Below are 230,686 nucleotides of genomic sequence, written 5' to 3'. Positions count from 1 at the left end.
ATTCGGTCATCGCCCAGCGTTGCCCACACGCCGTCGCTGACCAGTAGCAAGCGCTCGCCGGGCCGCAGTTCGCCGTCCAGGTAATCCATGACCACGTATTGATCCAGGCCCAGCGCGCGTTTCAGCACGTGCTGCATGTCTGGCTGTTCCCATACGTGGTCCTGGCTGATTCGCTGCAGCAGCCCTGAGTGCCAGCGATACACGCGACAGTCGCCGACATGGGCGAGGGTGAATCGTCGCCCACGCAGGACCAGCGCACTGAGGGTGGTCAACAAGCCGTTGGCCAGCAGCCAGCGGTTCTGTGCCAGCAGCAGGCGGTCAAGGGCCTGGGCGACGCTCCAGGTTTCCGGCGTCGCGTAGTAGTCCATCGCCAGCGCTTGCAGCGTGGCCCGGGACGCCAGACCGCCATCGGCGCATTGGCTGACGCCGTCGGCAAGGGCGAACAGATAGCCCTTGCTGGCCGCGAGCGCCGGAGCAGGAGTGACCACGCGAAGGGCGTCCTGATTCTCCGCCCGCGGCCCGGTGGCGCTGAATTCGGCGACGCGCAGTTGCAAACCGGTCGCAGTGGGGGCGACCGGCGTCAGCGGCGGATTGACGCTCACGGCCTAGACACGGGCGGCGGTGACCGCGGCCGAGCCCCAAGTGGTTCTCCAGCGACGCTTGACGTTCATCAGGCCGAACCAGGCCAGCACGCCAAGGAACGCGAACAGCCACAGGCCCAGTTGGTACTCGCCAGTGTTCTGCTTGATCGCGCCGAGCCCGGCGGCGAGCAGGAAGCCACCGATGCCGCCGGCCATGCCGATCAGGCCGGTCATCACGCCGATCTCTATGCGAAAGCGTTGCGGCACCAGCTGGAACACCGCGCCGTTACCGGCACCCAGGCCGAGCATGGCCGCGACGAACAGCGCCAGTGCAGCCCATGAGCTGGGCAGGTTAAACCCGACGGCGGCGATGCAGATGGCGGCGACGGCGTACATGCCCGACAGCGTGCGAATCCCGCCGAAGCGATCGGCAAGGGCGCCGCCCAGTGGCCGCATCATGCTGCCGCCGAAGACGCAGGCGGCGGTGTAGTAACCCGCCGTCACCGGACTCAAGCCGTATTGATCGTTGAAGTAGCCGGGCAGGGCACTGGCCAGGCCGATGAAGCCGCCGAAGGTCACGCTGTAAAAGAACATGAACCACCAGCTGTCGCGGTCGCCCAGGGCTTTGAAATAGTCAGCCATGGATTTGGCTTTGGGGCGTTCCGGGGCGTTTTTCGCCATGAGCGAGAACGCGATGAGGGTCAGCAGCAATGGCGCGACGGCAAAGCCGAACACGTTGTTCCAGCCAAAGCTGGCGGCGAGGACGGGCGCGATCAGTGCGGCGAACACAGTGCCGGAGTTGCCGGCGCCGGCGATGCCCATGGCTTTGCCCTGGTGCTGCGGCGGGTACCACTGGGAGGCCAGCGGCAGGGCCACGGCAAAGGACGCGCCGGCCATGCCAAGGAATACGCCGAGCAGCAGCGCCTGTTCATAGCTGTGAATGCCCAGTTGCCAGGCGCCCAGCAGCGCGGTGATGACGATGACCTGGCCGATGATCCCGGCAGTTTTCGGCGACAACTGATCGGCGAGCATGCCCATGATGAAGCGCAGCACCGCACCCGCGAGAATCGGCGTGGCGACCATCAGGCCCCGCTGCTGGGTGGTCAGATGCAGGTCGGCGGCAATCTGCACGGCCATCGGGCCGAGCAGGTACCAGACCATGAAGCTCAGGTCGAAATACAGGAACGCTGCGAACAGTGTCGGTTTATGGCCGGCTTTCCAGAAACTCGTGTTCATCTACCACCTCATCTGCAGGGATTCGTGTCCGGTGGAGATGTCGCTCGCACCGCTACGGGTCAGGTCATGCAGGCGAAGCACCAGACCGGCACTCCACCCGCCCCGATGTGTTCAGGGCAAAAACGAAAAACGCCGCAGCCCTGTGCGCTTTCGCGAAGGGGTGCGACGTCTTTGTCGTGAGTGGGCAACCGCCGTTGGCTACCTGTGATGTGTAGCTAGCAATACATGGGCCAAATGTGCGCCGCGAGCTGTGGGCTGGAGAGACGGGCTGGATGAAACCGTCTGGATCAAACAAGCACGGCCAGCCCGAAAATGGAAAGGCTCAGCCCAACAGCTCACTCATGGCAATGATTTGTTCCGCCACCTGAATCAGTTTCTGCTGCCGGCTCATGGCCTGGCGTCGCATCAGGGTGTAGGCCTCTTCTTCGTTGCACTGCTTCATCTTCATCAGCAGGCCCTTGGCCGTTTCGATGCGCTTGCGTTCGGCCAGTTGCTGGTCGCGGGCATGCAGTTGCGCGCGCAGGTCCTGATCGCTTTCGAAGCGGGCCATGGCCACGTCCAGAATCGGCTGCAGGCGTTGCGCGTGAATGCCTTCGACGATGTAGGCGCTGACCCCGGACTTGATCGCCTGACGCATCACGACCGGGTCGTGCTCGTCGGTGAACATCACGATGGGGCGCGGCAGACCGCGGGTCACCAGCACCACTTGCTCCAGCACATCACGGCCCGGCGATTCGGTGTCGATGAGGATAACGTCCGGGCGCACGGCCTGAACCCGCGCCGGCAGGTCGATGATCAGCCCGGATTCGTCGATCACCTCGAAGCCGGCCTCGGTCAGCGCCGCTTTCAGGCGCCCGACCTTTTTGGGGGTGTCGTTGATCAACAGGATTCGCAGCATCTTGGCGTCTCCTCAGCGATCAGCATGAACGAGGGCGGCATCGGCCAGCGCGTGCAGCTTGAAGCTGCGGGCGTAACGCGCCGGGTCGCTGCCGTCCCAGATTTTGCCGTCGATCAACTGGCTGCTGCGCATCGGCGACACTGGTACAACGATGCCCAGCGCGTCGGCGGCCTCGCGGTACAGGTCGAGCTGCTGGACGCTGCGGGCGACGTCGAGATAATCCGGGTCTTCGCGGAGCAAACCCCAGCGGCGGAACTGGGTCATGAACCACATGCCGTCGGACAGCCAAGGCATGTTCACCTGACCGTCGCTATGGAAGCGGATCGCGTGATGGTCGTGCCATCGGTTGCCGAGCCCGTCGTCGTACTCGCCCAGCAGCCGGGATACGATGGCGCCCACAGGTGCATTCACGTACTCGGCGGCGCTGAGCAGCTGCGCGGTGCTGCGCCGGTTGTCGGTGCTCTCTTCGATGAAACGGCTGGCTTCAAGCACCGCCATCACCAGCGCCCGCGCCGTGTTTGGGTACTGCTCGGCGAATTCCAGGCTGCACCCCAACACCTTTTCCGGGTGATCCGGCCAGATGGCCTGGGAGGTCGCCAGGGTGAAACCCAGGTTCTGCTGAACCGCGCTGGCACCCCACGGCTCACCGACGCAAAAACCGTCGATGCGCCCGGCCTGCAAGTGCTCGACCATCTGCGGCGGTGGCACCACCACGCTGTCGACGTCGCGCAGCGGATGAATGCCCTGGCTCGCGAGCCAGTAATAAAGCCACAACGCATGATTGCCGGTGGGGAAGGTCTGGGCGAACGTCAGTTTTGAGTCGCTTTGGTGCGTGCGCCGATCGAGTGCCTCAGGAGTGGTCACGCCGGCATCCTGCAGCGCTCTCGACAGGTTGATGCTCTGGCCGTTCTGGTTCAGCCCCATCAGCACGGCCATGTTTTTTGCCGGCCCGGCCAGCCCCAGTTGCACGGCATAGACCAGACCGTAAAGGCTGTGGGCGGCGTGAAGTTCGCCGCTGACCAGTTTGTCGCGCAGGTTGGCCCACGATGTCTGCCGGTGCAGGTTGATGTGCAGGCCATAGGGCTGAGCGAAGCCTTGGGTCGCGGCGACGATCAGTGAGGCGCTGTCGGTCAGCGCCATGAAGCCGAGGTCGACACTGGTCAGTTCCGGTGCATCGCTGCCGTTGACCCAGGCCAGCGAGGGGGTAAGCGTTTCAGTCATGGTTGCCATTCCGCGCGGAAGCCGACGCGCTGGTCAGCGCTGCCGATCGTCCAAAAAAACACGCCGCCTCGCCCCGATTGAACCGGGGCGCCAGCGACGTCGTTGTCCTGTGGCTCGCTCCGCCATTGGATCGAGTCGATACAGGACGCCAAGCAAGCCATATGCCAGCGGGAGCCGAGGTTGTAAGCAAAGTTCTCGACATGCCTCGCGCTTCGCCCGCACCGGCGTTTATAATCCGCCGCTGATCCCAGCCGCAATCGAGCCGCCCCCGCCCATGTATAACCTGGCCCGCCAGTTACTGTTCAAACTTTCCCCGGAAACCTCCCACGATCTGTCCATTGACCTGATCGGAGCGGGCGGGCGTCTGGGGCTCAACGGCCTGTTCAACAAGGCGCCGATGCAGTTGCCGGTGACCGTCATGGGCCTGCGCTTCCCCAACCCGGTCGGGCTGGCGGCAGGGCTGGACAAGAACGGCGCGGCCATCGACGGCTTCGCCCAACTGGGCTTCGGTTTCGTCGAGATTGGCACTGTGACGCCGCGCCCGCAGCCGGGCAATCCAAAACCGCGCGTATTCCGTCTGCCCCACGCCCAGGCGATCATTAACCGCATGGGCTTCAACAACCTGGGCGTCGACCATCTGGTGAGCCGGGTGCAGGCCGCGCAGTACAACGGCGTGCTGGGCATCAACATCGGCAAGAACGTCGACACGCCGGTCGAGCGCGCCGTGGATGACTACCTCATCTGCCTGGACAAGGTGTACGCCCACGCCAGTTACATCACCGTCAACGTCAGCTCGCCCAACACGCCGGGACTGCGCAGCCTGCAATTCGGCGATTCGCTCAAGCAACTGCTCGAAGCCCTGCGGGTACGTCAGGAAGCGCTGACGCTGATCCACGGCAAACGCGTGCCGCTGGCGATCAAGATTGCCCCGGACATGAGCGACGAAGAGACCGTGCTGGTGGCCAGCGCGTTACTGGAATCGGGGATGGACGCGGTGATCGCGACCAACACCACCCTCAGCCGCAAGGGCGTCGAGGGCTTGCCCCACGGTGACGAAGCGGGCGGGCTTTCGGGCGCGCCGGTGCGCGAGCAGAGCACGCACATCGTCAAGGTGCTGGCGGGTGAGTTGGGTGGGCGCTTGCCGATCATTGCCGCTGGCGGCATCACCGAAGGCAGGCACGCAGCCGAGAAGATCGCGGCGGGGGCGAGTCTGGTGCAGATTTATTCGGGCTTTATCTATAAAGGGCCGGCGCTGATTCGCGAGTCGGTGGACGCGATCGCAGCGATGACTCGCCAAGCGGTCTGATCGCTGACGGCGTGAACGAAAAGAGGGGTTCCGACTGGAACCCCTCTTGGGCTTTAGCCCGCCGCCCGGGTGGGGCGTGCGTGGTCATGATGAAGCGATCAGGAATGTCGAAGAAGCTTAGGTCAGGCTGTAACGTGAGGGTGGCGTCAGCCGACCGCGTGAAGTTCGTTGAGTCTGTGAATGCCCGCAGTGCCGGTCATACCGTCCCAGTTGTCGCCGCGTCCTTCTCGCCAGCCATTGATCCAGGCTTGACGCACTGACGGTAGAGTAAATGGGCAAAGCTCACGGGATTTACCGGATACGCCGTACTGGTATCCGCGCGAAAATGCTCTTTCCATCGGATCACGCTTAAGTCTTCTCATAGGGTGTTGCCCTCGTTTGTTGACTGTAATGTCCCTGGAGACCTCAGGTTGAGGTCCGGCAGAAAATCCTCTGCCGTTAGCAGCCCGCTGCCGGCGTCGCGGGCTTGAGGCAACCGCCGTTGCAGCGATGACCTTGGGTGATTTCTAACCAATGAAAGATACGCTGTGAATGATCGTTTTGTCATAAGAACGTAACCATTCAAGCATTACGACCATAAGCGCTGACGCGTTTCAGCGCAGTTTTGTCAGAGGACCCCTTGAACCGGGGCTTTCACGTGGCAGTGCAAGTGTTTCGCAATTGAGAGTGCTGGCCGTTTGCGGTCAGTGGAAAAACGACGAAGGGTCGGCAATGTGACTTTTTATTGCAGCCACCGTCGTGCTGAATAGTGGTTTTTTAACATCAAAACGTCGGCGTTGATGCGCTGGCGGACCGTCGCACTCGAAATGTATCGGTGCGAGGGACAGGCACAAACTGTGTGCCGCGCAGGCGTCCTCCTTGAAAGGCATCTGTTGGAATCGGGCCGGACAATGCGTTGTCCGGCCGCTATGGCCTTAGGCTCTGGAATACTCATGTCGGACCGTTACGAACTTTTCCTCACGTGCCCAAAAGGCCTCGAAGGCTTGCTGGCGGAGGAAGCCACCGCCCTCGGTCTCGAGGAAACCCGCGAACACACTTCCGCCATCCGCGGCACCGCCGACATGGAGACCGCCTACCGGCTGTGCCTGTGGTCGCGTCTGGCCAACCGGGTGCTGCTGGTGCTCAAGCGTTTCCCGATGAAAGACGCCGAGGACCTCTACCACGGCGTGCATGACATCGAGTGGGCTGACCATCTGGAAGCGGAAGGTACGCTGGCCGTGGAGTTCAGCGGTCACGGTTCTGGCATCGACAACACCCATTTCGGCGCCTTGAAGGTCAAGGACGGCATCGTTGACCGCCTGCGCACGGCAGACGGCGTACGCCCGTCGGTGGACAAGCTCAACCCGGATCTGCGCGTGCACCTGCGTCTGGACCGCGGCGAAGCGATTCTGTCCCTGGACCTCTCCGGCCACAGCCTGCACCAGCGCGGCTACCGTCTGCAGCAAGGCGCCGCGCCGCTCAAGGAAAACCTGGCCGCCGCGATCCTGATCCGTTCCGGCTGGCCGCGCATTGCCGCTGAAGGCGGCGCGCTGGCTGACCCGATGTGCGGCGTGGGGACTTTCCTGGTCGAAGCGGCGATGATTGCCGCCGACATCGCGCCCAACCTCAAGCGCGAGCGCTGGGGTTTCTCCGCCTGGCTGGGCCACGTGCCGGCGATCTGGCGCAAGCTGCATGACGAAGCGCTGGAGCGTGCGCAAGCGGGTCTGGCCAAGCCGCCGCTGTGGATTCGGGGTTACGAAGCCGATCCGCGTCTGATCCAGCCGGGCCGCAACAACGTCGAGCGCGCCGGCCTGAGCGAGTGGATCAAGATCTACCAGGGCGAAGTGGCGACCTTCGAGCCGCGTCCCGATCAGAACCAGACCGGTCTGGTCATCTGCAACCCGCCGTACGGCGAGCGTCTCGGTGACGAAGCCAGCCTGTTGTATCTCTACCAGAACCTCGGCGAGCGCCTGCGTCAGGCCTGCCTGAACTGGGAAGCGGCGGTGTTCACCGGTGCGCCTGACCTGGGCAAGCGCATGGGCATTCGCAGCCACAAGCAGTACGCGTTCTGGAACGGCGCACTGCCGTGCAAGCTGTTGTTGATCAAAGTGCTGCCGGATCAGTTCGTCACCGGCGAGCGTCGCACCCCGGAGCAGCGTCAGGCCGAGCGTGAGCAAGCCGCCTACGATCAGGCGCCGGACGAGCCGCAGGAGCGCCAGTACAACAAGAATGGCAACCCGATCAAGCCGACGCCGGCCCCCGCGCCGGTCATCGAGCAACCGCGCCTGAGCGAAGGCGGGCAGATGTTCGCCAATCGCCTGCAGAAGAACGTCAAGGCGCTGAGCAAGTGGGTCAAGCGCGAAGGCATCGACTGCTACCGCGTCTACGATGCGGACATGCCCGAGTACGCCATGGCCATCGACCTGTACCACGACTGGGTCCATGTTCAGGAGTATGTGGCGCCGAAGTCCATTGATCCGGAAAAGGCTTCGATCCGTATGTTCGATGCGCTGGCGGCCATCCCTCAGGCGCTGGGCATCGACAAAAGCCGCGTGGTGGTCAAACGTCGCGAACGCCAGAGCGGCACCAAGCAGTACGAGCGCCAGAGCGCCCAGGGCAAATTCAACGAGGTCAACGAAGGCGGCGTGAAGCTGCTGGTCAACCTCACGGATTACCTGGACACCGGCCTGTTCCTCGATCACCGGCCGATGCGCATGCGGATCCAGCGCGAAGCGGCCGGCAAGCGGTTCCTCAACCTCTACTGCTACACCGCGACCGCCAGCGTGCACGCAGCCAAGGGCGGCGCGCGCAGCACCACCAGTGTCGATCTGTCGAAAACCTACCTGGACTGGGCGCGTCGCAACCTGTCGCTGAACGGCTTCTCGGACAAGAATCGTCTGGAGCAGGGCGACGTGATGGTGTGGCTGGAGGCCAGTCGCGAAGAGTACGACCTGATCTTCATCGACCCGCCGACCTTCTCCAACTCCAAGCGCATGGAAGGCGTGTTCGACGTCCAGCGCGATCAGGTTCAACTGATCGACCTGGCTATGGCGCGTCTGGCGCCGGGCGGCGTGCTGTATTTCTCCAATAACTTCCGCAAATTCCAGCTCGAAGAGACGCTGGTGGAGCGTTATGCGGTGGAGGAGATCACCCAGCACACCGTCGACCCGGACTTTGCACGCAACGGCAAAATCCACCGCGCGTGGAAGATCACCGCGCGCTGAGGGTGAATGGCAGGCTGAAGCGTCGGGATAACTGACGCATCAGCCTGGGTTTCCCGAAGCCGATGCGCCTGCGCGTCGCTCACACTGGCCACGCCGCTGATGATCAGCGCTGCACCGCCACGCACTTGATTTCCACCAGCAGTCCCGGCCTGGCCAGTTCGCTGACGCCGAGGCAGGTCCACGCGCAGGTGCCCCGGGGGAAGACCTTGTCCTTCACCTCCCTGAACACGGGCATGTGACGGTGCAGATCGACGTGGTAGGTCGTCAGGTCGACGACGTCTTCGAAGGTGCATCCTCCAGCGGCCAGCACGAGCCGCAGGTTTTCCCACGCGGCCAGGAATTGCTGCTCCGGGTCTTCGATGACTGTCAGCTCAGGGGTGCGACCGACCTGACCGGCGCAGTAAAGCGTTTTGCCGACCTTGACGGCAGGGGCATAGCCCGCGCGCTCGGCGAGTAGACGCATTTCGTCCGGGACGATGAGTTGACGGTCGGTCATGGGGTGGGCACTTTGAGTTTCGTTGGAGGCGCACGCTATCCCAGGTGGTTGATGTCCGTCCAGAGCGTGGGTGGCCTCTCGGTTTTCGAGAGGTGATGTGTGGCTGGCCCGAACGTCAGCGTTTTTCCGTTTTGCATTGAGAGCGCAGAAAGAACGTCGGCGCGAAGTGTTCGGGTGGCAAAACCTTCCGCGCCTCCTTGCCCGGTAGTCCAGGATAAATCACACTCCGAACGCCAGGTCATGATCATCGGGAAAGGATGAGTCCATTTTTTGAGGCAAGGGAATGCGTAAATCAAGAGTCATCATAATAGCCACCCTGTCAGGGCTGATAGGGGCTGTTTTGCCCATGATAACGATGGCTTACATTTCCTGGGAAAGGGCCCTGGCCAAAGAACGAACGCATTTGGAGACCTACTCCGAGCGGGCTCTCAAAAATATTAGTTTGTCATTGCAGCAAGGACTCAACGTTATATCGGACATGGAGAACTGGTCCGGAACTCCGTGCTCTCCCGAGCATATTTCGTTGATGCGAAAAGCGACCGTGAACACCCGTGCGGTGGAAGAAATTGATTATCTTGAGCAAGGGTCGCTTGCTTGTACCTCATGGGGAGTCACTTCGATACTGTCTGGATCGACGACGTCGACCTATACCGATGCGGGAGGCTATAAAATCAATGTTCGCCTCATCCCGCGTGACCACGGGATCCAGCCGATTACGATCATCCATCGTGGTGCCTACAACGTACTTATAAATGCAGAAAGGCTGAGCGACATCATTCTGGATGATCGAATGCAGCTCGGGGTTTTTTACCAAGGTCAGTTAGTGAATATCTCTCGGGGCGCGGATGAAAAGACGATTTCCCGACTTGCATCAAGTCAAGATCGAAATAATAAAGACTATCTCCATGCGGCTTCCACTCAGGACGACTGGTCCGCGCTTGTGATGGAGCCCATTACCAGCGTCGACACAAGCTTTTACAGCGAGCTGGCCTGGATGCTGCCGATTGGCATAGGTATCGGTTTCGTCGTCGTGCTATCCGTCATCCGAATCATGCGCATCAGACTCTCGCCGATGGCGGAGATGCAGATCGCAATCGCCCAGCGGGAGTTCACTGTTCACTATCAACCGATCATTGATCTTGAAACTGAACAATGTACAGGGGCCGAGGCATTGGTCCGATGGCTGAGGCCGGACGGAACGGTTGTGGCCCCTGATCAGTTCATTCCGCTGGCTGAAGAAACAGGGCTGATTTTGCCCATCACTGACCAAGTCATCCAGGGCGTCATCAGAGACATGGCGCAACTTCTGCGAGATAACCGTCATCTTCATGTCGCCATCAACATATGTGGAGATGATCTTAAATCCGGGCGTTTTCTTGACACGCTTGATCATGCATTGAAAGGCTCCATGATTGACAACAGTCAAATATGGATAGAGGCAACTGAGCGAGGCTTCATTGATGTTGAATCGGCCGTCGCGACACTTGAAAGAGCTCGGGCGCTGGGGTTCAAGATAGCCATCGATGACTTTGGTACGGGGTACTCCAGTTTGCAATATCTGGAGCGCCTTCCTGTCAATGTGCTCAAGATAGATAAATCTTTCGTGGACGCCATCGATAAATCTTCAGCGTCCAGCTCGGTGGTGACGCATATTATTGCAATGGCTAAAACACTGGGTCTGGACATTGTTGCCGAGGGGGTCGAGAGCCCCCATCAAGCAGATTACCTGCGAATGCATAAGGTAGATTACGCTCAAGGTTGGCTGTACTCGAAAGCATTGCCCTCCCAGGATTTTCTGAACTTCATCAATACCCAAAAAAACCGCTAGGCAATCCCCGCGATGTCACACAGGTCGAGGAGCTGGACATTGCCAGAAGCGGGGCACCTTGGCGGTGCCCGCTGCGCTGAGTTTCTGCTCAACAGGGATTAATGCACCGCCCACGAACGGGGTGCCGGAGTGTGGCTGAATTTGGAGATGCCTTTGACCCAGAATCGTCGATGAGGATTCTGGTCCGGCGGCAGCAAGGGCTGACTCGACCACTGGTGATGACGCTTGGCTTCATCGCGATACGCTTTCCACTCCATGGCCTCGGCGGTGTCCTGCGCGGCGCGTTCGTCATCGAACCAGCCCAAAACAGAAACTTCACCTTGATCGCGGCCATGCTCTACCAGCAGAAAAATGTTTGTGTACATACCTGTGCCTTTCACTGATCCGGTCCGACCCGACATTTCGGGCTCTACGAATAGCGTATCGACAGCGGCGGCGGAAAATTTAGCCCCGGGTTTCTCTGCCGGCTTTTGCGGTGTGACGGCCGGCGCCTTCCTGGCGAAAGCCGGTCCCACGGGACAGCGGCATCACTTTGGCAGCGGTGTGAGGATGTCAGCCTTGTCGTCCAGCAGAATGAACACCAGCAACTTCGCAGGCTGGGTGGCGCTGGCGTTTCGCGATTCGAAGTGCTTGGAGCCAGCCGGCTCGTACCACGTCTGGCCCGCCTTATAGGTGATCGCCTTGCCGTCGTTGACTCTCGAGATCACTTCGCCTTCCAGCACGTAAGCGATCGCGCTGCCGCTGTGGCTGTGGGCGATGGAGGCCTGGCCCGGCGTGTAATCGACGGTCAGGACCATAGCTTTTTTGCCCGGTGCATTGAGCATCGGGTGCTCTTCCAGCACGGTGACCTTTTCCTGCTCGGCATCGTGGGCCTGGATGCTCCCCACGGACAGCAAGCCGGCGAAGGCCAGCCAGCAGAGCGGGGCGGTGAGGAGATTGAGGGGTTTCATGAGCGGATCATCCGGCAGCGATTGATGACTACTACGCTAAGCCCGCCGATGCAACGCGGCTACGTCCAATTGCCCAGGAGATCACGGGACCAATGGCTGATCCCCAGAAACGAAAAAAGGGCCGAATCACATTCGGCCCTTCATCGTATTTAGCGTCGCCCTGGCGCAATCGCGCTCAAGGGCACACGATCATCACAACAGCGACTACTTGCTGCCGCTGGACCCGCTTGCGCCACCGCCAGTACCGCCGCCGCTGCCGCCCATGCCGTTACCGTTGGTCATGCCACCGCCATCAGCGTCGGTGCGGTTGGTGCCGTTGGTGCTGCCCATACCTTTGGTGCCTGGGGTCGACGTGCCTGGCGAGCTGCCGTCGCTGCTCTGACCGCTGGTGGAGGTGCTTGGCTTAGGACCGTTCTTGTCGATCGGATCGGTTGGGCCTGTGGAACCTGCAAATGCGGAGCCAGTAGCAACAGCCATCAGGCCAGCGAGTGTCAGGGCAGTCAATTTTGTCTTGATCATGATGTGAATCCCTTTGTTGTCATGGATACCTATTGGTCAGTCGGGGAATGCAAGAGGTGCATTCGTCCCGACGAACGGTCATCCACGATCACTCAGGTTTGGCTATTTCGCGCGCAGCTCGTATCCCACCGCCAACGTCTGCAGATCAAAGCGATCGGAAATGCTCGAGCAGTAGCTGGTCCGCGCCAGGAAGGCCCCGGGGCCGTTCAAATAGGACTCGATGTCCTGCGCGCCTTCACACAGCGCTATCGTTCGACCCTTGAGCAACCCGCTGGCCTGCGCCGAGCGCAGCGCACCGTTGGGCGTCCAGTCGGCGACGATCAGCGCGCCTTCCGGAGCCGATTGTTCGTAACTGTGCACGAAGGCTTCCGCCGAGCGATCCCGCAAGTACGGCGCCATGAAGTAATGGATATCGTCACGGAACGGCAGCGCTTCCTTGTGGGTCGGCAGCGCAACGGCGCCGCTGGCGTAAATCGCGTACACCGCCAGAATGGTCACCGGGCCGCTGAAGGGCAGCGCGTAAGCGACCACGGCGGCCTTGCGACGCGCCAGCCACGCCTGCACATGGATCACGCCGATGATGCTCAACAGGACCGCACCCGGCAGGAAAAACGTGAAACGATCGGTGACGTTGTACGACACCGCAAAGATGAAGTTCAGCACCGCCGCGCACCACAACAGTCGCAGGCGCCGGCTTCTGGGGAACAGCACCAGCGCCACCAGTTGCGGGCCAAGCAACGACAGCAGCAGCAGCGCCACTGAGTTCTTTTCGTGCCACATGTCGTCGAAGCGAAACAGCGAGCCCTGCCAGCTTTGCTCGGTGGGGTTGTCGGGGATGCCGATCAGGTAACGATGGCCGATATCGATCAGGCTCAGGCCGTTCTGCATCTCCTGCAGAACACCGGGAATCGCCACCGCAAAGCCCAGCACAAACCCCGGAATCGTCACCAGAACCCGCGCCCTGTGCTGCCACACCAGTTGCACATACAGCGGGAACAGCACGATGAACGTCAGTTGATGAATGGCCGCAGCCAGTCCGGTGAGGATGCCGATGACGAACAACGCGGTGAGCAGGCCCAGACGCGATTTATCGCGAAAATGCACCATGTACGCCAGGGTCACCAGCAGCGTGTGCAGCAGGTAAACCTCGGCCTTGGTCGAAACCCAGAACACGCAATGGCACAACACCGCAGCGGCAATCGCCAGCAAGGCCTGCTGCGACGTGGCGCCGACGCCCTTGGCCAGACGGAAGATCGCCCAGCCCAGCGGGATCAGCAGCATCGAGTTCATGAAACTCAGCACCAACGGGCCGAAATTCGCGAACAGCGCCGTGGTGACGAACAGGTACAGCGGGTGATCCAGCGGCCCGAGGGTTTCGCTGAAGTAGCGGCCCTGCGAGGCGTCGGCGATGAAGATGCCGTTGTCCATCCACTGAATCGGTCCGCTGGAGGCCAGAAAACTCCAGAGGACGGCGGCCACCGCCAGCAACAGGGGAATGCCAAACAACGCTCGATAACGTACTGCTGCCACCATGACTTGCACTCCTGTCCCTTAATCCCGTCGAAAAGCGTTATTGAATCGGTTGAGCCCGAGGCGCCGATGCCTCGCTTTTGAGCTTGATCAGCATCACCGCGCCGATGGCCACGGCGAACCACAGCGTCGCCAGCCGAATCAGTACGGTGGCGGCCACGGCGTCGGCGCTGTTCATGCCTTTCCACACCAGCAGCCCGACCATCACCGCCTCCGCGCCCCCCAGCCCGCCGGGCATAAAGCTCACGGCGCCGGCCAGCATTGCCAGGGCGTAGACGAACACCGCGAAGGTCAGCGAGATGTCGGCGCCCATCCATTTCAGAATCCAGTCGAACGCCAGGGCCTCGGCGCTCCAGGCGGCGACGCTGAGGGCGGTCAGGCCGAGCATCAGGCGCAGGCGATGGCATTGCTGCGCATGCACCAGCACCTGCAGCAGATGGCGCAGCAGCCCGAGCACCTTGCCGCCACCGGCCGGCACTGTTTCGGTGATCCGCTCAAGCAGGCGACGTTGCGACAGCACCACCAGCCCGACCGCCACCAGCGCCACGCCGACCACGATCATCGGCCACGCCTGGGGGTACAGCGACAGGCCGAACAGGGTCAGCAACACCACCGCAAACAGGTCCGACAGCCGTTCGCTGAAAAACGCCGCGAAGCTCTGCGGGTAGGGCACGCCCCAGCGTTTCAGCAGCACGCCGCGCAAGGCTTCACCGGCCTTACCCGGCGTGGTGGTCAGGGCAAAGCCGGCCAGATAAATGTTCAGGCTCGGCCGCCACGGCATCGGATGGCCGAGCACCTTCAGGTAGGTCTGCCAGCGGACAAAGCGCAGCCCGTAATTCACAGACGACATGAGCAGCGCGATGCCGATGCCGACCAATCCGACCTCACTCACCGCGGCGCCCACCGCCTGCCAGCCGCCCCACAGCGAAAAGCCCAGATACCCCAGCGCCGAACCGACCACCGACAGCACCACCGCCCGGTAGCGCCAGCCGGACAGGTGCGAAGGCTCTGTCACGGCTTCGCTCATAGATTCAGCCTCTTGAACACCGGCTGCGGAATCGAACGAATGACCAGCATGATCAGCGCCCAGAAACCCGGTGCGTACAGCGTCGGCACTTTGTTGGCGATGCCCTTGACGATGCGCTGGGCAACCTGCGCCGGTTGCGCCAGCAAGGCTGCCGGCAACGACAGGCCCTGGGTCATCGGCGTGTCGACGAAGCCCGGCTTGATGGTGGTGACGTGCACGCCGACCTTGAACAGCCGCGCCTGCAAGCCTTCGCAGTAGGTCGACACCGCCGCCTTGGCGCTGCCGTAGAGGTAATTGGAAGGGCGGCCTCGGTCAGCCGCCACCGAAGAAATGATCGCCAGGCTGCCGCAGCGCTGGGTCTCGAACTGCATCGCCAGCACGGTCAGCAGGGCGATCACCGAGGTGCAGTTATTGGCAAATTCCTTCAGGGCCATGTGCACGTCGCGCTCGCAGGCCTTCTGGTCCGGCAACGTGCCGTGGGCGATCAGGGCGATGTCGATCTGACCCAGGGCGGTCAGGCAGCGCCCCATCATCAGCGGGTGCGCCTCGATGTCGTTGGCGTCCATCTCGTGCAGCGTGACGTTGCTCGCCCCGCGCGCCTTGAGGTCAGCGTCGGTCTGCTGCAGCTTCTCGACGTTGCGCGCCACGAGGAAAAAATCGCTGCCCTCCGTGGCCCACAGCCGCGCGCAGGCACTGGCGATGGCGGAGGTGGCGCCGATGATCAGGACTTTCTTCACGGCAGTTTTCATAGGATCACACGGCTCCAGAAACGGGACATCAAAGAGGGATCGCGCAGCGCTTCCAGCTGCTCCCAGGCGGGGTAGGCACGACGGAAATCGGCGCCACTCATGTGGGCGTCCTTGGCCGGGTACAACCGCCCGCCGGCAGCGCGAACAATGTCGTCCAGACGTGGGAACAGAACGTTTTCCAGCGCCTCGCTCTGGGCAAAATCCAGCGCCAGCGAAGTGCCCTCCAGCGGGAACGACAGCAGACCCGGCGAGGCAATGTCGCCACAGCGCTTGAGCACGGCGAGGAACGAGCCCTGGCCGGCGTCGGCGATGGTGCGCAGCAGTTCGCCCATGGCCGCTTCGGCGTTCGCCGCAGGCACCACACACTGGTATTGCTGAAACCCCCGGCGGCCATAAATACGGTTCCAGTGCAGGATCCCGTCGAGGGGGTAGAAGAAGGGTTCGTAAGCGCTGCGGCCCTGCTTGCGCTGGCAGGGGTGCAGGCGCCAGTAGAGGCTGTTGAAGGCGCTGAGGGAGACTTTGTTGATCAGCGACACCGGCGGCGTCAGCGGCACGCTGAGCTTCTTGCGCTGACCGACGTCGAGGGAGCCGTACTGCGCGTGATCACCAACGATGAACACCCCGCGTCCGGTCTCGGCGCCCTTGGCCAGGCAGTCCACCCAGGCAACGCTGTACTCATGACGCGCGTCGAGCTCGGTCGACAGCGCAAAAAACTCGGCCAGATTGGCGAAGCGCACGGTGGTGGTGTCGATCTGGCTGGCGCGGATCGGCATCAGCTGAATCTGCGCCCAGTGAATGACCCCGGTCAGGCCGAGGCCGCCGATGCTGGCGGCGAACAGGTCGGGGTGGGCATCAGGCGAGCACGTCACTTCCGGCTCGCCATGGCGCAACAGGCCGAAGCCCAGCACATGACGGCCAAAGGTGCCGCGCACGTGATGGTTCTTGCCGTGAACGTCATTGGCGATGGCGCCGCCCAGCGTGGCGAACTGAGTCCCGGGCGTCACCGGCAAAAACCAGCCTTGGGGGATGGCCACGGCCAGCACTTCCGCCAGGGTGATGCCGGCTTCGGCCTTGATCACGCCGGTGGTCCAGTCGGCCTCGATCAGCCGGTCGAGCGAGCGCATGTGCAGCACTTCGTCGCTGGTGGCCAGGCAACTGTCGCCGTAGCTGCGGCCGTTGCCGTAGGGCAGGCTGCTGCGGTGGGCGCCGATCACGCGGTCCATCTGCGCCGGCAGTTCGTCCAGCCACACGCAGCCGTGACCGCGTTGCGGTCGACGGGGGAAACGTCCCCAGGAATACAACGGTGCGCTCATGCGGCGATCCAGAACATCATCAGAAATGCGGCGCCGATCAGTTGGCTGGTGCGGTCACGGATGGCGAACACCACTGGGTCTTCGTTCATCTGCCCGCGATGGGTCAGCATCCACACCCGCGTCACCCAAAACAGCAGCAGCGGGCAGGCCAGCCAGATGATGTGCGGCGTGACGTACAGCTCGGTGGTTTTCGCGTCCTGGATGTACAGCGCCAGCACCATCACCGCGAGATAACCCGACGACGCCCCCAGCGAGGCGATCATGTCCAGGTCGCCGGGGTGGTAACCGCGGCCGCGGGCGAGGGTGTTCACCTCCCGGGCGCGGGCATCGCGCAGCTCGGCGTAGCGCTTGACCATCGCCAGGCTGAGGAAGATGAACATCGAAAACGCGAGGATCCAGAACGTCAGGGTCAGGCTGAACGCCGCGACGCCGGCAATGATCCGCGCGGTGTAGAGCATCGCCAGGGCAATCACGTCCCAGGCCATCAGGCGTTTGAGCCTCAGCGAATACGTCAGCGTCAGGCCGTAGTAGGCAGCCATCACTGCCGAGAATTGCCAGGGCAGGAGCAACAGCGCGGCGCCAAAGGCCAGCGCCAGCAGCGTCGGCACCATCACCAGCCCGGTCTTGATCGACAGACGCCCACTGGCGAACGGCCGGTTGCATTTGCTCTTGTGGTGGCGGTCGTCGCACAGGTCCAGCAGGTCGTTCAGGATGTAGACGCTGGAAGCGCACAGGCCGAAGCAGAGGAAGGCGATGACCCCGTCGCGCATCAGCTCGAATTGCGCCAGGCGATGGGACGCCAGCAGCGGCACGAAGATCAGCGCGTTTTTCAGCCACTGGTGCAGGCGCAGGGCCCTGCGCCAGTCCCGCAGGCTTGGCGTGTTGCTATGAATGGTCGGTTCGACGCGCACTTGCGCGTTTACTTTTGCTTCCACCCCGCGATCGGGGTTGACCACATAGGCGTGGCGGGACACATCCCATATGGGCAAATCATCTTTCGAGTTGCCGACGTAATCGAAACCGCCCTCGCCGAAGTGCGCAACTAACAGGTCGCGCTTGTTGTTGCCGGACAAGTTGCGGTTGGTATTGGAGGCCAGCACCAGATCAAATAACTGCAGATGTTCGGCGATGCGCTCGGCCAGGCTTACATGACTCGCCGTCGCCAGCACCACCATCCGGCCGGTGTCGCGTTCGCGCTGGATCATCTCGAGGATCTGCGGATCGTACGGGAGCACTGATACGTCTATTTCGGAGTTGAGGGCCAGGCCTTCCTTGAGCGCGGCCTTGCTTTTGAACAGCCACCCCAGCATTTTCAGGGCTTTCAGCGGCTGGCCTCGAACAAACGCCATGGCCGTTTCCATGAGCAGATCCGAGCGCAATAACGTGCCGTCTAGATCAACTACCAACGGTGGGGAAGTTTCGAGAACTCGTCCCTGAATTCTGGCCATAGTGAGTGCTCCTGTAGGGTCACAGAACTATAAACAAAATAGGATTTTCACAACTTCATTTAAATTAAAGGGGCTCGCCCGGCACGTCGGCGAAGTGGCGTCAGAATAAAATGGCGTGTTTTTTAGGTAAGTCTGCGGGATTGTTTCTCGTTAATAAGCCGAGCGCTGCCGGGGAATTGGCGACTAACTAATGACTTCTCGAGAGTGACGGTTTAGTGCCGTATTCAATTCGTCGATTCACGTCTGTCTGGATTAAGCGTGCTCCCAGGGGCAGCGCCAGAGGCTGACCTCGGGATGGCGCTGTCGTTTCGACTCACATCGCAGTCATAATGACTCGGCCCTTGCACCCCTTTCCCATGCCATGACCGGGAGCTTCCATGACCCATCCTTTGCTGCTGGCGCTGATTCCGCTGGTTGCCGACCTGTCCCGGGACCTGCCGGACGATGAGCGCTACCGCCGGTTGCTGCGGTCGCTGCGCCAGCTTTTTCCGTGTGACGCCGTGGCGTTGCTCAAGCGGGAGGATGAGGTGCTGGTGCCCTTGTCCGTCGAGGGCTTGAGCCCGGACACGTTGGGGCGACGATTCCGGCTGGGGGAGCACCCGCGGCTGGACATCATTCTGCAAAACCGCGAACCCACGCGTTTTTCCACCGACTGCGACCTGCCGGACCCTTATGACGGGCTGGTCGAAGGCGTGCATGGCGATCTGGAGGTGCACGATTGCCTCGGCTGCCCGCTGTATGTGCAGAACACGCTGTGGGGGGTGATTACGCTGGATTCTGTTGATCCGGCGCGCTTTGGCCGGGTTGATCTGGGCGATCTCCAGGCGTTCGCCAGCCTGGCGGCGGCCACCGTGATGGCCAGCGAGCGGATCAGCCAACTGGCGCGCGGCTTTGAGGATCAACGCCACTTGGTCGAGGTGTACAAACGTGCCGCAGGCGGACGCGGGCCCCGGGAGCTGATCGGCCAAAGCCCGGTGCACAAGCGTTTGCAGCAGGAAATCCAGTTGGTGGGCAACAGCCCGCTGACGGTCTTGATTACCGGCGAAACCGGTGTGGGCAAAGAGCTGGTCGCCGAGGCCATTCACCTGCAGTCACCCCGGGCACGAAAGCCGCTGATCAGCCTCAACTGCGCCGCGCTGCCGGAGCTGTTGGTGGAAAGCGAGTTGTTCGGCCACGTCAAAGGGGCGTTTTCCGGCGCGGTCAGTGGGCGCAGCGGCAAATTCGAGCTGGCCCACGGCGGTTCGTTGTTCCTCGATGAGGTGGGTGAGCTGCCGCTGCCGGTGCAGTCGAAGTTGCTGCGGGTGTTGCAGAGCGGCCAGTTGCAGCGGGTCGGGTCTGATCAGGAGCATCGCGTGGACGTGCGCATCATCGCCGCGACCAACCGTGATCTGGCGGAAGAGGTACGCGCCGGTCGCTTCCGCGCGGATCTCTATCACCGCCTGAGCGTTTACCCGTTGGTGGTGCCGCCGTTGCGCGAACGGGGTCGCGATGTGTTGCTGCTGGCGGGGTATTTTCTGGAGGAGAACCGGGCGCGGATGGGGCTGCGCAGTTTGCGCATGAGCCCGGCGGCACAGGCGGTGCTGTTGGCGTACCCATGGCCGGGGAACGTGCGGGAGCTGGAGCATCTGATCAGCCGCGCGGTGCTCAAGGCGCTGTCGGGGCACGGCGAGCGGCCGCAGATTCTGACGATCGAAGCGGAGGTGTTGGGGCTTGATGAGTTGCGGGTGGCGGCACCTGCTTTGGCGCAGGTGCACGGCGCCATGCCGGTGATTCAGCCGGGGGAGGGGTTGAAGGAGGCGGTGGACGGGTTTCAGAAGCGGTTGATCAGCGAGGCGCTGGAGCGGCATCAGGGGAAATGGGCGGACGTGGCGCGGGAGCTGGGTGTTGATCGGGCTAACCTCAGTCGCCTGGCCCGGCGACTGGGGATTCGGTAGGTTTTTTCGGATCAAGATCCTTAGGATCAAGAGCGTCTGCCTGGGGGCAGACTGTTTCGCCTTCGGCGAGTTACTTGGAAAAGCACCCCAAGTAACCAAGGGTGCTTGCTCCCGGTTTGGCCCTTCGTTCCTCAGGGTTCCTTCACTCCGGTCTCGCTCCGTGGGCCCGCCGCCATCCGCCATCCATGGCGGGGGGCGGCTCTCGCGGCATCCATGCCGCTCGGCCCACTGCGCGAAACCTGCGTTCAGCCTGCACCCAAGTCGCGTTTTGTGTCGTTTGAGCCTTTTGCGTATGAAGATCAAGATCAAAAGCAGATCAAAGGCTTCCCGGCTAAAGCCAGTCCTACAGGAAACCGCGTGCATTCAGTGGGACCGGCTTTAGCCGGGAAGAGGCCAGCCCAGCCGCCAACAATCTTGCTGACTGTACCGCCTACCTGTGGGAGCGAGCTTGCTCGCGAATGCTTTATCTCAAACACCAGATATCCGATGGATGTACCGGACCCTTCGTGAGCAAGCTCACTCCCACAAGTCCTTAGCCCTTGATCTGCTTTTGATCTTCAAACACAAAACTCCCAGACGACGCCAATCGCGACTTGGGTGCAGGCTGAACGCAGGTCTCGTGGAGTGGGCCGAGCCGCATGGATGCGGCGAGAGCTGCCCCCCGCCATGGATGGCGGATGGCAGCGGGCCCACGGAGCGAGACCGGAGTGAAGGAACCCTGAGGAACGAAGGGCCAAACCGAGAGCAAGCACCCTTGGTTACTTGGGGTGCTTTTCCAAGTAACTCGCCGAAGGCGAAACAGTCTGCCCCCAGGCAGACGCTCTTGATCTTCTCTCAGCCGCACCGCGAACCCTATCGATGAGCAATATCTTCGAGCGCCAGATTCCGGGTCTTCGGCCCAAACCCGCCAATCGTGATGATCACAATCAACATACTCATCACAATGAACGTCAACACCCCTGGCGTGCCAAAGTGATCCAGGAACAATCCGATCAACAAACTGCTGAACACCGTCGACAGACGACTGAACGAATAACAGAACCCCACCGCGCGGGCGCGGATGTTGGTCGGGAACAACTCACTCTGGTACGAGTGATAACTGAAACTCAGCCACGCATTGCAGAACGTGATCATCACCCCGCAAAAAATCAGCCCCGCCGCCGTCTTCTGTTGCGCGAACAGCGTGCCGAAGATCATCGAGCCCAACGCCGAGCCGACAATCTGCCATTTGTTCTCGAACCGGTTGGCGAATTTCACGAACAACAGTGGCCCGAGCGGATAGGCGAGGGTGATCACGAAGGCATACGCCAGACTGTGGGTCACGCTCACGCCCTGACCCGAAAGCAACGCAGGCAGCCAGTTGCCGAAACCGAAAAAGCCGATCGCCTGGAACACATGAAACACAATCAGCATCAGCGCGCGACGGCGATAGGGCGGTTGCCAGATGTCGGCGAAACGGCCTTTGCCTTCGACCGCCACATTATGGGTTTCCGGTTCGTCCAGGGCCTGACCGTGGTCCTTGATGCAGCGGGCTTCGAGGTCGTCCATGATCTTTTCCGCCTCGCTGAAGCGGCCGTGTTGCGCCAGCCAGCGTGGTGATTCCGGCAGGCGCGAGCGCAGCCACCAGATGAACAGCGCGAACACGGCGCTGGCCAACACCACCCAGCGCCAGCCGGCGATGCCGAACGGGTCCTGTGGCACCAGCCACCAGGACATCAATGCCACTGAAGGCACCGACAGGAACTGCACGAAAAACGCGAAGGCGAACGCCGCGCTGCGCATCCGCTTGGGCACCAGTTCCGAGAGGTACGCGTCGATGGTCACCAGTTCGATGCCCAGGCCGATGCCCACCAGAAAGCGCATGCAGATGATGCCCAGTGCGGAGGTCTGTATGCCCATCAGCACCGTGGCGACGGTGTACCAGATCAACGCGAAGGTGAAGATCGCGCGGCGGCCGTATCGGTCGGCGATCGGGCTCAGCAGGCTGGCACCGAGGAACAGCCCCAGAAAGGTCGCCGACGCGAACGCTGCCTGATCGGAAAAGCCGAACACGCCCTGCGCCCCGGTGGCGAACAGCCCGTCGCGGATCAGGCCGGGGCTGATGTAGGCGGTCTGGAACAGATCGTAAAGTTCGAAGAAGCCGCCAATGGACAGCAGCGCCACCAGTTTCCAGATCGTGGCGACGGCGGGCAGGCGGTCGATGCGGGCGGAAATCCGCGCCGCGCGTATCGGGTCGAGTCCGTCCTGGGTCGGGCGGGCGTTATCGGGGCTGTCAGAAGCGGCATGCATTATTGTTTTTTCCGGATCGGTGAGACGCAGCATGTTAGTGCCCCAGAGATTCAAGACAAAACATTTCTGCGCGTTTAAGCTCCGGGGCTGACCGCCACCACGTTTCGGATTCCCGTGAAGTACAAACTCCCGACTACTGCCACCGCGCCATTTTGCCCGTCGGCAACCACCGACAGCGTCGCCATTCCCGCCAATGCGTCTTTCCTGCGCAAGCTGATGCTGTTCGTCGGCCCCGGCCTGTTGATCTCCATCGGCTACATGGACCCCGGCAACTGGGCCACCGCCATCGAAGCCGGCTCGCGCTTCGGTTATTCGCTGCTGTTTGTGGTGGTGCTGGCAAGTCTGTCGGGCATGGTGCTGCAAAATCTGTGTTCACGCCTGGGCATCGCCACCGGCCGCGATCTGGCGCAGCTGTCCTCCGAGCACTACAGCCGCCGGGTCGGCATGGGCCAGTGGATTCTCGCCGAACTGTCGATCCTGGCGACCGATCTGGCGGAAGTGCTGGGTGCCGCGCTGGCGTTTCACTTGCTGCTGGGGGTGTCGATTACCACGGGGGTGGCGCTGACGGCATTCGACACGGTCATCGTGCTGGCTTTGCAGGGCGCCAATTTCCGCCGTCTGGAAGCCATTGTGCTGGGGCTGATCGCGACCATCGCGACGTGCTTTTTCATCGAGCTGGTGCTGATCAAACCGTTCTGGCCGGACGTCGTGGCGGGGCTCAAGCCGTCGTGGGAGATGCTGAGCAATCAAGAGCCGCTGTACATCGCCATCGGGATTCTCGGTGCGACGGTGATGCCCCATAACCTGTACCTGCATTCATCGGTGGTGCAGACCCGGGTCAATGGCACCTCGACCGAAAGTAAGGCCAGCGCCATTCGTTACGCCCGGGTCGACACCATTGCCTCCTTGAGCCTGGCGCTGATAATCAATGCGGCCATCCTCATCCTGGCGGCTGCCGCGTTCCACGGCACTGGCCACACCGATATCGTGGAAATTCAGGACGCCTACCACCTGCTCGATCCGCTGGTGGGCGGCGCCGTGGCCAGCGTGTTATTCGGTGTCGCGCTGCTGGCGGCGGGGCAGAGCTCGACGTTCACCGGGACCATCGCCGGCCAAGTGGTGCTGGAGGGGTTTCTGAAAGCCAAGATCCCGTGCTGGCAACGCCGCCTGGCGACGCGCGGGCTGGCGCTGATTCCGGCGTTCGTCGGGGTGATCTGGTTTGGCGATGGTGCGGTGGGCAAGATGCTGGTGCTGAGCCAGGTCGTCCTCAGCCTGCAGTTACCGTTCGCACTGTGGCCGCTGATCCGCTTCACCAGCGACCCGCAATTGATGGGCCCGTTCGCCAACAGCCGCCTGACCAAAACCCTGGCCTGGGGACTGTTCGGACTGATCTCGGGCGCGAACCTGACCCTGATGTTTTTCTGGGTGACCTGACCGCTGGAGGTCTGGGCATCGGCTCAGGCCTCAGCTCAACAAGATTCCCCGCGCCATACCCGTGGCGGCGATGACGATGATGACCATCAGCAGCGCCTCCATATGGCTGATTCGCGCGAACCGCCGGGACAGGGACGTATCAATCGTCTGGTTCTTCTTGAACGCGATGCGCCATTTGATCAGCGCGAACATCGGCACCACTTCCAGCGCCAGCATGGCCACGAACGCCGCCATTTTCAGGTGAAACAGTGGCTGATGCAGGTAGTAGTACGAGCCTTTTTCCAGCCCGCCGAACGCCCGAAACGCCCCGGTGATCAGCAGAACCCCTGCTGAGACGCCCCAGATATTGTCGACCACGAAGACATCCCTGAACGATCGCGGATCATCCGTGCGCAACCGCCGCAACGCCCGTCCCCTCGCCAGCACCGCCGCTATGGCAAAACCGAACGCCAGCAGGTGCAACGCAGCCAGTACCCATTTGATGAGCATGTTTCAACTCCCCCGAGCGATGTGCAAAGCAAGCGTCAACGGTTCAAGCTTAGCGGGTCGTTGGCGTTACGCCCTGATCGATCAAGTGGGAAAAGAAAAATAATCCGTCGGGGCGTCGCTCATCATTTCTGCGGGTGCTTGCCCTCGCGGTGCGGATGAACAAAATCAAAGTAGAACGCCGACACGCCAAACAGCGCAATCACCGAAAGAATTATCAAACCGATTACCGAGTTATCCATCACGCTCATCCAGTAAGTCGCCCAAAGGCCGAGCGACTATTCATTCCTTTTGCCGGTGCAACTGCAATCAATACGACGGGATCTTTACGCAAACGGCGCCTTGCCTGACGCCGTTTATATAGGCGCCTGCCCCTGGGGATAAAGAACCACCGCCGCGCGAAGTTTGTCGGCGCCAAAGCAACTCATGCCGGCGAACTCTTTGTGGCTGACCGGCATGTATTGGCAGTCCATGGCCTGACGCTGTTGGCTGTGATCGATATCGGGGTCGTGCAAATACACGAAGTCATCATCGCAACCGGTGACCAGCACCCAGTGGGGTGCCTTGGAACGGGTCAACCGATAGCTGCTGATCAGCACCAGCGCCAGGCCGTTGTCCTTTTGCAGCTGCCAGAGATTGAGCGGCGCACTGCCCAGTTGACGGACCGTGCTTTCAGCCAGCTCGCGGCTGAATTCCTCATGCACCAGGCGCATGACTTCTCGCTTTTCTTCGCTGCGCACTCCAGCCAGAAACAAAGGCCCGCGCACCGACACCTGCAGGCCGACCTCGAACCCCCGGCGCAGCGCGGCAAGCGCCAAACCTTGCGGGCTGCAACCGCCGTGGCCTGAAGTCATGAACACCGTGGTCGCTTCGCGCCAGATCTGCAGCTCCTCGTGACGCTGCATAGCGCGTGGCGGTTGCAGGGCTTTCATCGCCATCAACAGGCACGCCGGGCCGCAGCTGAAGTCCAGGGTTTGCGGGTAGTAGGGCACGTGACGGGCAACGCCGGTGGCGTGTTCGCGGATGCGTTTTTCGTAGCGCAGCGCCGGGGCGTGGTCTTCGTAGTAGTCGTCAATGCGGTCGAACAGGCGATAGCCGTTGCGCTCGTACAAGCGAATCGCCGGGGCATTGTCCGGGCGGACTTCGAGCCGCAAATAGGCACACTCACGCTCAAGGGCATGTTGTTCGGCCTGGGCCAGCAGTTGCTGTCCGAGGCCCTGGCCCCGGGCATCGTCGCTGATCGCCAGGGAGTAAAGCCGGCCCAGGGACGTGCCGCGATGGAACAGCACCAGCGCGTAACCGGCCAGGCGTTGATCGGCCTGATCGCATAGCGCGACGATCAATCGCGCATTGGCCCGCGTGACCATCCAGTGAAAGCTGCGCGCATTCAGGCGATCGGATTCGAAGCACTGGTTTTCCAGCACCAACAGTTCATCCACATCGGCAGGCTGGGCGAGGCGATATATAAAGTTCATGTCCGACACCGTAAAGAGTGAGTAACGAAACGGGACATTTCTACAAAGCCATGTTTTATAGAAAGGACTGTTTCCCGAAGGATCAACTCATGAATGCGGTGCCGGTGAAGACCGACGAAGTATCAGCACAACCTCAGCGTTCGGCAACTTTTAATGTCAATCCGCTGAAACCTGTTTCAACCCGAAGCCAACTGTTGATTGTCGTGGAGCGGCTTGAAGACTGGTCGTCTTACTTGCCCAGCGAACACTTGATCAGCGCCCAGGACTACCTGGAAAATCCGCCCCAGAACACTGCCGGTCAGCGGGTGCAGGTGATCAACCTGTGCCGCAGTTACCGTTACCTGGGTCACGGTTATTACTGCTCGCTGCTGGCCGAAGCCCGGGGTCACCACGTGATTCCGTCGGTGAAAACCATCAGCGAGCTGACCCGCAAATCCCTTTACGGCCTGGCCCTGGATGACCTCGACAAGCGCCTCGAACACGCACTGCGTGACCATCCGTATGACGAAACCGAAGGCTTCACCCTGAGCCTGTATTTCGGTCAGACCGATCTCGCTCCGTTGCAGGACCTTGCCCGTCAACTGTTCGAGGCGTTTCCGGCGCCGATCCTGCTGGTGGAGTTTCGCAAGCGCGACAACTGGCACATCGTCGGCATCAAAACCGGCGCCTTGACCCGCCTGCGTGATCACCAGCAGGACCAGTTCGCTCAGTCTCTCGACAGTTTCAGCCGCAAGATCTGGCGCCAGCCCCGTTCCCCCCGCACCTATCGCTACGACCTGGCGATCCTGCATGACCCGCAGGAGGCGTTGCCGCCGTCCAACCGCAAGGCGCTGGATAATTTCATCCGCGTCGGCCAGCAACTGGGCGTGGACGTCGAGCTGATCGAGAAGAAGGATTACTCGCGGCTAGCCGAATACGACGCGCTGCTGATCCGCGAGACCACCAGCGTCGACAACCACACCTACCGCTTCGCCAAGAAGGCCGAGAGCGAAGGGTTGGTGGTGATGGATGACCCGGCGTCGATCCTGCGCTGCACCAACAAGGTCTACCTGACCGACCTGCTCAAAAGCCACAAGCTGGGCATGCCGGCCACGGAAATCCTTTACAAGGAGCGACCGGATGACTTGGAGCACGTCGCGGCAAGGCTTGGCTTTCCGCTGGTGCTGAAAATCCCCGATGGCTGTTTTTCCAAGGGCGTGATCAAAGTGCAGGACGCGCAGCAATTGCAGGAAGCGGCGCGGGAACTGTTTGAGCATTCGGTGCTGTTGCTGGCCCAGGAATACCTCTACACCGAATACGACTGGCGCATCGGCGTGCTCAATCGCAAACCGGTGTTCGCCTGCCAGTACTTCATGTCCAAGGGGCATTGGCAGATTTACAACCACAAGGCCATCGATGCGGAAATCAACGGCGAGTGCCGCACGCTCGCGGTTCACGACGCGCCAAAGGCCGTGGTGGATCTGGCGGTGAAGACTGCCAACCTGATCGGCGACGGGCTGTATGGCGTCGACTTGAAGCAGTCCGGCGATCGCGTGGTGGTCATCGAAGTCAACGACAACCCCAACCTCGACGCCGGCATCGAAGACGCCTGGCTGCAGGACGATCTGTACGCGCTCGTGCTGGAAGAGTTCATTCGCCGCCTCGACATCAAACGTCGCGGTCTGGCGGGTTAGGCCGGTGATCAAGGGCCACCGCCTGGAGGCGGGCAGGTTACGGGAATGCGCCGAAGCCGAAGCCAGCGTGCTCTGGTTCAGCGACCCGGACGCCGCCGAAAAGACGCTGCTGCTGGAGCGCTTCAACCTCGACGACCACGCTCTGGCCTCGGCGCTCGACCCCGACGAGGTGTCGCGCATCGAGTTTCATCCGGACGCGCTGTTCATGATCTGGAAGCGCCCGGAAAACTACTCGGGCAAGGACACGTTTTCCTTCGACGTGTCGTCGTTCGGGGTGCTGCTCAGCCCCCATCACATGGTGCTGATCTGTGCCGACAGCAAGCAGATCAGCGACCTGGGGCAGCACCGGCCGATGCACACGCTGCTGGACGTGTTGCTGGAGGTGCTGTTCCATAACATCCATCATTATCTCGGTCACCTCAAGGTGATAAAGATGATCGCCCGGGAATTGCAGCAGCAGTTCAATGCGTCGATGGACAGCCGCCATCTGGTGCAGATGTTCAACCTCAGCGAAAGCCTGGTCTATTACATCAACGCCATCGACAGCAACGGCTCGGTGCTGACGCGCCTGCGCAATCACGCCCACAAGCATCAGTTTTCCGGCGACAGCCTGGCCCTGATCGAAGACATGATTATCGAGAACGAGCAGTGCCACAAACAGGCGAACATCTACTCCACGGTGTTCGCGAGTTTGATGGATGCGCGGGGCAATCTGGTCAACAACAACACCAATAACCTGCTGCGCAAGCTGACGTTGATCAACGTGGTGTTCTTGCCATTGAATCTGGTGGCGGGGATTGGCGGGATGTCGGAATACAGCATGATGACCACGCCCATTGCGTGGTGGATCAGCTACCCGGCGTTGCTGGTCGGCATGGCCGGGCTGGGCGTGGGGATGGTGGTGATACTCAAGCGCATGGCGCGGGCGAGTCAGTGATCAGCGGGAACCCGGCGGGTTCCCACTGAACGTTGCGCGACGTCTTATTCCGACGCCTGCAAACCCTTCTGCCTCATCACCTGATTCTTTTCTTTCTTGTACTGCAGCGCGACTTCCGGCGCCGGGCCGCTCTTGCCGGTTTCCATCCACAAGCGCATGCGGCTGGCATCGGCGAAGTGGGTGTATTTGCCGAAGGCGTCGAGAATGACCACGGACACCGGACGATTGGCCATGCTGGTCAACAGCACCAGACAGTGACCCGCCTGGTTGGTGAAGCCGGTCTTGGTCAGCTTGATGTCCCAGTTGGATTTACGCACCAGATGGTCGGTGTTGCTGAAGCCGAGGATGTAATTCGGCTTGCGGAAGGTCACGGTTTTCTCCGGCGTGGTGCTCAGCTCGCGCAGCATCGGGTAGTTGCGTGCGGCCAGGGCCAGCTTGGTCAGGTCCCGCGCGGTGGAAACGTTGTACACCGACAGGCCGGTGGGCTCCATGTACACGGTGTGGTTCATGCCCAGTGACTTGGCCTTGGCGTTCATCGCTCGGATAAACGCCGGATAGCCGCCCGGGTAGCTGTGGGCCAGACTCGCCGCTGCGCGGTTTTCCGACGACATCAGGGTGATCAGCATCATGTCGTGGCGGTTCAGCTCACTGCCGAGCTTGACCCGGGAGAACACGCCTTTCATTTCGGCGGTCTGGGAGATGTCGACCTTGATCATCTCGTCCATGGGCAGCTTGGCGTCGAGGGTGACCATCGCGGTCATCAGCTTGGTCACCGAGGCGATCGGCACGACGATGTCGGGGTTACTCGCATACAACACCTGACCCGTTTGCAGGTCGGTGATCATGGCGCTGCCGGAGGCCAGATGAAGATTGGCCGGGTCGCGATTGAACGCCGCCGGCTCTTTCGCCAGTGCGGTGGTGGAAAATGCGGCAGTGGAAAGTGCGCAGCCTGTAAGTGCAAATAATAGGCCGATGACGGTTGGGCGAATTTTCAAGAGCAAAGCTCACTAAAGGATGGAAATAGCGTGGAACGTCGGACTTTCTTCAAGCACGACAACAAGTTCGGCGCATTTTAGGAGCAAGTTTCTGAAGTTGTCGATGGGGCGGTGCGGGGTTTCGCTAATAAAGCACCGTTGTATAGGTCAGGTTCAGGTGGCGGATCCAAAAAGCCTGTATTTAAACGGGTCGAATTGCCGATTATGGCCTGGCTGTTAAACGGCGCTGCGCCTCAACATCGGATCGTCACGCAAAAAAAAGCCCGCGTCATTAAAGAGGCGGGCTAAAGGGGTGTGCGGAGCAACGCACGATTCACAGGGAAGAGCGAATAAGGGGTTAGCTGTTGAGTGAGCGGCATTCAAGTTGCTGCGACAGGGCCTGCGCCGCTGGCAGTGAAGGCAAAGGACCACTGACGGGTTCGCCGTTCTGCATCAGGTACCAGCACGCCAACAGACCGCGCTTACGAAGCTGAGGGGGAACTGCGCTGCCGACAACCGACATGATTTGAACCTTGGTCATAAGTGCCTCCAACAATCTATGGCGCTACTTTAAGGCCCGACCGGTTGATGCAGAAATCACCGCTCTCGATAGTCGTCATTGATGAGCGGGTAGGGACAGTGATGGGGACACGTGCGCAAAGCGGTGCTGCGGTCCGGCATCAATACCCCTGAAACAAAAACCCCGCCGGGAAGGCGGGGGCTGTGTTGGGTGAGGGCTGGCGACCATGAATCGACAGCCCTGTGCTCAGGAGCAAACCGCTGTTACCAGCGACCGCCACCGTGGTAATAGCCCGGTGGTGGGCCGTAATAACGTGGCGGGCCGTAGTAACGCGGTGCGTAGACGACCGGGCGCTCAACGACATAAGCCGGCTGGTAGTAAACCGGCGGTGGAGGCGGTGGCGCGTAATAAACCGGCGCCGGGGCCGCGTACACGGGAGCGGGTGCTGCGTAAACCGGCCCGGACGCCACTGCCGCGCCGACAACACCGCCGACGACCGCACCGATCACGGCGGCTCCACCCCAGCCCGGGCCGCCGCCATGGGCTTCAGCCTGGCCTGCGAGGGCGAGGGCGCCTAACAACAAGGCAACTTTGGGGATCTGACGAATCATGACTGTTCCTCGGTGTTCAGTCCCGTTGTCGCGAGCCTGCGTTACGCTCAGGCACTGCCACGGGATAACTTCTCAGACAACGGTTTCGGAAATATCTGCGAGGCCGTTGCGTAAATTTTGTGTAAGGTATTCGACACTTTTAATGACAATGGCTTTGCCACTTTCGGCGGAGCGTCGCGATTCTACGCCTTTCCCCAGGCGTCTTCTAATACCACTCGGGAGATTTCATGTTGGTAACTGCCAGTAAGGAAACGCTGTTGTGCATGTCGCTGGCCGGACGCCCGGGCAACTTCGGCGTGCGCTTCCACAACCACCTGTATCAACAGTTGGGCTTGAACTTCTATTACAAGGCCTTTTCGCCGAACGACCTGCCCGCAGCCATTGCCGGTATGCGGTCATTGGGCGTTCGCGGGTGCGGTGTGTCGATGCCGTTTAAAGAAGCCTCTATTGCACTGGTCGATGAACTGGACGCGTCTGCCGACGCCATTCAATCCATCAACACCATCGTCAATACCGATGGCCATTTGAAAGCCTACAACACCGATTACATCGCCATCGCCCAACTGGTCGATACCCATGAAGTGCCGCGCACCCGCTTTGCCTTACGCGGCAGTGGTGGCATGGCCAAGGCCGTCGCCTGTGCCCTGCGTGACGCCGGGTTTACTGACGGGCTGATCGTGGCGCGCAACGAGCAGGCGGGCAGGGCGCTTGCGCAGACCTGCGGCTTCGCGTGGCAAGCCGAACTGGGCAGCGAGCGCCCACCGCTGCTGGTCAACGTCACCCCGCTGGGGATGGCTGGCGATCAGGCCGATGCGCTGGCCTTCGACGTGTCCGCCATCGAACAGGCCGACACGGCGTTTGACGTGGTCGCCACGCCGGCGCGCACGCCGTTCATTGTCGAGGCCGAGCGCCTCGGCAAGCGCCTGATCACCGGTGACCAGGTCGCGGCGATACAAGCGCTGGAGCAGTTCATTCTTTACACCGGCGTGACGCCCACCGAGGAGCAGTATCAGGCAGCGGCGGGGTTCGCGCGGGGTTGATGCTTGCGCTTGGGTAACGCCAGGATGTGCTTGACTACCGATCTTCAGGCAGCACGCTGTCGCGCGGCAGACGGGGGACATGTGGGAGTGAGCTTGCTCACGAAGACGGTATATCCGCCGCTGCACATGCAGTGGATGTACCCGCCCCTTCGCGAGCAAGCTCGCTCCCACAGGTTTTGCACCAGGCTTAGGATTCCTCGGAGCCGCTCTCAACCTTCCAGCAATGCCAGCCGCTCTTCCAGGGCGGCGATGCGGGCTTCGAGGGCTTCGATTCTCTCCGCCATCGCCGAGCTGCCCGCGCTGCCTGAATGGCTGCCGCCGCTATTGCGCTCTGCCGGATGCGCGCGGGCGGCAAGCATTGTCTCCCTGTCAGCCGGATCACCTAGCGCATGCATATAGCGGTCTTCGCGCTGGCCTGCCTGTTTCGGGATCAACACCGCCAGCCCTCGGCCAATGAGCCGGTCAAGCTGATGCAGCACTGCGTCGGTGTCTTCGAAATCGTGCAGGCGGTTGCTGCGGGTCAACAGCTCGTTGATGGTTTGCGGGCCTCGCAGCAACAGCAGGCCGGTCAGGATGAGTTGCGCCGGCACCAGCTCCAGGGTTTTGTCGACGCGGTGTTCCCAGCGGTCCGCCCGGCTGCCCATGACCAGACGCGTCAGTTGCAGGCTTTCCAGTGCGCGCAGGCTCTGGCCAACCTGGCCGGGCGTGAGGTTCATCACCGGCTCGCGACTGGTCTTCTGGTTACAGGCCAGCACCAGTGCGTTGAGGGTCAGGGGGTAGGTCTCGGGATGGGTCGCCTGCTTCTCGATCAGGCAGCCCAAAATACGCACTTCGGTGCCGCTCAGCTGCAGCGCATCCGAGGCTTCAACGGTGTTTTCGGAATCCAGCTCGTCAGACATGACCCATTCCCCAAGCGTTGAAAAGGCTATGAGGGTAGGGGCTGGATGAGGTAAAAGACAAGCCGCGTTCGCGTCCGCCTCCGTGCGACTCATTTCCCCAGGAACTGCCATGACCCTTTCTCTTTACGCCGCTTCGATCCCTGTCTTCAAGCAAATGCTCACTGCCCTCAGCGCCGTCCTGGCCAAAGGCGAAGCCCACGCCACCGCCAAGAACATTCAGCCGGATGCCCTGCTGCAGGCGCGTCTGTTCCCTGACATGTTCCCGCTGGTGCGTCAGGTGCAGATTGCCGTTGATTTCGCCAAAGGCGCCGGCGCACGACTGGCAGGTCTTGAGCCGCCGAAGTACGAAGACACCGAAACCACCTTTGCCGATCTGCAAGCGCTGCTGACCAAAGTGCTGGCGTTCCTCGACACCATCAAGGCCGAACAGGTCGATGGCAACGAAGCGCGGGAAATCGTCCTGCGCCCTGGCACCGATAAAGAAAAGCGTCTGAGCACCCAGACCTACCTGCTGCATTACTCGCTGCCGCAGTTCTTCTTCCACGTCACCACCACCTATGACCTGCTGCGCCACAACGGCGTGGAAGTCGGCAAGCGCGACTACATGGGCGCTTACTGACAGGCCTTGCTGCCCGGCTCTGCTCGGGCAGCGACACGTATTTCGTCGGGCGCCTGGCTCCCAGGCGCCCGGCGCTGTTACCCTCCGCGTCCTGATTCAAGCCACATCCGATCGACCGCTCCGCGAGGACCGGTCGTTTTGTCGTTCTGGAGATTTCATGTTTTTCCCCATCTACCTGCTGTCGGCTGCGGGTTTTACCGTGCTGACCACAGAGTTCGTCATCGTCGGTCTGCTTCCCGCCATCGCCCGCGACCTGGCCGTCACCATTCCCCAGGCCGGCTTGCTGGTCACGCTGTTCGCCTTCACGGTGGCCTGCTTCGGACCGTTCCTGACCGCGTATTTTTCGCGCTTCGAGCGCAAGCGCCTGTTCATTTCGGTGCTGATCATGTTTGGCGTCTCCAACGCCGTTGCCGCGCTGGCGCCCAACATTTGGGTGATGGCCGCCGCGCGGCTGATCCCGGCCCTCGGGCTGCCGGTGTTCTGGGCCCTGGCCAGCGAAACCGCCGTAGACATCGTTGGCCCTGACCACGCCGGCCGCGCGATTGCCAAGATCGGTTTCGGTATCGTCTGCGCCACGGTGTTCGGTATCCCCGTCGGCACCTTGATCTCGGACGCCATCGGCTGGCGCAGCGCCTTCGCCGTCCTCGCGGTGATGGCGTTCGCCAAGGCGCTGCTGCTGTACATTTACCTGCCCCGCAGCGTGCACAAGGATCAGGCCTCGTTCCGCAGCCAGTTCCGCATTCTGCGCAGCCCGTTGATGCAGGGCCACGTGCTGCTGTCAGTGCTGGTCTTCAGCGGCATGTTCACCGCCTACACCTACCTGGCGGACATGCTCGAACGCCTCGCCGGTTTCAACGGCACGGTGGTCGGCTGGTGCCTGATGGGCTTCGGCGCGGTGGGCTTGCTGGGTAATTCACTGGGCGGGCGGCTGGTGGATCGCCACCCACTGATCGCCAGCCTGACCTTCTGTACCTTCATGATCGGCGGCATGGTCATGGTGGTGCCGAGCATGCACTCCCTGCCTGCGCTGGCCCTGGCGTTGGCCGTGTGGGGCGCAACCCAGGCGGCGCTGTTTCTGGTCAGCCACGTCCGCTTGATGAAAGCCGCGCCACAGGCCCCGGCCTTCGCCGCCTCGTTGAACATCGCCGGCGCCAATCTGGGCATCGGCATAGGCGCAATCATCGGCGGGCGCGTGATCGATCATCTGGGCCTTGGCAGTGTGGGCTTCGCGGCGGCTGGCATCATTCTGCTGTCGATTCTGCTGGCCCTGCTGCTGATGACCGTCCGCCCAAACCCCGCAGCCTGCGACGCCTAGTCCGGGAACAACTGGTGGCGTGCGCCTTCGGTAATCGCGACGATGCCGGGGTGCCTGACCTTGCGCTCGACCGAGATCGCGTAGAACGACTCGGTCACGGCATCGGTATGGCCGATCAGCTCGACGTCGTATTGCTCGATCACTTCATCGGCGATCACGCTTGGCGCAATGAAAATCCCGCTGCCGGATTTGCCGAAGGCCTTCATCAGGGCGCTGTCGTCGAACTCCCCGACGATTTTCGGCTGGATATTCTGCTCGGCGAACCAGCGCATCAGGCGACTGCGCACCACCGTTTGCTGTCCTGGGACCAGCAGCGGCGCGCCTTGCATGCCGTGGGGGAAGTTCTCGCCGTACAGGGCGGCGAGGGCGCGGGTGGCGAAAAAACTCACGCCGCATTCGCCCAGCTTCTGGCTGTAGCCTTTAATGTCCAGATGAGAGGGCATCGGGCTGTCGGAAATCACCAGGTCCAGGCGCTGAATGGCGAGGTCGGCCAACAGGCGTTCGAGCTGGTCCTCCCGGCAACTGATGCGCACCAGCTCATTGAGCGCCATGCTCGGCGCGATGAGCCGGTAGACAATGGATTTGGGCACGACATCGGCGACGCCGACGCGGAAGAGAATTTGCTGTTCGTCGGGCTGTGCGCGCAACACCGCTTCGAGCTCGCCACCGAGCTGGAACATCTGCTCGGCGTAGGGCAGGGCGACGCGGCCTGTTTCGGTCAGCTCCAACTGGCGGCCGACACGCTTGAACAACTCGACGCCGTAGGTCTGCTCCAGCAGGCTGATTTGCCCGCTGATGGTCTGTGGCGTGAGGTTCAATTGCTCGCAGGCGCGGACGATACTGCCGGTTTTGGCCACGACCCAGAAATAATGCAGCTGTCGGTAATTGAGCATGGGCGTCATCACTTCGGGAAAACCGAAGTATACGCTTGAAAAATACGAATTTTACTGAAGTGTTTCCGTCCCTAGAATGCCGCCCTATCCCCTGAACTGATCCTGGACACTCGCTTATATGGAATACCTTCTGGAACTGGCTGCAAGCCCAACGGCGTGGATCGCTCTGGCGACACTGGTCGTCATGGAAATCGTGCTCGGTATCGACAACCTCATTTTCATCTCGATTCTCACCAACAAGCTGCCGGTTCATCAGCGCACCAAGGCGCGCCGGATCGGTATCAGCATGGCGTTGATCCTGCGTCTGGGCCTGCTGACCACCGTGGCGTGGATTGTCCAGCTGACCGCGCCGGTGATCGAAGTGTTCGGCCAGGCCTTCTCCTGGAAGGACATGATCCTGATCGCGGGTGGCCTGTTCCTGGTCTGGAAGGCAACCACCGAGATTCACCACAGCGTCGACGTCAAAAGCGAAGCCGAGAAAGCCGCGTCCAGCACCGTCACCCTAGGCATGGCCGCTGCGATCGGTCAGATCCTGATGCTCGACCTGGTGTTCTCCATCGACAGTATCGTCACCGCCGTTGGCATGACCGAGCACTTGCCGATCATGGTCATCGCCGTGGTGGCCGCCGTGGTCGTGATGCTGGTGGCGTCGGAGCCCCTGGCCAAGTTCATCAACGATAACCCGACCGTGGTCATGCTGGCGCTGGGCTTCCTGATCATGATCGGCATGACGCTGATCGCCGAAGGCTTCGGCGCCCACGTTCCGAAAGGCTACGTGTACACCGCCATGGCGTTCTCGGCTCTGATTGAAGTGCTGAACATGCTGGTTCGTCGGTCGCGCCAGCGCCGCCTGGACGCCGAAGCGCAGGGCCAGAAGGTCTGACGCCTGGATAAGCTTCGCTCGCCGATAAAGAGCGAAGCAGCACAAAAGCAGGGCAATAAAAAACGGTCGGGAATGGGATGCCATTACCGACCGTTTTCATTTGTACGGTGATCAGTCGTTACACGGCGGTATCAATGGGCCGTGACATGACGGATTTTGCGTTGCGCGCGTTCAACGGATTTCGCGGCTTCGGTTTCCCGATAATGCGGATGATGGCGACGCGAGATACGCATCACCCCCCACAACATGGCGGCCGCAACGGCCAGCCAGGCAGCGATCAACATCACAATGGTCATTCCGAGGCTCATGGCTTCCTCCGGCTCTTCTCTTCGTCTCTTAGTAACCGACAGTCTAGTCTCCCTGTTGTTGCCAAAAATTGACCGGTGGTAGGAATTGCATGACCGATTTGTTCTATCCACTCGCGTTGACAGCGTTTCGGGCTATACCGCAACCAGTGGCGGCTCTATCATCCGCGTTCCGGCCGGGTCCAGGGATCCGTCGCCATCAGTCAAGTGAGTGAAGAACGTGCGGGCATTGACGCGATTGGATAGCGTTGCAGGTCGACGCAAATGGCTGGCGCTCGCCGCCGTGCTGGTCTTGGCAGGCTGCTCGAATGCCCACAACTGGAAACCCGGCTATCCGCCGATGTACAAGACACTGCCCGACCGGGTTGAAATCAACGCGGTGCCGTCCTTCCGGGGCAAGGATTATCAAAGCGCGCCGTTCGCACTGGCCAGCATGCTGACCGTCCATGGCGTACAGACCACGCCGGGGCTGCTGGAAAAACCGCTCAAACTCCCGGGCGCCGAAGACAAGCTCGACCGCAGCATGCTGGACCTGGCCCGGGAATACGGGTTTGTGGTGTACCCCGTCGACCACGGTTTTCCAGACCTGCTGGCGCAGGTGTCAGCGGGGTATCCGGTCATGGTGCGGTTTTCGGACGGCTCGATGTTCTGGAAAGAACAGCGCTACGGCGTGCTGGTCGGGTTCGATCAGAACAAGCGCACGGTGCTGATTTATACCGGGCCGGGGCGTGTGACGGCGAGCTTCGATTCGTTCACCTCGGACTGGAACGACGCCGGCAACTGGGCCGTGCTGATCCAGAGCCCACGCCAGGTGCCCGTGCCGGTAGACCGCGAGCGCTGGCTCAAAGCCGCCAATGATCTGGCCCAGGCCGGTCAGGAACAGGCGGCTGGCGAGGCGGTGAAGGCGCTGAACAATCCAGCTGCCCGTTAACGGTTGGCCGTTCATCGCCTCTGATTCAGAACCCCAGCTTGTCCCGCAGGCTGTAATACCAGGCACCCACTGCCGTCAGCGGCGTGCGCAATAATTGCCCGCCGGGGAACGGGTAGTGCGGCAGGCCGGCGAAGGCGTCGAATCGCTCCGCCTGTCCGCGCAGCGCTTCGGCCAGCACTTTGCCGGCCAGATGGGTGTAAGTCACGCCGTGTCCGCTGCATCCCTGGGAGTAATAGATGTTGTCGCCCAGCCGGCCGACCTGGGGCAACCGCGACAAGGTCAGCAGGAAGTTGCCGGTCCAGGCGTAATCGATCTTCACGTCCTTCAGTTGCGGAAACGCCTTGAGCATCTTCGGCCGGATGATCGCTTCGATGTTCGCCGGATCGCGGGCGCCGTAGACCACGCCGCCGCCGAAGATCAGACGTTTGTCGCCGGAAAGCCGGTAATAATCCAGCAGGTAGTTGCAGTCCTCGACGCAGTAGTCCTGGGGCAGCAAGGTGCTCGCCAGTTCCTCGCTCAGCGGCTCGGTGGTGATCACCTGTGTGCCGCAGGGCATCGATTTGGCCGCCAGTTCCGGGACCAGATTGCCCAGATAGGCGTTGCCTGCCACGATCACGAACTTCGCCCGAACCTTGCCCTCGGCGGTGTGCACGACCGGGCTGGCGCCGCGATCAATGCGGGTAGCCGCAGACTGTTCGTAAATGACCCCGCCCAGGGACTCGACCGCCGCCGCCTCGCCCAGCGCCAGGTTCAGCGGGTGGATGTGACCGCCGCTCATGTCGAGCATGCCGCCGATGTATTGGTCGCACGCCACCACTTCACGGATGCGGCGCTGGTCCATCAGCTCCAGCTGCGTGTGGCCGTAGCGTTCCCAGAGACGTTTCTGCGACTCCAGATGGCCCATCTGCTTGGGCGTGATCGCGGCGAAAACCCCGCCGTCTTTCAGGTCGCACTGGATCTGGTATTTGGCGACGCGGTCCCGGATGATCTGCGCGCCCTCGAAGGCCATGTGCCCGAGCAGTTGTGCTTCCTTGGGCCCGACGCTTTTTTCAATGGTGTCGATGTCGCGGCTGTAGCTGTTGACGATCTGTCCGCCGTTACGGCCCGAGGCGCCGAAACCGACTTTCGCCGCTTCCAGCACGGTAACCTTGAAGCCGTGTTCCAGGAGAAACAGCGCGCTGGAGAGCCCGGTGTAGCCGGCGCCGATGATGACCACGTCGGTCTCGACGTCCCCCTGCAGCCGAGGCCGAACCGGAACCGGATTGGCGGAAGCGGCGTAATAGGAATGTGGGTATGGCGTGTTCGTCATCCTGTAACCCCTGTTTTATATTTTTTACGAGTGGGCGGATCCTACCTGAGATGAAATTTTGCGGCCAGCCGACGCTGGAGGTTTGCGGGCCTTGACGCGATGCTGGCAAGGCATTGGCCACCGAGGCACGGGCGCACTCATTTAGCATGATTCGCCAGTGCAGGGACAAATAGCTCGGACATTCATAGGCTTAGGGATGAATCAAAGTTGACAGCGTTCCGGATCCCGGTAGAATGCCGCCCCACAGCAGGCACGTAGCTCAGTTGGTTAGAGCACCACCTTGACATGGTGGGGGTCGTTGGTTCGAGTCCAATCGCGCCTACCAAACAAATCCGCTCTGCTGGGCGGTAACAAAAAAGGGTGGCCCGAGAGGGTCACCCTTTTTTGCTTGCTTGAACCTGAATCACCCCGGGCGAGCGGCCATTGCGCCGGCCGATCAGTCGGCCTTGGCGCGGGTAATGCGGCCCGCCCTGATCTCGTCCACATAAGCGCGCAGGCGGTCGGCGTCCTTGTACTGCTGGTTCATCAAGTGCAGCACCGCGACCACGTCGACATCGTTGACCCGTTCGGCCAGTCGGCTGATTTCGCCTGCAGTGCTTTCCAGATTGGCCGCGATGGTGCTCAGGTCACGCTTGAGTTCCAGCGCTGATTTCTTCATGCCCACGGTGCCGCTCTCCACTGTTGATGACGCCCGGGTCCGCGACCCTGGTTCAGGCGCGGCGGCGACGCACTATATCAAAGCACGACGGTAAGCCACGACAACCGGGCACGAAAAGGGCGCTGTTCAAGCGCCCTTAATGATTCGTCTGTAATGGCCCGCGCCTACGTAGTGCTTCAACCGCCTGCGCCGCCCGCGCTCGACGAACCCGAGCCCTTGCTGCCGCCGCCAGTGGTGGTATCGCCGCCGGGCAAATCGGCATCGTTGTTATTGCCAGTGTTATTGCTCATCGACGTGCCGCCGCCAATGCTGATGCCTTTCTTGGTTTGCGTGTCCACATCAGAGCCCTGGCGAGCCGGGTCGCTGCCCTGTACGCGCGGGTCGATGCCGGTCTGGGAAGGTGGCGGCCCCATGTCTGGCGATGTGGCGCCAGCCAGCGCTGTGAGGGAAGTGCATGTCAGGGCGCAACCGAGGGTAAAGGCAGTCAATAATCTGTTCATCAGGTGATCTCCGTGTCGTGATTCCTTGTCACCATTGGGCATCTGAAGTTCGTCCGAAGTGCCATGATGGCGACAGGCGGCATGTTCGGTGCGCAAGTCGAGGGCCCCGTTGATTCACCCAAGCATCCGCTGGCGATCGGGAGGCCGGTCATGGCGTTCACCGCCCGAATCTCGCTGATCGACGGCGACTCTGTAGGTTGATCCGCCCATGTCGATGCTACGGGGAAATAATTTGCATATTCATAGGCTTAGTGGGCGAAAAAGACGTTGACAGTCATTTGAATATCCGTAGAATGCCGACCCACAGCAGGCACGTAGCTCAGTTGGTTAGAGCACCACCTTGACATGGTGGGGGTCGTTGGTTCGAGTCCAATCGCGCCTACCAAACAAATCCGCTCTGCTGGGCGGTGAAAAAAAGGGCGAATCGAAAGATTCGCCCTTTTTTGTTGCCCGAAATTTTCCCCTCAGGCCAGCGGTGCTCACGTCAGCCATAGCCCCTATGGCCGGACGTTTTGACCCTATTCGATACCCGCGAGCCTCTGCGCGCCGCGAAATAAATCCGGTTTTTTTCCCGCTACCGTCTGGACCTTTTCCCATGATGCGCGATCATCAGTGCATGGAAATCCAGAGGAGGTGTGTATGTTTAGCCGGTCGTTGACCCTTGCCGTTTTGTTCGCCGTGTCGAGCCCCTTGCTGGCTGCCGACGGTGATGGCCCACTTTCCCAGGAGCGCGGCAAGGCCCGTCCACTGATCGTTATCGCGTCGAGTTCGGCAGACCCGACGCTGGGGGCTCTTAAGAAAAGTCTGGACGAACCCGCCAACAAGGATGGTTTCGCCAAACGTGACATGGTCCTTTACACCATCATCAATACCGTGGGGCAGCGTAACGGTAAAGACCTCGACGCCCAGACCACCATGGCCCTTATCCGCGAACTCAAGCTTGGCGCACAGACAGAAAAACAGGCGCAGGTGATTCTGGTGGGCAAGGACGGCGAGAAGAAAATGACTCACAACGGCCCCATCGATCCGAAGGAGATTTTCAGCACCATAGACCAGATGCCGATGGCCGAGAAGGAAGCAGCCGCCGCTGCTCCACCTGCGCCCGTCGCCGAGCCGAAGACCGCAACGCCGTCAGGCAAATCGGCCAAGCCCGGCAAGGCCGCGCCTGCTGCACCGCCCGCCGGGCTGGATGATTAAGCGCTCGGACGGCTTACCCATGGGGCTCGCTTGAGGTTGCTGGTAACATCGTTCCTTTTTTAACGAAAAGGACGTTTGATGAATGGGACTGGCATGAAACATTGGGCGGGCGCTGTGGCACTGATCCTTCTGTCGGGTTGCATGAGCTTGAATCAGACACGTTCGGCAGGGCCGGCGCAGGTTTACACCAGTCAGAAGCCAGCGGTCGCCGTTGCCGAGTGCATCAAGGTCACCTGGGCCAACGTTCAGCTGTTCGGGGATGTGGCCGACGTGTTCATGGCCAAAGGCGAGCCGGGCGCGTTCACGGTCTACACCACCGAGGGCGAATATTTCGCTGACGTGGCGGGCAAGGCGGGCATGACCAAGGTCAATTTCTACGCCAAGCCCGGCGCCAAGGTGGTTGAGCAACGTGGCGCGGTGCTCGCGACCTGTCTCTGAGTCAGACCTGATTAGTTGACCTGCGCATGCTGACCGGTGCTGTTTCATCTACCGGCGCCACGCAGGTTTTGAACGCTACAAGCCCTGCACATTGGCCGCTTCACATTGGCGGCGTCACGCCATTTTCCCCCGCAGAAATCGACAGCGCCGTCAGCGCGCTGTCCGAACCTTTCTGCGCCTGCAGCACCACCTTCACACCGGGCTTGAGCAAGCTGCGATCGCCTGGCACCAGGTTGACGATCGGCACGTCATCAGGGATGACGATCTTCTTCTGCCCGCCTTTGTAATTCACCGTGATGGTGCGGCCATTACTGGCGACCAGATCGCCGACCGATCCGTTGGTCATCGTGCTGTCCGGCGTCAGGTCAAAGGCCCGATGGCCATCCCCCGTGCCCGCCATTTCCGGCGGGAACACATGCACCTCGAGCGCCTTCAACGAACCGTCCGGCAGCGGCACCGCGGCGGAGCCTATGTAGCTGCCCGGTTTGATTTCCGACACCTGCGCCAACGTGACGCCGCGAATCTGCGTGTCAGGCGTCAGCGCAACCTGCAGGTCCTCTCCGCGATTGCTGTGAATTTTCAGCGCATCGCCTTCGATCGCTGTGATGGCGCCGCGCACGCGGGTGGGTTTGCTGTCTTCGGCGTGGGCAGGCAGCGCTGCCGATAGCAACGCGCTGAGCAGTCCCGAGATGAGAAGAGAGTGGCGGAGGGGCTGGGTCTTGGAGGTCTTCATTGGCGACGCGAATCCGGTGATGGGTCGAGCACGCAGCATAGCGGTAGTGCACGAGGTGGTGCATGACATTGCCGTCAGCCAGTACGCTTCGATGCCGCCTGGCATGCAGGATGCGAAGTCATTCAGATAGACTATTTGCATAGTCATATAGAACAAAAATGAATTTAATTAATTAAATGGTCGGTGATAATGTTTTAAGCAGTCGGCGAAACCCCAGGATTTGGTTATTAAAAATGCTTGTTCGGCGACGACCATCTCACTCACCGGGTAAGGGAACACCATGGCCGTTTTCGATCAATTGAGCCGTCGGCGGGTGCTGAGCCTCGCCGGCGCTGCGCTGGCATCGCCACTTCTGCTGTCATTGCCGCGCGGCGTCTGGGCTGCGGACGAACATGCGGAGCATGCAGGGCACGGCGCCGACGCCAGTGGCGGGGCGAGCGAGCCCGCGGGCACGGGTGAGTTCATCAGGCTCGATCAGCCAAGGGCGCTGAAGCTTGCGATCAACCTGAACGCCGTGTGCCTGGCCCCCGTGGTCATCGCCCACGGGCAGGGCTTTTTCAATAAGCACAATCTGGACGTCGAACTGGTCAATTTCGGCAATTCAACCGAAGTGTTGCTGGAAGCCATTGCGACGGGCAAAGCGGACGCCGGCATCGGCATGGCGCTGCGGTGGCTGAAAGCGCTGGAGCAGGGCTTCGACGTCAAGCTGACTGCCGGAACCCACGGCGGATGCCTGCGGTTGTTGACGGCGGCGAGTGGCAACGTGAAGACACTCGAAGACCTAAAAGGCAAGGCCATCGGCGTGACCGACATGGCCAGTCCCGACCGTAACTTCTTTTCCATCCTCCTGAAGAAACATGGCGTCGACCCGGTGCGCGACGTCGAGTGGCGCCTGTATCCGGCCGACTTGCTGGGTACGGCGCTGGAGCGCGGCGAAGTGCAGGCGGTGAGCGGCAGCGACCCGTTCATGTACCGATTGATCAACGCCGGCAAGGCTCGCGAACTGTCGTCGAATCTGGTGGAGGACTACGCCAACCTCAGCTGCTGCGTGGTGGGCGTGACCGGCAAACTGGCGCGGGACGACAGACGCGCCGTGGCGGCCCTGACTCAGGCGATTCTTGAAGCCCACGATTACTCGGTCAAGCATCCGGAGGAGGTTGCCAAAGGGTTCCAGGCCTACGCGCTGAACACCACCACCGAGGAAGTCGTCGCCATCCTTCACGATCACACCCATGGCCACCACGCCGTCGGCGCGGCACTGACCGCCGAGATCGCCACCTACGTTCGCGACCTGAAAACCGTCGAGGTCATCCGTCAAAGCACTGATGCCAACGCCTTTGCTGCGGAGATCACTGCCGATGTCTTCAGTTGAGTTGGCGGCCGGCGTCGAACGGCTGAAAACCCCGGCGGGACGCTTCTGGTTGCACGGCGTGTTGGCGGCGGCGGTCTGGCTCGCGGCGGCGCTATTGATCGTGTATCTGCCCAACGCCACCCGTCTCTGGCCGATGACCCAGGGTCTGGCGAATCTGTGCCTGATCATGTCGGGGCTGATCCTGCTGGCGGTGGTTGCGGGGCGTTGGTCTCCGCGCATCGCCGCGCGTACGCAAACGCTCGGCCCCTGGCTGATCGCGCTGCCGATTCTGCTCACGATCTGGGAGCTGCTCACCGCCAAATTCGGCGTATTGCCGGTGCCGTTCTTCGCGCCACCCCAAGCGCTGCTGGACGTCTATGTCGAGGACTGGCCGCGCCTCGCCGACAGCCTGTTTCATTCGGCAATTCTGCTGGGCAGCGGTGTCGCCCTTGGCGCACTGACAGGGTTCATCGCCGGCGTCGCCATCGGCTGGTCGCGGAGCATCGGCTACTGGCTGCACCCGGTGCTGAGGATACTCGGCCCGGTGCCGTCCACCGCCTTGCTGCCGCTGTGCTTCTTTCTGTTCCCCAGCAGTTGGAGTGCGAGCGTGTTTCTCATTGCGCTGGCGACCTGGTTTCCGGTGACGGTGCTGACGTGGTCAGGGGTGTCGAGCGTCGACAAGGCCTACTACGACGTGGCCCGCACCTTGGGCGCAAGACAGGGTTTTCTCATCTTCAAAGTGGCGATTCCCGCAGCGCTGCCTCACGTTTTCGTCGGCTTGTTCATGGGCCTCGGCGCATCGTTTTCCACCCTGGTGGTCGCCGAGATGATGGGTGTGAAGTCCGGCATCGGCTGGTACCTGCAATGGGCCCAGGGGTGGGCGGCGTACGCCAACATGTACGCAGCATTGTTGATCATGGCGCTGGCCTGTTCGGGGCTGATCTCGGCGCTGTTTCTGATTCGTGACCGTCTGCTGGCGTGGCAGCAAGGAGCAATGAAATGGTAAATGCAGCCAGAGCGGCAAGCGCCGAGCACAGTCGTGGTCTGGCGCTGCGCATCGATAACCTGAGCCACGGTTTCTCCCTCGAAGGGCACAAGCTGCCGGTGTTGCAGCGGGTGTCGCTGGAGGTTGAACCGGGGGAATTCGTCGCCCTGTTAGGACCGTCGGGTTGTGGAAAATCCACCCTGCTGCGGCTGGTCGCGGGGCTGGAAGGTGCGGACAGCGGGAGCATTACGGCGGACGGTGTGGCGATCACCGGGCCGGATCCGACGCGGGTGGTGGTGTTTCAGGACCCGACCCTGTACCCGTGGCGTCGGGTCTGGGACAACGTTGCCCTCGGCCTGGAAGCCCAGGGTCTGCTCAAAACCACGAAGGGCAAGGTTGATGAGGCCCTGGCGAAGGTCGGTTTGAGTCAATTCGCACGAGCCTATCCGCGACAGCTGTCGGGCGGCATGGCCCAGCGGGTGGCGCTGGCGCGGGCGTTGGTCAACGAGCCAAGACTGCTGATTCTCGATGAGCCGCTGGGCAAGCTCGACTCGCTGACCCGGATTGCCATGCAGCAGGAGTTGATCGATCTGTGGCAACGCCAGGGTTACACGGCGCTGTTGGTCACCCACGATGTCGAGGAGGCGCTGCTGCTCGCCAATCGCGTCATTGTCTTCAGCGACCGGCCCGCGCAGATCAAGGCCGAGCTGATCATCGACCGTGCCTATCCACGGCACCGTGACGACCCGTATCTGGTTGGCCTGCGCAAACAGATTCTCGGATTGCTGGGGTTGGGGCAGAGCTGGTAGGCAGAGCAGGTACGTAAAGACTGGCCGCCGGGCTGTGCGCATGTCGTCGAGCGACTTCGCACAGCCCGGCGCGTGACGTTATTGCTGAAGCGAAATCGACGTGCTCGCCAGTTTCGGCTGGTTGTACAGGCTGACCAGTACTTCATCCAGCACCGAAGACGCACCCCATGGACGCGGGTCGTTGAGAATCGCGACCACTACCCAGGTGTTGCCATTGCTGTCGCGGCTGAATCCGGAGATGGCGCGAACGGTGTTCAGGGTGCCGGTCTTGATGTGGGCTTCGCCGCGCAGGGCGGTACGTTTCAGGCGTTTGCGCATGGTGCCGTCCATCCCTGCCAACGGCAGCGAACTCATGAATTCGGCCTGAAACGGGCTGTTCCACGCGGCCTGGAGCATCTGCGCCATTTCCCGTGCGCTGACCCGTTCGGCGCGGGACAGGCCTGAACCGTTTTCCATCACCAGATGCGTCGCGATGATGCCTTTCTTCGCCAGCCATTGGCGCACCACACGCTGTGCGGCTTTGGCGTCGTCACCGTCGGCTTCGTTACGGAACTCGGCGCCCAGGCTCAGGAACAGCTGCTGGGCCATGGTGTTGTTACTGAATTTGTTGATGTCGCGAATGATCTCCGCCAGATCCGGCGAAAAGGCCCTGGCCAGCAACTTGGCGCTGCCCGGTGTCACGTCCAGACGGTCCTTGCCGAGAATGGTCCCGCCCAGTTCCTGCCAGATGGCGCGCACGGCACCGGCGGTGTAGGTCGGGTGATCGAGCAGCGACAGATAGGTTTGGGAGTTGCAGCCGTCACCCAACTGGCCGGACACCGTGACGGTGATGCCGCCATCGGCTTCCGGCACCGGGTTGTACAGCACGTCGCCGGTGCACTTGCTGGATGACAGCGCCTTGACTTGGTTATTGATGTGGATCGCGGCGATGGGCGGCTCTACCGAAACCAGAATCCTGCCGCCGTCGTTGCGGGTGACGAAACGCAGGGCCTTGAGGTTGACCATCAAGGAGTCGGGGCGCACCAGGAACGGCTTGTTCTTATCGTTGCCATCGTCATCGAACACCGGCAGTTGCGGTTGTACGAAATGGCTGCGGTCGAGCACCAGATCGCCGGTCACCTGCTGCACGCCGTTGGCACGCAGGTCGCGCATCAGCAGCCACAAGCGTTCCATGTTCAGCTTGGGATCGCCGCCGCCCTTGAGGTACAGGTTGCCACGCAGAACGCCATTGCTGAGGGTGCCGTCGGTGTAGAACTCGGTTTTCCACTGATGGGTCGGGCCGAGCATTTCCAGTGCGGCGTAGGTGGTCACCAGCTTCATGGTCGAAGCCGGGTTGACCGACACGTCGGCGTTGAAAACAGTCGGGGTGCCGGGGCCGCTGACCGGCAGCATCACCAGCGAAAGCGCATCGTTCTGCAGCTTGCTGGCTTTGAGTGCTTCCTGAACCTTGGGGGGCAGGGCTGTATTGATAGGGGCGGCGGCGATGGAGAACGAGAGGGGCAAAAGCAGGGTGGCGATAAACAGCGGACGCAAAGACTTGATCATTCAATAAACCCTACTGCAGCGAACAACGAAGATGAAGAGGGGGTGAATTCCCTCGCATTGTGAACGATCCACCAGAAAATGCCCGATGGCAGGGCGTGACACTGGCGTTTCGGTAAAGCGGCATTATGCCCCAAGCTTTCGTGACTTGCGCCGGGGTACTGCCGTCAAACGGCGCTATTTTTTGCGCTTGCCCATTCAAAGTCACGTTAAACCGTGGTTTTTTCCCGTAACGCCGGCTGCAGGCCGCCATTTCATGGCAGCATTCGTGATGTCCGGCTGCAGTTTTTGTCCGGTGAACACTCCAAAACCTCGAATCCCGGACACAAAAAAGCCATCCCGAAGGATGGCTTTTTCAGTATCAGCTCGGCGGGAAGGCCCGCCAGCTCATCAGACAGCCGCGTTGATCGGCTTTTCCGGGTACCAGGCGTCCTGCAGGGGGCTGACTTCAACTTCAGTCAGCTCGCTGCGGCCTTTGAGCCATGCTTCGACAGCAGCGCGCTGTTCTTCGCTGACCGAACCACGGTTCGCCAGGCAAACCAGACCGAAGTCGTCGCCGCCGACGTAGTCCAGACCGTTAGCGTCCATGGCCTCTGTCAGGAAAGCGTCGAGGAAAGCGTCGATGGCCTCGTCATCCAGGTCCTCTTTGAAGCCCAGCTTCAGTTCGAAGCCCAATTCCTGGAACTCGTCGACACAGAGTTTTTTGCGCAGACGACGGGAGCGGTTAGTGGCCATGAAGCGTTCCTCTTGAGTAATTTCGGGGCGCAGTCTATCAGCTTCGTCCTGATGGCGCCTGCTTGATGCTGATCAGGGTTGTCGCATTTCTCACTGTGGTCGGGGTCGGGGAGGGGCTGGCGCAGAGAGCCTTCGGACGACTCATAGCCATGATGCGCAAAAAGCTGCGCACTCGTTTCGTGAGAATGGGGTGGTTGATGGGTTGGAGGCCTCGTCGTCCGTGGTGTGCAGACGAGTGTGCAAGAAGTTGCACAGGGGTGCGCAACTTCTTGCGCACTTCTTCTTTGTTTTCGGGTTTAGCGTTCGCTTAAGCCTGCCGTTTTTCTTCGCAAGCAATTGATTTATATCGGCTAATTCACAGCTGGCACAACCCTTGATATCTCCGTCGCCCCCGGATTGGCATTCACGCCTTCTCGGATCGTTTTTTGAGCACGGAGAGCATCCTTGGCGAGCCCCCTAAATCTGCCCGTTGGTGGTGAGAAACGCGAACCTCAAGTGGCGATCGTCCCGCTTGATCTGATTCAGCTTCAGGACGTTGGCGTCGGTGCTGCAAACGTCGATGCCTGGTTACAGGAGATCAGCGGCGGGGTTGTTTCGCTTGATCGAATCAAGGCCCAGGCAGGCGGACTGCCGGTGGTAGGCAACATCATGGCGCTGGTCGATGCCTTGAATGACATCGCCAGGTTATGGAGCAGCGAGAAGCGCGATCCGCTGGATTGGGTGAGTCTGGGCATCAATCTGATCGGAGTGATGCCACGCCCGCCTCGCATGGCGGCGGCACGGATGAGCCTGCGGCCAATGCTGTTTCTGGTGCGCCAAGAGATGCGTCGGAGCGGGAAATTGGTGTTGGGTGACGTGCTGATCGAGATTCTGATCGGGCACCTCAACGCGGACATCGTCGGGACGCTTGATGACTTTGTGCCACAGGCGCAGGCCAAGCTCCCCGGCATTCTTGAGGATGCCGGGAAACTTGGGGAAGGTGTGCTTCTTGAGATCGCTGCCGGTCTTGAAAAGCTGGTTAACCCTGAGCTGAACGCCAAGGCTGATTTGCTCGAGGCCGAACAGCGGGTTCAGGTCGCTGGGGATCAGTGGGCGTATGACCCCAAAGCCGCGATTGGCAACATTTTTGCGGCCGCTGCGGATGTTTGCATTGCTGCGGGTAAAGGCGCTGTTAACGGTGCTGCCGAATATTTCGTGCCTGAAGCGCTGAAGGCGCAGGTGCTCAGACATGCGGCTTCGTTGCGATCACTGGGCCCGGAGCTTCGGGATCAGATCAATCGTCTGGCGGATCCTGGGGTTCAGAATTCCATTGGTTCGCTCCTGCTCACGCTGGGTGATGCGGTGGTCACCTGGCAGTCGCGCAACGGGCATGGCCAGTCGTTCAACATCAAACCGGGGATGGTTAATCAGGCCAAGCGCAAGGCGAGTGAAGGCAAGCTTGAGGCTGTTCAGTTCGAGAAGCCTGCAAAGGGTCGGCCCAACGAACAGAAGAATTGCGCCTGTGCGGCGACGATCAAGAGCATCAGCTTTGCGATGGGCTCGGAGTCGGTTAGTCACACCGATTTCAGTCTGCCGGGGCCTTTTCCGATTAAGTGGACGCGGACTTACTGTTCGAGTCTGGATGCCTACGATCAGGACGTCATTGGCGCACGATGGATCACTCCGTTTACCACCCGATTTGACTGTGTGGATGAAGGCTTGGTCTTCCACGACGCCGATGGCCGCAGCCACGAATTTCCCCTTCCCAAGGTCAAACTGTTCCACTTCAACGCCATTGAAAATCTGACCGTCGTTCGCCTCAGCAAAGATCGGTTGGTGCTGATGCGGGGGCTTGAGCACAGGGAAACCTATGTTCAGCGGGGTAACCGTTTTGTTCTGATTAACAAGGTTTTGCCCAACGGCGCCGGGGTTATGTTGCATTACGAGCATCGGCACGGTGGGGGGGTCGGTGCTCTCCGAGCTGGTGACTTACTCGGAGAAAGATGTCAACAAAGTGCATCTTCGACTGGGCACGTTGATCGATGATCAGGGGCGGCTGACGGGTCTATGGGAAATTCGTGATGGCGACGTTAAACGCCAACTGTGCGCGTATCAATACGATGGGTTTGGTGATCTGATTCTTGCGCAGGACGAGAACGGCGCTGCCTGGCGTTATCAGTATCAGGACCACCTGATTACTCGTTACACCGACCGTACCAGTCGTGGTTTGAATTTGCAGTGGCAAGGCACGGGCCCCGACGCGAAAGCCATCCGCGAATGGGCGGACGACGGCAGTTTTGACACGCGATTGGCGTGGGATGAAAACATCCGCCTGACCTACGTCACTGATGCCCTCGGTCACGAAACCCGCCACTACTACGACAGCCTGGGTTACACCTATCGCATTTGCCACGCGGACGGGCGTTCGGAGTGGTTCTTTCGCGACGCCGCCAAAAACATAATTCGCCACGTTCATACCGACGGCAGCACGGATCGGTATCGCTACGACAAGCTGAGCAATCTGACGGAACACACCCGCGCTGATCACAGCGTGATGAATTACGCCTACGACGAAAAAAGCCATCTGATCAAAATCAGCGATGGCGAGGGTGGGCTGTGGAAACGGGACTATGACCTTCGCGGCAATCTCGTTGAGGCGATTGATCCGCTAGAGAACGTCACCGAGTACGCCTACAACTCGTTTGGTCTTCCTACTGCGATCAGGGATGCCAATGGCAACAAGAAGGCGTTGGCCTACAACGATGCCGGACAACTCGTTAAGTACACCGACTGCTCGGGCAAGGTGAGTAGCTGGGAATACGACGAACGCGGTCAGATGGTTCGCTTCACCGATCCCGCTGGCCACGGCACCACGTATGAATACAAATCAGGTCAGTTGGTCCTGATCAAGCATCCGGACAAAACCGAAGAACGTTTTAGTCGCGACGCCGAAGGCAGGCTGCTCGCCCACTCCGATGGCCTGGAACTCTGCACCACATGGCGCTATACCGCTGCGGGATTTATCGCCGAACGCGTCGACGCTGCCGAGCAAACCTTGCGTTACCGCTGGGACAAACTGGGCCGCCTCGTAGCGCTGGAAAACGAAAACGAGCGCCGTGCGCATTTTCACTACGATCCTGTGGGCAGGCTGCTGGAAGAGCGCGGTTTCGACGGGCGCTCGACCCGCTATCAGTACGACCCGGAAACCGGGCGCCTTGCCGAGACCATCAACGGCCAGCGCACCATTGCGCTGACCTTCGACCCCATGGGCCGTCTCACCGAACGCCGCGCCACCCTCGGCGAACAAGCCCAAAGCGAAACCTTCGCCTACGACGGCAACGGCCATCTGGTCATGGCGACCAACGCCGCCAGTCGCCTGCAATGGTTTCACGACCCAGCTGGCAATTTACTGCGCGAGCACCAGCATTACTCGAACCTGGATAAACCACTGGTTGCCGTCTGGCAGCATGAGTACGACGCGCTCAATAACCGCTTCGCGACCATTCGCCCGGACGGCCATCGCGTCAGCTGGCTGACCTACGGCAGCGGCCATCTGCTCTGCTTGAAGCTCGACGAGCACGAACTGCTCAGTTACGAGCGCGATGATCTGCACCGCGAAGTCGCCCGCCATCAGGGCAACCAACTGCTGCAAACCCAAAGCTGGGACCCGGCGGGACGCCTGCAAGAGCAACTGCTAGGACGAGCAGACGACAAAACCACGCTCATAAAACGCGCCTACACCTACGACGCCGCCGGCCAACTCACCGACATTAACGACAGCCGTCGCGGCCCATTAAGTTACCGCTACGACCCGGTCAGTCGCCTGCTCAGCGCCATGAGCCGCCTCGGCACCGAAACCTTCGCCTTCGACCCGGCCAGCAACCTGCTCGATGACAGCGCCGCACCCGTCCGCCGTCCACTAGACCCCGAACCGGTCCGCCACAAACTGATCGACAACCTGCTGCGCGACTACGCCGGCAACCACTACGAATACGACGAACGCGGCAACCAGACCGAGCGCTGGACCAACGGCCTGCGCAGCGAACTGCACTGGGACCTATTCGATCGTCTGGTGCACTTCCGCGATCCGCGCCTCACTGTCGACTTCGGCTACGACCCACTCGGACGTCGCCTCTACAAACTCTCAAAAGCCCATTACCGACCGCGCCCAGAAGCCGGCACCGGCTGGAATGAAAACGAACACGCCCGCAAAGAGCGCGAGCTCGGCTGCGGCTTCACCTTATACGGCTGGGATGGCGACAACCTCGCCTGGGAAAGCAGCCCTCCACCCTGCGCTGGCGGGTTAGGCCGAACCGTCCACTACATCCACGAGCCCCGCACATTCGTGCCGGTGGCCCAAGCCATCCGCCACGAAACCATCCGCCTCGTAAGCCAACCGACCTACGAAGGCCGCTACAACTTCAAAGAAGACCCGCTCTGGAACTACAAGCCAGTCGCGCTGCCGATTGACGCACTCGCCTGGTACCAATGCGACCACCTCGGCACGCCCCAGGAAATGACTGACCAGAACGGCAACACCGCGTGGAGCGCTCAGTACAAAGCGTGGGGCGAGGCGCAAGAACAGCGCTCAGAGTTCGCCCAGCAAGTCGGCCTGACCAACCCCATCCGTTTCCAAGGCCAATACCACGACCACGAAACCGGCCTGCACTACAACCGGCATCGGTACTATGATCCAAAGGTCGGGCGGTTCATCAGCAAGGATCCGATTGGCTATTTAGGTGGATTGAACATCTACCAATATGGGCCAAACTCAATCAGTTGGGTCGACCCGTTAGGGCTGGCAAGTTCGCCCGTCGGACCAGGGCGTAAGCCTAAGTCAGATAAGCCTAATCAGAACTGCAAACGCGCATGCAGAAAAAAATGGGAGGTCAATCGCTACGACCGCGTTTGTGAGGGTAATGTCGCCGGCGTGGGTTATGCAAAATACTTTTATGAACCGAAATGGAGCCAATGGTGGTCGATTGATAAAACGGGTCATGGAGAAAGCGCGTGGAAAGTTTACGATAAAACTGGTACGTGGGTCGCTGACGCGGACGTCTATGGTGATCACATGAGCAAGCACAAGAGCGGAATCGGAAAGAACATTGATTTCAGGTCTTTAAAATGCAAGGACAATAAATGATAAAGTCTGCTGAAGAATTTGTCGCGCTACGAAGTAGTGACTTAAAAAGTGAGTATGACAGAGCTGCGATGGAAGAAGCTCCGGCATCTGTCTGGCGCGAGATCATCATCAAGTACCCCAACTATAGGCGATGGGTTGCGCATAACAAAACCGTGCCGCTGGAGATCCTTGAAGATCTGTGTATTTTTGACAGTACGATCAGGCAGGCCGTCGCAAGAAAACGGAAATTATCGCCGGCGCTGTTTGAAACACTCTCCAGAGACGTTAGTGATGTTGTAAGGGTGGCGATAGCCGCAAATAGAAAAACACCAATCGCGATTTTAGAGAGATTGCTGACAGATCAGGACGAAGATGTCGCGAACGTAGCTAGACTCAACCTTGATGATCGAAAAACTAGCCAGTGATGAAAAATGATCACATCTGCTGAGGAATTTGTTGCGCTAAGGAGTAGCTCAATTAAAAGTGAGTACGACAGAGCGGCAACTGAAGAAGCACCCATTTCGGTGTGGCGCGAGGTGATCAAAAATTATCCGGATTACAGGCGATGGGTGGCGCACAATAAAAGTGTGCCATTGGAGATTTTAGAGGAGCTGTGCCAGTTTGATAGTACTATCAGGCAGTTCGTGGCAGCCAAGAGAAAGCTATCACCAGCGATGTTTGAGGCTCTTGCTCAGGATGAAAGCCATGTTGTAAGAATAGCTATAGCCGCCAACAAAAAAACACCAATTGAGATATTGGAAAGATTATATGGTGATAAAAACAAGCATGTGGCACGCGCCGCAGGCTACAACCTTGAAGATGTTAAGAGTAAACAGAACAAGAAAAATGGGAGTTGAGGTCTCTAAGTTTTGCTTTGATGGGGCGCCTACGTAGTAAAGAGTGTACAGCGTTTTACAGTCTTTGTAGAAAACTAACGAAATTAAAGTGCTGTATAAATACAGCTCCCCTTAACTTTCGAAGTTCCAAGCAGTCAGAGGGGACAGGTTTATTTACGGTGAAGCGCTGTAACTAAACCTGTCCCCTTACAATCCTAAGCGTTGTAAATAAATCAGTCCCCTTTCTGACTTCAATCCCTCACCAAAACGTCGTAGCCGGCGCATTCACCTTACCAGCAATCACCGCAATCGCCTTCTCCACATCACCCACCTCGGTATACCGCCCCAAACTCAGCCTCAAGCTGCTGCCCGCCTGACCCTGACTCAACCCCAGCGCCAGCAGCACGTGGGAAACGCTGCTGCTTGCAGAGTTACACGCCGAGGTCGACGAAACCGCCAATTCGCTTGCAAGGCTGGCGACGTTAAACCCCGGGCTCTCGATGCAAACGTTGAGCGTGTGGGGGACACGCTGTTGCGGATCGCCGTTAAGGCTTACGCCCTTCAGGCTGAGCAGGCCTTCACGCAGTTGCGCCGACAGGGCACTGATGCGTGCAACTTCCTCGTCCATTTCCGCGCTGGCCAGTGCATACGCCGCGCCCATGCCGACGATCTGGTGGGTGGCGAGGGTGCCGGAGCGGTAACCCTGTTCGTGGCCGCCGCCGTGCATCTGTGCTTCGAGAAGCGGCCGTGCGCGATCGCCGATGTAGAGTGCGCCGATGCCTTTGGGGCCGTAGGTTTTATGCGCCGAGAAGGACATCAGGTCCACCGGCAATGCGCTCAAGTCGATTGCCAGTTTGCCAGCGCCTTGAGCGGCGTCGACGTGGAACAGGGCGCCGTGCGCTCGCACAATCTGGCCGATGGCGGCGATGTCGGTGACGGTGCCCAGCTCGTTATTCACCAGCATCAGCGACACCAGCAGGGTGTCGTCGCGCAGTGCCTGGCGCACGGCGTCGGGGTGAATCAGGCCGCGGTTGTCGGGTTCTAGCCAGGTCACCGGGCACCCGGCCTGCTCAAGCTGGCGCACGGTGTCGATGACGGCTTTGTGTTCGATGGTGCTGGTGATGAGGTGGCGACGGGCGCCGTTGTTGGGGTTGAGCGCGATGCCCTTGATCGCCAGGTTGTTGGATTCGGTCGCGCCTGAGGTCCAGACCAGGGCATCGGCACTGCAGCCCACCAGTTCCGCGACCTGACGGCGCGCCAACTCAACGGCCTGGCGGGCTTGATTGCCGTATGCGTGGGAGCTGGAGGCCGGGTTGCCAAAGGTGCCTTCGCGGCCCAGGCAGGTGACCATGGCCTGGATGACGCGGTCATCAACCGGTGTGGTGGCGGCGTAATCGAAATAACAAGGGAGTGTTTTCATGGGGATTTCTGCGCTGTCCGTCGTGCAGAAAATACTACTAGCGTCAGGCTGAAAAAAAATTGATTCCTCAACGGAGATTTAGACCCGGCTTAGAATATATTTCCGGTAAAACCCCAGTTAGCGGAATATGATTTTCAGCTTCGCTCTTTTTGGCCTATCTTTATCGCTTCCCGGCATATGACTTCACCTGAGGCCACCGCGCATCCCATGGACAAATTCGACCAGGCCATCCTGGGCATTCTGCAAAAAGACTGCACCCGTCCGATCGCGGAAATCGCCGACAGCGTCGGCCTTGGCAGCACCGCATGCTGGCGTCGGGTACAGAAGCTAGAAGAGCAGGGCATGATTCGCGGGCGGGTGGCGTTGCTTGACCCTGGGCAATTGAACGTCGCCGTGACGGTGTTCGCCGCCATTCGCACCAACCAGCACAATGCCCAGTGGCTGGGCCGCTTCCATGACCTTATTGCCACGTTGCCCGAAGTGGTGGAGTGCTACCGCATGGCCGGCGACACCGACTACATGCTGCGGATCGTGGTGCCGGACATCGCCGGCTATGACGCCGTCTACAAGAAGCTGATCCAGCTGTCCGGCATCACCGACATGAGTTCCAGCTTCGCCATGGAGCAGATCAAGTCGACGACCCAGCTGCCGTTGAGTTACACCCTCTAAGCCCGCGTCAAAAACGCCTGGTTAAACCCCGCGCAGAAAAAAAGCAGCCATCCGAAGAGGGCTGCTTTTTTTGTGCGTCGAATAAAGCCGTCGGAAGAATCAGACGCGGGCTTTGTCGATCCATTCCATGGAAGTGCGCCAGATGCAGATCCCCAGGAAGTACGCCGACATCGCCAGCCACACGAACAGCGTCACCGACCCGTTGTAGGGGTGGTTCATCACCAGCAGGAAGCTGCACAAGAACCACACGGCCGTGACCGCGATGTTGAGCGGCATAAAGCGGCGAACGCGGAACGGGTGCAGGAACTTCATGCGTGTGACCGTCAGCAGCGCCAGGCAGATCACCGTGATGAACGTCAGCCACGGCGCAGGGGAAAGGATGTACACGCACAGGGCGACGACGTTCCAGGCGGCGGGGAAGCCCTGAAAGTAGTTGTCCTTGCTCTTCATCTCGACATTGCAGAAACAGAACAGCGAAGACACCAGAATGATCGAGGTGGTCAGCAGCAGGGTGTATTCCGGCAGCGGGATGTAGCGGTAGATGAACAGGGCGGGGATGAATACGTAGGTCAGGTAGTCGATCACCAGGTCCAGCACGGAGCCGTCGAAGTGCGGCAGGACCGACTGCACGTTGAGCTTGCGCGCCAGGGAGCCGTCCACGCCATCGACAATCAGGGCAAAGCCCAGCCAGAGCAGGCACGCCTTGGGTTGATTGTCGAACAGAGCAATGGTCGCGAGAAAGGCGAGCACCACGCCCGTGGCGGTAAAACCATGGGCGCCCCAGGCCTTGAGCCAGGCGATGCGTTGAATTGGAATCATGGACGGTCCTTCTGGAAATAAGCGGGTTCGGTCGGGTACAGCAGCGGTCGACGGAACCAGAGGTGCATCTATCGACCGGGGATCGGCCGATAAGGTTCATACGTAACCCCTACACGGTAGCAGGCGGCGCAGGCTTTCGTTACTCAAATGTGACGCGGAGCGCTGAGTCATGGCGGCGCGGGTGTCATTGGTCGGCTGGCCGAGAAAGAAGGCAATATGCTGGCCCCGGTGCAAGGGCGCTGTCGTCAGAATCCACGCCTGATCAGTCACTTAGGCAAGGAATCGCATGTCATTTCTCAGGGCTCTACTGACCTTCTGCGTTCTCGCAACTGTGACTTCCCAGGCCTTTGCACGCCCTCCGAGCAAGAACGAACGCGACCTCTGCACCTGGGGCGCCGGGATGGCGGGCACCGCTCAGCAATACAAACTCTCCGGCCTGACGCTGTACGGCGCACGCAAGAAGATGCAGGCCCAGCACTTCGCCCAGCAGTGGATGCGCATGAGCGCACTGGGCATCACCGAACAGACCTACGACAGTCCTTCAAGGCTGCGGCCGGAAAGCGTCAAACAGGTGTATTACGAAGGCTGCATCAAGCACGAAGTCGCACGCCGCTGACTCACCGCGCTGCATCACGGAAGCTCCATTCCGAAAGGTGCAGCGCGGTCAGCGCAACAGGCCCGGATCAGTGGGGTGCGCGCGGGATGGTCTTCAGCAGGTCCGCGGGGCTGATATGCCCCACCACCTGCACGCCGCTGCCCGGATGCGGCAGACCCAGAATGTGGCCCTTGATCTTGCCGATCACGTGCATCTCGCACGGCTTGCAGTCGAACTTCAACGTCAGCACTTCATCGCCATGCACTAGCTGCATTGGCGCCACCTTGGTGCGCACGCCGGTTACGCCCTTGGCCTGCTTCGGACACAGGTTGAAGGAGAAGCGCAGGCAGTGTTTGGTGATCATCACCGGCACTTCGCCTTTCTCTTCGTGGGCCTCATACGCGGCGTCGATCAACTGCACGCCGTGACGGTGATAGAAGTGCCGCGCCTTTTCGTTGTAGACGTTGGCCAGAAACGACAGGTGCGCCTCAGGGTAAACCGGCGGCGGCGAGGTTTCCGGCTTGCGGGCACCGCGGGGGTGCGCCTGGACGCGAGCGGCGGTCAAGCTCTCGATGACCTCACGGCGCAAGGCCTTGAGTTGCGAGTTCGGAATGAAGAACGCCTGGGGCGCGTCCAGCTCGATGGCGGTCGCGTGGTATTCGGTGGTGCCGAGCTGGCCTAGGAGATCGTGCAGCTGTTCCAGTGCCTGCTCCGGTTTGTTGGCAACGCCAAACGGGCCGTTCAGCTCGACGCGGGCGCTGATGCCTTCTTCGCTGGTGGCGACCAGTTCCAGACGTTCTTCACGCAGACGCGCGACCCATGACAAACCAATGCGGCGCTCGGCCGAGGTCTTTTGCAGCGCTTGCTGCCAGTTGTGATCGAGGTTGCGGCTGAGGGGATGGTTCGGCCGCAGTTGCAGGCCCTTCGGCATCTCGTTCGGCTCGACGCGGTAGCGGTAGCGCTTCTTGCCGTCTTCTTCGAACTCGCCTTTGGGCTCGGCGATGTTGGCGCGGAAACCCACCACTTCGCGCTTGACCAGCACGTTGAGGCCGTCACCGTTGGACAGCGGCTCATGGGTGACCACCTGCAAATCACGCTTGCCGACTTTCTCGACCACGCCGACCAGCAGGCCGGTGAAGGTCGGAGAGTCGAACGCGCCGATGTCGATCTTGCGGTCGGTGACGAAGTAGTCAGTGCTGCCCCGGTGGAAGGTCTTGTCCGGGTCCGGCAGGAAGAAGTGCGCGGTGCGGCCGCTGGAGGCGCGGGCCAGGTCCGGGCGGTCTTCCAGAATCTCGTCCAGACGCTGGCGGTAGTAGGCCGTGATGTTCTTCACGTAGCCCATGTCCTTGTAGCGGCCTTCGATCTTGAATGAACGCACGCCCGCATCCACCAGTGCGCGCAGGTTGGCGCTCTGGTTGTTGTCTTTCATCGACAGCAGGTGTTTTTCGTAGGCGACGACGCGACCCTGATCGTCTTTCAACGTGTAGGGCAGGCGGCAGGCCTGGGAGCAGTCACCCCGGTTGGCACTGCGGCCGGTCTGCGCGTGGGAGATGTTGCACTGACCGGAGAAGGCCACACACAACGCGCCGTGGATGAAGAACTCGATGGCGGCATCGGTTTCGTCGGCGATGGCGCGGATCTCTTGCAGGTTCAGCTCACGGGCCAGTACCAGCTGCGAGAAGCCGGCCTGATCGAGGAAGCGTGCGCGTTCCAGCGTGCGGATGTCGGTCTGGGTGCTGGCGTGCAGCTCGATGGGCGGAATGTCCAGCTCCATCACGCCGAGGTCCTGCACGATCAGCGCGTCGACGCCTGCGTCGTAGAGCTGATGGATCAGCTTGCGCGCCGGCTCCAGCTCGTTGTCGTGAAGAATGGTGTTGATGGTGGTGAAGACCCGGGCGTGGTAACGGCGGGCGAACTCGACCAGTTGGGCGATTTCGCTGACGTCGTTGGCCGCGTTGTGGCGCGCGCCGAAGCTGGGGCCGCCGATGTAGATCGCGTCAGCGCCATGCAGAATGGCCTCGCGGGCAATGGCCACGTCGCGGGCGGGGCTGAGCAATTCCAGGTGATGTTTGGGCAGAGACATATTTTTTTAGTCGGCACGGTCACGGTCAAGGCGCGCATTGTAGCGGCGAAACGCTTGACCGGCACCCGTCTGCTGCCCGGTGGCGCCTGCCTGTTGAGCGGGGCGCCGGAAAACCCGCGGGATCAGGCCTTGGCGGCCATCGCCGTGACTTCCACGCGCATGCCTTCGACGGCCAGCGCAGCGACGCCAACCGCCGCGCGCACCGGCCAGGGCTTGGCGAAAAAGCGTTTATAGACGTCGTTGAAAGCGGCGCGATCGGCCATGTCGGTGAGGTAGATGGTCAGGTGCAACACGCGGTCCATGGAACTGCCGGCCCGCTCCAGCGCCACTTTCAGCGCCTGCAGCGTGCATTCACTCTGTTCAGCGATACTGCCCAGTTCCAGGCTGCCGTCAGCGCGCGTGGGGATCTGCGTGGACACCAGCAGACCACCGAAGCCGGCGACGTCCGAGGAAATGGAATCGGCGTCGGGATCCGGCGTGAAGGTGATGTCGTGGTTTGCCATGGGAGCTCTCTTCTACGAGTGTGTGGATGACGGGCCAGGAAACGGCCGACGCTCATGATGTCCGACTCGGAAGGGAAAGGGGAGGCCTGACGGTGTTTCGGCGGGCCATGTGGGCCTGGCTTGCGATCAATTCCTGATACCGATGTGCCAGGGGCCGGCACAAAAAAGCGAGCCGCCCTCACGTTATCTCTGACGCGAAGGCGGCTCCGGGGGGGTTGTCAAATCGGCGGATTCAACGTGATTGAAAGTAGCAGCGGTCGATTCCGTTAGCTAGCTAACATTTAGCAATTCAGTGTTGCGGATGTGGAAAGAATCGACATCGCATCGGTACTCGATGAAACCGCCTGGCAAGGCCGTTTTAAAAAACTCCGAACTCATCCCTCGCGCCTTCAGTCCACTTTTGACGCTGACCGTTTGCGTTGGACTATTTCAAGGAGAGCCCCATGACTGATTACCCGAAACCGCCGTTCAAGCCTCAGCAGCAAACAGTGCCCGGCGATCAGAGCCGAATGGAGCCATACCCGGATTGCGGCGAGACTAGCTACAAGGGCTCGGGCCGCATGAGCAACAAAATTGCGCTGATCACTGGCGGTGACAGCGGCATCGGTCGCGCAGTGGCAATTGCCTACGCTCGCGAAGGCGCCGACGTGGCGATTTCGTACCTCGACGAGCACGAAGACGCCAAGGAAACCGCACGCTGGGTGGAGGAGGCGGGCCGCCAGTGCCTGCTGCTGCCGGGCGATCTGGCCGAGAAGGCCCAGTGCCTGGCGATTGTCGACGAGACGGTGAAAAAATTTGGCCGCATCGACGTGCTGGTCAATAACGCTGCCTTTCAGATGTCCCACAAAACCCTCGAAGAAATCCCCGACGAGGAGTGGGTGAAAACCTTCGATATCAACGTCACCGCGATGTTTCGCATCTGCAAGGCCGCAGTGCCCCACATGGCCGCGGGCAGTTCGATCATCAACACCAGCTCGGTCAATTCCGATTCGCCGAAGCCGACGCTGCTGCCCTATGCCGCCACCAAAGGCGCCATCGCCAACTTCACTGCCGGCCTGGCGCAGTTGCTGGGCGAACGCGGCATTCGCGTGAACAGCGTCGCGCCCGGCCCGATCTGGACGCCGTTGATCGTGTCGACCATGACCGACGAAGACGTGAAAAGCTTCGGCGAAGAAACCCCACTTGGGCGGCCGGGTCAGCCGGTTGAAGTCTCGCCGATTTACGTGCTGCTGGGCTCCGACGAAGGCAGTTACATCTCGGGGACACGTTATGGCGTGACCGGCGGCAAGCCGATCCTCTAAGGATTGCAAACGCTGGGCACACGCGCACGGCGGGTAGTGCGCATGAAAAGGGGCTGCCAACGCAGCCCCTTTTTTCGTCCTGCGTACCCTGCGTTATCAGACCCCCTTGGCGGTGCTCTTCAGATCATCGGCCATGTTCTTGCCCGCGTCGGACACTGTTTCCCATGTCTCGCTCACCGTCGCCCTGGCTTTCTGGGTGAGGTTGTCGCTGGCCTTGCCGAACGCCTTGTTTTCTTTCTCGGTGCTCGGCAGCGCAGCACCCAGGGCCGCTCCCAGCGCGATGCCCATGGCGGCGAGCGCCAACGGCTGTTCGCGCAGCAGGTACTGGAAGGTGCCCTGTACATTTCGGCTCTGACGCAGCAGCGCTTCCTGGGCATTGCCCGCAGTGGACGACAGCGTGTCTTTCATCGCTGCCGTCTTTTCGCTGGCCTGCTGCTTCAGATCGTCCAGCGTGTGACTGGCGGATTCCCCGAACTGCCCGACCTTGTCGCTGGCTTGATGCGCCGATTCCCGTGCGTGATCCGTCGCGCCGCTGAATGATTCGCTCACGCTGTGGGCTGCACCGCTGAGCTTCTCGCCCCACTGGCCGAACATCGAAGCGCCGCTGCCGCCGGACGCGGCGCCGGGCTTTTGATTCTGGCCGAGCATCAACCAGGAAATGCCCACGGTGGTGAGCAGCATCGGCATCGGGTTGTTCCTGATTGAGGTGCCGAGGTTGCCGAAAAACTCGCCGCCGTTTTCCTTGGTGAACGTCAGTGCCTGGTCGATCAGTTGCCCGGGCGACAGTTTGCTTTCCAGGGCGTCGACGAGGTTTTCGATGTTGGCCCTGCGCGCATCAATGTTGCGCTCGATCGCGTCCGGGCTTTTCGCCAGCAGCGGATCGGGGATGTCGCGGTTCAGTTCATCTTCGGTGGCAAAGCTGCTGTCGACGCTCATGAGACTTTCCTCTGAATGGCTTCTTTGTCCTTGCTGAGCGAGTTCATCGTGCGCTCAGGGGCCAGTTGGGTGGCCTCAAGGTGTTTCTTGCCGGATTGCACCATCAGGAAGCCGACGATCATCGCCACCACGCCCACGATCAGCGCGGCCAGCCAGGGAACGAGGACCATCGCCAGCCCATAGACGGCGGCCAGCAGGAGGATCACCAGCCCCGCCAGCATGATGACCATGCCGCCGGCGAGGGCGGCGGATGCGGCTTTGGCCGTGGCGACCGAGGTGCGGATTTCGGCCTTGGCCAGCGCGAGTTCTTCGCTGATCAGCGCAGGGACTTCGTGGGCCAACTGGCGGATGATGCCGAGCGCAGATGTGTCGGTGTCGCCGTTGTGGATGCCGGTGCTGCGTGGGGGAAGTTCAGAATTAATCGACATCAGAATTCTCCCCGGGAAGCAGGCTTGTCAGGCGCGGGCGTTGACGTGTGCGCAGGGCTCGACGCGGTGCCGGGGTCTGCGTTGAAGCTGCCCAGTTCGGCGCCCGATTGCTGTATGCCGCCACCGTCGTCGAGATCCGTGGTGGCTGCGCCTTGGGCGGTGGGGTTGCGCGGGGCCAGTGGGTCCGGCGTCTGGATCGGCACTCCTCGGGAGGTATCCGCTTCGTACGGGTGACGAGCGCTCAGGCCTTCGTTCTGGCCTGCCTTGAAGCCGCTCTCGCTGTCGCCCGAGGGGTACTGCGGCGAGTCAGGGGCGGATGACGATGGGGACGAGGTTGAGGCGTTCAGGTCCGGACTGCTGGCGCGCAGGAACCGCGACAGCCCGAAGCCCACCGCGACACTGCCCGTCACGAACAGCGCAGGGTTTTCCCGCGCCAGACGGCCGGCCTGGTGCAGCATCTCCTCGGCGCTTTTGCCGCGCATGCTGGTCGCAAACGCGCTCAGGCTCTCGGCGATGTCGCTGATGTAATGGGAGATGCCCAGGGTGTCCTTGTCCTGTAACTCTTCAGCCGCAGCGCTCGCTGTTTTGGCCAGGTTTTCGATCTGCTCGGCGGCGCTGTCGCGGTAACTGCCGAACTGCTCGGTGCCGTGCTCGCGGGCCGTGCTCGCGGGCCGTGCCGAGCAGGTCTTTCGCATTATCGTGCAGAGTGTGCAGCGCCTCGCCGGGAGACGCGGGGCGCGCTTGGGCGCCTGCGGTGTCTTCGCTGAATGTAGGCATTTGATCATCATCCTCAAATCAATCGGGACATCATTCGGGGCAAAGGCACACTCAGGGACGGGCGCACCTGGCCATCTCACGCGGCAGCGAATCTGCACGCTGTGTAAGGGTGGAGGGGCCTAGGGAAGCGGGAGTTCGGGGTCGAAGACGGACGGTCGAGCAGTTGATCCGAACGCTGGAAAGGCGGGGCCAGGATCGATCTGTTCGGGCGTGAATTGATTCAAACGAGGGGATGTGAGGGCAGCATCGGCGCGCGCTCATTGCAACCGCGCGCCGTAAAACGGGCCTGTCTCAGCCCTTGCTGTGCGCCTTGGACGTGGGTGCTTCGGCGATACCTCGCGGGCCGGCGATGCCCCAGATGGCGACACCGATGACAGGGAAGATGAAGATCAGCACCGCCCAACCGATCTTGGTGCCGGACGACTTGGTGCTGCGCCAGACACTGGCGATGGCCCATACGTCGACCAGAAGGATGATCACCGCCAGGGCGATCGAGAAGAGCGTTTCCATATCGTTGTCCTTGGTGCGCGTGCCATCACATGGCGGGGATGCCGGTGACGGTTCCGGTTTGGGTCACGGTTTCGGTTTCGGTCAGAGGGATTTCAGGGCTGCCCGGTGTCAGGATGACCTTGCGGCAGTCTTCCTGTTTCTTGTCGAAAATCTTGTAGCCTTCGGCGGCCTGCTCCAGCGACATTCGGTGGCTGATGATCGCCTCGGGGGCAAGGCGGCCGGCCTCAATGTGCTCGAGCAGTTCCGGCAGGTAGCGCTGCACGTGGGTCTGGCCCATTTTAAAAGTCAGGCCCTTGTCGAACGCATCGCCGAACAGGAAACCGTGGATGAAGCCGGCGTACACACCGGGCACGCTGACCACGCCGCCACGGCGTACTGCTGCGATGCACTGGCGCAAGGCCTTGCCGCTGCTGCCTTCCATTTTCAGGTTGGTCAGAATGGTTTCGGTGGTGCTGCCTTTGGCTTCGAAACCCACCGCATCCACCACGCCGTCGACGCCGCGCATGCCCTTGGTCTGACGAATGATGGTGTCGGCCGGATCGTCGTCTTCATCGAAGTTGATCGGGATCACGCCGTAGGTCGCCTGGGCGTATGCCAGCCGGTAAGCGTGGTGGTCGACCATGAAAATCTGATCGGCGCCGAGCATCCGGGCCACGGCCGCAGCCATCAGCCCTACGGGTCCTGCGCCGTAGATGGCGATGCTCGAACCCTGGCCGATGCCGGTGTTCAGGACCGCCTGATAGCCGGTGGGCAGGATGTCGGAGAGGAACAGCACTTTCTCGTCCGACAGCGTGCCGGGGACTTTGAACGGGCCGGTGTTGGCTTTGGGCACGCGCACATATTCGGCCTGGCCGCCGGGGATGCCGCCGTACAAGTGGCTGAAGCCAAACAGCGCCGCCCCCGGTGGAATGGCCTTCTTGTTCATGATCGCGCCGCGACCGGTGTTGGTGGTTTCACAGGCGGCGTACAGGTCCAGGTTGCAGAAGAAGCATTCGCCGCAGGCAATGACGAAGGGGATCACGACCCGGTCGCCGCGCTGCACGGCGGTCACGGCTGAGCCGGTGTCTTCAACGATGCCCATGAATTCGTGGCCGAAGATATCGCCGTGTTCAACGGTGGGAATTTTGCCGCGATACAGGTGCAGGTCGGAGCCGCAGATCGCCGTGGCGGTCACGCGCAGGATGATGTCGTCAGCTTGTTCGAGGACCGGATCGGCGACGGTGTCGACTTTGACGTCATGGGCGCCGTGGTAGGTAAGTGCTCTCATTGTGATTTTTCTCCGCGATTAATTAGGGGCAACTAAGTAGCGGAGCAGGCGGCGAGGGGTTTAGTTCAGGACTTTGCAGCGGTGGGGGATTAGCGGTGCGTGCGGGGCCACTATGTGATCGCGGTGCCACTGGTGAAACGCGTTGCTTTAGTGGGATCGGCTTCAGCCGGGAAGAGGCCAGTGGGTGCACCCTCAATTCTGCGGTGTGACAACCGACGCCTTCCCGGCTAAAGCCGGTCCTACCATGAGCACGCGGTCCCACTATGGGATCGCGGCCTCACAACGGCGTGCGCACGGCGGGGCTATTTGAGGCCAACCCGCTTGCGCATCTCCGCCGTGATGGTCTGCCGGGTTTTGCTCAGGTCCGCCCACGGGTCGCTGTCGAGTTCGGCAAGGCGTTCGTGGACGGTGTTGATGTCCCAGGCGTTGGCGCCTTTGATCTCCAGCAGCTCTTCGCGATGGATCGGCACCGACACCGGCAGGCCTTCCCGGGTGCGCACCGAGTAGGCGCAAATGGTGGTGGCGCCGAGGCCGTTGCGCAGGTAATCGATGAAGATCTTGCCAATCCGGTTCTTCGGCCCCGACACCGCCGAAAACCGCTCCGGCAGCAGCCTGGCGATGTGCTTGACGATGGCGTGGCTGAACTCCTTCACGGCGTCCCAGTCGGCTTTCGGCGTCAGCGGCACGACCACATGAATGCCCTTGCCGCCGCTGGTTTTCAGAAACGATTTGAGCCCCAGTTCATCCAGCACGGCGAGGGTCAGTTGCGTGGCTTCCACCATGGTTTTCCAGGGCAGCGCCGGGTCAGGGTCGAGGTCGAGAATGAAACGGTCCGGCCGCTCCAGATTCTTGGCAACGGCGTTCCAGGTGTGCAGCTCCATGGCGCTCATCTGCACCGCACCGATCAGCGCCTCGATGTTGTTGATCAGCATCACGGGGTGGCCGGTGTATTCCTTGCCCATGGTCTCGATGCCGGGGATGGCCAGGCGGTCGGCGTTTTTCTGGAAGAACAGCTCGCCGCCGATGCCCTCGGGCGCACGCACCAGCGCCACGGGGCGTTGGGCCAGTTGCGGCAGGAGCCACTCGGAAATACGGATGTAGTAATCGGCGAGATCACGCTTGGTCGCGCCGCTGGTAGGGTCGATCACCCGCTCGGGGTGGGTCAGGCGGATCTTGCCCGTTGTGGCGTCGGTTGGGGCTGCTGATCCAGGCCGGCTTTCTTCGGACTTGGCCGCCCTGGATGCTGTTGCGCGTTTGCGCGCTGGCTTTGGCTTCTCTTCTGGCTCTTCTGGCTCCGACTCTGGCTCGGAGGTTTGCTCGGCAGAAACTGCCGGAGCCGGAAGCTCTTCGGTGATCGATTCGGCAGGCTTGTCGGTGCGCAGGCCATGGAACACTGCGTGCCGCACCGATCCCTCTTTGGTGATCTCGGCGAAGGCCACTTCAGCCAGCAGCACCGGTTTCAGCCAGTGCACGCCTTTGGCTTCAAAGCCGGTGGGCGGATTGACCACCGCAGCCTTCTTCCCGTGGAGCGGGGTCAACTGGTCGTAGATCGTGCCCAATGTCGCTTCGTTGAAACCGGTGCCCACCTTGCCGGCGTACTTCAATTCACCGCTGTCGGCATCGTGCAGACCCAGCAGCAACGCGCCGAATTTGCTGCGCGCGCCCTTCGGATCGGTGTAGCCCACGACGATGAATTCCTGGCGGCGTTTGCACTTGAGCTTGATCCAGTCGCCGCTGCGGCGTGACACGTAGGGGCTGCCGGCGCGCTTGCCGATCAGGCCTTCCATCTTCATCTGGCAGGCGCTGTTAAGCAGGACTTCCGGCACTTCGGCGAAGTCTTCGGAGTACCTGAGCACCTCGTCGTCGGTGCGTTCGAGCGCCTTGGACAGCGCGGTGCGTCGCTGCTCCACCGGCACTTCCCGCAGGTCCATGCCGTTCAGGAAAGGCATGTCGAACAGGTAGTAAATTATGTTGCTGCTGCGGCCGGCCTCGAAGGCGTTCTGCAGGGCCTGGAAGTCAGGCACGCCGTCGTCGTTGGCGACGACCATCTCGCCGTCGAGCCAGGCCGACTCAAGGCCCAGCCCGGCGATGGCTTCGGCCTGGCGCGGCAGTTTATGGGTCCAGTCATGGCCGTTGCGGGTGAACAGCTGCACCTTGCCGTCGGCGACCCGCGCCATGACCCGGTAGCCATCGAATTTGATCTCGTAGCGCCAGTCGCCTTCGGGGGCGGACTCCACCAGCGTGGCCAGTTCCGGCTTGATGAGGTCCGGGATCTCTGCAGGTTCAGCGCCCACCAGCTGCGCCTTGGCGGATTTCTTGCGCGGGGCAGGGACCTTCTCTACGGGCTTCGGCTGTTCAGGCCGGGGCTTTGCCGACCTGGACGCGGTCGACTTGCCGCCACGTTTTTTCGGGATCAGGGTGCGCTCGCTGAGCACGCTGTCGGGCAGCGCCTTGACCACGTCGTAGTCGGTTTCCGGTCGGGCGAACTCGTCCTGATGCTTGATCAGAAACCACTGTTCCTGCTTGCCGGGAATGTGCGTCTTGACCAGGTTCCACACGCCGCCGAGCTTCTCGCCCTGCAATTCAAATTTGAGTTTGCCCTTGGCGTAGGCGTCGGCGGGGTCGGAGAGGGGCGTCCACACGCCGCGGTCCCAGACGATGACGTCGCCTGCACCGTAATGCCCTTCGGGAATGCTGCCCTCGAAGGTGGCGTATTCGACGGGGTGGTCTTCCACATGGACCGCCAGGCGCTTGGCTTTGGGGTCCAGCGAAGGGCCCTTGGGCACGGCCCAGCTTTTCAGGCTGCCATCGATTTCGAGGCGGAAGTCGTAATGCAGGCGGGAGGCATCATGCTTCTGGATGCAGAACTGAAGGGCGTGCGCTGACTTTTTGCTCGAAGTGCGTTTCTTCTTCGTGCTGCCTGAGGGCTCAGGCGTCGCGTCGAAATCTCGCTTGCGGTTGTATTCGTCCAGTCCGGCGCTCATGGAAATCCCTCACCCTGCGGCATGTGTCTGTTAAACGCAGAGTTCGCGGCGAGGGCGGAGTTCCAGAGTGGGAGCGATCGTCTCCCTACACCCGCAAACATGATGGCGCCTGGACGGGCCTCTTCCCGGCTAAAGCCGGTCCCGCTAAAGGATCGCGTTTCCATAGTAGGACTGGCTTCAGCCGGGAAGGCGTCGGCCCAGACACTGCAAGATCACGATAGCGGAGCAGGTCAAACAGCCCCACGCTGCTCGGTCGCTTCGGCCAGCATCGCCAGGGTCTGCTCCATGTCGACGATGGAGGCCTCCAGCGTGGCGAAGCACTGGGCGATGCTCTGCTTGTCGTCCACCGTCTGGTGCCCGGTCAGCTCGGTGACCTCGGACAGCTCAAGGCGGAACAGTTCGTTCACGCTGCCGCGAAGTTCGTTGAGTTGGTTGAGGACAACAGCCATTTGATTGCGGGTTGCATTGCTCATGTCGGGCCTCACGTACTAAGGGGCGGGCGTATGTCCCATGAAGACACTCTGGCACATGTGAAAAAGGCAGGGTGTTTAAACCCTGCCTCTCTCAACTAAATGTTCGAATCAGCCCTTAACAGGCACCGTCCGAATTATTTGGCAGCGTCACCGCCATGTGCTTTGGCCAGGGCCTTGGCGTGGGTCAGGTGCTCTTCCAGCTTAGGCAGAGTCGCCGTCGCGAACGCTTTCAGATCAGCGTCCTTACCTTCAGCGGCTTCTTTCTTGAACAGCTCAATGGTTTGTTCGTGGGCAACCACCTGGTTGTTCGCATACGCCTGATCGAACGACTTCGAGCTGCGCAATTCCAGGATCATCGCTTTCGCTTTGTCCATCAGCATGGCGTTGTCAGAGACTTCCAGCTTTTTGGTATCAGCGATGCCTTTGAGTTTGGTGTTGGCGGCGGTGTGGTCTTTCACCATCATTTCCGCGAACGCTTTTACATCCGCAGAACTGCCTTTTTCCAGCGCGAGTTTGCCGGCTTCGACTTCAGCCACACCTTTGGCGGATGCATCTTCAACGAAGTCGTCATTGTCCTGGGCAGCGAAAGCGCCTTGGCTACCGATGGCCATCAACAATGCGAGTGCGGAAGTCTGAATGAGATTTGCCATAGTGAAGTTCCTCTTCTGTCCTTGACGTGGCTTGAGTGCCCGTACTTATTCCGACGCAATAAACGCGTTAATCGTTCAGAGAATTTGATAACGAGCCGCTGTCAGGTCATGTGTTGCAAGTCTGGCGTCAGCAGCCGCTCACTGTTGCAGTGACTCGAACCAGTTCCGATAGGGCGTATTCACAGCCTTGTAGCGATTGAAATCTGCCGCGCCGTCCGACCACCACACCGGACCGCGCTCACCCAGTGCAATCTTCGCCGCGTTGACCGAAGCACGGGCCGCCTTGAGCGCGTCTGCATCATCGGCGCGCTTGGCGACTTTGACCGCTTGGCGGGCCTTCATCAGCGCGTTGACCCACTGCTGCCGCTCTTCTTCGCCAAGGGCGGGGTTGCTGCAGCGCCACAGTTGGCCCTTGACCACGAAATAGCGGCCATCCGGCGTGGTCGGATAGATCACTGGATCCGCGTCACCGTCAGCACCACGGCGGCAATGCGGTCAGCGTCCTGATAGGTCTCGGTTTCCAGTTCTTCACCGAACACGTCAGGGTCCATCTCGCGATAGGACCAGGCGAGGTCAGGACGGTCGACAAGCTTGCGCGCCTGCTCAAGGAAGAGGTCAACGCCGTCCACCGAGGGAGCGCCGGTGTACAACAAGACGCTGCCGCCCGGGGCCAGTCGCTCAATGGCTTGGGCCAGAATGCGCACCGAAAGCTCCGAACCCAGCTGATCGCCACCGTGGCGGTAGGCGCGTTCCTGACTGTCTTTCATGTAAGGAGGGTTGGCGACGATCAAGTCAAACTCGCCCGTGGTGCCCGCCAGAATGTCGCTGTGGTAGGCGACCACGTTGTCGGCCTTGGCCAGCGACGCGTTGACCGCGGTAAAGCGCAACGCAGTGGGGTTGATGTCCACGGCCAGCACGCTGGCATCCCGACGGGCACGGCCGATCAAAATCGCGCCGACGCCACTGCCGCAGCCGATGTCGACGGCGGTGCGGATCGGGTGCGTCGAGGTGCGCAAATGCTCCTCGATGGCCTGGGCGAAGCGATAGGTGTCGGGTCCGAAGAACACCGAATCGTGGGCCACGGTGGGGAAGGCGGAGTGGACGAACAGCAAATCGTCGAGGCTCGACCAACGCACGTCGCTGACCCACAGGCCGGCATGGGCACGCAGTACACCGGCGGCGAGCAAAGTTTCGAGCTCGGCTTCGTCCAGCAGGCCGGTTTCGAAAGGGCGGCTCCAGCCGAAAACGTCGCGAAGGCTACGGGCTTTACGGTTCTGCTCACGTCCGTTGACGCGCTGATGGGTCAGCGGTGTGACCGTCATGAAACGATAGTGATCAGCCTGCAGGCGTTGGCCCAACTGCAGCAGCGCGAGGTCGTGGCTTTCGTCGGTCATTTCCGGGGTATCGAATGTCGGCTCGAGCAATGTCTGCTGGTTCATCGTGTCAGGCTTCCTTGCGCCAACTGGCGGGCATAGATTCGGGTGGCTGCCAGACCTTCCGGCGTTGGATGGGAATCGGGAGCGATCAGCTCAACCAGTTTCTCCAGCGGCAGGGAAGGGGCGTTGCGCGGCTGTGCGACGTCGTTTGCGGCCACGTGGCGGCGACGAAAGCGAGTGCGGAACGGGTTGCTCTGCTCGGAGGCCTGCCAGTCACCGGCGATCCAGTCCTTCAGCAGTTGCATTTCATAACCGCTGAACACGCCGAACATCACCGCGCCGGGGCCGTCGATCAGTTGCCAGAAGCGGCTGTCCTGCGGGTCTTGATTGCGCTTGATCCAGCCGCGATCTTCCAGCGCACTCAGCAACTGACGGCTCTGGCCAGGAGTGGCGAGCCAGTCATTGATCGTGCGACCTTCGAGGCGGCAATAGTCCGAATGCATGTGCTGGCCGAAGGTGCTTTTGGTCTCCAGCATCGAGACCACTTCTTCTTCCAGATCGAACGCGCGGACGATGTCGGTCGAACCAATGCCCAGATCATTGAGCAGGTAGCCTGCGCGCAGACGCTGAAGAAATTCATCCTTGCTGTCGTCGTTCGGCAACAGATCCAGTACGGCCTCTACCGCCTTGTGGGCGTGGCCCGAGCTGGCGTTGTCGATGGTCACGTGCAGGGTGAAGTAATACGGGTCGATGCCCAGCTCACTCAGCTCGAAGGCGGTGATCAGCAGGTGCAGCGGCAGTTGTTCGTAGCCGAGGTTGTAGCCCAGCACTTCTGGCAGGAACTCGTCGCTCAAGTGGCCGAGACCCAGTTGAATGGCGCCCTGCAAATACAACGAGTCGTCCAGCTGCGCGATGGGTGCGCAGTCGTGTTCGGTGAGCAGGTTGCGGTACAGCACCACGTGGTTCAGTGCAGGCTCACCGTCGCCCAGCTCTTCGAGGTAGGTGCGGATCAGGCCGTGATAGCGCCAGTCATTGGCATGCTTCACCGTGCCGTACAGCCAGGCGCCGTCCACCAGCTTGCTCGGTGCAACGCTTTGCAGGAAGAACAGGGCGTGGGCTTTATTGGTGAAGAACTTGCGGGGCCCGCCGGCGCGGCGTTCCTCCAGATAGACGCGATATTGCTCGGCCACTGAATGACTGTTATTGGCCACCCATGCCGAGAGATCATTCAGATCAGCAGGCAGGTTGGACGGCAGCGTCTTCGCGACCTCCAGTTGCTCCTGGAGGAACTCACGGGCGTTGTCCCGCTCGGCTTCCACCTGTCCGCGCAGCAGACGGGAGTACAGCGAGTGGTGGGCGCCGCTGGATAAATGCGCCGTGGCAGAACGCTCGGAAAGAAGCTGTAAAGAGGTCATGGGTAGCCTGCTGACTTTTCTTGATATGTAGGTTCAGAGGGAGGGGGTTCGCGAAAATTCCATCGAGTTGCAGGGCAGTCGATGATCGACACCCGTGGCGGATGAATGGCCGGGATCTGTACTCAAATGACGATCACTGGAGTCAGGATCGTACAAGGACGGGCACCGGCGCCGAGGGTCGGGTAGACGACCTCGCGCCGTTTTCGCCTCACCGTGTAGACTTCGGCCACTCGCGAACTCGCTGCCTCGCTGGTTGCGCGCTGTCTTCATTAACCCCGTGGTAAGGCTCTGTTTATGGATCTGCGTCAACTGGAAGCATTTGCGGCGGTGATGTCCGCAGGGAGTGTCACCGCCGCTGGCAAGATGCTGGGCCGCTCGCAGCCTTCGGTCACGCGGGTCATTCAGGAGCTGGAGCAGGAACTGGGGTTCGCGTTGTTCGAGCGCAGCGGCCCGAAAGTCACGCCGACCCACAAGGCGTTCATGATGTACGGCGAGGTGGAGAGCGCGCTGCTGGGCATCCGCAACATTCGCCAGCGCGCGGCGCATATCGCCCAGGAGGAAAACCATCAGATCAAACTGGTGGCGATTTCAGCGCTGGCGGCGGGGCTGCTGCCCGCTGCGCTGGCGCGTTTGCCCGAGCATCTGCGGCCGCAGCAGGTACAACTGCAAAGCATGTCGCCGGAGAACGTGGTTCAGGCGGTGTTATCCAAGACCATGGACCTGGGCGCGGTCAGCCTGCCGCTGGAGCATCGCGGCCTGGACATCCACTGGATCGGCGAAGCGCCCTGTGTGGCAGTGCTTCGGGCGGATTCCGAGCTGGCGCGTCATGACGTGTTGTCGATGGAGCTGCTGTCTCAGCAAACGCTGGTGACTATGGCCAACCCCTACCGCTTTCGCCGACGCATCGACAGGGCCTTTGCCGATGCAGGAGGTGGAACGCCGCGCATGCTCGACACCAATACCTCGCTGATCGCCATGCAGATGGCCCGGGCCGGGCTGGGCATCGCGCTGGTGGACCCGTTTACCGCGATGGGTGTTCCGGTGGAGGGTGTGGTGGTGCGGCCCATCGCTTGCAACATTCCCTTCTTCTTCGGCCTGATTTCCGCGTTTGCCCACCCGCTGTCGGATGTTGCCCAGGCACTGATCGAGGAAATCGCCCGCTCGGCCAGACAACTGCTGCCCGACATGCTCATGCACGAGGCCAGTGCACACGATGCGCTGCTGCAGAGCATTTATGCGGAATAGATGAGCCACAGGGGAATCTCGGCCGCGCCCCAGGTGCGGCGGCTGGAAGGCTTTTTTTGGGATTGGCTTTAGCCGGGAAGGGTGCGTTGTTGGCGCTATGAATGTGTCGGGTCTCCTGGCCTCTTCCCGGCTGAAGCCGGTCCTACAATTTTGCGTTCTGCGCATCAATTTGCAGCGACGCAAAACCCTAGTGGGAACGGCTTTAGCCGGGAAGGGTGCGTTGTTGGCGCTACAGATGCGGCGGATGTATTGGCCTCTTCCCGGCTGAAGCCGGTCCCACAATTCCGCGCTCGGCGCATCAATCTGCAGCGACACAAAACCCTAGTGGGACCGGCTCTAGCCGGGAAGGTGGCATAGCTGACATTCATCCCGCGTTTTAGCTATATCGATATGCTTTTTTGCGCGTTGCGAGAATAAGGAGCGGCTTTTAGTATTCGGATTAAGCATTCAAAGCATCCATGAATTCATTATTCGACAGTTTTGGAACGTTTCTTGAATTCAACATCAAGCATCACCCGATCGACTCCCGAGTACTCCCGATGTCCGACACGCTGATTCCCTCAGGTCTTGCCGCACTGGAAAGCCGTCTGCGACAGGACCTGACCTGGCTCGATCTACCGGCCAGCCCATGGGTCAAACCCGTCTACAGCGAAGGCGCGCCGGTGCTGGACGTGGCGATCATCGGAGGCGGCATGGCCGGTCTGGCCCTGGCCGCAGAGCTGAAACATGCCGGTGTGGCGGCAGTGGTGTTCGATCAGGCGCCAGCCGGTTTCGAAGGTCCGTGGGCGACCACCGCGCGCATGGAAACCCTGCGCTCGCCCAAACAACTCACCGGCCCGGCCCTGGGCCTGCCGGCGTTGACGTTCCGCGCGTGGTACGAGGCGCAGTTCGGCAGCGAAGGCTGGGCGGCGCTGGACAAGATTCCGCGTCTGCAATGGGCTGAATACCTGCGCTGGTACCGCAAGGTCCTGACGCTGGACGTACGCAACGAACACCGGGTCAGCCATGTGGCGCCCCGTGCCGACGGGCTGGTCGAGCTGGACGTCGAAACCGCCGGGCACACCCTCCATCTGCGGGCCCGTCACGTGGTTCTGGCCACCGGACGGGACGGCCTTGGCGGGCCATGGGTCCCTGATTTCGCCCACACCCTGGCGCGCCATCTCTGGGCCCATTCGGCTGATGGCCTTCAGCCTGAGTGGTTCGAGGGCAAGCGCGTGGCCGTGATCGGCGGCGGTGCATCGGCCATGGACAGTGCCGCCACCGCCCTGGAATCAGGGGCGAGCAAAGTGGACCTGCTGATCCGCCGTGCCGAATTGCCGCGCATCAACAAAGGCAAAGGCGCTGGCAACCCCGGCATGACCCACGGCTACTGGCGTCTGCCGGATGCCTGGAAGTGGCGCATCCGCAATTACCTCAACACCCAGCAGGTGCCGCCGCCCCGCGGGAGCACCTTGCGCGTCTCCGGCTCGGGCCGTGCGCGGTTTCTGCTCAACAGTCCAGTCACCTCCGTCGCGCAGAACCCGGCTGGCGGCGTGTGGCTTAACACCCCGACAGCGCGCATCGAGGCCGACTTTGTGGTGTTCGCCACCGGTTTCCGCACCCACTTTCAGCAGCGCCCGGAATTCGCACCCTTTGCCTCCCACGTCCGTGTCTGGCGCGACCGCTTTCAGCCGCCCGCAGGGGAGAGCGACGCCGAGCTGGCGGAGCTGCCCGATCTGGGCACGTGCTTCGAGTTTCAGGAAAAGACCCCCGGCGCCTGTCCCGGTCTGGACCATATTCACTGCTTCAGTTACCCGGCAGCGTTGAGCTTCGGCGCGGTGTCCGGCGACATCCCGGCCATCAGCGAAGGCGCCAAGCGGCTGGCCCAAGCGCTGATCGGCCAGCTGTTCGTCGAGGACGTCGAGCTGCACTTCGAAGCGATGCGCAACTACGCCGACCCCGAGCTGTTCGGTGACGAGTGGGTGGCCGGACAACCGACCGCCGACGAGTTGCTTCGATGATCGGCTGGACGCTGCGGCGACTGACTCAGTCCTTTCTGGTCGTGTTGCTGATGACGCTGGTGGTGTTCGTCGGCCTCAACGCCATCGGCAACCCGATGGACATTCTGGTAGGCGAAGACCTCAATCAGGCCGAGCGCTTGCAAGCCATCGCCCACCTCGGTCTCGACAAGCCGCTGTGGGAGCAGTACCTGATTTTTATCAAGGGCGCGGTGCACGGCAATCTCGGCCAGAGCTTCGTCTACCACGAGGACGCCATGCGCCTGATTCTGCAGCGCTTGCCGGCGACCTTCGAACTGGCGTTCTGCGCGTTGTTTCTCGCCGTGGTAATCGGCGTGCCCTTGGGTATGTTTGCCGGCACCTACCCGGATCACCCGTTGTCGCGAATGATGATGGCCGCCAGCATCGTCGGCTTCTCGCTGCCGGCGTTCTGGGTGGCGCTCATGATGATCATGCTGTTCTCCATCAAGCTCGGCTGGCTGCCGGCCAGTGGTCGCGGCGAAACCCGCGAGCTGTTTGGCGTGCAATGGTCGTGGCTGACCCTCGACGGCCTGCAACACCTGCTGCTCCCGGCGTTGAATCTGGCGCTGTTCAAAATCTCGCTGGTGCTGCGCCTGACCCGCGCCGGCGTGCGCGAAGTGCTGCCCCAGGAGTTCGTCAAATTCGCCCGGGCCAAAGGCCTGTCGCCGATGCGGGTGATGTGCATGCACGTCATGCGCAACACCATGATTCCGGTGGTGACGGTGCTGGCCATGGAACTGGGCTCGACCATCGCCTACGCCGTGGTCACCGAGAGCATCTTTTCCTGGCCCGGCGCCGGCAAGCTGATTCTGGACAGCATCAACATGCTCGATCGCCCGGTGGTGGTGGCTTATCTGATGGTCGTGGTGGTGATATTCGTGGTGCTTAACCTGATCGTCGATGGCCTGTATTACCTGCTCGATCCCCGGGTTCGTGTGGAGGGCTCGCGATGAACGCCGCTTCCAAACCGGTCCCGTCCCACGTTGGCCTGCAGGCGCAATCACCCTGGCGCCGGGTCGCCGTCGAATTCATCAGTTCGCCCACTGCCGTCGTTGGCTTGCTGGTGCTTGTGCTGATCGTGCTGGTGGCGGTGCTGGCGCCGTGGATCGTGGTGCAAAACCCCTACGACCTGATGCAATTGAACGTGCTGGATGCGCGGCTCGCACCCGGCAGCGCCAATATGGACAGCGGCTACACCTATTGGCTGGGCACCGATGGACAGGGCCGCGATCTGGTGTCGGCGATTCTCTACGGGCTGCGCATCAGCTTGTGGGTCGGCATCGGTTCGGCGCTGATCGCGGCGGTCATCGGCACCCTGGTCGGGCTGGTCTCGGCTTACGTCGGCGGCTGGCTCGACGCCTTGCTGATGCGCCTGGTCGACCTGCTGCTGTCGTTCCCGGTGATTCTCATGGCGCTGATGATTCTGGCGTGGCTGGGCAAGGGCGTCGGCAACGTCATGCTCACGCTGATCCTGCTGGAATGGGCGTACTACGCCCGCACGGCGCGGGGTCAGGCCCTGACCGAAAGCCGCCGCGAATACGTGGATGCCGCCCGCGGCCAGGGCATCGGACCGTGGCGCATTGTCGTCGGCCACATTCTGCCCAACTGCCTGCCGCCGTTGATCGTCATCGGCGCGCTGCAGATTGCCCGGGCGATCACGCTGGAAGCGACCCTGTCGTTCCTCGGCCTGGGCGTGCCGGTCACCGAGCCTTCACTGGGGTTGCTGATCGCCAACGGCTTTCAATACATGCTCAGCAACGAGTACTGGATCAGCCTGTTTCCCGGCCTGGCGCTGTTGATCACCATCGTCGCGATCAATCTGGTGGGCGACCGTCTGCGTGACGTCCTCAACCCGAGGTTGCTGCGATGAGCCTGCCTGAACGCAATGCGGCGGCCATGTCCACACAAGCGCCCGCACAAACGCCAACACTGGAGGTGCGCAATCTGTGCACGTCGTTCTACACCCGCGCGGGTGTGCTGCCGGCGGTGCGGGATGTGTCATTGCGGGTCGCGCCGGGGCGCATTCTCGGTCTGGTGGGGGAGTCCGGTTCGGGCAAGTCGGTGACCGGTTTTTCCATCCTCGGCCTGGTCGAAGGGCCCGGCCGGATCAGCGGCGGTCAGGTGCTCTTCAAGGGGCGTGACCTGACACAGCTCAGCGCGGCGGGCTTGCGGGAATTGCAGGGCAACCGCATCGCGATGATCTTTCAGGACCCGATGATGACGCTGAATCCGGTGCTGCGCGTTGACACGCAAATGATCGAGGCCGTGCGTGCCCATCGTGTCGTCAGCAAGCGCGAAGCCCGCGCCCATGCCGGCCGAACCCTGGCGCTGATGGGCATTCCCAGTCCGGAAGAGCGGCTGCGTGCCTACCCGCACCAACTGTCCGGCGGCATGCGCCAGCGGGTGGCGATTGCCATTGCGCTGCTGCATGCCCCGGACTTGATCATCGCCGACGAGCCGACCACGGCGCTGGACGTGACCATTCAGGCGCAGATCCTCAGCGAGGTGCAGAAGCTGGTGCGCGAGCAGGGGACCTCGCTGATCTGGATCACCCATGACCTGTCGGTGGTCGCCGGCCTGGCCGATGACGTGGCGGTGATGTACGCCGGGCGCATCGTCGAGCAGGGTTCGGTGGCCGATGTGCTCGACCGTCCGCAACACCCGTACACCCAGGGCCTGATCGACAGCCTGCCGAGCCGCAACAAGCGCGGCCAGCGCCTGCGGCAGATCCCCGGCATGGCCCCGGACCTGTTGTCGATGCCGACCGGTTGCGCCTTTGCCGCGCGCTGCTCGCGCGCCTCGTCGGTCTGCGCTCAAGAACCGGCCGAGCGCGAGATTGCGCCCGGCCAGACCGTCCGTTGTTTTCATCCCGGAGCCGCCGATGCGCAGTGAATCCACCCCGCTCATCGAGCTGCGCCAGGTCAGTAAAACCTTCGGCACAGCGGCGGACAGCTCCATTCAGCGTCTGCTGCAACGCCTGCACGTTACCCGTCCACGGCCGGTGACCCACGCCGTCGACAAGGTGGATCTGCGCATTCAGCGCGGCGAAGTGGTGGGGCTGGTTGGCGAGTCCGGCTGCGGCAAGTCCACCCTCGGGCGCATGGTCGCGGGGCTGTTGCCGGTGTCGTCGGGCACCGCGCTGGTGGACGGTCAGGCGCGGGACAGCCTGACCCCGCAAGAGCGCCACGCCGTACGTTTGAAAGTGCAGATGATTTTCCAGGACCCGTCGTCGAGCCTGAACCCGCGCCTGCGGGTGGACCGCATCGTCGGCGAGGGCGCGCTGTTGCACGGTCTGACTGATAAGGCCGGTTTCGACGATTACGTCAGCGCGCAACTGCAGCGCGCCGGGCTCAGCCCGCAACTGCGTCAGCGTTATCCGCACCAGTTCAGCGGCGGCCAGCGCCAGCGCATCGGCATCGCCCGGGCGCTGGCGGTGCAGCCTGAGTTGCTGGTCTGCGACGAGTCCGTGGCGGCGCTGGACGTGTCGATTCAGGCGCAGATCCTCAATCTGTTCATGGACCTGCGCGACGAACTGGGGCTGACCTATCTGTTCATCAGCCATGACCTGGGCGTGGTCGAGCACCTGTGCGATCGCGTGGTGGTCATGTACCTCGGCCGGGTGGTGGAAAGCGCCTCGGTCGATGACCTGTTCGCCCGCGCCAGTCACCCCTACACCCAGGCGCTGTTGGCGCAGATCCCGCGTTTCGATGTCCGCAGTACCCGTTATGACGCGATCAAAGGGGAAATCCCCAGCCCGCTGAACCCGCCCGCCGGGTGTCATTTCCACCCTCGCTGCCCGCATGCCACGGCGCGCTGCCGCGAGGAAGTTCCGGCCCTGAGGGAGGTTTCGCCGAACCACCTGAGTGCGTGTCACCTCAACGATCTGTCATGAGCGCGCCCCTCGAAGCGCGTCCTGAATCCCAGCCATTGCGTACAAGGAATCTCCCATGCAACCACGTGTTCGCTCACTGATCGCCACGGCACTGCTGCTGGCCGCCGGGGGTGTCTCGGCCCAGGATCTGCGGATCGGTTACGCCGACCCGGTCTCGTCCCTCGACCCGCAACTGAACAACTACGCCGGCGACCGCTCGGTGGCGCTGCACGCCTTCGAATCCCTGGTCAACCGCCACGATGACAAGACCCTGCCGGGCCTGGCCAAGAGCTGGAAAGTCGTGGACCCGACCACCTGGCAGTTCGACCTGCGCGATGACGTCAAATGGCAGGACGGCACGCCGCTGACCGCCGATGATTTCGTGTTCTCCTTCGAGCGCGCGCGCAACGTGCCCGGCAGCGTCGCCTCGTACGCCGGCGCCATGCGCACGGTCGAGTCGGTCAGCGCGAAGGACGCCCACACGCTGATCATCAAAACCCGCACGCCGAACGCCAATCTGCTGCCTGACGTCGACTCGATCTACATCGTCAGCCGCCATGCCGGGGCGAACGCCAGCAGTGCCGATTACAACGCCGGCAAGGCGATGATCGGCACCGGGCCGTATCGCTTCGTCTCCTACGTGCCGGGTGACCGGACGATCTTCGCGCGCAACGACAGTTACTGGGGCGGCAAGCCGACCTGGGACAAGGTCGATTTTCGCTTTATCGCCAATGCCGCCAACCGCACTGCTGCATTGCTGGCGGGCGATGTCGACGTGATCGACAAGGTTTCGCCGACGGACGTGGAGCGGTTGCGCAAGACCCCGAGCGTCAACGTGTTTGCTTATCAGGGCCTGCGTGCGCTGATCATTCAGCCGAGTTTCCGCGAAGGGCCCAACGAGTTCATCCGCGACAACGCGGGCAAGCCGCTGGCGGAGAACCCGCTGCGTGACGTACGCGTGCGCAAGGCGCTGTCCCTGGCGATCAACCGCCAGGCCATCGACGAACGCATCATGCAAGGCACCGTGACCGAGGCCAATCAGTGGATGCCGGCCAACACCTTCGGCTACAACCCGCAGGTGAAAAACATCCCCTACGACGTTAAGCAGGCCAAAGAGCTGCTGGCCCAGGCCGGCTTTCCCGAAGGCTTTCAGCTGACCGTCCACGTGCCGGGCGACCGTTATCCGCAGGCGCCGGAAGCGATGCAGGCGGTGGCGCAGTTCTGGTCGCGGATCGGCGTCAAGGTGCAGCTCGAAGTGCTGCCGTGGGCGGTGTATGCCGGCAAGGCCAACAAGAATGAACTGGCAATCAGTGTCATCGCCTGGGGCAACGGCACCGGCGAAGCGGCCTACGCGCTGACCAACATTCTCACCACCGTCGACAGCAGCAAGGGGCAGGGCGCCTCGAACTGGGGTCATTACAGCAACCCGCTGGTGGACAAGGCCCTGGTCGATTCAACCGCCGAATTCGACGAAGCCAAGCGCCGGCAGATTCTGGAGGATGCAGTGAAGGTGGTCAGCGACGACGTCGGCATCATCCCGCTGTTTCATTACCAGAACATCTGGGCGGCGCGGAAGGGCCTGAAAGTCGAGCCGCTGGTGAGCGACCGCACCGCCGCGACCATGGTCACCGAGCAACCTTGATTCTGCATGTCCCCGCGGCGACACAGGTGCGCAGCGGGGACGACGTCCCACTTACTGTCAGGAAACGTCATGTCATTGAATCCCTCACACCCGCTGGACACTGTGCCGGGCACTGAGCCCGATGTGCTTGATGGTCTGCTCGGTATTCAGCCGGGCTCGACGCTTCACACCGTTCGCCATGCCCGCGACAAGGTCGCCTCCGCCACCCAGGGCAGTCAGGATTTGTTTTTTGCCCCTGAACTGCCGGGCAATCTGTCGCTGACCGAACGCTTGTGGGTGGCCTATTACGCCGCCCATTTGACGCCGCACGCGACACTGGCCGCGCACTATCTGGCGCAGTTGCACGCCCAGGGCGTGGACGCGTTGAGCGTGGCCAGCATTGATTCCGGTTCGCTGGATGAGCTGAGCGACCCTCGATTGCGCGGCATTCTGGAATTCACCCGCACATTGATCGAGTCGCCAGTGCATGGCGACCAGGCGGCGTTGCAGGCGCTGCACAATGTCGGGCTGAGCACTGAGGAAATCGTCGTGCTGGCGCAGCTGGTCGCGTTCATGTCCTATCAGGTGCGTCTGGCCGCAGGGCTGGGTGCACTGCTTTCTGCTGGAGAAGCGTGATGAGCGAGCCGATTCGCGACAATGGATTCACCAACGAGGTGCTGGGCTGGAAGGCCTGGCTGCCGACGGTTGATCTGAACAGCGCCACCCCCGAGCAGATCGCGGTGCTCGAAGAGAGCCATCCCCAGGCGAAGACCTCGGACTATTACCTGACCCTGGCCCATCACCCGGACATTCTTCGCCAGCGTTCCCAGGCCTTCAACGCCATCATGTACGCCCCGGGCGGGCTGTCCCGAGCCGAACGTGAACTGGCGAGCACCGTGGTTTCGTGCGTCAACCGCTGCGTGTACTGCGCCTCGGTGCATGCCCAGCGGTTTGAGCAGTTGGCCAAGCGCAACGACGTGATCCGCGAGGTCTTCGCCGACCCTGCCACGGCGGGCACCAACGAACGGGAAAAAGCCATCGTGCGCTTTGCGATAGACCTGACACTGGCCCCGGCCTCGATCGATGCCACCCACATCAAGGCGTTGCGTGAGCAGGGCCTGGACGATGGGCAGGTACTGGACTTGATCCACGCCATCTCGATTTTCGCCTGGGCCAACCGCCTGATGCTGAATCTGGGGGAGCCAGTGTTTCCAAGCGCTCAGGCCTGATGGATTCATATAACGTTTAGCGTGAGATGTAGTGCTGCCCCGACGCTTTCTTGCAGCAAACATAGCACCTGTGGGAGTGAGCTTGCTCACGAAGGCGCCGTTCCAACCGCTGAAAATTCACTGAATGTCCTGGCCTCTTCGTGAGCAAGCTCACTCCTGCTTTTAGTGGGACCGGCTTTAGCCGGGAAGGGGCTATTGAGTACGCAGCGGATTTTGGGTGTGGCATCTGACGTCTTCCCGGCTAAAGCCGGTCCCACAGGGGATATGCAATCCCATCGTTCGGGTTTCAGTCAGTGACACTGGATGCACGGGATGCTTTTAGTGGGACTGGCTTTAGCCGGGAAGGGGCCATTGAGTACGCAGCGGATTTTGGGTGTGGCATCTGACGCCTTCCCGGCTGAAGCCGGTCCTACAGGGGATATGCGGTGTATCAGAGGGTTTGGTCGTACTGATCACGCAAAAAAAACGGCCTCCATTGCGGAGGCCGTTTTTGTGTTTACGCGATCAATCAGGCAACGAGGTCAGTGACGTGCAGCTCTTTGACACCGACCAGCTGGATTTCGAAGTCCGGGGTGGCGTCGGCGTTGATGCTGCCGTAGAGGATCCCGTCGGCAAAACGTATCTGCCCGGTGGCGTCGTTGCTGTCAAAGGCGTTGCTGCCAATGAAGGTAAACGCGTCGATGCCCGGCGTTTGAGGATTGGCGTCCAGGGCGCTGAAGTCGAGCAGGTCGCCCTCGGCGCTCTTGAAGCCGTTGATCACGTCGCGCAGCGCACCGACACCCATGTCGGCGACAGAGTCGAACACGTAAGTGTCGGCCCCGGTGCCGCCGGTGAGCGAATCGGTACCCGCACCGCCGATCAAACGGTCGTTGCCCGAGCCGCCGATCAGCGTGTCATCGCCGGCGCCGCCGTTGAGCACGTTGGCGCCGCTGTTGCCGGTCAGGCTGTCGGCGAAGGCGCTGCCGATCAGGTTCTCGACGCTCTTCAGCGTGTCCAGGCCGGAGCCGCCGGTGTTCTGCTGGGCCGAGGTCGACAGCGTGGCGGTGATGCCTGCCTGCGCGCCAACGTAAGACACGGTGTCGTTACCGTCCCGCCCGTCCAGCACGTTGTTGCCGCTGCCGGCGAACAGCACGTTGTCCAGCGCGTTACCGATGCCGTTGGCCGCATCGAGGCTGTCGAGGTACAGGTTTTCCACGTTGGCGCCGAGGGTGAACGTCGCCAGGGTGCTGTGCACGCTGTCGATGCCGCCGGAGACGCGATCGGCGTTGGTTTCGATCACGCTGTCACCGCTGTTGTCGACGTAGTACGTGTCGTTGCCATTGCCGCCGCTCATGCTGTCGGCACCGCCGGCGCCATCAATCACGTTGGCGGCCGCGTTGCCGGTGATAAAGTTGCGCAGCTCGTTACCGTTGCCGTCGATGGCCGAGACACCAGTGAGCACCAGGTTTTCCAGGTTCGCGCCGAGGGTCCAGCTGACCGACGCCTGCACGGTGTCGATCTGCGAAGGCGAGTCGCTGCTTTCGGTGACGCTGTCGAAGGCGTTGTCGACAATGTAAATGTCATTGCCGTCGCCGCCCGTCATGCTGTCGGCGCCGAGGTCGCCGTCCAGCGTGTCGTTGCCGGACGAACCCACCAGGGTGTCGTCCTGGTCGGTGCCGAAGATCATGCCGCCTTCGTTCTGCGCACCGTCGAAGATGGCCTGTACGCTGTTGTTGTCGCTCGGGTCACCGTGGAAGCCCAGGTCGTCGGCGATGTAGTCGGCCAGACGCTGACCGACGATCTCGGCGGACTCTTCATGCAAGTGCCAGACGTCGTCGGGGTAGACCAGCGGGTCGACTTCGTGGCGCAGGGGCAGGTCGGTGTAATCCACCGCAATCTTCACGTCGTCACGCTGGGCGGCGATCGCTTCCTGGGTGGCGCGGACGTAGCCGACACCTTCGACGATGCCGGCGATCTTCTCTTCCGAGAAGCCGCGGGCGCGGGCCGCGTCCTGGTCGTAGTGACCGGTTTCCATCATGTACACGTTGAAGTTGCCGAACTGCGCGTGCAGGTAATCGAACACCGACAAGGTCGCCGCCTTGTACGCCGCCGCCGCAGCATCCTTGTCCGAAGCGCGGGCGATTTCCTGCGCCGCTTCTTCGCCCTGGCCCCAGATGATGCCCATGGTCACGTTGTCGATCGACTTCAGCTCGGTGAGCTGGTCGTTCAGCAAGGCCACGGCGCGCAACAGGGCCGGGCCCGGTTGGTCGGTGTCGGTCAGCCACCAGCACAGCTTCAGCTCTTCAGGGCCGAGGGTCGACAGGCCGTTGACCGTGCTGCCGCCCACCGCGATGTCGATGCCATTGCCGTCAGCGTCGTTGAACTGGCTGCGCACGTCGTAGGTGGTGTATTTGCTCAAACCGTCCACCAGCATGGTGGTGCCGGACTGGCTGTCGTCTTCGGTCATGCGCAGCAGACGTGCGTTGGACTGGCCGAGGGTCGGCAGGAACAGAATGTCCTGGTCGGCCCGGGAGCCGAACACGAAGTCGTCGGCGGTGAGGGTGTTCATGTAGTTGCCGCTCAAGGCGATCTCGAAGCGGTGACCGTCAGCGTCGGGGACGCTGGATTTGATGTAGGTTTTGTCGCCAGCGGCGTTGAGGCTCAGGTACAGCGTGCCGTTGCTGCCATCGCCCAGGCCGAGGAAGCCCAGGGCGGAGACGTCGATCTTGTCCACGCCGTGGGTGAAATCGTAGATCGTGTCAGTCGCGGTGACACCGCCGGTGTTGTAGTCGCGGTAGCTGTCCTGGACGCTGGTGTAGCGGAAGGTATCCGCGCCGTCGCCACCGTACAGCGAGTCGCGACCCGCGCCGCCGTCGATGATGTCCGGCCCTGCGCCGGCGCGAATGGTGTCGTTGCCGCCCAGGCCGAGGATCAGGTCGGCGCCGGCAGTGCCGGCGATCGCTTCGCCGTTGTCGGTGCCGGTGATGGTGCTGGCCGGCGCATCGGCCACGGCCAGGGCGAAGCTGTCACTGACTGACGCGCCCGACGGGTCGGTGGCCTTGATCAGCAGCGTGTAGTTGCCGGAGGCGGTGCTGGTCGGCGTGCCGCTGAAGGTCAGGCGGGTGCTGTCAAAGCTGAGCCAGTCGGGCAGGGCACTGCCATCGGCCAGGGTCGCGGTGTAGGTCAGCGCGTCGTTGTTGGCGTCGGAGAAGCTGTTGCTGGTGACCGCGTAGGTGAACGGCGAGTTTTCCGTCGCGTTCTGGTCCAGCAGCGGAATCACCACCACCGGCGCCACGTTGGGCGGCAGGTTCTGGCTGGCGAAGACGAAGTGGCTGGCGTTGAGGCTGCCGGCCAGGTTGCCCGCGAGTGACAGCTCGAAACGATTGCCGCTGGCGTCCGCGACATTGTCTTTGACGTAGGTGCGGTTGGTGCTGGCGTTGTAGGACACCTGCAGTGTGCCGTTGAGGCCGTTGCCCAGGCCGCTGTAGCCCAGCGCCGAGACGTCGATCTTGTCGGCGGCGACATCGAAATCGAGAATCTGGTCGCTGGCGCTGGTGGTCGCCGTGCGGTAGCTGTCCTGGGTGGAGGTGAAGCGGAACACGTCCGCCCCCGCACCGCCGGTGAGTTTGTCGGCACCGGCGCCACCGATGAGGACGTCGTTGCCGTCGCCGCCGTTCAGGGTGTCATTGCCCGCGCCGCCGAAGATCTGGTCGTTGCCGGTGGTGCCGGTCAGCGTGTCGTTGCCCGGCGTGCCATTGATCACGCCCGGCGTTACCGGCACGTCCTGCACGGCAAGGGTGAAGCTGTCGCTGACGGTGGCGTTGCTGGCGTCGCTCGCGGTGATCTTGATTGCGTAGGTGCCCGACGCCGTGTTGCCTGGGGTGCCACTGAAGGTGCGGGTCGCGGCATCGAAAATCAGCCAGGTCGGCAGCGCCGTGCCATCGGCCAGGGTGGCGCTGTAGCTGAGGGTGTCGTTGTCCGGATCGGTGAAGCTGGTGCCGGGCACGACGTAGCTGAACGGCGTGTTTTCGGTGGCGTTCTGATCCAGCAGCGGGTTGGCGACGACGGGCGCCTGATTGACCGTCGGGGCGGTGGCGAACACGAAGTTGGCGCTGGTCAGTTTGTCGAGGTAGTTGCCCACGAGCGCCACTTCAAAGCGGTTGCCCTCGGCATCGGCGGTCAGCGATTTGATGTAAGTCTTGTCGCCGGCGTCGTTGAGCACCGCGTACACGGTGTTGTTCATGCCGTCGGCAAGGCCCGTGAAGCCCAGCTTGGAGAGGTCGATCTTGTCGGCGGTGACGTCGAAATCGGTGATCACGTCGCCCAGGTTGGCGCCGCCGGCGTTGTAGTTGCGGTAGCTGTCGGTGCGGCTGGAAAACACGAAGGTGTCAGCGCCAGCGCCGCCACTCAGGGTGTCCTGCCCCGCGCCGCCGTCGAGACGATCGTCCCCGGCGCCGCCCGCCAGGCTGTCGTTGCCGGCCAGACCCAGCAAGGTGTCTGCCCCGTCAGTGCCCTGCAGCGAGTCGTTGCCGGTGGTACCGGTGAGGGTGCGGTTGAAGATGAAGTTGTCGGCGGTCAGTGCGCTGACCAGATTCCCGGCGAGGATCAGCTCGAAGCGATTGCCGTTGGCGTCGGCATCGTAATCCTTAATGTAGGTGCGGTCGTTGCTGGCGCTGTAGCTGATCTGCAGGGTGCCGCCACGGCCGTTGCCCAGCCCGGTGAAGCCCAGACCGGCGAGGTCGATCTTGTCCTGGGTCGGGTCGAAGTCGGTGATGGTGTCGTCGAAGCTGGTGGTCGCGGTGCGGTAGCTGTCGGACTCGCTGGTGAAGCGGAAGATGTCCGCGCCCGCGCCGCCGGTGAGCTTGTCGACCCCGGCGCCGCCGATGAGGATGTCGCTGCCGCCACCGCCGTTGACGGTGTCATTGCCCGCGCCGGCGTAGAAGATCTCGTTGGCGTCGCTGCCCAGCAGGGTGTCGTTGCCGTCGGTGCCTTGGACGGCCACCACGGGCACGGTCGCGCTGACGTAGCTGCCATCGCCATACACCAGGGTGTCGCCCTTGGTGGTATGGGTGATGGTGTTGCCGATGATGGCGTTGCGGTCGGTGCCGTCTTCGTTGCGCTCGGCCACGCCATAGGTCGACAGGGCGCTGCCGTTGATGGTATTGCCCTGAACCGTGTTGTCACTGCCGTTGTAATACTTGCCGGAAACGCCCTTGGTGTCGTCGTAGGACTGAATGATGATTTCCGGTACGCCGCCGCCCAGTGAGTTGTTGCTCAGGGTGTTGTTGATGACGTCGACGTTGTTGCTGCCGTAGATGCGCACGCCGGCGCTGGCGTTGTCGTGGATGTCGACGCCGGTCATGGTGACCTCGCTGGACAGCTTGATCAGCACGCCTTCGGCGCCGTTGCCATAGACCTCACCGCCGGTGATGGTGATGTTGTTCGGCGAAGGGATGTTCTCGCTGCCGCGCTGCACCACGATACCGCCACCGCCGTTGCCGTAGGCGACGTTGTTGCTGAGGGTGAAATCGTGGCTGCTGGTGACCACGTTGAAACCGTGGCGATCGTTGTCGTAGGCGATGTTGTTTTCGAAGGTGCTGTCGCTGAGGAAGTCAGCGACAAAGCCGTCCAGGCCGTTGCCGTGGGACACGCTGTTCTTGATGACCATGTTCACGGTCTGTTCGTGGGGGTCAAAGCCGTAACCGGAGCAGTCCTTGATTTCCACGCCATCGAGGGTGACGTTGGAGTCGTAACCTTCCTTGCCCGGGATGTAGCCGTTGAACCAGCCGTCGATCTTGCCGGTGGTGTTGTCCCGGTTGCCGTCGATGGTCAGGTTGCTCAGCCCGAAGTCGTGGGTCTCTTCGCCGTAGGCGGAGCGAATGACGCCGGTGATTTTCGTGTCCGAACCGTCCGCGACCTTGATGTTGGAGACGCCCATGCCGTCGCCGTACATGTAGACGTTGCTCTTGAGCATGAGGCAGCCGTCGGACGGTTCCTCGCCGCCTGAGACGATGTAGGTCCCGGGGGGTACATAGACTTGTCCTCCACCCGCCGCCGCAGCTGCATCAATCGCTTGTTGGATGGCCGCGGTGTCGTCAGAGACGCCATCTCCCTTGGCGCCAAAATTTTGGACGTTAAAAATCATGTACTTATCTCCGGTCACAGGCTGAGGTCACGCTGCGTGCCAATTTCCAATCGGCACTGCAGCAGGTATGACCCACCTGAACGGAAAAGTTGTCGCCGTATGTCGGAAAACCGTCGTTTTGTGACGATCGGCACATTTTGGTGGTTATTGGTGTCACGTAATTGACGCTTGAAGGGATATGCTTTTCTGGCACGTTTGGAGAGATGAGGAGTCTGCGAGCGATGAAGATCGCTTGGCAGGACCGGCTTCAGCCGGGGAGAGGCCCGTGTAGGCACCCTCGATTCTGCGGTGTGAATGCCGACGCCTTCCCGGCTAAAGCCGGTCCCACAATGTTCGCGTTAGCCGGTCCTATTATGGGTTGGCGGGCCTACTAGGCCACTTCAGCGGGGGCGCAGCGCAGGCAGTCGCGGCCTTCGCCCTTGGCGGCGTAGAGCGCCTTGTCGGCCATGGCGATGAGCGCTTCGGCGCTGGTCTGAGGTGCGCTGGCGATGGCGACGCCCAGGCTGATGGTGACTCTGGCGCCGTCGCCCAGCACCGGGTGAGGCACGTTCAGCGCGGCGACCGCCGCGCGCAGGTTTTCTGCCAGGGCGCTGGCCTGGGCCGGGTGGGCGTGGGTCATGAGCACCATGATTTCCTCGCCGCCGAAGCGAAAGGTCAGGGCGTCGGCTTTCTGCGCCGTGCGCTGGATCACGCCACTCAGCAACCGCAGGCAGGTGTCGCCCTGCAGATGCCCGTAGTTGTCGTTGTAGGATTTGAAGTGATCTATGTCCAGCAGGATGACCGCGACGTTCGTGGGGGTCTGCGTTGCGCGGCTCCACAGGGAGGCCAGCACCTCGCCCTGAAAACGCCGGTTGAACAATTGCGTCAGCGAATCGATGCGCGCCAGTTCCACCAGTTGCGCTCGCAGCAACTGCCCGCGCAACGCAAACAGATAACTCAGGCGGCTTCCGTGTTCCAGAAACCACGACGCCATCATCAGCAACGCCGCGGTGGAGAAGAACAACAGCGCATTGGCTTGCCAGATCTGAAAGTCGGCGAACTCAGCGAGGTAAGTGGTCACCAGCTGAATGACCAGCATGCAGGCCATGGCCACCGCCGCGCAGCGCACCGGCACCTGCTGGATCACCGTGCAATACACCATGATCAGCAGCATCCCCAGCTGATAGTGCAAGCGGAACGGACTTTCGCTGTAGATCATCGCTATCAGCGGCATCACCGAACACGTCACGGTGCCGATGGCTGCCGTCGCTTCCACAATGCGTCGGGTGCTGGCGCGCCGCGCGATGATCAGCAGAATCATAAAGATCGGCGTCATCAGGCAGACACGGCCCAGCGCCACGTAGGTAAACATGTCGTTCAGGCTGAGCCAGTCGCTGACCATGAACAGGTTGTAGATGAGGATGCCGCCGATGCCCACGGCGGACAGAAACTGGCGGCGTTGCTCAAGCGTTTCGGCCTCGTAGCGCTGTTCCAGCTCAGTGCTGAAACGCAGGCTGCGAAAACGCGATGCGATGGTGCGATCGACCTCGGCAAGAAGTTGCGCGTCATGGGGGCCAGGTCGATCGAGGACAAAGGAAAGCATGTTGCACCAAAGGGGTGGGTTGACCGGACTATGACATCATCGGTGATGTCTTAGTGCCATCATTTCGTCGGAGCGCTGTTTTCGCAAGGACTGACCGATCAAGCGTCAGGTTTGCGATGAACAGCGCTCCGTCTTGCCTCAGATACGGAAACTGCCCACCAGCTGCGTCAAACGCGCCGACTGACGTTCAAGGTCGGAACAGGCGCGCAACGTGGCCTGCAGGTTTTCCACGCCTTCCTGGTTCAGTGTGTTGATTTCGGTGATGTCGACGTTGATCGCTTCGACCACCGAAGTCTGCTCCTCGGTGGCGGTGGCGACCGACTGGTTCATCGCGTCGATCTCGCCGATGCGCACGGTCACGCTTTCCAGGCTGGTGCCGGCCTGATTGGCGATGCTGACGCTTTCATGGCTCTCGCGCTGGCTGTCGTTCATGATCGCCACCGCTTCACGGGCGCCGTGCTGCAGCTCCTCGATCATTTTCTGCACCTGGCTGGCCGATTCCTGAGTGCGATGGGCCAGGCTGCGGACCTCGTCAGCGACCACGGCAAACCCGCGCCCGGCTTCCCCGGCGCGTGCTGCTTCGATGGCAGCGTTGAGGGCCAGCAGGTTGGTCTGCTGGGAGATCCCGGTGATGACTTCCAGAATCTGCCCGATGTTGGCGGTCTTGGTGTTGAGCTGCTCGATCTGCTCGCTGGCGCCGCTGATGCGTGTCGACAAACGGTTCATCGCCTGAATGTTCTGACCGACCACGGCCTGACCACTGGACGCCATATTGCGCGCATCGCTGGAATGCCCGGACGCCATGGCGGCGTTCTGCGCGATCTCCTGCGCCGCAGCGCCCAGCTCGTTGATGGCTGCCGCGACACTGCTGGTGCGGTTGGCCTGCTGATCGGAGTTCAGCATCGAGGAGTTCGACGCGCTGACCACGCGCAGCGCGACTTCGTTGAGCTGCACGGTGGAGGAGGCCACTTCGCGCATGGAGTCATGGATCCGCTCCACGAACAGGTTGAAGCCGTTGCCAAGGTAGCCGAATTCGTCCTGGCTGAGGATCTCCAGGCGCTTGGTGAGATCGCCTTCACCTGCCGCGATGTCGTGCATGGCGCGGCCCATGGTGTTCAGTGGACGCATCAGTACGCTGAGCAACACGCCCAGCAGCGCAATGATCAGGACCACGGCGATGATCGTGGCGACGATCGCCGAGTTACGGAAATCGCCCAGTGCGGCGTAGGCCTGGGCCTTGTCCACCGCGATGCCGACGTACCAGTTAACCGACGGCAGACCGTCAACGTGAGCAAAGGTGACGACTTCGGTCTTGCCGGCGTGCTCGCTTTCGCTGACGTCTTCGGACAGGCGCGGCGTAGCGTTCGGGTAGACCTCGGCCAGGGTTTTCATCACCAGCGAGGTGTCCGGATGCACGAGGATGCGGCCGTTGGCGTCGACCAGGAAAGCATGGCCGTCGTTCTGCAGGCGCAGCGCGCTGATCATCTTCACCAGCACTTCCAGACTCAGGTCGCCGCCCGCAACGCCGGCGACGCCGGAAGGGCCTTTCACCGGCGTGGCGATGGTCACGATCAGGCCTTTGGTCACGGCGTCCAGATAGGGCTCGGTCAAGGTGGTCTTGCCGGCCTTAAGTGCATCGGTGTACCACGGGCGGGTGCGCGGGTCGTAACCGCCGGGCATGTCATCAGGCGGTTGCGTCACGAATGAACCATCGGCTCTGCCCAGGTAGATGCTCATGAACGTCGAGATCAGCGTTGGCTGACCGAGCAGCCGGTTGAACACCTCGGGCGACGACACGGCGGCGCCCTCGGCGACGTTTTCCACCAGCAGGATGCGTCCCGACATCCAGTTCTGGATATTGCCGGCCGTACTTTCGCCCATCTGGTTCAGACTTTCCCTTAACTGATCCCGGATGGCGTTGCGTTGCAGATAATCGTTGTAGAGGGTGAATAAGGTAAACGCGGCGATCACCACCAGCGACGCCGCCAGCAGGATTTTATGGCTGAATTTCAGGGATTTGGTCATGCCTTGAGGGCCTTCAAGCGATTGCAGGGAAAGGATTGCAGTGTGTCAGTCGGGCTATCGGCGGCCAGCGGGATAGATGAATGGCTTGCTGCGCAAAACAGGCCTCTATTTGACTGGAATCTGACAATCGGTCCTGGGTGTACGGCCCGCGAGTCATGTAACCGTGCTAAGCGAGGAGGGCTGAGGGCGAGGACGTGAGGAAGTGGAGCAGGGCAGACGCCCAAAAAAAGGGCTGCAAAAAGCAGCCCTCTGGCATTCGACTTATGCGGCCCAAGCACGAAGCACAGCGCTTGAAGCTTGAAGCCTCGAGCTCGCAGCTAAGTCCTCATCCCTTAGAGCGCATGACTGTAGACCAGCGCATAGGATTCGATCCCGTCGTTAGGCTCCTTGATCCCTGCGTTTGAATAGTGGGTAACGCGCAGGCCGACGCGCTGGGTGTCGCCGAATTTCAGGCCGGCGCCGAGACGGTCTTCGAAGTTGAAAGCGGAACCGAACTTCTGGTCACCCGCAGATGAACCGGTAAACAACGAAACGCCCACACCGGCTTCGATATAGGGCTTCACCGGACCGCTGCCGAACTCATAAACGAACACTGGGGCAAAGGACGCCGAGTGGCGAGCGCCTGCCTGCTTGCCTGCTTCCCAGTAGGTGTAGCCCAGGTCCCAATAGCCGGTCAGCTTGCCGGTGGAGCTTTCCAGCCAGGACTTGTCCCAGTCGAAACCCAGGGCAACGCGGCCGGTGACGCCACCTTGGCTGGTGGCACCCAATGCACCGGAGATCTGCGTGGCGTTGGCGGTCATGGCGAAAGAAGACAGGCAAATGGCAGCGAGCAGTAGCTTTTTCATGGTGGAGATAGCCAGAAAGGTCAATAAAACCGGGGAGAGGAATCACCCGAACGGATGTAGGGCAGAACGCCACTACAAAAGTTCCATTGGCCCTGTATGAAATTTCCCAGAACTTCGTTTTTGGAATGATTCAAGCGGTATCAAGCGCCCGATTGATCAAAATTGTTGAGGCTCGGCAGAAGGATAATTCGCTTTTACGGCGTGCGATTAAGGTCAACAATCCGCCCTGTCATTCCCGCCCCAAGGATCGCCCATGAGCCTCTCGCCCTTCCATCTCGCCATTCCTGTTTACGATCTCGCCGCCGCGCGCCACTTCTACGGCGACGTATTTGGTCTTTCCGAAGGCCGCTCCAGCGAGCAATGGGTCGATTTCGATTTTTACGGTCATCAACTGGTCATCCATGAGCACCCGAAGACCACTTCCCAGGAATCCGTGCATTCCAACGCGGTGGATGGCCACGACGTACCGGTCCCGCACTTCGGCATCATCTTGCACTGGGAAGAATGGCAGGCGCTGGCGGAGCGTCTGCGCGCCCGGGAAACTAAGTTTGTGATCGAACCCTACATCCGCTTCCAGGGCCAGGTGGGCGAGCAGGCCACCATGTTCCTGTTCGATCCGTGCGGCAACGCGCTGGAATTCAAGGCGTTCAAGGACATGAGTCAGTTGTTCGCCAAATAATCCGGGCGTGCCCCTCGGGTGCTTGTCAAAGGCGCCCGTTTTCGTTTCAGCCGCACTGCAGCCACTTCAACTTACCTGTCCAGCGGCCGATAAACCGATTCAGCATCTCTTAATGATCGGATCGGACTGGAAAACTTATGCTCACTGCGATGAACAGGATGCTGGAAAACATCAGCGTCAGATCCAAGCTGTCTCTGGGCTTTGGCGCAGTGCTGGTGTTGACCCTACTGATAGCGTTGGCAGGTTGGTCCGGGATCGGCGGACTGAGTGAAAGGGGAGACCGGATTCTCGACATCTCAAAGCTCAATGACCTGACGCGTGACATGCGCATCGCGCGCTTGTCCTACACGCTCAATTACGATGCAGATCACGCCGCTGTGGTGGTCAAGGCGCTGGACAACCTCGACAGTCACCTGGCGTACTGCCGCGCCGAATTTCGATTCGGCGTTGAATATCCCGCATATTCAGTCGGCGACGGAGGCGGTCAAGCGCTACCGCGCGCACTTCAGCGACTACGTTCAATCTGTGCAGAATCGCGAGGCCTCTCGTGGCATTTTCGGCAGCAATGCGGACGCCGCGGTGGAGCAATTGCAGAAGATTGAGGCCGCAATTTCCGCGAACGCCGACGCTGCGCAGACCGCTGCGGTGGTGAAGGCGCAGGCCTTGGTCGAGCAGGCGCGCTTCCAATTGCGCGGCTACACCTACAGCCTCAAACCCGAGCTTGAAGCACCGGCCAAAAAAGCCATCAGTGACGCTCGCGCCTACACCACTGTCCTTGGCCAGGCGCTGCCGGCGGCACAAAACGATGCCGTGCAACACCTCGGCTCGGCCCTCGACGCTTATTTGCTGACGGTCAGCCAGTTCAGCGAGGCTCAAGCGGGAGCCGCCAACGCTCAGTTGGGGTTGAACGAAGACATTGCCAGCCTGTTTGCCGCCAGTAACGCACTGGCAAAAAATCAGGCCGTATTGCGCAGCGAAGATGTGGACGCCGCCCGTAACGTGTTGGGCGGCGCGACACTGGGCGCATTGATCCTCGGCATTCTTGCGGCCTGGCTGATCACTCGCTTGATTGTCCTGCCCTTGATGGACGCGCTTCGCACTGCCGAGCAGGTGGCCGGTGGTGATCTGACAAATGCCCGTGTGGTGTCGCGCAAAGACGAACTGGGCATGTTGCAACGCAGCATGGCGCGGATGACGGTCAACCTGCGCGAACTGATTGCCGGCCTGCGCAATGGCGTGACGCAGATCGCCAGTGCCGCCGAGGAATTGTCAGCGATCACCGAGCAAACCAGTGCGGGCGTCAATAGCCAGAAGATCGAGACCGATCAGGTGGCGACGGCCATGAACGAGATGGCGGCCACAGTGCAGGAAGTTGCACGCAACGCGGAAAGCGCTTCCGAGGCCGCGGCCACCGCCACCCGCGAGGCCCGCGACGGTGACGAGGTGGTGCGTCAGGCCATCAATCAAATTGAGCGCCTGGCTGCCGAAGTCGGCCACTCGACGGTGGCCATGGCGGACCTGAAAACCGAAAGCGGCAAAATTGGCAGCGTCCTCGATGTCATCAAGTCGGTCGCTCAGCAGACCAACTTGCTGGCGCTGAACGCCGCCATCGAGGCTGCGCGGGCGGGCGAGGCGGGAAGGGGCTTTGCGGTGGTCGCTGACGAGGTGCGCAGCCTGGCCCAGCGTACCCAGTCTTCCACTGAAGAAATCGAGCAACTGATCACCGGTCTGCAGAGCGGCACGCAGCAGGTGGCGGGGATCCTTGAAAACAGCCGCGTGCTGACTGACAGCAGTGTCGAACTGAGCCGGCGCGCCGGGGTGTCCCTGGGCGGCATCACCCGCTCGGTGCTGTCCATCGAGTCGATGAACCACCAGATTGCCGCTGCCGCTGAAGAACAAAGCGCCGTCGCGGAAGAGATAAACCGCAGCGTGATCAGCGTTCGCGAAGTCTCCGAGCAGACATCGGCCGCCAGCGAACAAACCGCAGCGTCCAGTGTTGAACTCGCCCGGTTGGGCGTGCACTTGCAGACGCTGGTCGGAAAATTCAAGGTGTGACCGCCGAGGCGCACTTGCACGACGGGCAATGGCGTCAGTCTGCGCGGGGGAGCGCGTTCACGACGCAGCTTCTGAACAATTCCAGCAGCGGTGTGTGCCGCTGCAGGTATTTGCTCACCAGCACGATCTCGCGGAAGAAGGTCAGCTCACCGAGGTCGATGATCCGCACGTCCTCCGCATGCTCCAGCCACAACCCGGCCATGGGCACCAGCGCCACGCCCAACCCGGCGCGGACCATCTTGACGATGGCGTCCAGCTCATCGAGCTCCAGGGTTTGCCGCACCTCAAGTTTGCGCTCGCGCAGGAACTGCGTGACCCGGCGGCCGCCGAACGAGCGCTGATCGTAGCGAATGAAAGGGTGGTCGCTGAGGATCTGCCGAGGGTCGTCGCCCTGCATGCCGGATGGCGTGATGAGCACGAACGGTTCTCTGGCGAGGACCTCGGCGTGCAGCTCTTTGGGCAGGGCGAACGGCGGTTTGATCATGATCGCCAGATCGAGCTCGCCGGCGTCCACCTGACTGAGCAGGTTCAATGAAACCCCAGGCACCAGACTGGCCTCGATGAACGGCGCCTTGCTGCGCAGCGCCACCAAGGCTTGCGGCAGGATGCCGGTCTGCGCCGTGCTGATGGCGCCGATGCGCAGCGCGCCGCGAAAGTCATTGGCGCTGTCGGGGCTGCCCATGCGCCCGAACAGCTGCAGCATTTCTTCGGCCAGTGCCACGGCGCGTTGTCCGGCGGCGTTGAGGGTGGCGGCGCGGCCGGTGCGATCAAAGAGGGTGACGCCCAGAGCGTCTTCGAGGTTCTTGATCTGCGCGCTCACCGCCGACTGGGTCAGCCCGACCTCGCGCCCGGCCGCCGCAAAGGTGCCTCGACGCGCGACGCAGACGAAGGTTTTCAACTCTCTGATCATCGGCAGGTCCTGGAAGGAAATTCAAATCGGGCAGGGCGCACCCACAGGCGGCCGGCAGCGGATAGTAACCAGTGCCGTCGACAAATAAAAATGCCGCCTCAAGGGCGGCATTTTTTTACGCGGGACGCTTAACGATAGCGTTCCAGCCAGTGCGCGTAGGGCGCAGGCAGGGTCCACGAGGCTTTGTCGACGCCCAGTTCTTTGGCGGCGAAATAAGCCCAATGCGGATCCGCCAGGTGCGCCCGGCCGATCGACACCAGGTCCAGCTGACCGTTCTGCACGGCGGCCTGAGCCAGTTTCGGATCGCCAAAACCCCACGCCGAGGTCACCGGGATATCGGCTTCACGGCGTACGCGTTGGGCGATCGGGCCCATGAAGGCCGGGCCCCACGGGATGTTGGTTTCCGGGATGGTGAAACCGACGCTGACGCTGAGCAGATCAAGACCGCCGGTCTTGAAGCGGCGCGCCAGTTCGATGGATTCGCTGAGGGTCTGCTCGTCACGGCCGTCGTACTCGATCACACCGAAGCGCGCGGTCAGGGGCAGGTTTTCCGGCCAGACTTCACGCACGGCGGCCAGGGTTTCCAGCAGGAAGCGGCTGCGGTTGTCGAAGCTGCCACCGTAGGCATCGGTGCGCTGGTTGGAGTGTTCGGAGAAGAAGCTCTGGCCCAGGTAACCGTGGGCGAAGTGCAGCTCGATCCATTCAAAGCCGACTTCACGGGCACGGCGTGCAGCGTCGACGAAGTCCTGCTTGACCCGGGCGATGTCGTCCAGGGTCATTTCCTGGGGGACTTTCGGCAGGTTGGCGCCGAAGGCGATGGCCGAGGGTGCGATGGTCTGCCAGCCACGGGCATCATCGGCGGCCATGTGGTCGTCACCTTCCCATGGACGGTTGGCGCTGGCCTTGCGACCGGCGTGGGCGATCTGGATGCCCGGGACCGAGCCGGCTGCCTTGATCGCTTGCACCGCAGGAATGAACGCCTTGGCGTGCTCGTCGCTCCAGATGCCGGCGCAACCCGGAGTGATGCGGCCTTCAGGGGAGACGGCAGTGGCTTCGACGACCACCAGGCCCGCACCGCCGCGGGCCATGCTCGCGAGGTGAACGTGGTGCCACTCGTTGATGACGCCGTCGTCTGCCGTGTACTGGCACATTGGAGGGATGGCGATGCGGTTACGCAGGGTCACGTCCTTCAGCGTGAAGGGTTCGAACAATGCAGACATGAAATACTCCTGATGATTGAATTCGCTTGTTCGATAGTATTCGAAATATGGCGAAGAATGAAACCCCTCGCTATGATGCGCGGCATGCGCGCCTTCAAACATCCGTTACCGACCGAACTCACACTTGAGCGTTTGCTTTACGCATTAAGTGACCCCGTACGCCTCGAAATCGTTCGCTGTCTTTCCACGGTGGCGGAGGCGACCTGCGGCGAGCTCGACGGCGGACGGCCCAAGTCCAGCATGTCTCACCACTTCCGCGTGCTGCGCGATGCAGGCCTGGTGCATACGCGCAACATCGGCACCACGCACATGAATTCGCTGCGCACCGAGGAGCTGGATATTCGCTTTCCGGGGTTGCTGGGGTGCATTCTGGCTCAGGCGTGAACCGGCGTTTTCAGACGTACGGTGCGGTTTGTAGACCCGCCCTCAGCGCAAACAAAAATGGCCCGATCTTGCGATCGGGCCATTTCATTTGCGGGCTTGAACCTGACGCTTATACAGCGCCGACGATCTTCGCAGCCGGTTGGGTACGACGACCCATTGCACCGGCACCGGCTGCCACGAGGGCAGAAACCACCAGGGTGATCAGCAGGATCCAGGCGGCGCGGGAAATGTTTTTCGCCGCAACGTCAGCCGCTTCACGGGCTTTCTGTTCGGCCTGGGCTTTCAGCTCCTGGTACTTGGCGTACGCCTGGCGGTAGCTGGCCTGGGCCTGATCGACGATCTGGTTGGCTTCGGCGTCGGTCTTGTTGCCGCGGGCCTTGATCAGGTTGACGAAGGCCTGACGGTCAGCGGCGTCCCACGCCTGGTCGCCCTTGGCTTTCAGACGGTCGAGCAAACCGCTCAGTTGCTCGTCGGCCTGTTGTGGGGCTTCGGCGCTGCGTTGTGCGGTGTTTTTCGCGTCTTCCTGGGTGGTGGCGACGTCCTGCTTGACCTTGTTCGGGTCCAGCTCAGGCTTGCCGGTCTGGCGCATGGCTTGTTCGATTTCGCCCTGGATATCATCCAGATTGAAGTCGATGCCTTGGGCGCGCAGCTGCTCCTGGATCTTGCCGCCAACGGCCGGGGCCACTTGCGCAATGCCGCTGCCCACTGCCGACAGGCCGCTGCCCGCCAGATTCAAACCGCCACGCACGACGCCGGTCACGGCGCTGGACACCAGGTAAACGCTGATCAGCGAAACGCTGGCCCAGACCAGAATGCCGTGGAAGGCGCCTTCGCGATGGGCCAACCGGCCGGCGGCCCAGCCCCCGACGAACAGGGAAATGACCATACTCACACCCAGCCAGATGCCGGTGCCTTTGCCCATGCCCGCCAGCGGATCGGCTTCTTGCAGCGGATCGATGCTGGCGCTGCCGATGGCGGTGCCCAGCAGGCTGAGCATCAGCGAGACCACCAGCGCGAGTACCACACCGGCCAGAATGGCGCCCCAGGAAATTCGTTTGAGCAAGGGGGCAACAGCAGTCCCCCGGTAGACAGGATCGTCGTAGGCGGCAGGTGTAACTCGGTCATCGCGAATCATAGTGGCAGTTCCTTTGGTCATTGGCAGAGCGCAAGACGTGTTGCGCGTAATTCAATGACCTCCGCACTTTTTGATTAGTTTTATGCAGGCGGAAAATAAAATGCTGGCAAAATGCCTAAGCATCAAAATTGCCGAAAATTCAAAGGTCTGCAAGCAGATTAAATTGGAATCAGTGTTATTCCCAGTCGCGATATGGCGTTACCCCGGACGCTGTCCTTGGCTACCTTCTATACCACCGTAATTATTTTTCCCGAGACAGCCTGATGAATACCCTCACCGCCGATGACCGCACTCAGGTCACTCGGGAAGCCACCGTTGAATACTGGAAACACATCATCCCGATTGTGCAGATCGCGTTCGCGATTCACGTGCTGCTGCTGGGTTTGTTCCTGATCGTGGACCTGCCCGTGATGTGGGTCACCAATGCGGCGAGCGTCGCGGCGTACATCGCCTGTCTGCTGGCAATCAAACGCCGGCTGTATCGCTGCGCCGGCATGCTCATCTGTATCGAAATCATCGCCCACGCCGCCATCGCCACCTGGGTGCTCGGCTGGGACAGCAACTTCCACCTCTACGTGTTCTGCATCGTGCCGATCATTGCCTTCGGCTTTCATTCCTCGCCGGTGCGCAGAGGCTGCCTCAGCGCCGCCGTGCTCATCGTCACCGTGGGCGGGTACCTGCTGCGCAACAAAGTGCCGGTCTTCAGCATCAGCGAAAACGCCCGTGACCTGTTCGGCGCAGCCAATGCGTTGACCGCCACGGCGTTGTTGCTGCACGCCACGGCATTGTCGGTGCGCTTTAACCTGTCGATGCACATGAATCTTTATCACTCCGCCCACCGCGACAGCCTGACCAATCTCTATACCCGGCGGCGGGTGCTGCAGCGCTTGCGTCAGTTGGGTGGAGGGCGGCGGGAGATCCCCACGGCGCTGGTGCTGATCGACATTGATCACTTCAAACAGATCAACGACAAGCACGGTCATGACATGGGCGATGTGGTGCTGCAGCAGGTGGCCGATGTCATCGCCCAGTGTGTACGCACCACGGACATCGCCGCGCGCTGGGGCGGCGAAGAGTTTCTGGTGTTGATGCCCAACACCCGCTTCGAGGACGCCCGGCTGATCGCCGAGCGGATACTCACGCACATTCGCGAACAGGGCGGGGAGATCAGGCAGAGCCTGAACCTTACGGCGACCCTTGCGGTGGCCATCCTGAAAGACGGGGAGACGTTCCGGGATGCGCTGAACCGGGCGGATCAGCGCTTGTACGAGGGCAAGCAGGAGGGACGCAACCGGGTCATGCTGGCGGAGTGAGCGCGGCGGGCCTCGCGAAGCCCGCCCGATGCACCCGCTGAATGTAAATTCTCTGCAAAGGTCGGGCTCGTCGCTTGTTCCTGCCGATCACGCAAGGCTAAATGTCGCAACAATTCGAAACACCTCAATCCGAACGTCAGCCTGCCGGCCAGGCGGCGCCTGCTGCACGACTGCAGCGCGCCGCGCGCATCGACGTTGCCTGGCGCAGCGTTTTGCACGCCATACCGATCCGCCCGGCAACGCGCTGGCTGACGGCTTCACTTTTGTCCCTTGGCCACAAAGAAGTAAACCATGACCCAGAATTCGGCAGCCCGCTCACGAAAGCGCCTTGTCCTTGCGCTCCTCATAGCCGTAGCCGTTGGGGCTGTTTATGTCTACTACCGGCACACCTCCAACCCGACTCCGTCGACCGATGCTGGCGCGACTGTTTCCGCGGGACCCGGTGGTCGCCACGGTGGGCCGGGCATGGCGGACCCCAACGCAGCGGTCAGCGTCGCAGTGGGCACAGCCGGTACGGCGGACGTTCCGGTGATTCAGCAGGCGCTGGGCACGGTCGTTCCCAACTACTCGGTCACCGTGACCAGTCGGGTCGACGGTGAGCTGATGGCCGTGTATTTCACCGAGGGCCAGTACGTCAAGAAGGGCCAGTTGCTGGCGCAGATCGACCCCCGTGCCTACCAGGCCACCCTGGACCAATACCTGGGCGACATGGCCCAGAATCAGGCGCTGCTGAAAAGCGCGCAACTGACCGCCGAACGCTATAAGCGACTGTTCGCCAAGGACTCCCTCGCCAAGCAGGACCTGGACACGCAGATCGCCACCGTCGGCCAGTACGCCGGCGCCGTGAAGGCGGATCAGGGGCAGATCGATGCGGCGAAACTCAATCTGCTGTACGCGAAAATCGTCTCGCCAATTGATGGCTACGTCGGCCTGCGGCTGGTGGATCCGGGCAACATCGTGTCGTCCAGCAGCACCACCGGCATCGTCACCGTGACCCAGACCAACCCGATCGCCGTGACCTTCAGCCTGCCCCAGGCGCAATTGGCGACCCTGCTGCCCAAGGTCCGCAAGGGCGAGCCGCTGAGCGTGCAGGCCCTCGATCAGTTGGGCAACACGCCGCTGGCCAACGGCGCGCTGAAATTCATCAGCAACGAAATCGACACCACCACCGGCAGCATCAAACTGAAGGCGCTGTTCGATAACCCCGCCGAGAAGCTCTACCCCAACCAGTTCGTCAACGTGAAGCTGACCACCGACACCCTGCACAACGCCGTGGTGGTGCCGTCGGCCGCCGTGCAATTGAGCAGCGACGGCGAGTTTCTGTATGTGGTGAAAGACGGCAAGGTCGCCCGCCGCAGCGTCAAGGTCGGCCCGGTCTTCGGCGAGCAAACGGTGATCAGCCAGGGCGTGGACAAGGGCGATCAGGTCGTCACCCGAGGTATCGATCATTTGCGTGACGGCAGCACGGTGACCATTGAGGCGGACAAACCGGCCGGCGCGGATGTCGCCGCATCCAGAACCCCTGCCAGCGCCACGCAGCCGGCTGCCGGCAACGCTGCCCCATGAATCCTTCAAGACTGTTTATCCAGCGCCCGGTGGCAACGGTGCTGCTGATGCTCGCGGTGATGCTGGCCGGTATTTTCGCGTATCGCCTGCTGTCGACCTCGGCGCTGCCGGAAGTGGACTACCCGACCATCCAGGTCACCACGCTGTACCCCGGCGCCAGCTCCAGCGTGCTGGCCTCGGCGGTGACTGCGCCGCTGGAGCGCCAGTTGGGGCAGATGTCGGGGCTGGCGCAGATGTACTCGACCAGTTCGGCCGGGGCGTCGGTGATTACCCTGAAGTTCTCCCTGGACTTGTCGCTGGACGTCGCCGAACAGGAAGTGCAGGCGGCGATCAATGCCGCCGACAGCCTGCTGCCCACCGACCTGCCGAATCCGCCGACCTATAAGAAGGTCAACCCGGCCGACACCGCCGTGCTCACCCTCGCGGCGACATCGGACAGCCTGCCGCTGACCCGCGTGCAGGATCTGGTCAACACCCGTGTGGCGCTCAAGCTCTCGCAGATTTCCGGTGTCGGCATGGTCAGCCTGGCCGGCGGTCAGCAGCCCGCCGTGAAGATCGAAGTGAACCCCACCAGCCTGGCGGCCCACGGCCTGACCCTGGAAGATGTCTACGACAAGGTCAACGCCGCTAACGTCAATGGCTCCAAGGGTGGCTTCGATGGCCCGTCCCACTCCATCACCATCGACGCCAACGACCAGTTGCGCGATGCGGTTGAGTACGGCGAGCTGGTGCTGGCCTACGAGAACGGGGCGGCGCTGCGTCTGAAGGATGTCGCGACCACGTCCGAAGCGCCGCAGGATCAGTACCTGGGGGCCACGGCGAACGGGCAACCGGCGATTGTCATTGCGGTCCAGCGTCAGCCGGGGGCCAACGTCATCGACGTGGTCGACAGCATCAAGCAGAAGCTGGCGACCCTGCAAACGGCCTTGCCCGACTCGGTCAAGCTGACAGTCATCAGCGACCGCACCCAGACCATCCGCGCCTCGATCAAGGACGTGCAGATCGAGCTGTTGCTGTCCATCGGGCTGGTGGTGCTGGTGACCTTTGCGTTCCTCGGCAACTTCACCGCGACGCTGATCCCGAGCCTCGCGGTGCCGCTGTCGCTGATCGGCACCTTCGGCATCATGTACCTGGCCGGCTTCAGCGTGAACAACCTGACGCTGATGGCGCTGACCATCGCCACCGGTTTCGTCATCGACGACGCGATTGTGGTGGTGGAGAACATTTCCCGGCACCTGGAGGAGGGCGAAGAGCCCATGGCGGCGGCGCTGAAAGGCTCCCAGGAAATCGGCTTCACCATCATTTCCCTGACCTTCTCGCTGATTGCCGTACTGATCCCGCTGCTGTTCATGGGCGACGTGGTGGGTCGGCTGTTCCGCGAGTTCGCCATCACCCTGGCGGTGGCGATTCTGGTGTCGATGGTCGTGTCACTGACCCTTACGCCGATGCTCTGCGCGCACCTGTTGCGGCATGTGCCCGAAGGCGAAAAGGGCCGCTTCGCCGCCTGGGGCGATCGCCAGTATCAAAAGGTGCTGAACGGCTATGACCGGGGTCTGGTGTGGGTGCTCGATCACCAACGTCTCACGCTGCTGGTGGCCGTCGGCACCGTGGCGCTCACCGGCTTCCTTTATCTGGTGGTGCCGAAAGGGTTCTTTCCGACCCAGGACACCGGCCTGATTCAGGGCTTCACCCGTGCCTCCCAGGACGTTTCGTTCAGCGAGATGGCCCGTCGTCAGCAGGCGTTGGTGGAAGTGGTGCGTCAGGACCCGGCCGTGGAGTCGGTTTCGTCCACCATCGGCGTCGACGGCAGCAATGATTCGCTGAACAACGGCCGCCTGCAGATCGGCCTCAAGCCCTTCGACGACCGCGACGACACCGCGACTCAAGTCATCACCCGGCTTGAGAAATCCGCCAGCGCCGTGTCCGGCATTCAGCTGCATCTGGTGTCGTCCCAGGACCTGACCGTCGATGACCAACTGACCCCGAGCCAGTACCAGTTCACCCTCGACGACTCGGAGAGCGCGAATCTGTCGACGCTGACGCCCCGGCTGATCGAGAAATTGCAGCACCGCCCGGAAATGCGCGACGTCGTCGACAACCTGCAAGACCAGGGCCTGGTGGCGTACGTCGAGCTGAACCGGGCGGCCGCCATGCGCTACGGCATCAGCGCCTCCGACGTCGATACCGCGCTGTACAACGCCTTCGGCCAGCGGCTTATTTCGACCATTTTCACCCAGTCCAACCAGTACCGCGTGGTGTTGCAGGTGCCGGGGCAGTTCCAGCAATCCCTGGCGGCGTTCGACAACATCTACCTGGCGGCGGCGACCGGTTCTGCCACGACGACGGCCAGCACGACATCGGGCACGTCTTCGAGCACCTCCACCCAGAGCACGTCATCCAGTTCGACCACCACCACCGGCACCCCGGCGCAAATGGTGCGCCTGACGGACATCGCCAAGGTCGGCCAGCGCACCGGTTCGCTGTCCCTCAGCCGCCTGGACCAGTTCCCGGCCGTGACGGTGTCGTTCAACCTGGCAGACGGCTATTCCCTGGAGCAGGCGCAGCAGGCCATCAGCGAGGTGATGACCGAGCTGAATGCGCCGACCAGCATTACCCTGCGTTACCAGGGCGCGGCCGAAGCGTTTCAGACCGCCACGGGCAACACGCTGTGGCTGATCCTGGCGGCGCTGGTCACCATGTACATCGTGCTGGGCATGCTTTACGAGAGCTTCATCCATCCGGTGACGATTCTTTCGACGCTGCCCTCGGCGGCGATCGGCGCCTTGCTGGCGCTGCTGCTGACCGGCACCGAATTCAGCCTGATCGCGCTGATCGGCGTGGTGCTGTTGATCGGGATCGTGAAGAAGAACGCGATCATGATGATCGACTTCGCCCTGGAGGGTCGCCAGCATCAGCGCCTCAACGCCCGGGACGCCATTCACCGGGCCGCGCTGCTGCGCTTGCGGCCGATTCTGATGACCACGCTGGCGGCGCTGTTCGGCGCGCTGCCGCTGATGCTCGCCACGGGGGCCGGAGCTGAACTGCGTCGGCCGCTGGGGCTGGTGATCGTCGGCGGGCTGTTGCTCAGCCAGGTGCTGACGCTGTTCACCACGCCGGTGATCTACCTGATGTTTGATCGTCTGTCCGAGCGGGCCAGGGCACGCTTCACGCGGGGCGGCAATCGGGGCAGCACCCGGAATGGCGATCAGGGCAGTGCGCGGCCATGAATCTGTCTCGGCTGTTTATCCGCCGTCCGGTGGCGACGCTGTTGCTGAGCCTGAGCATCACCCTGGCCGGCATTCTCGGTTACACGCTGTTGCCGGTGGCGCCGCTGCCCCAGGTGGATTTCCCGACGATCATGGTCAGCGCCTCGCTGCCCGGTGCCAGCCCGGAAACCATGGCCGCCACGGTGGCCACGCCGCTGGAGCGCAGTCTCGGGCAGATCGCCGGTATCACCGAGATGACGTCCACCAGCAGCCAGGGATCGACCACGTTGATTCTGCAGTTCGAACTGGATCGCGACATCAATGGCGCCGCCCGGGATGTGCAGGCGGGCATCAACGCCGCGCGCAGTCTGCTGCCCAGTTCGATGCCGTCGCTGCCCACGTACCGCAAAGCCAATCCGTCCGAGGCGCCGGTATTGATGCTGGCGCTGACCTCATCGACACGCAGCCCCGGCGAGCTCTACGACCTGGCCTACAGCAAGTTGCAGCAGAAGATCGCCCAGGTGAACGGGGTGGGCGAGGTGTCGGTGCGGGGCGGCGCCTTGCCGGCCGTGCGCATCGACGTTCAGCCCAACCTGCTCAACCACGCTGGCATTTCCCTGGAGGCCGTGCGGCAGACGATCAACGACGCCACCAAGGCCAAGCCCAAGGGCATTCTCCAAGGGGAAGGGCAGAGCTGGGTCATCGACGGTAATGACCAGATCGACAAGGCCGCCGATTACCAGGACCTGGTCATCACCTACCAGAACGGCGCTGCCGTGCGGTTGCGCGATGTGGCCAACGTCTACGATTCGGTGGAAGACACCTTCGTCGGCGGCTATTACAACGGCCAGCCCTCGGTGACGCTGGGGGTGACCCGCCAGGCCGGCGCCAACATGCTCAAGACCATCGACAGCATCAAGGCGCTGATGCCCGAGTTGCAGCGGGAAATTCCCGGTGATGTGCAACTGATCAGCGTCATCGACCGCGGTCCCACCGTGCGTTCGTCCCTGCATGACACCGAAGAAACCCTGCTGATCGCCACCTTGCTAGTGATTGCCGTGGTCTTCGTGTTTTTGCGCAACCTGCGCGCGACGCTGATTCCGGCGGTGGTGCTGCCGGTGTCGCTGATTGGCACCTGCTCGATCATGTACCTGCTGGGTTATAGCCTCGACAACCTGTCGCTGATGGCGTTGATCATTTGCACCGGTTTTGTGGTGGATGACGCGATCGTGGTGCTGGAAAACATCGCCCGCTATCAGGAGCAGGGCATGCGTCCGCTGCGTGCGGCACTGATGGGCACCCGTGAAGTCGGTTTCACGGTGCTGTCCATGACCCTGTCGCTGATCGCGGTGTTCATTCCGATCCTGCTGATGGGCAGCATTGTCGGGCGGCTGTTCCGGGAGTTCGCGGTGACCTTGAGCATCGCGCTGGGCCTGTCGATGCTGGTATCCCTGAGCCTGACCCCGGTGCTGTGTGTCCTGCTGCTGCGCCAGCCCGCCCATGACGCCCGCGAGCCGCGGTTTTATCGCTGGATTGAAGCTGGCATTGCGCGGATGCAGGGCGCCTATCTCACGGCATTGGCCTGGGTCATGCGCCATCGGCTGTTGACCATGTTCAGCCTGCTGCTGACCGTGGGGCTCAACGTGTACCTGTACGCCACGGTGCCAAAGGGGTTTTTCCCGGCCCAGGACACCGGCGTGCTGATGGGCGCCGTGCGGGCTGACCAGAACATCTCCTTTCAGGCGCTCAAGCCGCATTTGCTGCAGATCGCCCATGACCTGGCGGCCGATCCCGACGTCGAGGCGGTGATGTCGTCGACCGGCAGCGGGCGGGCCGGGTCGCGCAACACCGGCGACTTCTTCATTCGGCTCAAGGACTACAAGCAGCGCACCAGCAGCGCCGCAGCGGTGGCGAACCGGCTGACGCGGGCGAACAACAAGGTGGCGGGGATTCAGGTGTTTCTGATGCCCGCCGAGGACATTCGTGTGGGCGGGCGCAGCGCCAACGCCACCTACCAGTTCAGCCTGCAGGCGGATGATCTGGACCTGCTGCGGGTGTGGGAACCGAAGGTCGAGGCGGCGCTGCGGGCATTGCCGCAACTGACCGGTATCGACTCGGACTCCCAGACCGGCGGCCAGGAGATGAAACTGCACATCGACCGTGCCGCCGCGAGCCGGCTGGGAGTCAGCGTCAGCGACATCGACAACCTGCTGAACAACGCCTACAGCCAGCGGCAGGTGGCGACCTTGTACAAAACGTTGAACCAGTACCACGTCATCATGGGCCTGGACCCGGTGTACACCCAGGACGCGACGATGCTCGACCGCATGTACGTGATCAACGCCGATAACCAGCAAGTGCCGCTGACCGCGTTTGCTACCTTCAGTCCGGACAATGCGCCGCTGGCCGTGGCGCATCAGGGTCAATCGGCGACCAGCACCATCGCCTTCAACCTGCAGGACGGCGTCTCTCTGGAGCAGGCCACGGCGGCCATTAATGCGGCCGTCGACAAGGTCGGCTTGCCCCGGGACATCCAGTACGGTTTTGCCGGGACAGCTCAGGCTTACGCCGCACTCGCCGCCAGCATGCCGTGGTTGATCGGGGCGGCCTTGCTCGCGGTGTACATCGTGCTAGGGGTGTTGTACGAAAGTTACATCCACCCGCTGACGATTCTGTCGACCTTGCCGTCGGCGGGGGTCGGCGCGTTGCTGCTGCTCAAGGCGGTGAACATGCAACTGACGGTCATCGCCCTGATCGGCATTCTGTTGCTGATCGGCATCGTCAAAAAGAACGCCATCATGATGATCGACTTCGCCCTGATGGCCGAGCGCGACCGCAAGATGTCGCCTGAGCAAGCCATCATTGAAGCCTGTCGCATGCGCTTCCGGCCCATCATGATGACCACGCTCGCCGCCTTTTTCGGCGCTTTGCCACTGGCCCTCGGCAGCGGCGGCGACGCCGACCTGCGCAAGCCGCTGGGCGTAGCGATTGCCGGCGGCCTGGTGCTGAGCCAGTTGCTGACCCTGTTTACCACCCCGGTGGTGTACCTCTATCTCGATCGCCTGAGCCGTTCTTCGCGGCGTTTCTGGCACACGCGTATCCGCCGCACTCACGTGCCCGGCTGACTGACAAGGTTGAATGAATGAACGCTGCGCTGCCGTCCCGTCTGTCCATCGCTCTGCTGCTGACCGGCACCCTGTTGACGGGCTGCATGGTTGGGCCTGACTACCAGAAACCCAGTGCGCCGATCTCCGCCACCTTCAAGGAAGCCCAGGGCTGGAAGGCGGCGAGCCCCCAGGACGAGTTGCCCAAGGGACCGTGGTGGGCGCTTTATCAGGACCCGCAACTGGATGCGCTGGTGTCCCAGGTGCAGCTCAATAACCAGAACGTCGCGGTCTACGCCGCGCAATACCAACAGGCCCTGGCGCTGGTGCGTCAGTCCCGCGCCGAAGAATTTCCGACGTTGACCGGCACCGGGGCGAGCAGCCGCAGCGAGTCCGCCAGCGGCTCGTCGTCCAGCGGGGCAGGGGGTGTGAGCAAGGTGCATTCGGCCACCCTGGACCTGAGTTGGGAGGCTGACATCTGGGGCAGACTGCGCCGCACCAACGAACAGGACCGCGCCAGTGCACAGGCCAGCGCGGCCGATCTGGCCAACGCCACTCTCAGCGCGCAATCGTCCCTGGCGCAGGATTACTTCCAGCTGCGCCTGCTGGACCGGCGTATCACGCTGTACCGCGAGACTATTGCCGGCTACGAGCGCTACCTGCAAATCATCCAGAACAAGTACGACGAGCAGATCTCGTCGCGGGCCGATCTGGCGACGGGCAAAACCCAATTGCAGAGCGCTCAGGCCTCGATGCTCGACTTGCAGTGGCAGCGCGCCCAGTACGAGCACGCCATCGCTTTGCTGATGGGCAAACCGCCGGCGGACTTCTCCCTCGCCGCAGACCCGGCCTGGCAGTACCACGTGCCCGGCGTGCCGTTGGGTGTGCCCAGTCGCTTGCTGGAACGTCGCCCGGACATCGCCGCCGCCGAACGGCAAATGGCCGCCGCCAACGCTGCGGTCGGGGTGGCAACGGCGGCGTATTACCCGGACCTGACGCTGAGCGCCAGCGGCGGCTACCAGAGTTCCACCCTGAGCAACCTGTTCTCGCTGCCCAACCGCTTCTGGTCGATCGGCCCGAGCCTGACCGGCACGATTCTCGATTTTGGCGCCACCCGTGCCAGCGTCGAACAGGCCCGTCATTCCTACGACGCCACCGTCGCGACCTATCGCCAGACCGTGCTGACCGGTCTGGGCGAAGTCGAGGATTACCTGGTCGAACTGCGCACCCTGGAGCCTGAGCTGGAAGCCCGACGCAATTCCGCGCAGTCGGCGGAAGATTCCGCAGCGGTGAGTCGCGATCAGTACGAAGCCGGCGTCATCGACTACCTCGACGTCGCCACCACCCAGGCCACCAGCCTGAACGAACGCCAGACCCTGCTCAATCTGGTCGCCACGCAGTTGATCACCAGTGTTCAGCTGCAGGCAGCGCTGGGTGGGTCGTGGGTGACAGAGTGATTTCAGGCGGGTGCTGCTGATTCGGTGTCGGCTGCTTTTGATTGGTAGGACCGGCTTCAGCCGGGAAGGGACCGGTGCGTTCGCCATCAATTTTGCAGTGTTGCACCCGACGCCTTCCCGGCTAAAGCCAGTCCCACTAAAGGGACGCGGTGTGTCAGTGGCGGATGCTGTTGATCTCAGTGGGACCGGCTTCAGCCGGGAAGGGGCCGGTGTGGACGCCATCAATTGCAGTGTTGCACCCGACGCCTTCCCGGCTGAAGCCGGTCCCACTGAGAGCATGCGTTTTGCCTGCACCACCCAGCAACTTCCCGTCTAAAGCCAGTCCCACTAAACACGTGCGGTGTGTCGGTGGCGGATGCTGTTGATCTCAGTGGGACCGGCTTCAGCCGGGAAGAGGCCGGTGTGTGCGCCATCAATTTTGCAGTGTTGCACCCGACGCCTTCCCGGCTAAAGCCAGTCCCACTAAAGGGACGCGGTGTGTCAGTGGCGGATGCTGTTGATCTCAGTGGGACCGGCTTCAGCCGGGAAGGGGCCGGTGTGGACGCCATCAATTTTGCAGTGTTGCACCTGACGCCTTCCCGGCTAAAGCCGGTCCCACTAAACACGTGCGGTGTGTCAGTGGCGGATGCTTTTGATCTCAGTGGGACCGGCTTCAGCCGGGAAGAGGCCGGTGTGGACGCCATCAATTTTGCGGTGTTGCACCCGACGTCTTCCCGGCTAAAGCCAGTACCACTAAACACGTGCGGTGTGTCAGTGGCGGATGCTTTTGATCTCAGTGGGACCGGCTTCAGCCGGGAAGAGGCCGGTGCGTACGCCATCAATTTTGAGGTGTTGCACCTGACGCCTTCCCGGCTAAAGCCGGTCCTGCTCTGCGCATTCCCGCTTCTTCAGCTGAGTCGGGTCAGATACGCCGGGACGGGCTGTTCAGGCAGTACCGACAAGACTTTCAGCCGCTGCAGCATCCGCTGACGGGCACGGTTGAGGTGTTCCTTGAGGTTCAGCGCGGCCGCATCAAACGCGCCGTGCAGCAGTAATTCGAGGATCAACCGATGCTCGGCGAGCATCGCTTCGTCGGGGCCGATGCCCAACTGACTGTAGAAAATCCGGCTGATGATCATCGGGCTCTGGCCCTGGCGGATCAGCGTCGCAATCTTGCGGTTGCTGATGCCCGCCAGGCAGTGGTGATGCAGGTCTTCTTCCAGTCGCTCGATGTCTGCCAGGCTGCACTGCGGATTGTTCTGCGCGGCTTCAACGCGCGCGAGCATGGCGGCCAGGTCGTCCCGGCTCAGGATTGGCGCGGTCTGGCGCAGTGCTTCTGGCTCGAGGCAGGCCCGCAGCTCGTAATCCTCGGTCACTTCCCGAGCGGTAAGCGGCCCGGCCAGCCACTGGGAGTAAGGCTCCTTCTCCACCAGCCCCCGGTCACGCAAACGCATCAGCGCCTCGCGCACCACGGCCCGGCTGACGCCATAGTGCTCGGCGGCAATTTGCTCATCGAGCCGGTAATGACCGAACGCGATACAGGTCGATAACGCCGCACCGATTTCCTCGAAAATCCGTTCGCCGAGGGGACGCGTGTCCACCAGCTCTTCACTGCTATCGAGGCCCAATTGATGGTGGGTCAGGGCCAGGCGCACTGGCTGTACGTCGTTGCCGTTGGGATTGACCAGATAACCGCGCCCATCAAACCGACTGATCAGGCCTTCTCCATGGAGCATATCCAGCGCCCGACGCACCGGCACCCGACTGGTGCCGAACAGCTCTGCCAGCGGCGCTTCGAGCAGCACCAATCCTTCAACCACGTCACCGTTGACGATGGCATCGCGCAGGACCTGTCGGATCGTGGCGTAGCGGGACGCGGTGCGGGAATCCTCGGCGGACATCGATTTCATACACTTCTCGGAAGGCGGGCGGCGATTCTCGCACAAGACAGCGCGTCACTGCGGGACACGGCAGAACGCACGGTATTGGAGCTGTTGTTACTTTTCTACACTAAAACGTACCTTTGCATAACTATCCATCCTTGATGGCATAGCTGTGATGACGCTTACAGTCCTGCGCACCACCTCGTGCTTTAAAATTGGACGAGGTATCTAGCCCGGGGCTCTTGGCCCGCATGCCCACGCAATCATCGCTCCGCGAATCAAGGTACTCAGACTCTGGCACGCTTTCTGCCTTTAAGAAATGTACATTCTCCGAATATGTACATTAAAGGGTAGATGAAATGTCCGACGCTCGCTTCCCGGATCCGACACTCGCCGATGCGCTGGCAATGGCCGAAGCGTTCGCCAACGGGACGAACGACCCGGTGCAGGCCCTGGACGCAGCGCTGGCGAAGGCTGCCGCCGTCGATGACGTGTTCATCTCTTTCTCCACTCCCCGGGCACGCCGCGAAGCAGAAGCCTCGGCGGCACGCTGGAAGGCCGGGCAACCGGCGAGCGCTCTGGACGGCGTGCCCATCGCCTGGAAAGACTTGTTTGACCTCGCTGGCAGCCCGACCACCGCCGGCGCCGCGTTGCGCCGTGAATACGCGCCGGTGCTGCTGGATGCGCAGAGCGTCGGCCTGCTGTCACGGGCCGGGATGGTCAGTGTCGGCAAAACCAACCTCAGTGAATTCGCCTACTCGGGTCTGGGCCTGAACCCCCATTTCGGCACGCCGCATAATCCCCTCGGGCATGACCAGCCGCGCATTCCCGGCGGTTCGTCGTCAGGCTCCGCGGTGGCAGTTGCAGCGGGTATTGTGCCCATCGCCATGGGCACCGACACGGCCGGCTCGATCCGCATTCCGGCTGCCTTCAACGGCCTGGTGGGCTTTCGAAGCAGTTGCCGCCGCTACAGCCGCGACGGGGTCTTCCCCCTTGCGCACACCCTCGACAGCCTCGGCCCGCTGACCCGCAGCGTGCGCGATGCGGTCGCCATTGACGACATCCTGCGGGGTCGCACAAAACCGACCTCTTTGCTGCCGCGCCCGTTGGCCGGTCAGCGGTTCCGGGTCGATCAGGCTGTTCTTGAGGACGACCGCGTCGAGCCATCGGTGCGGGACAACCTGCTGCGCTGTGTGAGCGCGATGCAGGCCCAGGGCGCGCTGATCGAGGTGCGTCCTTCGCCGGCGTTTCAAGCCGCCCTTGATCTCATTCAGCAGCAAGGCTGGCTCGGCGCGGCAGAAGCTTTCGCCCTGCATCAGCCCTTGCTCGACAGCGAGGCGGCCGCGCAACTCGACCCTCGCGTACGACGCCGGCTTGAAGCGGCGCGGGCATTTCCGGCCAGCCACTTGATCAACCTCTACAGCGCTCGCGAGCGGCTGCAACAACAGATGAGCGACGAACTCGATGGCGCCTTTCTGATCACCCCGAGCGTGGCCCATGTGGCGCCGCCGCTTGCGCCGTTGCTGAGCGACGACGACCTGTTTACCCGCACCAACCTGGGCACGTTGCGCCTGACCATGCCGGGCAGTCTGCTGGACATGCCGGGCGTGTCGCTGCCCAGTGGCTGCGACGCCCTTGGCCTGCCCACCGGCCTGTTGATCAGCGCGCCCAGTGGTGAAGACTCACGTTTATTGCGCGCAGCGTTGGCCGTTGAAGCCGCGTTGCGCACGTCCCGAAACCAAGGATCCGATAACTCCGCTGGAGAACGATGATGGCTAAAGAAATTCTGTGCGCCTTCGGTGTCGACGTAGACGCCGTGGCAGGCTGGTTGGGTTCGTACGGTGGCGAGGATTCGCCGGATGACATTTCCCGTGGCCTGTTCGCGGGGGAGGTTGGTGCGCCGCGCCTGCTCAAGCTGTTCGAGCGCTACGGCCTGCGCACCACCTGGTTCGTGCCCGGTCACTCGATGGAGACCTTTCCCGAGCAGATGAAGGCCGTGTTCGACGCCGGTCACGAAATCGGGGTCCACGGCTACAGCCACGAAAACCCGATCGCCATGACGCCCGAGCAGGAAGAAATCGTCCTCGACAAATCCATCGAGCTGATCACCCAGATGACCGGCAAACGCCCGACCGGCTACGTCGCGCCGTGGTGGGAGTTCAGCAAGGTGACCAACGAGTTGCTGCTCAAGAAAGGCATCAAGTACGACCACAGCCTGATGCACAACGACTTCCATCCGTACTACGTGCGCGTGGGCGACAGCTGGACCAAGATCGATTACACCCAGCACCCCGACACCTGGATGAAACCGCTGGTGCGCGGTGAGGAAACCGATCTGGTGGAGATTCCGGCGAACTGGTACCTCGACGACCTGCCGCCGATGATGTTCATCAAAAAGGCGCCCAACAGCCACGGCTTCGTCAACCCGCGCCATCTGGAAGAGATGTGGCGCGATCAGTTCGACTGGGTCTACCGCGAGCACGAACACGCCGTGTTCACCATGACCATTCACCCGGACGTCTCCGGGCGCCCGCAAGTGCTGCTGATGCTGGAGCGTCTGATCGAGCACATCCAGAGCCACGCCGGGGTCAAGTTCGTCACCTTCGACGAAATCGCCGACGACTTCGTCCGCCGTAACCCGCGCCACAGCTGATAGCCCCTTCATTCCGAGGCGTGACCCATGTCCATTTACAACAAGCTTGATCTGACCGGCTGGAAACCCCGGCAACTGACTTCCGAAGAAGTCCGCTACGCCACCTGGATCGCGTTCTTCGCGTGGGTCTTTGCGGTGTACGACTTCATCCTGTTCGGCACCTTGCTGCCGGAAATCGGCCGGCACTTTCAGTGGGGCGAAGCGGAGCAGGCGGAAATCGCCACCTGGGCCGCGGTCGGCACGGCGGTCATCGCGCTGGCCATCGGTCCGTTGGTGGATCGCCTCGGCCGGCGCATGGGCATCATTTTCACGGTGACCGGTTCCGCGATCTGCTCGGCGCTGACGGCGCTGGGCGGGTCATGGGGCAAATCGCCGTTGATCCTGATCCGATCTTTGAGCGGGCTGGGTTACGCCGAAGAAACCGTTAACGCGACCTACCTCAGCGAAATCTATGCGGCGTCGGAAGACCCGAGACTGGCCAAACGCCGTGGCTTCATCTACAGCCTGGTGCAAGGCGGCTGGCCGGTCGGTGCGCTGATCGCTGCAGGCCTGACCGCCGTGCTGCTGCCGGTCATCGGCTGGCAGGGCTGCTTCGTCTTCGCCGCCATCCCTGCGCTGGTGATTGCGTTCATGGCGCGCAAGCTCAAGGAAAGCCCGCAGTTCCAGATTCACCAGCGCATCACCCAGTTGCGCAAGGCCGGCGACGCCGAGCAGGCCAAACAAGTGGCGATGACCTACGGCGTGGATTACGAAGAGCATCGCACCGCCGGCATCGGCGCAGCGTTCCGTGGCACCTCGCGCCGGGCGACCCTGGTGATCGGCGCGGCGATCCTGCTCAACTGGGCGGCGATTCAGGTGTTCAGCGTGCTGGGCACCTCGGTCATCGTCAGCGTTCACCACATCTCCTTCGAGAATTCGCTGATCATCCTGGTGCTGTCGAACCTGGTGGGCTACTGCGGCTACCTCAGCCACGGCTGGATGGGCGACAAGATCGGCCGGCGCAACGTCATCGGCCTGGGCTGGATGCTCGGCGGTCTGTCGTTCACCGGCATGCTGTTCGGCCCCAGCAACATGCCCACGGTGGTCGGCCTGTACAGCCTCGGGCTGTTCTTCCTGATCGGTCCGTATTCCGCCGCCCTGTTTTTCATCAGCGAAAGCTTCCCGACCAGCATCCGCGCCACCGGTGGCGCGATCATCCACGCCATGGGCCCGATTGGCGCCGTGGTCGCCGGTTTTGGCGCGACCTCGGTCCTGAGTGCCGGCGGCGACTGGCAGACCTCGGCGCTGTATTTCGGTGCCGTGCCGTGCTTTCTGTCCGGCGTGTTGATGTTCGCCGCCCGCCACGTGCGCCCCGAAACCGTCCAATAGCAACCGTCCCATAGAAACCGTCCAATAAGGAACTGAACATGATTCGCAGAGTAGCGTTGATTACCGGGGCCGCCAGCGGGATCGGCCAGGCCCTGGCGGTGGCTTTCGCGCACAAGGGCGTCGCGGTGGTGGGCGGCTATTACCCGGCCGACCCCCATGACCCGGAGATCACCGCGCAGCTGGTCGCGGGAGCGGGTGGCGAATGCCTGATGGCGGAGCTGGACGTCACTCAAACGGCCTCGGTTGACGCCCTGGCCGAGCAGGCCATCAGCCGCTTCGGCCGCATCGATTACGCCGTCGCCAATGCCGGACTGCTGCGCCGCGCGCCGTTGCTGGAGATGACCGACGCGCGCTGGAACGAGATGCTCGATGTCGATCTCACCGGCGTGATGCGCACCTTCCGCGCGGCGGCTCGGCACATGGGCGAGGGCGGCTCGATGGTGGCGATTTCGTCGATTGCCGGGGGCGTCTATGGCTGGCAGGACCACGCCCACTACGCTGCGGCCAAAGCCGGGGTGCCGGGGCTGTGCCGTTCGCTGGCGGTGGAACTGGCGCCCCGGGGGATTCGCTGCAACGCGGTGATTCCGGGTTTGATCGAGACACCGCAATCGCTGGACAGTAAAAACTCACTCGGGCCCGAGGGCCTCGCCAAAGCGGCCCGTGCCATCCCGCTGGGCCGTGTCGGCCGGGCCGATGAAGTCGCTTCGCTGGTGCGATTCCTGTGCAGCGAGGAGTCCAGTTATCTCACCGGGCAAAGCATCGTCATCGATGGCGGCCTGACCGTGCGGTGGCCGGAGTAGGGCGCAGCGCTGATCCGCTGTTGATCGCGCTACAGGCGCTGGACTGAAAGAGGAAACACCATGCAACTGAAAAACAAGCGCGCTGTGATCACGGGCGCCGGCAGCGGGATCGGTGCTGCCATCGCCCGCGCGTTCGCCGAGCAGGGCGCGCGGCTGGTCCTGGCCGACCGCGACGCCGTCACCCTGGCGAACACCGCCCGGCACTGCCGCGAGTTGGGCGTCGAGGTGGTCGAAAGCGTCGCCGATGTCGGCACCGTCGAGGGCGCGCAGGCCGGTGTCGATACCTGCGTCGAGCACTTTGGCGGCATCGATATTCTGGTCAACAACGCCGGGATGCTGACCCAGGCGCGCTGTGTCGACCTGACCCTGGACATGTGGAATGACATGCTGCGCGTGGACCTGACCAGCGTGTTCATCGCCAGTCAGCGCGCCTTGCCGCACATGCTGGCGCAGCGCTGGGGACGCATCATCAACGTCGCGTCACAGTTGGGCATCAAGGGTGGCGCCGAGCTGACCCACTACGCCGCGGCCAAGGCCGGGGTGATTGGCTTCAGCAAATCCCTTGCTTTGGAAGTGGCCAAGGACAACGTGCTGGTCAACGCCATCGCGCCGGGGCCGATCGAGACGCCGCTGGTGGCCGGTATCAGCAGCGCCTGGAAAACCGCCAAGGCGGCCGAGCTGCCCCTGGGGCGCTTTGGCTTGGCGGAAGAAGTGGCGCCCGTCGCGGTGCTGCTCGCCAGCGAGCCCGGCGGCAATCTGTTCGTCGGCCAGACCCTGGGGCCGAATTCCGGTGATGTGATGCCGTGATGCCCAAGTACAAAGAACAGAGCCGCGAATAAAACAGGAGCGAATAATCATGTGTGGACTCTGCGGCCTGCTGGGCGAAGACGTGCACTGGAGCGACCCGCTGGGCGACGAACTGCCCCGTCGCCGCGAACGCCTGCGCCGGATTGCCGCGATCAATAAGGTGGTCGCGCCGTTCCGCCTGAAGGTCGAGGACTTTCAGGGCGTCTCCTACCTCCTGCTCGGCGCCACCGGCAAGCAGGAACTGGCGAGCGGCCTCGATCAATTGTGGCAACGGGCCGAGCAGTTGATCGGACGCCCGCTGGATCCGCTGGATGAACGACTGCTGGACCACCTGGAGCAGCACCCATGAGCATCGCGCTGAACGTCATCACCGGTTTTCTCGGCAGTGGCAAGACCACCTTGCTCAAGCGCCTGCTGCAGGGCGAAACCCTCGGCGACACGGCGCTGCTGATCAATGAGTTCGGCGACGTCGGCATTGATCACCTGCTGGTGGAAGAGGTGGCGCCGGACACCGTCCTGCTGCCCAGCGGCTGCGTCTGTTGTTCGATTCGGGGCGAATTGCGCGACGCGCTGACCGACTTGCTCCAGCGCCGCGCCCGGGGCGAAGTGCCGGCGTTTCGACGCATCCTCCTGGAAACCACGGGGCTGGCCGATCCGGCGCCCATTCTGGCGACGATCAACAATGATCCCCACCTGCGCGGCCGTGTTCACATCGGATTGGTGGTGACGGTGGTCGACGCCAGCCATGCCGCGCTGCAGGAACGCCTGCACCCGGAATGGATGGCCCAGGTCGCGGCCGCCGACCGGCTGCTGATCAGCAAGACCGACGTCGCCGACGAAGACGCGCTGAAAGCGTTGCAGCGGCGTTTGCATTCGATCAATCCCGCACCGGTGCTGACCACGGATGCCATTCAGAGCGGCGATCAACTGCTGCTCGGTGACGGGCTGCACAGCAGTGATCCCGCCCAGGAGGTCGCGCGCTGGCAGCTGATGGGCACGCGCTCGACAGCCGCCCGTCACGGTGAGGCGCAGGTCTGCTGCCTGACCTTTGAACGCCCGCTGGATTGGGTCGCCTTCGGGGTCTGGCTGTCCATGCTGCTAAGATGCCACGGCGAACGAATCCTGCGCGTCAAAGGACTGCTCAACCTGAACAACAGCCACGCCCCCGTCGTCATTCATGGCGTGCAGCATTGCCTGCACGCGCCGGTGCACCTGCCTTCATGGCCGGGCGACGACCATCGTTCGCGGCTGGTATTCATCGTGCGCGGGCTGGACACCGCGCTGCTGCGCCGCTCGTTCGAGGTGTTCAGCGAACGCCTGGCGCCGGCACCCCGGGAAGCGCTGGCATGACCGTGACGCTGCGGGTCTTGGGCACTTCGGTGACGCTGCTTGAATCCCTGCGGGTTCGCGCCGAAGAAGACCTCGGCATCAAGCTGGTCTATCAGGTGCATGACGTGCAGACCGCCCAGCGCATCGCGGTCATGCAGCCCGACAGTTACGACCTCTATGACCAGTGGTTCCATAACGTGGATTTCGTCTGGCCCGCCCGCGCCATCCAGCCCATCGACACGCGCCGTGTTGCCCTGTGGCACGAAATCAACGACCTGCCCAAACGCGGCAGGCTGTCGGCCAGTGACCGCCTCGGCAGCGGCAGCGTGCCCAGCGAGCGCCTGTTCGTGCAGCACGACGGCAGCCTCGGCAGCGCGGTGAGCGAACGGATCAGCATGTTGCCGCTGACCCACAACGCCGACAGTTTCGCCTATCGCCCCGAGCGCCTTCCCGCCGGCTTTAGTTCGGCAGACGAGAGCTGGGGCTGGCTGGTCGATCCCGCATGGTGCGGGCGGGTGGCCCTGCAAAGTGACGCGGCCATCGGCGCGCTGGACGCCGCGCTCGCCGTGCAAGGCGCAGGGCTGGCGCAGTTCCGCGACATCGGCAACCTGAGCATCGAAGAGATCGACGTGCTCGCCGACATCCTTGTGCGCAAGCAGGGGCAGGGCATGTTCGGCGCGTTCTGGTCTGACGATGAAGAAGCGGCGGAGCTGATGTTGCATCCGACAATCGACATCCAGAGCTTATGGTCGCCGACCCTGGTGCGCTTGCATCGGGCAGGCGTGAAATACCGCGTCGCCGTCCCGCGCGAGGGTTATCGCGGCTGGTTCGGCGGGTTGTCCCTGTCGCGCCATGCCAAAGGCGCGGTACTCGATGCGGCCTACGCCTACCTCAACTGGTGGCTGTCCGGCTGGCCCGGGGCGGTGATGGCCCGCCAGGGTTATTACATCGGCAACCCGGCCCGCAGCCGCGAACACCTGAGCGCGGCCGAGTGGGATTACTGGTACGCCGGACTGCCCGCCCGGGAACAACTCATGGGCAGCGACGGCCTGCCGCTGATCGGCATCGGGGAAGTGCGCGATGGCGGCTCCTACGAGCAGCGCATGGGCCACATCGCGGTGTGGAATGCGGTCATGGATGAGCACAACTACCTGGTGCGCCGCTGGGGGGACATCTCGCGGGCCGGCAGCAAAGGCTCGCGCAGGCAGTGAAGCCCTCGCGCGGGCCGCAAGCCGGGGCGTGGCGGACCGCTGCGGCGACGTCCCTGCAAAATGCCCGGCGGGCTGATTGACCGATAAACACATTCACAAGCGTCGATTACTCATGGACTATAGGCGCCATTTGGCGCGCCCCTCATGGGGCCAGCGCTCGTAGCTTCAGGATCCTGTGAATGAACATCAAGATTGACGCGCTGATCGCCCGCAAGATCGGCTTCGCCTCCCACCAGAATGCCGTTCCCCTCGTGCGCGAATTGAGCCTCTGGAACCAGGAAGAAACCCCCCTCGAAGACCTGGTGCTGACGCTGAGCACCGACCCGGAGTTCGTTGAAAGCCGAAGCTGGAATATTGACCGCATCCATCCCGGTGATCGCCTCAGCATCCCTGATCGCGACATCAAGCTGAACGCCGGTTACCTGTCCGGTCTGACCGAAAGCCTGAACGCCGACGTGGTGATGCGCGTGTCCCGGGGCGAAACGGTGCTTGTCGAACAGCGCTTCCCCACCGAGCTGCTGGCCCGCCCCGAATGGGGCGGTCTGAGCGCGATGCCGGAATTGCTCGCCGCGTTCTGCATGCCCAATGACCCCGCAGTGGACCGGGTGCTCAAAGCCGCCTCGCAAGTCCTGCGTCGTGCAGGCAAGAAAGACGGCATCGACGGCTACGAAAGCAAATCTCGCACGCGCACTTGGGAACTGGCTTCCGCCATCTGGTCGGGGGTGTGCAGCTTTCAACTGAGCTATGCGTTGCCACCCGCCAGTTTCGAGCAGCAGGGCCAGAAGATCAGGCCACCGAGCGTGGTGCTGGAAAACGGCGTCGCGACCTGCCTCGACACCGCGTTGCTGTTCGCGGCAGCGCTGGAGCAGGCCGGGTTGAATGCGTTGCTGGTCATGACCAAGGGTCACGCATTCGCCGGCGTCTGGTTGCAGCCTCAGGAATTTTCCCAGTTGCTGACCGATGAAGCGTCGGCGGTGCGCAAGCGTCTCGACCTGAAAGAAATGCTGGTGTTCGAGACGACCCTCGCGACCCAGGCACCCGCGCCGAGTTTTTCCCGGGCGGTGGCCGCCGCCGAGCGGGAACTCGACGATGAGCAGTTCATCATGGCCATCGACGTGCACCGCGCCCGGATGCAGAAGATTCGTCCGATGGCACTGGTGTCAGCGGTTGTTCCAGTCGATGGCGCCGAGGAAGCACCGCCCGTGGCGGAAGGGCTGGAAGAAGCGCCGTCGCTGCCGGGGTTCGATGTCGAGATCAATGAAGACGCCTCGGGGCCGGCCGGAAAACTTACCCTGTGGCAACGCAAACTGCTCGATCTGACCACCCGGAATCGTCTGCTGCATTTGCCTGACAGCGCCAAGGGCGTGCGTCTGCTATGCCCCGATCCGGCGGCCCTTGAAGACCTGCTCTCCAGCGGCCAGCGCATTCGCGTGGTGGCCGTCCCCGATTTGAAAAGCAGCGGCCGCGATGAGGCCCTGTATGAACAGCAGAACAACGAAAGCCTGGTCGACGAGGTGGCCCGTCAGGCGCTGGCGCGCGGCGAAGTCCTGGCCAGTCTGGAGAAGGTCAAGCTGGAAGCCACGCTGATCGACCTGTTCCGCAAGGCCCGCAGTGATATCGAGGAAGGCGGGGCCAACACACTGTTTCTGGCCATCGGCTTCCTCAAGTGGAAAAAAAGCGCCGACGACCCGAAAACCTATTCCGCGCCGTTAATTTTGCTGCCGGTCAAGCTTGAGCGTAAAAGCGCCTTGTCCGGCGTCACCCTGAGCCTGCTCGACGAGGAACCGCGCTTCAACCTGACTTTGCTTGAGCTGCTGCGCCACGACTTCGAGCTGGTGATTCCCGGGCTGGACGGTGAGCTGCCCAGCGATGGCAGCGGCATTGATGTGGCCGGGATCTGGAACAGCGTGCGCCGGGGGGTGCGCGATGTACCCGGCTTCGAGGTCAGCACCGAGCTGGTGCTGGGCACCTTCTCGTTTGCCAAATACCTGATGTGGAAAGACCTGAACGCCAACGCGGCGCGGCTGCTGCAAAGCCCTCTGGTCAAGCATCTGCTGGACCCCGACGCAGCGGGTGAAGGCTTTTCCGGTTCGGCCGAATTTCCCCGCCCCGAGCGTCTGGATGCGACCGTCACGCCGGCGCAGCTGTTCGCCCCCTTGCCGGCCGACTCGTCGCAAGTGGCCGCGGTGGTGGCGTCGGCCAACACCCACAGCTTCGTCATGGACGGGCCACCCGGCACCGGCAAATCCCAGACCATCGCCAACATGATCGCCCACAACCTGGCCCTCGGCCGGCGTGTGCTGTTCGTGGCAGAGAAACGCGCCGCCCTTGACGTGGTGTTTCGTCGCCTGGCCGAGAAGGGCCTTGGCGAATTCTGTCTGGAGCTGCATTCCAGCAAGGCGTCCAAGGTTGAAGTGCTCAAGCAACTGGACCGCGCCTGGGACGTGAGTGAGGCCCTGAGCGCCGAAGAATGGGAACGTGAAGCCGCCCGGTTGCAGACCCTGCGCTCACGGCTCAACCAACTGGTCGACGTGCTGCACCGACGCTGGGATAACGGCCTGACCTTGCATCAGTCCATCGGTCGGGTGGTTCGCGACCACAGCGCTCAGACGCCAAGAATGAGCTGGGAAACGGGCACGGAACACGATGGAACCGAGTACGCCGGGTTGCTGGATCTCGCCCGTCGCCTGGGACTCAACGGCAGCGCCGCCCGCGACCTGTCAGGCAAGTTCGGCGCCCTGGCGCAGACGCAATGGTCGAACGCCTGGCAGGCTCAGATCGCCAGTGTTGCCCGCGAGATTCTCCAAGCCCTTGATCAGTTGAACGCCGCCAGCGAGCGGCTCCTGGGTCTGACCCACGTGCCGTTGCCGGTCGCTGAAGTGGAGCAGGTCCAGCAGCTGCATGAGCTGGCCGCCCTGATCCTTGAATCCCACGGGCTGAACCTGTCATTTGCCTTTGCACCCGATGCTGCCGCGCGCATCGAAGCAGCCCGGCGCAGTTGCCAATTGATCGAGAGTTATCGGGAGCTTGAAGAAACCCTGTCCCTGGATTACGCCGATGAAGCGTGCCGTCGTGTGCCGGTCACGCAACTGCGCAACGAGTGGCACGAAGCCGAGGGCAAGTTCTGGTTTCTGGCGACGCTCGCCAAGAAAAAGGTGGCGAAGAAGCTCGCCGCCCTGGGTGGCGCGGCGGGGCTGCCGGACACCTTGGGCGACCTCGCCATTTTTGAACGCCTGCAGACTCATCTCGTGGAGCTGGATGGGTTGGCCAGCGACATGCAATCGATGCCCGGCTGGAAAGGCATGACCAGCGACCCGGTGCGAACGCTGCAGGCCGTGACCTTGGCCGAGCGTCTGCGCGGCATGCTGATCGGGCTGGCGGAATCACCCGAGCACTTGGTTGCCTTGCGCGGCGCCGTGGCGCGTCTGGTGATCGAGGCGAACGACATGTTGGCGCCGAGCGGCCAAATCGCTTCCGCCTGCTTGACGTTGCAGCAGGCGCTGTCGCGCTTTGAGGAAGCGGCGCGGTCGTTCGCCGGCCTGGCCGGCACGGCCACCGAGACTCACCCGAGCGTGGCCGTTCTTCGGACCACGTCACTCGCCATCCAGCAGCACGAAGAGCAGCTCAAGGCGTGGTGCGACTGGTGCCGGGTGCGCCAACAGGCAACTGAGGCCGGCCTGGCCACTCTGGCTCAGGCACTGGAAACCGGCAGCCTGTTGCCGTCCGCTGCAGAGGGCACCTTCGTCACGGCTTATGCCCACTGGTTCGCGACCCAGGGCATCGACGGCGAACCCTTGCTGCGCAATTTCGTGGCGGCCGAGCACATGAGCGACATCGGCGCCTTCGTGCGTCTGGACGACGAGCTGGCGAAACTGACCGTGCGCTATATCCGCGCCAAACTCTGCGGTCTGATTCCGTCCAAAAACGACATCCCGAAAAGCAGCGGCTTCGCCATTCTCAAGCACGAATTGCAGAAGTCGCGCCGGCACAAACCGGTCCGGCAGCTGGCGATCGAGATGGGCGATGCGCTGAATCGTCTGGCCCCGTGCATGCTCATGAGCCCTTTGTCGATCGCGCAGTTCCTGCCCGCCGACCAGCCGCCGTTCGATCTGGTGATCTTCGATGAGGCGTCGCAAATCGCGCCGTGGGACGCCATCGGTTCGATTGCCCGGGGCAAGCAGGTGATTATCGCCGGTGATCCGCGGCAGATGCCGCCGACCAACTTCTTCAACCGTGGCCCGAATGCCGGCGATGACGACACCGCCGAAGACATGGAAAGCATCCTCGACGAATGCCTGGGGGCAGGGGTGCCGAGCCACAGTCTGAGCTGGCACTACCGCAGTCGCCATGAAAGCCTGATTGCCTTCTCCAATCACCGTTACTACGACAGCAACCTGATCACTTTCCCGGCCGCGGAAACCCGCGCCAGCGCCGTCGAGTGGCGCAAGGTCGAGGGCGTGTACGCCAAGGGCAAGGGGCGTTACAACCAGGCCGAAGCCCAGGCCATCGTCGATGAAACCGTCAAGCGCCTCACCGACCCTGCGTTTGTGGCGGCGGGGTATTCCATCGGCATCATCACCCTCAACTCCGACCAGCAGAAACTGATCAACGACCTGCTGGACGCGGCCCGCAAGCAATACCCGCAGATCGAGCCGTTCTTCCAGGACACCCAGACCGAGCCGGTGGTGGTAAAGAATCTGGAAACCGTCCAGGGCGACGAGCGTGACCTGATCATGCTCGGCATTGGTTATGGCCCCACCGAAGCGGGTGCGCCGGTGATGTCGATGAACTTCGGGCCGCTCAACAAGGACGGCGGATGGCGCCGGCTCAACGTCGCCATCACCCGGTCCCGCCGGGAAATGCTGGTGTTCACCTCGTTCGATCCGTCGATGATCGACCTCAACCGCACCAACGCGCGGGCCGTGCGCGATCTGAAGCACTTCATCGAGTTTGCTCAGCGTGGTCCGAAAGCGCTGGCCGAGGCGGTTCAAGGCTCGGTGGGCGGTTACGACTCGCCGTTCGAAGAAGCCGTGGCCCAAGGGCTGAGGCGTCTGGGGTGGCAGGTCGTTCCGCAGATCGGCGTGTCACGTTTCCGCATCGATCTGGGCATCGTTCACCCGGACCGCCCGGGCGATTACCTGGCGGGTGTTGAATGCGACGGTGCCACGTACCACAGCGCTGCCACCGCCCGGGACCGGGACAAAGTGCGCGGGGCGATTCTCACCGGCCTGGGCTGGAACCTGCTGCGGCTGTGGTCCACCGACTGGTGGGTGGATAAGGAAGGGGCGTTGCAGAAGCTGCACGTGGCGCTGAACGACCTGCTGGCTGAATCGCGACGGGACGGCGCTGCCGAACGGGCCGATGAGGCCGTCACCGCGCCGCTCCTGGTCGACTTCACAGCGTTACCGGAACCTGAGGCTGCGGCTGACGACGAGGTGAATGAAACCCCGATTGGTTAGATTGATCTCCGGGGCCCGTCTTGGCAGATTCTGGTTTTACTTGCTGAATGCTGGCGGCCAGTCGAGGTGACAGAGGCGCCTGATCGTCAGCATCTCACTGACCGCACGCGGTCTTTCAGTGGGACCGGCTTCAGCCGGGAAGAGGCCAGTGCAAGCGCCCTCACTTTTGCGGTGTGGCGCCTGACGCCTTCCCGGCTAAAGCCGGTCCCACAGTCGAGTTCACGCTCAATCTCACTGACCGCACTCGGTGTCTTAGTGGGACCGGCTTCAGCCGGGAAGAGGCCAGTGCAAGAGCCATCATTTTTGCAGCGTGGCCCCTGACGCCTTCCCGGCTGAATCCAGTCCCACAGTCGGGTTCACGCTCAATCTCGCTGGCCCCACGCGGTTTCGTAGGACCGGCTTCAGCCGGGAATAGGCCAGTGCAGGCGCCATCACTGTTGCGGTGTGACGTCTGACGCCTTCCCGGCTAAAGCCGGTCCCACAGTCGAGTTCCCGCTCAATCTCACTGACCGCACTCGGTGTCTTAGTGGGACCGGCTCCAGCCGGGAAGAGGCCAGTGCAAGAGCCATCATTTTTGCAGAGTGTCCCCTGACGCCTTCCCGGCTAAAGCCGGTCCCACAGTCGAGTTCACGCTCAATCTCACTGACGGCACGCGGTTTCGTAGGACCGGCTTCAGCCGGGAAGAGGCCAGTGCGATCGCCCGCATTTTTGCAGAGTGTCCCCTGACGCCTTCCCGGCTGAAGCCGGTCCCACATTGTTGCCTCAGCCCAGGTTTATGCGGGGGCCTGGCTTCGTCTGACTGGTTAAAGGTCAGTGATCTCTTTGTGGCGCGGTACCAGCGTCTTCATCACACTCCACGCCACCAGGTAGGCGAGGGCGCAGATCGCGAACATGATCATGTAGCCGGTGTGGATGTCGTTGATCGACTTGTAGTAGTCGAACACCCAGCCGCCGATCTTGGTCATGACCACGCCGCCCAGGCCGCCCGCCATGCCACCGATGCCGACCACCGACGCCACGGTTTTCTGCGGAAACATGTCGGAGACGGTGGTGAAGATGTTGCAGGACCACGCCTGGTGGGCGGACGCGCCGATGCCGATCAACAGGACGGGCACCCAAAAGCTGATATAGCCGAACGGTTGCGCCAACAGCACCACCAGCGGGAACAGCGCGATCACCAGCATGGCCTTCATCCGGCCGTCATAAGGCTTGTCACCGCGAGCCATGAAGTAGCTCGGGAACCAGCCGCCGCCAATGCTGCCGACCATGGTCATGCTGTACAGCACGAACAGCGGAAGCACGATGGCCTGGCCTTTCATCCCGTACTGCGCCGATAGGTAGGTCGGCAGCCAGAACAGAAAAAACCACCACACGCCGTCGGTCATGAACTTGCCGAAGGCAAACGCCCACGTCTGGCGATAGGTGAGCAATTTGAACCAGGAAACCTTGGCCGCAGGCGCGCCCGGCAGCGGGGCCGCCTTGACGTGCTCGACCTCGTCGCTACGGATATAGGCCAGTTCCTCGGGCGTCAGGCGTTTTTGCTGATCCGGCTTTTCGTACAGCGCCATCCACACGCCCAGCCAGACAAAACCCAGCAGGCCGACCACGATGAACGCCGATTCCCAGCCCCAGAATGCGGCGATCAGTGGCACGCAAATGGGCGCCGTGATCGCGCCTACGTTGGCGCCGGAGTTGAAGATGCCGGTGGCGAACGAGCGCTCTTTTTTCGGGAAGTATTCGGCGACCGCCTTGATCGCAATCGGAAAGTTACCGGCCTCGCCAACCGCCAGCACGGCCCGTGACAGCATGAAACCGGCAATGGACACCGGAATGGCGGCGAATCCCAGGGCGGTGGTGATCGCGCCAATGCCTTGTCCCAGCGGCACTGCAAACGCGTGCATGACCGCGCCGGTGGACCAGACACTGATGGCCACCACGAACGCGGTTTTGGTGCCTATCCTGTCGACCAGACGCCCGGCGAAAATCATCGAGATCGCATAGACGAACTGAAACACCGAAGCGATGTTGGCATAGTCGGTGTTGCTCCAGCCAAACGTCGTGGACAGCTCCGGTGCCAGCAGGCTGAGCACCTGACGGTCCAGGTAGTTGACTGTGGTGGCGAAAAACAGCAGCGCGCAGATCGTCCAGCGGTATTTGCCGACGGACCGGGTGGCCGCCTGGGTAATGCTTTAGGGGTGGGTAGAATCGTTCGGGATCATGGCATCACTTTTTTATTATTGGGGTTATCGATTGTGATCGTCTGTCGTCGTACAACGCTGTAGGTATAGCGAGCGTTTCAGCAGACTGTCAATGTTTGCACGCGAAACATCGCCGCCCCATGCTCATCAGGCTTCAAATGTCACCCGGGGGAGGCGCTGGCTTTTCGGAAAAGCCGTGAGGTGTGGCCCAAAGGTCCGCGTCAGCCTGATCGGGCCATGCCGCCGGGCTGACTATCAGATCGGCCTATCAGATCGGCGTGTTCATGAGTTCACGCACGCGGGCGGCCAGTGTCTCGATGCCGAAAGGCTTGATGAGCACATGCATGCCAGGCTCGAGCTGGCCGGCACCGATCGCCGCCCCCTCCGCGTAGCCGGTGATGAACAATGTCCGCAGGCCCGGACGCACCAGGCGCGCAGCGTCTGCCATCTGGCGTCCGTTCATGCCGCCGGGCAGGCCTACATCGGTGACGAGCATGTCGATCCGCACATCCGACCGAAGCAGATTCAGGCCACTGGCGCTGTCCGTCGCTTCCATGAGGGTGTAGCCGAGTTCAGCCAGGACCTCGGTCACCAGCATGCGCACCGTGGGTTCATCATCGACGACCAGAATTGTTTCGCCGATGCCCGCTGTCGAGGCCGCGGCATCTGGTTCGTACAGCTCATTTACGCTGGGCGTTCCGTGGTAGCGGGGGAGGTAGATGGACAGCGTGGTCCCTTGTCCGACCACCGAGGCGATACGAACCTGCCCCCCGGATTGCTTGGCGAAACCATAAATCATCGAGAGGCCCAGGCCAGTGCCCTGACCGATGGGTTTGGTGGTGAAGAAGGGGTCGAAAGCCTTCGCCACGACGTTGGCCGGCATGCCCGTTCCGGTGTCGGTCACGCTGAGGGTCAGGTATTCGCCCTCGGGGACCTCCAGCAGCGGTGCTTCCGCTGTTCCCACGAACTGACAGCGGGTTTCGATGGTAATGTTGCCGCCGTCCTGCATGGCGTCCCGCGAGTTAATACACAGATTCAGCAACGCATTTTCCAGCTGGCTCGCATCGACCAGTGCCACGCAGCTGTCCGGCGAGCCAACGGTCTGCACGCTGATGCTGGGGCCCACGGTGCGCTGGATCAGCTCGGTCATGCCCTCGACAAGGCTGTTGATCTCGGTGGGCCGGGGATCCAGGGTTTGCTGGCGGGAGAACGCCAGTAATCGGTGGGTCAGGGCAGCCGCCCGTTTGGTCGCGCCCTGGGCCGTCGTCAGGTAGCGGTCGACATCCGTCAGACGACCTTGAGCAAACCGCGCACTCAACAACTCCAGCGAGCCCGAGATGCCCGCGAGCAAGTTATTAAAGTCATGGGCAAGCCCGCCCGTGAGTTGCCCCACGGCTTCCATTTTCTGTGACTGGCGCAGCTTTTCCTCGGTCTGCATCAACGCGGCGGTGCGTTCCGCCACGCGCTGTTCCAGGGTCTCATTGAGGGTACGCAGGGCCGCGGTTGCCAGGTCGCGCTGGGCTTCGACCGAACGCCGCTCCTCGACGTCGATCAGCACGCCCGGAAAGCTGAGGGGAACACCGTCCTCGCTGAAGTTGACGCGCCCGTTTGCCTCGATCCAGTAGTATTTGCCGTCCGCCCGACGGACCCGGTATTGATGGGCGTAGGCGCCGCCGCGACGGATGGCCTCGTCGATTGCCGTCATCAGGCCCGCCCGGTCTTCCGGATGCACGGTCGCCACCACTTGCTCAAGGCTGAGGCCTTCGTAACCCAGCATCGGGTCGAGGCCGAAGGCCCGGGCGAACGCTTCATCGACGGTGAAACTGTTGCTGGGCAAGTCCCAGTGCCAGGTGCCGAAAATGGCCCCGGCGGCCAGGGCCAGCTGCACCCGCTCGACGTTCGCGCGGGCGATGGCTTCGCTCTGGCGCAGACGCTCCTCGGCATCACGCCGCCCCGTCACGTCGTTGAAGATGATCGCAATCTGACATTCGGCGGGATCGCCAACGGGGACGGCGCGCACGTCAAACCAGCGCTGGAAGGCTTTGGCGTAGCTTTCGAAGGTGGCCGGCACGCGGGTTTTGGCAACCCGTCCATAGGTATCGAACCAGAATTGTTCCAGGTCCGGGGCAAACTCCCTGACCCATTTACCGCGCAGGTTGACCCCGGCCTCACGTTCGAAGGCCGGGTTGGCTTCGAGGAAGCAATAGTCGATCGGGTAGTCATTGGCATCGAACTTGACCTGAACAATGGCAAAGGCGGCTTCGACCGTTTCCAGAATCGTCCTGAAACGCTCCTCGCTCTGCCGCAGTGCAGCCTCGGTGTCACGAATCGGCGTGAGGTCGAGCATGGCGCCGATCATGCGCACCGCGTTGCCTTGAACGTCGCGGATGACGTGGCCACGGTCGAGGACCTGAGCGTAGGTGCCGTCCACCCGGCGAAACCGATACTCCTCACTCCAGCCGGTCTGCCCGCCGTCGATCACGTCATGGATCGAGGTGACGATGCGCTGCCTGTCATCGGGGTGAATCTGCGCAATCCACCAGTCGCCGGTCATTTCGACAGTGGCGATCGGATGCCCGTAGACCCGTTCCAGGGCGTCGTTCCACAGGACATGGTTTTCCTTGAGGTCCCAGTCCCAGATCGCATCGTTGGTGGCTTTGACCGCGAGGCGGTAGCGGACCTGAGCGTCTTCGATCGCTTGCTCGGCAACCTCTTCGGCGGCGCGCTCGGCCGTGTGGTCGAGCGAGCCGGCGACATCGTTCGGTTGTGTGCCGGTGCACAGACTGTCCAGCCTCATGGCTTCACTTTTCTTCAACGCCGACCGCAACTGCATGACTTCAGCCTCGAGGGCTTCCCGGGTCAAATGCTTCAAGTTTCCACCTGCAAACGTAACGTTATGACCTGAGGTCGGAGGTGCGCCATGCTCCCTCCGGGACTGCGCCAGCCGGCTGATCCAGCACGTATCGGCGGCCAGCGTTTTACGCTGCATGCTGGCAGAATGCAATTCGGCTTCCAGAAAAGACTCGGGCGGCAAGACAAAGGTTCCGGCACCGGGAATGATTCGCCAGGCCGGTATGGGGTATTTGTTCAGTTCGGGGCTGAGCTTCTAGTTTGCTGACAGCTGCGCATCGCCTGCGTCCCAACCGCCGCCCAGCGCCCGGAAGGTCGCGACGGCAGCGCGGGCGTCGTTGGCGTTGAGCTGGGCCATTTGATCCCGGGCGCGGAGCAGTTCGCCCCGGGAGGCAGCGGGTGGTTTGGGCAAACAGCTCGATCAGTTCCGGCAGGCGCGCGGCGGGGGTGGCGCCGTAGAGCGTGTTTAGCAGGCACAAGCCATGAACGTTCTCGGGATGCTCCAACGCGAAATTGATCGCGGCAGGGCCTGCGGCATCGTGGGCAACCGGGACGATTTTGCCCAGCTGCAGGCCCTCGACCACCGCCTGCAAATCGCCCAATTGCTGCCTGAAGCTGTAAACCGTGCCGTCGTGTTTGTCCGAAGCACCAAAGCCCAGAAAATCAAAGGTCACCACGCTACGGCCAGCGAGGGTCAGGTGAGGCACCAGACCGTCGTAGATGTGCAGGTTGTCGGGAAAGCCGTGCATCAACACAAAAGCCGGCCCGGTGCCTGGGTAGTGTCGCGCATACAGCCGACCGCCCTCGCGGGCAATCCAGTGTTCGGTGTAGGGCGTGGCCAGGGGCTGGTCAGAAATGCTCATCAGAAATCCTCACGGTTAAAGGTGCAGCCGAGCATGGCCGGGGCCTGTCGAGGCCCGCGTTCATCGATCAACGCAGCGACTACGGGTGGGGCACCCCGGGGTTGGCCGGTGCCGATGTGAGACAGGATGCGGCTCTTGGATGATGGTCACAATGTCATTGATCCCACCTTTTCGGACACAGCTTTTACGGGCGTCGCGGGAGCAGTGGCCTCCGCGAATTTCCTTCTCCATCCATTGCTCCTGCCTGCCCCTGCGCGCTTCGATGGCCTCCTGGCAATAGGGTTTTCTGGGGATTTCAACTGCCGCGCTACGGCCCCGCGTACCCTCGTAGGACTGGCTTTAGCCGGGAACGCGTTGGGCGTTACGCTACAGACGGATGACATGCACACTGGTCGCTTCCCGGCTAAAACCGGTCCTACGAAAAGCACCGCGTATAGCCGCCAGGACCGGCTTTGGCCGGCAAGGGGCGTCTGGCGCTAATCAGCCATCCGCCCCAGCACCAGCGCCATGAACGCCACCGACGCTGCGCTGTGGTAGTTGTTCTTGCGGCGCAGGAGCGATGCGCCGCGTTGGGGCGCCGTGTCGGTCAGCGGGAGGGTGTGCAGTCCGCGGTCTCGCGTGGCAATCGGTTCGGGGAGAAGGGTCGCCACCGGCGTGTGGCGGATCACCTCAAGCAGGGTGGCTACCGAGTTGACTTCGATCACCACCCTGGGCGTGATGCCCGCGCGGGCGAAATAGCCGTCGATGCAGGTCCGGGTTGCGAAGTCCGCTGTCAGCAGCGCGAAATCCAGGTCCGCCACCTGAGCGGCGGTCAGCGGGCTCGGTGAGTGGTACAAGGGGTGATCCCGGCCCACCATCAACCCCAGGGTTTCGACAAATGCCGGGATGCACTCGATGTCGGGGTTGCGCACCTGATCGAACGCGATGGCGATGTCCAGCGAATCATCGGCCAGCCCCCTCTCGATGTCGCCCATGGACAGCTCGAAAATGTCCAGATGGATGTTCGGGAACCGCGCGGCGTAGTCACGCACCAGCGGGCCGACCAGATACGCCATGAACGTCGGGGTCATGGCCAGGCGCAGGCTGCCCCGGGACAGATCCTTGACGTCGTGCAACGCGCGCTTGCCCGCCGCCAGCTCCACCAGCACCCGCCGCGCGCATTCGATATACGCCAGGCCTGCGTCGGTGGGTTTGACCGTGCGAGAGGTGCGGTCGAAGAGGCTCACCCCGAGGCTCTCTTCGAGCTGGCGGATCTGCTGCGACAGCGTCGGCTGCGAGACATGCAGCACCTCCGCTGCACGGGTGAAACCTCCGTGGTCGGCGACCGCCAACAGGTAACGCAGGTGTCGTAACAGCATGGGATTGATTACCAGGGGCAAGGACAGACCGGGTGAGTGTACGTCCAGCCTCGCCTCATGCGGCGGCATTTGCCTGGCGAGCTTGCACGGCGCAGGTGGAAGGGTGATCCAGCAACGACTTGAAGCTGCGGTTATCGGCGTCCAGGGCGTCGATCGAGCCAGTCTCGATGTCGTAGACCCAGCCGTGCAGATTCAACAGATTTTTGTCCTGGGCCAGGCGCACGCTGGGGTGGGTTTGCAGATTGGCCAGTTGCGCGATGACGTTTTCGCGCACCATCGAACCCACCTTTGCCGCTTCGCTGATGTGAACCCGCGACTCGTGGATGACCTTCGCCGAGGCCGCATGCTCCAGCCAGCCGGCCACTGCGGGCAGGTGATTCATGCAAGTGCACTTGGCGACCGCCGTCATCGCACCGCAATCGGAATGGCCGCAAATCACGATGTCGGTCACGCCCAACACGGCGACGGCGTATTCAACGGTGGCCGACACGCCGCCCGGGTGCGGGCTGTAAGACGGCACGATGTTGCCGGCGTTGCGGATCACGAACAGCTCGCCGGGTTCCTGCTGGGTCAACAGCTCCGGCACCACGCGGCTGTCCGAACAGGTGATGAACAGCGTCCCGGGATGCTGGGTCGTCGCCAGGTGCTTGAACAGATCGGTGCGTTGTGGAAACACTTCTTTCTGAAACTTTAAAAGACCGTCGATGAGTGCCTTCATCATGTATTCCTCTCTCCGTCATTAAACGTACGTTGTGATCACTGAGTGCAACCGCTGCCCTTTAGTGCTTGAAGCGGGCCCGCCGTTGCGGCGGGTCCACCTCTCAGCGCGGATGCAACTTAGAACGGGCGCAGTGGGAGGAACTTGCCGTCCAGGGTAATCACCGCGCGATGGCCGCCTTCGGGGTCCTCAACTTTCTTCATGTCCAGTTTGAAGTTGATCGCGCTGATGATGCCGTCGCCGAATTGTTCGTGGACCAGCGCTTTGAGGGTGGTGCCATAGATCTGGATCATCTCGTAAAAGCGGTAGATGGTCGGGTCGGTAGGCACGCCGCCAAGGCTGCCGCGCAGCGGAATGATCTGCAGACGGGCGACGGCGTCGTCATTCAGCTCAAGCTTCTCGCCAATCACTTTCGCCGCATCGGCCGGCAGCGGGTGCTGGCCCAGCAGCGCGGCGGTGACATAGGCCAGGCCCAGGCCGGTGCCGTCGGTCAGGTCCTGGAAGGACAGGTTCTTGCGCTGTTTGGCGTCGAGGATTTCGGCGGTGAGTGCGAGGCTGGTGTCGTTGTAGGCGTGGGACTGCGTCATGGTTTTCTCCTGGTGCGGGTAGTGGTTGCCAGTTGATGTTGCTGATGTCGGGTAGTGAGGCGTGGAGCAATCATCTTCCCATCCGGCAATAGCGTCCAAGACCGATAAACAATCCTTCGCATAACCGCTGCCTATAGATCCGCGCCAGCATGCCCATTGGTCTCAGGCTCTGGCTCAGCCCCCTCGAAATCGGTTGCCGATCGTGGTGCGAAAATGCTCGACCAGAAAAAATCCACGAACACCCGGGTTTTCGGCTCAAGGATGCATTCGGGCATTGAACGATGTGTTTTAAACGGCAATCGAGAATGCGCTTGACCTTGCCGCAATGGAAAGGTCTAGCGTGACGGCTTCGTCTCTTCCCTCATCCAGGATGCTTCGTCATGAAAAAGATTGCCGCCGCTGTCAGCGTCATTGCTCTGCTTTCCGTAACCGCCGTCAGGGCCGACCAGACGGAGAACGTCAAACAGATGCATGAGGCTTACCAGCAATCGATGGGCGCCATGAAAGACGACATGCACCACGGCATGATGAGCGACGACCCCGATGTGGCGTTTGCGGCCGGCATGCTGCCGCACCACGAAGGCGCGGTGGAGATGGCGAAGATCGAGCTTAAATACGGCAAGGATCCGGAGATGCTGGAGCTGGCGCGCAAGATTGTGGCGGCGCAGGCGGCGGAAATTACGCAGATGAAGAATTGGCTGAAGGCGCATCCGGCTCAATAAAGCAACGAAGTAATACGCTCCTGATCAGGGGCGCAGACAGCGGGGGCAGGGCAAGGAGGCCGCTGCGGCGGACGCATCAATGGGTGATGTTCGATTCGATTTTCTTGCCCATGCTGATGCGCGGTTCGGTTGAGTAACCCATAGACTCATAGAACGCCTGGACGCTTGCATTGGTGCTGACGATCTGCAGGTTGATTTTCATGCACCCCCGCAATGTCAGGGCGTGCTCTGCATGACGAACCAGCTGCATGCCTACGCTTTTTCTGCGATGAGCGGGGTGCACCGCCACTGCATACAGCCATCCACGATGACCGTCGTACCCGGCCAGAACGGTCCCCACCACCTCGGTGTTCGTCAGGGCAACAAAAAAGAGGCCGTCCGATACAGCCAGCTTTTTGTCGATGGCGAGGCCGGGCGTGTTATGGGCGGTTTCGTAGCCGGACACGGTGTCCCAGAGTTCGATCACGGCCTGGCGATGAAGCGTGTCCGAATAGTCGGTGATGACAGCCATGGTGAGGCTCCTTATTCAGCGGAATGGGCGGTGAGATTTTCTGCGCTGGCGATCGCCAGCTTATCTTCCCGGAACCAGTGCCAGCCGACAGGCCAATCCCAGAAAGACCGCACCCAATAGCTGATTAAGGCGCTTGGCAATGCGGGCATTGGTCGCCAGCGTGTGCCCGATTTTACTGGCGAGGAGTATCACTGCGCCGTTCACCAGCAACCCGATGACGTTCAGAACCGTGGCGAATATCAGCATCTGCGCGACCAGCGAAGCTTTCGTCGGATCAACGAACTGCGGAAACAACGCCAACACGAACAGTGCCATTTTTGGGTTGAGCAGATTGGTCACGACTCCCTGCCGAAAGATACCCAGAAGGGGCGTGGCTGCGAGGTCCGCATCTGCACGCAGCGGCGATGGGGCGCTGAACGCTTTCCAGGCGAGAAAAACCAGATAGGCAGCCCCCGCGAACCGCACCGCGTCGTAGGCAGCGGGGACATTGATCAACAATTGCGACAGTCCGAGTGCGGCAGCCAGCGCGTGACAATAGGTGCCCACCTGAATACCCGCCAGTGAAACGAAACCGGATGCTCTGCCCTGACTCATGCTCCGCGATGCAATCAACAGCATGTCCGGGCCCGGTGTCAGCGTAAGCGCCAGGCAGGCGCCAGCAAAAAGCAGCAATACTGAGAGATCGATCATCAAGTTCCTTCCCGAGGCAATACGAACGGCATGTGCAGGCACGCATGTTACCGGAAGGTGGCGCTGGCTGGAGGTCCCTTGCGGGATGACGCCATTCAGTGGCGCCACGAGCCATGGGGCAATTCCACGTGCCTTTCAGCCTTGGCCAGCGCAACTTTCAGCGCCTCCCGGTTCAACGGAATGCAGTACGCCGGTTTGGCCCGTTCAAACCGCCAGCTTTCATCCAGATTGCCGGCGTCGACCGCGTCGAATCCCACCTCGTCCAGCAGCTGTATGGCCAGCGCTTTCGCCGCAGGGTCATCGGCGGCCACCGGCAGTGCGCGCCGGTCGTTCGCCCCACCCGGCCGAGCATCGCGGAGGAGGTCGTCCGCCAGGATCGCATTGAACACCTTGACCACGCTGGCGCCAGGCAAATGCTCGGCGAGCAGCCTGCTGGTGGTGGTCTCACACCTGTCGAGCGCCGGGAACGAGCCGTCCCGTTCGGGGTAGTAATTGTTGGCATCCAGCACCGTTTTACCGGCAAGCCATTTAGCTGAAAGGGTGGGGTAGTGCTTTAAGGGAATGGCGACCAGGACCACATCGCCAAAGGCAGCAGCGTCCTCAATCGTGCCGATCTGGACGCCGGGTATCTGGACGAGCAGGTCGTTCAGGGTCTGTGGGCCACGTGAGTTGCTGAGCATGACTTCATGACCTGCGGCGATGACCCGTTGCGCCACTGCCTGGCCGATAAAGCCTGCCCCGATGATGCCGATGCGCATGTGATGACTCCTGTGGTGGGCTGGAAGCGGTCATGATGATTGCGAACCAGCCGCAGATAAATAATCATCAGGCACTTAGTCTCCCCACCCGGAGTGTTGAATCATGGATCGTCTCAGCAGCATGGAAGCGTTCGTCACGGCGGCGGAATGCGGCTCCTACGCCAAAGCGGCCGAGCGCCTGGGGTTGTCGCCGCAAATGGTCGCCAAGCATGTCGCTGCGATCGAGCATCGACTCGGCGCACGACTGCTGAACCGCACCACGCGGCGCCAGAGCCTGACCGATCTGGGCCAGGCGTATCTGGAACGCTGCAAACACATCCTGAGTGAAGCGAAGGCGGCGGATTCCCTTGGAGAGATGATGAACGACACCCCGCGCGGCAAGCTGAAAATCAGCGCCCCCACTACCTTTGGCTCCTCTCGCCTCATGCCCTTCGTGACGGATTTTCTCCGGCAGCATCCCGAGATTGAAATCGATCTGCAATTGACTGATCGCTTGGTTGATCTGATGGAGGAGGGGGTCGATATCGCGTTCAGGATCGGCCCGCTGGACGTCTCCAGCCTGACCGCCCGGCCGCTGGCGCCTTATCAACTGGTCGCTTGCGCCGCGCCTGGCTACCTGACCGAACGCGGCGTGCCGCAACGTCCCCAGGACCTGAACCAGCATGAGTGCCTGGGGTACGCCTGGTGGTCGCGGCCGACTGACCGCGAGTGGGTTTTCTGCCAAGGGTCAACGGTGGAACGGGTTCAGGTGGCCAGTCGATTGAGGGTCAATGAGGTCCGGGCGCTGCTCTCTGCGGCGCTGGACGGTTTCGGCATTGTGCTCGGACCTTGGGATTTCCTCGAGTCCGCGGTACGCAGCGGCGCGCTGGTGCGAGTGTTGCCCGACTATGAGGCGCCGAGCCGGGCCATGCATATGCTCTACACCGGCAGCCGACAGCGAACGGCCAAGCTGCGCCGATTCATTGATGCGGCGCTGCTGCAGTTCGGTTGAGCGCTACGTGCAGGTCGGCGCCGCGCCTGGTTTGAGGACACAGCTATTGCGTTTACCGCACACCGGACGACGCTGGCGCCTGTTTCTCCCTCTGGCTGCCTTGTCCTGAATGCCGGATCGGCCAGACCTGCGCAACGGCAAACACCCCCTCGAACACCGTAAACCCGAGAATCAGAAAACTCGCACTGTGGGCGACCGCATAAAGCTGCCACGTCGCGAACAGCGTTCGCGCCAGTGCGTCGTATAACCCCACGCGACGGCTCGGTTGCGCCAGGCGCCAAAGCGACCAGACCACCACCACGCTGCCGAGCAAATTGGCGAACAGCATGCCGCTGACGTCCAGCACGGGCACCGGCCGCTCCAGTGCCAAAGCGGCCGACAGCTCGGAAAAGGTGCTGAACACCCACGCGGCGGTCCAGGGCGTCATGAACCCCGTCGTCATTATCAAATCGTAAAAGGCGCTGCTTCTGACGATGCGTTTGTTGGTCTTTGCGCTGATCATGATCTTCCCTCACAGTTGAGCCCGCAGGCTAAAGCCTGGTCCTGGGTCCAGAGTCAACGTGAGCATTGAGAGTCATGAAAATAGGCGAAGTGGCAGTGCGTGCGGGGGTGTCCGTGGACGCCTTGCGTTTTTACGAAGAGAAAGGCTTGATCAAACCGCAGCGCAGTGCCAACGGCTATCGGCACTACCCGGACGAGACCCTGCAGCTGGTGGGGTATATCAAGCTGGCGCAACAGCTGGGGTTTTCGCTGAAGGAGATTGGCGAAAACCTGCCGTTGCTGTGGAGCAGCGAGCAGGTCTCCAGCGACGTGCTGAGAGGATTATTCGCCAAGAAAATCGCGATGCTGGACGAGCGCATCGCGCAGATGCACGCGCTGCGCAGTCTGTTGGCCGAGCGGGCGGGACAGGTCTGTCCGTTGTTGGGCACTGGCGCCGCTGACGTGCCCTGAAGGACACGTCACCTCGCAATACCCGGACGTCAGTTACAACGCCTTCAGTCGCACAACGCCTGGCTGCGACGCATCGCAATCGGCCGCACCAGACTCAGCAATCCTGCCAGGGCCATGGCCGCACCGACCCACAGCGGCGAACGCAGACCCAGGCCTGCATCGATCGTCACACCGCCCGCCCAACTGCCGAATGCCAGCCCGGCGGTGATGACCGAGGTGTGCATGATGTTCACCAGCGCGCCGGGCTCGGCCGCTTTCATAACCCGCGCGACCATCGCCGGATTCAGCGCCACACCGGTCAGCCCGAGGGCGAGGAAGCACATCAGGTTCAGCCACAGATGATCCCCGGCCAGGGCGAAGCCCGACAATGCCAGCACCATGATCGCCAGACCCCAGCCGACGATCGCCATCATGTAGCGATCCGCCAGTCGGCCCACCACCCAGTTGCCCAGCACGTTCGCGACGCCATACAGCGCCAGCAGCGGGGCGACGAATTTTGGCGCGACCCCGACTTCTTGAATCAGGATGGGCGTGCAGTAGCTGAACGCGGCAAAGGTGGCGCCGATGATCAAGCCGCTGGTGAGGTACGCCGCCCAGAGGGGCGCATTCTTCATGTCCGCGACTTGTTGGCGCAGCGGCGGTTCGCTGCCATTGGCGCCTGCCGGCAGGCGCTTGCTCGCCAGCACCGTGCAGAGCATCGCCAGCACTACTACAAGCCAGGCGCTCGCACGCCAGCCGAAGTGTTGCTCGACCCACGTGGTCAGCGGCACGCCGACGACAGGGGACAGCATCAGCCCGGCGAGGACCACCGAAACCGCTCGACCGCGTCGTTCCGGGGTGACGAGGCCTGCGCACACCGTCATGCACAAACCGATGCAGACGGCACTGGAAATGCCCATGACCACGCGTGCAGCGGCGAGCACCAGATAACTTTGCGCGGCCGCTGCGACTGCGCCGGCGACCACATAGCAGACGAGCAGCGCGATCAAAGAGCGTTTGTTGCTGACGCCTTTGGACAGCAGCAACACGGTCACAAGGGGGCCGCCGATGGCCATGCCTAAAGCGTAAAAGGCGATCAGGTTGCCGACTTGGGCGAGGCTGACCGAGAACGCATCGGCCAGCGCGGGCATCATGCCGGCGACCATGAATTCGGCCGTCACCAGCGAGAATATCGTCAGGCCCAGAAGGTAGACGGTGGAGGGGAGCTTGCTGCGGCTGGACATGGGGTTCCTGAGGGGTAAAGAAGGCCGGCTACCCTAGGGATTGAGGCGGGGCAGGTCAACAGGCAATCAGCTAACTGCCCCGGGAAACCAGTGCCTGCTGCATCATTTCGAAGTCGGCGGCTGCCTGGCCAACCATTCGTCGCGCGTCAACTCCCAGAGCTCTTGAACCATGGGACCTGAGACAAAGTGGCCGTCCCGGCGCTCGATCATGCGCATGCCCTCGCGTTCGGAGATCTTCCTCGATGCCTCGTTGCCCGCCGCTTTGGGCACCTGCATCACCGGGCGCTGCAGGGTTTCGAACCAGAAAGCGTTGATCACTTCGCACGCCTCCCGCATATACCCCTGACCTCGCCATTGCGGCGCCAGCCAGAAACCCCGGTGGTTCTCGGGCTGATCGTGCAGGCTGATGCAGCCGATCATCCGCGCCGGCTCGGACGTCAGGCGTATCGTCCAGTGCCATTCGCGCCCCTCTGCCATGGCAGGAAGCGCGACGTCGCGGAGGTAGGTCAGTGCGCCGTCGTCGGGATAGGGCCATGGCACATGGCTGTCCAGATATTGGACCACGTCCCACCGGGGAAACAGCTGTTGAATCACGGGTGCATCGGTTAACCGCAGCGGGGCGAGTGTCAGTCGGGGAGTCTGGAGCGTGGGGCTTTCCATGCGGTTTTTTCCATGCAAGCAGTGCGGCGACATTGATGCCATATACAGTGGACAGAGAACAAGTGTCTCGAGACTGGCTGTAGGACTTTGTTGATCTTCGGCTTCTGGTATCTGCTGTTGCCCCACTGGCAACCACTGCGAAAGTCAATGCGAGCGTATGGCACGCGATCAGATCGAACTCCTGGGAATCAGTCCCGGTCAGAGCATGACGGATGCACCGTCACCCCTTATTCAATCAGCGGCACTCGTTTGCCAAAGGATCTGATCATGCTCGGAAAGAAATTCCTCCCTCATCTGCTGTTCACCGCAGTATGCGCAGTCAGCAGCTTCTCCTACGCTGCCGAACAGCCAAGCGTGACGATGGATCGCCCGGGCGCAGGGGTTAAGGAAATGAAGGAAGGCGACAACGTCCCTGATCAATACCAACGTCCCAGCCTGGCGCTTAAAGACTGGAAAGCACGTCACCTGAGCGCGCCGGACAAAAATCAACAGTGGGTGGAGATCAAGGACCAGTACCTGTTGGTTGATATTCCGACGGGCACGATCAAACAGATGGTGTCCAAGGGTAAGGCGCATAAATAACGCCGTTAGCCGAGACCTCATTCCTCAGCCAGCGATGATGGCGTGACGTCTGACGCCTTCCCGGCTAAAGCCGGTCCTACATTCGGGTACGTAGCCAATCCCACTGGATGCACGCGGTGCTTTTTAGTGGGACCGGCTTTAGCCGGGAAGAAGCTCATCCGATGCCCTCAATGGTAAATCTCCATCAAGATAAAATTCATCCAGTTGAGGCGGTGGTATGCGGGTACCGGACAGCATGGCGTGAACCTGTCCACGGTGGTGAATCTGGTGCTGGAACAGATGTAGCAACAGGCAATCCACCCGTTCCGGAATAATGCCCGTCGCCCGTACTACACCCGCTCGTCGACCAAGCGAGTGCTCATCCAGACCTTCGCAATAGGTAACAAGTCGGCCGTCTGCCTCGGTTTGGAGCCGGACGATTTCCTGCAGCGAGAGATGCTCGGGCAGCTCCTTTCGTTGACCTTCGAGATCAAACGTCAGCGCGGCCAGGTAGAATTGATCGACATCCAGTATGTGCCGCAGCGTCAGCTCAATTGAGGGAAAAAAACCTGTTCGCGGCGCCAGGTATTCTTCATTGCTCAACCCCAGGCATGCCGAGAGCAGGCGCCGGTTCGACCATCGATTATTGTGTGCCTGCGCCAGATAGCTGTTCATCGGTAGGCCTTGGGTGGATAGCTGGAATGAATGTAATGAATTCAGGGATGTCCCGTCACCCGGCGTTTCACTCCCGCGACTGGATGGCGCACCGAAAAGTGCCACGCAAACCCATACAGCCCATCCGACGAAAGCCTTCGAACCGGCACTAACAATCCGGAACTCTACCGGTCCAACCTGTTCCCCGAGCCGGTTGCGACAACCGGTTCACAGGTCGTCAGTATTCCAGGCAGGAGCAGCGCATGAGCATCACCCCCACTTTCGATATCCGCAATTACGGCGCCAAGGGCGACTCCGTCACTGACGATACCGTCGCCATCCAGAAGGCAATTGATGCCGCAAGCGCTGCGGGTGGGGGCAAGGTTTACATCCCTGGCGGCACCTGGCTTGTGTCGGACGGCGACGGTTCGGGCAACGCTCTTGCGCTGAAAAGCAACGTCACCCTCACCGGGGAGGGCGCGGGTGACAGCGTGCTCAAGCTGGCCGATGGCGCCGGATCAAATACCCACTCGCTGTTGGGCGTGGTAGCAGGCAGCACCGTGCGAGACGCGACCGTCAGCAATCTCTCGCTGGATGGCAATCAGGTCAGCGGCAGCGGGCAGGTCAGTGGCTGGTCTCAGTCGGGGGCGAACAGTACCAATCTGTTGATCGATGGCGTCACCGCCACACACTTCAGCGGTAGCGGTTTTGACCTGACCGGCGCGTCGGTGCATCTGACGGTGCGCGCCAGCACGGCCACAGACAACGCTTCCGATGGCTTCGTCCTGGGCGGGTCGCTGCCGGCGCTGACCTTTCAGGACAACCGCGCGCTGGACAACGGCGGCAATGGCATCAATGTCGGGCTTGGCAGCGTGGCGATGTCGCTCACCGACAACCAGGCTTCCGGCAATGCTGGCGACGGCATTCACGTCCATGAAGAAAGCGGCGTCGACACCGGCTTTTTCAGCGTCATCGGCGGCGACGTCTATGGGAACGGCGGCGACGGCGTGCACATGCGCGGCATCGAATACGGCGGCGTGTATCGCCTCGACATCCATGACAACGGCGGGTCGGGCGTCAATCTGCAAGGCACGACCCACATCGAAGTGTCCGACAACGTCATCCACGCCAACGCGCAGAGCAACGACGTGCCGGAAGTGGCGATCCGCAACCTGGGCAGCGAGAACGGCACGCAGAATTTCGTCTACGACAACCTGATCACCGGCAGCGCCGGATCGACCTGGGGCGTGGCCGAGGTGCCGTCGGACGTGGCGAGCGTCGAAGGCAGCGTGATCTTCGGCAACGTCATCAACGGCACTCATTCGGGCGACATCAGCGCGGCGGGCAACAACACCCAGGTCTACAACAACAGCGATGTGCTGATCGTGCGCGGCAGTGCGGGCGCCGACACGTTGATCGGCAGCCGTTCGGACGAATTCATCAGTGGCGGAGCAGGGCGCGATCGCATCGACGGCGGCGCCGGTGACGACGTCATCCATGGCGGTGCAGGGGCGGACCGCCTCAGCGGTGGCACCGGCAGCGACGTGTTTCGTTTCACCTCGGTCAGCGACAGCTATCGCACGGCCACCACGTCCTTCACCGATCGCATTACCGATTTCAACGACAGCAGCGACCGTCTCGACCTGACCCTGCTGGGACTGTCCGGGCTGGGCAATGGCCACAACGGCACGTTGAAGGCGTCCTACAACGCTGGCACCGACATTACCTACCTGTCGAGCCTGGACGCCGATGCCGCCGGCAACCGCTTTCAGCTGGCACTCGATGGCAACCACCTGAGCACGCTGAGCGCGACGAACTTCTTCTCGTCGATTACCGGCACGGCCAGTGACGACAAGCTGTTTGGTACCGCTGCCGATGACGTGCTGATCGGCGGCGCAGGGCGAGACACGTTGTCGGGCGACGGCGGCGCAGATCGGTTGCTCGGCGGCAGCGGCGGCGACACCCTGACGGGCGGGGCAGGCGCGGACACCTTCGTGTACACCAGCGTCAGCGACAGCCTGCGCAACGATGCCAGCGGCAGCTACGCGCAACGCGACCTGATCACCGATTTCAACAGCAACGGCCATGATCGCCTCGACCTTACTGCCCTGGATTTCAAGGGCCTGGGCAATGGCTATGACGGCACGCTCAAAGTCGTGTTGAACCTGGCCGGCGACCAGACGGCGCTTAAGTCGCTGGAGCCGGACGCCGACGGCAACCGCTTCGAAATCCTGCTTAACGGCAACCACCTCTATGACCTGACCGCGAGCAATGTGCTGTTCGCCAACCCCGATGACACGCGCACCGATTCGTCTCAGCCGCTGACCTCGGTGAACGCCACCGGCACGGCAGGCGCCGACACGCTGTATGGCGACTGGGGTAATGACACCCTGTTTGGCCTGGCGGGCAACGACGTGCTGGCGGGCAGCGTCGGCGATGATTTGCTGGTTGGCGGTGCTGGCAGCGACAAGCTCACCGGCGGATCGGGCGAGGACACCTTCCGCTTCGATCACATCAGCGACAGCTACGTCGGCGCGGCGGATCTCATCACCGACTTCACCACCGGCCACGACACGCTGGATGTTTCAGCGCTGGGCTTCACCGGATTGGGCGACGGCCGCGACGGCACCTTGCAGGTCAGCTACAACGCCAGCAGCGACCGCACCTACGTGCGCAGCAACGAGGCGGACAGCACAGGTCAGAAATTCCAGGTCACCCTGGCGGGGGACTACAGCCATAGCCTGAAGGCCGAGGATTTCGCTTTTAGCCCGGCAGCGAACGCGACCGAGATCAAGGCCGTGGGCGTGCAGGCAGCGATGGACCATGTGGTTTTGTCCGACGCCTGATCACCTTCAACGCATGCGGTCTCTGAGGCTGCACGCGATCTCAGTGTAGGACCGGCTTCAGCCGGGAAGAGGGCAGCCCGCACACCCTAAGATGTGCGGTGTGACACCTGACGCCTTCCCGGCTAAAGCCGGTCCTACAGTGGGTTGAGCCAGTCCGACTTCCGCCTGGCAGTCAGCCCTGCCTCACCCAATGACTCCAATCTGTCACATCCTCGCCCCTGAATTGCCACATTGACGCCGTAATGTCCTCGCCAATGAGATCGATCTCAAGCGAGTGAACATGAGTGACCTGAAAGAAGTCGCACGGGTGGCAGGGGTTTCCAGAGCGACCGCCGCCCGCTGTTTCGCCTCTCCCGAAGTAGTGCGTCCGACGACCCGTGACCAGGTGTTCGCCGCCGCGCGGGAACTGGGTTTTCGCCCCAACCTGCTGGGCCGCCAGTTGCGCCTGCAGACCACCCGGCTCATCGGTGTGGTCGTACCGAGCCTGCTCAACCCGGTGTTCGCCGAACAGTTTCAAGCCATGGAGCGCGCCGCGCGGTTGCGGGGCTACAACCTGTTGCTGGCGACCACCGATTACAGCGCCGAGCGGGAAAGTGCGGTGGTTGAAGAGCTGCTGCGCCAACGGGTCGATGGACTTGTCCTCACTGTGACCGACGCCCACAGCAATCGCGTGCTGCAAAGCCTCAGCACCGAAGACACGCCCTTTGTCCTCGCCTATCACCAGCCCGGCAGCACCGAATACAGCGCCGTGTCGGTGGACAACCGCGCCGGCATGGCCCTCGCCACACGCTATCTGCTGGACGCCGGTCATCGACGCATCGGTATGGTCGCCGGGCCGACGTTGCAGTCCGACCGCGCGCGGCAGCGTTACGCGGGCTACTGCGACGCCATGGCTGAACACCGCTTGAACGCCATGCCCATCATCGAAATGCCCAGCCACACCCAGGCCGATTTCACCGCGCTCGCGCCGTTGCTACGCGGCCCTAACGCGCCCACCGCGCTGGTCTGCTCCAACGATTTGCTGGCAATCAGCCTGATCGCCGAACTGCGTCGCCACGGATGGGCGGTGCCGCAGCAGCTGTCGATCATCGGTTTCGACGGCATCGACATCGGCACCCAGATGCACCCGACCCTCTGCAGCGTGGTTCAGCCGATTGCCGCCCTGGCCACCACCGTCATCGATCAATTGCTGGCGCAAATCGCCGGCGCCGCACCGACTTCACACCGCCTGCCGTGCCACATCCGGCCGGGCGAAAGTACTCAGCCCTACGAGGAGACGCTCCATGATCCGCTTCCGTAAAACCCTGGCGGCCCTGCTGCTGTGTGGCGTGGCCAGCCTGACCCAGGCCGCCGAAACCGCGATTTGCTACAACTGCCCGCCGGAATGGGCGGACTGGAGCACCCAGCTCAAGGCCATCGCCGACAGCACCGGCGTGCAAGTGCCGCTGGACAACAAGAACTCCGGCCAGTCCCTGGCGCAACTGGTGGCCGAAAAAGCCGCCCCGGTGGCGGACGTGGTGTATTACGGCGTGACCTTCGGCTTGCAGGCGCAGAAGGCTGGCGTGGTCGGCACCTACAAACCCGAAGGCTGGGAGCAAATTCCCGCAGGCCTGAAAGACCCGGAAGGCCACTGGTTCGCGATCCACTCCGGCACCCTCGGCATCATGGTCAACGTCGATGCACTGGGCGGCCTGCCGGTCCCGCAAAGCTGGGCTGATCTGCTCAAGCCGGAATACAAAGGCATGGTCGGTTACCTCGATCCGTCCAGCGCGTTCGTCGGCTACGTCTCTGCCGTGGCGATCAACCAGGCCATGGGCGGCACCCTGGACAACTTCGCGCCGGCCATCGACTACTTCCAGAAACTGGCGAAGAACGCGCCGATCGTGCCCAAGCAGACGGCCTATGCGCGGGTGCTGTCCGGCGAATTGCCGATCCTCGTGGACTACGATTTCAACGCCTACCGCGCCCGCTACAAGGACAAGGCCAACGTCGCTTTCGTCATCCCGAAGGAGGGCAGCATCAGCGTCCCTTACGTGATGAGCCTGGTCGCCAACGCGCCCCATCAAGCCAACGCCGAGAAGGTGCTGGATTTCGTGCTCTCCGAGCAGGGCCAGGCGCTGTGGGCCAAGGCGTATCTGCGTCCGGTTCGCACGATGAAGATGCCGGCCGACGTCGCCGCGCAGTTTTTGCCGGACAGCGATTACGCCCGCGCCGGTGTGGTGGATTACCAGCACATGGCCGACGTGCAGGAAGCCTTCGCCGCGCGTTACCTGAGCGAGGTCAAGTAAGTGAGCAGCACGGTGTTGAAGGCGCAGAACGTGGCCGCGCGTAGGTTGTTGAAATGGCGTCTGCGCCCAACAGCCGCGTGGGCCCTGGCACCCGCGGCGGCAGTATTGGCGGCGTTCTGGCTATTGCCATTGGCGCACCTGATCGTGCTCGGCGGACAGCAGCGGGATGGCGCCGGCAGCGGATATTGGCAAGTGCTCAGCAGCCCGCAGTATCTGGGCAGCCTGGCGCAAACCTGTGTGCTCGCCGTCGTGGTGACGCTGGCGGCGCTGCTGGTCGGCGGCATCACCGGCGTGTTCCTCGCCCGTCAGCGCTTTTTCGGACGCGCCACTCTGGTGGCGCTGCTGACCTTTCCCTTGGCGTTTCCTGGCGTGGTGGTGGGTTTTCTGGTGATTTTGCTGGCAGGGCGGCAGGGTCTGTTTGCCATGCTCGGCCTGAAACTGGCCGGTGAGCGCTGGGTGTTCGCCTATTCCCTGGCGGGCCTGTTCCTCGGCTATCTGTATTTTTCGATTCCGCGGGTGATTCTTACGATCATGGCCGCCTGCGAAAGCCTCGACCGCAGCCTGGAAGAAGCCGCCCATTCCCTCGGCGCCGGGCACTGGCGGGTGGTGTATGACGTGATCATTCCCGGGCTGGCGCCAGCGCTGGTGTCCTGCGGGGCGATCTGTTTTGCCACCTCCATGGGCGCGTTCGGCACAGCCTTCACCTTGGGGACTCAACTGAATGTCACCCCCGTGGCGATCTACAACGTGTTCACCAATTACGCCAACTTCACCGTCGCTGCAGCGCTGTCAGTGGTGCTCGGCGCGCTGACCTGGGCGGTGTTGCAGCTCGCGCGGCGCATGGTCAAGCAATCGAGGACCGTCCTGTGAAGCGTTCTTCGCTGTTCATCGCGCAACTGCTGTTCACGCTCCTGGTCTGCGCCTTCATGCTGGTCCCGGTGCTGATGTCGCTGCTGGCCGGGCTGACGCGCAATTACTTTCAGGGCGTGTCCAGCGGACTGACCTTCGACTGGATTGCTCAAGTCTGGCAGGCCTATTCGCCGACCGTCTGGCTGTCCCTGCAACTGGCCTTGGCCTGCGCGGTGTGCGTCTGCGTGATTGGCGTGCCGGCCGCGTATGCGCTGGTGCGGATGAACAATCGCTTCAGTCGCGCCTTCGAAGAATTAATGGTCTTGCCCGTGGCCATGCCCGGCCTCGCCAGCGCCCTGGCCCTGCTGCTGACTTATGGCCAGTTCGGCAGTTTCCGCAGCAGCTGGCTGTTCATCCTCGTCGGCCACGTGCTGTTCACCCTGCCGTTTCTGGTGCGGCCGGTGATGGCAGTGATGCAGCGTCAACACCTGCCGACGCTGGAGGAGGCCGCCGCCAGTCTTGGTGCCGGGCCGTTGCGACGGTTTTTCAGCGTCGTGGTGCCCAACTGCCGGGCGGGGATTCTCGCCGGCGTGCTGATGGTGGTCACGCTGTCCCTGGGCGAATTCAACCTGACGTGGATGCTGCACACGCCCATGACCAAAACCCTGCCGGTCGGTTTGGCGGACAGTTACGCCTCGGCGCGGCTGGAGGTCGCCAGTGCCTACACCCTGATATTTCTGTTGATGATCGTGCCGCTGCTGGTTGCGTTGCAGGCCATCAGCGCGCGCCTTTCCCGTGGAGAGCAAAGATGACTGGAACCACGCTGCGGCTGATCGGCTGCCGCAAGGCTTTCGCCGACGGCACTGTCGCCGTTCACGACCTCAACCTGACCATCGAGGCGGGGGAGACCCTGGCGATCCTCGGCCCGTCCGGTTGCGGTAAGACCACCACGCTGCGGATGATCGCCGGGCTGGAACGGCCGGACGTCGGCCAGGTGTTCTTCGGCGATCAGGACGTCACCCGTCTGCCCATCGAGCGCCGCGACGTCGGCATGGTTTTTCAGAACTACGCGCTGTTTCCCAACCTCTCGGTGGAAGGCAACATCGTGTATGGCCTGAAGGTGCGCGGCATGGCCGTCGCCGAGCGCAACAAGCGCTGCGCCGAACTGCTGGAACTGGTTGGCCTGCAGGAACACGCCAAGCGCGGTATTCACGAGTTGTCGGGCGGGCAGCGGCAGCGGGTGGCACTGGCCCGCGCCCTGGCGCCACGGCCGAAAGTCCTGCTGCTCGACGAACCCCTTGCCGCACTGGACGCGCAGCTGCGTGAACGCCTGCGCAGCGAACTCGATCAGCTGCTGCGCGGACTGGGCATTACCTCGGTGTTCGTCACCCACGATCAGGGCGAAGCCATGGCCCTGGGCGACCGGATCCTGGTCATGCAGCAAGGGCGCATCGCCCAGCTTGGCACCCCGCGGGAAATCTATCAGCAGCCGGCCAACCCGTTCGTGGCCGGTTTCGTCGGCAATCTCAACGCCTTCTCGGTGGCAGGCCGCTCCGTCAACGGCCTGAAAGTCAGCGGCGGCGAACTGCCGTGGAGTGGGGCGGGTGAGCCGTCCACCGTCTATTGCCGGCCCGAGCACCTGCGGGTGGTGAAGCGCGAAGGGCACCTGCACGGGCGTTTGCTCGGTCAGTTCTTTCAAGGCGCCCAGAGCCGTTTGCTGATTGAAGTCGGCGCGGCGCAACCCTTGCTGGTCGACAGCGCCGACAACGTCATTCATGCCCCGGGTGATCTGATCGCCTTGGCCGTCGAGCCGCAGGCGTTGTTCGCCCTGCACCCCTAATCATTGTGTAAGTGAGTTGAATGTGAGCGTCCCGTTTCTCATCGCGCAGATCAGCGATCTGCACCTCAAAGCCGGCAACAAGCTGACCTATGGCGTGGTCGACACCCTCGGCGCGTTACGTCGCGCGGTCGACCATCTGAACGCCAGCACGCCGCGCCCGGACATCGTGGTGATCAGCGGCGACCTGGTGGATTTCGGTCGGTCGGATGAATACGCCGTCCTGCACCCCGAGCTGGCGCGCTTGGTCATGCCGTACTACCTGGTGCCTGGTAATCATGACGTTCGCGAGCACCTGCTGGCTGAATTCGCCGATCACGTTTACCTGCCGCTTTGTCCCAAGTCACCCCTGGATTGGGTCGTCGAAGAGCACCCGGTGCGCCTGATCGGACTGGATTCGACCATTCCTGGCGCCCACGGCGGGCAAGTGCTGGACAGCCAGATGGCCTGGCTCGATGAAGTGCTTGGCCGGCGCCCGGAGGTGCCGACCTTGCTGATCATGCACCACCCGCCGTTTATCACCGGGATCGGCCACATGGACCGCGAGGCGTTCATCAACGGCGCGGCGCTGGAGCAAGTGGTCGCCCGTCACCCGCAAGTCGAACGTGTTTTGTGCGGCCATCTGCATCGGCCGATGCAACGGCGCTTTGCCGGCAGCATCAGCTGCACCTGCCCGGGCACCTCGCACCAGATCGTGCTCGACCTGCGCGAAGATGCCCCGGCGCATTTCAACCTTGAGCCGGCGGGCTATCTGCTGCATCGCTGGGATGCGGAACAGGGCCTGGTCACCCACAACGGCATGTTCGGTGATTACCCGGGGCCGTATCCGTTTTATGACGCGCAGGGGCTGATCGACTAGCTCGCACCATCCCGGAGGTTGTCCTATCGTCTTGGCCCGGCGGGGCCTGGAGGGTTGCGGGCCTGTGGGTGCCGCTGCATCGCTAAAATGACATCATCTATAATCAGTCTATAGTCGCTCTATAGTGATTCTATAATCCGCTATAAACGTAAAGTTTCACCCTTTCTATAATTGGTCTATAGTCGCTCTATAATTGCCTATAGAGCTGTGCTTGAGGTCTACAGATGCCCGAAATCTTCTACCACCGCCCCGAGTTGGCCGCCCGGCTTTCGAAGCTGATCATTCAGGTATCTGTGGGCAGCTCGGCCAGTTCAGGCGTCTTCCTGGCAGCGCCACGGCGCACCGGCAAATCCACCTTCGCCCGCGAAGACCTGCGTCCTGCGCTGGAGAAAGCGGGGGCGATTGTGCTGTATGCCGACCTCTGGCAAGACCTGACCAAAGACCCCGGCCTCGTCATCGTGGAAGCCGTCCGCGAAGCGGTTGGCCGAAACGATGGCTTCATCACACGGCTGGCCAAGGCTTCCGGGATAGACAAGGTCGCTGTAGGCGGCTTGAATTTCAGTCTGGATAAAATCGGCCTCGGCAAGGACATCGACCTCACCACGGCGCTGGTGGCGCTCTCCGACGAATCGCAGAAGCTCATCGTTCTGATGATCGATGAAGCGCAGCACGCGATTACCACCGAGGCGGGTGTGGCGGCGCTGTTCGCGCTCAAGGCGGCGAGGGACGAACTCAACAGCTCCCGGCACCACGGCCTGCGCATCGTTTGCACCGGCTCGAACCGGGACAAGCTGGCCATGCTGCGCAACAGCAAGGACCAGGCGTTCTTTGGGGCATCAATGGTGCCGTTCCCTACGCTCGATCAGAACTACATCGACTGGCTGTGCGCCAACATCGATCTGCCATCCCCGCTCGATCCGGCAGAAGTGTTCCAGCTGTTCAAAGAAAGCGGCTATCGTCCCGAATTGCTTGGCGCAGCGGCTGATGCCATTCGCTTCGATTTTTTCATCGACCCTGAAAAAGTACGTGAGCGGTTTGCCGAGCTTGTTCGGGCACAGGCGGATGAATTGAATGCGAACCTCAAGAAGGTGATCCACAGCCTTACTCCGATCCAGTCGGCCGTGATTCGCGTCATGGGCAGCATGGGCGACAACTTCGCCCCGTTCGAGGCGCCCACCATGGCGTTGTACGCCACAGCGATGAAGCAGGCGGGCATACCGGAAAGCGACATCAAGGTTGAGGTCCCGGGCGTGCAACAAGCGCTCATCGCGTTGCAGGAAAAGAATCTGGTCTGGAAGGCTTCGCGGGGTGTGTATGCGGTGGATGAGCACGTGATCGTTGATCTGCTTCGTGCCGACGGGCTGCTGGAAGGCTTGTAGCCTCGCGGCAGCCCGGGATGGTTACCTCTTCAGCGCGATGGCCTCCTGGACAAGGCACTCAAGGGCGAACTGCTCGGTGTAGGTCATCTGAATGGGCGTGGTTTCGCCCTTGACGGTTCTTTCGCCATCCAGGATGTAGCGGATGCGCTTGTCGGTGACACCGATGCGCTTGGCGATCCACGAAGGTGTTTGGCCGATCCGCGAAATCAGCTTGTCAGCGTATTCGGTTGAAGGGTTATAGAGTTCTGCGTTGGGTGTCATGTGACGTCCGGATAGAGGTTAGGCGCTGTGTATTCAGGCGAATGCTGCACAGTGTGCCCATAACCGGGCTGCGTCGCGACCCCAATGGTGTTCGCCAGAGCTGCGACGGCTCTGAAGGGGGAGGCCCCGGGGGGTATTCACCCTGGGTGCAAGCACCGATGCCCGTCCTGTCGGGTCTTGCAAATGCTGCAGATACTGATTCAGGCAAAATCAGGTTCAGAAAATCTTATAGCCAACGTGCGTGAAGATTTAATCATGGCGGCACACTCATCACTTGTGACGGGTTTACTGAAAAGATAGCCCTGAATTTGATCGCAGCCATGTTTGACAAGCAACTCTAGTTGGTCAGATGTTTCGACGCCTTCCGCAATGACGTTTAGATCCAGTTCGTGCGCCAATACGATGACCGCGCGGGTGATCGCCGCGTCTTCATGATTGCTTGTTATATCTTTTATGAACATTCTATCGATTTTAAGAGTGTCGATAGGGAATCGCTTCAAGTAGGCCAGGCTGGAATAACCCGTTCCGAAATCATCGACCGAAAGCCCTATGCCATATGACTTTATCTCTCGAAGTATTTCAACCGCCGACTCGGGTTCAATCATCAGCACGGATTCAGTGAGCTCGAACTCTAAAAGAGCAGGGTGGATACCGTATTCTTCCAGGATATGCCTGACGATTTTAGCCAGTCCTTTTACCTGAAGCTGCCTGGCTGAAAGGTTGACGGCGATCGGTACCACCCCGAGATTGTTATCTTCCCAACGTTTTAGGGTTTCACAGACCTTCCGGATGACCCATTCGCCCACAGGAATGATCAGGCCGGTGTCTTCAAGCATAGGGATAAAGTCAGCGGGAGAAACCAGGCCGAGCTCTGGATGATTCCACCTCAGTAACGCCTCCAAACCACTGATGCTGCCGTCTGCGAGGCTGACCTTGGGCTGGAAATGCAGAATGAACTCGTCGCGATCAAGCGCGCCCCGCAACAGCGTTTCAGTTTGCAAACGCTTGACGGCACTTTCATTCATCTCGGCAGTGTAAAACTTGAAATTATTACGACCGCTCTTTTTTGCATGGTACATGGCGGTATCAGCATGCTTGAGGATGACGCCAGCGTCATCCCCGTCAAAGGGATAATTAGCAATGCCAACACTCGCTGAAACGAATATATCCTGACCGCGAAGATTAAATGGTTTCGCCAAAGCGTCGACAATATGGGTCGCGAGCGATTTTATGGAGCTCTCCGAATAAGCAGCCTGTGTGACAACAATCGAAAATTCATCGCCCCCCAGCCGCGCAACCAGACTGTCGTCATCGATATATTCCTCCAGGCGCCGACTTGCCTGGATGAGCAATTCATCCCCTACGGAATGCCCCATGGTGTCGTTCACGGTTTTGAATCTGTCCAGATCGATGAACATGACGCTTATTGCAGAGGGCGCTGATGCAGTGCGGCTGATTGCAGTGTGCAGCTAATTATTCAGAAACCAGCGATTAGGCAGATGTGTAAGCGAATCATTTTCGGCCAGATAGGTGAGCCTTTTCTTCGCGTCATCCCGTTCAAGCGCGGCGGCCAACAGGTTTGCCAACGTTTGGAGGTAGCTAACATCTTCACGGGTAAAGGGCTGCCCCGTGGTGGCATAGACTCCGAGCACACCCTTAAAGGCATTCCCGCACGGTATATCGACCTCTATACGGCTTCCAATGCGCTCAGCTTCCACGGTGTCAATCGACAGCAACTTGTACGATGCATCAGGCGTATCGGAAATAATCTCAAGCCCGCCAGAAGAACCCATACCGCTCAAGAATTCATTCGTGTAGCCATTCCGGGCATCAACGCTGGTAAAGCCGGTCCTGGCGTCGAGGATGACTCCGTGACTCACTCGATCAACGACTAACAAAGCGGCCTTACTCATGCTCAACCCTTGCGCGGCCGTCAGTGCGGCCAGTTCACCCAGGGCGCTGACGTTTTCCTCTGTCAGTGCCTGCTGGCCAAACAGGGCGATCAGGTTTTGCCTTCTGGCGTTATCGAGAATCGCATCCTCAAACTCTTTTCGATCCGTAATATCGATGTCGATGCAGATATATTTTTCAACGCCGCCCCTGTCATCGAGAATAGGGATGATGGTGCGTTGATGCCATTTCTCTTTACCGGCAAGACCGGTAAGCCTGACCTCACCGTTCCACACTCCGCGTTCAGGTGCCCACTGCCACGGCTGAGTGGTTGAAGACATGCCGTTCCAGACTTGATCGATCGTCAACTCTAAAAGCTCGGCCCGGGAACGCTGTGAGCTTGTCACGAATCGTTCGTTGACATAGGTGATGCGACCGGACGGCGAACATTCGCAAACGATTGAAACCTCATCCAGGGCGTTTTTATGCTGCACCAGGGTGTTCATCAACGATTCGATGCGCTGACCAAAGTGATTACGCATGTTTGCCGCAGTACGGTTTACCGCTTTGATTGCTTCCTGTATTTCGACGGGAGCATCTGCGACCAACATAGCCTCTGCTGCCACTTCGCCGGAAGCGATTTCCGCTTCATAGGAGTGAAGCTTGTCCAGCTGGGCAAGCGAACGCTTGATCACCCAGCCCATCAATAACAAACTTGTAAGCAAAAAAAGCACTGCCAGTACCGTAGCTTGCACCACCAAATTACAAAGTTCGGTCGCTATTTTCTCGGCGTTGAATGACAGGCGCATCACGCCATAATCTTTCCCACCGATCGTTATCGGACGGTTGACATCGAACAATCGTGCAGCGACCTCGGACTCTATCCATGCGGGGGCTCTGCCAACCGGCGCGCTGGGCGCCTGCAGGCGAATGACGCCACCTGACAGGTCAATAAACATGGCGGATTGGAATGGCGAGCGAGCCAGGGTCTTTTCGAGGGTTCTTTTGATGGTGTCGTAATCGCCGATGACTACGCTTTCCTCCACGGCTTGCGCGGCAACCTCGATCAGCATATTGGCGGTGTCTTGGATTTCCTCGATATGTTGAAGAAGCTGATTTTTATAAAACAGACCCAGGCCGGCCGTAAGGAATACGACTATCAGAACAGACAACATTCCCAATATTTGCGACGTCAGCGATTTTGGCAGCAGGCTTTTAAAGAAAGTCATTAATAGCCTCTCCAGCTAAATGTCAGATTATTTACTTAAGGTTTGCCGGCAAGCTGCTGTAAAAATCACGATAGGAAGCGTAATCCGCTGCCGTCGCAGGAATAAAGGTAATCGGTGCCGGTGCATGAACTAACTCGGTCGCCTCATGAAGAATCTTGCTGCCGTCTTTATCGTACTGCATGTTGAAAAATGCGTTGGCTACCGCATCAAGTTCTTTCTGAGAAATACGAGGGGAGGCCATGAGGGCTAAATCATTGAACGAGGACGAACTCCACAATACGCGGAACGATTGACCTTCTCTCTCCGTGTAGCCGCTGACAAGCTGTGAATTGACACCCATCGCCTGAGCCTTGCCGCTGAGCAGCTGGCTGAAGGCGCCGTCCATGTTTCCTGCAAATACCGTAGACGTATGTATCCCTTTTTTTACCAGTTCCGAGCTGGTGACTTTGTAAGCAATAAACGATTCGGGGCCGGGGTACACGACCTCTTTGCCTTCCAGTTCGGAAAGGCTATGGATGGGCGAATCGGCGGGGACCACGATTTGTCCTTCGAGGGCAGGGGCGTCACGGCGGCCAAATACCTTCCAGCCCATTTTGTCGCGCTCAGGGCTGAAGAGATGATTGGTAAATGCAAAATCAACCTCTTGTGCGAGCACATAACTGGTCGTGTCAGAGGAGGTGCGGCCTAATTTCAGCGTGAGGTTCACGCCGCTTTTTTCGGACACGTACCGTATGATCGGGTTCCAGAAAGTGGCTGAGAGATTAAGGTTGTATTGATTGACAGGCGAGAAACTATAGACTTTAAGATCTTCAGAAGCGGCGATAGTTGAAAGGCCAAACGACAGCGCAATAAGGATAGCTTTGCAGGTCAGACGTAACATTACTTGTTGGCTCCAGATGTATATCAGTTTCTGACTCAAAGGTGATGAGCGTTAATTAAACTCAGCAATCCCATATAATCGGCCGAAGAGGGGAGATCTTAAGCACCGTTTTCTTAAATAATTAGTTAACTGCACTTGGATCCACTGATCCGCTTCTTATCCCTGACCCCATTGACGAAGGCCGTTATCCCGTCCTCGTTTGGAGGGGCGTGCGAAGGTTGGCTCTCAAGGGCTTCAGCGCTGGAGTGGACCCGGTGTTCGGAGGCGTGTTTGATCTGTTCGCCGGGTGAGGCGGCCCTTGACCTTCGGCAGATGCTTGCCAGGTTCCGTACGTAGATTCGCCGAGCGGCGATCAGGCAAGGCAAGAACAGGTGAAGAACGACCTGGGTCCCGTTCGATTTGGGTGAAAGAGGCTTCATCGTCGGCTATCGCTTTTTTGGCCCAGTGCACCTTACGGCGTAGGTAATCCCAGCCGGTGTGCTTCAGCGCTCACATTCATCGGTTTGCCTTTCAGCATCGGCTTATGCCCGAGGAGGGCAATGGCTGGCTCAAGGCTGTCGTCCGAAGGAACCAGCAGGGCTTGAAGGCTTTCAGGATTGATGACTCCCCAGTTGGATAAATCATGACAACCGCTGCCGCCACAGACAGCTTGATAGATGATCCGGCTAGCGTGATTTGCATCGGTGTCGCATTCGCCGCCGATGAAATCCACATTGCTGTACCGCAAGACTGTTGAACGAGTGCCGCGTTCTACCCGGAGAATAACGTCTGCGCCTTCTGTTGATCGCAATGGCCTGGTCGCATCTACCGCAATGGTGACGGTTGCCGCGGCACACTGAAATTGCTCCTGTGCCGACGCTGGCAGAGAAAAGATGGCCGTGAAACTAAAGACGATTGCAATCCGTAGCATGGAACGATCTCAGGTTATCAATGAGTGGATGCTAGCAGCGGGCTGAGTGCAGAGGCGAGCCGCTTTGAGTAAGAAAGGAGTGACCGCTTGTGGGCCATAACTTCAGCCGCGATGCTAAAGCGCAAGCGACCTGAATGCCTGGCCAATCTGCCGCCACGGCGCATGGCGAACCACCACCGGATCACCTGCTGATTTAAATTCCCCGTTAATTCCTGTAATACAATACGATTGCTTTCGACGGGTCGCATCATGAGGATCGGCCCGCAGGTTCAAAGTGACCCTTGTCCCACGAGAGTCTCCATCACGACATTTACAGGTCATCAGGGATACAGCATGAAAGTACTACGTCAGGCATCGTCCTTGCGGCATCAAGTGCAGGATGCACTGCGCAACGAAATCATCTCGGGGCGTTTCAAACCCGGCGATCGTCTGGTCGAGCAACAGCTTTACACGGCCCTAGACGTTAGCCGCACGTCGTTGCGCGAAGCGTTGCGGCAGCTCGAAGCCGAAGGCCTGGTGGAGCAGGTGCCCCATCGCGGCGCCTATGTCGCTTCGGTGGATGCCAAAGATGCGGTGCAAATCTATGACGTGCGCGGTGCGCTGGAAGTCCTGGCCGTGCGCAACTTCGTTCGTTACGCCACCGACGAAGACGTGGGCGAATTGAGTGAAGTCTTCGACGAATTCGCCGAACAGTCGCGCACCACCAGCGTCGATGGCACCGCCTTGCTGGACATCAAACGACGCTTCTACCACGTCCTCCTCGACATCGAACAAAGCCGCGTCGTCGGCAGCATGCTCGAACAGCTCAACAACCGCGTCAGCCTTCTGCGCGCCTTGTCGTTGGGCCGGGAAGGGCGCATGCCTCACACCCTCGCCGAACTCAAGGAAATCGTCCGCAACATCCAGTTGCGCGATGAAGAAAGTGCCTGCGCTGCGGCATTGCTCCACGTCGAGAACGCTTCGAAAAACGTCCTTGAACTGCTGGCAGCGACAGGGGCGCATGCGGTCGAGTGACGGTTCGCCGCCGTACGTCGACAGCACGCGATGCGGTGATGTCACGAGTCGCGAGCACAGCACAGGCGCGTGTCAGACGCCTTGTCTGGCAGACCTTCGCCATTCACTGCGGTCTTGCCTCCAGCGGCGCCGACAGGTGTCGCGTCAACCCTGACTGGAGTCCGCTCACGCAGCCGTTACCGCAGCAACGGATATTCAAACGGCCTTCAGCGCTCTCCTTTCATCGCAACGCCGAATACCCCGTCGGCGCCATGAACTGCACCTCGATCCGCTCCACGATAATCGCCTGGGCTTCAGTCGCCGCGCGTTTGGCGATCCACTCGGCGTCCGCCTGAAACGCATTCCACTTCGTCTCGCGCTCGGCCAGGCTCTCCCACTGCAACAGGTACGTCAGCGACTGATTGGTCGCCCCCGTCAGGTTGGTCCAGAAGCCGACCTGCCTGATCCCGTACTTCTCGAAAAATCCCAGCGTCGTGCTGGTGAACCGGTCATGCAATGCAGGCAGGCGGCCGGGAGCACAGTGATAGGTGCGCAATTCAACGATCATTTTTCTTCTCCTGTTAGGGCTGCTGACAAAAGTTGCAAGCAGGTGCCGCTGGTAAGAAAACGTAAATTATCCTATTGACCGATTGTATGACAGCCCTATAGTTTTATTTCACCTGCTGGTGAACGTCACGCAGGAAAGGCTGACGCCGCCTCGACGCCATTGACAAGAACATAAAAATCAAAGGGCACGGACATGACGCAACCGCAACGTATCGGCTTCATCGGATTGGGCATGATGGGCACTCCCATGACGGCCTGCCTGGCCAAAGCCGGCTTTGAACTGTTTCTCGCTGACGCCGACGCCGGCCGTCTGCGTGACGTGCAGGCGACCCTGAACGCCAGCGCGCTCACCGCCGAGAACGCTAAATCCCTCGACATCCTCATCACCATGCTGCCGAACTCGGACATCGTCGAGCGTGTGTTGCTGGGCGAAGACGGCTGGGCCGCGTCCCTCGCGCCGCAGGCTGTGGTGATCGACATGAGTTCTTCGGAACCCGCGCGTTCCCGTGAACTGGGGCAGCGTCTCAAGACACTCAACCTGCACTACCTCGACGCGCCCGTTTCGGGAGGAGTGAAGCGCGCCGTGGACGGCAGCCTGGCGATTCTGGTGGGGGGCGATGCCGAGGTCCTGCAGCGTGGCCGCCCGGTGCTCGACGCCATGGGCAAGAACATCCTGCACATCGGCGACGCCGGTTCGGGTCATGCGGCCAAGGCGCTGAACAATTTCGTGTCGGCAGCGGGCTTGATGGCCACGGTTGAGGCGCTGCATGTCGCCAAACGCTTCGGCATTGACCCCGGCGTCATGGTCGACGTGCTCAATGCCTCGAGCGGCGGCAGTAACACCTCGCTGAACAAAGCCAGGCAATTCATGCTCAGCGGCACCTTCGGCTCAGGCTTTTCGATGCAGCTGATGAACAAGGATCTGAAAATCGCCAAGGGGCTTTCGGACGCGCTGGATTACCCGATGCTCTTCGGCCAGAGCGCGATCAAGGTCTGGAACGACGTGGCGCAGGATGCCACGCCTGCCACGGACCACACCGAGATGTACCGCATGCTGGCCAGGGAAGGCGAGTGAAGGAGCCCGATGCCATGTCAAACGCTGACAGGTTTTACATCGACGGGCGCTGGGTCGAACCGGCGTCGCCCTCGTGGTTCGACGTCATTGATCCGGCCACCGAAACCGTGGTCGAGCGCCTGGCGTTGGGCGATGCCACCGACGTTGACCGGGCCGTGGCTGCCGCTCGCAAAGCGCTGCCGGGTTACGCCCGGACGTCCGTCGCCGAGCGCATCGCGCTGCTGCAGCGGATCGTCTCGATCTACGAGCGTCGTCAAGAAGAATTCGCTCAGGCGATGCGCGTCGAGATGGGCGCACCCATCACGTTTTCCCGCAAATTTCAGGTGCCGCGCGGTTGGCTGCACCTCAATCAACTGATCGATGTGCTGAAACGCTTTCAGTTCGAAGAAACTCGGGGCACTACCTTGATCCGGCATGAACCCGTGGGTGTCTGCGGCTTGATCACCCCGTGGAACTGGCCGATCAACCAGATCGTGGTCAAGGTCGGGCCTGCCCTTGCGGCGGGTTGCACCATGGTCCTCAAGCCCAGCGAATATTCACCGCTGAGCAGCCTGCTGTTTGCGCAAGTGCTGGACGAGGCGGGCGTGCCACCGGGTGTGTTCAATCTGGTCAACGGCGACGGGCCGGGAGTGGGCGCCGCATTGTCGGCACACCCGGACATCGACATGCTGTCGTTCACCGGCTCGACCCGCGCGGGCGTGCTGGTGGCCAGATCGGCCGCCGATACGGTCAAGCGCGTGGCGCAGGAACTGGGCGGCAAGTCGGCGAACATCCTGCTGGACGACGTTGACCTGCAGGATGCCGTGACCCGCGGTGTCGCCGCCTGTTTCACCAACAGCGGTCAGTCGTGCTCGATCCCGACGCGCATGCTGATCCCGCGCCACCTGATGGACGACGCCATCCAGATTGCCAAGGCTGCCGCCGAAGGCTATAGCGTGGGGCCCACGACGGATGAAAATACCCAGCTCGGCCCGCTGGTCAACCGGGCGCAATGGCGTCGGGTGCAAGCAATGATTCAAAGCGGTATCGACGAAGGTGCGCAATTGGTGACGGGTGGGGTTGGACTGCCGCCGGGCATCGAGAAGGGCTACTACGCCAGACCGACCGTGTTTGCCAACGTGGCGCCGGACATGACCATTGCTCAGGAAGAAATCTTCGGGCCCGTGCTGTCGATGATTACCTACGACAGCGAAGCGCACGCGCTTGCCATCGCCAACGGCACCCACTACGGCCTGGCGGCGTACGTGCAATCGGCCGATCAACAGCGTGCGCGTCAGGTTGCCCGCCAGTTACAGGCCGGCAGCGTGCATGTGAATTACCCGCCAGCCGATTTCGCCGCGCCGTTCGGGGGCGTGAAGCGCTCCGGTAATGGCCGCGAATGGGGCGAGTACGGCTTGCGCGAGTACCTGGAAGTCAAGTCTGTGGTGGGCTACGGCAACTGAGCCGGCCAACCGCTTCGCCGCACGGCTGAAAAAAATTTGCCCATTTCAACTGTATGACAATCAGTCGATCGTACGAAAAAGGTGAGAAGAACATGAGTGACAATGCGAACCACAACGAACGCTTCAACCAGGGCTTCAATAATCGAAAGGAAGTGCTCGGTGACCGCCATGTCGAGAAATCCTGGGCGGCGGCCGACGACTTCAACCGGCCCATGCAGAAGATGGTCACGGAGGTCTGCTGGGGCGAGATCTGGGGCGACCCGACCCTCTCGTTCAAGACCCGCAGCATCATCAACATCGCGATGCTGACTGCCATGAGCCAGCACCATGAACTGGGCGTTCACGTACGCGGCGCCTTGCGCAACGGTGTGACCCGGGAAGAAATCCGCGCCGTGCTGATGCAGGCGGCGGTGTACTGCGGCGCGCCACTGGGCCTTGCGGCCTTCCGTGTGGCGTCCGAGGCGATCAAGGCCTATGAGGCCGAAACCGCCAGCTGATCGTTCCACCTCCATGCTTGCGTCCGACAATAACTATAAGGAAAACGTCATGAGCACCTACGCCCCAGCCAGATCGGCGGCTGAAACCGAACAGTCGATCGAGCATAAGAGGAGGAACGCCATCAAGGGCGCGTTTTTCTCCGAATACATCGACATGTTCGACATCTACTTGCCGGTGGTGGTGTTGTCCCCGGTGTTGTTCTATTTCCAGCCCGCGCAACTGTCGCCCGGCATGGCGGCGATTCTGGCCTCGCTGGTGTTCATCACCACGCTGCTGGGCCGCCCCATCGGCGCCTTGCTGTTCGGCATGATCGCTGACAAGACCGGGCGGCGCATGGCGTCGATCTACTCGGTATCCGGCTTCGGCGTGGTCACGCTTCTGATCGCGTTGCTGCCCGGTTATGAAAGCATCGGCATCGCGTCGTACTGGCTGCTGGTGCTGCTGCGTTTCGTCGACGGCATTTTTCTCGGCGGCGGTTACACCGGCGCGATGCCGCTGGCGATTGAGTATTCGAAAAAGCACCAACGCGGGTTCGTGGGCGGCTTGATTATCGCCGGCTTCCCGTTGGCCTACGTCACCATCAACCTGGTGGCGATGCTGATGTTCATGCTGTTCCCCCTTGATGGGCCCGGCTCGCCTTACGTGCAATGGGGCTGGCGCATTCCGTTCGTGATCGGTGCCGTGCTGGCGGGCATGTTGGCGCTGTACTACGTCTACGCGGTGTCGGAATCGGAAATCTGGGAAAGCGAAGCGGGCAACAAACCCCGCGAGAAGCTGCCGCTCACCGATCTGCTGCGGGGCAAAAGCGGGCGCAACCTGCTGCAAGTGTTGCTGATGATGACCGGCTTCTGGCTGACCCAGAACATCATCACCATCTTTCTGCCCACCGGCTTGCTGCGCAACACCTTGCACCTCTCGGGCATGGAGGTCACCGGGACGCTGCTGATCGCCTATTCGGTGCTGTTCTTCAGTTATATCGCGTCCGGCATGATCGGGCAGAAGATCGGCCGTCGGCGCTTCTTCATCATTCTCGGGCCGATCATCGCCACCCTGGGCGCCGCGATCATGTACGTCCTGGCCAACGTCCAGGGGCTCACGTTGCCGGTGATCATCACGCTGGTCTGCGTGCTCTCGGTGCTGGTGACCGCGCCATGGGGCGTGATCGTGACCTACATCAACGAGCGTTTCGTGACCGACGTGCGCGCCACCGGCTTCGGTGTCGGTTTCAGCCTGTCAGTGATCATCCCGTCGTTCTACGCCTTCTACATGGCCTGGCTGGGCGAATTCATGCCGCTCACCGTTACCCCGGCCGTGCTGCTGGTGATTGGCGGCGTGATCGCGACCATCGGCGCCTACATGGGGCCGGAAACCAAAGACGTGGATTTCTAGAATTCTCTGCACGTGAGGAGAGCTGTCGTGAATAGCAAAACCGTGGGTTTCATCGGTCTGGGCAACATGGGCGGGCGCATGACGCGCTGCCTGGTGAATGCCGGGCTGAGCGTGCTCGGGTATGACACCGACGGCGAGCGGGTCAAGGCCGCTGGCGCGCAGGTGGCCGGATCGGTCGCCGACGTGGCGGCCGAGGCCGGCGTCGTGCTGCTGTCGCTGCCAGACAGCAAGGTGGTCGAGGCCGTCGTCGAAGGGCCGAACGGACTCCTGGAGCATTGTCGCGAGGGGCAGGTGGTCGTTGATTTGAGCACTGCGGCGGCGAGTTCGACGATGCGTTTGCACGGGCTGTTTGCCGAGCGCGGCGTGCAGTACGTCGACGCCGGGATTTCCGGTGGCGCGGCAGCAGCGGAGAAGGGCGCGCTGACCTTGATGGTCGGTGGCGACAGCGCGACCGTGGACACCCTGGCGTGGGTGTTCAAGCCGATCGCCAGCAAGGTGTTCCTGATGGGCGAAAGCGGTGCCGGCCACACCACCAAACTGCTGAACAACTTCCTCAACGCCGTCAGCCTGGCGGCCACGGCGGAGGTGATGGTTGCCGGCAAGAAGGCGGGCCTCGACCTGCATCGCTTGCTCGACGTGTTGAACAGCAGCAGTGGGGTGAATTTCGCCACGCTCAACCGCTTCCCGCACATCGTCGATGGCAATTACCTTGAAGGCGGCCTGACCGGCAAATTGATGACCAAGGACGTGGTGCTGTACCTGGATCGCGTCCGCGAACTGGGGGTCGCCTCGCTCAATGCATCGGGTCCGCTGACGAGCTTCGGCCTGCAAACGGCGCTCGGCTACGGCGACCTGATCAGCAACCGCGTGGTAGACGCCATCGGCGACCTGTCCGGTGGGGTACGCCTGCACGAATCGGCCATAGAGAACAAGAAAGGAGACAAGGCATGAAAGTTTTTCACGGCGCTGTCGAAGGCGCGATTTCCGAACAGCGTGGCGCGACGTTCACCGGCGTGGTCTGGGCCGACCCGGTCATGCCCACCACGGATGGGGTGACCATCAACAACGTTTCGTTCTACCCCGGCGCGCGCACCTACTGGCATTACCACGAACAGGGGCAGGTGCTGTACGTGACGTCGGGCAGCGGCTGGATCTGTCTGGAAGGCAGCGCGCCACAGCCCATCCGCCAGGGCGACACCGTGTGGATCGGCCCCAATGAGCGGCACTGGCACGGCGCCAATACCACGAACTTCATGGTCCACACCGCCACGTCCATCGGCAAGACCGTGTGGCAGGAATCGGTGGCAGATGTGGATTATCTGCGTGGGGCGGATTGAGCCTGAACGCCGTCATCCCCTGTCAGAGCGAATTCATTTGCGAATCGATAGGGCAGACGACAAAGGCCTGTCGGATGTTCCGGCCCATCGTGAATGAATTGGCGCCCGCAGGTCATGCAACGCTCTTCAATGTTCAGCGAGGAACACCATGAGCCTCACCGAAAAACAACAACAGGCCAAAGCCGCGTTTGAACGTCACGGGACCTGGAATGCCGGCTGGGACAGCCTGCTGCGTCTGGACCCCGGTTTTGTCGAAGCCTACGCCGGTTTCGCCTCAGTGCCCTGGCAGAAGAATCACCTGCCGCACAAGGTCAAGTCGTTCGTCGCCCTCGTCGCCAGTGCCAACGCCACACACCTGTTCCAACCCGGCATTCAGGAACACATCCATGCGGCCATTCAGCACGGCGCGACCCGCGAGGAACTGACCGAGGTGCTGGAACTGATCAGCACGGTCGGCATTCACGCCTCCAACGTCGGGGTGCCGGTGTTGCTGGAAGTGCTGGAAGAAGAGGGCATGCGCAACGGCCCGGCACCCCTGGATGCGCGCCGCGAAGCCCTCAAGGCGAGCTTCATCGAAAACCGGGGCTATTGGCATCCGTCCTGGGAGGGCCTGCTGGAACTGGACCCGGAGATGTTCGAAACCTACGTCGAATTTTCCTCGGTGCCATGGCGCACCGGCGTGCTGGAGCCCAAGGTCAAGGAGCTGATGTATTGCGCCTTCGACGCTGCCGCCACGCACCTCTATGTGCCGGGCCTCAAGCTGCACATGCGCAACGCGCTGCGTTACGGCGCGACCAGGGAAGAGATCATGGAAATGCTGGAGATCGTCAGTGTCATCGGCATCCATGGCGCGCAGCTGGCAGCGCCGTTGCTGGAGCAGGCTCTGGAGGCGGCGCCCAATAATCCTCGATAACGCTGCGTCCCGACTCCTCTAACAATAACGACGCCGCAAGCCATCAGGCCCTGAACACAGACCTTATCTGGAGTTTCCCCATGAACACGCCATCGACCGTCAGACCGGACTGGACCGACCCCGAAGTGATTGTGGTGCGGTACGGCACCCGGCAGACCACCAAAAGCGAGTGCTATTACAACTTCGGCGCTTACCGCGAACCGGACGCGGCGATGACCATGGACTATTTTTTCTGGATCTTCCGCAGCGCCGAGCAGACCATCGTCATCGACACCGGTTTCAGCCCGGAAGCAGCAATCGCCCGTAAACGGCAACCCGTGGTCGCGCCTGCAGATGCATTGGCTCGCCTTGGCATCGACCCCAAAGACGTCAAATTGCTGGTACTGACTCACGCCCATTACGACCACGCCGGGAACCTGGGCCTGTACCCCAACGCGAAGATCGTCATGTCGCGCAAAGAGTTCGAATTCTGGGGCACCGACATGGGCAAGCGCCCGCAGTACGGCCACCACATCGACCCGCTGGACATCGAACGCATTCAGGCGCTGCACCGCGAAGGCCGCATCACACTGCTCGACACGCCGCAGAACACGCTGATTCCGGGCATTGAGCTGTACGAACTCGGCGGCCATACGCCGGGGCAGATGGCCGTGGTGGTGGAAATGCCTGAAGGCCCGGTGATCCTCGCCTCGGACGCTATTCACTATTACGACGAACTGGAGCAGGACCGGCCGTTCGCGGTGCTTGACAGCCTGGCGGACATGTACCGGGGCTACGAGCGCATTCGCGAATGGTTGCAGCGTCCCGGTGCGGTGGTGATTCCTGGCCATGACCCTGACGTGATGAATCGCTTCGCGCCCGTTGATGCGAGCGATCCCTCGTTCGCGGTGCGTATCGACGCCCACGGAGCCGGGGTATGAAGGGGCGCACGGCGCTGGTGACCGGGTCGTCGGACGGCCTCGGGCTGGCGATGGGCAAAGGCCTGGCCGCAGCGGGGTATGACGTGGTCCTGCACGGTCTGGCCGCGCCTGACGCGGTGCGCCAGGCCCGTGAGGATCTGCTGCGCTCCCACGATGTGCAGGTGCGTTATGTGCAGGCGGACCTGTCCACGCCAGCGGGCGTCGAGGCGTTGATCGCATCGGCAGGGCGGGTTGACGTGCTGGTGAACAACGCGGTGATCCGGCATTTCGCCCCCCTGGATGAGTTTCCCCTCGCGCGCTGGGATCAGGCCTTGGCGGTGAATGTCACGGCGGCGTTTCTGGCGATTCAGCGGGTGTTGCCGGGAATGCGTGAACGGCGGTGGGGGCGGATTTTCAATCTGTCGTCGGCCTACGGATCGCGGGCCATCGCCAACCGCATCGATTACGTGACCACCAAGACCGCGCTGTTGGGCCTGACCCGCGCCGTGGCGGTGGAAACCCAGGGGCAGGGCATTACGTGCAACGCAGTGTGCCCTGGCTCGGTGCTGACACCCAACATCGAAAGCCGACTGACCGCGCTGATGGCCGAAAAACAGCTCGACCGGCAGGCCGCGACCGTGGAATTCCTGCAAGGCAAACAGGCCACCGGGCGCTTCATCGAGGCCAGTCACGTGGCCGATCTGATCGTCTACCTGTGCAGCGAATCGGCCAGCTCGATCACCGGCGCGACGTTGCCGGTGGATGATGGGTGGATGGCGGGGTGAGCCATGCACCAAAAGCACCCGCAGTGGTGACAGCGTCAGACCTTAAGAAAATGGATACCCCATGACTCAAACCCTAAGCCATCAACTCGCGCAGTTCATCGAACGCGCGACCTGGTCGGACATTCCCGCCCACGTACGACATGAAGCCCATCGCGCGCTGGTCAACTATTTCGCGGTGTCCCTCGCAGGCTGCAGCGACCCGGACGTCGTCAGGGCCGCGACACTGTTTTCGCGCTTCAACGGGGGTGGCGAAGCTCACTTGATTGGCCGCGCTGAGGTCATGGACATGCTCAGCGCGGCGTCGCTGAACGCCATGAGCGCCAACGTCTTCGACTACGACGACACGCACATTCCAACGATCCTGCACCCCACGGCGCCGGTGGCTGCGGCGCTGTTCGCTTTGGCGGAAACCCGCGTGATCAGCGGCGAGCAGCTGCTGCTGGCGTTCGTGCTGGGCGTCGACGTCGAGTGCCGCATCGCCATGGCCATTTCCCCCGAACATTACCGGCGTGGTTGGCACATCACCGCGACCTGCGGCGTCTTCGGCGCGGCCGCCGCTGTCGGCAAGGTCCTGGGCCTTGATGCCCGGCAACTGGTGTGGGCGTTTGGCAATGCCAGCGCACAGGCCAGCGGGCTGGTGGAAACCCTCGGCAGCGCCGCGAAGAGCATCGGCGTCGGCAACGCCGCGCGCAATGGCCTGCTCTCGGCCTTGCTGGCAAAAGAGGGGTTCGCCGGGCCAGACCAGCCGCTGGAGGGGGAGCGGGGGTTTCTGAACGTCTTCGGCGAGCAGCCACGGCTGGACGAAATAAGCGCAGGGCTGGGCGAGCGCTGGGCCTTGTCGGCCAACACCTACAAGCCCTATCCATGTGGCGTGGTGCTCAACCCGGTGATTCAGGCTTGTCTCGAATTGGGGCGGGATCGCAGCTGGGCGCTCGAGGACATTCAGCGCATCGAACTCACGGGGCATCCTTTATTGCGCCAACGCACGGACCGGCCCGACATACGCCTTGGCCGCGAATCCCAGGTCAGCGCGCAACATGCCGTGGCCGTCAGCCTGGCGACGGGCAGGGCGGGGCTGGCCGAATTCAGCGACGCAGCGGTCAGCGATCAACGGGTGCGCGCGCTTTACGGGCGGTTGCAGTTCGTGGATGACGCCGATTACCCGGTGGAGTCGGCACAGGTGCGCATCGTCTTCCACTCAGGCTCGGTCCTCACCCGAAACCTCGACGTTTCCCTCGGCAGCCTCGATGCGCCGCTCAGTGACCATTTTCTCGAAAACAAACTGCGCGATCTCACCGCCTATGGCCGTTCGGGGTGCGAGCCGCAACCGTTGATCGACGCGTTGTGGAAACTGGAACATTCAACCGATGCCGGTGCGCTGATGCGTCTGGCGAGTCTCTGACAGGCAGGAAATCCATCATGAGCAATCACCTACTGGGCTTCATCGGCGTCGGCGTCATGGGTCGGCCGATGGCGCGCCGGCTTCTGGAGCAGGGCCACTCGCTGGTCATCTACGACAAGGATCAAGGCGCGCTGGATGAACTCGGCGCGTTGGGTGCGCGAGTCGCGGGCGGCGTACGGGAAGTGGCCGACAGCGCCGAAATCGTCTTCACCAGCCTGCCGAGTCCGGCCATTTTCAAAGCCGTGGCGCTGGGCGCGGACGGGATCGTCGAGGGCAACAGGGTGCGCATTCTGGTGGACCTTTCCACCGTCGGTTCCCGGGCCGAGCAGGAAGTCGCCCAAGGGCTGTCGGCGAAAGGCATCGACACCGTTGACGCGCCTGTCAGCGGCGGCGCAGCGGGCGCAGAAAAGGGCACGCTGGCGCTGATGGTGGCGGGCAAACCGGCGGCAGTCGAGCGAGTGCGTGCGTTGTTCGACGTGTTCGGCAAGGTGTTCATCGTTGGCGAACAGCCCGGGCAGGGGCAGTTGCTCAAGCTGCTCAACAACATGCTCTCGACCACCGCGTTCGCCATCACCAGCGAAGCCTTCGTCGCAGGCGTGAAAGGCGGGCTGGACCCCGAAGTCATGATGGCGGTGATCAACGCGGGCAGCGGCAAGAACGGCGCGACGATGGACAAATTTCCCAAACACGTCCTGCCCGGTACGTTCGACTTTGGCTTCCCGATTTCAAGCGTGTGCAAGGACATCGGATTGGCCGTCGAGGAATGCCAGGCGCTGGGCGTGCCGATGTGGCTGGGCAACGCGGCGCGTCAACTGTGGAACGTAGCCGCGCAACAGGACGGCGGCGGACGTGACCTCACCGATCTGGTGCGCACCGTGGAGGGCTGGTCGAATCGTTGAGACCTCAGCAACCGGTATGGAGCGCCTCGGTCTGGGGCCATCAGGGTCATCGCTCCCAGGCATCGCCGGTGGCGGAGAAGGGCGATGGCCTGATTCTGCAGGACGCCTGATTTTGTTGGCTTGCTCCAGGGTAAAACCTTTTGATGGGCCGTTCATGGCCCAGCTACTTGCACGCTGGACCCACGGCGGCCATTCAGGAGGAACGACCCTCCCCATGCCTATTTCAACGCTTTCAAACGCGCGCTCGCTCTTAGCACGGCCGCCATCTTTTCAGGGCGCTTCATGCGTTTCCACTTTCTGATGTCTTCCTTGGTCCGGCCACAACTCACACACAGATCACCCCTGAGCTGGCACACAGCGATGCACGGATTTTCGATTTCCTTCGCCATCGTCAGTGATCCTTAGCCAGTCGCTTCTGCCAGTTGCCACTGTGACTGCGCTGGCATTCTTCCTCAGAGTCAAAGCGGACATTGCGATCTGACAGCTTCAGAGCAATGCCGGCTTCATTCAACGCAATGGCCGTCAGCTCAAAAAGGCGAGCCTTCGCTTCAACCTGAGCGAGCTTGCTGTCCGCGAGCGTTTCGAACACCCAGATCACCTTCAGGGTTTCAGCCAACGCCTCCAGGTCAGCAAGGTGGGTCAGCCAGGTGAAGCCTTTGATTTCACCTTTTGCGGTTTCGCACGCGTCGGTCAGCGTCGCAATTAACCGACGTTCGATTCGCGCCTGTTCACGTTTGCCGGGTGGCATCGCAATTTCCTTTTGATGAGGGGCAGAGGTGCTCAATCAGCCCGGTCGAAATTCGACCGTCAGGTGCCTGACTTCATGGACCGGCTGGAGGCGTTCTCGAATGGTGTCGGCGTTCGCAGTGGCCGCGCCGAGGACGCTGACGATGGCCGCATGGGCTTGGGGTCCAACCCGCCACACGTGCAAGTCGGTGATGGTGGCATCCCCCGGTTCTTCAACCCGCTGGCGGATCTCCTCGGCAACGTGCGCGTCAGTCTGATCGAGCAACACGCCTGCGGTGACTTTCATCAAGGTCCATGCCCACCGCGCGATAACGATGGCGCCGACGATGCCCATGGCCGGGTCCAGCCACACCCAGCCCAGGTAGCGACCGGCGAGCAGGGCAGCGATGGCCAGCACTGAAGTCAGCGCGTCTGCGAGGACGTGGACATAGGCCGATTTCAAATTGTTGTCGTTGCCATGATGGGCATGGTTATGGCCGTGATCATCATGATGATGGTCATGATCGTGTCCGTGACTGTGCCCGTCGCCCAGCAACAGGGCGCTAACGATGTTGACCATCAACCCGGCAATCGCGATGAGGGTAGCGGTGCCGAACTGAACGTCCGTTGGCTGCAAGAGGCGCATGACAGACTCGATGCCGATCCCCAGGGAAACCATACCGAGGATCAGCGCCGACGCGAACCCGCCCAGATCTCCAACCTTTCCTGTGCCGAAGCTGTAACGCTTGCTGGACGCGTTGCGCTTGGCATACCCATAGGCGGCCGCGGCGATGCCCAATGCACCGGCATGGGTGGCCATGTGAAAACCATCGGCCAGCAACGCCATCGAGCCCGTGACATACCCGGCGGCGATTTCACCCACCATCATCACAACCGTCAGGGCCACCACCCACAGTGTGCGCCTGGCATTCTCATCGTGGGCTGAGCCGAGGAACACGTGGTCGTGTGCGTAGTTGATGCTGCTGTTCATGAGTGACCGCCGAGATGTGTTCACTTGGAATAACGACGAATGGCTTCAAGAAGCTCTTCGACACCTTTGCTGCGCTCGGCTTCGCTGAGACCCGGATCCGCAATATGCGCGCGGGCGTGGTCTTCAATGATCTCCTCCATCAAGCCGTTGATGGCCCCCCTAGTGGCGGCGACAAGGTGCAGTGTCCTGGCGCAGTCGAGATCCGACTCCAATGCCCGTTCGACGGCCTGGAGTTGTCCGGCGATGCGCTTAACACGCTTGAGAAGATCGTTTTTGTTTGCTGCGATATGACCCATCGGATACCCCCTGCCTGGACGGAATGCAGCATAGGGGTACTCCCTATCCCTATGCAAGGCTCGTTTGGAAACGGAGCGTTGGCTGGCTGTTGCTCCAGTCGCAGCCCGCTGTTCTTCCCCCGAACCGACTGTCAGCCATAAAAACGGTTGTGACTCTTTTGGAATTTGTGTGTAATCCGCGCACTTCTTCAGGGATGAAGGCCGATCAACGATTTCACCGTGCTAACTCATCCCTGCATATCTCTCCTTCACCTCAGAGGACTGTGCGATGGGTTTGGCAAAAAAGGCCACTGCTGCGTTGCTCGTGTTGAGCATTGGTTTTTCATCCGGTTGCGCCACGTCGGGTCCCGACTGGGCTAACAAGGAAAACATTGGCACCGTAATCGGCGGCGCCGCTGGTGTGCTGATCGGCAGCCGCATCGGCGGCGGAGGCGGGCGAACCGCAGCGATGTTGATCGGCGGCCTGGCTGGCGCATTGCTGGGCAAAACCATCGGCGCGAAAATGGATGAAACCGACCGTCTCGCCCTCGCTGCACAAACCCAGCAAGTCCTCAACAGAAACCAGGACGGCCAGGCCGCTACCTGGCAGTCCAATCACAGCGGCAGCAGCGCGCAGATCACCCCGGTGAGTACCGAAACGCAGTCGCGGCAGGTGGCGGTAAAGCGCCTGCCGAAGATTCAGCCGGTCACCGACATGACCGTCATCAATAAACCTTACCGCACCATCAAGTCGGCCAACTTGCGCAGCGCCCCGGACAGCAGTGCCGACAAAGTGGGTGGGTTACCCCCGAGTTCGACGTTCACCGCCTTGGGCCGCACCCACAATGACTGGATCATGGTCGGCCGCCGTGGCGTCACCGTAGGCTATGTGTATGCCCCACTGGTGGAGGCCGTTGCACCCAAACCCATTGCGGTTGCCAGCAGTGCTGCCACACAAGGCTCCGCCGACAACGCCACTGACCTGGACCACCTCGACGTTGCCAGCGCTGCGAAACAGGGCGTGGACCTTGACGCCATCGACGCCAAACCGGTGGAAGACAAACTGACCGCACAAACCACCTGCCGCACGATTACCTACGACGTGAAAGCCAAGGACAGTCAGGCTGAGAAGCAAACCGTCAAGGCCTGCCAGGCGGGTGACGGCGCTTGGGAACTGATTTGATGAACAGCGTAAGCAAACTGTTGCCACTGACCCTGTTGGCGCTTGCCGTGTGCCCGAATGCCCATGCTGCTGCCTACCGGCTGGCCTTTTCCAAAGGCGAGAACGTCGAAGTCTTCGTGGACCATGCCGACAATCAGCCGTGGTGCACGAATCCGCTGGCGCTGCGTTTTGCCTTCGCCGGCAAGCCGGACAACGATGCCATCGCGCGCCTGCTGCCCAAACTCGGCGGCCTGCTCGCCAGCCAGTGCCCGAGTGCTGCCACGGTGAACTGGAAAAGCTACAACGCCCAAGGCCAGATCGTTGCCATTGGGGTGGCTGCCAAGGCGGAGGAATGGTCCAGCCATGTCGTCGTGGCTGACATGCTGGCCGTGCCGGCAGCCAAGGTTGCCGCTGCGCCTGTCTCCGAGCCAAACCCGGCCCCGGTGCCGCCCGTTCCTGCACCCGTTGCAGCTACGGCCCCAGTCCAGCCGCCAGTTCCTGCACCGGCTGTGACGGAAGATCGAGTTCCATCCCCGGCTCCTGCACCCGTTGTGGCTGCAGATCCAGTCCCACCGCCTGTGCCCGCTGCCGCAGTTCCACAAGCGTCTGAGTCGGCACCGGTTCCGCCGTCCCCTGTGCCCAAAACGATCACTCCCGTGACGCCGGCTTTTGCGGTATCCGGCTGGACGCCACCGTCCGAGGCCGACGCGATCAAGGCTGCCACCTTTTTCCTGGAACTCAAAGACCAGAACGGTTGCCTGTTTCGTACCACCTACAAGCCAGACGGTGACACCCGCTTCGTGAATGCAAAATCCACCGGTGTTACCTGCGGTTCCGATGGCTACGCTGCGGGTGAGGGGGCAGTGGTGGTGCTACGGGCAGACGGGGTGAAGCTGAAGGAATACGAAGGCAGTTTTCATCGAGGCATCCCGTTCAACAAACAAGCGCCGCAGCTTCCTATCGTAGGCTTTGATAACCAGAAAAACGCCCTGATGCTGCTCTCCAGTGACCCGGCCAGCGGCATCCATTACTTGCTGCGAGCGTCTTACAGCTGGAGTGGCTATTGGGATACCCGCAGTCCGGCGCTGGTGGCCGTGACCGAAAACCAGGAGCTTTTCCGCCAGCTTGAAACCATTAAAACCACGGTGTTCACCGCCCTGAGCGCTCTGGACCAGGTCCAGCCGAAAACCCCGAACGTCAACTTCATCGCCGTTCGAGACGTGCCGCAGGGCCTTGTGAAGAATGACCGCGACAGCTGGCTGTATGAATCCAATATCAACCGGAACTGGGGCACCAAAAGCTGGCAGTTCAACCCGCAAAACGCCAACAACTACCTGTTTATGCATGAAGCGCAGGTCGCTGAGCAACAACGCGCTGCGGACCGTCAGCGCCAGTACGAAGAGCAGAGAAAACTTGAGCAGGCCGGCTACCAGGCCCAGACCCAGCTCCAGCAGTTTGCCCAGCTGAAAACCGAAAGCAGCGACGCTAAATACATCCAGTCTCGCCTGCTGACCGACGTCAGCTATGCGCCCACTTCCGGGGGCGGCTATGCGCGGCTGGTAGCCGGCGGCAAAGCGCAGTACAGCCAGATTGTGCACATCGTCGGCAAGACAGATGGACGCTGGGAAACCGATTACCCCTATGAGTCGCAACTGGATGTGGTCGGCCCCAACCTTAAGCCTGAGAAGGGCTGGTTCCTGGCCAAAGGCGAGGTCACTCTGGACCCGGTCAAGCGAGACAGCGAAGACCTGCCGCTGACCCTGGTAGCGGTGACTTACCTGCAAGCCTGCGCCGGAGACGGCTGCACCGATTTACGTGATCCGCTGAAAATCATGCGCATGCAGTTGGGCGACGACAGCTGGACGCCCGACGCGGCGCGCCAGGTATTCAAACAGGCCTGGCCTGACCGGAACATTCAGGGGGATGTGCAATGATCCAGAAAAAACTGCTTGTCCCTGCTGCGGCTGTGGCGATACTCGCTGCGGGCTACTTTGGCTTGTGTGCCTATGCAGGCAAACAGGCCCAGAAGCGCCTCGATGACTTTGTGTATGACAACCATCTCAATGGGACTGTCAGTTGGGCCTCGGTCAGCTCCTCGCCCTTTGGCGGCAAGGTCGTGATCAAGGGCGTCGAGTTTGGCGAGGGGAAGGCGGGCGGTCTGCGCGCCGATAAAGTCATCGTGACCGACCTGATCAACAACGACAGCCGGAGTCGTGTGCGCATCGAAGCCAGCGGCATACAGGCTTCCAGCAGCTCGCTGCAAAGTCTGCAGGACCTGGGCGGAATGGCCGGCCTGATGGGGATGGGCGGTGGCTCAAGGGGCATGAATAATTTTGGCCCGTTATTAAGCAGCGGCCGCAACGAGCTCAAACCGTTCGACCTCACGCTGTTTCTGGACCTGGATGACGACGCCACCCGCGCTACGGGTGAGACCTTTGTGGACATGCCAGACCTGTTCACCTTCAGTGCCAGCTACCGCATGGATAACGTCAAGGACCTTCACCGTACGATCAATGACTTGCAGCGCGGCGGCGAGATGGCCGTCTACGGGTTGCTCGGCGGTGCAGCGCAAGGCGTGCAAGCCGCATTCGCCCGAGCTGAATTAAGCGAATTGAACGTCAGTTTCAAGGACAAGGGCATGGTCAAACGCAGCGCATTGCTCGAACAACGCTACGCCACGCCCTTGGACCCGACTGCCGGCAGTGCCGACAAACAGCGCCAGGCCTGGTTCGAGAAAAGCCTCGATAACTGGCAGAAAAGTTGTGAAAGCGGGATGCGGGAAAAAGCCCCGATGCTCAGTGATGGCTGCGAGCTGATGGTCAAACTGTTCAAAGGCAAAAACGACGGCATCCAGCTGAGCGTCGACCCCAAAGACCCGGTCCGGGTCATGGACCTGATGAGTCTGTTTGGCGGCGGCAATAGCAGGCAGGTGCTGGAACGGCTGAATCCGGAGGTGAGCTCGCTGTAGGTTCAGCGGGACTGACACTGCTTTCTGTGATCAGGATGACGTGCGTGCTCACTTGTAGAAGCGGTTGGCAACCGTTCGGCTGCTTCGCTTGGCGTGTCGATCCTGTACGGGCACGTCTGCCGACAGGTCACCCACGCACTGCACGCCGGACATACCGCCGCACATCGTCCAGCGCAGGCACAATGGCCAGCGTTCCGAGGACCAGCGAGAGCGGCACGGTCGCGATGTACCCGACGTGTTTAAACCCGTACGCACCCGCCACCCCGCCGGCGAAAAAGCTCAAGGCCAGGACGGTCAATATGTTCAGGCGCGCACGGTTCGCGAGCACTCGCGGCTGCCCGGGCGGGGTGGCGCCATTCCAGTAGCAGAGTTTGCCCAGCTCAATGCCGATGTCGGTGACGATGCCGGTGATGTGCGTGGTTCTGATTTCGGCTTTGGAAACCTTGGTGATGAGGGCATTTTGCAGGCCCATGATGAAGCACAGCAGCATCACGGTCAGCGACACGACCAATCCGTCCACCGCCGCCAGCCTGGCGCCCAGAAAGCCGAAGCAGATCAGCAAAAAAGCTTCTAACAGCAGCGGTAGCGCAAACGCGCTGTGCAGGCGTTTGCGGCGGGAGTAGTTGACCATGATGGCTGAACAGGCCGCCCCTGCCATGAAGGACAGCAGGGCGCTGCCGCCGCGCACGACCAGTTCGTACGCACCCAACACCGCGTTGTCGGCCATGGACGAGACGATCCCGGTCATGTGTGAGGTGTACTGCTGAACCGCCAGAAAGCCCCCGGCATTGATGGCCCCGGCCACAAAAGCCAGGGCGAAGCCAAGGTGCCGGTTAGCGGCGGGGGTGCGTCTTCTGCCGGTCAGGCTGCGGATGTATCTGATCGCCATCAAAGGGTCCCGTGGATGCTGAAGTTCCTGAGGCCGTTTTTATCCGATCTGTGCAATCACCGTATCGAGCCTTCAAGACCCTAATGATGACCCGATCACTCACGTTTGTGGGGTGTAGCTCAGCAAGCGGTCGGACTCGGCCTTCACCACTGAATAACATTCGCAGCTCAACTGTTCCAGTCGCGAGCGGTCAAGGACCTTGATCTGGCCCCGGCTGTATTCGATGATGCCTTGGCGCTGCAGTTTGCCCGCTGCCTCGGTCACGCCTTCTCTGCGAACACCCAGCATGTTGGCCATGAGTTCCTGGGTCATGGTCAGCTGATTGCCTGCCAGCCGATCCAGCGACAACAGCAACCAGCGGCACAACTGCTGATCGATCGAATGGTGCCGATTGCACAAGCCGGTCTGTGACATTTGCGCAATCAAGGCCTGGGTGTAGCGCAGCATGAGCAGCAACAGGTCGCCGTGACGATCGAACTCTTCCTTGAGTTTATGGCCGGCCAGCCGGAACGCTCCCCCGGCGCTCTGAACAACGGCGCGGCTGGACGTGCTCTCGCCGCCCATGAACACCGCGATGCCGACAAGCCCTTCGTTGCCGACCACGGCGATCTCTGCCGAGGCGCCGCTTTCAGTGACCTGCAGCAGGGACACGATCGAGTCGGTGGGAAAGTACACATGACGCAAGGTGTCCCCGGGCTCATACAGCACCTCGCCCAATACCAGAACCACCCATTCCATGTGCGGCGCCAGCCGACTGAGTTCTTCATCGGCCAGCGCAGCCAGCAAGTGATTGTCGATCGGCTGCGGCGCGGTGCACATACGGAAACTCCGGAAGAGGGGACGACCAACAGAGAGTACTCCAGCGCGGCGCCGGCACTGGAGGTCAATCATCGGCCGCCTTCGCGTATTCCCCTGCCGCTGACGCTGCGGGCCGCGAGCCGCCGCACTCAATGCGCACCCGGCGTTCCACGCCATCATTCACCAGCGTAAGCGTGTCACCCTCGACCGGCTCGCCATCCAGAGTCATTGAGCTGCCCTGGGCATCGCCGCGGACCACCTCGAAGTGATACTGCGTCTCTGCGAATCGGTAGCTCAGGGTAAACCCGGGCCAGTCCACCGGCATCAGAGGGTTTAGCTGCAGCAGATTGCCGGTGCGTTGAAGCCCCAGCAGCGACTCGACGCCCAAACGGTACATCCAGCCTGCGGAGCCGGTGTACCACGTCCAGCCGCCCCGTCCTGCATGGGGCGCAATACCGTAGACATCGGCCGCCATCACATAGGGTTCGACTTTATAGGTGTCGATCCTGGCGCCGTTGAGGGGGTCGGCCGGGTTGATCATGTGCAACAGCTCCCAGGCTTTGGTCGTGTCGCCCAGCTGCGCAAAGGCCATTGCCGCCCAGACAGCCGCGTGGGTGTACTGCCCACCGTTCTCGCGCACGCCCGGCACATAGCCCTTGATGTAGCCCGGGTCTTGCAGGCCCTTGTCGAACGGGGGATCAAGCAGCAGGACCGCGCGGATGTCGGGTTTGACCAGGTACTGATCCACCGCCTGCATGGCCTGACGCTGTCGGGCGGGTGATCCGGCGCCGGACAGCACCGACCAGCTCTGGGCGATGGAATCCAGCCGACACTCATCGTTGACGGAGGAGCCCAGCGGCTGCCCGTCGTCAAACCAGCCGCGGCGATACCACGCGCCGTCCCAGGCAGAGGCTTCCAGGTGGTCTCGCAGCTGTTTCGCCTGTTCGCCGCAGCGTGCTGAGAATTCGCTGTCGCCGTGACGTTCGGCGAGCCGCGCGAAGCGTTCAAGCACCTGACAACCGAAAAAGCCCAGCCAGACGCTTTCACCCCGGCCGAGATAGCCCACACGATTCATGCCGTCGTTCCAGTCGCCACTGCCCATCAGCGGCAGACCGTGTTCGCCACGGCTGAGGCTGTGCTCGATGGCGCGGACACAGTGCCGATACACCGGCTCCTGCAGCGGCGATACTCCGGGCAAGTCGTAATAGGATTCCTCACCCGGACCCAGCGCGCGCCCTTCAAGGTAGCCGGCGGGTTCGTCCAGCACCGACAGATCATCGGTGACCTCGACGTAACGGCTGGTGGCGGCCACCAGCCACAGGAAATCATCGGAGCAGGCCGTGCGCACCCCTCGATTGAGGGGAGGGTGCCACCAGTGTTGAACATCGCCCTCGGCATATTGATGATTCGCGCACAGCAACAGATGCGCCCGCGCCGCCGCCGGGTCGGCATGAATCATCGCCATGCTGTCTTGCAGCTGATCGCGAAAGCCGATGGCGCCGCCCGACTGGTAATAGCCGCTGCGGGCAAGGAACCGGCAGGCGATCACTTGATACATCAACCAGCCGTTGAGCATCACATCCAGGGCCGGCACGGGCGTCTTCACCTGAACAACGGAAAGCACCGAGCGCCAGTGATCCTTCACTTTCTGCAACTCCGCCGCCGCCACCTGCACGCCTTTGTAGCGTTGCACCAACTGGGTGGCCGCCTGGGGATTTTTCTCCGCTCCCAGCCGCAAGATCACTTCCGTGCCCTGGCCGTGTGCGAGCGCCACCGTCACCTGTATCGCGGCGCACGGGTCCAGACCGCCACCGGTTTTTCCGGACAGCCCCTTATGCCGCATCGCGGCGGGAGACTGCAAACTGCCGCAACGTCCGATGAACTCGGTACGGTCCGCCGTGACACTGTGATCGACGGAGTCGGTATCGAAAAACGCCACACGCTCGCTGAATTCCACCGACCAGGCGTTGCGCGCAAACAATGCGCCGCTGGCAGGGTCCGAATGGGTGACCACGTGCATGGCTGATTTGCTGCGCAGATCGCCCAGGACCCACTCCACATAGCCCGTCACCGTCAGGTTGCGCTCACGCCCCGACACATTGCGCAGCACCAGCCTGGAGAACTTGATCGGCGCATCCAGCGCCACGTAAACCCAGAGCTCGCTCTGAATGCCGTCTTCCTCGTGCTCGAACACGGTGTAACCAAAGCCATGGCGCGTTCGGTAAGCGCCAGTGCCCGAGGCAGGTTGGGGGGTGGCTGACCAAAAATGCCCGGTGTCTTCATCCCGCAGGTAAATGACCTCGCCGACGGGGTCGCTCACCGGGTCGTTGTGCCAGGGCGTCAGGCGGTATTCGTGGGCATTTTCGGCCCAGGTGTAGGCGCTGCCGGACTCCGAGACCACTGTGCCCATCTGGGCATTGGCAATCACGTTGGCCCAAGGCGCTGGTGTGGGATGGGAGGCCGGTGCGTTGATGATGTACTCACGCCCATCCTGGCTGAATCCACCGTAGGCGTTGCTCAATGGCAGCGACATGGGCAACGGGGCAAGGGCCTTCGATGGCACTGGCATATAAAGGCGGGTCGCTACAAACGGCGCGTGCACCCGGACCACGCGGCGGCGCTGAACCTGTTCGGCAAGCGTCCCCAGTCCTTCGGAAAACACCAGGCGCGCAGCCGACAGGATCAGCGTGCGGTCCTCGTTCGACATCTGCTGCGCCATCCGCACGAATAGGCCGCCCGGCCGGTCCACCAGCGTGGCTTCGCTGCCGGAAGTGACCAGTCCCATGATCGCGTCCTGCAGTTGCTGGCGATAACCCACCTGATCTTCGTTCCAGATCAACAGATCCGTCAGCAGGCCTTTCTGGCGCCAGTAGGCGTGGGCCTGAATCATCTTCTGGACCAGCTCGATATTCTCGAGGCTTCTGACCTGCAACAGCACGATGGGAAGGTCGCCTGAAATCGACTGCCCCCACAGGCCTTGCTGATTGCGCAGGTTGGCCGCCAGCACGGTGCTGTCGGCGCGCAGGCCTGCGTTGGCGTAAATCAGTGACGAGGCCATCTGCTCAAACAAACGGGCATCGGCGGGGGAAACGTTGAGCTGACGCAGCAGCACCTGACTGTGGGTCCATGACAGATCGAAAACCCGATCCGCCAGGTGCCGATCCCGGTATTTGTTGATCAGCGAGAGGCAGTCGTCGCGACTGTCCGCAATACCCGTGACCAAATCGATGGTGCCTTGCTGCCCGGGCTGCAAAGTGATCCGGCAACGGATGGCGACAATCGGGTCCAGGACCGGGCCGGCGCTGCCAGACAGTTGCTCGCAGTCCGGGTCCAGCGCTGCCGGCGACTGGGTGCTGCGGCCGCGACCGATGAAGCGCGCGCGGTCGGTCTCGTAGGAAATGGCCTGAATATCTACCCCGTGAGCCGCGAGCAGGTGGCACATCCACGGCGTGTGCTCATCGCTGGCGCGGGGCCGACGACTGCAAACGATGGCTTGCAGCGGCAGCAGCAGCTCGGTCTGCACGAACAACTTGCTGAACGCCGGGTGCATGGCGTCCGTTTCCGGCGAAGCCAGCACCACTTCTGCGTAGGTGGTGATCTCCAGCGTCCTCGCAGATTCCCCTCGGTTGGTCACGTGCAGGCGGCGCAGTTCGATGTTGTCTTCAGGGGAAACGACGATTTCCATATGGGTGTCGAAACCCAGTGCCCGGGTGCGAAACTCGGCACGGGCATCGCTGAAAATTGCCTCGTGGCTCTCGGCCCGGTGCAAGGTCGGCTGAAAGGCGGTCGACCAGACGGCGCCGGTGGCAACGTCCCTCAAGTAGCAGAACGTGCCCCAGTGATCCCGAGTGGTGTCTTCCTGCCAGCGGGTGGCGGCCATGTTTTCCAGGCGGCTGTAACCCCCACCTGCGCTGCTGAGCATGACGTGGTACTTGCCGTTGGACAGCAATTGCACCGCCGGGCGCTTGAGCCCCGGGTTGGCGAACACCCTGAGGTCATTCTCCTGGCCGGCGCCTGTATCCCCTGCGGCCGGCTGCTGGGCGGTTTGCAGGTAAGGCGCTGCTACTTTGGGCACCCGCTCTTGCAACAGCAGCAGGGCCGACTGCAGGGCAGGGTCGGATTCAAACCGCCGTTGCATGGGCTGATTGAGTAACACACTGACCAAGGCCAGCAGACTCATGCCCTGATGGTGCGCCATGAAGGACTGCACCCAGGCGTAACGCTGGCCCCTCGGGAGACGCGCTTCGGTGTAATCAATCGCTTCGTAGAATCCGTAGCGCCCGCAGGCGCCTTTGCGGGCAAGACGCTGCAGGTTTTTGCAGGCCGCCTCGGCGTCCACCATCAAGGCCAGCACGCTGGCGTATGGCGCAACAACCACGTCGTCGCCCAGGCCGCGCTTGAGGCCGAGGGCCTGAACGCCGAACGCCCGGTACTGATAATTGAAATGCGCATCCAGCGTGTAATAACCCGATTCCGATACCCCCCACGGAATGCCCAGGCGCTTCCCGTGTTCGATCTGCACGGCCACCGCCGCCCGGCAGGTCTGGTCAAGCAGACTGCCGTCGTAGTTGGGCATGACCAGCATGGGCATCAGGTATTCGAACATCGAGCCGGACCAGGACATCAAGGTCGGTACGCCGGCGGAGTCACCGAGCAGTCGCCCGAGGGTGAACCATGCCCGCTGGGGAATCTGACCCTGAGCGATGACCACGAAGTTGGTCAGGCGTACTTCCGACGCCAGCAGGTCGTAATAGCCGGTGTCCAGGCGACGCTCGTCGGCGTTGTAGCCGATCACGAACAAGTCGCGCTTGTGGTCATAAAGCAGGGAGAAGTCCATCTGCGCGAGATCCCCCGTCAGCAGGATCAGGCGATCGATCCGGGCGATGGCGTCAAGGGCGGCCTGGCGGACCGCGTCAATGCGCGGGTGATCCTCCGCAGCCCAGTCAGCTTCCTCCAGTGTGGACAGCTCCCGCAGCGTGCGGCGACGGGGGTGTCGACCGATCGAAGGCGTGGGCAGTCGATAACGTTCGAGGGCCGCGATCCAGTCATCACACTGGGCGAGCAACGCGGTTTGCCAATATGCGCTGTCTTCGGTGCTGCCCGCCGGCATGGCCGCCACCCGAGCACGGACGGTCTGTAACGCCGTCAACAGCGCACCGGTTTCATTGCTTCCGGCGGGCGCTTCGAGCAGGGAATAGAGCGCGGTCAAGGTGTCAGCGGTGTCCGTCGTTTCAAGCAGCGTGTCCAGCGTGATGCGCAGCCCCTTGAGCATGGCAGCATCGAACACCGCGGCGTCGGGCAGCTGGATCAAACCCGCACGCAGGTTCAGCAGGTGCCCGGCCAGGTTGCCGCTGTCAACGGTGGAGATGTATTGAGGGCGCAGGGGCTTGAGGGTCTGCGTGTCGTACCAGTTGTAAAAATGCTGCTGGTAACGCTCCAGGCTGTCCATGGTGTCCAGCGAGGCGGCCAAGCGCTGCAGCAGTCGGTCGGTGCTGAGATAGCCGAAGTCGTGGGCCGCCAGATGCGCAAGCAAGGCCATACCCATATTGGTCGGAGAGGTCCGGTGGGCGATCACCGATTTTGGCTCTTCCTGAATATTGTCAGGGGGCAGCCAGTTATCCTGCGGCCCGACGAGTTCGTCGAAGAACGCCCACGTCCGCCGCGAGAGCACCTGAAGGAAGCGCAATGCCTCCACCGAGGGCTCGAATACGGCATTTTCCGGCATCGCGCTCAGGCGCCAGGCGATCCAGGGACCGGCAGCCCAGGCGAGCAGGAACGGCATGGCGATCGCCAGCGCGAGCGGGTCAGTCAGCAAGCCGGCGAATCCGCAGAGGGCGAGCAGAGGGCCGATCCACATCTCGCGGTAGAGCGCCGGCAGCGGGTTTTGCGTGTTGCGCTCGACTTCGCGGGAGGGTTCCCATTGCAGCAAAAGGCGGCGGCTGAACAGGATGCGCCAGAGCGAGCGCGCAATGGCGCCCACGCTGTAATACATCTCGAACGGCAACCATGCGACGGTGGCAGCGATCTGGGCGAGGTCTTGCCCCAGACTCCGGCACAGCGCGGCCAGGTATTGCCGATAAGGCACGTTCAACGGCGGTTGCAACCCATCAGTAAGGGTCCTGAGCAGCGGTTGCATGACCAGCAGGCCAACCACCGCCAAGGTCCAGGCCAGCGGTTCACTGCTGGCGAACCAACCCCAGGCCAGCATCAGCAACACGGCCGCCGGCTCCAGGCTGCGGCGCAGGTTGTCGAGGATTTTCCAGCGGGCCATGACGTCGAGACGGTTGCGTGACCATTCGCCGCGCGTGTTCAGGGTCCAGGGCAGGATCCAGGGGATCAGTTGCCAGTCGCCGCGAATCCAGCGATGACGTCGTTTGACGTCCACGCTGTAGCGAGACGGATATTGCTCATACAACTGCACGTCGCTGAGCAGGCCCGACCGGGCGTAGCAGCCCTCGATCAAATCGTGACTGAGAACCTGGTTGTCCGGCAGACAGCCCTCCAGTGCACAGGTGAACGCATCGACATCGTAGATGCCCTTGCCAATGAAGGAGCCCTGTTTGAACAGGTCCTGATAGATGTCCGAGACCGCCCGGGTGTAGGGGTCAACGCCGCCGCCACTGCCGAACAGGCGCGAATAGATCGAGCGGGGGGTGCTGGTCAGGCTGATGCCGACCTGGGGTTGCAACAGCGCGTACCCGGAAATGACGCGCGCACGGCTTGCATCGAACACCGGGCGGTTGAGTGGATGCATCATCGCGGCCACACACTGGCGGGCCACCTCGCCCGGCAGCAGGGTGTCGGTGTCAAGGGTCAGCACATAACGCACCGTGCCAAGAGCCGATATGTCGCCCACGATGCTGGTGAAACGGTCTTCGCCCGCGCCGCGCAGCCACGCGTTGAGGTCGGTCAGCTTGCCGCGTTTGCGCTCGTGACCCATCCACGCGCGCTCACTGGCGCTCCAGCGGCGAGGGCGGTGAAACAGGAAAAACCGCGCCGGCAATTCGTCCGCATACTTGCCGTTGATCCGATTGATTGCCTCTGCGGCATAGGCGAGCAGGTCGGCATCCGGCGCTTGCACTTCAGTGGGTGAATCGAGGAAATCGGTCAGCAGCGCGAAGAAAAGATTGCTGTCGCGATTGGCCAGGAACCTGACCTCCAGGCCTTCCACCAATTCGTCGACGTCCGGGCGAGAACCGATCAGCGTCGGAACGGCGACCAGCGTGCGCGCCTCATCGGGGATGCCGTCGGCGTAATCCATCTTCGGCAGCATGGCGGGCAGCAGGCTGAACGTGACCAGCCAGTTGATGAGGCTGAAGGCCAGGCGACTGGTCATGACCAGGCAAGGCACTGCCAGTGCGATGAGCGCGAGATCAGGCAGTCCGTCCCGGTGTGCCGAAGACAGCAGCGGCAGCGCAAAAATAATCGTCAGGGCACCGGCGGGGGCCAGGTAAAACGTCAGCGGTGAGCTTTGCAGCAGGCGTTTCCAGCGTTCGTGAAAGGGCACACGGGCGCCGAGGTTTTCTTCAAGAACGCCGATTCCGGGGCCCACCAGGAAAAACCCGATATGGCGCGTGAGACCGTCTCCGGCTGAAGCATTCCGGTGTTCCCGGGACAGCGCTACAACGGTCTGCGCGACGGACATCTCAGTGCGTCCACTGCGCCGGGCCAGCCGTTCGATGACGTGGCGATAGCTGTCGCGGGTGGCGAAGTCCATGCGCGGATAGACCTCGGCCGGGTCCTGTTGGAGGGTCTGCTCCACATGGCTCATGGCTTCGACAAACTCACGCCAGGGGGTCGCTGACAGCAGGCGCAGGCTCGCGATGCTGTTGCTGATGGACATCTGATCCGCAGACTGCTGCTGCGCATCGAATTGCACCTGCCGCTCGATACTCGAACCGGTCTCGGCGAGCAACTGCTCGATCCAGTTGAGCGGCAGCGCCAGGGCAGCGCTTTGACCCTGCAGCCGGCGGGCGAACTCGGCAACGAATGCAGCGGTCATGGGCGGGGCAGAATGGGCCATGTCAGCGACGCTCAGCACCACGCTTTTCACATCGTGCTCGGACACCTCGATGAGCCGCTCGGCCCAGTCATCGGCCAGATTACGATCGTCCCAGTTGGCCATGACCCGTGAGGCCACCCGCCGCAGGTTCTCGATCAAGGCCAGGCGCAGCATGATCGGAATGGCCCACAACTCGCCCAGCGTCAGCGGCATGACCGTCTGATAAGAGACGACGAAGCGCTTGAGGCTCAATTCGTCAAAGCGGCCATCACCGTGGGAAATCGTCTCAAGGGCAATGTCATAAACCCTCGGCAGGCCGCTGGAAGGCCCATTGCACAGGCGCGGCAACTCACGGCTGTAACCCTTGGGCAGGTGGGACCGTGCGGTGCGGATGTGATCTTCGATGAGGAAAAAATTATCGAGCAGCCACTCGGCGGCAGGGGTCATACGGCGCTCGGACGCCTGGGCTTGAGTCAACGCACTGCAGCTCTCCTTGAGCAATGCCTCGTTGTCATCCAGCCTGCCCAGCAGAAAGTCCCGCGTGGTGACTGCGCCGAGCTGATGCTGGGTGGCCAGGGCAATGCCGTGGCTGGCCATCTGGTCGGCGTTGAACAGTTCGGCGCGCAGCAGCCGTTCGTAGGCGAACGCAAGCTTCGGATGGGTCCCGGCGCGACCCGCCAGCCTGACCCGGGAGATCGCCTGTTTGGTGCGTGTCCATGTGCTCGTCATTAGTTTCCCTTAAATGACTTGCACTCCGGCGGACGCAGCGTGTTGGGCGGTGTGCACAGCGGAGCGCCGGCACCGATGTGCCCTGGTGAACGAAGCGTTCAAGCCACGACAGTGTGAGTACGCTTTCTCAGGGCTGTCTGTTCGCTGGCGCACATAGCGTCGCGCGCAGGCCTTTTCCTGCGCGGTTCTCCAGGATGATTTCACCGCCGAGGCGTCGTGCAATCGATTGCACGATGGTCAGGCCCAGCCCGGCCCCCTGATCGTTGCCGCGACTGTAGAACCGCTCGAAAAGACGCTCCCGCTCGGCTTCGTCAATGCCGGGTCCCTCGTCCGCAACGCTGAGCTGGAAATAGCCATTGCTCACCCCCAGGGTGACGACCACCTGACCGTTCAAGGGCGAAAAATTGACCGCATTGGTGACCAGGTTTTGCAGGGCGATGTCGATGGCGGCGAAATCGGTTCTTACCATCAGGGAAGGTTCATCGCAGTCGAACACCAACTCCAGCCCCCGGCTCAATACCCACGGCGTTATTTGCACCAGGCTCTCGCGTACAGCTGCGACGATATCTGCATTGCGGGTGAGCACCGCGCCGGCACCGGGTTCCATCCGGGCGACGGTCAGCAACTGATTGACAAGCCGTGTCGTGCGGTCGACGCCGACGATGAGGTAACTCAGGGACTGGTCGCGCTGTGCCTCATCGTGTGCCTCGAGCACATTTTGCGCATGCACACGCAGCACCGCCAGCGGGGTGCGCATTTCATGGGCGGCGTCGGCGATGAAGCGCCGTTCGCGGCTCAGCACCTCCTGAATCTGTCCAAGCAATCTGTTCAGGGCCGCTTGCATGGGCTCCAGCTCGCTGGGCAGCGGTGCCAGCTGCAAGGGTTCGAGGGAGCCCGGATGACGACCGCGCAGCGTGGCGGCCAGATCGGCCAGCGGCTTGAGTCCCCAGCCAATGGCCAGCCAGATCGCGCCCATCAGCAGCAGGCTGCCGATCAGATTGGGGATCACCGTGTGGCGAACGATGCGGTTGACCAGGTCCGAGCGCACGTCGTCGCGCTCGCCGACCCAGATCAGCAGGTCGTGTTGCTCGTCCCTGAGCACGAAGGTGCGCCACTCATGTTTGCCCAGATCATTGATGTCGCTGAAGCCGTTGTACTGCGGCGCACGGGTCAGGCTCGGCGCGCTGGGGGTGTGCACCAGCAGCCGGCCTTGAAGGTCCCAGACCTGAAAGGCGATTTTGCTCTCGTAGGGGTGGCCGTCGATTCGGGGTTCGGCCTGAGCCAGGGCCTCATTGAACGCCTGGTACAACTGCGCGTGCTCCTGCCGCGCCAGGGGCATGCGCATCACGCCCTGCAGCAACCGGGCATTGGTGGCGAGCTGGGCATCGTAGACTTCGGCGATTTCGTGGTTGCTGTCGTGGAGGTTGACCAGCGTCAGGATCAGCAGTCCGATCAGCACCAGTCCGAGGATCAGGGTTAGCGTGCGGCGACGGATCGACGTCACGGGCGATCCTCCACCAGGTAGCCGACGCCGCGTACGGTGCGGATCAGCTCGCTGGAGAACTTTTTGCGCAGGTGATGGATGTGCACTTCGAGGGTGTTGCTCTCTGCTTCTTCGTTCCAGCCGTACAGCAACTGCATCAACCGTTCGCGGGTCATCACCCGGCCCGGTGGCGAGAGCAGTTCATACAACAGCTGGTATTCCTTTGGGGTGAGGGCGACGGGTTCGTTCTTGTAACTGACTTGCTGGGTGGCCGGGTCCAGGCGGATGCCCGCGTGCTCGATCGTGACCCGCGCGCGGCCGGCACTGCGCCGCAACAGCGCCCGCAGGCGGGCCTTGAGTTCTGACAGGTCGAAGGGCTTTATCAAGTAGTCGTCGGCCCCCGCGTCGAGGCCGGCAATGCGGTCCTCGGTGGCGTCCCGTGCCGTCAGGATCAGCACCGGCAGCGCCGAGCCGCTTTCCCGCAGGCGCCGCAACACCGCCAGGCCGTCCAGCCTGGGCAATCCAAGATCGAGAATGGCCAGGTCGAAGACTTCGCTCAATAAGGCATGGAGGGCGCTGGCGCCATCTTTCACCCAGTCCACCGTGTAGCCTTCGCGACTCAACGCCTGATGAATGCCCTCGCCGAGGGCAACATCGTCTTCAACCAGCAGCAAACGCATGAATGCTCCGTCATTTCAGTTTTTTGTTTACGTCCACCAGCAATAGCTGGATATCTTTACGGCGTCCACTGTCCGCCACTTCGCGGCCGGGGCGGGGTGCGGCGAGCAAAGCCTTTTCCAGCGCTGCCTTCGCCTGAGCGTAGTGGCCCTGGCGGTAGAGATGATCGCCCCAGAAATAAAGCGGATCGATGCCGTCAGGATTGAGTTTCAGCGCCTGCTCCAGCAGTCCTTGTGCCTTATCCGGGTCGCCGAACCCGATCGGCCATCCCGGCACGCGATCGTACAGCGCCGCCAAGCTGGCGTAGGCGGAGCCTTGCAAGGCATTGGGGTCCAGCGTCATGGCTTTTTCGAGATCGGCTTTCGCGGTTTTCACCTTGCTCAACGCACCGAGCCCGCCCTGGGCACCGGCCCAACTGCTGGTGACAATGCCCGACCAGATCCATGCCTCGGCGACGGCGGGACGCTGCTGGGTAAAAGCGGAGGACTTGGCGGCCAACTGTTCGAATGCAGCAACGCGCTGATCGTCCGGCAACTGGTATTGAATTCGCGCCCACTCCTGCTGAATCCCGGTCAGGCGTTGCTGGTCAGGGGCATCCAGTGCCCACACGGGCAGGGCGAGTGTGGCGAGCAGTACGACGAGTAGACGTTTCATGGTTTGGTGCTCTTGTCGAAGGGGGCGCTACTGAGTCGGCGAATGAGGGGCAAGTGCTTGCGCAGCCCACGGTCCACCACGGCGGGCAGCAGGCTGTTGAGGCGGACGAAGAACTGTTCTGGCCAGCCCATATAAAGCTCGCGCTGATTACCCACGATCGCACGGACAACGGCGGCGGCGACCGTCTGCGGATCGTCCTCGGCGGTTTTCAGTGCAGAGTTGAGCGCGCGCGCGGCGGGACTGTTCATCGTCGTGCGGGTGGCGCGCGGGGCGACGTACAACACGCCGACCCGCGTATCCGCCAGCTCACGGCGCAGGGCTTCGGAAAACCCCCGCAGCGCAAACTTGCTCGCGCAATACGTGGCGTAACCGGCATAGCCGATCGAGCCATAGGTCGAACCGACGTTCACCACCATGGCGCGGCTGGCCTGGCGCAGCAGCGGTAATAACAGGCTGGTGAGCTGAATCGGCGCGTTCAGGTTGATGTCGAGCATCGAATCGATCTCGGGCCCAGGCAACTGTTCCAGCATGGCGAAATGATTGATGCCGGCGGCGTTGATCAGCAGGTTGACCCCTTCCATCGCCTCCGCGGCCATCAGCACGTGCTGACGACCTTCGGCAGTGGTCAGATCGGCCTTCACCCAGTGCAACAGATGCGGGTACTGCTGTTGCAGTGGCAACAGCGGCTCCTGATGACGGCAGACGGCGAGCACTTCGGCGCCATGGCTGCACAGCGCCTGGGCAATGGCCATGCCGATGCCGCCACTGGCCCCGGTCAGGACGACGCGGGTTTCAGACAGACGCATGGGCGAGTTCCTTCACGGGTTCGGCGTGTACGAGGGGCAACTGACGGAACATCTCGGTGTACAAGCCGTACACCACTTTCGAGGCCTTGGTCACGGCCGCCTGATCCTCCGGATCTTCGAGACGGTCCATCAGCGCGCGGTAGGTCTCCATGTGGCCGACATCGAGGCTGCCATGGGAACTCAGGTAACTGAACGCAGTGGCCGGGAGTGCCAGGCGCTGCTGAATGCTGCCGGCGGCATGGGTCGCCAGGGCGATGCTGGTGCCTTCCAGCACGTTGACCATGCCGAACAGTCCCACCGGGTTGCCCCGCGCGATGAGATCGTAGAGGTACGCGACCATGAGCTCGATGGGCAGACCGGGCGTGCCGTCACGCACGGCATCGGCATCGCCACCGCAGGCGCGCAGGTCGTTGAGGATCCACTGCTCGTGGCCGTATTCGTCCTCAATGTACTCGCAGACCGCGCCACGCAGCCATTCCAGCCGGGCAGGCAGGCGCGCGCCACAGGCCATCATCAATGGCACGGTGTGCCGCACGTGGTAGTAGGCCTGGGTCAGGAAGGCGCGATAGCTCTCCAGCGAGACCTCACCGTGCAGCGCCTCATGGATGACGGGCAGATTGAACAAGGTCTCGCGCTCGGTGCGGGTGGCGTCTTGCAGGGCTTTGAAAAAACTCATGATTGAAGGTCCTTTGCTCGCGTGGGCTCAGTGAACAGATGTCGATAATTCGCCAGAATGGCGTCGCGCCGGGGTCGGCCGTTGGCGGTGGCCATGCCGTTGGCGGTGGTGAAAGGCTGATCGAGACGCGTCCAGTTGTGGACGCGTGCGTAGTCGGGCAGCGCCTGGTTGGCCTGGGCGACGGCGCTGTGTATTTGCGCGTCGGTGGTGTCCGGGCGCAGTGGCCACAGCAGCGCATGATTGCGAGGCAGGGCTTCGCCGTAGACAAACGCCTGAGCGATCCGACCGCGTTGGGTCAGTTCGGCCTCGACCCACTCAGGGTTGACGTTGCGACCATAGCTGGTCACGAACTGATGCTTCTTGCGACCGTGAAGGTAGAGGTAGCCGTTGGCGTCGAATTCGCCGAGATCACCGCTCGGCCACCACTCGGGTGTGGGTTCCGCGTCGCCGAGATATCCCAGCATCCGCGACCCGCCAATCAGGACCTCGCCGTCTTCGGCCAGGCGTATCTGCACATGGGGCAAGGGTTTGCCGACGCTGCCGGGATGGTGGGCGTCGGGGCGGTTGAGGGCCACGACCGACGCGCACTCCGACAGGCCGTAGCCTTCGTACATCGGAACGCCGAGGGCTTCGGCGCGCAGCAAGAGTTCATGGGTGACCTTGGCGCCGCCCACTGCGATGAAGCGCAGCGCTGCCGGGTTAAACGCATTCATCTCGCAAGCGCTGACCAGCAGCAGCAACAGCTGCGGAACCAGGATCATGCTGTGGGGCTGGCGCACCGCCAACGTCGACAGCAGGCGCGGCAACTCCACGCCACTCGCCCCTTGTATGCCCAGGGTTCGCTGACTCGGCAGACTCAGCATGGCCCCGGCGTAAAGCGCGGCGTAGCAGCCAACGTTTTCGAGCAGGATCGCCAGAGGCAAGAGTGAAAGGTGGTGGGCTGGCTGGCGAGACTCGCTGGCGCGCTGCAGCTCGAATGCCACGGCGAGTACGCTTGCGGCGTCGAGGCAGACACCTTTGGGGGTGCCGGTCGTGCCAGAGGTAAAGGTGAGCTTTGCCGTCCCGACGGGCAGGGGCGACGGCTGACGGTTCACGCGCCGCCAGAATCCCTCCTCATGACGGAATGCCGAGGGAGCGAGTTCACTAAAGTAGCTGTCGTCAGCAATGACCACGTCGGCCTGACTCTGCTCCAGGCAATGACGGCGCTGGGCGGCGCTGAAGAACGGCGGCAGCGTCACACAGGCCAGGCCTGCGAACAGAATCGCCAGGTCCCAGATCAGCAGGTCCGGGCCATTCTCAAGGGCGAGGGCCACGACCCGGGCGTCCAGGTCCTTGAGCCTTTCCTGACGCAGATTGATTTCTGCGTCCAGCTCGGCATAGCTCAATTTCAGGTCATCGCCCCACAGTGCACACGCATCGGGCTGCGCGGCGGCGAGATCAGTGATGCGCTGGCGGAAGCCGGTCAGTTCAGGCGACATGGCAGCTGTCCTCCAGTGTCAGGGGTAATCCGAAGCGTTCAAACACGCCGCTGCTGCTCAAGTGCAGGAAGCCTGCGCGGATGTCTCCCACGTGCACGCTGGGTTGAGAATCGTAGTAATTGCCCCACGCGTGCCTGTCGTCACCCAGGCGCAGAGGGTCGGCAACGCAAAGCGTGAGGGGTCGCAGGCCGAGGCGATTGAAGCTGTTCACCAGTCCGGCGCTGCCGGTGAACGCCACCCATTCCAGGCCGCTCATGGCGAGCAGCCAGGTCACAGTGATGATGCTCAGTCGCGCGCTGCCCAGGTTGCTGGCGGCGAGGTTGCCCACTTCGACGATGCCCTGACGGTCCACGGGCCTGCCTGCACTGGCTTCGATGATGTGCTCGACAGGCTGATCGAGGTAGCGCTCCAGGAACAGCGTCCCGGAGGTCGCCACCCGCACGCCGGCCACGGCGCAGAGGGTGCCTGTGTTGTCGTGGAGTCCAAACAGCTCCGGCATGAAGCTGCGGATCTCGGCGTTGTGGGCCTGGCGAAAGCGATGCTGGATGAACGTCTCGTAGGCGTCGCGCAGTGGCTCCTGAGTCAAGGCACGATTGAGCGTGAGGGGCGGTGATTGCGCAGTGCCGAATCCCATAGGCAGGCAATCCAGAGGCAGCGCACCGGACGGCATTGAGTGCTGTGGTAATCGGTTATTCCAGTCCAGACCCTGCATGGGTGTGGCTCCTCCCCAGTGGTGATGGGGTGGAGTATCGGTGTCGATTCTTAACGAAGTCTGAAGGTAGAGAAATTCACCTGGCCTGGCGTTTTCGCAACCTGCGCGGCGTCTTCAGACTGCCTTAAGACAGTGGCCTCAAGGTGCGCGGAAATCAGCAACATCCTCCCACTCAGCGAGCGCCCCCAACATGATCTCAACCCCACACCGATACGCCAGACTGTCGATGTCCCTGCACTGGCTGATGCTGGCGTTGTTCGTCGGCGTTTACGCCTGTATCGAGCTTAAGGGGTTCGCCCCTCGAGGAAGCACGTTGCGCTCGCTGTTGTCAGGCCTGCACGGCATGTTCGGTCTGTCGATATTTGCACTGGTCTGGCTGCGTTTGCTGGGCAGACTGATGTACCAGGCGCCACCCATCACGCCGGCCCCTCGCACCTGGCAACTCGGGATGGCCCACCTCGTTCATGGGCTGCTGTACGCACTGATGATCGCGACACCGGTGCTGGCCTGGCTGATGCTGGCGGCGGGTGGCAAGCCGATGCCGTACTTCGGCTTCTTCCTGCCCGCGCCCGTGTCCGTCGACCCTGATCTGGCCAGACAAATCAAAGGCTGGCACGAGTGGGCCGGGAATCTGGGCTATAGGTTGATCGGCGTACACGCGGCAGCGGGGCTCTTTCATCATTACCTTGTCCGCGACAACACCCTGCGCCGCATGCTGCCGTTGACGGGCGAAAAGCGTTAAGCGGTCACTGCTGTTATCACTCCACCGCCACCCAGTGATCTGCCGCCACCGCCGAAAACCGCTGCACCGGCGCGACAAAATCCGCTGTCTTTATCGGATCGGGGCGTTCCAGCTCCTTGAGCAAGCTCTTGAAATCCCGGCGCCGGCCCACTTCCGGCACCGGCACGGCCGCCAGCAAACGTCGGGTGTAGGGATGCTGCGGGTTGTGCAGCACCTGATCACGGGCGCCGATTTCGACGATGCGGCCGCCATACATCACTGCCACGCGGTGACAGATGCGTTCGACCACGGCCATGTCGTGGGAGATGAACAGGTAGCTGAGGCCATGCTCGGCGCGCAGCCGTTCCAGCAGCTCCAGCACTTGAGCCTGAACCGAAACGTCCAGCGCCGAGACCGATTCGTCCGCAATGATCACCTTGGGGTTCAGTGCCAGTGCCCGGGCGATGCAGATCCGCTGGCGTTGCCCGCCGGAAAACTGATGGGGATAGCGTTCGAGGGTGTCCCGCGGAAGATCGACCTGCTGCAGCAGTTGCGCCACACGCTCGCGCCGCTGGAGTTCGGGCATCTTGTCGTGAATCAGCAGCGGCTCGCCCACCAGATCGAACACGGTCTTGCGCGGATTGAGCGCCGCGTACGGGTCCTGGAACACCATCTGCACGTCGCGGCGCACCCGCTGCAACGCGTCACCCTGCAAACCGTTGAGTTCCTGCCCGAGCAATTTGACGCTGCCCTGATAGCTGAGCATGTTCATCAAGGCCTTGCCGGTGGTGGATTTGCCGCAGCCGCTTTCGCCGACCAGCCCCAGGGTTTCGCCCTGACGCAGCTCGAAACTCACGCCCTCGACCGCATGCACCGTGCGCGGCGTTTCGAACCAGCCGTGGCGCAGAGGAAAGCGCACGCTAAGGTCCTTGACCGCGAGCACCACCGGCTGTTCCGTCATGACATCAGGCGGTGGCGCGCTGCCCAGCACCGGCACGGCGGCCAGCAATTTGCGCGTGTAAGGCGCCTGCGCGTCGGTGAACACCTGTTGCAACGAACCGCGCTCTTCCATGCGGCCCTGATTCATCACCACCACTTCATCGGCCATTTCGGCGACCACGCCCATGTCGTGGGTGATCAGTAACAGACTGGTCGCGAACTGCTGCTGCAACTCGCGCATCAGCTCAAGGATCTGCGCCTGAATCGTCACATCGAGCGCGGTGGTCGGTTCGTCGGCGATGAGGATTTCCGGCTGGCAGAGCATCGCCATGGCGATCATCACCCGCTGACGCATACCGCCCGATAACTCATGGGGGTATTGGGTCAGGCGCTTGTCCACCTGGGGCATGCGCACGGCGTCGAGCATGGCCCGGCAGCGCTGACGAATCTCGCCGCGACTCAACGCCTCATGCCGGCGCAGGGTTTCCGCCAGTTGTTGGCCAACAGTCAGCAGCGGGTTCAGCGACGTCATCGGCTCCTGAAAAATCATGCCGATGCGCTTGCCACGCAGGCGTTGCAGGTCCCGTTCCGGCAGGCTCAGCAGGTCGCGGTCGTCGAACAGGATCGCGCCACCGGGGACGCTGGCCGCCTTGGGCAGCAGGCCCATGATCGCCAGGGACGACAGCGATTTGCCGCTGCCCGATTCGCCGGCGATGCACAGGGTGCGGCGCGGATACAGGACGAAACTCAACTCATCGACCACCCGACGCCGTGACGCGCCGCCACCGACGTCGATGCTCAGCCGCTCCACCGACAGACTCGGCTGCTCGGCTGGCTTCACTGGAACACCACTTTCGGAAAGTAGAACGACACCACCCAGTTCGGCAGGTCGACGATTTCGCTGATGCGCATATCGCCGCACACCGAGCACAGCATATAGGCCTGCTCCGCCGGCATGCGGTGCTCGCGGCACAGCCAGTCGATGGTGTTGGCGACGGCCTGGCGGGCGGCTTGCATCAGGTCCGGGCCGATGCCGGTGAAGGCTTCGTAGCCGGCGCTGTCCAGGTGCCCCGTCACTGGGCCGGGGGTGCTGAAACGCGGCGTGGCCAAGGGCGTTTGCTTGATCAGGTCGAGCGTGACCACCACATCCATGGCGCTCTCGATGGCGGTGCCGCAGACCTCGCCATCGCCTTGGGCCGCGTGGGTATCGCCGATGGAAAACAGCGCGCCGGCGACTTCCACCGGCAGGTACAAGATGCTGCCGGCCGCCAGGTCGCGGATGTCCAGATTGCCGCCGACCCGGCGCGGCGGCACGATAGAATGCAGCCCGGCTTCGGCCGGCGCTACGCCGACGGTGCCGGCGAACGGCTTGAGCGGCACTTTGGCGAAATCACCGAAGGCGGCGGGGGCGAGGGTCTGCGTGTCGTAGTGCCACAGCGCTAACGCAGGCGCCTGAAACTGATCGGCGAGCAGGCCGAAGCCGGGAATGTTGGCGGTCCAGCCGAAGCCGCCGGGCTTGAAGCTGTCCAGGGTGATTTTCAGGATGTCACCGGGTTCGGCACCCTCGACGTAGATCGGTCCGGTGACCGGATTGATCTGGTCGAAGGGCATGACGCTGACGTCGGCCACTTGCGATTGCGCAGTGAAATAGCCGTTGGACGAATCCCGGCAGTTCATCTGCAGGGTGGTGCCGGGCGCCACGCGCTCGACCGGGGTAAAGCTGCGGTCCCAGCCGAAGTGGCTGCTGACGCTGTGAATGGTCTTGACCAGGCAGTTCTGGCACATGGGTGCGGTCCTCGTTGCTAAGGGGCAAGGCGTGATGGCCTGTGACCCGGCGTTTACCGGGAGCAGGCCAGCGCGACATCACTTCACCCAGATGTAGTCATAGTTGACCGGCACGTGGACCGGGTCGACGTACAGCGCGTCGTCGCCGCCCATGCGCTTGGAACGCACGGTGAAGCGTTGCTCGTTGAAGATCGGCACCCACGGCGCATCGGCCATGGCGTCGGTGAAGATCTTCTTCCAGGCCTCGGTGCGCTCGGCCTGTTGTTCCGGGCGGGCCATGGCGTCGGCTTTGGCGGCGCGTTCATCCAGCGCCTTGTTGCAGTACAACGACCAGTTCCAGCCGCCTTCCACCGCGCCGGTGCAACCGAGAATCGGGCCGTAGAAGTTCGACGGATCCGGGAAGTCGGCGATCCAGGCCATGCCGCCGGACCACACCATCGGCGCCTGATCTTTGGAGCTGCCGGCGGCAATCACGTTGGCCTGGGCCAGGGATTTGATCTGCACGCGGATGCCGACCTTGGCCAGGTCCTGTTGGATCGACTGGGCGATGCGCGGCTGCGGGTCGGTGTTCATCACGTACAGCTCGGTGTCGAAACCCTTGGCCAGACCGGCGTCGGCCAGCAGCTTTTTCGCACCTTCGACGTCGTAGGGCAGACCCTTGTACTGGGTGTCATAACCGGGCATCGCCGGCGGCAGCGGTTGGTTCGCCGGCACTGCGCGCCCGTTGATGATGCGCACGATGCGTTCCTTGCTGATGGCCATGTTGATGGCCTGGCGCACCTTGAGATTGTCGAACGGCGGCAGGGTGGTTTTCAGCGTCACGTAGCCGGTCTGCAACTGATTGCCGGTGACCAGCAATTGTTTGGAGGCCGGGTCGTTCTTGAACTGCAGGAACTGCGCGGGCGGCACGCCGTCGCCGGCAATGTCCACTTCGCCCTTGTTCAGGCGCAACAGCGCAACGGTCGGGTCCTGGCCGATTTCGAAGGTGATCTTGTCGACGTAGGGCAGGCCCTTCTGGAAGTAATTCGGGTTCTTCACCAGTTCGAGCTTCTGCCCCAGTTTCCACTCGGCCAGGCTGAACGCGCCGCTGCCCACCGGGTGTTTGCCAAAGTCGGCGCCCCATTGCTCCACCGCTTCCTTGGGCACCACCGAGGCGAAGTTGATGGCCATGATGTGCAGGAAGGTCGCGTTCGGTGCGCTCAGCGTGATGGTCAGGTGTTGGTCGTCGACCACCTTGATGCCGCTGAGGGTGGTGGTCTTGCCGCCGGTTACGTCTTCATAACCGACGATGGAGCTGAAGAAACCGGCGCCCGGGCTCTGGGTTTTCGGGTTGACGGTGCGCTCCAGGGAATTCTTGACGTCATTGGCGACCAGCTCACGGCCGTTCTGGAATTTCACGCCCTTGACCAGGGTGAAGCTGTAGACCAGCCCGTCCGGGGAAATGCTGTAGTCCTCGGCGAGGCTTTTCACCAGCTCGGTGGTGCCGGGTTTGTAGTCCATCAGGCGGCCGAACAGGCTTTTGATCATCGACCAGTTCTGCCAGTCGTAGCCAATCGCCGGGTCCAGCGTCGCGACATCGTTCTGGTAGGTCACCACCACATCGCCGCCGCTTTTCGGCGTGTCGGCCCACAGTGGCGTGGTAAACAGCGTGGCCGCCACGGCCAGGGTCAGCGCGTTGATCTTCATTGTTGTGCCCCGTTGTGTTGATGGATTCAGTGCTGCTTGATGTCGATGCGCGGGTCTACCAGGGGGATCATCAGATCCGCCAGCAGGTTGCCCAGCACGATGGCCACCGCCGACAGCGTGGTGACGCCTACGATGACCGGGATGTCGACTTGCTGGATCGACTGCCAGGCGAGCTGACCGATGCCCGGCCAGCCGAACACCGACTCGACCACCACCAGCCCGCCCATGAACACGCCGATGTCGATGCCGATCATCGGGATCACCGGCACGATCGCGTTGGGCAGCACGTGCACGAACACGATCCGCACCCGGCTCAGGCCCTTGGCCCGTGCGGTGCGGATGAAGTCCTGATGCAGCACTTCGATCATCGAAGAGCGGACCATGCGCGAGTACCAGCCACTGCCGAGGAGCCCGAGGGTCAGCGCCGGCAGCATCAAATGGCTGGCGCCGCCATAGCCGCCCAGGGGGAACCAGCCCAGTTGCACGGCGAAGAAGTACAGAAACAGCATCGCGGCGATGAATTGCGGCGCCGACACGCCGACGAAGGAAAACGCCATGAGCAGCTTGTCGGCGAAGCTGTCGCGTTTGAGCGCCGCGAGCATGCCCAGGCTGATGCCGATCAACAGCTCGAAGCCGATGCCGGCTGCCATCAGTTCTAGTGAAGGCCGCAGTCGCGCGCCGATCAGTTCACTCACGGCGGTGCGCTGGATGTAGGAGCGGCCAAGGTCGCCGTGGAGCAGGTTGCCCAGGTAACTCAGGTATTGCTGATAGAAGGGCAGGTCCAGCCCCAGTTGCGCCCGAATCGCCGCGACCACTTCAGGGGTCGCGCTGCGCCCGGCGATTTGCCGCGCCGGGTCGGCAGGCAGCAGGAACAGCAACAGGTAGGTGATGAAGGTCACGCCGAGCAGAATCAGCAGCGCGTAACCGACCCGGCGGCAAATGAACGGCAGCATCAGCGACGCCCCTTGAGTGTGGGGTCGAGTTCGTCGCGCAGGGCGTCGCCGACCAGGTTGAACGCCAGAGACAAGAGGATGATCGCCGCGCCCGGAATGAATACCAGCCAAGGCGCGGAGGTGAAGTACGTCTGGCTCTCGAAAATGATGTTGCCCCAGCTCGGCGTCGGTGGCTGCACGCCCACGCCCAGGTACGACAAGGTGGCTTCCAGCAAAACGGTGGTGGAAATGCCCAGCGTCGCCCACACCAGAATGGTCGGCAGCAGATGGGGCAACAGATGGGAGAACAGGATGCGCAGGGAACTGGCGCCGAGGGTGCGCTCTACGGCGACGAAATCCCGCGCACTCAGCGCCACGGTTTCCGCGTAAATCACCCGGGCGATCTGCACCCAGTTGACCATCGCGATGACCATGGCAACGATCCACACGCTGGGCTGGAAAATCGCCGACAGGGCAATCGCCAGCAGCAGGGCGGGGAAGGCCATCATCAAGTCGGTCAGGCGCATCAACGCGCTGCCGAGCCAGCCGCGCACAAAGCCGGCGGTCAGGCCCACAAGTGTGCCGATCAGCACCGCCAGCCCGTTGGCCAGCACGCCAATGAACAGCGAGGTGCGCGCGCCGAAAATCAACCGCGACAGCAGGTCCCGGCCGAGCAGGTCGGTGCCCATCCAGTACGGCGTCGCCGGGGCCATCGGTGCGCCTTCCAGGGTCAGGCCTTCGACGAATTGCTCGTCCGGGTCGAAGGGGCTTATCCACGGGGCCAGCGCCGCGAGCAGCACCACGGTGACGATAAACAGCAGCGAAACCGCCACGGCCGGTCGACGCAAGAGGGCCTTGAGGGTGTTCATGCGCGGTCCTCGTCCCGCGCCGCGAGGAGGTCGACGCACAGTGTTTCGATCGGCCGGTTGAGCTGCATCGACAGACTGCGCAAACGCTCGTAAGCCGTCGCCTCGTTGATGCGCTGGGTCACCATCAAGCGCGCCAGGGCCTGGGCCATGAGCGGACGCAGTGCCAGGCGCTGTTGCAAATCGTTGAGCCGTTCGGCATCGGCGCGCTGCCGCTCGCGCAATCCCACCGCCATCATCAGCGTGGTGTACACCGAGCCCTGGCTGATGGGTTTGTTGAGCAATGCCGTGGCGCCAAGCTGCAGCGCCCGCTGGATCTGCGACAGGGTTTCGTGGGCCGTCAGCGCAACGATGGGAATGCTGGCCGCATTCAGCGCCTCAACGGCGAGGGGGCTGGCGAAATGTTCGATTTCAAGGATCGCCGCGAAACAGCCTTGGGTGTCACACGGTCCATCGTGATCCAGCGCTTGCGAGTGGATACCCAGGCGTTGAAGGCTCTTGCCCAGATTGGCCTGACTGCGTTCATCGCAGTCGATCAGCAGCAAGTGACCCTGGTCGAAAGCAGGAAAGGCGCGTGTGTTCATTTGACGATCCTCAAGCGCGGTGCCGGGGTGGCGTGTCGGTCGACCCCATCGGCGTGTACATCCGTAACAGTGAGATAAGGGTCGGCGGCAATGGGGTGAGGCGCCGATTGCACAACCTGGAAGCGCCCATCGCGCAGTTCAGCGATATGACTGGCCAGCGCGCTGTGATGATTGCGCGCCGACAGACTGACAGTGCCGAGCACGCTGGCGACCGGGTGGCCGTAAAGGTGCTCGCAAATCGCCTTGGGCGATGCATCCTCGCTGGCGTGCAAAGCGTCGGCGAACACCCGTAGCGACGTGTAGGCGCTGGTGTAATAGTGCGAACAGATGCGCGGGCCATGGCGCTGCTGACCCTCGCAAAACGCGGGGTCAAGCGTTTCAAAAAACGGCCCGCAGGACAGCAGCCGCAGCGCCTGCATCGGACCGACCCCATCGAGCTCCGCTTCGGTCAGGTTGCAGCTGAGCACCGGCAGGCGCAGGCCTTGGCGCTGGCACGCACGATCCAGTTGCTGCAGAAAGGCGTAGGACGATTCCCCCACCAGGTTGTTGAGCACGAACGCGGGCGGGTCCTGAATCAGCCCTTCTATCAGCGTGTCGAAGCCAGTCGCGCCCAGGTGCCAGTACTTTTCCCCGAGCACTTCGGCGCCGTTGGCTTCCAGCACTTCCCGGGCAATGCGGTTGCTTTCCCAGCCCCAGACGTAGTTGGAACCGAGCAGAAACGCCCGCCGACCGAACTGGCTCAAGGCGTAGCGCAACAGCGGCAACAGCGTCTGGTTCGGGCATCCGCCGAGGTACAACACGTTTTCGCTGCTTTCGTAGCCTTCGTACGGGCTCGAATACCAGAGCAGCGCACCGTGCTGGTCCAGGTCCGGGATGATTTCCTTGCGACTCGCCGACAGCGTGGTGCCGAAGATGTGCCGGACGCCCGCACCCAGCAATTGGGCAACGCCGCTGCTGTAGCCGGCTGGATCGCCTTGGGGGTCGACGCAGATGGCCTCCAGTTGCACGCGGCGGCGGGCGTCGGCGTTGACTTCGGCCAGCGCGTCCTGCAAACCGAGCAAGGCGCTGCGGCCCATGCGCCGGTAGGTGCCTTCGGTCGAGAGCAGGAAGCCGACGTGAACGGTGGGGCGCAGGTCGGGAGTCAAAAAGTTCGGCATGGACAGCATCCATAAAAAAAGCCCGATCAACCCGGTAGGGGTCGATCAGGCTTCGATACCTGGCGCATTCGAGGCGCGTATGTGGACGAGACTTAAGGACCAGGGTCCGGCTTGCCGTTTGTTTTGACCATGAAATAAGCGTGCCAAGTAAATTCCGCCCGTATTGATGGCCTTCGCTGGCAGTGGTCTGCACGGCATTGCTCCGCAGTGGGGCGCTCGGTGATGAAGAGCCTCAAAGGGGAGCAGGGCGGTTATTACAACGCCCCGGCCGGCAGCGCCCGGCGCTGCCGGTACAGCACCAGCGTCGCGCCAAATCCACAGATCGCCGCAAACATCAGCCAGAACGCCGGAGAAGCCTTGTCGCCCGTGGCCTGCACCAGAAACGTCGACATCGCCGGCGTGAATCCGCCGAACACCGCCGTCGCCAGGCTGAAGGCCAGCGAGAACCCGACCACCCGCACTTCCTGGGGCATGACCTCGGTCAGCGCCGCCACCATCGCGCCGTTGTACATGCCGAAGAAGAACGAGAAATACAGCAAGACCGCCAGCAGCCGCTCGAAGCTTGCCGCTTCCGCCAGCCAGTGCATCGCCGGGTAGGCGGTGAAGATGCACAGCAGTGAAATCCCCAGCAACAGCGGCCGACGCCCGATGCGGTCAGACAATGCGCCGCCGATGGGCAGCCAGATGAAGTTGGTCAGGCCGACAAACAGCGTGACCACCAGGCTGTCAGTGGTGCTCAGGTGCAGCACGGTCCTGCCGAAGGTCGGCGTATAGACGGTGATCAGGTAAAACGTTGTGGTGGTCATCGACGCCAGCAACCCGCCGGCCAACACCGTGCGCCAGTTCTCGCGCATCGAACGAAACACTTCGCGGGTGCTGGGATGGTGCAGACGGCGCTTGAACGCTTCGGTTTCCTCAAGGGAGCGACGGATCACGAAGATGAACGGGATGATCACGCAACCGATGAAGAACGGAATCCGCCAGCCCCACGCGGCGATTTCGCTGGCCTGCAGATAGGAACTGATGCCGTAGCCCAGCGCGGCGGCGAGGATGATCGCGATCTGCTGGCTGGCGGACTGCCAACTGGTGTAGAAGCCGGTGCGGCCCGGGGTCGCGATTTCGGCGAGGTACACCGACACGCCACCCAGCTCAGCCCCCGCCGAAAAGCCCTGCAACAACCGTCCGAGCAGCACCAGTACAGGTGCGGCGACGCCAATGGTGGCGTAACCCGGCACCAGCGCGATCAGCACCGTGCCACAGGCCATGATTGCCAGCGTCACGATCAGGCCTTTGCGGCGCCCGACTTTGTCGATGTACGCGCCCAGCACGATGGCCCCCAGCGGACGCATCAGAAAACCCGAGCCGAACACGGCGAAGGTCATCATCAGCGAGGCGAACTCGCTGCTGGCCGGGAAGAACGTCTGCGAGATGTAGGTGGCGTAGAACCCGAACAGAAAGAAGTCGAACTGTTCGAGAAAGTTGCCGCTGGTGACGCGGATGATGGCGCCGACTTTCGAGGCGCGCGACCGCGTGGCTTCGGTGGTGGGGGTGCTGTTCATGGCTAATCGAGACTCTTTGTTTTTATGGAGTGTGCAACGCGTGTGCATCGGTGTTGCGGGCCTCAGTCGCTGCCCGCGTTGATCGGATTCGGCTGACGTTTTTCGATGGAATACTTGAGCAATGCGGCGCTGCGGAAGATGCCGTGGGCGAACTTGCTGTAAGGCATGGTCAGGAAGAAGGCCATGACCAGTCCCAGATGGATGGCCAGCAACAGGCCCAGCGCGCTGCTTTCGCGGAACGCCAGCAGGGCCAGACCGCTGCCGCTGACCAGCAGCAACAGGGCGATGAAGCCGCGGTCCATGGGTTTCTGTTTCTCATCACCCTGGTCCGGGTTGCGCCGAAGGTTCATCCACAGCAGCCCGGCCGGGCCCACCAAAAGGCCTATGCCACCGGCCACGCCGAGCATCACCGGCAGGCTGAAAATCGGGTAGGGCGCCGACCAGTCGAGCAAGTAGTGATACAGCGTCGCCGTGCCGGTGGCGGCGAAGCACAGCATGAAGCCGTAGAAGGTCAGGTGGTGGAAACGTCGCCGCCATAACGTGAATTTGTCGTCGGCGTTGTTACACCCTTCGCCATGGCCGCCGTCCAGGTATTTGAGCTGGGCGACGTTGGCCGTCGCTTCCAGCGCAGCGCTGGCTTTCAACGGCAGCGTCGATTGTGCGGGCGACACATTGCGCCAGAATCGCCGAACGCCGATGCCCAGCGCCAGCACGGCAAAGCCGAACACCGCGCCGAACATCAGGGCCAGGGTGTTGTGCGGGAAGATCCCGTAGAAGTTGCCGCCTGGCATGGCGGTGAACAGGTTGCCCATGACCATCAGCGTCAGGCACAGGAAAAACGCCAGCCCCGCGCCGGACGCCAACGCCAGGGTCAGGCCGTTGCGCTGATACAACGTGCCCAGCGCCTGGGGCCACGCGTATTCGGCGTAGGTGTCCAGACGCACCTTGGCCATGGCCTTGGGCACATTGACCGCGAACTCGTGAGGGGCGGCGTATTGGCAGGCCGACAGGCACGCCCCGCAGTTGTGGCACAGGTTCGCCAGGTAATGAATGTCAGCCTTGCCGAACTCAAGGCGGCGGGTCATTGCCGGGAAAACCGCACAAAATCCCTCGCAGTAGCGGCAGGCATTGCAGATGGTCATCTGCCGCTCGACTTCGCTTTCCTGCAGGTTGAGGACCGGGATCAAGGCACTCGATGTCTTTGGATCAAACAGTTGCATGTCGGCGTTCCGATTTCATTGAAGAGGGACCGAAGCCCGCGGAGGCGGCAGCCTGCACGCCGGCGATACGGCCGAACGCAGTGCCGATGGCCATGCCGATGCCAGCGGTGTAGCCCTTGCCCAACACGTTGCCGGCCATCATCTCGCCGGCGACAAACAGGTTGGGGCTGGGCTTGCCCTGAAAGTGCACCGCGGCGGTTTCGTCGGTCGCCAGCCCCAGGTAGGTGAACGTCACCCCCGGTTTCAGCGGGTAGGCATAAAACGGCGGCTTGACCAAGGGGCGGGCCCAATGGGTCTTGGTCGGCGTCAGGCCCTCGGTGTGGCAGTCATCCAGGGCGGTATGGTCGAAAGTGCCCACCTGACAGGCCCGGTTGTAGTCCTCGACGGTCTTGACGAAGGTGGCTTCCGGCAGATTGAGCAAGCGGGCCAGCGCTTCCAGCGTGTCGGCTTTGGTGCCCGGGAACACCGGCGGCATGAAGCGGCCAATGGCTTGCTGGTCGATAATCGAGAACGCTTGCTGGTTCGGCTGACCGGCCACCAGACGTCCCCAGATCGCATAGCGCTTGGGCCAGAAATCCTCGCCCTCGTCGTAGAAACGTTCACCGTCGCGGTTGACCACCACGCCCAGGGACACGCAGTCGATACGTGTGCAGATGCCGCCGTCATACAGCGGAGCGCGGGCGTCGATGGCAACCATGTGCGCCTGGGTCGGGTCGCCGATGATGTCAGCGCCGAGGTCCTGCATACGCCGCAGCAGGACCCCGGTGTTAAAGCGTGTGCCGCGAATCAGGAAATTGTCCGACGGCCATTCGCCGCGCTCGTTCTGGCCCCAGGCTTCGCGCAGCCACTCACGGTTGGATTCGAAACCGCCCGCCGCCATGACGCAGGACCGCGCTTCGATGCGCTCAGCGGGGAGCCGCTGTCCGTCCACCTCCCGCTCACCGATGTGGGCGGCAACGAATGCGCCGTCCTTCATCTCGATGTCGGTGACCTGGGCGTCGTAGCGAATCTGGATGCCCAGACGTTCGGCGCTGCGAAAATAGGCGTTGATCAGCGCTTTGCCGCCGCCCATGAAAAACGCGTTGGTGCGCGCCACGTGCAGGGCGCCCGACAACGGCGGCTGGAAATGCACGCCGTGGGAGCGCATCCAGTCGCGGCAGCTGGCAGAGGCCCGAATGGCGATGCGCGCGAGTTTTTCATCGGTCAGGCCGCCGGTCACCTTGAGCAGGTCCTGCCAATACTCTTCTTCCGGATAGGCGTCGATCAGCACATCTTGCGGTCCATCGTGCATGCAGCGCAGGTTGCGGGTGTGCTGGGAATTGCCGCCGCGCCACACCTTGGGCGAACCTTCGAGCAGCATCACGCTGGCACCGGCCTCCCGGGCCATCAGCGCGGCGCACAGGGCCGCGTTGCCGCCGCCAATCACCAAAACGTCAACCATCATCACTCCTCGTCACGCCAGCGCTGGACAGAGTGCAACTGGCGGTGATGAACAGTAGGGACAGGCGCCGCGGGCCGAAAGGCGGGTTAAGGCGAGGGGGCTTAAGTTTTAGTAAAGGGTTAGGCTGCTCGACAATGCTCAACTTTCGAACGCTGGCTGGCTGGCTGGCTGTCTGCAGCATGCAGCTGGCGTATCACCGCGTACCTCAACGAGGCCCCCCTGTGGAACTGCGCCAACTTCGCTACTTCGTCAAAGTCGTCGAGATGACCAGCCTGGGGCGCGCCGCCCTGGAATTGAATGTCGGTACGTCCGCGTTGAGCCAGCAGATGAGCAAGCTCGAAGCCGAACTGGCCACGCGCCTGCTTAACCGCACCTCCACTGGCGTCAGCCCGACGGCGGCGGGCCTTGCGTTTTTGCACCACGCGCAACTGACCCTGCGCCAGGCAGACGCCGCCGTGCAGGCCGCGCAACGCGGGCGCATGCGCGGCTACGTCAGCGTCGGCCTGCCACCGACCACGGCCAGCGTCCTGGCCTTGCCGCTGATCGAAGCGATGCGCGCGCGTTATCCAGATATCCAGCTGCATCTGGTGGAGATGCTCTCCGGCTACCTCGCCAGCCAGCTCAATGCACGACAACTGGACCTTGCCGTGGTGTTCCAGGCCGACATCGCCCGGCGCTGGACCCTGATTCCCCTGCTCGACGAAGCCGTGACCCTGCTGCACGCCCCGGGCTTCCCCGGCATCCCGCCCGGCGACACCCTCAGCCTTGCGCAGATCGGCGACATTCCCCTGGTGCTGCCGAGCAGCGGCCATGGCTTGCGCGCCACCCTCGCGAACGCTTTCGAAGCGGCCGGCATGGCCTTGAACGTGGCGATGGAAATCGACGGACTGGCGACCTTGATGGACGTGGTGCGCCACGGCGTCGCCGCCACCCTTCAGCCCGGCGCCGCAGCGGCACGTTTTGCCGGGTCGGGATTATGTGTGGTGCAGATCCACGAGAAGCACCTGATGCGCCGCAACACCCTGGCCAGTTTGCCGGACGACGAACTGTCGCCTGCGGCGCTGGCGGTGAGGGTGGTGATTCGGGATGTGGTGAGGGAGCTGGTGGAGAAGCGGGAGTGGCCGGGGGCGACGTTGCTTTGAGTAGCGCGCACGCGGCATTCAATCGGCAGGCTTCCCGGCTGAAGCCAGTCCTGCATTCGAGCACAGACTCGATTTCACTGACTGCACGCGGCGGTTAGGTAGGACCGGCTTCAGCCGGGAGGAGGCCAGTTTGAACGCCATCGATCTTGCGGTCTGACACCTGACGCTTTCCCGGCTAAAGCCGGTCCTACGCCTGGTTTTCACTCACTGTCGCTGACTGGCCGCTGATGAACTCCCCGTCAAACTCGATGTCGGTGACCCACATGTTTTCGACGGCAGGGATGTCGGGGTCGTCGGCGTCCAGCACGAAAGACATTTTGACCGCCGCAATGTCCAGGCTTTTGACGATTCTGCGTGCCTCCCAAGACAGCTCGCGCCAGAAGAACTTGAAGGTGGCCTGAGCGCTGGCGACCGCCGCCTTGAGTTCGTCGCTCTCGCCTTTAACGCTGTAAATGATCTGTCCGGTCATACGTGAGTCGTTCCCTCTGTCAATCTGCATAATGTTCTACCATGAGCCATCATTCATGGTGTGGGCGGCTCCGTTCATACCCGTTGAGGCCCGATGAGATGAGAGACCTGCCACCCACCGCCACCTTGCGCGCCTTCGAAGTCGCCACCCGTCACGGGACATTTACCTCCGCGTCCGAAGAGCTGCACGTTACCCAAAGTGCGGTCAGTCACCAATTAAAAAATCTTGAAGACATCTGGGGCGTGCAGCTGTTTCAGCGCGGCAAGACGTTGAGCCTGACGCCGGCGGGTGCCGCCCTGGCGCCGATCGTGCGGACGTTTTTCATGAACCTGGAGGCCACGCTTGCGGACCTGCGTGAAGAGAACGGCCGTGTCAGGCTCAAGGTCAGTACGACCTATTCCTACGCGCTGAAATGGCTGTTGCCGCGCTTGCCCAATCTGTCCCAGTTGCACCCGGAAATCCTCGTCACGCTAGACAGCACAGACACCGCCATCAAGTTCGCCAGCGGCGATCCCGACGTTGCGATCCGTCTGGGTGGCGGTAACTACCCCGCGCTGCACTCGGAATTTTTGTTCAGGGAACACATTTTTCCCGTGGCGAGCCCTGACTTGCTCAAGCGCTTCGGCATGCCCCGAGAGCCGGGCGAGTTGTTGCGTTACCCGCTGTTGGCCCGGGACGGTTCCGACCTGGTGCCAAAATGGGAAGTCTGGTTCCAGAACATCGGCCTGGGTGTGACTTCGCTGAAGGAAAGCGTGCGTTTTCCCGATACCAACATGACCGTGGAGGCGGCTTTGTTAGGGCAGGGCATCGCCCTCGTTCGCAGTGGGCATGTGGAAAAAGAGGTGCGTGACGGCAGTTTGATCAGGCTGTTCGATGTGCCGTTTCCCTCGCCGGTGGCCTACTATTTCGTCTGCCCGAAGGGGGTGGAAACCCAACCACACGTGGCCAGTTTTCGCGATTGGCTGCTCGATGAGTCGACAGCGGCGGGGAAGACCTACGGCTGAGGCATGATTATTTACTCATGGCTGGATGAAGAAACGTCGCTTTTGTTTCCCGGCGTCGACTGACTACTATCGGGCATGCCTACTCACATCATCCTGCTAATCCTCTTCGCCGCCTTGCTGCACGCCAGCTGGAATGCCTTGCTGCGCGGCGGTGGCGACAAACTCTGGTCGATGACCGTCATGTGCGTGGCGGTGGCCATCGTCAGCATTGCCGGGGCGCTGTTCATGGACGCCCCGGCGCCGGAGAGCTGGCCTTACGCGGTGCTCTCGGCGCTGCTGCATATCGGCTACAACCTGTTTCTGGTACGTACTTACCGCAGCGGCGACCTCGGGCAAACCTACCCGATCTCACGGGGTTCATCGCCGGTGCTGATCACGCTGTGTGCGTCGATATTTGCGGGGGAGGTGGTCGAGACCGGCGCGATGATCGGCATTGCACTGGTGTCAGCGGGGATTATTTCTCTTGCGTTCAAGGGCCGGAAACTGGACATGACCAGCCTCCCTTATGCGCTGGGCACCGGGTGTTTCATTGCGGCCTATAGCGTGACCGACGGCATCGGCGGGCGTCTGTCCGGCGCGCCGATGGCGTACACCGCCTGGATGTGCGCCCTGTGGGGCGTAATGATGCCGATCACTTATATCTGCCTGCGGGACGCACGCAGTCTGTTCACGGTCCGGCCCGGTTTGGTTGCCGCGTTGGGGGGAGGTGTGGTGTCGCTGCTCGCTTACGGCATCGTCATTTACGCGATGACCCTCGCGCCCATGGGAGCGGTGTCGGCTCTGCGTGAAACCAGCGTGCTGTTTGCCGCCTTGCTCGGGTATCTGTTTTTGGGCGAGTCGCTGACCGTGCGCAAGATCCTTGCGTGCGTGGTCATTGCGGCCGGCACGATCATCATCGGCTGAGCGGCGCCCGCTTACTTGCGCAGCTTCGGTTTGACCGCCTTCAACCGCGCAATGGCGAGGTTGTGCAGGTATTGGCGTACGGCGTCGTGATGCTCGACGCTGACGTGATAGCTGTCCAGCAGTCCCAGCAAATACCCCTCGGCCATGGCGTGGTAACGCGACACGCTTTCCCGAGTGTCACTGGTGTTGAGCCGGGCAATCAGCTCGCCGATCCGGGCGTAGTGCTCATGTGAGAACCAGTCCTGCTGAGGCGCAGAGCCTGCGTCATCGGTCAGGGGCGTGTGCAGATTCATTGAGCCTCCAGGCAAGCACAGCGGTCGCGGGCTGAAAGGACGCGGGAGGAGTTTGCTGCTAGATCCCACGAACATGGGGTTGGACAGCGCATCTGCCGCAAAATCCGCGAGCCCGCGCCGCAAAGGCTCAGAAATCCCGGCCAGTATTACCAGCCGGGATTTTGATGGTCAGCTGAACTTAGCCAACAACCGGGGAGCGCCAGTCATCGGAGCCCGAAGTGCCGCAGACTTCGTGGGTCCAGGTGATCTTGCGGTAGGTGAACTCCACGTCTTCCAGATGGGTGAAGTGGGCGTTCGACGGGTCCTGACAGTTATGCATGTAGTCCTTGATGTCGACGATAATCGCGTCCTCGAGTTTGGTGGTGTAGTAATGCTCCTGTGTGCCCGCTGCCGAGGTGCGATACCACTGGATGGTGATTTCGGTCAGGCGTTCGCCCGAGGTCAACGCTGCCAGCAACAGGGGCGAAGACTTGTCGAACACCTTGGTGATCTTGACCGGCTTGTGAACACGCTGACCGGTTGGCTGCCCCGACTGCGGGTCGCGCGGAATGATCATTTCATGTTGAAACCCTTGCACCATGACCTGATCTTCATGACCTTCCTGGAACGTGTTGCCGACCGAATCTGCGGTGAACGCGCCCGCGGTGATCAGGCCCTGTTTGGTGCCTGTTATGGACATATATGCTGGTGTCGCCATGAAAATGCTCCTTGCCTCATAAATTAAAATGCCCGCCAGCGAATTTGCCTGGCGGGCGAAGTGTTATTTCAAGCATCGTGCCAAGTAAGGGTTGGTTCATGTTAAACATCGGTCTGGTGGGTGTTTAACGGTTCACTGCCGTCTATCGAATGACTTTGTGGCGTAAATCTGCGCAAGAAGTTGCGCAGTGCTGCGCAACTTCTTGCTCACTTACCTGCAGGGTCCGTTCTATAAGGGCTGGCCAGTCTCATTCAGTGATTTATCGGTGGAGAAGTGCGCAGTTTTTTGCGCATGGAGGCCTCACGCCATTGCTGGGCGCGGATGATTGCAGACTGTCTGAGGAAGAACGCGCCCCCCTTGCACCTGTTGCATGATCGCGATTTCCCGGTCCTGAACGCTGGACAGGATATTTCCCGCCGCCTTAGCAACGAGAGAAAGAAGATGTATGAAAGAAGTTACCCTGAGTCTCGTATATTCGAAGAAGCTTCCTACAACATGAGTGGGGTTATCGCGTTTATACAGGGCTTGATAGTGTTATTCGCGCTGAGTATTATTCCCGGCCTCTGAAGGGTAGATGTTTTGTTACATGTCGGCCGCACAACTAGTCCTTATTCTAATTCCGTTAGGCCCGCCAATTTAATTGTCTAAAATCGGCGCGGTTTTACACTGAAGATCTCGAATGTCTTATTCAACTCCACTGTCCGATCATTATCTTGAAAGTGCTCAAGCCTCTATCTCCACAGAGAGCTTCGCGGGCGAAGACGTTCGTTTTTCAAACGAATACGAGGCGCTGGAAAGCGAGGTTAATAAAGCTCAATCCATGCACGAAACGGTTCAGATCGATTGGCAGAAGGTGCGTGAACAAAGTGAGCACCTGCTTCGCACCCAATCCAAAGATCTTCGCGTCGCGGCCTGGCTTGCGTGGGCCTTGTATCAGCGCGAATCCTTCCAAGGGCTGATGGCAGGACTAGGGCTTCTTCACCATCTCTGCATGTGCCACTGGGTCGAAGTACATCCCGTCAAGATTCGCACCCGCTCCGCAGCCATCGGCTGGCTCCTTCCCCGCCTTGAGCACGTGCTTTTTGATCACGTCGCAATCAAGGCGCAGTTACCGCTGTTCAGTCGCCTCGTCGAGATACTCGAAGACCTTGATGCGGTGTTTACCCAGCACATGGGCGACGACGCACCTTTGCTGTTGCCGATCTCCCGGCGTTTGAAAAATATGGCCCAGCGGGTAACTGACAACCTGCCCGACGGCGGGCTAGTCGGGGGTGCTGACGCGCCAGCCAAGCCGCCTACTGCCCCGTCATTCCCCTCAACGATGCTGATCGACAGCGAGAAAGACGCGCACAAGTCACTGCGACTTCAGCAGGACAGCGCACGCTCGTTGTGTGCCTGGTGGCTCAAGCAAAAAGCCAGCGACCTGCGCGCGTTGCGCCTGAACCGAACATTGCTGTGGCTGCCAATCGAGGCATTGCCAGAGCGCAACTCAGAGCACATCACCGCGCTGCGCGGGCTTCCGGCAGACAAGCTCAAGTGCTACCGAGACCAATACGATCAGGGCAATTACGCCGATCTGCTGGTCGAGCTGGAGGCGAGTCTGGCAAAGGCGCCGTTCTGGTTCGATGGCCAGCGAATGGCCTGGGAGTGCCTGCGCGCGCTGAACGCCGAGCTGGCAATGCGCGAGGTAGAAATTCAATTCGCGCTCTTGATTCAGCGGCTGCCGGAGGTCATCGAGCTGCGTTTTCACGACGGCACGCCGTTTGCGGATCCAGCGACTCGCGCCTGGGTCAGTGCCACCGTCATGCCTCGGCTGCAGGCCGCCAGTGCGCCTCGCAGAGTCGAAACCGCCGATAACCAGCCAGCCTGGGAGTCCGCCCTGGAAAGCGCGGTCTCGGTGTTGCGCGATAAAGGCCTCAAAGCTGCTGTACAGCTGCTCAAGCAAGGCCTGCAAAGCGCTCAGGGCGGGCGTGCACGATTTTTCTGGCAATTCGCCCTGGCACGGTTGTGCTTCACCGCCAGGAAATACGAACTCGCCAGGACCCAACTCGAAACCCTCGACTTGACGCTGGAGGACTCAGGCATCAATGCCTGGGAGCCTGATCTTGCGCTGGAAGTGCTTGCGCTCTTGCACAGCTGTTTCGAATTGGTTCCTCAGGTTCCCGGGGCCCGGGAGCGCAAGGAAGAGGTTTATCGCAGGCTCTGCCACCTCGACCTCGAAGTCGTACTTGAACAGGCCTAAGGGCCCTAATTACCAGGAGAACGGCCATGGCCAAAGAAGGATCGGTAGCCCCCAAAGAACGCATCAATGTCACGTTCAAACCCGCTACGGGTGGTGCGCAGGAAGAGATTGAGCTGCCGCTGAAGCTGCTCGCAATCGGTGATTACACCCTGCGCAAAGACGAGCGAAAAGTCGAAGAGCGCAAGCCGATCAGCATCGACAAGATGACGTTCGACGAGGTACTGGCCAAGCAGGCTCTGAGCCTCACGCTGAGCGTGCCAAACCGTCTGCAAGAGGATGAAGGCAATGAAGAGCTGGCGGTGCAACTGCACGTCAAATCGATGAAGGACTTCAATCCCGCCTCGCTGGTGGACCAGGTACCCGAACTGAAAAAACTCATGGAACTGCGCGACGCCCTGGTGGCGCTCAAAGGACCGCTGGGTAACGCGCCTGCTTTCCGCAAGGCCATCGAAAGCGTCCTCGCCGATGACGAGTCACGCGGTCGCGTGCTCGGCGAGCTGGGTTTGAATGCCGCCGCCCAGGACACCTGAGTCCACCCGCCAAGGAGCCAACACCATGAGTACTACACCATCGCAGCAGCACAGCAGAGAGTCCGGCGAGTTCAGCATTCTCGACAGCATCATCGCCGAAACACGTTTGCCTCGAGATGAGGATGCCTATGGCATCGCCAAGCGCGGCGTGTCGGCGTTTATCGAAGAGCTGCTCAAACCGCAAAATGCGGGTGAGCCGGTCAAGAAGGCAATGGTTGACCGCATGATTGCCGAGATCGATGCCAAGCTCGGCCGCCAGATGGATGAAATTCTGCACCACCCGGCCTTCCAGTCTCTGGAGTCGTCATGGCGTGGGTTGCAGTTGCTGGTCGAACGGACCGACTTCCGCGAGAACATCAAGATCGAAATCCTCAACGTGTCCAAAGAGGACCTGCTTGAAGATTTTGAAGATTCACCCGAAGTCATGCAGGCCGGCCTCTACAAACATATCTACACCGCCGAGTACGGTCAGTTCGGTGGGCAGCCTGTGGGGGCGATCATCGCCAACTACTTCATGTCCCCAAGCTCGCCGGACGTGAAACTGATGCAGTACGTTTCCAGCGTCGCCTGCATGTCCCACGCGCCGTTCATTGCCGCCGCCGGTCCCAGGTTCTTTGGCCTGGAAAGCTTCACCGGCCTGCCAGACCTGAAAGATCTGAAGGATCATTTCGAGGGCCCGCAGTTCGCCAAATGGCAGAGCTTCCGTCAGTCGGAAGACGCTCGTTACGTGGGCCTGACGGTGCCGCGCTTCCTGCTGCGCAACCCGTACGACCCGGAAGAGAACCCGGTCAAGTCGTTCGTCTACAAGGAAACCGTTGCCAATAGCCATGAGCACTATCTGTGGGGCAACACGGCGTACGCCTTCGGTACGAAGCTGACCGACAGCTTCGCCAAATTCCGCTGGTGCCCGAACATCATCGGCCCGCAGAGCGGTGGTGCAGTCGAGGATTTACCGCTGCACCACTTCGAAAGCATGGGTGAAATCGAAACCAAGATCCCTACCGAGGTACTGGTCAGTGATCGGCGTGAATACGAGCTGGCGGAGGAGGGGTTCATCTCCCTGACAATGCGCAAGGGCTCGGACAACGCGGCGTTCTTCTCCGCAAGCTCAGTACAAAAGCCGAAGTTTTTCGGCACCAGCGCGGAAGGCAAGGCCGCGGAGCTGAACTACAAACTCGGCACCCAGCTGCCGTACATGATGATCGTCAACCGCCTTGCTCACTATTTGAAAGTTCTGCAACGGGAGCAACTGGGGTCCTGGAAAGAACGCACCGACCTCGAACTGGAACTGAACAAGTGGATACGTCAGTACGTTGCCGACCAGGAAAATCCAAGCGCCGAAGTCCGTGGTCGTCGTCCTCTGCGTGCCGCGCAGATCACCGTCAGTGACGTAGAGGGCGAGCCCGGCTGGTATCGCGTCAGCATGAACGTGCGCCCGCATTTCAAATACATGGGCGCCGACTTCACCCTGTCGCTGGTGGGCAAGCTGGACAAAGAGTGAAGGGCTTGAAGACATGACTGGATACGGCAGCCTCTTTGAACGCCTGGGTGGCGATGCAGAAAAGCGCGTCGGCTGGAGCCGCGAAGACGCTGCGACGGCGTCGGTGGCTGCCCATCTTGCCAAGATGCTCAGCACCCGGGCGGGCAGCGTACAAACGCTTTCCGATTACGGGCTGCCGGATCTCAATGACATGCGCTTGAGCCTTCATGACGCGTTAACGAAAGCGCGGCTCGCTATCGAGGTCTTCATCGAAACCTACGAGCCACGCCTGAGCAGTGTCCAGGTCATCGCGCTGCCCCATGACAACGATCAGCTTCGGCTCGCCTTCAGTATTGAAGGGTTGCTGGAGGTGGAGGGTTTCAAGCGTCGGGTCTCGTTCGCCGCACGCCTGGAGGGTGGCGGTCAGGTACAGGTCAATCACAGGAAATGCTGATGTCAGGACCCCACTGCACGTGGCTTCACCTGATGACATAAGGGCTAGCAGGCAGGTTTCCCGCAACGCCCACCCTTGAACCAAACAGCTCCGCTCGAAGGTAATACCATGTCCTTTAACCACTACTACCAAAGCGAACTCACGGCGCTTCGCCAGTTGGGCCGCCGATTCGCCGAGCGCAGCCCGGCATTGGCGCCTTTTCTGGGGCAGGCCGGGCGGGATCCGGATGTAGAGCGGTTGCTGGAGGGTTTTGCGTTTCTGACGGGGCGCCTGCGGCAGAAGCTCGATGACGAGCTGCCCGAGCTCAGCCATTCGCTGATGCAGCTGCTGTGGCCCAATTACATGCAGCCGCTGCCGGCTTTCAGCATCCTCCAGTTTGACCCGTTGAAGCTGGCAGGGCCTGCGTTGAGGGTGGAGCGGGATACGCCGGTGGACAGCCTGCCGGTCGATGGCGTGCAGTGCCGCTTTCGCACCTGCTACCCAACCGATGTCCAGGCGCTGGATCTGGTAGACCTGACGTACTCGGTCAAGGGCGACGGCGCGCTGTTGAGCTTGCGGCTGGAACTGAGCGGCGAAGGCCATTTGGGTGAGTTGGACCTGAGCCGTTTGCGCCTGCATTTTGCGGGCGAGCGCTACATCAGCCAGACGCTCTATCTGAGCCTTCTGCGCAATCTGGAGAGCATCGAGTTGGTGCCTTTGGACGGAGACGGCAAGCCTATACCCGGCGTCAACGGCATGCCCATGGCATTCAGAATGCCTGGCGATCGTATCCAACCCGTGGGGTTTGCCGAAGACGAAGCGCTGATTCCGTATCCGCTGAACACCTTCCGCGGTTATCGCTACCTGCAGGAATACTTCGCCTTTCAGGACAAGTTTCTATTCGTGGACGTGGAGGGCCTGGAGCTGCTCGCCGCGCTGGCGGAAGACACGCTCAAACAAATACGCGGGCTTGAGTTGCGATTCGACATTCGCAAAGGCGGCGTCCAGCGCCTGCGACCGACACTGGACAACGTCAAGCTCCATTGCACGCCCATCGTGAACCTGTTCAAGCACGATGCCACGCCGATCCGCCTTGAGGGCAAACAGGACGAGTACCTGTTGATGCCGGCGCTCTACGCCATGGAAAACTGTGGCGTGTTTTCGATCGAGTCGGTGATCGGCTGGAAGCCCGGTGGCCTGGGTTACGAGGCCTACGTGCCGTTCGAATCCTTCGAGCATGACCCCAGTTTCGATGTGCCGAACCGCCGTCCGCATTACAGCATCCGTCAGCGTTCATCGTCGTTGCACGACGGCCTCGACACCTACCTGAGCTTCGGCATCCGTCACACCGAAGCCTCTGAAACGTTGTCGATCGAGATGATGTGCACCAACCAGAACCTGCCGCGCAGGCTCAAGCTCGGCGACATCTGCATCGCCTGCGAACAGACACCTGAGTTTCTGACCTTCCGCAATATCACCCCGGCCACACCCAGTTATGCGCCGCCGCTGAATCGAGACTTCCTGTGGAAGCTGATCAGCAATATGTCGCTTAACTACCTGTCCCTCGCGGACGTAAACGCCTTGAAGGTGATCCTCGAAACCTACGACCTGCCGCGCTATTACGACCCGCACGCTGAAAAGGTCAGCAAGCGCCTGCTGGGCGGACTCAAGTCGATCAGGCACCAGCATGTCGACCGGCTGCACAGAGGGCTGCCGGTCCGCGGATTGCGCACCGAGCTGACCATCGACCCGCAAGGCTATATCGGCGAGGGCGACGTGTTTGTGTTCGCCTCCGTTCTCAACGAGTTTTTTGCACTTTACGCCAGCCTCAATTCGTATCACGAGCTGCGCGTAAAAAGCACACAAGGAGAGGTGTACCAATGGCCACCCCGTATGGGCCTGCAGCCCCTGCTTTGAGCGGGCTGACCCGAGGCATACGCGAATACTCACTGTTTCAGGTCGTGTTGCTGGTCATCGACAGACTGCGCACTGCACACCCGCGTCTGAGCGATGACGACTTGTATGACCAGCTGGAGTTTCAGGCCAATCCGAGCCTTGGTTTTCCGGGCAGCGATGTGGACCGCGTGGAGTTTTTTGAAGAATCCGGGCTGATGCGTGCACGCCTGCGCTTCAACCTCCTGGGGCTTGTCGGGTCTGGATCACCCTTGCCTGCGTTCTATAGCGAGCAAGCCCTGGGTGACGGTGAGGGGGGCAATCCGACCCGCCAGTTCCTCGATCTGTTCCACCATCGCCTGCATCGGCTGATGCTGCCGATCTGGAAGAAATACCGCTACCACGCCCGTTTTGAAAGCGGCGCGATCGATCCGTTTTCGTCGCAGTTGTTCGCGCTGATCGGATTGGGCAGCGAGGAGATTCGAAGCGCACGGGAGTTGAACTGGAAGCGACTGCTGCCTTACTTGGGTTTGCTTAGCCTGCGCGCTCACTCGGCAGCGCTGATCGAGGCCGTGCTGCGGTACTACTTCAAACACGCAGAGCTGACGATCGAGCAATGCATGGAGCGCCGCGTGGACATTCTCGAAGAGCAGCGCAACAGCCTTGGCCGGGCCAACACCCTGCTAGGCGAGGATCTGGTGCTCGGCGAACACGTTCGGGACCGCAGTGGCAAGTTCCGTATTCATATCCGAGAGCTTGGCTGGCAGCGCTTTCACGAGTTCCTGCCGATCGGCGCGGGTTACCAACCGCTGTGCGCATTGGTGCGATTCACGCTGCGTGACCCGCTTGATTACGACGTTCGCCTGGCGCTGCGTCGTGAAGAAATTCGCGAACTGCGCCTGGCGGGCCAGAACGCGTGTCGACTGGGATGGACCAGCTGGCTGGGCCGAGAACGCGCGGACGGCGTGGTGACCCTGGGGAGCAAATCATTAAGGACAGCCCAACGATGACTAACGTCAATCTGCAACAACTTATCCGGGCGCTCGACGCCGAATGCCGACGCGACCTGGAGCACGCTGCCGGACGCTGTGTGGGAAGGGGCGGCAGCAAGGTCCTCGTCGAAGACTTGTTGCTGTGCTTGCTGGAACGCCCGCAGGGCCTTCTTTCCCGCGCACTCCAGGATGCCGATATAGACGCCGGTGAACTCGGCGCGGTGCTGCAGGCGCGGATGGAAGGCAGCGCCTCGCGCAACCCGGTGTTTGCGCCGGAACTGGTGCAGTGGCTGCAGGATGCGTTGCTGGTCGCCAGCCTCGAACTGAGTCAGACCCTGGTCGATCAAGGGGCGTTGGTGCTCGCGCTGTTGCGCAACCCCGTGCGTTACGCAGGCAGCCGCTATCAGGCATTGCTTGCCCGGCTGAATACCGAGCGATTGAAAGCATTCGCCTTGTCACAGAAGGAGCATTCCGACTCGGGCAAACACGGTACGGCCGGCGAGTCATTGCTGATGCGCTATACCCATAACCTCACCCAACAGGCCCGAGACGGCAAACTTGACCCGGTGCTGTGCCGTGACGAGGCCATTCGGCAAATGGTGGATATTCTCGCTCGCCGACGGAAAAACAATCCGATCCTCGTGGGGGAGGCGGGTGTCGGCAAGACGGCTGTCGTTGAAGGGCTGGCGTCGCGCATCGTCGCGGGGGAAGTGCCCCGGGCCATAAAGGGCGTTGAAGTGCTTTCGCTGGACATGGGGCTGTTGCAGGCCGGCGCCAGCGTCAAAGGGGAGTTTGAGCGGCGCCTCAAGGGCGTGATCGACGAGGTCAAGGCGTCGACCAGGCCGATCATATTGTTCATCGACGAGGCCCATACCCTGGTCGGCGCCGGCGGTGATGCAGGGGGTTCCGATGCGGCCAACCTGCTCAAGCCTGCCCTGGCACGCGGCGAACTGCGCACTATCGCGGCGACCACCTGGACCGAGTACAAAAAATACATCGAAAAAGATCCGGCATTGGCCCGTCGCTTTCAGCCAGTGCGGCTGCACGAACCGACCGTCGATGAGGCGGTGACCATTCTGCGGGGCCTCGCTCACGTCTACGAGGGAAGCCACGGCATCTATTTGCGTGACGATGCGGTGGTGGCGGCCGCGGAGTTGTCCGCTCGCTATCTCGCCGGGCGCCAGTTGCCGGACAAGGCCGTCGATGTACTCGACACGGCGTGCGCGCGCGTTCGCATCAGCCTCGCCGCTGCGCCGCAATGCCTTGAGCGTCTGCGCAGCGAACTGGCCGAAGGCAGCCGCCAGCATCAGGCGCTGCGTCGTGACGCCGAAGCCGGTCTGCCCATCGATCATCCGGCACTGGATGCATTGGAAAACCGTTTGCGCGCTGCGGATGAAGAAAGCCTTGCTCTCGAAACGCTCTGGTTGGAACAGAAAGGATTGGCCGAGCGCCTGCTGGACTTGCGTCAGCAACTGGCGCAGGCCCGTGATGCCGACGACACACACAGCATCGAAGTCCTGCAAGCCGCCCTCCACGAGGCTCACCGGACGCTGACCCAAGCCCAGGCCAAAGAAAGGCTGGTGAGCTTTGAAGTCTGCCCGCGTCTTGTCGCCGAAGTGATCAGCGCCTGGACCGGCGTGCCCTTGGCGCAATTGGCGCGAGAACACAACGCCAGAATCGCCAGCTTTTCAACTGACCTGCGCACCCGCATTCGCGGTCAGGAGCAAGCGGTCCACGCCCTTGATCGTTCGATGCGCGCTAATGCAGCCGGCCTGAACAAACCTGATGCACACGTGGGTGTGTTCCTGCTGGTCGGACCGAGTGGTGTCGGCAAGACTGAAACCGCGCTGGCGCTCGCCGATTTGCTCTACGGCGGCGAGCGGTTCATCACCACCATCAACATGTCCGAGTTTCAGGAGAAGCACACCGTCTCGCGTCTGATTGGCGCGCCGCCTGGCTACGTGGGTTACGGCGAAGGTGGCATGCTCACCGAAGCGGTGCGGCAGAAGCCGTACTCCGTGGTTCTGCTCGATGAAGTCGAAAAAGCTGACCCAGACGTCCTGAACCTGTTCTATCAAATCTTCGACAAGGGCGTGGCCAACGACGGGGAAGGGCGGGAGATCAACTTCCGCAACACGCTCATCCTGATGACCTCGAACCTTGGAAGCGACCTCATCAGTCACCTCTGCGCCGACGGCGCGCGTCCCTCCGCGCAGGTGCTTGAGGAGCATATCCGTCCGGTTCTCGCGCGACATTTCAAACCGGCGCTGCTCGCACGCATGCGCGTCGTCCCGTACTACCCGGTGAGCGGGTCGGTGCTGCGTGAGCTGATCGAGATCAAATTGCGCAGTCTGGGCGAGCGCTTGAACCGTCGCCAGCTGACGTTCACCTTTTCCGAGGCGCTGGTCGATCAACTGGCTGAACGCTGCAGCCAAGGCGACAGTGGCGCACGTCTGATCGACCACTTGCTGGAGCTTCACGTTCTGCCCCGGGTGGCTGACCGGCTGCTCGACGCCATGGCCGCAGGCCAGCGTCTCACCTCTGTGCACGCAACGCTTGATGTTGAAGCCGCCGTGACCTGCGAGTTTGCCTGAGGTGGGCGCTATGTTCATTCAGGTGCCGCAACCGCTGGCCTATGCGGAAGCGTTACTGGAGCAATTCGCCCGGCTTGCACGCGCAGCGGACGATGCCGCGCTGCTGAGCGGGCTCGTGCTCGGACTCGCCGAGTTGAGCGGTTGCGAGCTGACTCAGCTTTATCTGCTGGACGCGACCCATACGTGTCTGGGCATGACTGCCGAGTGCCTTGAGGGCAGCGTGCAACCCCGTGAGGCTCAGAGCCTGCCAACCGATTACAACGGTGAGCAACTGCTGCAGTTTGCGCTGTGCCAAAACCGCGTTGTGTGCCTCGTCGATTTGCCGGGCAGCCTGCACGAAACCCGTTTCCTGCCGCCCGGAGCGAAGCCCTGGCAGTCCCTGCTGTGTGTGCCCATCGTCAGTGATCAACAGGCGGTGGAAGGCTTGCTCGTCTGCGCGAGCAGTCGACACCTGGAGCTGCAGGCTTTTGCCGACTCCCTTGGTCGACTGGGCACGTTCGTGCTGCATCAATTGCAGCTGCTTCAGCGCTTGAGACGACGTACCGATGATTCACCACCCGTGCGCGTCAGTGTGCCAAGCATCAGCGCCTATGGGTTGATCGGCAAAAGCGCGCCCATGCGCCACACCTGTTCGATGATCAGTAAAGTCCTGCACAGCCCGTATACCGTTTTACTGCGCGGAGAAACGGGCACCGGCAAGGAAGTGGTGGCACGCGCCATCCACGACTACGGTCCGCGTCGCTCGCAGCCCTTCATCGTGCAGAACTGCGCGGCACTTCCTGAAAGCCTGCTGGAAAGCGAGTTGTTCGGCTATAGCAAGGGGGCGTTCACCGGCGCCCTGCGTAATCGCGCCGGACTCTTCGATGCAGCCAACGGCGGGACCCTGTTGCTCGATGAAGTCGGCGACATGCCGCTGTCTCTGCAGGCCAAGCTGCTGCGCGTGCTGCAGGAGGGAGAGATACGCCCGCTGGGCTCCAATGACACGCACAAGATAGACGTGCGCATCCTGGCAGCAAGCCACCGGGATTTGTTGGCCATGGTGAGCGAAGGCACCTTTCGCGAGGACCTTTACTACCGCCTCTCACAATTCCCCATCGAGCTGCCCGCTCTTCGCCAGCGCGGCGATGACATCGTCGATCTCGCCCGGCATTTCGCCGACAAGGCCTGCTCATTTCTGCAACGGGATGCTCTGTGCTGGTCTGACGCGGCGCTCGATCACTTGTCCGGGTACGCCTTTCCCGGAAACGTTCGCGAGCTCAAGGGGCTGGTCGAACGTGCCGTTCTGCTGTGCGAAGGAGGCCAATTGCTTCCCGAACATTTCACCCTCCGCGCGGATGCTGCCCCTGGTGCTGCCCGCCTGAGTCTGCGCGAACGCCTTGAGCAGGTCGAACGCGGCCTGCTGCTCGATTGCCTGCGTAAAAACGAAGGTAATCAGAGCCTGTCCGCGCGCGAGCTTGGGCTGCCCAGGCGAACGCTGCTGTACCGCCTTGGCCGCCTCAATATCAATCTGGGTGAAATCAATGCGTAGGCACGAACGATTTTTTTCCCGCTCGCTTTCCATCGCGCCATCCGACGGCGCCCTGTGCTCACCTCTGGAGATCCTCTGATGTTCGCTCGTCACCGGCAAGCTGTTCTGCTGACCCTTGTTCTTCTCTGTGGCGTCTCGGGCTGCAGCGGCAATTACAAGTTCAACGACAACACCTATCGCCCGCTGGGTGATCCGCAGGCAGCCAACCGCGGTAATTGACCACAAGGAGCACCACCGTGGAACTGGTTTTCGAAATGCTGAGCACCCGGCAGTTTGTGCCTGCGGAGCAATGCCAAAAGACCTTCAGGCAGGCGGGCGGCGTGATCGGACGGGCGGTGGACTGCGATTGGGTCATTCCCGACCGCAGCCGGCACGTGTCCCACCACCACATCACGATCAGCTACCGCGATGGCAGCTTTTATCTCACCGATACCAGCAGCAATGGCGTGCTGAGTGGGGAGAGCAGGGTGCGTCTGCCCAAGGGGCAAGCTGCTCGCATCGAGCATGGCAGTCTGTATGTAATGGGCGATTTCGAGCTACGTGCCCGACTGATGCGTGAGCCGACCTCGTTTGACGGTGACGTGGGTCGCACTTGTGCAGCCGGCAGCATCATCCCCGACGACTCGTTTCTGGACCTCGACCCGCTGAGCGCGCTCGACCAGCAGGAACGCGTCCACTCGGACATCGACGAACTGATTTCGCCAGCTGCCGCCATCAAGGACGGTCCACAGCGTGCGGACTATGCCCGGGTGGACATGGAAAGCCTGCGCGTGCCAGAGCTGGTCGAAGATCCTGCAGCACACCCCGCTCCAGCACCCGCGCCAGCCGCCGTTGAGACCGAACGCCAGACCGACGATTTCTGGACCCGGTTTTCCGACGCGCTGGGTCTCGAATTCGACGGGCTTGATCAGGATGCCCGGGAGGCGCTGGCGATCAATGCCGGCCGTTTGCTCAGGCAGTGCGTCGGCGGTCTGCAGCAGAACCTGCAAACGCGCAGCGAGTTGAAAAATGAATTGCGGCTGTCGCAGACCACCGTGCAGGGCGCCCAGCGCAACCCGCTGAAATCAGCGGTCGATGCGGGCGGAGCCCTGTCGGCGTTGTTGCGACCTGGTAAACCCGGGCAACTGCCCGCCGAGCTGGCGGTAAGCCGAGCCTTCCATGACGTGCAGGCGCACCAGGTCGCCTTGCTGGCCGCCTGTCGGGCGACAACGCGTGCCACGCTGGAGCATTTTTCACCGGAGCAACTCACCCTGCGATTCGAGCGCGACAACCCTCCACTGCTCGCGACCTCCGGCAGTCGCTGGAGAGCCTATGGCCGCTATCACCAGGCGTTGCGTCAGGACAATGACTGGAGCGAACGCCTGCTGGCGCGAGATTTCGCCCAAGCCTATGAAGAGCAGATTCGTCTGATTTCCACCCTCCACACTGATCATCAGGGATGAAGCGCATGTTTCGCCGTACAACTTTCTTTCTACACGCGCTGACCGCGTTGATTGCCGTGCTCATCCTTGCAGGTTGCTCGACGCTATCGCCGTATTCACACCTCACCAAACTCAACCTCAGGCTCAAGGCCAGTGATCAGTTGAATCCCGATCTGAATGGTCGTCCGTCACCGATCGTGGTCCGCCTGTACGAGCTCAAACACGCGGTGGCCTTCGAGAACGCTGATTTTTTCAGCCTGTATGAGCGGGCCAGAGAGTCACTGGCCCCCGACATGGTCGCCACCGAGGAGCTTGAGCTGCGTCCGGGCGAAACGGTCGAGCTCAAGCTCAGTGTGCAGAAGGGCAGTCGCTATGTCGGCGTAGTTGCGGCGTACCGCGACCTGTCACAAGCCTCGTGGCGCTCCACGCTTCACCTCCCGCCGCGAACCGCCACCGAAGTCGATCTGACCCTTGATGAAAGCGGCATTCGGACTTCACCTGAAGCGCTTGCCGAGGCGGTTGACCAGCCATGAATACGCACAAAGTCATCTGGCAGGAGGGCATGCTGCTACGTCCTCAGCATTTCCAGCACAACGACCGGTATTACGACCACCAGCTGAAAATCCGTACTCGGTTAATGGGTGGCTACGCCTGGGGATTCCTGGCGCTGGAGATCGATCTGCAGTTTCTGAACATGGGGAAACTGGTGATCAGTCAGGCGTCGGGCATCCTGCCTGACGGCAGCGTGTTCGAGTTGGGCGGCAACACGCAGTCGCTGGCCCTCGACATACCGCCCAATACCGTCAACACGCCTGTTTATCTGGCGTTGCCGCTGGTCACCGGCAATCACGTGGAAGCCAGGCGACCGGAGCAGTCCGATGTGCTGGCGCGTTATACCGCGTATGAAACGCAAGTCGCCGATTCAAATGCAGGTGATGACGCGATCTGTCAGGTGAGCTGCGGCCGTCCCGACTTCAGATTGCTCTTGGGCGAAGAGCAGAGCGACCACGCTTACGTCAAGCTGAAGATCTGCACCGTGCTCGACACAACCCCTGACGGCGTGGTCAGTCTCGCCCCGGATTTCGTACCGACTTACCTTCAGTCCCATGCTTCCGCCTATCTGCTGTCGTGCCTGAAGGAAGTCATCAGCATGCTCAGCCATCGGGGCGACAGCATTGCCGAGCGCATCCGCTCCAGCGGCACGGTCGCCAGCGCGGAAATGGGCGACTTCATGATGCTTCAGCTGATCAATCGTGCCGAACTGCTGCTGCGTCACTACCTAGGTCTGGAGCACGTGCATCCGGAAGAACTCTACCGCGCGTTGCTGACCCTGCTGGGCGATCTGGCGACCTTCTCGAGTGACAGCAAGCGGCCGCGCCTGGACAGCCGCTACCGCCACAGCGATCAAGGGGAAAGCTTTCGCAGATTGGTGGAAGCGCTTCGGCAGATGCTGTCGATGGTGCTGGAGCAACACGCCATCGAACTGGTGCTACAGCCGCGTCAATACGGCATCACCGTCTCGCCGCTGCACGATCGCACGTTGCTGGGTTCGGCCTCCTTTGTATTGGCGGCGAGTGCCAATTGCGATTCCGAGGAACTGCGCCATCGTCTGCCCGCGCATTTCAAGGTTGCACCGGTGGAACGTATCCGCCAGTTGGTGAACCTGCACTTGCCCGGTATCAAGCTCACCCCGTTACCGGTGGCGCCGCGGCAAATTGCGTTTCATTCGAAAAAAACCTACTTCGTCCTTGAACTCAGCTCCGAAGACTTGGCGCAGCTGGAGCGCTCCGGCGGATTCGCGTTCCACGTGTCCGGCGAGTTTGCCGAGCTTGAACTCAACTTCTGGGCCATCAGGAATTGAACGCCATGATCAGGGATAGCGATTATCAACAGGACGACAAAACCGTCCTGGTCACTCGACAGGGGCACGGCCCGGCGTCGAAGCCGATGACTGATTCCACGCCGCCGCCGCGCTTCGAACAACTGGAAGAACGCATGATCTACGCCGCGCACCTGCGACCGGCGCAGACGTTCAATGTCGGCATGAACCCGCTTGTTGCCGCTGCCTCGGAGCTGTTGTCCGAGGTTGTACGGCTCAGAAGCGGTGACATTCCTCACGATATGGCCGCGCTGCATGAGCACCTGACCCACGTGCTGAAATCGTTTGAAGCGCGCGCGCTGCACAACGGTGCCGAGAGCAGCCAGGTCGCGGGCGCCCGCTATGTGCTCTGCACTGTTCTGGATGAGGCCGTGGTAACGAGCGGCCGGGGCAACGAAAGCGAGTGGTCGCAGATGAGCCTGCTGAGCAGGTTTCACCAGGAAACCTTCGGTGGGGAAAAGTTTTTCCAGCTGCTGGATCGACTCTCGAAAAACCCGGTGAAGCATCTGTCGATGCTGGAACTGATGTACCTGTGCCTGTCTCTGGGTTTCGAGGGCCGCTACCGGGTGCAGACCCGTGGCGTGCAGGAGCTCGAGAGCATTCGCGACGCGATTTACCGGCAGGTTCGCCAGCTGCGCGGTGATGCGCCTCGCGAGCTGTCGCCCCATTGGGAAGGCCTGAACCAACAGCGCCGCAGCCTGGTGCGCATCGTGCCCGGCTGGATGGTGATGGGCTTCACCCTGGTGTGTCTGATCGTGATGTATTCGGGCTTCGCCTGGGTGCTGGGCGAGCACCGCAAGGCCGTCCTTCAACCTTATCAGCTGTTCGATCAGCCTGCCGCTCACCCGCAATCGCAGCGGCAAGTGCAATCAAAGCCGCAGCCGTAAGCCGCCGCCGTAAACAGAGACGTGTGATGAAAAACCTTTTCAAGAAAACCGGCGCGCTTCTGCGTCAGACGTGGGTGTGGACGCTCCTGCTGGTGTTGTTCGTGGCGCTGATGGTCTGGTTCGTCGGGCCGCTCCTGGCGGTTGACGACCGAAAGTTCTGGGAGGGTTCAAGCGCCCGGCTGTTGACCATCAGTTCGCTGTTCCTGCTCTGGGGCCTTGCCATGGTGTATGTCAGCTGGCGTGCCGGGGAGCGCAAGAAAGCGGTCGAGGACAGCGAAGACGGTCAGGCGCGCCTCTTGCGCGACGATCAGATCGACGAGGAGCAGGCTGAACTGACGACGCGTTTCAAGGACGCGCTGAAAACGCAGAAGACCTCAAGCCTGTATCGCGGCCGCAGCGAACACTGGCGCACCGAGCTGCCGTGGTACCTGCTGATCGGACCCGAGGGCAGCGGCAAGACCAGCCTGCTGGAGTTTTCAGGGCTCGAGTTTCCGCTCAACACAGTCGGGCGCAAACTTACCCGCGACACCCGAGGCACTCGCCACAGTGACTGGTATTTTGCCAACAATGCCGTGCTCGTCGACACCCCAGGCCGTTACCTGACCCAGCCGAACGCCGACATCGACCGCAGTGCCTGGTGCACGCTGCTTGATCTGCTGCGCAAATATCGCCGCAACCGCCCTCTGAACGGCGTACTCGTCACGCTCCCTGTCGACACGCTCCTCCACGGCAGTGATCCTGAACTGGAGACCCTCGCGGGACAGGTGCGTGCGCGGTTACAGGAGGTGAATCAGAAGCTCCATGTCGAGGTGCCTGTCTATCTTGTGCTGAGCAAGGCCGACAGCCTACCGGGCTTCGACGCGTTTTTCGATCAACTGACCCGGGAGGAAAGTGATCAGGTCCTCGGCACCACCTTCAGTAAAGGGCAGAGCGGCACTGACGCCGCCATGCTGCGCAACGAATTCGGCGAATTGCTGGTTCGGCTCAACAGTCAGGTGATCACCCGCATCCATCAAGAGCGGGATACCTCGCGCCGTGGCGGCATTCTCGACTTACCCCATCAACTCAGCGGAATCGGCGAGCGCGTGTGCGTGTTTGTGGAACTGGCGTTCACGGGCAATCGCTACCAGTTGGCGAGCCAGCTGCGCGGTTTCTATCTCACCAGCGCGCCAGGCTTTGAACAGGACATGCACTCGCCCGCTGTCGGCAGGGGTGCCAGTCCCGGGATGAGCACAGAAACGCTGCCGACACTGGGGAGGGGCCGATCGCGTTTCATCAATCACCTGCTCAGCAGAGTCATCTTCCCCGAGGCTGACATTGCGGGCCTGGACATGCGCGAGCGCCGCCGTATCCATTGGGCCCAGCGCGCGCTATACGCAGGCGCACTGGCGTCACTCGCGCTGTTCGGCAGCCTTTGGGCCGTGAGTTTTTCCGGCAACTATGAACGTCTGGACAGCCTGGGCGCCCTTGCCAGAACCTGGGCCGAGCAGCGGTCGGCGACCGCGGTCCAGGATGACCTTTTCGCAGCGCTGAAAGTGCTGGACACCGGCTATGCGGCGACCCGGGTTTTCCCTGGCAAAGAGGATGTCGGTTACCAGACGCGCGGCGGCCTTTATCAAGGCCAAGCGGTCAATCCGGTGGTCGAAAGCGCTTACGATCGCGAGCTTGAACGGCTGCTCTTGCCTCAGGTAGCGACGATGCTGGAGGGGCAGATCGCCGCGAGCCTTGACGATCGCGAGGGGCTTCTCCAAAGCCTGCGTGCCTATCTGATGCTGGGCATGAAAGACCGGCGGGATGCGGCGTGGCTCAAGGAGCAGGTCGCCGCTGTCTGGTCCGAGCTGTACCCCGGCGACGCCGCTGCGCAAAACGGTCTGAACGCCCACTTCGAACGGTTGCTGAAGCTACCGTTTGTCCATGGCCTCAATGAACAGCGCGTGGTGCAGGCCCGGCAGGTGCTGCGTGGTGAGTCGCTGGCGAACGTCGTCTACCGGATGCTGCGCGAGCAGGCGGCGATCTTGCCGGATTACAGTTTCGACCAGCATCTCGGGCCGCAGGCAGCGCTGTTCGTCGGCACCGATTATGTGATTCCGGGGTTTTACACCCGGCAGGGCTACGAGCAGTATTTTTCGGTGCACGGCGCCCGGGTGGTGACCGATATCCTGCGGGACAATTGGGTGCTGGGCGAAGGCTCCGGTCTCAGCGACATGGACATGCGGCGCTTGATGGTTGAACTGGAGCAGCTTTATTTCCGTGATTACGCTGATTACTGGGGCGAGGCGGTGAGCGCGGTCGAGCTGCCCGGGCCTTACGATTTTGCCGACAGTGCCGAGCAACTGGCTGGCCTGACGTCGGCCCATTCGCCGGTCATCAATCTGCTCAGGGAAGTACGGGAGAACACTCGTTTCACACCTTTAGCCGAGGCACTGACAAACGCCGTCGATGCCACTGCGCAGTTGCCGGATAAGGGTGGCAAAGCCGGCAAACTGGCGGTCGCTGCGTCAAGCAAAGCTTCCGAAACGTTGAGTGCATCCGTCCCGGACACCGCACGCAAATCACTGCAAAACCGGTTCGATCCGCTGCACCGCCTGCTCGACGAAAAAGACGGCCCGACGGCGGACCTGATACCTGTTCTGGCGGTGCTCAATGAGCTGCAACTGCAGATGGCGAGTCTGGGCAGGGCCAGCTCGCCGGAGCAGGCTGCGTTCGACATGGCCAAGTCACGCATGGGCGGACAGCGGGATGCGCTGGGCACTTTGCGTGCGGCATCCAGTCGCCTGCCGCGTCCGGTGGGCGCGTGGTTCAACACCTTGGCCGAAGACGCGTGGCGGCTGGTGCTTCGCGATGCCTATCAACACGTGAACCAGCACTACCAGAGCGAGGTGTACAGTTTTTACGCCAAGGCGATCAGCAAGCGTTATCCGTTCAGCGCTGACAGTGCCAGCGATGTCGCACTCAGTGATTTTCGCGAGTTCTTCAAGGTTCAGGGCGTTACAGACCGCTTCTTCGACGGATTCCTGCGTCCGTTCGTGAGTGGCGAGAAAGGCAGTTATCGTCTGCGCAGTATCGACGGGCAAAGCCTGCCGATCTCCCGGGCGTATCTTGATCAGATGACCGCCGCTCGAGTCATCCGACAGGGGTTCTTCGCCCACAACCCGGCCGAGCCTCAGGTGCAGTTCAAACTTGAGCCCCATACCCTGGACTCTTCTGTCAGTCGGTCCGAATTCAAGCTGGGTGACAAGACCCTTGAATACCGCCACGGTCCGATTGTCCCGGTGTCATTCAAATGGCCCACCGATGCGCAGGCCGGTCGAACCAGTCTGGTGCTCGACAGAATGGTTGGCCGACCCCTGGGTATCGAAGAAAGCTCAGGGCCGTGGTCGCTGTTCCGTCTGCTGGATTCAATGCAACGGGAGGAGCTGACCGGTCGCGACGTGCTGGTACTGAAGGCCGATGTCGGTGGTCTGCGTGCCAGCTACCTGTTGACGAGCCAGCGTTCGCCCAACCCTTTCGACATGAGCGTGCTGCGCAGCTTCCGCATGCCGGCACAACTCTGATGGCGATCGCCGGCCAGTGGCACAGCGCTGCGCGGACCCACAGCGGCAAGGTTCGAGCGCGCAATGAAGATGCGTTTCTGGAGTGTCCAGAAAGGGGGCTGTGGGTGGTTGCCGATGGCATGGGCGGCCATCAGGGAGGCGATATCGCCAGCCAGATGATCGTCGCCAGTCTGGCGGAGCTGCCAGTGCGCGATCACTTCGATGACAGGCTTATCGGCGTTAGGCAGTGCCTGCACTGGCTGAACCGGCGGCTGGGCCAGGAGCTGACCGTCCGTGCAGGCCGACAGGACAGCATCATCGGCAGCACGGTGGTCGCACTTCTGATGGAGGAAAGCCGGGCGGCCTGTGTCTGGGCGGGTGACAGCCGCTGCTATTTGTGGCGCGGCCAGCGGCTGTATCAGCTGTCCCGAGACCATTCCCTGCAACAGCAACTGATCGACGAGCGACAGATGAATGCTCGCCAGGCCTGCGCCTACCCGGGTGCGCACGCTTTGACCCGAGCGGTGGGCGCTGCCGAGCAACTGACGCTGGAGGTGCTGGAGCTTGAGGTGTTTCCGGGCGATGCGTTCCTGCTGTGCAGCGACGGTTTGTATCAGGGGTTGAGTAGCGATGCGCTGGGTCACGCATTGAATTACGTTCAGCCGGAAACAGCGCTCAAGCGCCTGTTCGATGACGCCTTGCGCGGCGCTGCCCGGGATAACCTGACGGCTGTGGTGATTCGCGGATGACTGATCCCCTGCAAATAGATCCCGATGGGCAGGCGCCGGCTGCTCCCGCCGGCGATGACCCGCCCGTAGACCTCACCTACTTCGCCTTCGCCCGGTCTCAAAAACCTGAAACGGCTCGGGTATGCATCTCGGCAGGGATGAGCGCAATGCCCGTTGTCCTGGCAAGTCGTTACCGCATCGAACGCCTGCTCGGTGCCGGCGGCATGGGAGCGGTTTACCGTGCGCGCGATCTGCTGGCCGAGCAGTACGGAGATCCCGATCCTTACGTCGCGCTCAAAGTCCTCAACGAAGACTTCGCCGAGTCGCCGGACGCCAGCGCAGTGCTCTACAGCGAGTTCCGCCTGACCCGATACCTGCGGCATGACAACGTGCTGCGTGTGCACGGGTTTCATGTCGACACCTCGTGCGCGCGGGCTTTCATCACCATGGAGCTCATGCGAGGCCTGACGCTGGACAAAATGCTCTGTGAGCGGCCGCTGGGACTGCCATGGAAAGAGCTGCGCGAGATCGTTCTGCCGTTGCTGGACGCACTGGCATTCGCCCACGCTCGCGGCGTGGTTCACGGTGATATCAAACCCAGCAACATCATGCTCAGTGAAGAGGGCGTGCGCCTGTTCGACTTCGGTCTTGGCAGGGCCGAGGAGGGCGTATTACCCGGCCTGCCGCATTTGAGTCGAGAGCGCTTCAATGCCTGGACCCCGGGCTACGCTGCCCCTGAAGTGCTTGAGCACCAACAGCTCTCGACAAATGCTGACGTCTACGCGGTGGCGTGTGTGATCTACGAACTGGCAAGCGGCAGACACCCCTTCCGGCATCTACCTTCGAATCAGGCCCGTGATCAGCACCTGGAAGCCGGGTTGAAACCGCCACGCCACTTACCCAGGCATGGTTGGCCTGCTTTGCGAACCGCGCTCGCTTTTGACGCCGATGCCCGCAGGATAACGGCCGGGCAGATGCGTGACGCTTTCACCAACCCCTCGTCCTGGGGGTGGTGCAGGAAAATCCGCCCATCTCGGTGAGGCCATCAGTTGTGCGGTGCGAGATCGGACGCCTTCCCGGCTAAAGCCGGTCCTACACTGGACACGATGCTTTGTAGTGGGACCGGCTTCAGCCGGGAAGAGGCCGGTGTGGACTCCATCAGTTTGCGGTGTGACGCACCTGACGCCTTCCCGGCTAAAGCCGGTCCCACAGTCGAGGTCACCGCCGGTTTTTCTGGATGCACGCGATCCGTTAGTGGGACCGGCTTTAGCCGGGAAGAGGCCGGTGTTTGCGCCCTCAATTTTGCAGCGTGACGCCTGTAGTGGTCAACTAATTCCGGACACCTCGATAGGTGGTTTCAAGGCCATCGTCCGTTCGTAAACGGTCGGTGGCAGATAA

General features: G+C 61.8%; 192 protein-coding genes, 2 tRNA genes and 4 pseudogenes (1 of these 198 cut by a window edge). 100 read left to right on the top strand and 98 right to left on the bottom strand.

Annotated features, from left to right (window positions below):
* The 4 genes from IFT47_RS08105 to IFT47_RS08090 form a co-directional block, all read right to left on the bottom strand.
* Window positions 1-554 carry the beginning of a bifunctional protein-serine/threonine kinase/phosphatase gene (locus IFT47_RS08105; RefSeq protein WP_192172627.1) on the bottom strand. It extends 1,099 nt beyond the left edge of the window, so only the first 554 of its 1,653 coding nucleotides appear in the window; it begins with the start codon at window positions 552-554; its stop codon lies beyond the left edge, outside the window.
* 51 nt (window positions 555-605) lie between these two features.
* Entirely contained in the window at window positions 606-1,817 is a 1,212-nt protein-coding gene (locus IFT47_RS08100) for a nitrate/nitrite transporter (RefSeq protein ID WP_192172443.1), read from the bottom strand.
* Between the two features lie 322 nt (window positions 1,818-2,139).
* Window positions 2,140-2,715 carry an ANTAR domain-containing response regulator gene (locus IFT47_RS08095; RefSeq protein ID WP_192172444.1) on the bottom strand — a complete coding sequence of 192 codons (576 nt, stop codon included), beginning with the start codon at window positions 2,713-2,715 and terminating at the stop codon, window positions 2,140-2,142.
* A gap of 12 nt (window positions 2,716-2,727) precedes the next feature.
* Window positions 2,728-3,936, bottom strand: coding sequence for a CmpA/NrtA family ABC transporter substrate-binding protein (locus IFT47_RS08090; RefSeq protein WP_192172445.1), 1,209 nt, complete (start codon window positions 3,934-3,936; stop codon window positions 2,728-2,730).
* A gap of 274 nt (window positions 3,937-4,210) precedes the next feature.
* Between IFT47_RS08090 and IFT47_RS08085 the strand changes: the two genes are divergently transcribed.
* Window positions 4,211-5,242 carry a quinone-dependent dihydroorotate dehydrogenase gene (locus IFT47_RS08085; protein WP_192172446.1) on the top strand — a complete coding sequence of 344 codons (1,032 nt, stop codon included), beginning with the start codon at window positions 4,211-4,213 and terminating at the stop codon, window positions 5,240-5,242.
* A 146-nt stretch (window positions 5,243-5,388) separates the two neighbouring features.
* Here the strand turns inward: IFT47_RS08085 and rmf are convergent, their stop codons facing one another.
* A complete protein-coding gene (gene rmf, locus IFT47_RS08080) occupies window positions 5,389-5,604 on the bottom strand; it encodes a ribosome modulation factor (protein ID WP_074887169.1) in 216 nt (71 codons plus the stop codon).
* 570 nt (window positions 5,605-6,174) lie between these two features.
* Between rmf and rlmKL the strand changes: the two genes are divergently transcribed.
* On the top strand, window positions 6,175-8,445 hold the full coding sequence (gene rlmKL, locus IFT47_RS08075; protein ID WP_192172447.1) for a bifunctional 23S rRNA (guanine(2069)-N(7))-methyltransferase RlmK/23S rRNA (guanine(2445)-N(2))-methyltransferase RlmL: 2,271 nt from the start codon (window positions 6,175-6,177) through the stop codon (window positions 8,443-8,445).
* Between the two features lie 103 nt (window positions 8,446-8,548).
* Here the strand turns inward: rlmKL and IFT47_RS08070 are convergent, their stop codons facing one another.
* The gene (locus tag IFT47_RS08070) at window positions 8,549-8,941 is read right to left on the bottom strand and encodes a RidA family protein (RefSeq protein ID WP_192172448.1); all 393 of its coding nucleotides are present in this window, start codon (window positions 8,939-8,941) and stop codon (window positions 8,549-8,551) included.
* Window positions 8,942-9,224: 283 nt separating this feature from the next.
* Here IFT47_RS08070 and IFT47_RS08065 point away from each other — a divergent pair, with 283 nt between their 5' ends.
* On the top strand, window positions 9,225-10,769 hold the full coding sequence (locus IFT47_RS08065) for an EAL domain-containing protein (RefSeq protein WP_192172449.1): 1,545 nt from the start codon (window positions 9,225-9,227) through the stop codon (window positions 10,767-10,769).
* Between the two features lie 98 nt (window positions 10,770-10,867).
* Here the strand turns inward: IFT47_RS08065 and IFT47_RS08060 are convergent, their stop codons facing one another.
* The 8 genes from IFT47_RS08060 to IFT47_RS08025 form a co-directional block, all read right to left on the bottom strand.
* Complete coding sequence (locus IFT47_RS08060) at window positions 10,868-11,134, bottom strand: hypothetical protein (RefSeq protein WP_192172450.1); 267 nt, start codon at window positions 11,132-11,134, stop codon at window positions 10,868-10,870.
* 162 nt (window positions 11,135-11,296) lie between these two features.
* Complete coding sequence (locus tag IFT47_RS08055) at window positions 11,297-11,719, bottom strand: cupin domain-containing protein (protein ID WP_192172451.1); 423 nt, start codon at window positions 11,717-11,719, stop codon at window positions 11,297-11,299.
* A gap of 204 nt (window positions 11,720-11,923) precedes the next feature.
* Window positions 11,924-12,238, bottom strand: coding sequence for a hypothetical protein (locus tag IFT47_RS08050; protein WP_192172452.1), 315 nt, complete (start codon window positions 12,236-12,238; stop codon window positions 11,924-11,926).
* A 102-nt stretch (window positions 12,239-12,340) separates the two neighbouring features.
* The gene (locus IFT47_RS08045; RefSeq protein ID WP_192172453.1) at window positions 12,341-13,771 is read right to left on the bottom strand and encodes a DUF2723 domain-containing protein; all 1,431 of its coding nucleotides are present in this window, start codon (window positions 13,769-13,771) and stop codon (window positions 12,341-12,343) included.
* Between the two features lie 37 nt (window positions 13,772-13,808).
* Complete coding sequence (locus IFT47_RS08040; RefSeq protein WP_407073230.1) at window positions 13,809-14,783, bottom strand: lysylphosphatidylglycerol synthase transmembrane domain-containing protein; 975 nt, start codon at window positions 14,781-14,783, stop codon at window positions 13,809-13,811.
* A gap of 8 nt (window positions 14,784-14,791) precedes the next feature.
* The gene (locus tag IFT47_RS08035) at window positions 14,792-15,532 is read right to left on the bottom strand and encodes an SDR family oxidoreductase (RefSeq protein WP_192172628.1); all 741 of its coding nucleotides are present in this window, start codon (window positions 15,530-15,532) and stop codon (window positions 14,792-14,794) included.
* Window positions 15,533-15,540: 8 nt separating this feature from the next.
* Window positions 15,541-16,857, bottom strand: a complete 1,317-nt coding sequence (locus IFT47_RS08030) for an FAD-binding oxidoreductase (protein ID WP_192172455.1) — start codon at window positions 16,855-16,857, stop codon at window positions 15,541-15,543.
* Window positions 16,854-18,305, bottom strand: coding sequence for a UbiA family prenyltransferase (locus IFT47_RS08025; protein ID WP_192172456.1), 1,452 nt, complete (start codon window positions 18,303-18,305; stop codon window positions 16,854-16,856). Before IFT47_RS08025 ends, IFT47_RS08030 begins: the two co-directional genes overlap by 4 nt.
* 377 nt (window positions 18,306-18,682) lie before the next feature.
* Here IFT47_RS08025 and norR point away from each other — a divergent pair, with 377 nt between their 5' ends.
* Window positions 18,683-20,239: a nitric oxide reductase transcriptional regulator NorR gene (gene norR / locus IFT47_RS08020; RefSeq protein ID WP_192172457.1), complete on the top strand. Its 1,557-nt coding sequence runs from the start codon at window positions 18,683-18,685 to the stop codon at window positions 20,237-20,239.
* 852 nt (window positions 20,240-21,091) lie between these two features.
* Here norR and IFT47_RS08015 read toward each other — a convergent pair.
* Window positions 21,092-22,528, bottom strand: coding sequence for an MFS transporter (locus tag IFT47_RS08015; protein WP_192172458.1), 1,437 nt, complete (start codon window positions 22,526-22,528; stop codon window positions 21,092-21,094).
* Window positions 22,529-22,642: 114 nt separating this feature from the next.
* Here IFT47_RS08015 and IFT47_RS08010 point away from each other — a divergent pair, with 114 nt between their 5' ends.
* The gene (locus tag IFT47_RS08010) at window positions 22,643-23,962 is read left to right on the top strand and encodes an Nramp family divalent metal transporter (RefSeq protein WP_192172459.1); all 1,320 of its coding nucleotides are present in this window, start codon (window positions 22,643-22,645) and stop codon (window positions 23,960-23,962) included.
* Window positions 23,963-23,992: 30 nt separating this feature from the next.
* On the opposite strand, the gene IFT47_RS08005 is transcribed toward IFT47_RS08010, so the two are convergent.
* Window positions 23,993-24,451 carry a DUF2214 family protein gene (locus IFT47_RS08005; RefSeq protein ID WP_192172460.1) on the bottom strand — a complete coding sequence of 153 codons (459 nt, stop codon included), beginning with the start codon at window positions 24,449-24,451 and terminating at the stop codon, window positions 23,993-23,995.
* Window positions 24,452-24,804: 353 nt separating this feature from the next.
* Window positions 24,805-25,923, bottom strand: a complete 1,119-nt coding sequence (locus IFT47_RS08000) for a GNAT family N-acetyltransferase/peptidase C39 family protein (RefSeq protein WP_192172461.1) — start codon at window positions 25,921-25,923, stop codon at window positions 24,805-24,807.
* An 89-nt stretch (window positions 25,924-26,012) separates the two neighbouring features.
* On the opposite strand from IFT47_RS08000, the gene IFT47_RS07995 reads away from it, so the two are divergent.
* Together IFT47_RS07995 and IFT47_RS07990 are read left to right on the top strand one after the other, a co-directional pair.
* The gene (locus IFT47_RS07995; protein WP_192172462.1) at window positions 26,013-27,596 is read left to right on the top strand and encodes a RimK family protein; all 1,584 of its coding nucleotides are present in this window, start codon (window positions 26,013-26,015) and stop codon (window positions 27,594-27,596) included.
* 4 nt (window positions 27,597-27,600) lie between these two features.
* The gene (locus IFT47_RS07990) at window positions 27,601-28,533 is read left to right on the top strand and encodes a magnesium transporter CorA family protein (protein WP_192172463.1); all 933 of its coding nucleotides are present in this window, start codon (window positions 27,601-27,603) and stop codon (window positions 28,531-28,533) included.
* 44 nt (window positions 28,534-28,577) lie between these two features.
* Here IFT47_RS07990 and pbpG read toward each other — a convergent pair whose 3' ends face one another.
* The 3 genes from pbpG to IFT47_RS07975 form a co-directional block, all read right to left on the bottom strand.
* On the bottom strand, window positions 28,578-29,534 hold the full coding sequence (gene pbpG, locus IFT47_RS07985; RefSeq protein ID WP_407073228.1) for a D-alanyl-D-alanine endopeptidase: 957 nt from the start codon (window positions 29,532-29,534) through the stop codon (window positions 28,578-28,580).
* 331 nt (window positions 29,535-29,865) lie between these two features.
* Window positions 29,866-30,048 (bottom strand): hypothetical protein, encoded by a 183-nt coding sequence (locus IFT47_RS07980; RefSeq protein WP_192172465.1) that lies wholly within the window; start codon window positions 30,046-30,048, stop codon window positions 29,866-29,868.
* Window positions 30,049-30,290: 242 nt separating this feature from the next.
* Entirely contained in the window at window positions 30,291-30,638 is a 348-nt protein-coding gene (locus IFT47_RS07975; protein ID WP_192172466.1) for a hypothetical protein, read from the bottom strand.
* Between the two features lie 227 nt (window positions 30,639-30,865).
* Between IFT47_RS07975 and IFT47_RS07970 the strand changes: the two genes are divergently transcribed.
* Complete coding sequence (locus IFT47_RS07970) at window positions 30,866-31,678, top strand: shikimate 5-dehydrogenase (protein WP_192172467.1); 813 nt, start codon at window positions 30,866-30,868, stop codon at window positions 31,676-31,678.
* A gap of 209 nt (window positions 31,679-31,887) precedes the next feature.
* Here IFT47_RS07970 and IFT47_RS07965 read toward each other — a convergent pair whose 3' ends face one another.
* Window positions 31,888-32,577 (bottom strand): YceH family protein, encoded by a 690-nt coding sequence (locus IFT47_RS07965; RefSeq protein WP_192172468.1) that lies wholly within the window; start codon window positions 32,575-32,577, stop codon window positions 31,888-31,890.
* A 109-nt stretch (window positions 32,578-32,686) separates the two neighbouring features.
* On the opposite strand from IFT47_RS07965, the gene IFT47_RS07960 reads away from it, so the two are divergent.
* Together IFT47_RS07960 and IFT47_RS07955 are read left to right on the top strand one after the other, a co-directional pair.
* The gene (locus IFT47_RS07960; protein ID WP_192172469.1) at window positions 32,687-33,196 is read left to right on the top strand and encodes a DUF1993 domain-containing protein; all 510 of its coding nucleotides are present in this window, start codon (window positions 32,687-32,689) and stop codon (window positions 33,194-33,196) included.
* A 157-nt stretch (window positions 33,197-33,353) separates the two neighbouring features.
* Window positions 33,354-34,511 (top strand): MFS transporter, encoded by a 1,158-nt coding sequence (locus IFT47_RS07955; protein WP_192172470.1) that lies wholly within the window; start codon window positions 33,354-33,356, stop codon window positions 34,509-34,511.
* Here IFT47_RS07955 and nhaR read toward each other — a convergent pair.
* Window positions 34,508-35,404: a transcriptional activator NhaR gene (gene nhaR, locus IFT47_RS07950; RefSeq protein ID WP_192172471.1), complete on the bottom strand. Its 897-nt coding sequence runs from the start codon at window positions 35,402-35,404 to the stop codon at window positions 34,508-34,510. The genes IFT47_RS07955 and nhaR overlap by 4 nt on opposite strands.
* Window positions 35,405-35,522: 118 nt before the next feature.
* Here nhaR and IFT47_RS07945 point away from each other — a divergent pair, with 118 nt between their 5' ends.
* A complete protein-coding gene (locus IFT47_RS07945) occupies window positions 35,523-36,287 on the top strand; it encodes a TerC family protein (RefSeq protein WP_192172472.1) in 765 nt (254 codons plus the stop codon).
* A gap of 131 nt (window positions 36,288-36,418) precedes the next feature.
* Here IFT47_RS07945 and IFT47_RS07940 read toward each other — a convergent pair whose 3' ends face one another.
* Window positions 36,419-36,595, bottom strand: a complete 177-nt coding sequence (locus IFT47_RS07940) for a hypothetical protein (RefSeq protein ID WP_192172473.1) — start codon at window positions 36,593-36,595, stop codon at window positions 36,419-36,421.
* A gap of 226 nt (window positions 36,596-36,821) precedes the next feature.
* Here IFT47_RS07940 and IFT47_RS07935 point away from each other — a divergent pair, with 226 nt between their 5' ends.
* Window positions 36,822-37,523, top strand: coding sequence for a peptidase C39 family protein (locus tag IFT47_RS07935; RefSeq protein WP_197983805.1), 702 nt, complete (start codon window positions 36,822-36,824; stop codon window positions 37,521-37,523).
* Between the two features lie 25 nt (window positions 37,524-37,548).
* Here the strand turns inward: IFT47_RS07935 and IFT47_RS07930 are convergent, their stop codons facing one another.
* A complete protein-coding gene (locus IFT47_RS07930; protein WP_192172475.1) occupies window positions 37,549-38,832 on the bottom strand; it encodes an NAD(P)/FAD-dependent oxidoreductase in 1,284 nt (427 codons plus the stop codon).
* 248 nt (window positions 38,833-39,080) lie between these two features.
* On the opposite strand from IFT47_RS07930, the gene IFT47_RS07925 reads away from it, so the two are divergent.
* Window positions 39,081-39,157, top strand: a tRNA-Val gene (locus IFT47_RS07925).
* Between the two features lie 111 nt (window positions 39,158-39,268).
* Here IFT47_RS07925 and IFT47_RS07920 read toward each other — a convergent pair.
* The gene (locus IFT47_RS07920; protein WP_197983806.1) at window positions 39,269-39,490 is read right to left on the bottom strand and encodes a hypothetical protein; all 222 of its coding nucleotides are present in this window, start codon (window positions 39,488-39,490) and stop codon (window positions 39,269-39,271) included.
* A gap of 176 nt (window positions 39,491-39,666) precedes the next feature.
* On the bottom strand, window positions 39,667-39,990 hold the full coding sequence (locus IFT47_RS07915; protein WP_192172476.1) for a hypothetical protein: 324 nt from the start codon (window positions 39,988-39,990) through the stop codon (window positions 39,667-39,669).
* Between the two features lie 63 nt (window positions 39,991-40,053).
* Between IFT47_RS07915 and IFT47_RS07910 the strand changes: the two genes are divergently transcribed.
* The 4 genes from IFT47_RS07910 to IFT47_RS07895 all read left to right on the top strand — a co-directional run bounded on the left by IFT47_RS07910 (window position 40,054) and on the right by IFT47_RS07895 (window position 41,625).
* Entirely contained in the window at window positions 40,054-40,191 is a 138-nt protein-coding gene (locus IFT47_RS07910) for a hypothetical protein (protein ID WP_192172477.1), read from the top strand.
* 107 nt (window positions 40,192-40,298) lie between these two features.
* A tRNA-Val gene (locus IFT47_RS07905) sits at window positions 40,299-40,375 on the top strand.
* Between the two features lie 254 nt (window positions 40,376-40,629).
* Window positions 40,630-41,187, top strand: a complete 558-nt coding sequence (locus tag IFT47_RS07900) for a DUF4174 domain-containing protein (RefSeq protein ID WP_192172478.1) — start codon at window positions 40,630-40,632, stop codon at window positions 41,185-41,187.
* A gap of 78 nt (window positions 41,188-41,265) precedes the next feature.
* Window positions 41,266-41,625 (top strand): 2-oxoacid ferredoxin oxidoreductase, encoded by a 360-nt coding sequence (locus IFT47_RS07895; protein ID WP_244655915.1) that lies wholly within the window; start codon window positions 41,266-41,268, stop codon window positions 41,623-41,625.
* Between the two features lie 100 nt (window positions 41,626-41,725).
* Here IFT47_RS07895 and IFT47_RS07890 read toward each other — a convergent pair whose 3' ends face one another.
* A complete protein-coding gene (locus IFT47_RS07890) occupies window positions 41,726-42,358 on the bottom strand; it encodes a DUF5666 domain-containing protein (RefSeq protein ID WP_192172479.1) in 633 nt (210 codons plus the stop codon).
* Window positions 42,359-42,638: 280 nt separating this feature from the next.
* On the opposite strand from IFT47_RS07890, the gene IFT47_RS07885 reads away from it, so the two are divergent.
* Genes IFT47_RS07885 through IFT47_RS07875 form a run of 3 tightly spaced genes read left to right on the top strand, consistent with a single transcriptional unit; the run spans window position 42,639 to window position 45,503 of the window.
* On the top strand, window positions 42,639-43,730 hold the full coding sequence (locus IFT47_RS07885; RefSeq protein ID WP_192172480.1) for an ABC transporter substrate-binding protein: 1,092 nt from the start codon (window positions 42,639-42,641) through the stop codon (window positions 43,728-43,730).
* Entirely contained in the window at window positions 43,717-44,715 is a 999-nt protein-coding gene (locus IFT47_RS07880) for an ABC transporter permease (RefSeq protein ID WP_192172481.1), read from the top strand. Before IFT47_RS07885 ends, IFT47_RS07880 begins: the two co-directional genes overlap by 14 nt.
* Window positions 44,709-45,503, top strand: coding sequence for an ABC transporter ATP-binding protein (locus IFT47_RS07875; RefSeq protein WP_192172482.1), 795 nt, complete (start codon window positions 44,709-44,711; stop codon window positions 45,501-45,503). The genes IFT47_RS07880 and IFT47_RS07875 overlap by 7 nt, the downstream gene beginning before the upstream one ends.
* Window positions 45,504-45,581: 78 nt before the next feature.
* On the opposite strand, the gene dacB is transcribed toward IFT47_RS07875, so the two are convergent.
* Together dacB and IFT47_RS07865 are read right to left on the bottom strand one after the other, a co-directional pair.
* Window positions 45,582-47,048, bottom strand: a complete 1,467-nt coding sequence (gene dacB, locus IFT47_RS07870; RefSeq protein WP_192172483.1) for a D-alanyl-D-alanine carboxypeptidase/D-alanyl-D-alanine endopeptidase — start codon at window positions 47,046-47,048, stop codon at window positions 45,582-45,584.
* Window positions 47,049-47,435: 387 nt separating this feature from the next.
* Window positions 47,436-47,780, bottom strand: coding sequence for a YggL family protein (locus tag IFT47_RS07865; RefSeq protein ID WP_065988787.1), 345 nt, complete (start codon window positions 47,778-47,780; stop codon window positions 47,436-47,438).
* A gap of 462 nt (window positions 47,781-48,242) precedes the next feature.
* On the opposite strand from IFT47_RS07865, the pseudogene IFT47_RS28085 reads away from it, so the two are divergent.
* The 3 genes and pseudogenes from IFT47_RS28085 to IFT47_RS07850 all read left to right on the top strand — a co-directional run.
* A pseudogene (locus tag IFT47_RS28085) lies at window positions 48,243-52,578 on the top strand (RHS repeat-associated core domain-containing protein); the annotation flags it as partial.
* Between the two features lie 320 nt (window positions 52,579-52,898).
* Window positions 52,899-53,306 carry a hypothetical protein gene (locus IFT47_RS07855; protein ID WP_244655917.1) on the top strand — a complete coding sequence of 136 codons (408 nt, stop codon included), beginning with the start codon at window positions 52,899-52,901 and terminating at the stop codon, window positions 53,304-53,306.
* A 6-nt stretch (window positions 53,307-53,312) separates the two neighbouring features.
* On the top strand, window positions 53,313-53,738 hold the full coding sequence (locus IFT47_RS07850; RefSeq protein ID WP_192172484.1) for a hypothetical protein: 426 nt from the start codon (window positions 53,313-53,315) through the stop codon (window positions 53,736-53,738).
* A gap of 238 nt (window positions 53,739-53,976) precedes the next feature.
* Here the strand turns inward: IFT47_RS07850 and IFT47_RS07845 are convergent, their stop codons facing one another.
* Window positions 53,977-55,137 (bottom strand): cysteine desulfurase family protein, encoded by a 1,161-nt coding sequence (locus IFT47_RS07845; protein ID WP_192172485.1) that lies wholly within the window; start codon window positions 55,135-55,137, stop codon window positions 53,977-53,979.
* 207 nt (window positions 55,138-55,344) lie between these two features.
* Here IFT47_RS07845 and IFT47_RS07840 point away from each other — a divergent pair, with 207 nt between their 5' ends.
* Window positions 55,345-55,806, top strand: coding sequence for an Lrp/AsnC family transcriptional regulator (locus tag IFT47_RS07840; RefSeq protein WP_192172486.1), 462 nt, complete (start codon window positions 55,345-55,347; stop codon window positions 55,804-55,806).
* A 99-nt stretch (window positions 55,807-55,905) separates the two neighbouring features.
* On the opposite strand, the gene pcsA is transcribed toward IFT47_RS07840, so the two are convergent.
* A complete protein-coding gene (pcsA, locus tag IFT47_RS07835; protein ID WP_192172487.1) occupies window positions 55,906-56,625 on the bottom strand; it encodes a phosphatidylcholine synthase in 720 nt (239 codons plus the stop codon).
* Between the two features lie 286 nt (window positions 56,626-56,911).
* Between pcsA and IFT47_RS07830 the strand changes: the two genes are divergently transcribed.
* The gene (locus tag IFT47_RS07830; RefSeq protein WP_192172488.1) at window positions 56,912-57,241 is read left to right on the top strand and encodes a hypothetical protein; all 330 of its coding nucleotides are present in this window, start codon (window positions 56,912-56,914) and stop codon (window positions 57,239-57,241) included.
* Between the two features lie 67 nt (window positions 57,242-57,308).
* Here IFT47_RS07830 and IFT47_RS07825 read toward each other — a convergent pair whose 3' ends face one another.
* Window positions 57,309-59,303, bottom strand: coding sequence for a peptidase U32 family protein (locus tag IFT47_RS07825; RefSeq protein ID WP_192172489.1), 1,995 nt, complete (start codon window positions 59,301-59,303; stop codon window positions 57,309-57,311).
* Window positions 59,304-59,425: 122 nt separating this feature from the next.
* The gene (locus IFT47_RS07820; RefSeq protein ID WP_192172490.1) at window positions 59,426-59,806 is read right to left on the bottom strand and encodes a RidA family protein; all 381 of its coding nucleotides are present in this window, start codon (window positions 59,804-59,806) and stop codon (window positions 59,426-59,428) included.
* Window positions 59,807-60,249: 443 nt separating this feature from the next.
* On the opposite strand from IFT47_RS07820, the gene IFT47_RS07815 reads away from it, so the two are divergent.
* Window positions 60,250-61,107: an SDR family oxidoreductase gene (locus tag IFT47_RS07815; protein WP_192172491.1), complete on the top strand. Its 858-nt coding sequence runs from the start codon at window positions 60,250-60,252 to the stop codon at window positions 61,105-61,107.
* 96 nt (window positions 61,108-61,203) lie between these two features.
* Here IFT47_RS07815 and IFT47_RS07810 read toward each other — a convergent pair whose 3' ends face one another.
* The 11 genes from IFT47_RS07810 to IFT47_RS07760 all read right to left on the bottom strand — a co-directional run bounded on the left by IFT47_RS07810 (window position 61,204) and on the right by IFT47_RS07760 (window position 71,923).
* Complete coding sequence (locus IFT47_RS07810; RefSeq protein WP_192172492.1) at window positions 61,204-62,043, bottom strand: DUF3618 domain-containing protein; 840 nt, start codon at window positions 62,041-62,043, stop codon at window positions 61,204-61,206.
* Window positions 62,040-62,471, bottom strand: a complete 432-nt coding sequence (locus IFT47_RS07805; protein WP_192172493.1) for a phage holin family protein — start codon at window positions 62,469-62,471, stop codon at window positions 62,040-62,042. Before IFT47_RS07805 ends, IFT47_RS07810 begins: the two co-directional genes overlap by 4 nt.
* Window positions 62,471-63,166 (bottom strand): hypothetical protein, encoded by a 696-nt coding sequence (locus tag IFT47_RS07800; RefSeq protein ID WP_192172494.1) that lies wholly within the window; start codon window positions 63,164-63,166, stop codon window positions 62,471-62,473. The genes IFT47_RS07805 and IFT47_RS07800 overlap by 1 nt, the downstream gene beginning before the upstream one ends.
* Window positions 63,167-63,539: 373 nt before the next feature.
* Window positions 63,540-63,758, bottom strand: a complete 219-nt coding sequence (locus tag IFT47_RS07795) for a PLD nuclease N-terminal domain-containing protein (RefSeq protein ID WP_192172495.1) — start codon at window positions 63,756-63,758, stop codon at window positions 63,540-63,542.
* 25 nt (window positions 63,759-63,783) lie between these two features.
* On the bottom strand, window positions 63,784-65,025 hold the full coding sequence (locus tag IFT47_RS07790) for a zinc-dependent alcohol dehydrogenase (RefSeq protein WP_192172496.1): 1,242 nt from the start codon (window positions 65,023-65,025) through the stop codon (window positions 63,784-63,786).
* Window positions 65,026-65,327: 302 nt separating this feature from the next.
* Window positions 65,328-68,009: a DNA ligase D gene (ligD, locus tag IFT47_RS07785; RefSeq protein WP_192172497.1), complete on the bottom strand. Its 2,682-nt coding sequence runs from the start codon at window positions 68,007-68,009 to the stop codon at window positions 65,328-65,330.
* Between the two features lie 230 nt (window positions 68,010-68,239).
* On the bottom strand, window positions 68,240-68,482 hold the full coding sequence (locus tag IFT47_RS07780; RefSeq protein ID WP_192172498.1) for a hypothetical protein: 243 nt from the start codon (window positions 68,480-68,482) through the stop codon (window positions 68,240-68,242).
* Window positions 68,483-68,616: 134 nt separating this feature from the next.
* Window positions 68,617-69,132, bottom strand: coding sequence for a DUF4142 domain-containing protein (locus IFT47_RS07775; protein WP_192172499.1), 516 nt, complete (start codon window positions 69,130-69,132; stop codon window positions 68,617-68,619).
* A gap of 138 nt (window positions 69,133-69,270) precedes the next feature.
* Window positions 69,271-69,585, bottom strand: coding sequence for a hypothetical protein (locus IFT47_RS07770; protein ID WP_192172631.1), 315 nt, complete (start codon window positions 69,583-69,585; stop codon window positions 69,271-69,273).
* Window positions 69,585-70,526 carry a methyltransferase gene (locus tag IFT47_RS07765; protein WP_192172632.1) on the bottom strand — a complete coding sequence of 314 codons (942 nt, stop codon included), beginning with the start codon at window positions 70,524-70,526 and terminating at the stop codon, window positions 69,585-69,587. The genes IFT47_RS07770 and IFT47_RS07765 overlap by 1 nt, the downstream gene beginning before the upstream one ends.
* 41 nt (window positions 70,527-70,567) lie before the next feature.
* Window positions 70,568-71,923, bottom strand: coding sequence for an iron-containing redox enzyme family protein (locus tag IFT47_RS07760; RefSeq protein ID WP_192172500.1), 1,356 nt, complete (start codon window positions 71,921-71,923; stop codon window positions 70,568-70,570).
* A 294-nt stretch (window positions 71,924-72,217) separates the two neighbouring features.
* Here IFT47_RS07760 and IFT47_RS07755 point away from each other — a divergent pair, with 294 nt between their 5' ends.
* The 9 genes from IFT47_RS07755 (at window position 72,218) to IFT47_RS07715 (ending at window position 81,907) form a co-directional block, all read left to right on the top strand.
* Window positions 72,218-73,168, top strand: a complete 951-nt coding sequence (locus IFT47_RS07755) for a LysR family transcriptional regulator (RefSeq protein WP_192172501.1) — start codon at window positions 72,218-72,220, stop codon at window positions 73,166-73,168.
* Between the two features lie 539 nt (window positions 73,169-73,707).
* A complete protein-coding gene (locus IFT47_RS07750) occupies window positions 73,708-75,168 on the top strand; it encodes an NAD(P)-binding domain-containing protein (RefSeq protein ID WP_192172633.1) in 1,461 nt (486 codons plus the stop codon).
* Window positions 75,165-76,139 (top strand): ABC transporter permease, encoded by a 975-nt coding sequence (locus tag IFT47_RS07745; RefSeq protein WP_192172502.1) that lies wholly within the window; start codon window positions 75,165-75,167, stop codon window positions 76,137-76,139. Before IFT47_RS07750 ends, IFT47_RS07745 begins: the two co-directional genes overlap by 4 nt.
* A complete protein-coding gene (locus IFT47_RS07740; protein WP_192172503.1) occupies window positions 76,136-77,056 on the top strand; it encodes an ABC transporter permease in 921 nt (306 codons plus the stop codon). The genes IFT47_RS07745 and IFT47_RS07740 overlap by 4 nt, the downstream gene beginning before the upstream one ends.
* On the top strand, window positions 77,053-78,078 hold the full coding sequence (locus tag IFT47_RS07735; RefSeq protein WP_192172504.1) for an ABC transporter ATP-binding protein: 1,026 nt from the start codon (window positions 77,053-77,055) through the stop codon (window positions 78,076-78,078). Before IFT47_RS07740 ends, IFT47_RS07735 begins: the two co-directional genes overlap by 4 nt.
* Window positions 78,068-79,078, top strand: a complete 1,011-nt coding sequence (locus tag IFT47_RS07730; RefSeq protein ID WP_192172505.1) for an ABC transporter ATP-binding protein — start codon at window positions 78,068-78,070, stop codon at window positions 79,076-79,078. Before IFT47_RS07735 ends, IFT47_RS07730 begins: the two co-directional genes overlap by 11 nt.
* 55 nt (window positions 79,079-79,133) lie before the next feature.
* Entirely contained in the window at window positions 79,134-80,699 is a 1,566-nt protein-coding gene (locus tag IFT47_RS07725) for an ABC transporter substrate-binding protein (protein ID WP_192172506.1), read from the top strand.
* Between the two features lie 69 nt (window positions 80,700-80,768).
* A complete protein-coding gene (locus tag IFT47_RS07720; protein WP_192172507.1) occupies window positions 80,769-81,314 on the top strand; it encodes a CMD domain protein in 546 nt (181 codons plus the stop codon).
* A complete protein-coding gene (locus IFT47_RS07715; RefSeq protein WP_192172508.1) occupies window positions 81,314-81,907 on the top strand; it encodes a peroxidase-related enzyme in 594 nt (197 codons plus the stop codon). The genes IFT47_RS07720 and IFT47_RS07715 overlap by 1 nt, the downstream gene beginning before the upstream one ends.
* Window positions 81,908-82,415: 508 nt before the next feature.
* Here the strand turns inward: IFT47_RS07715 and IFT47_RS07710 are convergent.
* The 5 genes and pseudogenes from IFT47_RS07710 to IFT47_RS07695 form a co-directional block, all read right to left on the bottom strand.
* Window positions 82,416-88,031, bottom strand: a complete 5,616-nt coding sequence (locus tag IFT47_RS07710; RefSeq protein ID WP_192172509.1) for a putative Ig domain-containing protein — start codon at window positions 88,029-88,031, stop codon at window positions 82,416-82,418.
* Window positions 88,032-88,401: 370 nt separating this feature from the next.
* Window positions 88,402-89,613, bottom strand: a complete 1,212-nt coding sequence (locus IFT47_RS07705) for a GGDEF domain-containing protein (protein ID WP_192172510.1) — start codon at window positions 89,611-89,613, stop codon at window positions 88,402-88,404.
* A gap of 138 nt (window positions 89,614-89,751) precedes the next feature.
* On the bottom strand, window positions 89,752-90,516 hold the full coding sequence (locus tag IFT47_RS28080; protein WP_446731158.1) for a methyl-accepting chemotaxis protein: 765 nt from the start codon (window positions 90,514-90,516) through the stop codon (window positions 89,752-89,754).
* Between the two features lie 90 nt (window positions 90,517-90,606).
* A pseudogene (locus IFT47_RS28075) lies at window positions 90,607-91,638 on the bottom strand (cache domain-containing protein); the annotation flags it as partial.
* Window positions 91,639-91,970: 332 nt separating this feature from the next.
* The gene (locus IFT47_RS07695) at window positions 91,971-92,483 is read right to left on the bottom strand and encodes an acyloxyacyl hydrolase (RefSeq protein ID WP_192172512.1); all 513 of its coding nucleotides are present in this window, start codon (window positions 92,481-92,483) and stop codon (window positions 91,971-91,973) included.
* Window positions 92,484-92,736: 253 nt separating this feature from the next.
* On the opposite strand from IFT47_RS07695, the gene IFT47_RS07690 reads away from it, so the two are divergent.
* From IFT47_RS07690 to IFT47_RS07685, 3 genes and pseudogenes are all read left to right on the top strand, one after another.
* The gene (locus IFT47_RS07690; protein ID WP_192172513.1) at window positions 92,737-93,162 is read left to right on the top strand and encodes a VOC family protein; all 426 of its coding nucleotides are present in this window, start codon (window positions 92,737-92,739) and stop codon (window positions 93,160-93,162) included.
* Between the two features lie 137 nt (window positions 93,163-93,299).
* Window positions 93,300-93,542: pseudogene (locus tag IFT47_RS28070) on the top strand (methyl-accepting chemotaxis protein); the annotation flags it as partial.
* Window positions 93,523-95,217 (top strand): methyl-accepting chemotaxis protein, encoded by a 1,695-nt coding sequence (locus tag IFT47_RS07685; RefSeq protein ID WP_407073229.1) that lies wholly within the window; start codon window positions 93,523-93,525, stop codon window positions 95,215-95,217. The pseudogene IFT47_RS28070 and the gene IFT47_RS07685, both read left to right, overlap by 20 nt.
* A 34-nt stretch (window positions 95,218-95,251) precedes the next feature.
* Here the strand turns inward: IFT47_RS07685 and IFT47_RS07680 are convergent, their stop codons facing one another.
* A complete protein-coding gene (locus IFT47_RS07680) occupies window positions 95,252-96,127 on the bottom strand; it encodes a LysR family transcriptional regulator (protein ID WP_192172514.1) in 876 nt (291 codons plus the stop codon).
* 128 nt (window positions 96,128-96,255) lie between these two features.
* Complete coding sequence (locus IFT47_RS07675) at window positions 96,256-97,347, bottom strand: NADH:flavin oxidoreductase/NADH oxidase (RefSeq protein WP_192172515.1); 1,092 nt, start codon at window positions 97,345-97,347, stop codon at window positions 96,256-96,258.
* Window positions 97,348-97,431: 84 nt separating this feature from the next.
* Between IFT47_RS07675 and IFT47_RS07670 the strand changes: the two genes are divergently transcribed.
* Complete coding sequence (locus IFT47_RS07670; protein ID WP_192172634.1) at window positions 97,432-97,731, top strand: ArsR/SmtB family transcription factor; 300 nt, start codon at window positions 97,432-97,434, stop codon at window positions 97,729-97,731.
* A gap of 109 nt (window positions 97,732-97,840) precedes the next feature.
* Here the strand turns inward: IFT47_RS07670 and IFT47_RS07665 are convergent, their stop codons facing one another.
* Window positions 97,841-98,866, bottom strand: a complete 1,026-nt coding sequence (locus IFT47_RS07665; RefSeq protein ID WP_192172516.1) for a YrzE family protein — start codon at window positions 98,864-98,866, stop codon at window positions 97,841-97,843.
* Between the two features lie 263 nt (window positions 98,867-99,129).
* Here IFT47_RS07665 and IFT47_RS07660 point away from each other — a divergent pair, with 263 nt between their 5' ends.
* The 5 genes from IFT47_RS07660 (at window position 99,130) to IFT47_RS07640 (ending at window position 109,512) form a co-directional block, all read left to right on the top strand.
* A complete protein-coding gene (locus IFT47_RS07660) occupies window positions 99,130-100,179 on the top strand; it encodes a GGDEF domain-containing protein (RefSeq protein ID WP_192172517.1) in 1,050 nt (349 codons plus the stop codon).
* A 465-nt stretch (window positions 100,180-100,644) separates the two neighbouring features.
* A complete protein-coding gene (locus IFT47_RS07655) occupies window positions 100,645-101,745 on the top strand; it encodes an efflux RND transporter periplasmic adaptor subunit (protein WP_244655918.1) in 1,101 nt (366 codons plus the stop codon).
* Complete coding sequence (locus IFT47_RS07650) at window positions 101,742-104,972, top strand: efflux RND transporter permease subunit (protein WP_192172519.1); 3,231 nt, start codon at window positions 101,742-101,744, stop codon at window positions 104,970-104,972. Before IFT47_RS07655 ends, IFT47_RS07650 begins: the two co-directional genes overlap by 4 nt.
* Window positions 104,969-108,076: an efflux RND transporter permease subunit gene (locus tag IFT47_RS07645; protein WP_192172520.1), complete on the top strand. Its 3,108-nt coding sequence runs from the start codon at window positions 104,969-104,971 to the stop codon at window positions 108,074-108,076. Before IFT47_RS07650 ends, IFT47_RS07645 begins: the two co-directional genes overlap by 4 nt.
* Before the next feature lie 17 nt (window positions 108,077-108,093).
* Window positions 108,094-109,512: an efflux transporter outer membrane subunit gene (locus tag IFT47_RS07640; RefSeq protein WP_192172521.1), complete on the top strand. Its 1,419-nt coding sequence runs from the start codon at window positions 108,094-108,096 to the stop codon at window positions 109,510-109,512.
* A gap of 887 nt (window positions 109,513-110,399) precedes the next feature.
* On the opposite strand, the gene IFT47_RS07635 is transcribed toward IFT47_RS07640, so the two are convergent.
* Window positions 110,400-111,401, bottom strand: a complete 1,002-nt coding sequence (locus tag IFT47_RS07635) for a GntR family transcriptional regulator (RefSeq protein WP_192172522.1) — start codon at window positions 111,399-111,401, stop codon at window positions 110,400-110,402.
* 332 nt (window positions 111,402-111,733) lie between these two features.
* Here IFT47_RS07635 and IFT47_RS07630 point away from each other — a divergent pair, with 332 nt between their 5' ends.
* From IFT47_RS07630 to IFT47_RS07590, 9 genes are all read left to right on the top strand, one after another.
* On the top strand, window positions 111,734-113,146 hold the full coding sequence (locus IFT47_RS07630; RefSeq protein ID WP_192172523.1) for an amidase: 1,413 nt from the start codon (window positions 111,734-111,736) through the stop codon (window positions 113,144-113,146).
* Window positions 113,146-114,027 (top strand): polysaccharide deacetylase family protein, encoded by an 882-nt coding sequence (locus IFT47_RS07625; RefSeq protein ID WP_192172524.1) that lies wholly within the window; start codon window positions 113,146-113,148, stop codon window positions 114,025-114,027. Before IFT47_RS07630 ends, IFT47_RS07625 begins: the two co-directional genes overlap by 1 nt.
* Before the next feature lie 27 nt (window positions 114,028-114,054).
* Window positions 114,055-115,395, top strand: a complete 1,341-nt coding sequence (locus tag IFT47_RS07620) for an MFS transporter (protein ID WP_192172525.1) — start codon at window positions 114,055-114,057, stop codon at window positions 115,393-115,395.
* Between the two features lie 38 nt (window positions 115,396-115,433).
* Entirely contained in the window at window positions 115,434-116,195 is a 762-nt protein-coding gene (locus IFT47_RS07615) for an SDR family NAD(P)-dependent oxidoreductase (RefSeq protein WP_192172526.1), read from the top strand.
* 60 nt (window positions 116,196-116,255) lie between these two features.
* Entirely contained in the window at window positions 116,256-117,002 is a 747-nt protein-coding gene (locus IFT47_RS07610; protein WP_192172527.1) for an SDR family NAD(P)-dependent oxidoreductase, read from the top strand.
* A 49-nt stretch (window positions 117,003-117,051) separates the two neighbouring features.
* Window positions 117,052-117,351: a hypothetical protein gene (locus tag IFT47_RS07605; RefSeq protein ID WP_065989066.1), complete on the top strand. Its 300-nt coding sequence runs from the start codon at window positions 117,052-117,054 to the stop codon at window positions 117,349-117,351.
* Window positions 117,348-118,352: a CobW family GTP-binding protein gene (locus tag IFT47_RS07600; protein ID WP_192172528.1), complete on the top strand. Its 1,005-nt coding sequence runs from the start codon at window positions 117,348-117,350 to the stop codon at window positions 118,350-118,352. The genes IFT47_RS07605 and IFT47_RS07600 overlap by 4 nt, the downstream gene beginning before the upstream one ends.
* Complete coding sequence (locus tag IFT47_RS07595) at window positions 118,349-119,542, top strand: ABC transporter substrate-binding protein (RefSeq protein ID WP_192172529.1); 1,194 nt, start codon at window positions 118,349-118,351, stop codon at window positions 119,540-119,542. The genes IFT47_RS07600 and IFT47_RS07595 overlap by 4 nt, the downstream gene beginning before the upstream one ends.
* 179 nt (window positions 119,543-119,721) lie before the next feature.
* Entirely contained in the window at window positions 119,722-125,001 is a 5,280-nt protein-coding gene (locus tag IFT47_RS07590; protein WP_192172530.1) for a DUF4011 domain-containing protein, read from the top strand.
* 803 nt (window positions 125,002-125,804) lie between these two features.
* On the opposite strand, the gene IFT47_RS07585 is transcribed toward IFT47_RS07590, so the two are convergent.
* The 6 genes from IFT47_RS07585 to cynS all read right to left on the bottom strand — a co-directional run bounded on the left by IFT47_RS07585 (window position 125,805) and on the right by cynS (window position 133,575).
* Window positions 125,805-127,187 carry an MFS transporter gene (locus IFT47_RS07585; protein WP_192172635.1) on the bottom strand — a complete coding sequence of 461 codons (1,383 nt, stop codon included), beginning with the start codon at window positions 127,185-127,187 and terminating at the stop codon, window positions 125,805-125,807.
* 280 nt (window positions 127,188-127,467) lie between these two features.
* Complete coding sequence (locus IFT47_RS07580; RefSeq protein ID WP_244655925.1) at window positions 127,468-130,032, bottom strand: hybrid sensor histidine kinase/response regulator; 2,565 nt, start codon at window positions 130,030-130,032, stop codon at window positions 127,468-127,470.
* Between the two features lie 145 nt (window positions 130,033-130,177).
* Complete coding sequence (locus IFT47_RS07575) at window positions 130,178-130,912, bottom strand: alpha/beta fold hydrolase (RefSeq protein WP_192172531.1); 735 nt, start codon at window positions 130,910-130,912, stop codon at window positions 130,178-130,180.
* 476 nt (window positions 130,913-131,388) lie between these two features.
* Window positions 131,389-132,270 (bottom strand): transcriptional regulator CynR, encoded by an 882-nt coding sequence (gene cynR / locus IFT47_RS07570; protein ID WP_192172532.1) that lies wholly within the window; start codon window positions 132,268-132,270, stop codon window positions 131,389-131,391.
* Between the two features lie 55 nt (window positions 132,271-132,325).
* Window positions 132,326-132,988, bottom strand: a complete 663-nt coding sequence (locus IFT47_RS07565; RefSeq protein ID WP_192172637.1) for a carbonic anhydrase — start codon at window positions 132,986-132,988, stop codon at window positions 132,326-132,328.
* A gap of 119 nt (window positions 132,989-133,107) precedes the next feature.
* Window positions 133,108-133,575: a cyanase gene (gene cynS / locus IFT47_RS07560; protein ID WP_192172533.1), complete on the bottom strand. Its 468-nt coding sequence runs from the start codon at window positions 133,573-133,575 to the stop codon at window positions 133,108-133,110.
* 380 nt (window positions 133,576-133,955) lie between these two features.
* Here cynS and copM point away from each other — a divergent pair, with 380 nt between their 5' ends.
* Window positions 133,956-134,297: a CopM family metallochaperone gene (gene copM / locus IFT47_RS07555; protein WP_192172534.1), complete on the top strand. Its 342-nt coding sequence runs from the start codon at window positions 133,956-133,958 to the stop codon at window positions 134,295-134,297.
* Between the two features lie 76 nt (window positions 134,298-134,373).
* On the opposite strand, the gene IFT47_RS07550 is transcribed toward copM, so the two are convergent.
* From IFT47_RS07550 to IFT47_RS07540, 3 genes are all read right to left on the bottom strand, one after another.
* The gene (locus IFT47_RS07550; RefSeq protein ID WP_192172535.1) at window positions 134,374-134,808 is read right to left on the bottom strand and encodes a GNAT family acetyltransferase; all 435 of its coding nucleotides are present in this window, start codon (window positions 134,806-134,808) and stop codon (window positions 134,374-134,376) included.
* A gap of 60 nt (window positions 134,809-134,868) precedes the next feature.
* Window positions 134,869-135,498 carry a LysE family translocator gene (locus tag IFT47_RS07545; RefSeq protein ID WP_192172638.1) on the bottom strand — a complete coding sequence of 210 codons (630 nt, stop codon included), beginning with the start codon at window positions 135,496-135,498 and terminating at the stop codon, window positions 134,869-134,871.
* A 95-nt stretch (window positions 135,499-135,593) separates the two neighbouring features.
* On the bottom strand, window positions 135,594-136,256 hold the full coding sequence (locus tag IFT47_RS07540; protein WP_192172536.1) for an NADPH-dependent F420 reductase: 663 nt from the start codon (window positions 136,254-136,256) through the stop codon (window positions 135,594-135,596).
* A gap of 103 nt (window positions 136,257-136,359) precedes the next feature.
* On the opposite strand from IFT47_RS07540, the gene IFT47_RS07535 reads away from it, so the two are divergent.
* Window positions 136,360-137,247: a LysR family transcriptional regulator gene (locus tag IFT47_RS07535; RefSeq protein ID WP_192172537.1), complete on the top strand. Its 888-nt coding sequence runs from the start codon at window positions 136,360-136,362 to the stop codon at window positions 137,245-137,247.
* 52 nt (window positions 137,248-137,299) lie between these two features.
* On the opposite strand, the gene IFT47_RS07530 is transcribed toward IFT47_RS07535, so the two are convergent.
* Window positions 137,300-137,749, bottom strand: a complete 450-nt coding sequence (locus IFT47_RS07530) for a hypothetical protein (RefSeq protein WP_192172538.1) — start codon at window positions 137,747-137,749, stop codon at window positions 137,300-137,302.
* A gap of 74 nt (window positions 137,750-137,823) precedes the next feature.
* Between IFT47_RS07530 and IFT47_RS07525 the strand changes: the two genes are divergently transcribed.
* Window positions 137,824-138,198, top strand: a complete 375-nt coding sequence (locus IFT47_RS07525) for a MerR family transcriptional regulator (protein WP_192172539.1) — start codon at window positions 137,824-137,826, stop codon at window positions 138,196-138,198.
* A 44-nt stretch (window positions 138,199-138,242) separates the two neighbouring features.
* Here the strand turns inward: IFT47_RS07525 and IFT47_RS07520 are convergent, their stop codons facing one another.
* Window positions 138,243-139,421, bottom strand: a complete 1,179-nt coding sequence (locus IFT47_RS07520; protein ID WP_192172540.1) for an MFS transporter — start codon at window positions 139,419-139,421, stop codon at window positions 138,243-138,245.
* A 102-nt stretch (window positions 139,422-139,523) separates the two neighbouring features.
* Window positions 139,524-140,081 carry a GNAT family N-acetyltransferase gene (locus IFT47_RS07515; RefSeq protein WP_192172541.1) on the bottom strand — a complete coding sequence of 186 codons (558 nt, stop codon included), beginning with the start codon at window positions 140,079-140,081 and terminating at the stop codon, window positions 139,524-139,526.
* Between the two features lie 267 nt (window positions 140,082-140,348).
* Here IFT47_RS07515 and IFT47_RS07510 point away from each other — a divergent pair, with 267 nt between their 5' ends.
* On the top strand, window positions 140,349-140,663 hold the full coding sequence (locus IFT47_RS07510; RefSeq protein WP_192172542.1) for an RcnB family protein: 315 nt from the start codon (window positions 140,349-140,351) through the stop codon (window positions 140,661-140,663).
* A gap of 138 nt (window positions 140,664-140,801) precedes the next feature.
* Here IFT47_RS07510 and IFT47_RS07505 read toward each other — a convergent pair whose 3' ends face one another.
* Complete coding sequence (locus tag IFT47_RS07505; protein WP_192172543.1) at window positions 140,802-141,317, bottom strand: DinB family protein; 516 nt, start codon at window positions 141,315-141,317, stop codon at window positions 140,802-140,804.
* 242 nt (window positions 141,318-141,559) lie between these two features.
* Here IFT47_RS07505 and IFT47_RS07500 point away from each other — a divergent pair, with 242 nt between their 5' ends.
* The 8 genes from IFT47_RS07500 (at window position 141,560) to IFT47_RS07465 (ending at window position 151,354) form a co-directional block, all read left to right on the top strand.
* Window positions 141,560-144,142, top strand: a complete 2,583-nt coding sequence (locus IFT47_RS07500) for a M10 family metallopeptidase C-terminal domain-containing protein (RefSeq protein ID WP_192172544.1) — start codon at window positions 141,560-141,562, stop codon at window positions 144,140-144,142.
* Between the two features lie 280 nt (window positions 144,143-144,422).
* On the top strand, window positions 144,423-145,442 hold the full coding sequence (locus IFT47_RS07495) for a LacI family DNA-binding transcriptional regulator (RefSeq protein WP_192172545.1): 1,020 nt from the start codon (window positions 144,423-144,425) through the stop codon (window positions 145,440-145,442).
* Entirely contained in the window at window positions 145,426-146,430 is a 1,005-nt protein-coding gene (locus tag IFT47_RS07490) for an ABC transporter substrate-binding protein (protein ID WP_192172546.1), read from the top strand. The genes IFT47_RS07495 and IFT47_RS07490 overlap by 17 nt, the downstream gene beginning before the upstream one ends.
* Before the next feature lie 48 nt (window positions 146,431-146,478).
* Window positions 146,479-147,300 carry an ABC transporter permease gene (locus tag IFT47_RS07485; protein ID WP_197983826.1) on the top strand — a complete coding sequence of 274 codons (822 nt, stop codon included), beginning with the start codon at window positions 146,479-146,481 and terminating at the stop codon, window positions 147,298-147,300.
* Window positions 147,297-148,091, top strand: a complete 795-nt coding sequence (locus tag IFT47_RS07480; protein WP_192172548.1) for an ABC transporter permease — start codon at window positions 147,297-147,299, stop codon at window positions 148,089-148,091. Before IFT47_RS07485 ends, IFT47_RS07480 begins: the two co-directional genes overlap by 4 nt.
* A complete protein-coding gene (locus tag IFT47_RS07475) occupies window positions 148,088-149,119 on the top strand; it encodes an ABC transporter ATP-binding protein (protein ID WP_192172549.1) in 1,032 nt (343 codons plus the stop codon). The genes IFT47_RS07480 and IFT47_RS07475 overlap by 4 nt, the downstream gene beginning before the upstream one ends.
* 22 nt (window positions 149,120-149,141) lie before the next feature.
* Window positions 149,142-149,975 (top strand): metallophosphoesterase, encoded by an 834-nt coding sequence (locus tag IFT47_RS07470; protein ID WP_192172550.1) that lies wholly within the window; start codon window positions 149,142-149,144, stop codon window positions 149,973-149,975.
* Between the two features lie 224 nt (window positions 149,976-150,199).
* On the top strand, window positions 150,200-151,354 hold the full coding sequence (locus tag IFT47_RS07465) for an ATP-binding protein (protein ID WP_192172551.1): 1,155 nt from the start codon (window positions 150,200-150,202) through the stop codon (window positions 151,352-151,354).
* 21 nt (window positions 151,355-151,375) lie between these two features.
* Here IFT47_RS07465 and IFT47_RS07460 read toward each other — a convergent pair whose 3' ends face one another.
* The 4 genes and pseudogenes from IFT47_RS07460 to IFT47_RS07445 form a co-directional block, all read right to left on the bottom strand.
* Complete coding sequence (locus tag IFT47_RS07460) at window positions 151,376-151,615, bottom strand: hypothetical protein (RefSeq protein WP_065988840.1); 240 nt, start codon at window positions 151,613-151,615, stop codon at window positions 151,376-151,378.
* 200 nt (window positions 151,616-151,815) lie between these two features.
* Window positions 151,816-154,734 (bottom strand): annotated as a pseudogene (locus IFT47_RS27935) (putative bifunctional diguanylate cyclase/phosphodiesterase).
* A gap of 31 nt (window positions 154,735-154,765) precedes the next feature.
* On the bottom strand, window positions 154,766-155,614 hold the full coding sequence (locus tag IFT47_RS07450) for a phosphate/phosphite/phosphonate ABC transporter substrate-binding protein (protein ID WP_192172552.1): 849 nt from the start codon (window positions 155,612-155,614) through the stop codon (window positions 154,766-154,768).
* A 451-nt stretch (window positions 155,615-156,065) separates the two neighbouring features.
* Window positions 156,066-156,524, bottom strand: a complete 459-nt coding sequence (locus tag IFT47_RS07445; RefSeq protein WP_192172553.1) for a hypothetical protein — start codon at window positions 156,522-156,524, stop codon at window positions 156,066-156,068.
* Between the two features lie 333 nt (window positions 156,525-156,857).
* On the opposite strand from IFT47_RS07445, the gene IFT47_RS07440 reads away from it, so the two are divergent.
* Window positions 156,858-157,538: a GntR family transcriptional regulator gene (locus tag IFT47_RS07440; protein ID WP_192172554.1), complete on the top strand. Its 681-nt coding sequence runs from the start codon at window positions 156,858-156,860 to the stop codon at window positions 157,536-157,538.
* Between the two features lie 220 nt (window positions 157,539-157,758).
* Here IFT47_RS07440 and IFT47_RS07435 read toward each other — a convergent pair whose 3' ends face one another.
* Window positions 157,759-158,085, bottom strand: coding sequence for an NIPSNAP family protein (locus tag IFT47_RS07435; RefSeq protein WP_192172555.1), 327 nt, complete (start codon window positions 158,083-158,085; stop codon window positions 157,759-157,761).
* Between the two features lie 192 nt (window positions 158,086-158,277).
* Between IFT47_RS07435 and IFT47_RS07430 the strand changes: the two genes are divergently transcribed.
* From IFT47_RS07430 to IFT47_RS07380, 11 genes are all read left to right on the top strand, one after another.
* The gene (locus IFT47_RS07430) at window positions 158,278-159,159 is read left to right on the top strand and encodes an NAD(P)-dependent oxidoreductase (RefSeq protein ID WP_192172556.1); all 882 of its coding nucleotides are present in this window, start codon (window positions 158,278-158,280) and stop codon (window positions 159,157-159,159) included.
* Between the two features lie 14 nt (window positions 159,160-159,173).
* Window positions 159,174-160,601, top strand: coding sequence for an aldehyde dehydrogenase family protein (locus tag IFT47_RS07425; RefSeq protein WP_192172557.1), 1,428 nt, complete (start codon window positions 159,174-159,176; stop codon window positions 160,599-160,601).
* A 92-nt stretch (window positions 160,602-160,693) separates the two neighbouring features.
* A complete protein-coding gene (locus tag IFT47_RS07420; RefSeq protein WP_192172558.1) occupies window positions 160,694-161,098 on the top strand; it encodes a carboxymuconolactone decarboxylase family protein in 405 nt (134 codons plus the stop codon).
* Between the two features lie 49 nt (window positions 161,099-161,147).
* Window positions 161,148-162,488, top strand: coding sequence for an MFS transporter (locus IFT47_RS07415; RefSeq protein ID WP_192172559.1), 1,341 nt, complete (start codon window positions 161,148-161,150; stop codon window positions 162,486-162,488).
* Between the two features lie 27 nt (window positions 162,489-162,515).
* Window positions 162,516-163,439 (top strand): NAD(P)-binding domain-containing protein, encoded by a 924-nt coding sequence (locus IFT47_RS07410; protein ID WP_192172560.1) that lies wholly within the window; start codon window positions 162,516-162,518, stop codon window positions 163,437-163,439.
* The gene (locus IFT47_RS07405; RefSeq protein WP_192172561.1) at window positions 163,436-163,825 is read left to right on the top strand and encodes a cupin domain-containing protein; all 390 of its coding nucleotides are present in this window, start codon (window positions 163,436-163,438) and stop codon (window positions 163,823-163,825) included. The genes IFT47_RS07410 and IFT47_RS07405 overlap by 4 nt, the downstream gene beginning before the upstream one ends.
* Window positions 163,826-163,973: 148 nt before the next feature.
* Complete coding sequence (locus tag IFT47_RS07400) at window positions 163,974-164,738, top strand: carboxymuconolactone decarboxylase family protein (RefSeq protein ID WP_192172562.1); 765 nt, start codon at window positions 163,974-163,976, stop codon at window positions 164,736-164,738.
* Window positions 164,739-164,818: 80 nt separating this feature from the next.
* Window positions 164,819-165,658 carry an N-acyl homoserine lactonase family protein gene (locus IFT47_RS07395; RefSeq protein WP_192172563.1) on the top strand — a complete coding sequence of 280 codons (840 nt, stop codon included), beginning with the start codon at window positions 164,819-164,821 and terminating at the stop codon, window positions 165,656-165,658.
* Window positions 165,655-166,422 (top strand): SDR family NAD(P)-dependent oxidoreductase, encoded by a 768-nt coding sequence (locus IFT47_RS07390; protein WP_192172564.1) that lies wholly within the window; start codon window positions 165,655-165,657, stop codon window positions 166,420-166,422. Before IFT47_RS07395 ends, IFT47_RS07390 begins: the two co-directional genes overlap by 4 nt.
* Before the next feature lie 61 nt (window positions 166,423-166,483).
* Window positions 166,484-167,824: an MmgE/PrpD family protein gene (locus IFT47_RS07385; RefSeq protein ID WP_192172565.1), complete on the top strand. Its 1,341-nt coding sequence runs from the start codon at window positions 166,484-166,486 to the stop codon at window positions 167,822-167,824.
* Between the two features lie 17 nt (window positions 167,825-167,841).
* The gene (locus IFT47_RS07380) at window positions 167,842-168,723 is read left to right on the top strand and encodes an NAD(P)-dependent oxidoreductase (RefSeq protein ID WP_192172566.1); all 882 of its coding nucleotides are present in this window, start codon (window positions 167,842-167,844) and stop codon (window positions 168,721-168,723) included.
* Window positions 168,724-168,941: 218 nt separating this feature from the next.
* Here the strand turns inward: IFT47_RS07380 and IFT47_RS07375 are convergent, their stop codons facing one another.
* From IFT47_RS07375 to IFT47_RS07360, 4 genes are read right to left on the bottom strand one after another with little or no spacing between them, the layout of a single operon-like run.
* Window positions 168,942-169,112: a DUF1289 domain-containing protein gene (locus tag IFT47_RS07375; protein ID WP_192172567.1), complete on the bottom strand. Its 171-nt coding sequence runs from the start codon at window positions 169,110-169,112 to the stop codon at window positions 168,942-168,944.
* A 2-nt stretch (window positions 169,113-169,114) separates the two neighbouring features.
* Window positions 169,115-169,471 (bottom strand): hypothetical protein, encoded by a 357-nt coding sequence (locus tag IFT47_RS07370; RefSeq protein ID WP_192172639.1) that lies wholly within the window; start codon window positions 169,469-169,471, stop codon window positions 169,115-169,117.
* Between the two features lie 36 nt (window positions 169,472-169,507).
* Window positions 169,508-170,440, bottom strand: coding sequence for a CDF family Co(II)/Ni(II) efflux transporter DmeF (gene dmeF, locus IFT47_RS07365; protein ID WP_192172568.1), 933 nt, complete (start codon window positions 170,438-170,440; stop codon window positions 169,508-169,510).
* Window positions 170,441-170,460: 20 nt separating this feature from the next.
* Complete coding sequence (locus IFT47_RS07360; protein WP_192172569.1) at window positions 170,461-170,736, bottom strand: metal/formaldehyde-sensitive transcriptional repressor; 276 nt, start codon at window positions 170,734-170,736, stop codon at window positions 170,461-170,463.
* A 268-nt stretch (window positions 170,737-171,004) separates the two neighbouring features.
* Here IFT47_RS07360 and IFT47_RS07355 point away from each other — a divergent pair, with 268 nt between their 5' ends.
* Genes IFT47_RS07355 through IFT47_RS07345 form a run of 3 tightly spaced genes read left to right on the top strand, consistent with a single transcriptional unit; the run spans window position 171,005 to window position 174,845 of the window.
* Window positions 171,005-171,898 (top strand): SH3 domain-containing protein, encoded by an 894-nt coding sequence (locus IFT47_RS07355; protein ID WP_192172570.1) that lies wholly within the window; start codon window positions 171,005-171,007, stop codon window positions 171,896-171,898.
* Window positions 171,898-173,811 carry a hypothetical protein gene (locus tag IFT47_RS07350; protein ID WP_192172571.1) on the top strand — a complete coding sequence of 638 codons (1,914 nt, stop codon included), beginning with the start codon at window positions 171,898-171,900 and terminating at the stop codon, window positions 173,809-173,811. Before IFT47_RS07355 ends, IFT47_RS07350 begins: the two co-directional genes overlap by 1 nt.
* Complete coding sequence (locus IFT47_RS07345) at window positions 173,808-174,845, top strand: hypothetical protein (protein WP_192172572.1); 1,038 nt, start codon at window positions 173,808-173,810, stop codon at window positions 174,843-174,845. The genes IFT47_RS07350 and IFT47_RS07345 overlap by 4 nt, the downstream gene beginning before the upstream one ends.
* A 127-nt stretch (window positions 174,846-174,972) precedes the next feature.
* Here IFT47_RS07345 and IFT47_RS07340 read toward each other — a convergent pair whose 3' ends face one another.
* From IFT47_RS07340 to IFT47_RS07295, 10 genes are all read right to left on the bottom strand, one after another.
* The gene (locus tag IFT47_RS07340; RefSeq protein WP_192172573.1) at window positions 174,973-175,734 is read right to left on the bottom strand and encodes a YoaK family protein; all 762 of its coding nucleotides are present in this window, start codon (window positions 175,732-175,734) and stop codon (window positions 174,973-174,975) included.
* Window positions 175,735-175,833: 99 nt separating this feature from the next.
* A complete protein-coding gene (locus IFT47_RS07335) occupies window positions 175,834-176,553 on the bottom strand; it encodes a Crp/Fnr family transcriptional regulator (RefSeq protein ID WP_192172574.1) in 720 nt (239 codons plus the stop codon).
* 64 nt (window positions 176,554-176,617) lie between these two features.
* On the bottom strand, window positions 176,618-185,263 hold the full coding sequence (locus tag IFT47_RS07330; protein WP_192172575.1) for a GH36-type glycosyl hydrolase domain-containing protein: 8,646 nt from the start codon (window positions 185,261-185,263) through the stop codon (window positions 176,618-176,620).
* Between the two features lie 127 nt (window positions 185,264-185,390).
* A complete protein-coding gene (locus IFT47_RS07325; RefSeq protein WP_192172576.1) occupies window positions 185,391-186,767 on the bottom strand; it encodes an ATP-binding protein in 1,377 nt (458 codons plus the stop codon).
* Window positions 186,764-187,426 (bottom strand): response regulator, encoded by a 663-nt coding sequence (locus IFT47_RS07320; protein WP_133770422.1) that lies wholly within the window; start codon window positions 187,424-187,426, stop codon window positions 186,764-186,766. Before IFT47_RS07320 ends, IFT47_RS07325 begins: the two co-directional genes overlap by 4 nt.
* A gap of 10 nt (window positions 187,427-187,436) precedes the next feature.
* Window positions 187,437-188,078: a tetratricopeptide repeat protein gene (locus IFT47_RS07315; RefSeq protein ID WP_192172577.1), complete on the bottom strand. Its 642-nt coding sequence runs from the start codon at window positions 188,076-188,078 to the stop codon at window positions 187,437-187,439.
* Window positions 188,075-188,884 (bottom strand): SDR family oxidoreductase, encoded by an 810-nt coding sequence (locus IFT47_RS07310; RefSeq protein ID WP_192172578.1) that lies wholly within the window; start codon window positions 188,882-188,884, stop codon window positions 188,075-188,077. Before IFT47_RS07310 ends, IFT47_RS07315 begins: the two co-directional genes overlap by 4 nt.
* Window positions 188,871-189,560, bottom strand: a complete 690-nt coding sequence (locus IFT47_RS07305) for a TenA family transcriptional regulator (protein ID WP_192172579.1) — start codon at window positions 189,558-189,560, stop codon at window positions 188,871-188,873. Before IFT47_RS07305 ends, IFT47_RS07310 begins: the two co-directional genes overlap by 14 nt.
* Window positions 189,557-191,038: an AMP-binding protein gene (locus IFT47_RS07300; protein ID WP_192172580.1), complete on the bottom strand. Its 1,482-nt coding sequence runs from the start codon at window positions 191,036-191,038 to the stop codon at window positions 189,557-189,559. Before IFT47_RS07300 ends, IFT47_RS07305 begins: the two co-directional genes overlap by 4 nt.
* Window positions 191,028-191,750, bottom strand: coding sequence for a thermostable hemolysin (locus IFT47_RS07295; RefSeq protein WP_192172581.1), 723 nt, complete (start codon window positions 191,748-191,750; stop codon window positions 191,028-191,030). The genes IFT47_RS07300 and IFT47_RS07295 overlap by 11 nt, the downstream gene beginning before the upstream one ends.
* A 190-nt stretch (window positions 191,751-191,940) precedes the next feature.
* On the opposite strand from IFT47_RS07295, the gene IFT47_RS07290 reads away from it, so the two are divergent.
* Window positions 191,941-192,492, top strand: a complete 552-nt coding sequence (locus IFT47_RS07290; RefSeq protein ID WP_192172582.1) for a cytochrome b — start codon at window positions 191,941-191,943, stop codon at window positions 192,490-192,492.
* Between the two features lie 16 nt (window positions 192,493-192,508).
* Here IFT47_RS07290 and IFT47_RS07285 read toward each other — a convergent pair whose 3' ends face one another.
* The 10 genes from IFT47_RS07285 to tcuA form a co-directional block, all read right to left on the bottom strand.
* Complete coding sequence (locus tag IFT47_RS07285; RefSeq protein WP_192172583.1) at window positions 192,509-194,251, bottom strand: dipeptide ABC transporter ATP-binding protein; 1,743 nt, start codon at window positions 194,249-194,251, stop codon at window positions 192,509-192,511.
* Window positions 194,248-195,195, bottom strand: coding sequence for an acetamidase/formamidase family protein (locus IFT47_RS07280; RefSeq protein ID WP_192172584.1), 948 nt, complete (start codon window positions 195,193-195,195; stop codon window positions 194,248-194,250). The genes IFT47_RS07285 and IFT47_RS07280 overlap by 4 nt, the downstream gene beginning before the upstream one ends.
* Before the next feature lie 78 nt (window positions 195,196-195,273).
* Complete coding sequence (locus tag IFT47_RS07275) at window positions 195,274-196,881, bottom strand: ABC transporter substrate-binding protein (protein WP_192172585.1); 1,608 nt, start codon at window positions 196,879-196,881, stop codon at window positions 195,274-195,276.
* Window positions 196,882-196,907: 26 nt separating this feature from the next.
* Window positions 196,908-197,834: an ABC transporter permease gene (locus tag IFT47_RS07270; protein ID WP_192172586.1), complete on the bottom strand. Its 927-nt coding sequence runs from the start codon at window positions 197,832-197,834 to the stop codon at window positions 196,908-196,910.
* A complete protein-coding gene (locus IFT47_RS07265; RefSeq protein WP_192172587.1) occupies window positions 197,834-198,682 on the bottom strand; it encodes an ABC transporter permease in 849 nt (282 codons plus the stop codon). Before IFT47_RS07265 ends, IFT47_RS07270 begins: the two co-directional genes overlap by 1 nt.
* Window positions 198,679-199,263: an ANTAR domain-containing response regulator gene (locus tag IFT47_RS07260; protein ID WP_192172588.1), complete on the bottom strand. Its 585-nt coding sequence runs from the start codon at window positions 199,261-199,263 to the stop codon at window positions 198,679-198,681. The genes IFT47_RS07265 and IFT47_RS07260 overlap by 4 nt, the downstream gene beginning before the upstream one ends.
* On the bottom strand, window positions 199,260-200,420 hold the full coding sequence (locus IFT47_RS07255) for a transporter substrate-binding protein (RefSeq protein ID WP_192172589.1): 1,161 nt from the start codon (window positions 200,418-200,420) through the stop codon (window positions 199,260-199,262). Before IFT47_RS07255 ends, IFT47_RS07260 begins: the two co-directional genes overlap by 4 nt.
* Window positions 200,421-200,674: 254 nt before the next feature.
* The gene (gene tcuC, locus IFT47_RS07250) at window positions 200,675-201,979 is read right to left on the bottom strand and encodes an MFS transporter (protein ID WP_192172590.1); all 1,305 of its coding nucleotides are present in this window, start codon (window positions 201,977-201,979) and stop codon (window positions 200,675-200,677) included.
* 62 nt (window positions 201,980-202,041) lie between these two features.
* A complete protein-coding gene (tcuB, locus tag IFT47_RS07245) occupies window positions 202,042-203,199 on the bottom strand; it encodes a tricarballylate utilization 4Fe-4S protein TcuB (protein ID WP_192172591.1) in 1,158 nt (385 codons plus the stop codon).
* Window positions 203,186-204,640, bottom strand: coding sequence for an FAD-dependent tricarballylate dehydrogenase TcuA (gene tcuA / locus IFT47_RS07240; protein WP_192172592.1), 1,455 nt, complete (start codon window positions 204,638-204,640; stop codon window positions 203,186-203,188). Before tcuA ends, tcuB begins: the two co-directional genes overlap by 14 nt.
* A gap of 221 nt (window positions 204,641-204,861) precedes the next feature.
* Between tcuA and IFT47_RS07235 the strand changes: the two genes are divergently transcribed.
* Window positions 204,862-205,782, top strand: a complete 921-nt coding sequence (locus IFT47_RS07235) for a LysR substrate-binding domain-containing protein (RefSeq protein ID WP_192172593.1) — start codon at window positions 204,862-204,864, stop codon at window positions 205,780-205,782.
* A 187-nt stretch (window positions 205,783-205,969) separates the two neighbouring features.
* Here IFT47_RS07235 and IFT47_RS07230 read toward each other — a convergent pair whose 3' ends face one another.
* Window positions 205,970-206,251 (bottom strand): DUF2314 domain-containing protein, encoded by a 282-nt coding sequence (locus tag IFT47_RS07230; protein WP_192172594.1) that lies wholly within the window; start codon window positions 206,249-206,251, stop codon window positions 205,970-205,972.
* A gap of 98 nt (window positions 206,252-206,349) precedes the next feature.
* Here IFT47_RS07230 and gcvA point away from each other — a divergent pair, with 98 nt between their 5' ends.
* Together gcvA and IFT47_RS07220 are read left to right on the top strand one after the other, a co-directional pair.
* Complete coding sequence (gcvA, locus tag IFT47_RS07225) at window positions 206,350-207,255, top strand: transcriptional regulator GcvA (RefSeq protein WP_192172595.1); 906 nt, start codon at window positions 206,350-206,352, stop codon at window positions 207,253-207,255.
* Between the two features lie 75 nt (window positions 207,256-207,330).
* Window positions 207,331-208,158 (top strand): DMT family transporter, encoded by an 828-nt coding sequence (locus IFT47_RS07220; protein ID WP_192172596.1) that lies wholly within the window; start codon window positions 207,331-207,333, stop codon window positions 208,156-208,158.
* Between the two features lie 11 nt (window positions 208,159-208,169).
* On the opposite strand, the gene IFT47_RS07215 is transcribed toward IFT47_RS07220, so the two are convergent.
* Both IFT47_RS07215 and IFT47_RS07210 read right to left on the bottom strand, forming a co-directional pair.
* Entirely contained in the window at window positions 208,170-208,451 is a 282-nt protein-coding gene (locus IFT47_RS07215) for a hypothetical protein (protein WP_192172597.1), read from the bottom strand.
* A gap of 178 nt (window positions 208,452-208,629) precedes the next feature.
* Entirely contained in the window at window positions 208,630-209,148 is a 519-nt protein-coding gene (locus IFT47_RS07210; protein WP_192172598.1) for an Hcp family type VI secretion system effector, read from the bottom strand.
* A gap of 679 nt (window positions 209,149-209,827) precedes the next feature.
* Here IFT47_RS07210 and tssA point away from each other — a divergent pair.
* The 16 genes from tssA to IFT47_RS07130 all read left to right on the top strand — a co-directional run bounded on the left by tssA (window position 209,828) and on the right by IFT47_RS07130 (window position 230,328).
* Window positions 209,828-211,390, top strand: coding sequence for a type VI secretion system protein TssA (gene tssA, locus IFT47_RS07205; protein ID WP_192172599.1), 1,563 nt, complete (start codon window positions 209,828-209,830; stop codon window positions 211,388-211,390).
* Between the two features lie 26 nt (window positions 211,391-211,416).
* Window positions 211,417-211,920, top strand: coding sequence for a type VI secretion system contractile sheath small subunit (gene tssB / locus IFT47_RS07200; RefSeq protein ID WP_192172600.1), 504 nt, complete (start codon window positions 211,417-211,419; stop codon window positions 211,918-211,920).
* Window positions 211,921-211,945: 25 nt separating this feature from the next.
* Window positions 211,946-213,421 (top strand): type VI secretion system contractile sheath large subunit, encoded by a 1,476-nt coding sequence (tssC, locus tag IFT47_RS07195; RefSeq protein WP_192172601.1) that lies wholly within the window; start codon window positions 211,946-211,948, stop codon window positions 213,419-213,421.
* A gap of 13 nt (window positions 213,422-213,434) precedes the next feature.
* Entirely contained in the window at window positions 213,435-213,854 is a 420-nt protein-coding gene (gene tssE, locus IFT47_RS07190) for a type VI secretion system baseplate subunit TssE (protein WP_192172602.1), read from the top strand.
* Window positions 213,855-213,962: 108 nt separating this feature from the next.
* The gene (tssF, locus tag IFT47_RS07185; RefSeq protein ID WP_192172603.1) at window positions 213,963-215,750 is read left to right on the top strand and encodes a type VI secretion system baseplate subunit TssF; all 1,788 of its coding nucleotides are present in this window, start codon (window positions 213,963-213,965) and stop codon (window positions 215,748-215,750) included.
* Entirely contained in the window at window positions 215,714-216,736 is a 1,023-nt protein-coding gene (tssG, locus tag IFT47_RS07180; protein WP_192172604.1) for a type VI secretion system baseplate subunit TssG, read from the top strand. Before tssF ends, tssG begins: the two co-directional genes overlap by 37 nt.
* Window positions 216,733-219,312 carry a type VI secretion system ATPase TssH gene (gene tssH / locus IFT47_RS07175; protein WP_192172605.1) on the top strand — a complete coding sequence of 860 codons (2,580 nt, stop codon included), beginning with the start codon at window positions 216,733-216,735 and terminating at the stop codon, window positions 219,310-219,312. Before tssG ends, tssH begins: the two co-directional genes overlap by 4 nt.
* 10 nt (window positions 219,313-219,322) lie before the next feature.
* Entirely contained in the window at window positions 219,323-220,840 is a 1,518-nt protein-coding gene (locus tag IFT47_RS07170) for a sigma-54 interaction domain-containing protein (protein ID WP_192172606.1), read from the top strand.
* Between the two features lie 78 nt (window positions 220,841-220,918).
* Window positions 220,919-221,059 (top strand): type VI secretion protein, encoded by a 141-nt coding sequence (locus tag IFT47_RS07165; protein WP_192172607.1) that lies wholly within the window; start codon window positions 220,919-220,921, stop codon window positions 221,057-221,059.
* A 17-nt stretch (window positions 221,060-221,076) separates the two neighbouring features.
* Entirely contained in the window at window positions 221,077-222,282 is a 1,206-nt protein-coding gene (gene tagH, locus IFT47_RS07160; protein WP_192172608.1) for a type VI secretion system-associated FHA domain protein TagH, read from the top strand.
* Between the two features lie 5 nt (window positions 222,283-222,287).
* Window positions 222,288-222,794, top strand: coding sequence for a type VI secretion system lipoprotein TssJ (tssJ, locus tag IFT47_RS07155; RefSeq protein ID WP_192172609.1), 507 nt, complete (start codon window positions 222,288-222,290; stop codon window positions 222,792-222,794).
* Window positions 222,791-224,122, top strand: a complete 1,332-nt coding sequence (tssK, locus tag IFT47_RS07150) for a type VI secretion system baseplate subunit TssK (RefSeq protein ID WP_192172610.1) — start codon at window positions 222,791-222,793, stop codon at window positions 224,120-224,122. Before tssJ ends, tssK begins: the two co-directional genes overlap by 4 nt.
* A gap of 5 nt (window positions 224,123-224,127) precedes the next feature.
* Entirely contained in the window at window positions 224,128-225,027 is a 900-nt protein-coding gene (gene icmH / locus IFT47_RS07145; RefSeq protein WP_192172611.1) for a type IVB secretion system protein IcmH/DotU, read from the top strand.
* 26 nt (window positions 225,028-225,053) lie between these two features.
* Window positions 225,054-228,581, top strand: a complete 3,528-nt coding sequence (gene tssM, locus IFT47_RS07140; RefSeq protein ID WP_192172612.1) for a type VI secretion system membrane subunit TssM — start codon at window positions 225,054-225,056, stop codon at window positions 228,579-228,581.
* Window positions 228,581-229,309 carry a PP2C family protein-serine/threonine phosphatase gene (locus IFT47_RS07135; protein WP_192172613.1) on the top strand — a complete coding sequence of 243 codons (729 nt, stop codon included), beginning with the start codon at window positions 228,581-228,583 and terminating at the stop codon, window positions 229,307-229,309. The genes tssM and IFT47_RS07135 overlap by 1 nt, the downstream gene beginning before the upstream one ends.
* The gene (locus tag IFT47_RS07130) at window positions 229,306-230,328 is read left to right on the top strand and encodes a serine/threonine-protein kinase (RefSeq protein WP_192172614.1); all 1,023 of its coding nucleotides are present in this window, start codon (window positions 229,306-229,308) and stop codon (window positions 230,326-230,328) included. The genes IFT47_RS07135 and IFT47_RS07130 overlap by 4 nt, the downstream gene beginning before the upstream one ends.
* Window positions 230,329-230,686: the final 358 nt, after the last annotated feature.

The sequence above is a fragment of the Pseudomonas sp. CFBP 13711 genome (assembly GCF_014842265.1).
Lineage (GTDB): Bacteria > Pseudomonadota > Gammaproteobacteria > Pseudomonadales > Pseudomonadaceae > Aquipseudomonas.
Note: the sequence above shows the minus strand (reverse complement) of the source record. Positions and strands in the feature narration are given on the sequence as shown.

Coding starts and splice junctions, on each gene's coding strand:
- IFT47_RS07275 (WP_192172585.1), bottom strand. CDS start 196,881: ATGAAGATCAACGCGCTGACCCTGGCCGTGGCGGCCACGCTGTTTACC.
- IFT47_RS07915 (WP_192172476.1), bottom strand. CDS start 39,990: ATGAACAGATTATTGACTGCCTTTACCCTCGGTTGCGCCCTGACATGC.
- nhaR (WP_192172471.1), bottom strand. CDS start 35,404: ATGCTCAATTACCGACAGCTGCATTATTTCTGGGTCGTGGCCAAAACC.
- dmeF (WP_192172568.1), bottom strand. CDS start 170,440: ATGAACAGCAGCATCAACTACGCACACGACCACGTGTTCCTCGGCTCA.
- cynS (WP_192172533.1), bottom strand. CDS start 133,575: ATGACGCAGTCCCACGCCTACAACGACACCAGCCTCGCACTCACCGCC.
- IFT47_RS07705 (WP_192172510.1), bottom strand. CDS start 89,613: ATGCTTTCCTTTGTCCTCGATCGACCTGGCCCCCATGACGCGCAACTT.
- IFT47_RS07600 (WP_192172528.1), top strand. CDS start 117,348: ATGAGCATCGCGCTGAACGTCATCACCGGTTTTCTCGGCAGTGGCAAG.
- IFT47_RS07665 (WP_192172516.1), bottom strand. CDS start 98,866: ATGATTCGCGATGACCGAGTTACACCTGCCGCCTACGACGATCCTGTC.
- IFT47_RS07290 (WP_192172582.1), top strand. CDS start 191,941: ATGATCTCAACCCCACACCGATACGCCAGACTGTCGATGTCCCTGCAC.
- IFT47_RS08005 (WP_192172460.1), bottom strand. CDS start 24,451: ATGCTCATCAAATGGGTACTGGCTGCGTTGCACCTGCTGGCGTTCGGT.
- IFT47_RS07210 (WP_192172598.1), bottom strand. CDS start 209,148: ATGGCGACACCAGCATATATGTCCATAACAGGCACCAAACAGGGCCTG.
- IFT47_RS07575 (WP_192172531.1), bottom strand. CDS start 130,912: ATGAGCATTTCTGACCAGCCCCTGGCCACGCCCTACACCGAACACTGG.
- IFT47_RS08100 (WP_192172443.1), bottom strand. CDS start 1,817: ATGAACACGAGTTTCTGGAAAGCCGGCCATAAACCGACACTGTTCGCA.
- IFT47_RS07375 (WP_192172567.1), bottom strand. CDS start 169,112: ATGGCGAAGGAAATCGAAAATCCGTGCATCGCTGTGTGCCAGCTCAGG.
- IFT47_RS07730 (WP_192172505.1), top strand. CDS start 78,068: ATGCGCAGTGAATCCACCCCGCTCATCGAGCTGCGCCAGGTCAGTAAA.
- IFT47_RS07535 (WP_192172537.1), top strand. CDS start 136,360: ATGGATCGTCTCAGCAGCATGGAAGCGTTCGTCACGGCGGCGGAATGC.
- IFT47_RS07350 (WP_192172571.1), top strand. CDS start 171,898: ATGAACAGCGTAAGCAAACTGTTGCCACTGACCCTGTTGGCGCTTGCC.
- IFT47_RS07605 (WP_065989066.1), top strand. CDS start 117,052: ATGTGTGGACTCTGCGGCCTGCTGGGCGAAGACGTGCACTGGAGCGAC.
- IFT47_RS08045 (WP_192172453.1), bottom strand. CDS start 13,771: ATGGTGGCAGCAGTACGTTATCGAGCGTTGTTTGGCATTCCCCTGTTG.
- IFT47_RS07885 (WP_192172480.1), top strand. CDS start 42,639: ATGGCCGTTTTCGATCAATTGAGCCGTCGGCGGGTGCTGAGCCTCGCC.
- tssF (WP_192172603.1), top strand. CDS start 213,963: ATGTCCTTTAACCACTACTACCAAAGCGAACTCACGGCGCTTCGCCAG.
- IFT47_RS07355 (WP_192172570.1), top strand. CDS start 171,005: ATGGGTTTGGCAAAAAAGGCCACTGCTGCGTTGCTCGTGTTGAGCATT.
- IFT47_RS08015 (WP_192172458.1), bottom strand. CDS start 22,528: ATGCATGCCGCTTCTGACAGCCCCGATAACGCCCGCCCGACCCAGGAC.
- tssH (WP_192172605.1), top strand. CDS start 216,733: ATGACTAACGTCAATCTGCAACAACTTATCCGGGCGCTCGACGCCGAA.
- IFT47_RS07980 (WP_192172465.1), bottom strand. CDS start 30,048: ATGACCAAGGTTCAAATCATGTCGGTTGTCGGCAGCGCAGTTCCCCCT.
- IFT47_RS07565 (WP_192172637.1), bottom strand. CDS start 132,988: ATGAAGGCACTCATCGACGGTCTTTTAAAGTTTCAGAAAGAAGTGTTT.
- IFT47_RS07415 (WP_192172559.1), top strand. CDS start 161,148: ATGAGCACCTACGCCCCAGCCAGATCGGCGGCTGAAACCGAACAGTCG.
- IFT47_RS08095 (WP_192172444.1), bottom strand. CDS start 2,715: ATGCTGCGAATCCTGTTGATCAACGACACCCCCAAAAAGGTCGGGCGC.
- IFT47_RS07405 (WP_192172561.1), top strand. CDS start 163,436: ATGAAAGTTTTTCACGGCGCTGTCGAAGGCGCGATTTCCGAACAGCGT.
- IFT47_RS07715 (WP_192172508.1), top strand. CDS start 81,314: ATGAGCGAGCCGATTCGCGACAATGGATTCACCAACGAGGTGCTGGGC.
- IFT47_RS07340 (WP_192172573.1), bottom strand. CDS start 175,734: ATGGCGATCAGATACATCCGCAGCCTGACCGGCAGAAGACGCACCCCC.
- IFT47_RS07315 (WP_192172577.1), bottom strand. CDS start 188,078: ATGAAACGTCTACTCGTCGTACTGCTCGCCACACTCGCCCTGCCCGTG.
- IFT47_RS07735 (WP_192172504.1), top strand. CDS start 77,053: ATGAGCCTGCCTGAACGCAATGCGGCGGCCATGTCCACACAAGCGCCC.
- IFT47_RS07875 (WP_192172482.1), top strand. CDS start 44,709: ATGGTAAATGCAGCCAGAGCGGCAAGCGCCGAGCACAGTCGTGGTCTG.
- IFT47_RS08000 (WP_192172461.1), bottom strand. CDS start 25,923: ATGAACTTTATATATCGCCTCGCCCAGCCTGCCGATGTGGATGAACTG.
- tcuC (WP_192172590.1), bottom strand. CDS start 201,979: ATGAACAGCACCCCCACCACCGAAGCCACGCGGTCGCGCGCCTCGAAA.
- IFT47_RS07505 (WP_192172543.1), bottom strand. CDS start 141,317: ATGAACAGCTATCTGGCGCAGGCACACAATAATCGATGGTCGAACCGG.
- IFT47_RS07515 (WP_192172541.1), bottom strand. CDS start 140,081: ATGGAAAGCCCCACGCTCCAGACTCCCCGACTGACACTCGCCCCGCTG.
- IFT47_RS07780 (WP_192172498.1), bottom strand. CDS start 68,482: ATGAGCAATGCAACCCGCAATCAAATGGCTGTTGTCCTCAACCAACTC.
- tssK (WP_192172610.1), top strand. CDS start 222,791: ATGAATACGCACAAAGTCATCTGGCAGGAGGGCATGCTGCTACGTCCT.
- IFT47_RS07310 (WP_192172578.1), bottom strand. CDS start 188,884: ATGCGTCTGTCTGAAACCCGCGTCGTCCTGACCGGGGCCAGTGGCGGC.
- IFT47_RS07435 (WP_192172555.1), bottom strand. CDS start 158,085: ATGATCGTTGAATTGCGCACCTATCACTGTGCTCCCGGCCGCCTGCCT.
- IFT47_RS07165 (WP_192172607.1), top strand. CDS start 220,919: ATGTTCGCTCGTCACCGGCAAGCTGTTCTGCTGACCCTTGTTCTTCTC.
- IFT47_RS07265 (WP_192172587.1), bottom strand. CDS start 198,682: ATGAACACCCTCAAGGCCCTCTTGCGTCGACCGGCCGTGGCGGTTTCG.
- norR (WP_192172457.1), top strand. CDS start 18,683: ATGACCCATCCTTTGCTGCTGGCGCTGATTCCGCTGGTTGCCGACCTG.
- IFT47_RS07500 (WP_192172544.1), top strand. CDS start 141,560: ATGAGCATCACCCCCACTTTCGATATCCGCAATTACGGCGCCAAGGGC.
- IFT47_RS07675 (WP_192172515.1), bottom strand. CDS start 97,347: ATGTCTGCATTGTTCGAACCCTTCACGCTGAAGGACGTGACCCTGCGT.
- IFT47_RS07970 (WP_192172467.1), top strand. CDS start 30,866: ATGTTGGTAACTGCCAGTAAGGAAACGCTGTTGTGCATGTCGCTGGCC.
- rmf (WP_074887169.1), bottom strand. CDS start 5,604: ATGAGAAGACTTAAGCGTGATCCGATGGAAAGAGCATTTTCGCGCGGA.
- rlmKL (WP_192172447.1), top strand. CDS start 6,175: ATGTCGGACCGTTACGAACTTTTCCTCACGTGCCCAAAAGGCCTCGAA.
- IFT47_RS07655 (WP_244655918.1), top strand. CDS start 100,645: ATGGCGGACCCCAACGCAGCGGTCAGCGTCGCAGTGGGCACAGCCGGT.
- IFT47_RS07440 (WP_192172554.1), top strand. CDS start 156,858: ATGAAAGTACTACGTCAGGCATCGTCCTTGCGGCATCAAGTGCAGGAT.
- IFT47_RS07625 (WP_192172524.1), top strand. CDS start 113,146: ATGGCTAAAGAAATTCTGTGCGCCTTCGGTGTCGACGTAGACGCCGTG.
- IFT47_RS07945 (WP_192172472.1), top strand. CDS start 35,523: ATGGAATACCTTCTGGAACTGGCTGCAAGCCCAACGGCGTGGATCGCT.
- IFT47_RS07920 (WP_197983806.1), bottom strand. CDS start 39,490: ATGAAGAAATCAGCGCTGGAACTCAAGCGTGACCTGAGCACCATCGCG.
- IFT47_RS07215 (WP_192172597.1), bottom strand. CDS start 208,451: ATGAATCTGCACACGCCCCTGACCGATGACGCAGGCTCTGCGCCTCAG.
- IFT47_RS07220 (WP_192172596.1), top strand. CDS start 207,331: ATGCCTACTCACATCATCCTGCTAATCCTCTTCGCCGCCTTGCTGCAC.
- IFT47_RS07740 (WP_192172503.1), top strand. CDS start 76,136: ATGAACGCCGCTTCCAAACCGGTCCCGTCCCACGTTGGCCTGCAGGCG.
- IFT47_RS07690 (WP_192172513.1), top strand. CDS start 92,737: ATGAGCCTCTCGCCCTTCCATCTCGCCATTCCTGTTTACGATCTCGCC.
- IFT47_RS07620 (WP_192172525.1), top strand. CDS start 114,055: ATGTCCATTTACAACAAGCTTGATCTGACCGGCTGGAAACCCCGGCAA.
- IFT47_RS08065 (WP_192172449.1), top strand. CDS start 9,225: ATGCGTAAATCAAGAGTCATCATAATAGCCACCCTGTCAGGGCTGATA.
- IFT47_RS07900 (WP_192172478.1), top strand. CDS start 40,630: ATGTTTAGCCGGTCGTTGACCCTTGCCGTTTTGTTCGCCGTGTCGAGC.
- IFT47_RS07360 (WP_192172569.1), bottom strand. CDS start 170,736: ATGGGTCATATCGCAGCAAACAAAAACGATCTTCTCAAGCGTGTTAAG.
- IFT47_RS07615 (WP_192172526.1), top strand. CDS start 115,434: ATGATTCGCAGAGTAGCGTTGATTACCGGGGCCGCCAGCGGGATCGGC.
- IFT47_RS07380 (WP_192172566.1), top strand. CDS start 167,842: ATGAGCAATCACCTACTGGGCTTCATCGGCGTCGGCGTCATGGGTCGG.
- IFT47_RS07630 (WP_192172523.1), top strand. CDS start 111,734: ATGTCCGACGCTCGCTTCCCGGATCCGACACTCGCCGATGCGCTGGCA.
- IFT47_RS07810 (WP_192172492.1), bottom strand. CDS start 62,043: ATGAGCGTCGACAGCAGCTTTGCCACCGAAGATGAACTGAACCGCGAC.
- IFT47_RS08070 (WP_192172448.1), bottom strand. CDS start 8,941: ATGACCGACCGTCAACTCATCGTCCCGGACGAAATGCGTCTACTCGCC.
- IFT47_RS07475 (WP_192172549.1), top strand. CDS start 148,088: ATGACTGGAACCACGCTGCGGCTGATCGGCTGCCGCAAGGCTTTCGCC.
- IFT47_RS07590 (WP_192172530.1), top strand. CDS start 119,722: ATGAACATCAAGATTGACGCGCTGATCGCCCGCAAGATCGGCTTCGCC.
- IFT47_RS07255 (WP_192172589.1), bottom strand. CDS start 200,420: ATGCCGAACTTTTTGACTCCCGACCTGCGCCCCACCGTTCACGTCGGC.
- IFT47_RS07745 (WP_192172502.1), top strand. CDS start 75,165: ATGATCGGCTGGACGCTGCGGCGACTGACTCAGTCCTTTCTGGTCGTG.
- tssE (WP_192172602.1), top strand. CDS start 213,435: ATGACTGGATACGGCAGCCTCTTTGAACGCCTGGGTGGCGATGCAGAA.
- IFT47_RS07960 (WP_192172469.1), top strand. CDS start 32,687: ATGACCCTTTCTCTTTACGCCGCTTCGATCCCTGTCTTCAAGCAAATG.
- IFT47_RS07530 (WP_192172538.1), bottom strand. CDS start 137,749: ATGATCAGCGCAAAGACCAACAAACGCATCGTCAGAAGCAGCGCCTTT.
- IFT47_RS07550 (WP_192172535.1), bottom strand. CDS start 134,808: ATGGCTGTCATCACCGACTATTCGGACACGCTTCATCGCCAGGCCGTG.
- gcvA (WP_192172595.1), top strand. CDS start 206,350: ATGAGAGACCTGCCACCCACCGCCACCTTGCGCGCCTTCGAAGTCGCC.
- tssJ (WP_192172609.1), top strand. CDS start 222,288: ATGTTTCGCCGTACAACTTTCTTTCTACACGCGCTGACCGCGTTGATT.
- IFT47_RS07445 (WP_192172553.1), bottom strand. CDS start 156,524: ATGCTACGGATTGCAATCGTCTTTAGTTTCACGGCCATCTTTTCTCTG.
- IFT47_RS07400 (WP_192172562.1), top strand. CDS start 163,974: ATGAGCCTCACCGAAAAACAACAACAGGCCAAAGCCGCGTTTGAACGT.
- IFT47_RS07825 (WP_192172489.1), bottom strand. CDS start 59,303: ATGTCTCTGCCCAAACATCACCTGGAATTGCTCAGCCCCGCCCGCGAC.
- IFT47_RS07305 (WP_192172579.1), bottom strand. CDS start 189,560: ATGAGTTTTTTCAAAGCCCTGCAAGACGCCACCCGCACCGAGCGCGAG.
- IFT47_RS07755 (WP_192172501.1), top strand. CDS start 72,218: ATGGATCTGCGTCAACTGGAAGCATTTGCGGCGGTGATGTCCGCAGGG.
- IFT47_RS07135 (WP_192172613.1), top strand. CDS start 228,581: ATGGCGATCGCCGGCCAGTGGCACAGCGCTGCGCGGACCCACAGCGGC.
- IFT47_RS07695 (WP_192172512.1), bottom strand. CDS start 92,483: ATGAAAAAGCTACTGCTCGCTGCCATTTGCCTGTCTTCTTTCGCCATG.
- IFT47_RS07395 (WP_192172563.1), top strand. CDS start 164,819: ATGAACACGCCATCGACCGTCAGACCGGACTGGACCGACCCCGAAGTG.
- IFT47_RS07895 (WP_244655915.1), top strand. CDS start 41,266: ATGAATGGGACTGGCATGAAACATTGGGCGGGCGCTGTGGCACTGATC.
- IFT47_RS07330 (WP_192172575.1), bottom strand. CDS start 185,263: ATGACGAGCACATGGACACGCACCAAACAGGCGATCTCCCGGGTCAGG.
- IFT47_RS07910 (WP_192172477.1), top strand. CDS start 40,054: ATGATGGCGACAGGCGGCATGTTCGGTGCGCAAGTCGAGGGCCCCGTT.
- IFT47_RS07850 (WP_192172484.1), top strand. CDS start 53,313: ATGATCACATCTGCTGAGGAATTTGTTGCGCTAAGGAGTAGCTCAATT.
- tssM (WP_192172612.1), top strand. CDS start 225,054: ATGAAAAACCTTTTCAAGAAAACCGGCGCGCTTCTGCGTCAGACGTGG.
- IFT47_RS07345 (WP_192172572.1), top strand. CDS start 173,808: ATGATCCAGAAAAAACTGCTTGTCCCTGCTGCGGCTGTGGCGATACTC.
- IFT47_RS07390 (WP_192172564.1), top strand. CDS start 165,655: ATGAAGGGGCGCACGGCGCTGGTGACCGGGTCGTCGGACGGCCTCGGG.
- IFT47_RS07685 (WP_407073229.1), top strand. CDS start 93,523: ATGCAGATCACGCCGCTGTGGTGGTCAAGGCGCTGGACAACCTCGACA.
- IFT47_RS07495 (WP_192172545.1), top strand. CDS start 144,423: ATGAGTGACCTGAAAGAAGTCGCACGGGTGGCAGGGGTTTCCAGAGCG.
- IFT47_RS07965 (WP_192172468.1), bottom strand. CDS start 32,577: ATGTCTGACGAGCTGGATTCCGAAAACACCGTTGAAGCCTCGGATGCG.
- ligD (WP_192172497.1), bottom strand. CDS start 68,009: ATGAGCGCCGGACTGGACGAATACAACCGCAAGCGAGATTTCGACGCG.
- IFT47_RS07865 (WP_065988787.1), bottom strand. CDS start 47,780: ATGGCCACTAACCGCTCCCGTCGTCTGCGCAAAAAACTCTGTGTCGAC.
- dacB (WP_192172483.1), bottom strand. CDS start 47,048: ATGATCAAGTCTTTGCGTCCGCTGTTTATCGCCACCCTGCTTTTGCCC.
- IFT47_RS07760 (WP_192172500.1), bottom strand. CDS start 71,923: ATGACCTCTTTACAGCTTCTTTCCGAGCGTTCTGCCACGGCGCATTTA.
- IFT47_RS07465 (WP_192172551.1), top strand. CDS start 150,200: ATGCCCGAAATCTTCTACCACCGCCCCGAGTTGGCCGCCCGGCTTTCG.
- IFT47_RS07335 (WP_192172574.1), bottom strand. CDS start 176,553: ATGTGCACCGCGCCGCAGCCGATCGACAATCACTTGCTGGCTGCGCTG.
- tcuA (WP_192172592.1), bottom strand. CDS start 204,640: ATGGTTGACGTTTTGGTGATTGGCGGCGGCAACGCGGCCCTGTGCGCC.
- IFT47_RS07820 (WP_192172490.1), bottom strand. CDS start 59,806: ATGGCAAACCACGACATCACCTTCACGCCGGATCCCGACGCCGATTCC.
- IFT47_RS07975 (WP_192172466.1), bottom strand. CDS start 30,638: ATGATTCGTCAGATCCCCAAAGTTGCCTTGTTGTTAGGCGCCCTCGCC.
- IFT47_RS07845 (WP_192172485.1), bottom strand. CDS start 55,137: ATGAAAACACTCCCTTGTTATTTCGATTACGCCGCCACCACACCGGTT.
- pcsA (WP_192172487.1), bottom strand. CDS start 56,625: ATGATTCCAATTCAACGCATCGCCTGGCTCAAGGCCTGGGGCGCCCAT.
- IFT47_RS07650 (WP_192172519.1), top strand. CDS start 101,742: ATGAATCCTTCAAGACTGTTTATCCAGCGCCCGGTGGCAACGGTGCTG.
- IFT47_RS08060 (WP_192172450.1), bottom strand. CDS start 11,134: ATGTACACAAACATTTTTCTGCTGGTAGAGCATGGCCGCGATCAAGGT.
- IFT47_RS07795 (WP_192172495.1), bottom strand. CDS start 63,758: ATGGAAACGCTCTTCTCGATCGCCCTGGCGGTGATCATCCTTCTGGTC.
- IFT47_RS07800 (WP_192172494.1), bottom strand. CDS start 63,166: ATGCGAAAGACCTGCTCGGCACGGCCCGCGAGCACGGCCCGCGAGCAC.
- IFT47_RS07580 (WP_244655925.1), bottom strand. CDS start 130,032: ATGCAGTTGCGGTCGGCGTTGAAGAAAAGTGAAGCCATGAGGCTGGAC.
- IFT47_RS07765 (WP_192172632.1), bottom strand. CDS start 70,526: ATGACCGACGAAAGCCACGACCTCGCGCTGCTGCAGTTGGGCCAACGC.
- IFT47_RS07775 (WP_192172499.1), bottom strand. CDS start 69,132: ATGGCAAATCTCATTCAGACTTCCGCACTCGCATTGTTGATGGCCATC.
- IFT47_RS07955 (WP_192172470.1), top strand. CDS start 33,354: ATGTTTTTCCCCATCTACCTGCTGTCGGCTGCGGGTTTTACCGTGCTG.
- icmH (WP_192172611.1), top strand. CDS start 224,128: ATGATCAGGGATAGCGATTATCAACAGGACGACAAAACCGTCCTGGTC.
- IFT47_RS07855 (WP_244655917.1), top strand. CDS start 52,899: ATGATAAAGTCTGCTGAAGAATTTGTCGCGCTACGAAGTAGTGACTTA.
- tssG (WP_192172604.1), top strand. CDS start 215,714: ATGGCCACCCCGTATGGGCCTGCAGCCCCTGCTTTGAGCGGGCTGACC.
- IFT47_RS07595 (WP_192172529.1), top strand. CDS start 118,349: ATGACCGTGACGCTGCGGGTCTTGGGCACTTCGGTGACGCTGCTTGAA.
- IFT47_RS07130 (WP_192172614.1), top strand. CDS start 229,306: ATGACTGATCCCCTGCAAATAGATCCCGATGGGCAGGCGCCGGCTGCT.
- IFT47_RS08030 (WP_192172455.1), bottom strand. CDS start 16,857: ATGAGCGCACCGTTGTATTCCTGGGGACGTTTCCCCCGTCGACCGCAA.
- IFT47_RS07670 (WP_192172634.1), top strand. CDS start 97,432: ATGCGCGCCTTCAAACATCCGTTACCGACCGAACTCACACTTGAGCGT.
- IFT47_RS08050 (WP_192172452.1), bottom strand. CDS start 12,238: ATGATCAAGACAAAATTGACTGCCCTGACACTCGCTGGCCTGATGGCT.
- IFT47_RS08090 (WP_192172445.1), bottom strand. CDS start 3,936: ATGACTGAAACGCTTACCCCCTCGCTGGCCTGGGTCAACGGCAGCGAT.
- IFT47_RS07930 (WP_192172475.1), bottom strand. CDS start 38,832: ATGACGAACACGCCATACCCACATTCCTATTACGCCGCTTCCGCCAAT.
- IFT47_RS07995 (WP_192172462.1), top strand. CDS start 26,013: ATGAATGCGGTGCCGGTGAAGACCGACGAAGTATCAGCACAACCTCAG.
- IFT47_RS07460 (WP_065988840.1), bottom strand. CDS start 151,615: ATGACACCCAACGCAGAACTCTATAACCCTTCAACCGAATACGCTGAC.
- IFT47_RS07750 (WP_192172633.1), top strand. CDS start 73,708: ATGTCCGACACGCTGATTCCCTCAGGTCTTGCCGCACTGGAAAGCCGT.
- IFT47_RS07490 (WP_192172546.1), top strand. CDS start 145,426: ATGATCCGCTTCCGTAAAACCCTGGCGGCCCTGCTGCTGTGTGGCGTG.
- IFT47_RS07720 (WP_192172507.1), top strand. CDS start 80,769: ATGTCATTGAATCCCTCACACCCGCTGGACACTGTGCCGGGCACTGAG.
- IFT47_RS07635 (WP_192172522.1), bottom strand. CDS start 111,401: ATGAAATCGATGTCCGCCGAGGATTCCCGCACCGCGTCCCGCTACGCC.
- IFT47_RS07520 (WP_192172540.1), bottom strand. CDS start 139,421: ATGTCCAGCCGCAGCAAGCTCCCCTCCACCGTCTACCTTCTGGGCCTG.
- IFT47_RS07640 (WP_192172521.1), top strand. CDS start 108,094: ATGAACGCTGCGCTGCCGTCCCGTCTGTCCATCGCTCTGCTGCTGACC.
- IFT47_RS07610 (WP_192172527.1), top strand. CDS start 116,256: ATGCAACTGAAAAACAAGCGCGCTGTGATCACGGGCGCCGGCAGCGGG.
- IFT47_RS07890 (WP_192172479.1), bottom strand. CDS start 42,358: ATGAAGACCTCCAAGACCCAGCCCCTCCGCCACTCTCTTCTCATCTCG.
- tssA (WP_192172599.1), top strand. CDS start 209,828: ATGTCTTATTCAACTCCACTGTCCGATCATTATCTTGAAAGTGCTCAA.
- IFT47_RS08055 (WP_192172451.1), bottom strand. CDS start 11,719: ATGAAACCCCTCAATCTCCTCACCGCCCCGCTCTGCTGGCTGGCCTTC.
- IFT47_RS07940 (WP_192172473.1), bottom strand. CDS start 36,595: ATGAGCCTCGGAATGACCATTGTGATGTTGATCGCTGCCTGGCTGGCC.
- IFT47_RS07370 (WP_192172639.1), bottom strand. CDS start 169,471: ATGCCACCCGGCAAACGTGAACAGGCGCGAATCGAACGTCGGTTAATT.
- IFT47_RS07660 (WP_192172517.1), top strand. CDS start 99,130: ATGAATACCCTCACCGCCGATGACCGCACTCAGGTCACTCGGGAAGCC.
- IFT47_RS07280 (WP_192172584.1), bottom strand. CDS start 195,195: ATGTGCCAGAACTGCCTGGTCAAGACCATTCACAGCGTCAGCAGCCAC.
- IFT47_RS07830 (WP_192172488.1), top strand. CDS start 56,912: ATGTCATTTCTCAGGGCTCTACTGACCTTCTGCGTTCTCGCAACTGTG.
- IFT47_RS07450 (WP_192172552.1), bottom strand. CDS start 155,614: ATGTTACGTCTGACCTGCAAAGCTATCCTTATTGCGCTGTCGTTTGGC.
- IFT47_RS07525 (WP_192172539.1), top strand. CDS start 137,824: ATGAAAATAGGCGAAGTGGCAGTGCGTGCGGGGGTGTCCGTGGACGCC.
- IFT47_RS07300 (WP_192172580.1), bottom strand. CDS start 191,038: ATGTCGCCTGAACTGACCGGCTTCCGCCAGCGCATCACTGATCTCGCC.
- IFT47_RS07545 (WP_192172638.1), bottom strand. CDS start 135,498: ATGATCGATCTCTCAGTATTGCTGCTTTTTGCTGGCGCCTGCCTGGCG.
- IFT47_RS07725 (WP_192172506.1), top strand. CDS start 79,134: ATGCAACCACGTGTTCGCTCACTGATCGCCACGGCACTGCTGCTGGCC.
- IFT47_RS07430 (WP_192172556.1), top strand. CDS start 158,278: ATGACGCAACCGCAACGTATCGGCTTCATCGGATTGGGCATGATGGGC.
- IFT47_RS08085 (WP_192172446.1), top strand. CDS start 4,211: ATGTATAACCTGGCCCGCCAGTTACTGTTCAAACTTTCCCCGGAAACC.
- IFT47_RS07790 (WP_192172496.1), bottom strand. CDS start 65,025: ATGAGAGCACTTACCTACCACGGCGCCCATGACGTCAAAGTCGACACC.
- IFT47_RS28080 (WP_446731158.1), bottom strand. CDS start 90,516: ATGCTGAACTCCGATCAGCAGGCCAACCGCACCAGCAGTGTCGCGGCA.
- tssC (WP_192172601.1), top strand. CDS start 211,946: ATGAGTACTACACCATCGCAGCAGCACAGCAGAGAGTCCGGCGAGTTC.
- copM (WP_192172534.1), top strand. CDS start 133,956: ATGAAAAAGATTGCCGCCGCTGTCAGCGTCATTGCTCTGCTTTCCGTA.
- IFT47_RS07385 (WP_192172565.1), top strand. CDS start 166,484: ATGACTCAAACCCTAAGCCATCAACTCGCGCAGTTCATCGAACGCGCG.
- IFT47_RS08025 (WP_192172456.1), bottom strand. CDS start 18,305: ATGGCCAGAATTCAGGGACGAGTTCTCGAAACTTCCCCACCGTTGGTA.
- IFT47_RS07170 (WP_192172606.1), top strand. CDS start 219,323: ATGTTCATTCAGGTGCCGCAACCGCTGGCCTATGCGGAAGCGTTACTG.
- IFT47_RS07295 (WP_192172581.1), bottom strand. CDS start 191,750: ATGCAGGGTCTGGACTGGAATAACCGATTACCACAGCACTCAATGCCG.
- IFT47_RS07510 (WP_192172542.1), top strand. CDS start 140,349: ATGCTCGGAAAGAAATTCCTCCCTCATCTGCTGTTCACCGCAGTATGC.
- IFT47_RS07805 (WP_192172493.1), bottom strand. CDS start 62,471: ATGTCGATTAATTCTGAACTTCCCCCACGCAGCACCGGCATCCACAAC.
- IFT47_RS07840 (WP_192172486.1), top strand. CDS start 55,345: ATGGACAAATTCGACCAGGCCATCCTGGGCATTCTGCAAAAAGACTGC.
- IFT47_RS07880 (WP_192172481.1), top strand. CDS start 43,717: ATGTCTTCAGTTGAGTTGGCGGCCGGCGTCGAACGGCTGAAAACCCCG.
- IFT47_RS07425 (WP_192172557.1), top strand. CDS start 159,174: ATGTCAAACGCTGACAGGTTTTACATCGACGGGCGCTGGGTCGAACCG.
- IFT47_RS07710 (WP_192172509.1), bottom strand. CDS start 88,031: ATGATTTTTAACGTCCAAAATTTTGGCGCCAAGGGAGATGGCGTCTCT.
- IFT47_RS07680 (WP_192172514.1), bottom strand. CDS start 96,127: ATGATCAGAGAGTTGAAAACCTTCGTCTGCGTCGCGCGTCGAGGCACC.
- IFT47_RS07420 (WP_192172558.1), top strand. CDS start 160,694: ATGAGTGACAATGCGAACCACAACGAACGCTTCAACCAGGGCTTCAAT.
- IFT47_RS07230 (WP_192172594.1), bottom strand. CDS start 206,251: ATGACCGGACAGATCATTTACAGCGTTAAAGGCGAGAGCGACGAACTC.
- IFT47_RS07645 (WP_192172520.1), top strand. CDS start 104,969: ATGAATCTGTCTCGGCTGTTTATCCGCCGTCCGGTGGCGACGCTGTTG.
- tssB (WP_192172600.1), top strand. CDS start 211,417: ATGGCCAAAGAAGGATCGGTAGCCCCCAAAGAACGCATCAATGTCACG.
- IFT47_RS07270 (WP_192172586.1), bottom strand. CDS start 197,834: ATGCTGCCGTTCATTTGCCGCCGGGTCGGTTACGCGCTGCTGATTCTG.
- IFT47_RS07815 (WP_192172491.1), top strand. CDS start 60,250: ATGACTGATTACCCGAAACCGCCGTTCAAGCCTCAGCAGCAAACAGTG.
- IFT47_RS07320 (WP_133770422.1), bottom strand. CDS start 187,426: ATGCGTTTGCTGCTGGTTGAAGACGATGTTGCCCTCGGCGAGGGCATT.
- tcuB (WP_192172591.1), bottom strand. CDS start 203,199: ATGCAACTGTTTGATCCAAAGACATCGAGTGCCTTGATCCCGGTCCTC.
- cynR (WP_192172532.1), bottom strand. CDS start 132,270: ATGCTGTTACGACACCTGCGTTACCTGTTGGCGGTCGCCGACCACGGA.
- IFT47_RS07540 (WP_192172536.1), bottom strand. CDS start 136,256: ATGCGCATCGGCATCATCGGGGCAGGCTTTATCGGCCAGGCAGTGGCG.
- IFT47_RS07260 (WP_192172588.1), bottom strand. CDS start 199,263: ATGAACACACGCGCCTTTCCTGCTTTCGACCAGGGTCACTTGCTGCTG.